This window comes from Myxococcus sp. MH1 (assembly GCF_059738865.1).
In genome coordinates, this window is the sequence record NZ_AP026947.1 from 2,963,509 (window position 1) to 3,194,194 (window position 230,686).

172 protein-coding genes, 6 tRNA genes and 1 other RNA gene (2 of these 179 running past the window's edge) are annotated in these 230,686 nt (G+C 69.7%); 113 read left to right on the top strand and 66 right to left on the bottom strand.

The annotated features are described in order from the left end of the window. Nucleotides 1-198, bottom strand: the 5' portion of a protein-coding gene (locus tag AC6JA9_RS12115; protein ID WP_141333144.1) for a hypothetical protein. It extends 45 nt beyond the left edge of the window; only the first 198 of its 243 coding nucleotides appear in the window; its start codon is at nt 196-198; its stop codon lies beyond the left edge, outside the window. 406 nt (nt 199-604) lie between these two features. Between AC6JA9_RS12115 and AC6JA9_RS12120 the strand changes: the two genes are divergently transcribed. Both AC6JA9_RS12120 and AC6JA9_RS12125 read left to right on the top strand, forming a co-directional pair. Next, entirely contained in the window at nt 605-1,681 is a 1,077-nt protein-coding gene (locus AC6JA9_RS12120; protein WP_497959722.1) for a zinc ribbon domain-containing protein, read from the top strand. A gap of 12 nt (nt 1,682-1,693) precedes the next feature. Next, nucleotides 1,694-2,656 carry a hypothetical protein gene (locus AC6JA9_RS12125; protein ID WP_497959723.1) on the top strand — a complete coding sequence of 321 codons (963 nt, stop codon included), beginning with the start codon at nt 1,694-1,696 and terminating at the stop codon, nt 2,654-2,656. A gap of 2 nt (nt 2,657-2,658) precedes the next feature. On the opposite strand, the gene AC6JA9_RS12130 is transcribed toward AC6JA9_RS12125, so the two are convergent. Next, on the bottom strand, nt 2,659-3,246 hold the full coding sequence (locus AC6JA9_RS12130; protein ID WP_497959724.1) for a Maf family protein: 588 nt from the start codon (nt 3,244-3,246) through the stop codon (nt 2,659-2,661). Nucleotides 3,247-3,681: 435 nt separating this feature from the next. Between AC6JA9_RS12130 and AC6JA9_RS12135 the strand changes: the two genes are divergently transcribed. Both AC6JA9_RS12135 and AC6JA9_RS12140 read left to right on the top strand, forming a co-directional pair. Next, complete coding sequence (locus AC6JA9_RS12135; protein WP_255653639.1) at nt 3,682-4,899, top strand: metallopeptidase family protein; 1,218 nt, start codon at nt 3,682-3,684, stop codon at nt 4,897-4,899. Between the two features lie 5 nt (nt 4,900-4,904). After that, nucleotides 4,905-6,092 (top strand): class I SAM-dependent rRNA methyltransferase, encoded by a 1,188-nt coding sequence (locus AC6JA9_RS12140; protein ID WP_497959725.1) that lies wholly within the window; start codon nt 4,905-4,907, stop codon nt 6,090-6,092. A gap of 31 nt (nt 6,093-6,123) precedes the next feature. Here the strand turns inward: AC6JA9_RS12140 and AC6JA9_RS12145 are convergent, their stop codons facing one another. After that, nucleotides 6,124-6,621: a caib/baif family protein gene (locus tag AC6JA9_RS12145; protein WP_194869545.1), complete on the bottom strand. Its 498-nt coding sequence runs from the start codon at nt 6,619-6,621 to the stop codon at nt 6,124-6,126. Between the two features lie 29 nt (nt 6,622-6,650). Continuing rightward, complete coding sequence (locus tag AC6JA9_RS12150; protein WP_370640422.1) at nt 6,651-7,214, bottom strand: hypothetical protein; 564 nt, start codon at nt 7,212-7,214, stop codon at nt 6,651-6,653. Nucleotides 7,215-7,248: 34 nt separating this feature from the next. On the opposite strand from AC6JA9_RS12150, the gene AC6JA9_RS12155 reads away from it, so the two are divergent. From AC6JA9_RS12155 to AC6JA9_RS12170, 4 genes are all read left to right on the top strand, one after another. Beyond that, nucleotides 7,249-9,324, top strand: a complete 2,076-nt coding sequence (locus tag AC6JA9_RS12155) for an ATP-dependent helicase (RefSeq protein WP_497959728.1) — start codon at nt 7,249-7,251, stop codon at nt 9,322-9,324. A 181-nt stretch (nt 9,325-9,505) separates the two neighbouring features. Next, nucleotides 9,506-9,952, top strand: coding sequence for a 50S ribosomal protein L13 (gene rplM, locus AC6JA9_RS12160; RefSeq protein WP_141326090.1), 447 nt, complete (start codon nt 9,506-9,508; stop codon nt 9,950-9,952). Between the two features lie 14 nt (nt 9,953-9,966). Beyond that, nucleotides 9,967-10,368, top strand: a complete 402-nt coding sequence (rpsI, locus tag AC6JA9_RS12165) for a 30S ribosomal protein S9 (protein WP_046712181.1) — start codon at nt 9,967-9,969, stop codon at nt 10,366-10,368. 134 nt (nt 10,369-10,502) lie between these two features. Continuing rightward, on the top strand, nt 10,503-11,885 hold the full coding sequence (locus tag AC6JA9_RS12170) for a type IV pilus twitching motility protein PilT (RefSeq protein WP_223750598.1): 1,383 nt from the start codon (nt 10,503-10,505) through the stop codon (nt 11,883-11,885). A gap of 558 nt (nt 11,886-12,443) precedes the next feature. Here AC6JA9_RS12170 and AC6JA9_RS12175 read toward each other — a convergent pair. Then, nucleotides 12,444-13,181, bottom strand: coding sequence for a hypothetical protein (locus AC6JA9_RS12175; protein ID WP_223750599.1), 738 nt, complete (start codon nt 13,179-13,181; stop codon nt 12,444-12,446). Nucleotides 13,182-13,215: 34 nt separating this feature from the next. Between AC6JA9_RS12175 and AC6JA9_RS12180 the strand changes: the two genes are divergently transcribed. The 13 genes from AC6JA9_RS12180 (at nt 13,216) to AC6JA9_RS12240 (ending at nt 20,846) form a co-directional block, all read left to right on the top strand. Next, nucleotides 13,216-13,719 carry a regulatory protein RecX gene (locus AC6JA9_RS12180; RefSeq protein WP_223784951.1) on the top strand — a complete coding sequence of 168 codons (504 nt, stop codon included), beginning with the start codon at nt 13,216-13,218 and terminating at the stop codon, nt 13,717-13,719. Nucleotides 13,720-13,729: 10 nt separating this feature from the next. After that, nucleotides 13,730-14,506, top strand: coding sequence for an outer membrane protein assembly factor BamD (locus AC6JA9_RS12185; protein WP_426747335.1), 777 nt, complete (start codon nt 13,730-13,732; stop codon nt 14,504-14,506). Nucleotides 14,507-14,523: 17 nt separating this feature from the next. After that, entirely contained in the window at nt 14,524-15,228 is a 705-nt protein-coding gene (locus AC6JA9_RS12190; RefSeq protein WP_497959731.1) for a hypothetical protein, read from the top strand. A 42-nt stretch (nt 15,229-15,270) separates the two neighbouring features. Then, nucleotides 15,271-15,993 (top strand): tetratricopeptide repeat protein, encoded by a 723-nt coding sequence (locus AC6JA9_RS12195; protein WP_046712186.1) that lies wholly within the window; start codon nt 15,271-15,273, stop codon nt 15,991-15,993. Nucleotides 15,994-15,998: 5 nt separating this feature from the next. After that, nucleotides 15,999-16,934 carry a DUF4388 domain-containing protein gene (locus AC6JA9_RS12200; RefSeq protein ID WP_141326091.1) on the top strand — a complete coding sequence of 312 codons (936 nt, stop codon included), beginning with the start codon at nt 15,999-16,001 and terminating at the stop codon, nt 16,932-16,934. A gap of 78 nt (nt 16,935-17,012) precedes the next feature. Continuing rightward, nucleotides 17,013-18,053, top strand: a complete 1,041-nt coding sequence (gene selD, locus AC6JA9_RS12205; RefSeq protein ID WP_497960677.1) for a selenide, water dikinase SelD — start codon at nt 17,013-17,015, stop codon at nt 18,051-18,053. 61 nt (nt 18,054-18,114) lie between these two features. Beyond that, entirely contained in the window at nt 18,115-18,924 is an 810-nt protein-coding gene (locus tag AC6JA9_RS12210) for an N-acetylmuramoyl-L-alanine amidase family protein (RefSeq protein ID WP_223750603.1), read from the top strand. 87 nt (nt 18,925-19,011) lie between these two features. After that, nucleotides 19,012-19,725, top strand: a complete 714-nt coding sequence (rph, locus tag AC6JA9_RS12215; protein WP_074957947.1) for a ribonuclease PH — start codon at nt 19,012-19,014, stop codon at nt 19,723-19,725. After that, nucleotides 19,722-20,327 (top strand): XTP/dITP diphosphatase, encoded by a 606-nt coding sequence (locus AC6JA9_RS12220; protein WP_223750604.1) that lies wholly within the window; start codon nt 19,722-19,724, stop codon nt 20,325-20,327. Before rph ends, AC6JA9_RS12220 begins: the two co-directional genes overlap by 4 nt. 70 nt (nt 20,328-20,397) lie before the next feature. Next, a tRNA-Pro gene (locus AC6JA9_RS12225) sits at nt 20,398-20,471 on the top strand. 39 nt (nt 20,472-20,510) lie between these two features. Continuing rightward, a tRNA-Arg gene (locus AC6JA9_RS12230) sits at nt 20,511-20,587 on the top strand. 86 nt (nt 20,588-20,673) lie between these two features. Further along, a tRNA-His gene (locus AC6JA9_RS12235) sits at nt 20,674-20,747 on the top strand. 25 nt (nt 20,748-20,772) lie between these two features. After that, nucleotides 20,773-20,846: transfer RNA gene (locus AC6JA9_RS12240), tRNA-Arg, on the top strand. Between the two features lie 113 nt (nt 20,847-20,959). Here AC6JA9_RS12240 and bet read toward each other — a convergent pair. Beyond that, a complete protein-coding gene (gene bet / locus AC6JA9_RS12245; RefSeq protein WP_426747329.1) occupies nt 20,960-22,054 on the bottom strand; it encodes a phage recombination protein Bet in 1,095 nt (364 codons plus the stop codon). Between the two features lie 381 nt (nt 22,055-22,435). Here bet and AC6JA9_RS12250 point away from each other — a divergent pair. From AC6JA9_RS12250 to AC6JA9_RS12325, 16 genes are all read left to right on the top strand, one after another. After that, nucleotides 22,436-22,508, top strand: a tRNA-Lys gene (locus tag AC6JA9_RS12250). Nucleotides 22,509-22,624: 116 nt separating this feature from the next. Then, a tRNA-Leu gene (locus AC6JA9_RS12255) sits at nt 22,625-22,706 on the top strand. A gap of 101 nt (nt 22,707-22,807) precedes the next feature. Continuing rightward, complete coding sequence (tig, locus tag AC6JA9_RS12260) at nt 22,808-24,085, top strand: trigger factor (RefSeq protein ID WP_408891187.1); 1,278 nt, start codon at nt 22,808-22,810, stop codon at nt 24,083-24,085. A gap of 53 nt (nt 24,086-24,138) precedes the next feature. Further along, entirely contained in the window at nt 24,139-24,759 is a 621-nt protein-coding gene (gene clpP / locus AC6JA9_RS12265) for an ATP-dependent Clp endopeptidase proteolytic subunit ClpP (protein ID WP_046712192.1), read from the top strand. Nucleotides 24,760-24,972: 213 nt separating this feature from the next. Next, nucleotides 24,973-26,256, top strand: a complete 1,284-nt coding sequence (clpX, locus tag AC6JA9_RS12270; RefSeq protein WP_046712193.1) for an ATP-dependent Clp protease ATP-binding subunit ClpX — start codon at nt 24,973-24,975, stop codon at nt 26,254-26,256. A gap of 291 nt (nt 26,257-26,547) precedes the next feature. Next, nucleotides 26,548-28,617, top strand: coding sequence for a prolyl oligopeptidase family serine peptidase (locus AC6JA9_RS12275; protein ID WP_223750606.1), 2,070 nt, complete (start codon nt 26,548-26,550; stop codon nt 28,615-28,617). Between the two features lie 198 nt (nt 28,618-28,815). After that, nucleotides 28,816-31,272, top strand: coding sequence for an endopeptidase La (lon, locus tag AC6JA9_RS12280; RefSeq protein ID WP_223750607.1), 2,457 nt, complete (start codon nt 28,816-28,818; stop codon nt 31,270-31,272). A gap of 281 nt (nt 31,273-31,553) precedes the next feature. Then, on the top strand, nt 31,554-33,140 hold the full coding sequence (locus tag AC6JA9_RS12285) for a peptide ABC transporter substrate-binding protein (RefSeq protein WP_497960679.1): 1,587 nt from the start codon (nt 31,554-31,556) through the stop codon (nt 33,138-33,140). Next, nucleotides 33,137-34,021, top strand: coding sequence for an ABC transporter permease subunit (locus AC6JA9_RS12290; protein ID WP_223750608.1), 885 nt, complete (start codon nt 33,137-33,139; stop codon nt 34,019-34,021). The genes AC6JA9_RS12285 and AC6JA9_RS12290 overlap by 4 nt, the downstream gene beginning before the upstream one ends. A 346-nt stretch (nt 34,022-34,367) precedes the next feature. Beyond that, on the top strand, nt 34,368-35,180 hold the full coding sequence (locus AC6JA9_RS12295) for an ABC transporter permease subunit (protein WP_223750609.1): 813 nt from the start codon (nt 34,368-34,370) through the stop codon (nt 35,178-35,180). A 93-nt stretch (nt 35,181-35,273) separates the two neighbouring features. Beyond that, entirely contained in the window at nt 35,274-35,735 is a 462-nt protein-coding gene (locus AC6JA9_RS12300) for a response regulator (RefSeq protein ID WP_046712197.1), read from the top strand. A 77-nt stretch (nt 35,736-35,812) separates the two neighbouring features. After that, entirely contained in the window at nt 35,813-36,358 is a 546-nt protein-coding gene (locus AC6JA9_RS12305) for a YqgE/AlgH family protein (protein ID WP_223750610.1), read from the top strand. Further along, complete coding sequence (locus AC6JA9_RS12310) at nt 36,358-36,615, top strand: BolA family protein (RefSeq protein ID WP_141326072.1); 258 nt, start codon at nt 36,358-36,360, stop codon at nt 36,613-36,615. Before AC6JA9_RS12305 ends, AC6JA9_RS12310 begins: the two co-directional genes overlap by 1 nt. 12 nt (nt 36,616-36,627) lie before the next feature. Next, nucleotides 36,628-36,948, top strand: coding sequence for a Grx4 family monothiol glutaredoxin (gene grxD / locus AC6JA9_RS12315; RefSeq protein WP_223750611.1), 321 nt, complete (start codon nt 36,628-36,630; stop codon nt 36,946-36,948). A 79-nt stretch (nt 36,949-37,027) separates the two neighbouring features. Beyond that, nucleotides 37,028-38,455 (top strand): DUF2914 domain-containing protein, encoded by a 1,428-nt coding sequence (locus tag AC6JA9_RS12320; RefSeq protein WP_426747320.1) that lies wholly within the window; start codon nt 37,028-37,030, stop codon nt 38,453-38,455. Nucleotides 38,456-38,565: 110 nt separating this feature from the next. Continuing rightward, nucleotides 38,566-39,852 (top strand): winged helix DNA-binding domain-containing protein, encoded by a 1,287-nt coding sequence (locus tag AC6JA9_RS12325; RefSeq protein ID WP_408891185.1) that lies wholly within the window; start codon nt 38,566-38,568, stop codon nt 39,850-39,852. Between the two features lie 143 nt (nt 39,853-39,995). Here AC6JA9_RS12325 and AC6JA9_RS12330 read toward each other — a convergent pair whose 3' ends face one another. Together AC6JA9_RS12330 and AC6JA9_RS12335 are read right to left on the bottom strand one after the other, a co-directional pair. Beyond that, nucleotides 39,996-41,606: an aminopeptidase P family protein gene (locus AC6JA9_RS12330; RefSeq protein WP_408891184.1), complete on the bottom strand. Its 1,611-nt coding sequence runs from the start codon at nt 41,604-41,606 to the stop codon at nt 39,996-39,998. A 33-nt stretch (nt 41,607-41,639) separates the two neighbouring features. Continuing rightward, nucleotides 41,640-42,404, bottom strand: a complete 765-nt coding sequence (locus tag AC6JA9_RS12335; RefSeq protein WP_497959737.1) for a 16S rRNA (uracil(1498)-N(3))-methyltransferase — start codon at nt 42,402-42,404, stop codon at nt 41,640-41,642. A 134-nt stretch (nt 42,405-42,538) separates the two neighbouring features. Here AC6JA9_RS12335 and AC6JA9_RS12340 point away from each other — a divergent pair, with 134 nt between their 5' ends. Beyond that, the gene (locus AC6JA9_RS12340; protein WP_497959738.1) at nt 42,539-43,729 is read left to right on the top strand and encodes a tRNA-uridine aminocarboxypropyltransferase; all 1,191 of its coding nucleotides are present in this window, start codon (nt 42,539-42,541) and stop codon (nt 43,727-43,729) included. Between the two features lie 94 nt (nt 43,730-43,823). Here the strand turns inward: AC6JA9_RS12340 and AC6JA9_RS12345 are convergent, their stop codons facing one another. Together AC6JA9_RS12345 and AC6JA9_RS12350 are read right to left on the bottom strand one after the other, a co-directional pair. Further along, nucleotides 43,824-45,815 carry a FecR domain-containing protein gene (locus tag AC6JA9_RS12345; protein WP_497959740.1) on the bottom strand — a complete coding sequence of 664 codons (1,992 nt, stop codon included), beginning with the start codon at nt 45,813-45,815 and terminating at the stop codon, nt 43,824-43,826. Then, nucleotides 45,802-46,467 (bottom strand): RNA polymerase sigma factor, encoded by a 666-nt coding sequence (locus tag AC6JA9_RS12350; protein ID WP_497959741.1) that lies wholly within the window; start codon nt 46,465-46,467, stop codon nt 45,802-45,804. Before AC6JA9_RS12350 ends, AC6JA9_RS12345 begins: the two co-directional genes overlap by 14 nt. A 235-nt stretch (nt 46,468-46,702) precedes the next feature. On the opposite strand from AC6JA9_RS12350, the gene AC6JA9_RS12355 reads away from it, so the two are divergent. Then, entirely contained in the window at nt 46,703-47,881 is a 1,179-nt protein-coding gene (locus tag AC6JA9_RS12355; RefSeq protein ID WP_473569546.1) for a DUF7107 domain-containing protein, read from the top strand. A 33-nt stretch (nt 47,882-47,914) separates the two neighbouring features. Here AC6JA9_RS12355 and AC6JA9_RS12360 read toward each other — a convergent pair whose 3' ends face one another. Then, nucleotides 47,915-48,916: a class I SAM-dependent methyltransferase gene (locus tag AC6JA9_RS12360; protein WP_370640424.1), complete on the bottom strand. Its 1,002-nt coding sequence runs from the start codon at nt 48,914-48,916 to the stop codon at nt 47,915-47,917. Here AC6JA9_RS12360 and AC6JA9_RS12365 point away from each other — a divergent pair. The 4 genes from AC6JA9_RS12365 to AC6JA9_RS12380 all read left to right on the top strand — a co-directional run bounded on the left by AC6JA9_RS12365 (nt 48,915) and on the right by AC6JA9_RS12380 (nt 53,774). Then, entirely contained in the window at nt 48,915-49,610 is a 696-nt protein-coding gene (locus AC6JA9_RS12365; protein WP_408891181.1) for a UdgX family uracil-DNA binding protein, read from the top strand. The genes AC6JA9_RS12360 and AC6JA9_RS12365 overlap by 2 nt on opposite strands. Before the next feature lie 150 nt (nt 49,611-49,760). After that, nucleotides 49,761-50,522, top strand: coding sequence for a crotonase/enoyl-CoA hydratase family protein (locus tag AC6JA9_RS12370; protein ID WP_223750622.1), 762 nt, complete (start codon nt 49,761-49,763; stop codon nt 50,520-50,522). A gap of 49 nt (nt 50,523-50,571) precedes the next feature. After that, nucleotides 50,572-51,717 (top strand): cystathionine gamma-synthase, encoded by a 1,146-nt coding sequence (locus AC6JA9_RS12375; protein WP_223750623.1) that lies wholly within the window; start codon nt 50,572-50,574, stop codon nt 51,715-51,717. A gap of 188 nt (nt 51,718-51,905) precedes the next feature. Further along, complete coding sequence (locus tag AC6JA9_RS12380) at nt 51,906-53,774, top strand: metallophosphoesterase (RefSeq protein ID WP_497959743.1); 1,869 nt, start codon at nt 51,906-51,908, stop codon at nt 53,772-53,774. A gap of 52 nt (nt 53,775-53,826) precedes the next feature. On the opposite strand, the gene AC6JA9_RS12385 is transcribed toward AC6JA9_RS12380, so the two are convergent. Next, complete coding sequence (locus tag AC6JA9_RS12385) at nt 53,827-55,266, bottom strand: tail fiber domain-containing protein (protein ID WP_223750625.1); 1,440 nt, start codon at nt 55,264-55,266, stop codon at nt 53,827-53,829. A gap of 461 nt (nt 55,267-55,727) precedes the next feature. After that, the gene (locus tag AC6JA9_RS12390) at nt 55,728-55,994 is read right to left on the bottom strand and encodes a hypothetical protein (RefSeq protein ID WP_408891177.1); all 267 of its coding nucleotides are present in this window, start codon (nt 55,992-55,994) and stop codon (nt 55,728-55,730) included. A gap of 145 nt (nt 55,995-56,139) precedes the next feature. Here AC6JA9_RS12390 and AC6JA9_RS12395 point away from each other — a divergent pair, with 145 nt between their 5' ends. After that, the gene (locus AC6JA9_RS12395; RefSeq protein ID WP_223750646.1) at nt 56,140-56,589 is read left to right on the top strand and encodes a MaoC family dehydratase; all 450 of its coding nucleotides are present in this window, start codon (nt 56,140-56,142) and stop codon (nt 56,587-56,589) included. Nucleotides 56,590-56,643: 54 nt separating this feature from the next. Here the strand turns inward: AC6JA9_RS12395 and AC6JA9_RS12400 are convergent, their stop codons facing one another. Genes AC6JA9_RS12400 through AC6JA9_RS12410 form a run of 3 tightly spaced genes read right to left on the bottom strand, consistent with a single transcriptional unit; the run spans nt 56,644 to nt 59,532 of the window. Beyond that, the gene (locus AC6JA9_RS12400; protein ID WP_497959745.1) at nt 56,644-57,459 is read right to left on the bottom strand and encodes an isocitrate lyase/PEP mutase family protein; all 816 of its coding nucleotides are present in this window, start codon (nt 57,457-57,459) and stop codon (nt 56,644-56,646) included. Between the two features lie 44 nt (nt 57,460-57,503). Beyond that, nucleotides 57,504-58,043: a methylated-DNA--[protein]-cysteine S-methyltransferase gene (ogt, locus tag AC6JA9_RS12405; protein ID WP_473569541.1), complete on the bottom strand. Its 540-nt coding sequence runs from the start codon at nt 58,041-58,043 to the stop codon at nt 57,504-57,506. Beyond that, nucleotides 58,036-59,532, bottom strand: a complete 1,497-nt coding sequence (locus AC6JA9_RS12410; protein ID WP_223750647.1) for an AlkA N-terminal domain-containing protein — start codon at nt 59,530-59,532, stop codon at nt 58,036-58,038. Before AC6JA9_RS12410 ends, ogt begins: the two co-directional genes overlap by 8 nt. A 144-nt stretch (nt 59,533-59,676) precedes the next feature. On the opposite strand from AC6JA9_RS12410, the gene AC6JA9_RS12415 reads away from it, so the two are divergent. After that, a complete protein-coding gene (locus tag AC6JA9_RS12415) occupies nt 59,677-61,023 on the top strand; it encodes a hypothetical protein (protein ID WP_483577414.1) in 1,347 nt (448 codons plus the stop codon). 90 nt (nt 61,024-61,113) lie between these two features. Here the strand turns inward: AC6JA9_RS12415 and AC6JA9_RS12420 are convergent, their stop codons facing one another. Beyond that, complete coding sequence (locus AC6JA9_RS12420; RefSeq protein ID WP_223750630.1) at nt 61,114-62,481, bottom strand: pyridoxal-phosphate dependent enzyme; 1,368 nt, start codon at nt 62,479-62,481, stop codon at nt 61,114-61,116. A 357-nt stretch (nt 62,482-62,838) separates the two neighbouring features. Here AC6JA9_RS12420 and AC6JA9_RS12425 point away from each other — a divergent pair, with 357 nt between their 5' ends. From AC6JA9_RS12425 to AC6JA9_RS12440, 4 genes are all read left to right on the top strand, one after another. Beyond that, complete coding sequence (locus tag AC6JA9_RS12425; RefSeq protein ID WP_497959747.1) at nt 62,839-63,879, top strand: aminoglycoside phosphotransferase family protein; 1,041 nt, start codon at nt 62,839-62,841, stop codon at nt 63,877-63,879. Between the two features lie 28 nt (nt 63,880-63,907). Further along, nucleotides 63,908-64,939, top strand: a complete 1,032-nt coding sequence (locus tag AC6JA9_RS12430) for a nucleotidyltransferase family protein (RefSeq protein ID WP_497959749.1) — start codon at nt 63,908-63,910, stop codon at nt 64,937-64,939. A gap of 363 nt (nt 64,940-65,302) precedes the next feature. Further along, a complete protein-coding gene (treZ, locus tag AC6JA9_RS12435; RefSeq protein WP_223784932.1) occupies nt 65,303-67,207 on the top strand; it encodes a malto-oligosyltrehalose trehalohydrolase in 1,905 nt (634 codons plus the stop codon). 5 nt (nt 67,208-67,212) lie between these two features. Further along, nucleotides 67,213-69,222, top strand: coding sequence for an amylo-alpha-1,6-glucosidase (locus tag AC6JA9_RS12440; RefSeq protein WP_267697172.1), 2,010 nt, complete (start codon nt 67,213-67,215; stop codon nt 69,220-69,222). A gap of 63 nt (nt 69,223-69,285) precedes the next feature. On the opposite strand, the gene AC6JA9_RS12445 is transcribed toward AC6JA9_RS12440, so the two are convergent. After that, entirely contained in the window at nt 69,286-70,050 is a 765-nt protein-coding gene (locus AC6JA9_RS12445) for a Stp1/IreP family PP2C-type Ser/Thr phosphatase (protein ID WP_074957967.1), read from the bottom strand. 89 nt (nt 70,051-70,139) lie between these two features. Further along, nucleotides 70,140-70,517: a DUF192 domain-containing protein gene (locus tag AC6JA9_RS12450; RefSeq protein WP_141327563.1), complete on the bottom strand. Its 378-nt coding sequence runs from the start codon at nt 70,515-70,517 to the stop codon at nt 70,140-70,142. Between the two features lie 17 nt (nt 70,518-70,534). On the opposite strand from AC6JA9_RS12450, the gene AC6JA9_RS12455 reads away from it, so the two are divergent. The 5 genes from AC6JA9_RS12455 to rsmA all read left to right on the top strand — a co-directional run bounded on the left by AC6JA9_RS12455 (nt 70,535) and on the right by rsmA (nt 81,468). After that, a complete protein-coding gene (locus tag AC6JA9_RS12455) occupies nt 70,535-71,038 on the top strand; it encodes a tRNA (cytidine(34)-2'-O)-methyltransferase (RefSeq protein ID WP_223750635.1) in 504 nt (167 codons plus the stop codon). A 34-nt stretch (nt 71,039-71,072) separates the two neighbouring features. Further along, on the top strand, nt 71,073-76,697 hold the full coding sequence (locus AC6JA9_RS12460; protein ID WP_497959753.1) for a DnaJ domain-containing protein: 5,625 nt from the start codon (nt 71,073-71,075) through the stop codon (nt 76,695-76,697). A gap of 156 nt (nt 76,698-76,853) precedes the next feature. After that, a complete protein-coding gene (locus AC6JA9_RS12465; protein WP_426747291.1) occupies nt 76,854-79,523 on the top strand; it encodes a response regulator in 2,670 nt (889 codons plus the stop codon). Between the two features lie 55 nt (nt 79,524-79,578). Next, nucleotides 79,579-80,574 (top strand): tRNA (adenosine(37)-N6)-threonylcarbamoyltransferase complex transferase subunit TsaD, encoded by a 996-nt coding sequence (gene tsaD, locus AC6JA9_RS12470; protein ID WP_141330397.1) that lies wholly within the window; start codon nt 79,579-79,581, stop codon nt 80,572-80,574. Nucleotides 80,575-80,589: 15 nt separating this feature from the next. Further along, nucleotides 80,590-81,468, top strand: a complete 879-nt coding sequence (gene rsmA, locus AC6JA9_RS12475; protein ID WP_223748789.1) for a 16S rRNA (adenine(1518)-N(6)/adenine(1519)-N(6))-dimethyltransferase RsmA — start codon at nt 80,590-80,592, stop codon at nt 81,466-81,468. A 22-nt stretch (nt 81,469-81,490) separates the two neighbouring features. Here rsmA and AC6JA9_RS12480 read toward each other — a convergent pair whose 3' ends face one another. Then, nucleotides 81,491-81,769: a hypothetical protein gene (locus AC6JA9_RS12480; protein ID WP_074957972.1), complete on the bottom strand. Its 279-nt coding sequence runs from the start codon at nt 81,767-81,769 to the stop codon at nt 81,491-81,493. A gap of 239 nt (nt 81,770-82,008) precedes the next feature. Here AC6JA9_RS12480 and AC6JA9_RS12485 point away from each other — a divergent pair, with 239 nt between their 5' ends. The 5 genes from AC6JA9_RS12485 (at nt 82,009) to AC6JA9_RS12505 (ending at nt 85,666) form a co-directional block, all read left to right on the top strand. Then, on the top strand, nt 82,009-82,653 hold the full coding sequence (locus AC6JA9_RS12485; RefSeq protein WP_046712230.1) for a deoxynucleoside kinase: 645 nt from the start codon (nt 82,009-82,011) through the stop codon (nt 82,651-82,653). A gap of 166 nt (nt 82,654-82,819) precedes the next feature. Continuing rightward, a complete protein-coding gene (gene panB, locus AC6JA9_RS12490) occupies nt 82,820-83,740 on the top strand; it encodes a 3-methyl-2-oxobutanoate hydroxymethyltransferase (RefSeq protein WP_223784925.1) in 921 nt (306 codons plus the stop codon). Between the two features lie 3 nt (nt 83,741-83,743). Next, nucleotides 83,744-84,598 carry a pantoate--beta-alanine ligase gene (gene panC / locus AC6JA9_RS12495; protein ID WP_223784924.1) on the top strand — a complete coding sequence of 285 codons (855 nt, stop codon included), beginning with the start codon at nt 83,744-83,746 and terminating at the stop codon, nt 84,596-84,598. Between the two features lie 16 nt (nt 84,599-84,614). Continuing rightward, entirely contained in the window at nt 84,615-85,103 is a 489-nt protein-coding gene (smpB, locus tag AC6JA9_RS12500; protein WP_141330392.1) for an SsrA-binding protein SmpB, read from the top strand. A gap of 35 nt (nt 85,104-85,138) precedes the next feature. Further along, entirely contained in the window at nt 85,139-85,666 is a 528-nt protein-coding gene (locus AC6JA9_RS12505) for a ClpXP protease specificity-enhancing factor SspB (RefSeq protein ID WP_223748792.1), read from the top strand. Nucleotides 85,667-85,936: 270 nt separating this feature from the next. Here the strand turns inward: AC6JA9_RS12505 and AC6JA9_RS12510 are convergent, their stop codons facing one another. The 6 genes from AC6JA9_RS12510 to AC6JA9_RS12535 all read right to left on the bottom strand — a co-directional run bounded on the left by AC6JA9_RS12510 (nt 85,937) and on the right by AC6JA9_RS12535 (nt 92,273). After that, nucleotides 85,937-87,925, bottom strand: a complete 1,989-nt coding sequence (locus AC6JA9_RS12510; RefSeq protein ID WP_497959756.1) for a serine/threonine-protein kinase — start codon at nt 87,923-87,925, stop codon at nt 85,937-85,939. A gap of 28 nt (nt 87,926-87,953) precedes the next feature. After that, nucleotides 87,954-88,292, bottom strand: a complete 339-nt coding sequence (locus AC6JA9_RS12515; RefSeq protein ID WP_141330386.1) for a DUF971 domain-containing protein — start codon at nt 88,290-88,292, stop codon at nt 87,954-87,956. A gap of 72 nt (nt 88,293-88,364) precedes the next feature. Next, nucleotides 88,365-90,074, bottom strand: a complete 1,710-nt coding sequence (locus AC6JA9_RS12520; RefSeq protein ID WP_497959757.1) for an HD domain-containing phosphohydrolase — start codon at nt 90,072-90,074, stop codon at nt 88,365-88,367. A gap of 19 nt (nt 90,075-90,093) precedes the next feature. Then, complete coding sequence (locus AC6JA9_RS12525; protein WP_141330382.1) at nt 90,094-90,987, bottom strand: peptidoglycan-binding protein LysM; 894 nt, start codon at nt 90,985-90,987, stop codon at nt 90,094-90,096. Next, nucleotides 90,984-91,433, bottom strand: coding sequence for a FecR domain-containing protein (locus AC6JA9_RS12530; protein WP_194869416.1), 450 nt, complete (start codon nt 91,431-91,433; stop codon nt 90,984-90,986). The genes AC6JA9_RS12525 and AC6JA9_RS12530 overlap by 4 nt, the downstream gene beginning before the upstream one ends. Nucleotides 91,434-91,469: 36 nt before the next feature. Then, on the bottom strand, nt 91,470-92,273 hold the full coding sequence (locus tag AC6JA9_RS12535) for a carbon-nitrogen hydrolase family protein (protein ID WP_223748795.1): 804 nt from the start codon (nt 92,271-92,273) through the stop codon (nt 91,470-91,472). A gap of 209 nt (nt 92,274-92,482) precedes the next feature. On the opposite strand from AC6JA9_RS12535, the gene rimP reads away from it, so the two are divergent. From rimP to purB, 15 genes are all read left to right on the top strand, one after another. Beyond that, a complete protein-coding gene (gene rimP, locus AC6JA9_RS12540; RefSeq protein WP_046712241.1) occupies nt 92,483-92,968 on the top strand; it encodes a ribosome maturation factor RimP in 486 nt (161 codons plus the stop codon). A gap of 60 nt (nt 92,969-93,028) precedes the next feature. Beyond that, nucleotides 93,029-94,729, top strand: coding sequence for a transcription termination factor NusA (gene nusA / locus AC6JA9_RS12545; RefSeq protein ID WP_141330376.1), 1,701 nt, complete (start codon nt 93,029-93,031; stop codon nt 94,727-94,729). Between the two features lie 80 nt (nt 94,730-94,809). Further along, on the top strand, nt 94,810-95,028 hold the full coding sequence (locus AC6JA9_RS12550; protein WP_141330374.1) for a YlxR family protein: 219 nt from the start codon (nt 94,810-94,812) through the stop codon (nt 95,026-95,028). 137 nt (nt 95,029-95,165) lie between these two features. Next, nucleotides 95,166-98,363, top strand: a complete 3,198-nt coding sequence (gene infB, locus AC6JA9_RS12555; RefSeq protein ID WP_223748796.1) for a translation initiation factor IF-2 — start codon at nt 95,166-95,168, stop codon at nt 98,361-98,363. Nucleotides 98,364-98,474: 111 nt separating this feature from the next. After that, complete coding sequence (locus AC6JA9_RS12560; protein ID WP_141329850.1) at nt 98,475-99,092, top strand: DUF503 domain-containing protein; 618 nt, start codon at nt 98,475-98,477, stop codon at nt 99,090-99,092. After that, a complete protein-coding gene (gene rbfA, locus AC6JA9_RS12565) occupies nt 99,089-99,448 on the top strand; it encodes a 30S ribosome-binding factor RbfA (RefSeq protein WP_046712244.1) in 360 nt (119 codons plus the stop codon). Before AC6JA9_RS12560 ends, rbfA begins: the two co-directional genes overlap by 4 nt. Nucleotides 99,449-99,480: 32 nt before the next feature. Then, nucleotides 99,481-100,353, top strand: coding sequence for a tRNA pseudouridine(55) synthase TruB (gene truB, locus AC6JA9_RS12570; RefSeq protein ID WP_497959760.1), 873 nt, complete (start codon nt 99,481-99,483; stop codon nt 100,351-100,353). A gap of 211 nt (nt 100,354-100,564) precedes the next feature. Beyond that, on the top strand, nt 100,565-100,834 hold the full coding sequence (gene rpsO, locus AC6JA9_RS12575; RefSeq protein WP_044279503.1) for a 30S ribosomal protein S15: 270 nt from the start codon (nt 100,565-100,567) through the stop codon (nt 100,832-100,834). A gap of 374 nt (nt 100,835-101,208) precedes the next feature. Beyond that, nucleotides 101,209-103,377 (top strand): polyribonucleotide nucleotidyltransferase, encoded by a 2,169-nt coding sequence (gene pnp / locus AC6JA9_RS12580; protein ID WP_248544938.1) that lies wholly within the window; start codon nt 101,209-101,211, stop codon nt 103,375-103,377. A 163-nt stretch (nt 103,378-103,540) separates the two neighbouring features. Next, complete coding sequence (locus tag AC6JA9_RS12585; RefSeq protein ID WP_497960683.1) at nt 103,541-104,329, top strand: hypothetical protein; 789 nt, start codon at nt 103,541-103,543, stop codon at nt 104,327-104,329. A 9-nt stretch (nt 104,330-104,338) separates the two neighbouring features. Continuing rightward, nucleotides 104,339-105,349, top strand: a complete 1,011-nt coding sequence (locus AC6JA9_RS12590; protein WP_497959762.1) for a M23 family metallopeptidase — start codon at nt 104,339-104,341, stop codon at nt 105,347-105,349. Nucleotides 105,350-105,470: 121 nt separating this feature from the next. After that, nucleotides 105,471-105,926, top strand: coding sequence for a dUTP diphosphatase (dut, locus tag AC6JA9_RS12595; RefSeq protein WP_141329878.1), 456 nt, complete (start codon nt 105,471-105,473; stop codon nt 105,924-105,926). Between the two features lie 119 nt (nt 105,927-106,045). Then, nucleotides 106,046-108,643, top strand: coding sequence for a protein kinase domain-containing protein (locus tag AC6JA9_RS12600; RefSeq protein ID WP_497959764.1), 2,598 nt, complete (start codon nt 106,046-106,048; stop codon nt 108,641-108,643). Then, entirely contained in the window at nt 108,640-109,584 is a 945-nt protein-coding gene (locus AC6JA9_RS12605) for an ABC transporter substrate-binding protein (protein WP_223748801.1), read from the top strand. The genes AC6JA9_RS12600 and AC6JA9_RS12605 overlap by 4 nt, the downstream gene beginning before the upstream one ends. Further along, the gene (gene purB / locus AC6JA9_RS12610) at nt 109,581-110,894 is read left to right on the top strand and encodes an adenylosuccinate lyase (protein ID WP_497959766.1); all 1,314 of its coding nucleotides are present in this window, start codon (nt 109,581-109,583) and stop codon (nt 110,892-110,894) included. The genes AC6JA9_RS12605 and purB overlap by 4 nt, the downstream gene beginning before the upstream one ends. Before the next feature lie 27 nt (nt 110,895-110,921). Here purB and AC6JA9_RS12615 read toward each other — a convergent pair whose 3' ends face one another. The 5 genes from AC6JA9_RS12615 to AC6JA9_RS12635 form a co-directional block, all read right to left on the bottom strand. Continuing rightward, nucleotides 110,922-111,881 (bottom strand): phosphoribosylaminoimidazolesuccinocarboxamide synthase, encoded by a 960-nt coding sequence (locus AC6JA9_RS12615; protein WP_473569522.1) that lies wholly within the window; start codon nt 111,879-111,881, stop codon nt 110,922-110,924. A 73-nt stretch (nt 111,882-111,954) separates the two neighbouring features. Further along, entirely contained in the window at nt 111,955-112,545 is a 591-nt protein-coding gene (locus AC6JA9_RS12620; protein WP_141329868.1) for a hypothetical protein, read from the bottom strand. A gap of 522 nt (nt 112,546-113,067) precedes the next feature. After that, nucleotides 113,068-113,340, bottom strand: a complete 273-nt coding sequence (locus AC6JA9_RS12625) for a vegetative protein (RefSeq protein WP_497959768.1) — start codon at nt 113,338-113,340, stop codon at nt 113,068-113,070. 147 nt (nt 113,341-113,487) lie between these two features. After that, nucleotides 113,488-114,726 (bottom strand): S1C family serine protease, encoded by a 1,239-nt coding sequence (locus tag AC6JA9_RS12630; protein ID WP_497959770.1) that lies wholly within the window; start codon nt 114,724-114,726, stop codon nt 113,488-113,490. Nucleotides 114,727-114,812: 86 nt separating this feature from the next. After that, nucleotides 114,813-115,094 (bottom strand): hypothetical protein, encoded by a 282-nt coding sequence (locus AC6JA9_RS12635; protein WP_046712255.1) that lies wholly within the window; start codon nt 115,092-115,094, stop codon nt 114,813-114,815. A 101-nt stretch (nt 115,095-115,195) separates the two neighbouring features. Here AC6JA9_RS12635 and AC6JA9_RS12640 point away from each other — a divergent pair, with 101 nt between their 5' ends. Continuing rightward, the gene (locus AC6JA9_RS12640; protein WP_141332872.1) at nt 115,196-116,272 is read left to right on the top strand and encodes a BRcat domain-containing protein; all 1,077 of its coding nucleotides are present in this window, start codon (nt 115,196-115,198) and stop codon (nt 116,270-116,272) included. Between the two features lie 29 nt (nt 116,273-116,301). Continuing rightward, complete coding sequence (locus AC6JA9_RS12645; protein WP_223748975.1) at nt 116,302-116,847, top strand: TlpA family protein disulfide reductase; 546 nt, start codon at nt 116,302-116,304, stop codon at nt 116,845-116,847. Between the two features lie 395 nt (nt 116,848-117,242). Here AC6JA9_RS12645 and AC6JA9_RS12650 read toward each other — a convergent pair whose 3' ends face one another. The 3 genes from AC6JA9_RS12650 to AC6JA9_RS12660 all read right to left on the bottom strand — a co-directional run bounded on the left by AC6JA9_RS12650 (nt 117,243) and on the right by AC6JA9_RS12660 (nt 122,366). Further along, on the bottom strand, nt 117,243-119,315 hold the full coding sequence (locus AC6JA9_RS12650; RefSeq protein WP_497959773.1) for an OmpA family protein: 2,073 nt from the start codon (nt 119,313-119,315) through the stop codon (nt 117,243-117,245). Between the two features lie 76 nt (nt 119,316-119,391). Next, entirely contained in the window at nt 119,392-121,005 is a 1,614-nt protein-coding gene (locus AC6JA9_RS12655) for a M16 family metallopeptidase (RefSeq protein WP_497959774.1), read from the bottom strand. Continuing rightward, a complete protein-coding gene (locus AC6JA9_RS12660; RefSeq protein ID WP_223748807.1) occupies nt 121,005-122,366 on the bottom strand; it encodes a M16 family metallopeptidase in 1,362 nt (453 codons plus the stop codon). The genes AC6JA9_RS12655 and AC6JA9_RS12660 overlap by 1 nt, the downstream gene beginning before the upstream one ends. A 229-nt stretch (nt 122,367-122,595) precedes the next feature. On the opposite strand from AC6JA9_RS12660, the gene ssrA reads away from it, so the two are divergent. Then, nucleotides 122,596-122,961: a transfer-messenger RNA gene (gene ssrA, locus AC6JA9_RS12665) on the top strand. Nucleotides 122,962-123,325: 364 nt separating this feature from the next. Here ssrA and AC6JA9_RS12670 read toward each other — a convergent pair. After that, complete coding sequence (locus AC6JA9_RS12670) at nt 123,326-125,209, bottom strand: UvrD-helicase domain-containing protein (RefSeq protein ID WP_497959776.1); 1,884 nt, start codon at nt 125,207-125,209, stop codon at nt 123,326-123,328. Nucleotides 125,210-125,211: 2 nt separating this feature from the next. Next, entirely contained in the window at nt 125,212-127,176 is a 1,965-nt protein-coding gene (locus tag AC6JA9_RS12675; RefSeq protein WP_497959778.1) for an ATP-dependent nuclease, read from the bottom strand. A gap of 546 nt (nt 127,177-127,722) precedes the next feature. Between AC6JA9_RS12675 and drmD the strand changes: the two genes are divergently transcribed. From drmD to drmB, 4 genes are read left to right on the top strand one after another with little or no spacing between them, the layout of a single operon-like run. After that, nucleotides 127,723-130,902 (top strand): DISARM system SNF2-like helicase DrmD, encoded by a 3,180-nt coding sequence (drmD, locus tag AC6JA9_RS12680; RefSeq protein ID WP_497960685.1) that lies wholly within the window; start codon nt 127,723-127,725, stop codon nt 130,900-130,902. Next, nucleotides 130,902-134,819 carry a DNA methyltransferase gene (locus AC6JA9_RS12685; RefSeq protein WP_497959780.1) on the top strand — a complete coding sequence of 1,306 codons (3,918 nt, stop codon included), beginning with the start codon at nt 130,902-130,904 and terminating at the stop codon, nt 134,817-134,819. Before drmD ends, AC6JA9_RS12685 begins: the two co-directional genes overlap by 1 nt. 8 nt (nt 134,820-134,827) lie before the next feature. Then, the gene (drmA, locus tag AC6JA9_RS12690; protein ID WP_497959781.1) at nt 134,828-138,166 is read left to right on the top strand and encodes a DISARM system helicase DrmA; all 3,339 of its coding nucleotides are present in this window, start codon (nt 134,828-134,830) and stop codon (nt 138,164-138,166) included. Continuing rightward, a complete protein-coding gene (drmB, locus tag AC6JA9_RS12695) occupies nt 138,153-140,000 on the top strand; it encodes a DUF1998 domain-containing protein (RefSeq protein ID WP_426747203.1) in 1,848 nt (615 codons plus the stop codon). Before drmA ends, drmB begins: the two co-directional genes overlap by 14 nt. 602 nt (nt 140,001-140,602) lie before the next feature. Here drmB and AC6JA9_RS12700 read toward each other — a convergent pair. Further along, nucleotides 140,603-141,124, bottom strand: coding sequence for a hypothetical protein (locus tag AC6JA9_RS12700; protein ID WP_223748816.1), 522 nt, complete (start codon nt 141,122-141,124; stop codon nt 140,603-140,605). Between the two features lie 377 nt (nt 141,125-141,501). On the opposite strand from AC6JA9_RS12700, the gene AC6JA9_RS12705 reads away from it, so the two are divergent. Further along, nucleotides 141,502-141,933 carry a hypothetical protein gene (locus tag AC6JA9_RS12705; protein ID WP_483577427.1) on the top strand — a complete coding sequence of 144 codons (432 nt, stop codon included), beginning with the start codon at nt 141,502-141,504 and terminating at the stop codon, nt 141,931-141,933. Nucleotides 141,934-141,955: 22 nt separating this feature from the next. Here AC6JA9_RS12705 and AC6JA9_RS12710 read toward each other — a convergent pair whose 3' ends face one another. Continuing rightward, nucleotides 141,956-143,776 (bottom strand): hypothetical protein, encoded by a 1,821-nt coding sequence (locus AC6JA9_RS12710; protein ID WP_223748818.1) that lies wholly within the window; start codon nt 143,774-143,776, stop codon nt 141,956-141,958. Between the two features lie 90 nt (nt 143,777-143,866). On the opposite strand from AC6JA9_RS12710, the gene AC6JA9_RS12715 reads away from it, so the two are divergent. Continuing rightward, nucleotides 143,867-144,550 (top strand): hypothetical protein, encoded by a 684-nt coding sequence (locus AC6JA9_RS12715; protein ID WP_223748819.1) that lies wholly within the window; start codon nt 143,867-143,869, stop codon nt 144,548-144,550. A gap of 36 nt (nt 144,551-144,586) precedes the next feature. Here the strand turns inward: AC6JA9_RS12715 and AC6JA9_RS12720 are convergent, their stop codons facing one another. From AC6JA9_RS12720 to AC6JA9_RS12730, 3 genes are all read right to left on the bottom strand, one after another. Beyond that, nucleotides 144,587-145,072 (bottom strand): hypothetical protein, encoded by a 486-nt coding sequence (locus AC6JA9_RS12720; protein ID WP_497959783.1) that lies wholly within the window; start codon nt 145,070-145,072, stop codon nt 144,587-144,589. Between the two features lie 199 nt (nt 145,073-145,271). Then, entirely contained in the window at nt 145,272-145,955 is a 684-nt protein-coding gene (locus tag AC6JA9_RS12725; protein WP_223748821.1) for a hypothetical protein, read from the bottom strand. Between the two features lie 64 nt (nt 145,956-146,019). Continuing rightward, nucleotides 146,020-146,460, bottom strand: a complete 441-nt coding sequence (locus AC6JA9_RS12730) for a hypothetical protein (RefSeq protein ID WP_223748822.1) — start codon at nt 146,458-146,460, stop codon at nt 146,020-146,022. Between the two features lie 352 nt (nt 146,461-146,812). Between AC6JA9_RS12730 and AC6JA9_RS12735 the strand changes: the two genes are divergently transcribed. Next, nucleotides 146,813-150,010: a protein kinase domain-containing protein gene (locus tag AC6JA9_RS12735; protein WP_497959785.1), complete on the top strand. Its 3,198-nt coding sequence runs from the start codon at nt 146,813-146,815 to the stop codon at nt 150,008-150,010. Here the strand turns inward: AC6JA9_RS12735 and AC6JA9_RS12740 are convergent. Further along, nucleotides 149,991-150,857, bottom strand: a complete 867-nt coding sequence (locus AC6JA9_RS12740) for an ADYC domain-containing protein (RefSeq protein ID WP_497959786.1) — start codon at nt 150,855-150,857, stop codon at nt 149,991-149,993. The two genes, AC6JA9_RS12735 and AC6JA9_RS12740, sit on opposite strands and share 20 nt — an antisense overlap. Before the next feature lie 622 nt (nt 150,858-151,479). Between AC6JA9_RS12740 and AC6JA9_RS12745 the strand changes: the two genes are divergently transcribed. The 4 genes from AC6JA9_RS12745 to AC6JA9_RS12760 all read left to right on the top strand — a co-directional run bounded on the left by AC6JA9_RS12745 (nt 151,480) and on the right by AC6JA9_RS12760 (nt 154,849). Continuing rightward, nucleotides 151,480-152,853, top strand: a complete 1,374-nt coding sequence (locus tag AC6JA9_RS12745) for a sigma 54-interacting transcriptional regulator (RefSeq protein ID WP_223785229.1) — start codon at nt 151,480-151,482, stop codon at nt 152,851-152,853. Nucleotides 152,854-152,987: 134 nt separating this feature from the next. Continuing rightward, nucleotides 152,988-153,164 carry a hypothetical protein gene (locus AC6JA9_RS12750; RefSeq protein ID WP_267697140.1) on the top strand — a complete coding sequence of 59 codons (177 nt, stop codon included), beginning with the start codon at nt 152,988-152,990 and terminating at the stop codon, nt 153,162-153,164. Between the two features lie 366 nt (nt 153,165-153,530). Further along, nucleotides 153,531-154,484: an esterase/lipase family protein gene (locus tag AC6JA9_RS12755; protein ID WP_223785230.1), complete on the top strand. Its 954-nt coding sequence runs from the start codon at nt 153,531-153,533 to the stop codon at nt 154,482-154,484. Then, on the top strand, nt 154,481-154,849 hold the full coding sequence (locus tag AC6JA9_RS12760) for a hypothetical protein (RefSeq protein WP_497959788.1): 369 nt from the start codon (nt 154,481-154,483) through the stop codon (nt 154,847-154,849). Before AC6JA9_RS12755 ends, AC6JA9_RS12760 begins: the two co-directional genes overlap by 4 nt. On the opposite strand, the gene AC6JA9_RS12765 is transcribed toward AC6JA9_RS12760, so the two are convergent. Next, complete coding sequence (locus AC6JA9_RS12765) at nt 154,801-155,757, bottom strand: phosphotransferase family protein (protein WP_497959789.1); 957 nt, start codon at nt 155,755-155,757, stop codon at nt 154,801-154,803. The genes AC6JA9_RS12760 and AC6JA9_RS12765 overlap by 49 nt on opposite strands. Before the next feature lie 26 nt (nt 155,758-155,783). Here AC6JA9_RS12765 and AC6JA9_RS12770 point away from each other — a divergent pair, with 26 nt between their 5' ends. Beyond that, nucleotides 155,784-157,238 (top strand): hypothetical protein, encoded by a 1,455-nt coding sequence (locus tag AC6JA9_RS12770; RefSeq protein WP_267697139.1) that lies wholly within the window; start codon nt 155,784-155,786, stop codon nt 157,236-157,238. A gap of 69 nt (nt 157,239-157,307) precedes the next feature. Here the strand turns inward: AC6JA9_RS12770 and AC6JA9_RS12775 are convergent, their stop codons facing one another. The 4 genes from AC6JA9_RS12775 to AC6JA9_RS12790 all read right to left on the bottom strand — a co-directional run bounded on the left by AC6JA9_RS12775 (nt 157,308) and on the right by AC6JA9_RS12790 (nt 161,345). Next, nucleotides 157,308-157,574 (bottom strand): hypothetical protein, encoded by a 267-nt coding sequence (locus AC6JA9_RS12775; RefSeq protein ID WP_497959791.1) that lies wholly within the window; start codon nt 157,572-157,574, stop codon nt 157,308-157,310. A 121-nt stretch (nt 157,575-157,695) separates the two neighbouring features. Then, complete coding sequence (locus AC6JA9_RS12780; RefSeq protein WP_497959792.1) at nt 157,696-158,094, bottom strand: bleomycin resistance protein; 399 nt, start codon at nt 158,092-158,094, stop codon at nt 157,696-157,698. 127 nt (nt 158,095-158,221) lie between these two features. Continuing rightward, nucleotides 158,222-160,690 carry an ABC transporter permease gene (locus AC6JA9_RS12785; RefSeq protein ID WP_497959794.1) on the bottom strand — a complete coding sequence of 823 codons (2,469 nt, stop codon included), beginning with the start codon at nt 160,688-160,690 and terminating at the stop codon, nt 158,222-158,224. Nucleotides 160,691-160,835: 145 nt separating this feature from the next. Further along, nucleotides 160,836-161,345, bottom strand: a complete 510-nt coding sequence (locus tag AC6JA9_RS12790) for a DUF2780 domain-containing protein (protein WP_497959795.1) — start codon at nt 161,343-161,345, stop codon at nt 160,836-160,838. A 502-nt stretch (nt 161,346-161,847) separates the two neighbouring features. On the opposite strand from AC6JA9_RS12790, the gene AC6JA9_RS12795 reads away from it, so the two are divergent. Continuing rightward, the gene (locus AC6JA9_RS12795) at nt 161,848-163,599 is read left to right on the top strand and encodes a hypothetical protein (RefSeq protein WP_497959796.1); all 1,752 of its coding nucleotides are present in this window, start codon (nt 161,848-161,850) and stop codon (nt 163,597-163,599) included. Between the two features lie 13 nt (nt 163,600-163,612). Here the strand turns inward: AC6JA9_RS12795 and AC6JA9_RS12800 are convergent, their stop codons facing one another. Then, nucleotides 163,613-164,158, bottom strand: a complete 546-nt coding sequence (locus AC6JA9_RS12800) for an ester cyclase (protein WP_497959798.1) — start codon at nt 164,156-164,158, stop codon at nt 163,613-163,615. A gap of 674 nt (nt 164,159-164,832) precedes the next feature. Here AC6JA9_RS12800 and AC6JA9_RS12805 point away from each other — a divergent pair. Continuing rightward, a complete protein-coding gene (locus tag AC6JA9_RS12805) occupies nt 164,833-167,052 on the top strand; it encodes an MSCRAMM family protein (RefSeq protein WP_497959799.1) in 2,220 nt (739 codons plus the stop codon). A 32-nt stretch (nt 167,053-167,084) separates the two neighbouring features. On the opposite strand, the gene AC6JA9_RS12810 is transcribed toward AC6JA9_RS12805, so the two are convergent. Genes AC6JA9_RS12810 through AC6JA9_RS12820 form a run of 3 tightly spaced genes read right to left on the bottom strand, consistent with a single transcriptional unit; the run spans nt 167,085 to nt 169,662 of the window. Continuing rightward, nucleotides 167,085-168,107, bottom strand: coding sequence for an ABC transporter substrate-binding protein (locus tag AC6JA9_RS12810; protein ID WP_267697131.1), 1,023 nt, complete (start codon nt 168,105-168,107; stop codon nt 167,085-167,087). 23 nt (nt 168,108-168,130) lie between these two features. Next, the gene (locus AC6JA9_RS12815; protein ID WP_267697130.1) at nt 168,131-168,913 is read right to left on the bottom strand and encodes an ABC transporter permease; all 783 of its coding nucleotides are present in this window, start codon (nt 168,911-168,913) and stop codon (nt 168,131-168,133) included. Next, on the bottom strand, nt 168,910-169,662 hold the full coding sequence (locus AC6JA9_RS12820) for an ABC transporter ATP-binding protein (protein ID WP_426747187.1): 753 nt from the start codon (nt 169,660-169,662) through the stop codon (nt 168,910-168,912). The genes AC6JA9_RS12815 and AC6JA9_RS12820 overlap by 4 nt, the downstream gene beginning before the upstream one ends. A 240-nt stretch (nt 169,663-169,902) precedes the next feature. On the opposite strand from AC6JA9_RS12820, the gene AC6JA9_RS12825 reads away from it, so the two are divergent. Then, nucleotides 169,903-170,460: a hypothetical protein gene (locus tag AC6JA9_RS12825; RefSeq protein WP_497959801.1), complete on the top strand. Its 558-nt coding sequence runs from the start codon at nt 169,903-169,905 to the stop codon at nt 170,458-170,460. A gap of 161 nt (nt 170,461-170,621) precedes the next feature. Here the strand turns inward: AC6JA9_RS12825 and AC6JA9_RS12830 are convergent, their stop codons facing one another. Next, on the bottom strand, nt 170,622-173,999 hold the full coding sequence (locus tag AC6JA9_RS12830; RefSeq protein ID WP_497959802.1) for an ATP-binding protein: 3,378 nt from the start codon (nt 173,997-173,999) through the stop codon (nt 170,622-170,624). Next, nucleotides 173,996-175,618: a sensor histidine kinase gene (locus tag AC6JA9_RS12835; RefSeq protein ID WP_497959803.1), complete on the bottom strand. Its 1,623-nt coding sequence runs from the start codon at nt 175,616-175,618 to the stop codon at nt 173,996-173,998. Before AC6JA9_RS12835 ends, AC6JA9_RS12830 begins: the two co-directional genes overlap by 4 nt. Before the next feature lie 364 nt (nt 175,619-175,982). Here AC6JA9_RS12835 and AC6JA9_RS12840 point away from each other — a divergent pair, with 364 nt between their 5' ends. Both AC6JA9_RS12840 and AC6JA9_RS12845 read left to right on the top strand, forming a co-directional pair. Further along, nucleotides 175,983-177,308: a hypothetical protein gene (locus AC6JA9_RS12840; RefSeq protein WP_267697126.1), complete on the top strand. Its 1,326-nt coding sequence runs from the start codon at nt 175,983-175,985 to the stop codon at nt 177,306-177,308. Nucleotides 177,309-177,406: 98 nt separating this feature from the next. Next, the gene (locus tag AC6JA9_RS12845; protein WP_223748847.1) at nt 177,407-177,772 is read left to right on the top strand and encodes a hypothetical protein; all 366 of its coding nucleotides are present in this window, start codon (nt 177,407-177,409) and stop codon (nt 177,770-177,772) included. 15 nt (nt 177,773-177,787) lie between these two features. Here AC6JA9_RS12845 and AC6JA9_RS12850 read toward each other — a convergent pair whose 3' ends face one another. Continuing rightward, nucleotides 177,788-178,819 carry a trigger factor gene (locus AC6JA9_RS12850; protein ID WP_497959805.1) on the bottom strand — a complete coding sequence of 344 codons (1,032 nt, stop codon included), beginning with the start codon at nt 178,817-178,819 and terminating at the stop codon, nt 177,788-177,790. Between the two features lie 181 nt (nt 178,820-179,000). After that, nucleotides 179,001-180,044 carry a hypothetical protein gene (locus AC6JA9_RS12855; protein ID WP_223785247.1) on the bottom strand — a complete coding sequence of 348 codons (1,044 nt, stop codon included), beginning with the start codon at nt 180,042-180,044 and terminating at the stop codon, nt 179,001-179,003. 282 nt (nt 180,045-180,326) lie between these two features. Between AC6JA9_RS12855 and AC6JA9_RS12860 the strand changes: the two genes are divergently transcribed. The 4 genes from AC6JA9_RS12860 to AC6JA9_RS12875 all read left to right on the top strand — a co-directional run bounded on the left by AC6JA9_RS12860 (nt 180,327) and on the right by AC6JA9_RS12875 (nt 184,657). Further along, nucleotides 180,327-181,862, top strand: coding sequence for a hypothetical protein (locus AC6JA9_RS12860; protein ID WP_223748850.1), 1,536 nt, complete (start codon nt 180,327-180,329; stop codon nt 181,860-181,862). 201 nt (nt 181,863-182,063) lie between these two features. Next, nucleotides 182,064-182,603: a TetR/AcrR family transcriptional regulator gene (locus AC6JA9_RS12865; protein WP_473569449.1), complete on the top strand. Its 540-nt coding sequence runs from the start codon at nt 182,064-182,066 to the stop codon at nt 182,601-182,603. Nucleotides 182,604-182,612: 9 nt separating this feature from the next. Next, nucleotides 182,613-183,839 carry an MFS transporter gene (locus AC6JA9_RS12870; protein WP_223748852.1) on the top strand — a complete coding sequence of 409 codons (1,227 nt, stop codon included), beginning with the start codon at nt 182,613-182,615 and terminating at the stop codon, nt 183,837-183,839. Between the two features lie 89 nt (nt 183,840-183,928). Beyond that, nucleotides 183,929-184,657: a hypothetical protein gene (locus AC6JA9_RS12875; RefSeq protein ID WP_223748853.1), complete on the top strand. Its 729-nt coding sequence runs from the start codon at nt 183,929-183,931 to the stop codon at nt 184,655-184,657. A 285-nt stretch (nt 184,658-184,942) separates the two neighbouring features. Here AC6JA9_RS12875 and AC6JA9_RS12880 read toward each other — a convergent pair whose 3' ends face one another. Continuing rightward, nucleotides 184,943-186,307, bottom strand: a complete 1,365-nt coding sequence (locus AC6JA9_RS12880) for a M57 family metalloprotease (protein ID WP_497959807.1) — start codon at nt 186,305-186,307, stop codon at nt 184,943-184,945. Nucleotides 186,308-186,477: 170 nt separating this feature from the next. Between AC6JA9_RS12880 and AC6JA9_RS12885 the strand changes: the two genes are divergently transcribed. From AC6JA9_RS12885 to fabD, 11 genes are all read left to right on the top strand, one after another. Further along, complete coding sequence (locus tag AC6JA9_RS12885) at nt 186,478-187,653, top strand: hypothetical protein (RefSeq protein ID WP_497959808.1); 1,176 nt, start codon at nt 186,478-186,480, stop codon at nt 187,651-187,653. 398 nt (nt 187,654-188,051) lie between these two features. Beyond that, nucleotides 188,052-192,218 carry a beta-ketoacyl synthase N-terminal-like domain-containing protein gene (locus tag AC6JA9_RS12890; protein WP_497959809.1) on the top strand — a complete coding sequence of 1,389 codons (4,167 nt, stop codon included), beginning with the start codon at nt 188,052-188,054 and terminating at the stop codon, nt 192,216-192,218. Between the two features lie 10 nt (nt 192,219-192,228). Then, nucleotides 192,229-196,068 carry a KR domain-containing protein gene (locus AC6JA9_RS12895; RefSeq protein ID WP_497959811.1) on the top strand — a complete coding sequence of 1,280 codons (3,840 nt, stop codon included), beginning with the start codon at nt 192,229-192,231 and terminating at the stop codon, nt 196,066-196,068. Continuing rightward, entirely contained in the window at nt 196,058-198,142 is a 2,085-nt protein-coding gene (locus AC6JA9_RS12900; RefSeq protein WP_223785252.1) for a C45 family autoproteolytic acyltransferase/hydrolase, read from the top strand. Before AC6JA9_RS12895 ends, AC6JA9_RS12900 begins: the two co-directional genes overlap by 11 nt. Then, nucleotides 198,132-200,978, top strand: coding sequence for a beta-ketoacyl [acyl carrier protein] synthase domain-containing protein (locus AC6JA9_RS12905; protein ID WP_497959812.1), 2,847 nt, complete (start codon nt 198,132-198,134; stop codon nt 200,976-200,978). The genes AC6JA9_RS12900 and AC6JA9_RS12905 overlap by 11 nt, the downstream gene beginning before the upstream one ends. Continuing rightward, nucleotides 200,965-201,837 carry a 4'-phosphopantetheinyl transferase family protein gene (locus tag AC6JA9_RS12910; protein WP_223748859.1) on the top strand — a complete coding sequence of 291 codons (873 nt, stop codon included), beginning with the start codon at nt 200,965-200,967 and terminating at the stop codon, nt 201,835-201,837. Before AC6JA9_RS12905 ends, AC6JA9_RS12910 begins: the two co-directional genes overlap by 14 nt. Further along, nucleotides 201,834-202,688, top strand: coding sequence for a polyketide synthase dehydratase domain-containing protein (locus AC6JA9_RS12915; protein WP_223748860.1), 855 nt, complete (start codon nt 201,834-201,836; stop codon nt 202,686-202,688). Before AC6JA9_RS12910 ends, AC6JA9_RS12915 begins: the two co-directional genes overlap by 4 nt. Continuing rightward, on the top strand, nt 202,685-206,293 hold the full coding sequence (locus tag AC6JA9_RS12920) for a beta-ketoacyl synthase N-terminal-like domain-containing protein (protein WP_497959813.1): 3,609 nt from the start codon (nt 202,685-202,687) through the stop codon (nt 206,291-206,293). Before AC6JA9_RS12915 ends, AC6JA9_RS12920 begins: the two co-directional genes overlap by 4 nt. Beyond that, nucleotides 206,290-210,132 (top strand): polyketide synthase family protein, encoded by a 3,843-nt coding sequence (locus AC6JA9_RS12925; protein ID WP_497959815.1) that lies wholly within the window; start codon nt 206,290-206,292, stop codon nt 210,130-210,132. Before AC6JA9_RS12920 ends, AC6JA9_RS12925 begins: the two co-directional genes overlap by 4 nt. A 27-nt stretch (nt 210,133-210,159) precedes the next feature. Then, nucleotides 210,160-211,752: a non-ribosomal peptide synthetase family protein gene (locus AC6JA9_RS12930; RefSeq protein ID WP_223785256.1), complete on the top strand. Its 1,593-nt coding sequence runs from the start codon at nt 210,160-210,162 to the stop codon at nt 211,750-211,752. Nucleotide 211,753: 1 nt separating this feature from the next. Further along, complete coding sequence (fabD, locus tag AC6JA9_RS12935) at nt 211,754-212,677, top strand: ACP S-malonyltransferase (protein ID WP_408891127.1); 924 nt, start codon at nt 211,754-211,756, stop codon at nt 212,675-212,677. On the opposite strand, the gene AC6JA9_RS12940 is transcribed toward fabD, so the two are convergent. Next, a complete protein-coding gene (locus tag AC6JA9_RS12940; RefSeq protein WP_497959816.1) occupies nt 212,662-213,498 on the bottom strand; it encodes an alpha/beta fold hydrolase in 837 nt (278 codons plus the stop codon). The genes fabD and AC6JA9_RS12940 overlap by 16 nt on opposite strands. A 35-nt stretch (nt 213,499-213,533) precedes the next feature. Next, nucleotides 213,534-214,286 (bottom strand): GntR family transcriptional regulator, encoded by a 753-nt coding sequence (locus AC6JA9_RS12945; RefSeq protein WP_426747167.1) that lies wholly within the window; start codon nt 214,284-214,286, stop codon nt 213,534-213,536. A 150-nt stretch (nt 214,287-214,436) separates the two neighbouring features. Here AC6JA9_RS12945 and AC6JA9_RS12950 point away from each other — a divergent pair, with 150 nt between their 5' ends. The 3 genes from AC6JA9_RS12950 to AC6JA9_RS12960 are packed head-to-tail and all read left to right on the top strand — an operon-like array spanning nt 214,437 to nt 216,517. Beyond that, nucleotides 214,437-215,294: a fumarylacetoacetate hydrolase family protein gene (locus tag AC6JA9_RS12950; protein ID WP_223785260.1), complete on the top strand. Its 858-nt coding sequence runs from the start codon at nt 214,437-214,439 to the stop codon at nt 215,292-215,294. A 36-nt stretch (nt 215,295-215,330) separates the two neighbouring features. Further along, nucleotides 215,331-215,873, top strand: coding sequence for a VOC family protein (locus tag AC6JA9_RS12955; protein ID WP_223748868.1), 543 nt, complete (start codon nt 215,331-215,333; stop codon nt 215,871-215,873). Beyond that, nucleotides 215,870-216,517 carry a polysaccharide deacetylase family protein gene (locus tag AC6JA9_RS12960; RefSeq protein ID WP_408891123.1) on the top strand — a complete coding sequence of 216 codons (648 nt, stop codon included), beginning with the start codon at nt 215,870-215,872 and terminating at the stop codon, nt 216,515-216,517. The genes AC6JA9_RS12955 and AC6JA9_RS12960 overlap by 4 nt, the downstream gene beginning before the upstream one ends. A gap of 16 nt (nt 216,518-216,533) precedes the next feature. Here AC6JA9_RS12960 and AC6JA9_RS12965 read toward each other — a convergent pair whose 3' ends face one another. The 5 genes from AC6JA9_RS12965 to AC6JA9_RS12985 all read right to left on the bottom strand — a co-directional run bounded on the left by AC6JA9_RS12965 (nt 216,534) and on the right by AC6JA9_RS12985 (nt 223,496). Further along, on the bottom strand, nt 216,534-217,904 hold the full coding sequence (locus AC6JA9_RS12965; protein WP_223748979.1) for a sensor histidine kinase: 1,371 nt from the start codon (nt 217,902-217,904) through the stop codon (nt 216,534-216,536). A gap of 2 nt (nt 217,905-217,906) precedes the next feature. After that, nucleotides 217,907-218,593, bottom strand: a complete 687-nt coding sequence (locus AC6JA9_RS12970) for a response regulator transcription factor (protein ID WP_497959818.1) — start codon at nt 218,591-218,593, stop codon at nt 217,907-217,909. Between the two features lie 30 nt (nt 218,594-218,623). Continuing rightward, nucleotides 218,624-222,700, bottom strand: coding sequence for an IPT/TIG domain-containing protein (locus tag AC6JA9_RS12975; RefSeq protein WP_497959820.1), 4,077 nt, complete (start codon nt 222,698-222,700; stop codon nt 218,624-218,626). A gap of 135 nt (nt 222,701-222,835) precedes the next feature. Further along, entirely contained in the window at nt 222,836-223,180 is a 345-nt protein-coding gene (locus AC6JA9_RS12980) for a hypothetical protein (RefSeq protein ID WP_223748872.1), read from the bottom strand. Nucleotides 223,181-223,211: 31 nt separating this feature from the next. Then, nucleotides 223,212-223,496: a hypothetical protein gene (locus AC6JA9_RS12985; protein WP_483577451.1), complete on the bottom strand. Its 285-nt coding sequence runs from the start codon at nt 223,494-223,496 to the stop codon at nt 223,212-223,214. Between the two features lie 292 nt (nt 223,497-223,788). Between AC6JA9_RS12985 and AC6JA9_RS12990 the strand changes: the two genes are divergently transcribed. After that, nucleotides 223,789-225,726 (top strand): M57 family metalloprotease, encoded by a 1,938-nt coding sequence (locus tag AC6JA9_RS12990; protein ID WP_370642018.1) that lies wholly within the window; start codon nt 223,789-223,791, stop codon nt 225,724-225,726. 311 nt (nt 225,727-226,037) lie between these two features. On the opposite strand, the gene AC6JA9_RS12995 is transcribed toward AC6JA9_RS12990, so the two are convergent. From AC6JA9_RS12995 to AC6JA9_RS13005, 3 genes are all read right to left on the bottom strand, one after another. Next, a complete protein-coding gene (locus AC6JA9_RS12995; protein ID WP_497959822.1) occupies nt 226,038-228,476 on the bottom strand; it encodes an aminotransferase class V-fold PLP-dependent enzyme in 2,439 nt (812 codons plus the stop codon). 189 nt (nt 228,477-228,665) lie between these two features. Beyond that, nucleotides 228,666-230,294, bottom strand: a complete 1,629-nt coding sequence (locus AC6JA9_RS13000; protein WP_497959823.1) for an alpha/beta hydrolase — start codon at nt 230,292-230,294, stop codon at nt 228,666-228,668. Nucleotides 230,295-230,528: 234 nt separating this feature from the next. Further along, nucleotides 230,529-230,686, bottom strand: the final stretch of a protein-coding gene (locus tag AC6JA9_RS13005; protein WP_497959824.1) for a DUF3592 domain-containing protein. It continues 868 nt past the right edge of the window; the window shows 158 of its 1,026 coding nt (coding positions 869-1,026); the start codon falls outside the window, past its right edge; it ends in the stop codon at nt 230,529-230,531.

The window sequence follows — 230,686 nt, forward strand, 5'->3', positions numbered from 1 at the left end:
CGGTGACGTCATCACCGCCAGCGCCTCACCGAGCTCACCGCCCGCCGTGTCGAAGGCGGCGGCGATGACCTCCCCCACGGTGAGGTGGGCCTTCTCGGCGGCCACCCGGGCCCGCTGAGCCGTCCGCCGCAGTGCTGGCATCACCCGTCGCCCTTGTCGGCGCACCGTGACGCTCTTGCGTGTCGTCGTCTTGGCCATGTGCTCCTCCCACCTCGCGTTGCTGCGCGGGTGAGTACACCTGGGGTCTGACATATGCAGACGAGGTGCCAGCCGGACGCTCACCTGATGGGTAACGCGTACTAAGGGTTTTCCCTGTCACGGAGCGGGGTTCCTGGTTCACCACCTCACGCAGAGCACCGCAACCCCGGAAGGGTTCCTCGTTCTGTCGAGTTGATTCGTTCATCCAGCCCCGCAATCTCGACGTTTCGTTCAAGAGTCGAGAGTTCACTACAAGCCGCGAACACTGCGAGTGTGCTCGGTCTTGAATGACCCGGGTGTCGCTGGCGCCCCGTCGATTTGGTCCAAAAATTGGCAGTTGGGGGTGCGGGCTGACATGGGCGTCGCGCCCTCGTGGGCGGAGTGTTCGGTGCGGTATACGCGGGCCATGCCTCAGACCCTCTGCCCGAGCTGCGGTCACAGCCCCATTCCCCGGGGCGCCTCGGCCTGTCCCGCGTGTGGTGAGCCCTTCGACCACCTGCAGTCCTACAAGAAGGTCGGCCGCACGCGGCTGGATCGGCTGGGGGACGCGGTGGACGACGAGGCCACCGTCTTCGGTGGCGACCTGGTGACGAGCGCCGTCTCCGCGCATCCGGGCCCGGTGGCGGCGGTGCTGGGGGCGGGCGCGGCCGCGTGGTTCCTGCGGGCCGGTGGGGTGCTGGGCTCGCTGCAGGACCCGTCGTGGACGTACGGGCTGGTGGCGCTGGACCTGGTGCTCGCGCTGGTGCTGGTGCTCAACCGGGGGCCGGTGAAGGGCATCGCCCAGACGGGCTTGACGGTGCAACTGGTCGCCACGGCGTGGCTCGCGCGCGGAGCGCCGACGGCCCCCGTGCACGTGGCCTACTTCGCGCTGGGCCTGGTGGCGTTGTTCCTGGTGGTGGGGGAGCCCGGGCCCGCGCGGCGTTACGGGGGCCTGGGGTTGGGGCTCGCCACGGCGCTGGCCTCGGCCGTGCTCCTGGCGCTGCCGGGCACGGGGGCGTCTCTGGGAGGCGGGGGCGTGCGGCAGCTGCTGGTGGGCAGCGAGCTGGGGTATCGGCTGGAGCTGCCGGTGGGGTGGGAGCGGCTGACGCGTGAGCAGCTCTCCGCGCACCTGCCGCTGCCCGCGGCGACGCTGCACGGCAGCGGCGTGGGCTTTGGCGACATGGCGCGCGGGCGCTACGGCTTCCTCTGGGTGGAGCGCTCCACGGGCGTGAAGCTGGAGGCGGGCTGCCAGGGGCTCTTGAGCGCGGTGGGCACCGGCGAGGAGGCGCGCACGGCGTCGCCCGCGGCGCTGGGGTCGCGCTCGAAGCTGTACACGCTGAGCACGTCGGCGGGGGCGCGGGGCACGCTGGGCTGCGGGCTGCTGCCGGATGGTCGACTGGTGGGGCTCGCGGTGGTGGCCGCCGGGTCGGGTGACGCACAGCCGGGCGACACGGGCGGGCAGGAGTCCTTCGCCGCGGTGGGCGAGGGGCTCGCGTTGCAGTAAACGGGCGCCGCCATGAACGTCCAGGTCCTGTTCCACGACAACTGCTTCGACGGCGCCGCGAGCGCCGCGGTGTTCACCCGCTTCTACCGGGAGCGCGTCCGCGCGGACGCGGCGTTCCGCTACCAGGGGCTGAACCACAAGCCGGGCGCGGAGGGCATCGACCCGGCCGTCTTCACGGGCGAGGAGAACGTCATCGTCGACTTCCGCTACAGCCAGGACGCGCGGCTGACGTGGTGGTTCGACCACCATGCCTCCGCGTTCCAGCAGCCCGGGGACGAGGCGCACTTCCGCGCGGACTCGAGCGGGCGCAAATTCCACGACGCGCACCGCAAGAGTTGCACGAAGTACCTGGCGGACGTGGCGCGCGAGCGCTTCGGCTGGGACGCGTCCGCGCTCTCGGACCTCATCCACTGGGCGGAGCTCATCGACGGGGCGCAGTTCCCCTCGCCGCAGATGGCGGTGGCGTTGGAGGAGCCCGCGCTGCGCATCATGACGGTGCTGGAGGCGAACAAGGACCCGGCGCTCATCCCCGAGGTCATCCGCCGCATGCAGTCGGAGTCGCTCGCGGACATCGCCGCCTCGCCGCTCATCGCGGGGCCGCTGGCGCCGCTGCTCGCGCGCCACCAGTCGAACATCGAGCTGGTGCGCTCGCGGGCCCGCTACGAGCGCGGTGTCGTCTTCTTCGACCTGGTGGACGAGGGCGTGGACAGCCTCAACAAGTTCATCGCGTACGCGCTCTATCCGGACGCGCGCTACACGCTGTGGGTGGGGCGGGGGACGTCGCGCGCGAAGGTGTCGCTCGGCTCCAACCCGTGGAAGCCGGAGCTGCGCCAGCATGACCTGTCCGCCATTGCCGGCCGGTATGGGGGCGGTGGGCATCCCGTGGTGGCCGCGGCCAGCTTCAAGGCGGACCAGGCGGACAAGGCCCGCGCGGCGTACCAGGAGATTCTCGCGGAGCTGTCCACCGCGGGGTGAGGCTAGGGCTGGCCGCGCTCGAAGAAGGTGAAGCCGGCCTGTCGCAGCAGTCGCACCACCGTCACCATGGGCAGGCCCTGCACGTTGGCGCGGTCTCCGTCGAGCCGCGCCAGCAGCGCCTGTCCCGCGCCCTCCACGCGGTAGCTGCCGCAGCAGCCTTCCCACTCGTTCAGGTCCAGGTATCGCTCCAGCTCGTCGGGCGTGACGTCGTGGAACGTCAGGCGCGCGGTCTCCACGGCCTCGTCGATGGACCCGTCCGGGCCCACCAGGCACACGCCGGTGTGGATGTCGTGGGTGTGGCCCAGCAGCTTCTGGAGCTGGCCTCTCGCCGCGTCGCGGTCCACGGGCTTGGTGAGTGTCTGTCCGGCCACCTCGACCAGTTGGTCCGCGCCGAGCACCCACGCGTCGGGGTGTCGTGCGTGCACGGCGCGAGCCTTGCGAGCCGCCAGCTCCCGGACGGCGTCGCGGGCCGAAAGGTGGGCGGCCACCGTCTCGTCGACGCCCGGGCTCACGGCGCGGTAGGGCAGGCCGAGCCCATCCATCAGCGCGCGGCGGGCACTGGAGGTGGAGGCCAGAATCAAGGGTCTCATGGGGGCGCCACCCTAGTGCACCGAGATGGACCGCGCCGCCGTCCGCCGAGAGAACAGGGCACGCCGAGCCCATTCATCAGCGAGTGGCGGGCGCGGGAGGTGGAGGCCCGAATCCAGAGGCTGATGAGTCGCCAACGTGATGAACCCGAGGAGGGGAGCGCCGCCGACATCCCGCGACGGGCACTCAAGGTGAGGGCCAGACGCAGCGGCGCATGGGGCATCACCCTGGTGTCCCGAGGCGTGCAGCGACGCCGCATGAACCCGAGGCAGGAAGCGCCGCCGACATCCCGCGACGGGCACTTGAGGTGAGGGCCAGACGCAGCGGCTCATGGGGCGTCACCCTGGTGCCTGCGGGAGGGAGCGCCGCCGCCCGCCGAGCGAGCATGCACGTCCCTGCTTCCCGGCCCCTGGGGTGATGCCGTAGCGTGGCGGCCCATGTCGCGGCGCGGTCTGCTCGCCCTCTGCCTCTTCCTCACCGCCTGCAAGCGGAACGCCTCGGCCCCGGAACCGGGAGACGCCGGAACGCCCGAGGTGTCGGCGGTGAAGGCCTCCCCAGCCAGTGCCGCGCCCTCGGACGAGCCCCGCGACACGCCGCGCCCGGTGCAGCCGCTCGCGGTCTGCCAGGCCCGAGGCGGCTCTCCGCTGGACGCGGCGCGCGGCTACTACGACTCGGGACGCTTCGAGGAGGCGCTGTCCTGCGCGGCGCAGGCGGCGGCCCTGGAGCCGGACCTGGCCTCGGCCCACGCCGAGCGCGGCGTCGCGCTGGCCGCCCTGGGGCGCGAGTCGGACGCGCAGCTCGCCTTCGCCCGGGCGCTCGCCATCGACCCTGGGGACGCGGACGCGCTGCTCGGCGCGGCCCACCTGTACGCGGTGCAGATGACCTCCACGCGCGAGCGCGACGAGCTGGGCACGCTCTACGCCGAGCGCGGCCTGTCCCAGCCCGGCACGCCCCCGGAGCTCATCCCGCACCTGGCGCTGGTGTCGGCCATGGCCTTCAACGACCTGGGCCAGGCGGAGGAGGCCCTCGCCCGAGCCGCCATCGTCCTGGCGCGAGAGCCGGGCAGCCGAGAGGCCCTCTACGAGCGGGCCCTGGCCCTCTTCGAGCTGTGCCGCTTCTCCGAGGCGAAGCGCGCCTTCCAGGGCCTGGTCGACGACGCGGAGCGCGCCGCGCACGCGCATCAGCACCTGGGCCTGTTGCTGGAGCGGGAAGGGAAGTGGAAGCAGGCGCAGACGCACTTCGACAAGGCGCGAGCGCTGGCTCCCGACGACTTCCCGGCGCCGCCCCTGCCCACCGAGGACACCTTCCGCGTGGACGTGGCCCGCGCCGTCTCCGAGCTGCCCGCGGACATGCGCAGTGACCTGGAGGGCATCCCCGTCACCGCGGAGGAGCTGCCCGCCGAGGTGGACCTGCTCGCCAACCAGCCGCCCCTGTCGCCCACGATTCTCGGCCTGTTCCGGGGGCCGCCCCTGGGCGCGCCCTGCGACGGAGTGGAGTCGCCCTGCCGCTCGGTGGTGCTGTACCGGCGCAACCTGGCACGAGCCGTGCGCACCCCGGCGGAGCTGCGCGAACAGATTCGCGTGACATTGCTCCACGAAATCGGGCATCTGCGCGGGGAGGACGATGAGGAACTGGCCGCGCGCGGCCTGGAGTGACGCGAATGGCCATCCCCCCGACGCTTCCCGTTGCACGTACTACTCCCAAGGGCGCGAAGTCCCTGCGCGCGGGAAACCCCTGGCTGTACCGCACCGAGCTGGCCGCCCCGCCCGACGTGACGGGCCCCGGCGCGGTGGTGTTCGTGGTGGACTCCCAGGGCAACCCCATCGGCCAGGCCCTCTACGCGCGGCGCTCCCCGCTGGCGCTGCGCCTGCTGACGCGCACGCCCCCGCGCGAGCTGCAGGTGAACGACGCCTTCTTCCGCAAGCGCCTGGAGGCCGCGCTCGCGCGCAGGTCCTCGCTGTCCAAGCGTGACGGCCTGCGCCTGGTGCACGGCGAGGCGGACCTGCTGCCGGGCCTCTTCGTGGACCGCTACGGCAAGGGCCTCACCCTCCAGACGCTCTCCGAGGGCATGGACGCGCGCAAGGAGTCGCTGGCGAAGATGCTGGTGGAGCTCACCGGCGCCACCCACGTGGTGTGCCGCGACGACGCCTCCGGCCGCGACTTCGAGGGCCTGCCGCGCGAGACGCGCTTGCTGCACGGCCAGGGCGAGTCGCGCTTCACGTACCACGAGGGCGACAACCGCTTCGACGTGGACCTGATGGGCGACATGAAGACGGGTGCGTTCCTGGACCAGGTGGACAACCACCTGCGCGCCGGAGAGCTGGCGCGCGGCGAGGCGCTGGACCTGTTCAGCTACCACGGCGGCTTCGCGCTCTCCCTGGCCCGCAGCTGCACGTCCGTCATCGCGGTGGAGCAGGACGAGAAGGCCGCCGCGCGCATCGGCGACAACGCCCGCGCCAACAACCGGACCAACGTCACCGTGGAGCACGCGAACGCCTTCGACGTGCTCAAGCGCTTCGACTCGCAGAGCCGCCGCTTCGACTTCATCGTGCTGGACCCGCCGGGGCTCGCCAAGCGCCGCGAGGGCCTGGAGACCGCGCTGCGCGCGTACCACGAGCTGAACCTGCGCGCGCTGCGGTGCCTGAAGCCGGACGGTGTGCTCGTCACCTGCTCGTGCTCGGGCAAGCTGGACCGCGCGGGCTTCGAGGAGATGCTGCTGGGCGCCGCCGCGGACGCGAAGCGCCCGGTGCAGATTCTCGAGCGCCGGGGCGCGGGCCTGGACCACCCCGTGCTCGCGGGCCTGCCGGAGACGGAGTACCTCAAGGCGCTCTACGTCCGGGCGCTCTGACGCGGGCCGGGCCGGACCCGCGCGAGGGGCACTACGGCAGCCCCAGCTCCTTGCGCAGCTTGCCCACGACCTTGAAGTACTCGGTCCGGGGGAAGGGGACGTTGAGGATGTGGAAGTCCTTCTTCGCCAGGCCCACGCACCCGAAGCAGTAGTTGCAGTCCTGCAGGTTGCGGCACATCACCAGGTAGGCGCTGGTGGTGCAGTTCTCGCTCTGCAGGCAGTAGGCGCACGCATGACAGCTCTTGCACTCCACGCAGTGCGAGCAGTTGTTGCACAGCTCGCACCGGGTGCAGTGCGTGCACTGGAAGCAGCTGTCGCAGTCCTTGCAGAACATGCAGTTGGCGCAGCGCTGACAGCCCTCGCACGCGTAGGAGCCCGGGTTGCCCGGGTCCGACGCGTAGCTCTTGGTGAGCTTCTGGAGCTGGTCCAAAAACTCCCTCTTGCCGAGCGAGGCCACGACCTCCCGCGCCGCCTTCTCCGCGGCGAGCAGGTCTCCTGCTTCGGACCGCGTACCTTTCTCCTTCACCACCCGGGACACTCCTTGCCCATTGTCGGACTTCACTGAAGCCGGGCCAGCCCGGCCAGGTCGATTCCTCGCGCCACCCGCCGCACCTCCACCGTGCCCGGAAAGCCCCGGCTGGTGACGGCCACCACGAAGCGATCTCCCACCAACAGGTTCGCCTCCGCCAGCGCCTCCTCCGCGTCGTACCTCACGAAGCCCACCGCGTCCTTCCAGTGGATGGGCGCCGCCGGGTCGCTCGCCGGCCGGTCCTTGGCCCGCTCGGCCGCGTCCCGGATGGCCTGCCCAATCTTCTGCCCCATCGTGGTGTCCACGATGCGCACCTTCACCTCGCGGCCCTCACCTCGGGTGAACAGCCGCTCCGCTTCCGACACGGACACCTCGCCGTACTTGCCGGTGGAGCCCTGGGTGCGCGCGACGGTGAAGCCCTCCAGCTCCTCCGGCAGGAACGGTGCCAGCGTCTTGAAGTACACGCAGGGCGCACTGGCGGCGGGGATGGAGGCCGTCACCTCGTCGGAGGTGCCCTCCGCTTTCGTGCACCCGACACCCGGGGCGAGCGCGAGCAGGAGGAGGGTGAGGCCTGGGAGAAAGTTGTCGCGCACGGCCGAATCAAAAGGTATCCCCGCCCCGCGCGCAATGGACCTCTCGAAGCTCAATCCTCCTCAGCGCGAGGCCGTGGTCACCCTCCAGGGTCCCTTGCTGGTCCTCGCGGGTGCTGGGAGCGGGAAGACCCGCGTCATCACCCACCGCATCGTCCACCTGCTCAACGAGCGGCCAGACCACATCCTGGCTCGCAACATCCTGGCCGTCACCTTCACCAACAAGGCGGCCTCGGAGATGAAGGAGCGCCTGGTCCACATGGCCGGGCCCCGCGCCCAGGGCGTGCTCGTGTGCACCTTCCACGCCTTCGGCGCGGAGATGCTCCGCGAGGACATCCACCGGCTGGGTTGGCCCAGGAAGTTCGCCATCGCGGACATGGGCGACCAGCTGGCCATCATCCGCCGCGCCATGCGGGAGCACCGCATCGACGACCGCGCCTTCGATGCGCGCAAGGTGCTGGGGCTCATCTCCAAGGCGAAGAACTCCGGCCAGGCGCCCGAGCCCAAGCCCGAGGGCATCGGCGACGACTACGACCTCATCACCCACATGGTCTACCCGGACTACCAGCTGGCGCTGAAGGCGCAGGGCTCGGTGGACTTCGACGACCTGCTCATCCTCCCCACGCGCCTCTTGCGTGAGCACTCGGACCTGTACCTCAAGTACACGCACCGCTTCCGCTACCTGCTGGTGGACGAGTTCCAGGACACCAACCTGGCCCAGCTGGAGCTGCTCAAGCTGATGGCGGGGCAGTCCAAGAACGTGTGCGCGGTGGGGGACGACGACCAGTGCATCTACTCGTGGCGCGGCGCGGAGGTGCGCAACATCCTCCACTTCGACCACTTCTTCCCGGGAGGGAAGGAGGTGCGCCTGGAGCAGAACTACCGCTCCGTGCAGATGGTGCTGGACGCGGCCAACGCCGTCATCGCCAAGAACCCCGAGCGCAAGGCCAAGCAGATGTGGACCGACCGCAAGGGGGGCCCCAAGGTGAAGGTGGTGGCGTGCCCCAATGACGAGGAGGAGGCCCGCTTCGTCGCGCACGAAATCCAGAAGCACATCTCGCTGGGCGTCCCCGCAGACGACATCGCGGTGCTCTACCGGACCAACGGCCAGTCGCACCCCATCGAGGAGATGCTGCGCGAGAAGAACATCGCCTACGAGGTGGTGGGCGGCAGCGAGTTCTTCGACCGGCGCGAGGTGAAGGACGTCATCGCGTACTTCAAGGTCATCGTGAACCGGCTGGATGAAATCTCGCTCATGCGCATCATCAACGTCCCGTCGCGCGGCATCGGCGACGTGACGGTGGAGCGGCTGCACGCGCACTCGCGCGCGGAGGGCGTCACGCTGTGGACGGTGATGCGCAAGGCGTCCGAGTACGACGATCTGCCCCCGGGCGCGGGCGCCAAGGTGCACGAGTTCGTGGACCTCATCGAGCGCTACCGCGCGGCGTACGAGCACGGGCAGCTGGCCGTGGCCACGCGCAAGCTCCTGGAGGAGATCGGCTTCCGGGACGCCACGCGCGCGCACGCCACCAGCGCCACCAGCGCGGACAAGAAGCTCAAGGGCGTGGACGGCGTCATCGACTCCCTGGAGCGCTTCGAGAAGCGCGAGGGCCCCAAGGCCAGCCTGCTCACCTACCTGAACCGGCTGAGCCTGGACAACAAGCAGGAGGAGGACGAGGACGTCCCGGGCAGCAACCGCCGCGTCACCCTGATGACCATCCACTCCTCCAAGGGCCTGGAGTACCGGCTCGTCTTCTTCATCGGGATGGAGGAGGACCTGATGCCCCACGGCGGCATGCAGGGCGAGGCCCAGAACCTCGAGGAGGAGCGCCGGCTCTGCTACGTGGGCATCACCCGCGCCAAGGAGCTGCTCTACCTCACCCGCGCCGTCACCCGCGTGAAGCGCGGCAAGGAGGTCCCCCGGACCCCCTCCCGCTTCCTGGAGGACCTGCCCGAGGACGTCATCGAGCACGTCACGCCTGATGCGCCGCGTCAGGGGCCGCCGACGGCGGAGGAGAAGAACTTCTTCGCCAACCTCAAGGAGCGCTTCAAGAAGCCCCAGCCGGGGACTCCAGGGGGTGGGGGCGTGCCTCCTGGGGGTAGGGCGGGGTAGGAAAAGAGCCTTCCGTGGCTCAGCGGCCCCCGCCAACCTTGACTTGATCCTCCATGACCGCTAGGAGGGTCGGCCTTTCCGGGCCTCTGCGGATGTTTCGTGGAGGACCTGTGGTTGGTTCCGCACGAGATGCGGTCCCCGGCATGCACCTGGCGACCGCGAGAAGTCTGGAGTGCACGAAATGTCGCAGAAGACCTACAGCGCGAAGGCTGGGGACATCAAGCGCCAGTGGCACGTCATCGACGTGTCCGACAAGGTGCTGGGCCGCGCGGCGAGCCAGATTGCCACCTTGCTCAAGGGCAAGCACAAGGCCATCTACACGCCGTCCATCGACACGGGCGACCACGTCATCGTCATCAACGCCGACAAGGTGAAGGTGACGGGGACGAAGGAGAAGGACAAGATGTACTACCGGCACCCGCACGCGGGTTTCCCGGGCGCCCTGAAGATCACCAACCTGGAGAAGCTCCGCCAGCGCCACCCCGAGGACATCATCATCAACGCGGTCCGCCGCATGCTGCCCCGCAACGCGCTGGGTCGGCAGATGATGACGAAGCTGAAGGTCTACGCGGGTGATACCCACCCCCACGCCGCCCAGAAGCCGGCTGCGTACTCGGTTGAGGCGTAAGGGAGACAACGTCCATGCCCATCCACCAAGAGCTCGGTTTCTACGCCACCGGCCGCCGCAAGGAGGCCACCGCTCGCGTCTGGCTGCGTCCCGGCACGGGTCAGGTCACCATCAACGGTCGTGAGATCAACGACTACTTCGGTCGCGAGACCTCGAAGATGGTGCTCAACCAGCCCCTCGAGATCCTCGAGCAGAAGGGGAAGCTCGACGTCACCGTGAACGTTCGCGGCGGCGGTCTCTCCGGCCAGGCCGGCGCCATCCGTCACGGCATCGCCCGCGCCCTGTGCGCCTTCAACCCGGAGTTCCGTCCGGCGCTGAAGAAGGCCGGCTTCCTCACGCGTGATGCTCGCGCGGTCGAGCGCAAGAAGTACGGTCAGCCGGGCGCGCGTCGCCGGTTCCAGTTCTCCAAGCGCTAACCGTTCAGGTTGGTCGCTCGCTGTCCTCCGCGGCGGAGGCTCTCTCACGAGGGTCTCCGCCGTGGTGTTTTCGGGGACTCACTCCACGGTGTGTCGCGCGGGCGCGGGAGCGTCTGCTACCATCCGCGACGCCCATGGAACTCAATGAGATCCTCCAGATCGCCCTGCGCGGCGGTGCCTCCGACATTCATCTCAAGGCCGGTCTGCCGCCCATGTTCCGGGTGGATGGCTCGTTGGTGCCGTTGAAGGACGGCCGTCGTCTTCCGCCCGAGGAGGTGGCGCGGATGGCGTTCGGCATCATGAACGAGTTCCAGAAGGAGAAGTTCAAGGCGAGCAACGAGGTGGACCTGGCGTACGGAGTCCCGGGCCTGGGCCGCTTCCGCGTGAATGTCTTCCAGCAGCGCGGCACCGTGGGCGCGGTGCTGCGAGTCATCCCGTTCAAGGTGATGACGATGCAGGACCTGCTGTTGCCGCAGGTGCTGGCGAAGATTTGTGGCGAGGAGCGCGGTCTCATCCTGGTGACGGGCACGACGGGCTCCGGCAAGTCGACCACGTTGGCGGCGATGATCGACCACATCAACTCCAACGAGACCAGCCACATCATGACGATTGAGGACCCCATCGAGTTCCTCATTCGCGACAAGCGCTCCATCGTGAACCAGCGCGAGGTGGGCGTGGACACGATGAGCTTCGCGCAGGCGCTCAAGAGCGCGCTGCGGCAGGACCCGGACGTCATCCTCGTGGGCGAGATGCGAGACCACGAGACCATCGAGACGGCGCTGCACGCGGCGGAGACGGGCCACCTGGTCATGTCCACGCTGCACACGCTGGACGCGACGGAGACGGTCAACCGCATCGTCTCCGCCTTCCCGCCGCACCAGCAGAAGCAGGTGCGCATCCAGCTGGCCTCGGTGCTCAAGGGCGTGGTCAGCCAGCGACTGGTGCCGCGCGCGGACGGCAAGGGCCGCGTGGCCGCGGTGGAGGTGCTGCGCGTCACCGCGCGCGTGCGCGAGCTCATCGAGGACAAGGACCGCACGAAGGAGATCCACGACGCGATTGCGCAGGGCACGGACTCCTACGGGATGCAGACCTTCGACCAGTCGCTGATGAGCCTGGTGCGCCAGGGGCTGGTCACCTACGACGAGGCCCACCGTCAGGCGTCCAACCCGGACGACTTCGCGCTGCGCTTCTCCGGCATCAGCGGCACGTCCGACTCCAAGTGGGACAGCTTCGATGCGAAGCCGGGCGAGGCCCGTCCGATTCCGGGCTCGGCCGCCTTCGCGCAGAAGGGCGCGCCCGTGGGGGCGGCACAGCCTCCCGCCGCGCCGCCCACGCCGGCGCCGGTCCAGGTCGCGCGTCCCGCCACGCCCGCCGCGCCGAACGTCGCGCGTCCGCCCGCACCCGCGCAGGCCATGCGCCCGGCCGCGCCTCCGCCGGCGGCCCGTCCTCCCGCGCCGGCCCCCGCGCCCGCTCCGGCGGCGGGTGGGGACGACGACTTCCAGATCGAACGCTTCTGAGTCGAAGGGGCACCGTGGGTCGAGACCGCCGCGCGCGGTCTGGCCTCGGTGCTCCGTTTGATGCCACTGAGTGGCGCGAGGCCGCGAACGCTTGGCCTCGGTGCTTCGTTTGATGCCACTGAGTGGCGCGAGGCCGCGAACGCTTGGCCTCGGTGCTTCGTTTGATGCCACTGAGTGGCGCGAGGCCGCGAACGCCCGGCCTCGGTGCTTCGTTTGATGCCACTGAGTGGCGGCGAGGCCGCGAACGCCCGGCCTCGGTGCTTCCCCGAAGCGTTGAGGGGCCATGAGAGCGGGTCGCCGCGAACGGCCCAGCCCCGGTGCTCTGCCTCGTCTGTCGGGAGATCCCCGTGAGGCGAGACGGCTCCGTGCCGTCGCCCACCTGTGTGACGCGACCTGCGAGAGGGGGCGCGTCTCGCTCAGCGGGCTGCGTCCAGGGGCATCGCTCAGGCTCGTGACGGGGAAGGGGAGTCATCCTCCCGTCCATCCGATTCGCACGACCTGGCATCAGCCACTTCGAGCGGCGGGCCGCGAGGGCCCACCGCCGCGTCACAGGGGGGACTACGCGTCTTCCTCGCCCAGCATGGCCCTCAGGCGCGACAGGCGCAGCGGGCCCATGAGGCCCTCCTTCGCCAGCGCCTGGAGCAGGTGGGCGGTGGCGTGCACCTTCTCCTCCTGCTCCTCCTCGGGCTTGTCGGCCACCTGCGCGTCCAGCAGGGCCTCGATGTGCTCGGGGTTGATGGGCGCGGGGCCCTCCGCCCAGGCGATGTCGAACAGCGCCCTCGCCATGACCTCGCGCACCTTGCGCTCGGCGTCGTCCTTCGAGGCCTTCACGAAGCCGACGAACAGCGCGTCCACCGCCTCCTTCGTCAGCGCGGCCAGCGCGGGCACCTCGCCCAGGGACTCCTTCACGTACTCGCGGTCGAAGCTGTCCACGTCCTGCTCGTAGCCGAACGCCTCCTCCAGGAGGATGGAGGCGATGAACGCGTCCGTCTCCTCCTCGCTCGCGCCCTCCTCGGCCAGCGCCTCACGCGCCTTCTTCGTGGCCTCGGTCAGCTCCGCGTCTTCCTGAATCGCGCGCGCCGACGCGTGCGCCGCCAGCAGCACCAGCGCCGCCTGGGCGTCCGAGGACAGGACGCGGCCACCCACGTCCATCAGGATGGCGGCCTGGCGCGGGTGCGCCTTGGCGGCCTCGGCGAAGAACTGCTCCTCCGGGTCGAGGGCGCCCCCCGCCTGCTGCTTGCGGAGCGTCTCCTTCGCGACATCGGCGGTGAGGTAGCGGGCAAGGACTGGATGCATGCCGCGCCTGTTACCACATGCTACGTATCCCGCCATGCTCCCGGAGGATGAAGGCCCCGAGGCCGTCCAGCGCGCCACGGATGCGGGACTCAAGCTGCTGGGCATCCGCGCCCGCACGCGCCAGGAGCTGCTCCAGGCCCTGGAGAAGAAGGGCTTCGCCCCCTGCGTCCGAGACGCCGCGCTCGCCCGCCTCCAGGGCTGGGGCTACCTGGACGACACCCGCTTCGGAGAAGCGCGCGCCGCCTCCCTCCTGCGCTCGGGCAAGGGCCCCGCCTCCATCCTCCAGAAGCTGCAAGCCCACGGCCTGTCCGAGGACGCGGCCCAGGACGCGCTGGAGTCCGCCACGGACGCGGTGGACTTCGACGCCGTCGCCGCCGCGCGCGCCGTCCTGGAGAAGCGGGGGCTGGCGGCCCGGCCGCTCGACGAGAAGGCCTGGGCCCGCGCCGCGCGGCTGTTGTCCGGGCGGGGATTCTCCGAGGACGTCATCCAGCAACTGCTCGGCGAACCTTCACTGGACCCCTCGGGGCCGGACGAATAGCGTGCCGCCGATGCGTTCCGTCGTCGCCTTCCTGACCGTCGTCCTCTTGTCCGCCTCGGGTTGCTCCACCCTCTCCGGCTCCCAGGGGGGAGACCCCGACTACGCCGCCGACGCGGAGGAGAACCTCCGGCTCGGCAGCGAGGCGCTCGAGAACAAGGACTTCTTCAAGTCCCAGAAGTACTTCGAGTACGTCCGGGTCAAGTACCCGTACCAGGAGGCCGCCCGCGAGGCGGAGCTGCGCCTGGCGGACCTGGACTTCGCCCGCGAGGCCTTCGCCGAGGCCCGGGACCAGTACCAGGCCTTCATCAAGCTCCACCCCACGCACGCCAAGGTCGACTACGCCGCGTTCCGCTCGGCGCTCACCCACGTGGAGGACTACCCGTCCGACTTCTTCGCGCTGCCGCCCTCCAAGGAGAAGGACCAGGGCGAGATTCGCGCCGCGCTCTCCACCATGGAGGAGTTCCTCCGCCAGTACCCGGATTCTCAGTACGTCCCCGAGGCCAGGCGGCACGCGGACGACGCGCGCAAGCGCCTGGCCGAGCACGAGCTGTACGTGGCCCGCTTCTACACGAAGCGCGAGCGCTGGAAGGCGGTGGCCCAGCGCCTGGAGTCGCTGCTCACGAAGTACCCCGGCACGCCGTACGAGGAGGAGGCCCTCTTCGACCTGCACGAGGCCTACGTGAAGCTCAACGACCCCAAGCGCGCCGAGGAGACCCTGCGCCAGGTGCTGCGCCGCCTGCCGGGGACGCCCGCCGCCCAGAAGGCCCAGCAGATGCTGGGCACGTGAGGTCCCCGGCAGGCCGCGTGAGGTCCACCGAGGAGTGGAGCCGGCTGGGGGGCTTGGTCATCGCCGGACTGGCGGTGCTCGCCGCCTGCGCGGTGCTCATCCCCCGGCTCCTGGGCTTCGCCGCGGGCCCCGAGGCGGAGATCATCACCGCCCTGAAGCACACCGAGGCCTATGGGTTTTCCCTGCCCATCCCCCTCGCGGACGCGCCCCTGGTCTCCCAGGAACTCCACTTCGCCCGCATCACGGTGACGGTGGAGCCCGGCGGCCAGCGCGCCGAGGCCCACGCCACGCTCGACTTCAACGGCACCCTCGGCCCCACCCGCGTGGGCACCGCCGGCGTGGAGAAGGTGCCCTTCGTGCGACGCGGGGGCGACTGGGTGCCGGAGAAGAACACCTCCCCCCGACTGGTGGCCGTCGTCACGGCGCTCGAGGCGCGGCGCCGCGCGCTGGAGGCCGCGGACGCGGAAGGCCTGGCTCGGCTCTCTGTTCCGGGGAATCCCGGAGTGGGGGGCGCCGAGTGGAATGAACTGAAGACGTTGCGAGGGCGCTTGTATCGGGCGGAGGCGTGGTACATCCGGTTGGAGCGGGAGCAAGCAGTGGTGACGGAGCACTGGCGGTTGCAGGGCTCCCTCCCGTCGAGGCCGGTGGACACCCGGGGCCAACGGTCGCTGTCGCTCACGCTTCACGGTGATGAATTCTTGTTTTCGCCCGGGCTCATGTAGGCTAGCCGCGTCGGAGGCAGGGCCCGAGGACGGGCCGGAGTCATGGAAGAGCCCCTCAAGCAGCTACTGACCCTCGGGCGCGGCTACTTCGAGAAGAAGCAGTACGCCCAGGCCGAGCAGTACCTCGCGAAGATCGTCGAGCAGAATCCGACGTTCGCGGACGTGTTCAACATGCTCGGCATCATCTACCACGACCAGGGCCAGTTCGCCCGGGCCCAGCGGGCGTTCGAGTCCGCGCTGAACCTGAATCCGGCGTACACCGAAGCGGCGCTCAATCTCGCGGTCATCTACAACGACATGGGCAAGTACGCCGAGGCGAAGGAGGTCTACCAGGCCGCCTTGTCCCGGCAGAAGACGGGCCCCGGGGAGCTGGACCCCTACGTCGAGAAGAAGATCGCCAACATGTACGGCGAGATTGGCGACGTGTTCGCCTCGAGCGGCGCATGGCAGCGCGCCATCGAGGAGTACCGCCGCGCGCTGGGCCTGTGCCCACAGTTCGTGGACATCCGCCTGAAGCTGGGCAATGCCCTGCGTGACGCGGGGGACAACGCGGCGGCCATCGCCGAGTACGAACAGGTCATCGCGCAGAACCCGTCCTACATCCCCGGCCGTATCCAGTACGGGGTGGCGCTGTATTCCGCCGGGCGCAGGGCGGAGGCGGTGCAGGTGTGGGAGGACGTGCTGGCGCGCAGCCCCGACAACAAGAGCGCGCAGATGTACCTCAACCTGGTGAAGGACCCCGGCAAGGTGGAGCAGGCGGGTTGATGACCATGGATATCTCGAAGACCTATGCCCTGAAGTTCATCTCCGGGAAGTACCAGGGCGGAGAGTTCCCCCTGAAGGCGGAGAAGCAGATCGTCATCGGCCGCTCCAGCGAGCTGGACATGGTGCTCGTGGAGGACATGGTCTCGCGCAAGCACGCGAAGATCAGCTTCTCCAACGGGAAGATCACCATCGAGGACCTGGGCTCCACCAACGGCACCTTCGTCAACGGCGAGAAGGTGAAGCAGGCGGGGCTCAAGGAGGGGGACCGCATCCTCATCGGCACCTCCATCCTCAAGCTCGTGCACCAGGGCGCCGACGGCGCCAACGTGGACGAGAGCACGGCCAAGCTGAAGCTGGAGGAGGCCGCCGCCGCCCAGGCCGCGCGGACCACCACCAAGGGCAGCTCCATGACGGGGAAGATTGAAGAAATCCCCCTGCCGGACCTGCTCCAGCTCTTCCACACCTCCAAGAAGAACGGCGTGCTGGTGGTCAACAGCACGCAAGAGGGGAAGATCTACCTGCGCCAGGGCCGCGTGTACTACGCGGTCATCAACGAGAACCACAACCTGGGGCCGCAGAAGAGCTTCAACCGCATCATCACCTGGGAGTCGGGTGACTTCGAGCTGCGGCCGGCGGACAGCCAGGAGTTCATGGTGGAGCTGGACTCGTCCACCGAGGCGCTGCTGATGGACGCGCTCCGTCAGCTCGACGAGCTCAAGCGGCTGCAGCCGAGCCTGCCGCCCCCGGAGGCCATGCTCCAGCTGTCGGTGCCGCTGGTGCCGCCGCTCAAGGAGCTGACGCCGGAGCTGCTGGACGTGCTCCAACTGGTGCTCAACCAGGGCACGCTGGCGGGGGTGCTGGACCGGGCGGACGCGGATGACGTCGTCACCGCCGAGGGCCTGGTGCACCTGCTCAAGCGCGAGTACGTCCGCATCATCTAGGTCGCACACGAAGCCCGCTCTCCTCCAGGGAGGGCGGGCTCCATCTGAAGGGATGTCGCCGTGGCGGACGCGAAGTCGGTGAAGCGCCTGCGCCTCACCGAGCTGAGTCACTGCGCGGGTTGCGCGGCGAAGCTGCGGGCCGGGGACCTGGCCCAGCTCTTGGGAGGGCTCAAGGCCTCCCGCCCCCCGCAGGCGCTGGTGGGCTTCAACACGAATGACGACGCGGCCGTCTACCGCCTCTCGCCCGGCCTCGCCGTGGTGGAGACGGTGGACTTCTTCCCGCCCGTGGTGGACGACCCGTTCCAGTTCGGCGCCATCGCCGCGGCGAACGCGATGTCGGACATCTGGGCCATGGGGGCGAAGCCGCTGTTCGCGCTCAACCTCGTGGGCTTCCCGGATGAGCTGCCCAAGTCCGTGCTGGCGCGCATCCTCGAGGGAGGCCAGTCCAAGGTGGAGGAGGCGGGCATCCCCATCCTCGGCGGCCACAGCATTCGAGACCCCGAGCCCAAGTACGGCCTGGCCGTCACCGGCGTGGTGCACCCCAAGAAGGTGCTCACCAACGCGGGCGCGAAGCCGGGGGATCTGCTGCTGCTCACCAAGCCCTTGGGGACGGGCATCGCCACCACCGCCATCAAGCGGGGCGTGGCCTCCAAGCAACTGCAGAAGAACGTCATCGGCGTGATGACCACGCTCAACCGCGCCGCGGGCGAGGTCTTCGCCTCGGGCCGGTTCAAGGTGAACGCCCTGACGGACGTGACGGGCTACGGCCTGTTGGGCCACCTGCTGGAGATGATGACGGCCGCGAAGACGCGCGCGGCGCTGGATTTGGAGCGCGTGCCGCTCATCGCCGAGGTGCCCTCGCTGGCCGAGGCGGGCGTGGTGCCGGGCGGGACGAAGTCGAACCTGGAGCACGTGCAGAAGAAGGTCCGCTTCCCCAAGGGGCTCCCCGAGGCCATCCAGTGGGTGCTCGCGGACGCGCAGACCAATGGCGGACTGTTGGCCTGCGTGCCGGCGAAGGACGCGGTCAAGGCGCTCAGGGCCCTGGACAGGGCCGGGGTGGACGCGGCGCTGCTGGGCGAGGTCCGCGCGGGCCGTCCGGGCATCGACGTCATCGGCTGAACCGGGCGCCGGGCGGGGATTTCGCGCCCGGGGTGGGGCTCCGCTAGCATCCCCCTCCGGCATGAAGTCGTCCTCCCGCTCCCTGCTGCTCCTCCTCGCATGCATCTGCTGGGTTCCCGTCACGGCGGGAGCCGGCGAGCGCCCCGCGCGCATCGTCATCGACCCGGGCCACGGCGGCGTGAAGGAAGGCGCCAAGGGGCCCGGCGCGCTGCGCGAGAAGGAGGTGGCGCTGCAGATTGCCCACCGCCTGCGCTCCAGGCTGGAGGCGGCCGGCGGCGAGGTGTACCTGACGCGCGAGCGCGACGCGCTGGTGAGCCTCACCGAGCGCGTGGAGATGACGAACGACCACGGCGCCGACCTCTTCATCTCCATCCACGCCAACTCCATGCCCACGCCCCGCATGAGGGCACGCACCGAGGGCGTGGAGACGTACTTCCTGTCGGCCAGCGCCTCCGGTGAAGCGGCGCTCGCGGTGGCGGACCGGGAGAACTCGGAGGCGCCCATGTCGCGGGCGGCGCGCGGCGACTCGACGCTGGCGCTCATCCTCGATGACCTGGTGCGCACGGAGGCGCACTCGGACTCGTCCCGGCTGGCCTACGCCATCCACCCCCGGCTCGTGGCGCGCACGCGGGCGGCGGACCGGGGCGTGCAGCAGGCGCCCTTCTTCGTGCTCTCCGGCGTGGAGTGCCCGGCGGTGCTCGTGGAGGTGGGCTACATCTCCCATCCCGAGGAGGGCCTGAAGCTGGGGCGGGCGGACTACCAGGAGAAGCTGGCCGAGGCCATCAGCGAGGGCGTGCTCGCCTTCCTGAAGGACACGCGGCGCAGGGACGCGGCCCGGCCGGCCCAGGTGGCGGGCTCGCAGACGCCCTGAGTGGACACCGGGCCGACTCGGACGACACGCGGGCCACGCGGCTCTGGTAGAGAAGGGACGCGCTCATTCCCTACCCAGGAGCTCGCCGTGCGTTCCTTCCAACGTGGTGCACTGGACCTTCGCCCCGTCATCCTCACCCCCGGAGTGTCCCGCTACGCGGAAGGCTCCGTGCAGGTGGAGTTCGGCAACACCAAGGTGCTCATCACCTGCTCCACCGAGGAGCGCGTGCCCCCGCACCTGATGGGGAAGGGGACCGGCTGGGTGACGGCCGAGTACGGCATGCTCCCGCGCGCCACGCACACGCGAAACCAGCGCGAGGCGGCCAAGGGCAAGCAGACCGGCCGCACCATGGAGATCCAGCGCCTCATCGGCCGCTCCCTGCGCGCGGCGGTGGACCTGTCCACGCTGGGCCCGCGCACCCTCACGCTGGACTGTGACGTGCTCCAGGCGGACGGCGGCACGCGCACGGCGTCGATTACGGGCGCGTACGTGGCGGTGGTGCTCGCGCTGCGCTCGCTGCAGAAGCAGGGCACGCTCACCAAGCAGCCCAAGCTGACCCCCATGGCCGCGGTGTCCGTGGGCGTGGTCAACGGGGAGGTGCGCGTGGACCTGGACTACGAGGAGGACTCCAAGGCGGACGTGGACCTCAACATCGTGGCCACGGGAGACGGGCGCATGGTGGAGGTGCAGGGCACCGCCGAGCACCAGCTGTTCGACCGCAAGACGCTGGACGCGATGCTCGACGGGGGACTTGCCGCCATCCATCAGCTCGTGGCCGCGCAGGCCAAGGCGCTCGAATGAGCACGCCCTCGCCGAAGCTGCTCTTCGCCACCACCAACAAGGGGAAGCTGCGCGAGCTGCGCCAGCTGGTGGGGGACTCGGTGGAGGTGGTGTCGCTCGCGGACCTGCCGCCGGTGCCGGAGCCGGAGGAGGACGGCGACACCTTCGAGGCCAACGCGGTGAAGAAGGCGGTGGAGTACGCGCGGGCCACGGGCCTGCCGGCGCTCGCGGATGACTCGGGGCTGTGCGTGGACGCGCTCGACGGCCAGCCCGGGGTGCTGTCCGCCCGCTACGCGCCCGGCGACGACAAGGCCCGCTACGAGAAGCTCCTCTCGGAGCTGCGCGGCGTGCCCGACGAGAAGCGCACGGCGTCGTTCCGCTGCGCGCTGGCGCTGGCATGGCCGGATGGGCGCACGCACGTGGAGGAGGGGCGGTGCGAGGGGCGGATCGGACACGCGCCGAAGGGTGAGCACGGCTTCGGGTACGACCCTGTCTTCATCCTTCTGGACAGTGGCCGGTCGCTCGCGGAGCTCACCGCCGAGGAGAAGTCCGGCATCTCCCACCGGGGCGCGGCCTTCCGGAAGATGAAGCCGAAGCTGCTCTCGCTCGCCGCGCGTGCGTGAATGGCGAGGTCAGGCACGTGGGCCTTGCGCGTCCGTCCGCGATGGTTCAACAATGCCGGACTCTACTTTTCGGGGCGTAGCGCAGCCTGGTAGCGCACCTGCCTTGGGCGCAGGGGGTCGGAGGTTCGAATCCTCTCGCCCCGATTTTTTCAAGTAGGGAGTGGATGCAGGTAGCCCGGCCCAGCTCCAATAGCTCAGCTGGATAGAGCACCGACCTTCTAAGTCGGGGGTCGCAGGTTCGAGTCCTGCTTGGGGCGCCAACCTGGCTGTCGTCACATTTGGGCCTTGAACTGGCCCGGCTTTCCACGGTAGGGAAGCCCCCGCTTCAAACGCCGTAGCGGTAACGGCGGCCATAGCTCAACTGGTTAGAGCGCTGGACTGTGACTCCAGAGGTTGCCGGTTCGACCCCGGTTGGCCGCCCACCTTCTTCCCCTGTTCGTAGGTTGCGCTCGTAGCTCAACTGGATAGAGCACTGGGCTTCGAACCCAGGGGTTGGGGGTTCAAGTCCCTCCGAGCGCGCTCTCCTCCTCTTCCGCAGGCCCCCCGGACTCCTTCATGGGAATCCCGAGCGGCGCCGCGAAGAGGGCCCCCGCCGGAAGACGTCCGACGGAGGCAGTCCTCACTTCAGCGCATCAGGCGTGGGACGCGCCGTTGCTCTTGTCCGCGGTGGACGGGACGCGGCAGCGCAGCTCCGTCTCCGCCTCCAGCGCGAGCAGGTTCTCCCGCATCGCCTTGGCCCAGCGCGCGCGGGGTTGCTCCATCAGCTTCTCGTTCGCCAGCTCGATGGTCTCGCTGAGCTCCTCGTCCGAGAGCTCCGAGGCCGTCTTGCCCTTGTACGGACCGAACGCCACCAGCACGGCGCTCGCCTTCGGACGCGTGGGCGCCACGGTGGGCTCCACGTCCTCCTTCGCCGCCTCCACTTCCTTCGCGGGGAGCGGGGCCAGCGGGAGATCCACGTCCAGCTTCGCGGGGACCGCCTTCTCCTCCTTCGTGGGCGCGGTGGCCTGCGGGGTGGGGAAGGACGCCTTCACCGGTCCCGTCCTGGCGCCCAGCACCTCGTAGGCGCCGCCCGCGGGGACGGGCTCGGGGTGGGCCGAGGCCGAATCGAAGTCCTCCGCCGGCATCTCCTCCCGGACGTACAGTCCGCCGAAGGCCTCCGGGTACGCCTTGCGCAGGGCCGCCACCCGGGCGCACTTCTCGATCATCGTCGTGGGAATCTTGGCCCACAGCGGCGTCTGCTGGACGTAGCCGCTGAAGTCCAGCCACACCACCACGGGCAGCTTCCCGTCGCGCACCACCCGCGACCAGGCGCCCACCAGCGCGCCCTTGCGCTTGGCCGGGTTGAAGCGGTGCACCACCTCGCCTCGACCCTGGTCCACCACGATGTCGTCCTCGGCGAACACGGCGCTCGCCTGGATGCCCTTGAAGTCCGGGAAGCGCTCCGCGCGGGCGAGCATCCCGGCCTCGGAGGGCTGGAACTCGTACTTCGTCACCCAGTTGGGGCGCTCCCGGTTGCCGATGTTCTGCCTCCGCGCGACGCAGAAGGCTTCCTTGAGCAGCGGATCCAACCCGCTGCGCTTGCACTGCTCGATGAAGAGGGCGAACTCGTCCTCGCTGATGCCCCGGGGGCAGATGGTGCGCCGAATCAACTCCATGCGCTCCCGGCTCCAGCCGCCGAGCGCCGAGCCGGTGTCTTCCACCTTGGGGGGGATGTTGGCTTCCGTCACTGTCGTCTCCTGCATACGTCCTGCGCGAAAAGGGCGGACGACCTCCGTCCGCCCGCCTGTGCCTCGGCGGTTCACGTGCTCAGAGTCCCGGAATGGGGGCGCGTGCGAGCCCCGTGTCTCCGAGCACTCCGGACACACGGGTCGCCGTGGCCACGTTCAACAGTGGGCCCGTGGCTCTGTTTCATTCGGAATCCGGCCGTCCCCGGCGCCAGCCCGTCCAGCGGGCGGCGTGGCGTCCCATCCCGGACTGCGCGTCCTCATGGGAGATGCCGTGCGTGGGGAATGCAGGGGAGACGAAAATACTTTTGACAGCGCGGGCGGCCTTCTGTAATTACCGCCGCCACTTGGACGTCACGCAGCCGACGGGCCAAGCGCAGTGCCGGGAGCGTAGCTCAATTGGCAGAGCAATGGACTCTTAATCCATAGGTTGTGGGTTCGATTCCCTCCGCTCTCATACGGGGTCTCTCCAGCGATGGAGAGACCCCGTTTGTTTTTCCGCAGCACGCATCCGTCGGGTGACGCGCGGCGGACGTTTCGCGGTATGTACGGCACAAGGCACGCGGCGCATCCGGGCGGGTGGCGAAACTGGTAGACGCACCAGACTTAGGATCTGGTACCGCAAGGTGTGAGGGTTCGAGTCCCTCCTCGCCCATTTCGCGTTGACCCGTTCGTGCCTATCCCCTAAAGGCGCACGTCCCACTTAACCGGCGCCGCTCGGGACGACTGTCCGAGAAGGCGGCGAGCGAGGCCCGTATGAAGGTCCAGGTCGAAGAGCTCTCTCCCATCGAGAAGAAGCTCTCCATCGAGGTCGAGTCCGCCCGCGTGGCGGAAGAGCTGAACCGCGCTTACTCCAGGCTTGGCCAGCAGGTGCGGTTGCCGGGCTTCCGACAGGGCAAGGTCCCCCGCCGCATCCTCGAGCAGCGCTTCAAGGACCAGGTCGAGGACGAGGTCATCCAGCGCGTGGTGCAGACGGCCTACCTGGACGCGGTGCGCGAGCACAACGTGGAGGTGGTGGCGAGCCCGCAGGTGACCAACCAGGGTCTCAAGGCCAACGCGCCCTTCAGCTTCGAGGCCCGGGTGGAGGTCAAGCCCAAGGTCGAGGCGAAGGAGTACGCGGAGCTGCCGCTGACCAAGACGGACACCGCCGTCACCGACGAGCAGATCGACGAGCAGCTCGGCCGCATGCGCCAGTCGCTGAGCCGGCTGGAGCCCGTGACGGACCGCGACTCGGCGGCCTCCGGTGACTACGCGACGGTGGACTACGACGCCACCGTGGACGGCCAGCCGTTCGCCGGCAGCAAGGCCGAGGGCATCACCGTCCAGGTGCAGCCCGGTGAGCTGGTCGAGTCGAAGATCGCCGCGCTCGAGGGCGTGAAGGTGGGCGAGTCCAAGGACATCGACTACGCCTTCCCCGCCGACTACCGGGTGGAGGAGGTGCGGGGGAAGACGGGCCGCTTCCACGTCACCCTCAAGGAGATCAAGAAGGAGATCTCCCCCGAGCTCAACGACGACCTGGCGAAGGAGACGGGCATCGCGCAGACGCTCGAGGAGCTGCGCGGCAAGCTGCGCGCCGACATGGAGCGCGCGCGCCGTTCGCAAGCGGACAACGACGACCGCGAGGCGGTGATGAAGGGCCTCGTGGAGCGCAATCCCTTCGAGGTCCCCCGCGCCATGGTGGAGCGCGCCATGGACTCCATGCTGCGCGGCGCCCTGCAGCAGCTGCAGCGCTCGGGCGTGGACCCCAGCCGTCTGAACCTGGACTTCAACCGCCTGCGCGAGGAGATGCGCGAGAAGGCGACCCAGGAGGTGAAGGGGACGCTGCTGCTGGAGTCCATCGCCCTCAAGGAGGGCATCCAGGCGAGCGACGCGGACGTGGACGCGCGCATCGAGCAGCTCGCGGTGGAGGCGGGCCAGCCCGTGGAGGCCGTGAAGCGCTACTTCAAGGGCGCGGACGAGCGGCTCGGGTTGTCTCTGCGACTGCGCGAGGAAAAGACGATTGAATTCCTGAAGGGCCGGGCGAAGTATTCCTGACCTGAGGTTCGTCTTCGTCGAGCCGTCCCTTCGAGTCTCCTCCCGAGGTCGCCATGCCCTTCATGCCCGTTCCCTACGTCATCGAGCAGACGCACCGCGGTGAGCGCTCGTACGACATCTACAGCCGGCTCCTGAAGGACCGCATCATCATGCTGGGCACGGAAATCGACGATGACGTGGCGAACGTCATCGTCGCCCAGCTGCTGTTCCTCGAGTCCGAGGACCCGGACAAGGACATCAACATCTACATCAACTCGCCGGGAGGCTCCGTCACGGCGGGCATGGCCATCTACGACACGATGCAGTACGTCAAGCCGCCGGTCTCCACCATCTGCGTGGGGCAGGCGGCGTCGATGGGGGCCGTGCTGCTGCTCGCCGGGACGAAGGGCAAGCGCTACGCCCTGCCGTCCAGCCGCATCATGATCCACCAGCCGCTGGGTGGGGTGCGGGGCCAGGCGACGGACATCGAGATCCAGGCCCGCGAAATCCTGCGGATGAAGGCGAAGCTCAACGAGCTCATCGTCAAGCACACCGGGCAGTCCATCGAGCGCGTGGAGAAGGACACCGACCGCGACTACTTCATGGGCGCCACGGAGGCGAAGGCCTACGGAATCGTGGATGAAATCCAGAACCCCCGCAAGGTGGTGGGCCTGGGCAAGGACGAGAAGAAGTAGACGTTTGCCGGGGCTCGACGCCTCGGCCGGTGGCCGGAGCCGCGGGAATTCGCCCCCGCGCCTCCGGCTTTCTGCTTTCTGCGCCGACCCACTCCCCCTGTTAAGTACAGGGAAGGCGCGTGGACGTCCCTGATGGGGGCTGACTAGATTGGCCTGGAGCCGAGGCGGGTGGCGCTCGGGGCGGGCGGCTTTACAGGCGCAGCGAGGGATTTCATGGCGGGCAAGAACGTGGAGAAGCGAGACAACCAGACCCTCTGCTGCTCCTTCTGCGGCAAGTCGCAGAAGGAGGTGAAGAAGCTCATCGCGGGGCCGACGGTCTACATCTGCGACGAGTGCATCGGGCTGTGCAACGACATCATCGCGGAGGAGATCGACCGCGAGGAGACCAAGGACACCAAGCTGCGCATCCCGCGGCCCTCCGAAATCAAGGCCGTGCTCGACGAGTACGTCATCGGCCAGGAGCGCGCGAAGAAGACGCTGTCGGTGGCCGTGCACAACCACTACAAGCGCATCGAGTCCAAGGTCGCGCTCGAGGACGTGGAGCTCCAGAAGAGCAACATCCTCCTGCTCGGCCCGACGGGCAGCGGCAAGACGCTGCTGGCCCAGACGCTGGCGCGCATCCTCAACGTCCCCTTCACCATCGCGGACGCCACGTGCCTCACCGAGGCCGGCTACGTGGGCGAGGACGTGGAGAACATCATCGTCAACCTGCTGCAGGCCGCCGACCACGACATCGAGCGGGCCCAGCGCGGCATCGTCTACATCGACGAAATCGACAAGATCGCCCGCAAGTCGGAGAACCCCTCCATCACCCGCGACGTCAGCGGCGAGGGCGTCCAGCAGGCGCTGTTGAAGATCATCGAAGGTACGGTGGCCAACGTTCCGCCCAAGGGGGGCCGCAAGCACCCGCAGCAGGAGTTCCTGCAGGTGGACACCACCAACATCCTGTTCATCTGCGGCGGCGCGTTCGGCGGCCTGGATCAGGTCATCGAGCGGCGCCTGGGCGGGCGCAGCCTGGGCTTCGGCGCGGACATCCAGTCGAAGAAGCAGCGCAACCTGTCAGAGCTGCTCAAGCACGTGGAGCCGGAGGACCTGCTCAAGTTCGGCATGATTCCGGAGTTCATCGGCCGCCTGCCCATCATCACCGCGCTGGAGGAGCTGGATGAGCCCGCGCTCATCAACATCCTCAACCAGCCGAAGAACGCGCTCACCAAGCAGTACAAGAAGCTCTTCGAGTTGGACGGCGTGGCGCTGAAGTTCACCGACGGCGCGCTCAAGGCCATCGCCAGCGAGGCCATCCGCCGTAAGGCGGGCGCCCGCGGCCTGCGCTCCATCCTCGAGTCGGCCATGCTGGACGTGATGTACGAAATCCCGTCCCGCAAGACGGTCCGCGAGGTGCTCATCTCCGAGGAGGTCATCCTCAAGAAGAGCGAGCCCGTCGTGCTCCACGCCGCGGCGGAGAAGGAGCCCGCCGAGCCGAAGAAGGAATCCGCGTAAGTCGCGGACTCTGACGGGCCGCCCTCGGGTGTGGGCGGCCCCTGGGATGTGACGGAGCGCGTCAAGGGCCCTGCAACGGCTCCGACGCGCTCCTCGCGTTCAGGGCGGGCGGGGTGGCGCCGGCCTGTCGCCCACGGTTTTTGTGGGACGGGCGGGGGCGTTTCTGTATGTGCTGGCTCCATGAGACAGCTCCCCGTGCCTGCCTTGTTGATGCTCGTTGCCTGTGCTGGCTCGACGCCGGCGAAACGGGAGGTGCCCGTGGAGGCGCCGGCCCAGGAGGAACACGCGCGCATGGCTTACCCGGCGACTCGGGTGGACGCGGTGGTGGACACGCTGCACGGGGTGCAGGTGCCGGACGCCTACCGCTGGCTGGAGGATGAGAAGGCGCCCGAGGTCCAGGCGTGGATGAAGGCGCAGGACGTGCTGACGCGCGAGGCGCTGGCGAAGTCGCCCGTGCGTGACGCGCTGGCGAAGCGCTTCCGCGAGCTGTTCTACGTGGACTCCATCTCCATGCCGGCGCGCCGCGCGGGCCGCTACTTCTACGTGCGCACGCACAAGGACAAGGAGAAGGCGGTCCTCTACTGGCGCGACGGCGAGAAGGGACAGGAGAAGGTGCTCCTGGACCCGAACGGCTGGAGCCAGGACGGCTCGGTGTCCCTGGGCACGTGGTCGCCGTCGTGGGACGGCAAGAAGCTGGTCTTCGCGCAGAAGCCCAACGCGGCCGACGAGGCCGTGCTGCACGTGGTGGACGTGGACTCGGGTGAGTGGTCCAAGGTGGACGTCATCGAGGGCGCCAAGTACGCGCAGCCCAAGTGGACGCCGGACGGCAAGGGCTTCTATTACGAGTGGCTGCCCACCGACCCCTCCATCCCCGTGGACGCGCGCCCGGGCTACACCAGCTTGCGCTTCCACAAGCTGGGCGACGCGCCCTCCAAGGACGCGGAGATCCACCCGCGCACCGGAGACCCGTCCACCTTCCTGCAGGGCGACCTGAGCCGGGACGGCCAGTTCCTGTTCGTCTCCATCCTGCGGGGCTGGATCGAAAACGACATCTACTGGAAGCGGCCGGGGGAGAAGGACTTCCGCCTGCTCGTGAAGGGCAAGGGCGCCAAGTACAACGTGCAGGCGTGGAAGGGCCGCTTCTACGTCACCACGGACGAGGGCGCCCCGCGCCAGCGCGTCTTCGAGGTGGACCCGGCGAAGCCCGCGCGCGCGCAGTGGAAGGAAATCGTTCCGCAGGACCCGGTGGCCGCGCTCCAGACGGTGAACATCGTCGGCGAGCACCTGGCGCTGGAGTACATGAAGGACGCGACGACGCTCGTGCGCGTGGCCACCCTGCAGGGCAAGCCCGTGCGCGAGGTGGCGCTGCCCGGCGTGGGCGCGGCCTCCAACCTGACGGGCCTGGAGGACCAGGACGAGGCCTACTTCGTCTTCACGTCCTTCACCACGCCCCGGCGCGTCTACAAGACGTCCGTGAAGACGGGGGAGTCCTCGCTGTGGGCGCAGGTGGAAGTGCCCATGGACCCGGCGGCCTACACGGTGGACCAGGTCTTCTACCCCTCCAAGGACGGCACCCGCGTGCCCATGTTCCTGGTGCACAAGAAGGGCCTGAAGCGCGACGGCACCGCGCCCACGCTGCTCTACGGGTACGGCGGCTTCAACGTGAACATGGAGGCCACCTTCCGCGGCAGCATCCTGCCCTGGCTGGACGCCGGCGGCGTCTACGCGGTGGCCAACCTGCGGGGTGGGGGCGAGTACGGCGCCGAGTGGCACGAGGCGGGCCGCATGGCGAAGAAGCAGAACGTCTTCGACGACTTCCACGCCGCCGCCGAGTACCTGGTCCGGGAGAAGTACACCCAGCCCAAGAAGCTGGCCATCCAGGGCGGCAGCAACGGCGGGCTCCTGGTGGGGGCGGCCATGACTCAGCGCCCGGAGCTGTACGGGGCGGTGGTGTGCCAGGTGCCCCTGCTGGACATGGTGCGCTACCACCTCTTCGGGAGCGGCCGGACGTGGATTCCCGAGTACGGGACGGCGGAGAAGCCCGAGGACTTCCAGGTGCTGCACGCCTACTCGCCCTACCACCACGTCAAGCCGGGCGTGGCCTACCCGGCGCTGCTCATGATGTCCGCGGACCACGATGACCGGGTGGACCCGATGCACGCTCGCAAGTTCGTGGCCGCGGTGCAGCAGGCGGCGGGCAACCAGGCCAAGGCGCTGCTGCGCATCGAAATGAACGCAGGACACAGTGGCGCGGACCAGGTGGCCAAGAGCATTGAATCCAGCGCGGACCTGTATGCGTTCCTTTTCGAGGCGTTGGAGGTTGGTGGGCTACAGGGTGGGGAGGCAGCGCAGGGTCGCTGACACTGGGAGGGGACGTCCGAGGAAGCTTCGGGTGTTCCCTTGATGGCAGCAGGTGGTTCCCCAATCTTGAGGCGGGGAACGGCGCCTGAAACCGACGTGTTATAGACGTGCTTCACCCCGGGTGTGCGCTCGCCGGACGAGCAACCGGGCAACTCTTCAGGGGCCTACCCTCCCGGTAGGCCAGCAGGTGGCGGATACATGTTCTTCGGACGTGACGACAAGAAGGAAGCCCAGAAGCGGGGACTCACCGTCCCGCTCTTGCCCCTTCGGGACATCATCGTGTTCCCGCACATGGTGGTTCCGCTGTTCGTCGGCCGGGAGAAGTCCATCGCCGCGTTGAAGGACGCGATGGCTCACAAGGGGCCGGACGACAAGGCCGTCATCCTGCTGGCCGCCCAGAAGAAGGCCAAGACGAACGACCCCTCTCCCGACGACATCTTCCACTTCGGCACCATGGGGCACGTCATCCAGCTGCTGCCCCTGCCGGACGGCACCGTGAAGGTGCTGGTGGAAGGGGTGAAGCGCGCGAAGGTGAAGAAGTTCCACCCGAACGACGCCTTCTTCATGGTGGAGGTGGAGGAGGTGGAGGAGCAGACGGAGAAGAGCGTGGAGCTGGAGGCGCTCGTGCGCTCCGTGCACTCCGTGTTCGAGGCCTTCGTCAAGCTCAACAAGCGCATCCCGCCCGAGATGCTGATGCAGGTGGCCAGCATCGATGACCCGGCGCGGCTCGCGGACACCATCGTCGCGCACCTGTCGCTGAAGCTGAACGACAAGCAGGCGCTGCTCGAGACCGAGTCTCCCGCGAAGCGGCTGGAGAAGCTCTACGAGCTGATGCAGGGGGAGATCGAGATTCTCCAGGTGGAGAAGAAGATCCGCACCCGCGTCAAGAAGCAGATGGAGAAGACCCAGAAGGAGTACTACCTGAATGAGCAGATGCAGGCCATTCAGAAGGAGCTGGGTGAGCGCGACGAGTTCAAGAACGAGATCCAGGAGATTGAAGAGAAGCTGAAGAACAAGCGGATGAGCAAGGAGGCCACGCTCAAGGTCAAGAAGGAGCTCAAGAAGCTCCGGATGATGAGCCCGATGAGCGCCGAGGCCACGGTCGTCCGCAACTACATCGACTGGATCATCAGCCTGCCCTGGTACGACGAGACCCAGGACCGGCTGGACGTGACGGAAGCGGAGACGGTGCTCAACGAGGACCACTACGGCTTGAAGAAGCCGAAGGAGCGCATCCTCGAGTACCTGGCGGTGCAGCAGCTGGTGAAGAAGCTCAAGGGCCCCGTGCTGTGCTTCGTGGGACCTCCGGGCGTGGGCAAGACGTCGCTGGCGCGTTCGATTGCGCGGGCCACGGGCCGCAAGTTCGTGCGCCTGTCCCTGGGCGGCGTGCGTGACGAGGCGGAGATTCGCGGCCACCGTCGCACGTACATCGGCGCGATGCCGGGCAAGCTCATCCAGTCGCTGAAGAAGGCGGGCAGCAACAACCCGGTCTTCCTGCTCGACGAAATCGACAAGATGTCCACGGACTTCCGAGGCGACCCGAGCGCGGCGCTGCTGGAGGTGCTGGACCCCGAGCAGAACCACAACTTCAACGACCACTACCTGGACCTCGACTACGATTTGTCCAAGGTGATGTTCATCTGCACCGCGAACACGATGCACAACATCCCCGGTCCGCTGCAGGACCGCATGGAGGTGATTCGCATCGCGGGGTACACCGAGCCGGAGAAGCTCTCCATCGCCCGGCGCTACCTCATCCCGAAGGAGCAGGAGGCCAACGGGCTGACGGACGTGAAGGTGGACTTCAGCCACGAGGCGCTGCGGACCATCATCCACCGCTACACGCGCGAGTCCGGCGTTCGTTCGCTCGAGCGTGAGATTGGCGGCGTGTTCCGCAAGATTGCCCGCGACGTGCTGAAGAACGGCAAGCGGGACATCGAGGTGGACCGCAAGACGGCGATGAAGTTCCTGGGCACGCCGCGCTACCGCTACGGCGTGGCGGAGCGCGAGGACCAGGTGGGCATCGTCACGGGTCTGGCGTGGACGGAGCTGGGAGGAGAGATCCTCACCACCGAGGCCACCGTGATGCCGGGCAAGGGCAAGCTCATCATCACCGGCAAGCTGGGCGAGGTGATGCAGGAGTCCGCGCAGGCGGCCATGTCGTACGTGCGCAGCCGGGCGGACCGCTTCGGCATCGACCGCAAGGTGTTCGAGAACTACGACATCCACGTGCACCTGCCCGAGGGCGCGATTCCCAAGGATGGCCCCTCCGCGGGCGTCACCATCTGCACGGCGCTGGTGAGCGCGCTCACGCGCGTCCTCATCCGCCGGGATGTGGCGATGACGGGTGAAATCACGCTGCGTGGGCGGGTGCTGCCCATCGGCGGCCTGAAGGAGAAGACGCTGGCCGCGCACCGCGCGGGCATCAAGACGGTCCTCATCCCGAAGGCGAACAAAAAGGACCTGAAGGACATCCCGCTGAAGATTCGCAAGCAGCTGCGCATCGTCCCGGTGGAGTTCGTGGACGACGTGCTGCGCGAGGCGCTGGTGCTGGAGAAGCCCGAGGAGTTCGGCCGCGGCAAGCCGAGCACGGATGGGCTCAAGAGCCCCACGGCGGCCGAGGCCCCGTCGGCTCCGGCCTCGGCTCCGGCGTAGCGGGATTCACAGGGGAGGGCTTCGGCCCTCCTTGAAGTGCTCGAAGCCAGGACGTCCGTCGACCCACGAGGTCGCCGGGCTCCTGGCTTCTCTCTTTTCCAGCGGGCAGACGGGGCGTCTGGCTTCTGTTGCCGGGCGTCCCTGGCTTCGGGGTACAACGTGGCCCGGTGGCTCCTCGCGCTCGACTCGCCTGGTGGTGTCTGTTGCTGGCCTGGGTGACCGGGGCCTGCGGGCCGTGCGGCTTCCAGCCGGAGTCGGGCGTCAAGGTGGTGGTGCCCGCGATGCCCACCACGCTGGATTGGAGCCATTCGGACCCCGAGAGTTGGGCGAACTACCCGGTGATGCTCGCGACGCAGAAGGGGCTGACGCTGCTGGGCGCGGACCACTCGGTGCGGCCGGGGTTGGCGGAGCGGTGGGAGCGCTCTCGCGACGAGCAGGGTCGTGAGGTCTACGTCTTCCACCTGCGTGGAGATGTGCGGTGGTCGGATGGCTCGCCGCTCGTGGCGCGGGACTTCGTGGTGGGGTGGCGGCGCGCGCTGCGCGGACGTGAGCGCGGGGAGATGGCGGACCTGGAGGGCGCGTCGGAGGTGCTGGCGCTGCAGGACCGCATGGCGCCCGAGGCGGACATCCGCGCGGCGCTGGAGCGCGTGGGCGTGGAGGCGGTGGACGCTCGGACGCTCCGGGTGACGCTGGCGCATCCGCGCAGCTACTTCCTGGCGCGCATCGCGAACGTCTACATCTTCTACCCGGCGCCCTCCGCGGACCTGGAGGGGCGCTCGGATGAGGAGGTCCGTGATTACTTCGACCGGCCTCGTGACGGTCGGCCGCTGGCCTTGGGGCCTTATCGGGTGGAGAGCTGGGACAGGGCAGGGGAGCGGGTGCGGTTGGTCTACAACCCGCGCTCGGCGTTCCCTCCGCCCATGGCTCCGGGCGAGGTGCCCGTGCCCGTCATCACGTTGATGAAGTCGGAGATTGGACCGGCGCTGTATGAGCGGGGCCGGGTGGACTTCGTCTTCGTGGACAGCGCGGCGGCGCTGCGGGTGAAGCGGCCCGAGGACCTGCAGCGCGAACCGCTGTTGTCGACGTACTACCTGGCGTTCAACACGGAGCGCGCGCCGTTGGACAGGCCGGAGGTCCGGCGTGCGCTGTCACGGGCGTTGGACCGCGAGGCGTTGATGGTCGGGTTGCTGCCGGCCGCGCGGCCCTCGCATGTGTTGCTGCCTCCGGAGCTGCCGGGGGCTGCGTCGGCCGAGGAGGCGTTGCGGCTGCCGCACTACGAGCCCGAGCGCGCGAAGGCGGAGCTGGCGCCGGTGGCCGGGTTGGAGCGGCCGTTGAGGCTGGTGTACCGCTCGGGGGACAACTTCGTGCCGGAGGTGGCCATCGCCGAGCGCGTGGCGGCGCAGCTGGCTCGGGTGGGCGTGAAGGTGGAGCTGGAGGCGAGGTCCGACTTCACGGCGGAGATTTCGCGGCGCACGGCCAAGGGGCCTCGCGCGTATGACTTGTACCTGCGGCGGTTGGGCGGGGACTACGCGCACCCGAACACGTTCTTCACGCTCTTCGAGCGCTCGGGCAATCACCAGACGGGCTGGGAGACGCAGGGCGGTGGCGAGCCCATGGCGCGCTTCGAGCGACTGCTGGAGGCCGGGGACGGCGAGGCGGACGAGGCGCGTGCGCGGACGATGTATGTGCAGGCGCAGGAGGTGCTGGTGGGGGAGCAGGCGGTGATTGCGCCGCTGTACCACCCGGACCGCTACTTTCGGGCGCGTGACACGCTGCGTGGCCTGGATGTGGACCCGTTCAACTTCCTGGCCCTGCGCACGCTGCGCAGGACCGCGCCCACTCCGGAGCAGACCGAGGTGGCGCGATGATGGCCGTGCTCCAGAAGCTCGCGCGGCAGCTCGTGTTGGTGCCCGTGGTCGCGGTGGCCTCGTACTTCCTCATGGCCATGTTGCCGCTCACCGCGGAGAGCGATGCGAAGCGGCAGGCGTCTCCGGAGTTGATGGCGTCGTATCGCCGGGACCTTGGCCTCGGTGAGCCGCTCGGCTTCCTGCGCCCTTGGGAGAAGCTGTGGCGCGGCGAGCGACTTGGCACGAGCGCACAGGGCATCACGGGCGACGAGCTGGCGCGCAAGCTGTCGGGCAGCGTCGGCGTGGGGATGCTCGCGCTTCCCCTGGCCCTGACATGGGCGCTGAGCTTCGCGCTCATTCGCACCCGTTGGCGACGAGGTCGGTGGTCCGCCCTGGGTGACGTCGTGCCGGCGCTGGCCTTCGGTACCCCCGTGTTCATCCCCGCGCTGTTGCTCGCGCCCGCGGTGGTCGAGCGCGGGCACATGCTGCCGGAGCTGTGCGCGGCGCTCGTCACGTCCATCTGGCCGGGCATCTTCCTGGGCACGCTGGTGGGGGACTCGCTGGAGACGGAGCTGTCGCGCGACTATGTGCGCACCGCGCTGGGCAAGGGCCTGTCGCCGGGCACGGTGCTGCGCCGTCATGTGCTCCCCAATGTGCTGCCCTCGCTGCTCGATGCCGTGGGGCCCGTGGCCACGGCGCTGCTCGCCGGCTCGTTCGCGGCGGAGCGCGTGTTGGGCCTGCCTTACTTCGGACAGCTCTACGTGCTCGCCGTGCTCAACAAGCAGGTCGCCGTCGTCGTCGTGGCGACCACCACCTTCGCCTCGCTGCTCGTCGTCGTGAGCCTCGTGGTGGAGGTGGCCCGCTACGTCGTGGACCCGCGCTCGCGTGAGGCCCGCGCATGAGCCTCCTGTCGAGGATTCATCCCGCTGCCCACCCGCCAGACCTATGTGGCCACGAGCCCTCGACGCTGTCGGGAGTGCTTCGCGCCGGGTCTCAGGTGTCTTCCGCGGGTTCGCGCCATGAGCCTGCGGGGCGGGATGCGTCTCGTGGCTCGCCCTTCGGCCTCGCCTCACCTCGTGATGTGGAGCGTGTCGGGTGTACGTCGTGCGTCGGTGGCGGGGCGTCTTCGCTCGGGTCGCGCATGAGCCTCCGGTCCGGGGCTCAGCGCACTGCACTCGGTCCAGGCCCTCGCGACGCGTCGGACAGGCTTCGGGCTCATGGCGACATGCTCCCTCGGAGGGCCCGCGCATGAACCGCATCCCCGCGCGCGCCCGCGTCGGACTCGTGCTCCTCGTCGGGCTCGGCGTCCTCAGCCTCGTCGCCGGACGGCTGTTCCCGGACGTGCTCGCGAACACGTGTCCTCTGGGCGTGGACCCGACGCGTCCGGACCGCACCGTGTGCGAGCTGGCCTTCGGCGGCCTCTGGGTCTCCCTGGCCGTGGGCCTGTGCGCCGGAGGGCTCTCCACGCTCATCGGCCTCGTCGTCGCCGCGGTGGCGCGGCTTCTCGGCGGCGCGTGGGAACAGGTCCTCCTGCGCGGCGTGGACGCGGTCTTCGCGCTGCCCGATGTGCTCGTGGTGATGGTGCTCCAGCTCGCCGGCCAGTCGCTCGCGGACGCGGGGCTCGGCGGTGGACTGGGGCCCTTCGGATTGATGGTCATGTCGCTCGCGCTGGTGGGGTGGGCCGGGCCCGCGCGGATGTTCCGCAACCGGCTGGCCACGCTGGAGGGACAGGAGTACGTCGCCGCGGCGCGCGCGCTCGGTGGTGGCGGCGCTCATGTCCTGCGTGTCCACCTGTGGCCCGCGCTCCGGCCCTTCGCGCTCGCCGTGTTCCTGAGCCGCCTGCCCACCGCCATCCTCACCGAATCCACCGTCAGCTTCTTCGGCATCGCTCGCATGGAGCCGATGTCCCTGGGCCGCTACCTGGGCACCAGCTACGCCGCCCTCATCTACGAGGGCGGCGCGCGCGTGGTGCTCCCCGCCTGGGCGCTGTTGGTGATGCTGGTGCTCGGCGCGTCGCTCGCCTCCCAGGCGCTCTCGGCGGGCCCTCGCAAGGCCTCCTGAAGAGCAGGCGCCGTGGGCGTGTCCGCTTGGAATTCCCACCGAGGACATGTGGGTTCCCATCACACGGAAACCTTTTGCCCAACCGGTGCCCTCATGTCCCTGCCCACCACTGAAGAGTTGATCCCCGTGCTCGGCCCCGACGCGAAGGAGCGCACCGAGCGCAGTGACGAGCTGAAGGTGGAGCCCGTGCGCAGCGCGGTGCTCGTCGTGGAGGACGACCCGTCCCACCGCGAAATCCTCGTGGAGATGCTGGCCGGCTGGGGCTACGAGCCCCTGCCCGTGGGCAGCGCCGAGGAGGCGGAGTTCGCCGTGCGCAACAAGCGCATGGACGCGGCCATCGTCGACGTGTTCCTCCCTGGCCGCAGCGGCGCCACGCTGATGTCACGGCTCCGTGAGCGCTTCCCCCAGGCCGTGCTCATCGGCGTGAGCGCGATGAGCGACTCCGCCATGGCGCGCAAGTGCAAGGGCCTGGGCGCGGACCTGTTCATCGGCAAGCCGCTCAACCCCGAGCGCCTGTCCGAGGCGCTCCAGTCGAAGCACACCAGCTGGCACTGAGCGAGGGGCGCCCGGCACCCGTCTTCCCAGGGCGGTTGCCGGTTGCACCGCTCGCTCGAACGGTTGATGCTCGTCTCGTGAAGAACCTCGCTCCCGGCTTCCTGCTGGCCATGCCTCAGCTCGGGGACCCGAACTTCTACCGCTCGGTCGTCTTGATGATCGAACACGGTGAGTCCGGCTCCATGGGGCTCGTCGTCAACCGGGGCGCGCCCTTGACGCTGGGCGAGCTGGCCCGCGGTCAGAAGCTCGACATCCACGAGGACCGCTCCACCCACCCCGTGTACCTGGGGGGGCCGGTGGAGCCCCAGCGTGGCTTCGTGCTGCACGACGATGGCGGGGTGCTGGAGAAGCACTCCGTCCTGCCGGGCCTGTTCCTCAGCGTGACGCTGGACGCGCTGGGGCCGCTCCTGGAGCGAAGCGCGCCCCGGCTGCGCTTCTGCCTGGGGTATGCGGGCTGGGGACCCAAGCAGCTGGAGAGTGAGATCGCCGCCGGCTCGTGGCTCTTCACGGAGGCCTCGAGCGAGGCGGTGCTGGGCCTGGAGCCCGGCAAGTTGTGGGAGACCACGTTGCGTGGCATGGGCGTGGACCCGGCCATGCTGGTGATGGGAAGGGGAATGAACTGATGCTCGACGCAGAATTCGTCCGCAGCCGCATCCTGGAGGCCCTGCCGGGCTCCGAGGTGGAGGTGCATGACACCACCGGGACGGGGGACCACTTCGAGGCCCGCGTCGTCAGCCCGGACTTCGCTGGCAAGATGATGGTGCAGCAGCACCAGCTCGTGTATGCGCCGCTCCAGCAGTGGCTCAAGTCGGGCGAGCTGCACGCGCTCGCGCTCAAGACCTATTCACCCGAGCAGTGGAAGAAGCTCGGGAACCGCTAAGGAGACACCCCCATGAACCCCGACCTCAAGGCCCGGTTCGACCAGATTACCCAGTCGCACCCCATCGTCCTCTTCATGAAGGGCAACGCCCTGTTCCCCCAGTGCGGCTTCTCCGCGCGGGCGCTGCAGCTGCTGCAGCCCCACGGTGAGGTCTTCACGGTGGACGTGCTGGCGGACCCCGAGGTGCGCCAGGGCATCAAGGACTACACGAACTGGCCCACCATTCCGCAGATCTTCATCAAGGGGCAGTTCGTCGGCGGCGTCGACATCCTGTCGGGCCTGGCCGAGAGCGGCGAGCTGGCGGACCTGGTCGCGGGCAAGTCCCCGGCCTGAGCCGGGGGCCTCGGGGGGAGGGGAGACCCGCTCCCCTCGAAGCGGCTAGAATGGGCGGCCGCTACCGCGAGGAAACACCGTGGTCACCGCTACTCCGCCCAACACCTCCCAGAAGAACGAAGAGACCTCCGAGCCGTCGGGTGCCCCGACGCCGGAGGCCGTCGTCCCCGCCAACGTCGTCGTGACGGAGGCCGCCCCGGGTGTCGTCGTGCCCGTCGCGGTGGACCCCGATGACCTGGTGGCCACGGCGAAGACGCCCACGCTGATGGAGAAGGTGCAGGCGTTCCGCACGCGGCACGAGAAGTGGGAGATGGCCGCGTTCTTCTTCGGCGGCTTCCTCTACGACATCGTCTCGCTCAGCCGCATCGACGACAAGCTGACGCTGGTGCAGAGCTTCGGGTACCTGGTCATCCTGGCGACGCTGCTCCTGCTCGAGCAGCGCTACCCGGAGGGCACGGAGCCGCCGAAGCTGTTGGAGAAGGTGTGGCGCTGGCGCGAGGACGCCATCCACTTCTTCTTCGGCAGCCTGCTCAGCGTCTTCATGCTGCTCTTGTTCAAGAGCACGTCGGGCTTCACGCCCTACCTCTTCGTCGTCGGCATGTTCGCGCTGCTGGTGGCCAACGAGCTGCCGCTGTTCCGCAAGATGGGCCCGGTGGTGCGCGTCTCGCTGCTGAGCCTGTGCGTGACGATGTACTTCGCGTGCCTGCTGCCCGTGCTCATCGGGCGCATCGGCTTCTGGGTGTTCCTGCTGGCGGTGACGCTGGGCTGCGCGAGCATGTACGGGCTGATGCGGCTGATGGCGCGCTGGCGTCCGGACATGCAGTACCTGGTGCGCAACGTGGCGGTGCCGGGCTTCGGGGTGCAGGCGGCGCTCCTGGCCTGCTACCTGGTGGGCATCATCCCGCCCATCCCGCTGGCGGTGCAGTACTCGGGCATCTTCCACGACGTGAAGCGCGTCAGCCCGGGCGTGTACCAGCTGACCTCGGTGGATGACTCGGTCTGGTACAAGCCGTGGACGTGGTTCGGTCCGGACTTCGTCATCCGCCCCGGCGACAAGCCGTATTACTTCTTCCGCATCTTCGCGCCGAAGAACTTCGCGCCCTACAAGGTGCGGGTGCGCTGGTACTACGACCACCCGGAGAAGGGGTGGACGACGAACGGCAGCGGCTTCGTCGCCAACGTGAGCAGCAACGGGACGGACGGCGGCTATCGCTACTATGCGACGACCTCCAACCTGAAGCCCGGCAACTGGCGGGTGGTGCTGGAGACGGAGGACGGGCACGAAATCAATCGCCTGTCCTTCTCCGCGGGGGCGGACACGCGTACGGACCCGCGTGAGCTGGAGGTGAAGTACTCCACGCTGAAGGAGGTCCTCCCGCTGTCCACCGAGGAGTGGGAGAAGACGCGGAAGACGCCGGCCGCGCCCTCGGGTGGGACGGTGCCCGGGGCGGCTCCGGCTCCGGCCGACGAGGTTCCTCCTCAGGTGGCTCCCGCTCCGACGCCTTGAGGCGTGTGTCCGGGGGCCTACATACCTGACATATAGCTGTCACGCCCGGTCGTCATGGTGCGTCTCACGAAGCCGTCGAGCTGTCCCGGGCTCGCGAGGACCCACGCCCCATGATTCCCATTCCCCTGATGTTCCTGCCGTTTCCCTTCGTGCCCGTGGACGCGCAACGCTCGAAGGGAGACGGGGCGCGTCCCCGGCGGGGCTCGGTGCTTCGGGGTGCCCAGGAGGCCGCCGTGACGACACCTCGCAAGCGTTCCTCCTCCGCGACGCGGAGCGGTGCGAAGGCGGCGCTGACGCCCGTATTGACGAAGCGTGAGCTGAACCGGGCGCTGCTCGCGCGCCAGTTCCTGCTGCGACGGACCCGTGAGTCCGTGCCCCACGTTCTCGAGCACCTGGTGGGGCTCCAGGCACAGGCCGGCAATGCGCCCTATCTGGGCCTGTGGACGCGGATGGAGGACTTCCAGCTCGAGGACCTCACCCGGCGCTACGAGCAACGGGAGGTGGTGCGGGCGACGCTGCTGCGCTCCACGCAGCACCTGGTCACCGCGCGGGACTACCAGTCGCTGCGCCCCGCGCTCCAGCCCGTGCTGGACCGGATGTTCAGCCACAGCGCGTATCCGCGAGAGCTCGCGGGGCTGGACATGGATGCGCTGCTCGCCGAGGGACGTCGGCTCCTCTCGCGTGAGCCCCTGAGCTCGGTGGAACTGGGGCGGCGTCTCCAGGCTCGCTGGCCGGAGCGGGATGCGCAGTCGCTGGCGTTCGTGGTGCGTGTCGCCGAGTCGCTCGTCACCGTGCCTCCGTTCGGCACCTGGGGCGTGGGGGGCGAGGTGACGTTCACGCCGTCGGCGTCGTGGCTCGGGGCTCCCCTGGAGCCCGCGCTCGCGCTGGAGTCACTGGTGCGGCGCTACCTGGGCGCCTTCGGTCCCGCCAGCGTGAAGGACATGCAGCACTGGTCCGGCTTCGTGCGACTGGGCGAGGTCTTCGAGCGCCTGCGCTCCGAGCTGCGCGTGTTTCGCGACGAGCAGGGCGTCGAGCTGTTCGACCTTCCCGACGCGCCCCGACCCGACGGTGACACGCCGGTGCCCGTGCGCTTCGTGCCCGAGTTCGACAACCTGCTGCTGTCCCACTCGGACCGCGCGCGCGTCATCTCCGAGCCGCATCGCAAGCGCGTCTTCACCGTCAACGGCATCATCCGTCCGACGGTGCTCGTGGACGGCTTCGTGCGCGGCATGTGGAAGCTGAAGTGGGAGAAGACGCGCGTCACGCTACACGTCTCGCCCTTCGCCCGACTGACTCGCGAGGACCGCGAGGCGCTCACGGAGGAGGGGCTGCGCCTGCTCTCCTTCGCGGCGGCGGAGGCCTCGGAGCACGAGGTGCGCTTCGCCCCGGTGGCCTGAGAGCACGCCGCGCAGCGGAACGCGGGCACGCGTGGATACGGACCTCGGAGGACTTCGTGCCCGGTGCGGCTCGACCGCGCGGTCACGGCGCCGAGCTCCCGGCCCGCACCTGCTTCGTGGTGGGGCCGGGACGTGACACGGGACTACTTGCGCTTGCTGGCCTTGGCCTTCTTCGCGGCGGGGGCCTTGGCCTTCTTCGCGGCGGCCTTCTTGCCCTTGGGGGCGGCGGATGCCTTGTCGGCGCTCCACACGCCGCTCATCCACGCCTCGATGTCCTTCACCGTGCGCGGGATGTTGCCGGACAGCACCTTGCAGCCGCGCGCGGTGACGACGATGTCGTCCTCGATGCGCACGCCGATGCCGCGGTAGCGCGCGGGCACCGTGAGGTCGTCCTTCTGGAAGTACAGGCCCGGCTCCACCGTGAGCACCATGCCCGCCTGCAGCTTCCCGTACTTGTAGGCCTCCTGCCGCGCCTGCGCGCAGTCATGCACGTCCAGCCCCAACATGTGGCTGACGTTGTGCAACGAATAGCGCTTGTAGAACTGGTGCTCGTCCTTGAGCGCCTCCTCGGCGTCCTCGAGGATGCCCAGCTTCTCCAGGCCCTCGGCCAGGACGCGCATGGCGGCGCGGTTGGGCTCCATGAAGTCGTTGCCCGGCTTCACCGCCGCGAACGCGGCCTCCTGCGACGCGTACACCAGCTCGTAGATGGCCTTCTGCTCCGGCGAGAAGCGGCCGTTGATCGGCAGCGTGCGCGTGATGTCCGCCGTGTAGAGCGTGTGGCCCTCGACGCCCGCGTCCAGCAGGAGCAGGTCCCCGGGGACGAGCGGACCGTCATTGCGGTTCCAGTGCAGCACGCACGCGTGAGAGCCGCTGGCGACGATGCTGTTGTAGCCCGTGTCGTTGCCCTCCACCCGCGCGCGCAGGTTGAAGATGCCCTCCACGTAGCGCTCCGTCTTCGCCACCTTCAGGCTGCGGATGACGTCCTCGAAGCCGCGCTGCGTGGCGTCGATGGAGATCTGCAGCTCGCGCAGCTCCTGCGCGTCCTTGATGAGCCGCATCTCCGACAGGAACGTGGCCAGCGCCTTGTCGCGCTCGCCGCCCTCCGCCACCTCCGCGTCCACCTTGGCCGAGTGTCCGCGCAACACGCGCGTGGACTTCGCCGAGCCCTTCAGGCCCTTGAGGTACGCGTTCAGCGTGTCGAGCCCGCGCGCCTCGTCGACGTCATGGCGCGCGCGGCTCTCCGGCACGCCCAGGCGCGGGCCCACCCACAGCTCGCCCTTCACCCGGTCCGTGAAGAACGTCGCGTCCGAGCGGCCCGGGTTGGGCTCCACGAAGAGGATGTCCGTGTGGCCGCCGCCGTCCTTCGGCTCCAGCACCAGGACGCAGTCCGCCTCCATGTTGCCGGTGAGGTAGTAGAAGTCCGTGCCCGGGCGGAAGCGGTAGTACGTGTCGTTCGCGCGCACCTTCTCGTGGCCGGTGGGGATGACAATCGTCTCGCCGGGGAACGCCTGCGACAGCGCCTTGCGACGGGCCTTGAAGGACTCCGCGTACTTGATCTTCGGCGGCAGCTTCCCCGACGCGGGCTTCCACTTCTCGAGCATGAAGTCGAGCAGCGCCTGGGGCGGCAGCGAGTCGTGGCTCGCGGGCTTCGCCGCTGGAGCCTGCGGCTCCGACGTGACGAGGGACTGCTGCTCACCGACCGCGGGCTGCGTGCTGTCGGAAGCGACCGAGGACGAAGGGATGGACGTGGCCATGGCCGATAACTCTCGGCCAGCGGCCCACCCCCTTCAAGTGCCACCTGCATCGTGACGCGCAGCAGTGTCTTCCCCGAGAAGGGCTACTTGCCCGACGAGCACGGGAACCGCCGTCTCCACCCGGAGGATGCGCGGCCCGAGCGAGAAGGGGCGGAAGCCGTGGGATTCCAACAATTGGGCCTCGAACGACACCCAACCTCCGTCGGGGCCGATGGCGAGCACGGAGCGTTGGCCGGGGGCCGCGGCCACCTGACGCAGGGGCTGCGTCGCCGGAGGGTGGGGGAGCAGGCGGACGGCGCCGGTGGGGAAGACGCTGTCGAGCTCGTCCTCGACGAAGGGGCGGAAGCGCTCGCGGACCAGGACCTCGGGCAGGCGGGTGTCGCGTGCCTGCTCCAGGCCTTGAAGCAGCAGGTCCCTCACGAACGCGCCGTCGAGCACCTTGGAGTCGAAGTAGCTCTTCTCCACGCGGGCGGCGTTGACCAGGACGATGCGGTCCACGCCCAGCGAGGCCACGGCCGGGAGGACCTTCTTGAGGGCCTTGGGGCGGGGGATGGCGAGCAGCAGGTCGATGCCCGCACGGGGCGGAGGGGGCTCGGTGAGGGACACGCGCAGGTGGAGGACGCCGGGGCTGTTCTCCAGCACCTCGCCCGAGCCCGTCAGGCCGCCCAGGCGCCCCACGCGCAGGGACTCACCGGGCTCGAGGCGCAGCACCTCCCGGGCGTGCTGGGCGCGGCGGCCGGTGAGCCGGGCGGTGCCGTCCGGCAGGAAGTCCTCGTCGAAGAGCAGCAGCAGGTTCACGGGGGGCCTGTGTACCCCGGCTGGCGGGGGCGTGGGTGGGTTCTTCCCCCGGGAGCGCCTGGCGCCCTGGCTGGCGGCGGACCCCTGCACCGGCAGTGCTTGCCCGGTTCCGGGCCGTGCCGTAAAGCCGGGCTGTGCGTTCCCTTTGTCTTCGCTGCCACCGCCCCGAGAGCGCTTGCTACTGCTCGCAACTGCCGCCCCGGCTGGACACGCGCACCCGCGTCGTCTTCCTCCAGCACCCCCGTGAGCGCCGCGTGGCCATCGGCACCGCGCGCATGGCGCACCTGGCGCTGGCCAACTCCGAGATTCATCAGGGCGTCGACTTCACGGGCCACTCCCGCTTGGAGGAGCTGGCGAAGGACCCGGACTCCGTCGCGGTGCTCTTCCCGGGCGAGGACGCCATCTCCGTGGAGGATGCGCGCGCGCGGCCGCCGAAGACGCTCATCGTCGTGGACGGGACGTGGCCGCAGGCGAAGAAGGTCGTGTCGCGCAACCCCGTGCTCGCGGGGCTGCCGCGCATCGGCTTCGTGCCTCGGCGTCCGAGCAACTACCGCATCCGCGCGGAGCCGGCGGACCACTGTGTGTCCACCATCGAGGCGGTGGTGGAGATTCTCGGGGTGCTCGAAGGTCAGCCGGAGAAGTTCGACACGATGCTGCGCGCGTTCGAGTACATGGTCGACACGCAGCTGGGGCGTCAGGCGACGCGGACCTCGCCCAATCGCCGCCGCATCCACTACGGCCCGTGGCGTCCGCCGTTCGAGCTGCGCTCGCTGGCGCAGGCCTTCGAGAACCTGGTGGTGTTCTACGGCGAGGCCAACGCGCACCCGACGGGCGCGGACATCCCGGCCGAGCTGGTGCACGTGGTGGCGTGTCGCCCCGCTTCGGGAGAGCGCTTCGAGGCCATCATCGCGCCGGAGCGGCCGCTGGCTCGCAGCACGACGCTGCACGTGGAGCTGTCGGAAGAGGTGCTGCGCGCGGGTGAGACTCGGGCCGCGGCCCTGGCGCGGTTCGAGCAGTTCCTGCGTCCGGACGATGAGCTGGCGGTGTGGACGACGTTCGCGCTCGACCTCTTGTGGGAGGGTGGGGTGGCGCGCAGGCCCGCGAGGAACGTGCGGCTGGCCACGGCGCGCGCGCTGGAGGGCAAGGCGGGCGGGGTGGAGCACGCGATGGAGCTGCTCTCGGGGCCGGACGTGCCGCGCTGGGCTCCGGGACGCGCGGGCACGCGCATCCGCGCGCTGGAGTCCGTGCTGCGCGTGCTGGTGGAGCGAGGCCAGGCGAGCGAGCCGATGAAGCGCGTGAAGCAGCGCACCGGCACCGAGGGCTGACGCGGGACGGCGGTTGATTTCAATCAGACGGGGGCGCGACGACAGCGCCTCGGGTGTCTGGTTTTGGTGATGGAGCGCCCCGGGTGCGCGGGGGCTACGGCAGGATGGCCGCGCCCGCCTCGCGCACGTAGCGGCCTCGCGGGAACTCCTTCAGGTACTGACGGTACTCGAGCTTCGCGTCCTGTCCCTGGAGTCGCTGTTCGAAGCAGCGCGCGCGCAGGTAGCGCGCCTGTTCGCGGTGTTTCTTGCGCGGGCTCTTGTCGGCGATCTCCTCCAGGCCGGCGAGGTAGTTCTCACAGCTGCGCTGACTGAGCTGGAGCCGCGCATACCCGAGGAACCTCTCGTCCGCGTCCTTTGACAGGAGCGCCTGGGGATTGTGGTCATCCTTCTTCGGCGGCGTGGCCTCCGCCACCTTCGTGGGCTGCGAGGGTGCAGTGGCGGGCGCGCGTGGCGGCGTCATGCGCTCCGTCACCGATGGGGCCGGGTAGGGCGCGAAGTCCTGCGACGGGTCGAGGGGAGAGGACGGCGGCTGGGTCGTGGCGACGGTGGCGGGAGGCTCTGCCTGGGGCGCGTCCTCGGTGTCGGGCGGCACGGCCACGGGGTCGGGCAGCTCGGGCGCAGGGGGGCTCTCGCGTTGAGGCGAGAGGGATGCGACCACGAGCTTCTTCGATTGCGCCTTCATCACCGGCGCCGTCGCGACGGCGGACTTCACCGTGCTCGGAGCCTGCGGCGCGTGGGCCACCGCGGGCAACACGTCCTGCGCTCGCGCGGGAGGGTTCGCGGCGGTGGGCACCGTGGTGCCGACATCCTGGGTCGAGGACTCGGTCGGACGCTCGAACACCTCCAGCGCTTCGCGGTCCGGTTGGGACAACTTCTCCTGCTTCAGGGCCTGGTCGCGGGAGCGCAGCTCGACGCGCTCGCCAGCGCCCACCATGCGCGCGGGCTGTCCCTCCAGCTCCACGCGCACGCGGCCCTCGGACACCGCCACGGATGCGCCCAGCGCCGTGCGCTCCACGGTGAAGACCGTGCCGACCACGGACACGCGCAGGCCCGCGACGTCCACGCGGAAGCCGCGCCGCTCGGCGTGCGAGGCCTTCACCGACAAGCGGCCCTGATGCACCGTGAGGTGCACGTCGCTCGGCTCGGCCTTCGACAGCTCCACCTCGGAGCCCGCGGACACGCGGACCTGGCTTGCATCCGGGAGCCGCAACATCGCGGAGGCCTTCGCGGGCGTCTTCACCGCGACACCCGAGCGCAATCGCATCCCGGCGCGCAGCTCGCGCTCCTGCCCGCCCTGTTCCTTGAGCACCGCTCCCGGAACGCTGTCGGTCCGCGCGGGGTTGCCGTCCATCGCGAGCGACTCCACCGCGCTCTCCGAGGACGTCGTGCTGCCCGTGGACCCGGGCTGTTCCGTGAGCGCCTCGTCTGTCGACCTCGTCTGCTCTACGAGTTCCTTGCCCGTGCCCGCGGGCCCGGTCGTCCGTCCCGCGAGCGCCTCGTCCGACGTCGTCGCCTTGCCCGCGAGCACCTCGCTCGTGGGCGTCCCGCGTGTCGTCGAGATGCTGATGAGGAAGAGCGCGAGCGCCACCGCACAGGCCCCCGCGAGTGCCAGGGCCCACGGCCATCGCGCGTGCTGTGCCCCGGTGCTCGCGGCCGCGTCGGTTCGTGCCCACGGCCACCGCGAGCGTTGTGCCCCCGAGCTCGCGGTCGCGTCGGTTCGTGCCCACGGCCACCGCGAGCGTTGTGCCCCCGAGCTCGCGGTCGCGTCGGTTCGCACCCACGGCCACCGCGTGCGTTGTGCCCCCGAGCTCGCGGTCGCGTCGGTCCGCGCCCACGGCCACCGCGTGCGCTTCGCCTCCGTGCTCGCGGCGACCTTGGCTCTGAGGGCCGTGCCGACCGCGTCCCAGCGCACCACGGGCTCCACTTGACGGGCCTCGTGCAGCATGGCGCGACTCGTGCGGATCTGCTCCCACTGAGCGGCGCACGCGGGGCACTCGGACAGATGCGCCCGGATGCGCGCGGAGTCCTCGGCGCTCAGCTCGTCGGCCGCCAGCGACCACAGCGCGCCTGCCTCAGGGTGAGCCATACGGGCCTCCAGGGCGGCGGGTGGCGAGCAGTCGCTGCATGGCCTCGTTGAACTCCAATCTCGCGTGGTGCAGCCGGCTGCGGACGGTGTTGGGAGAGCTTCCCACGGCCTCGGCGATTTCGTCCGGGCTCATTCCGCACAGCTCGTAGTACACGAAGACGATTCGCTTCTTGGGCTTGAGCCGCTCCAGCGCCAGCTCCACCAGCCGGGCCGCCTGCCTGCGCTGCGCCGCGGCCTCCGGGTCCTCGCCCGAAGACTCGCACTCCGGAGGCTCCGCGACCGAGTCCTCCGGCCTCCTGCGCTTCCACCGCAGATGCGACAGCGCCACGTTCGAGCACACCCGATAGAAGAACGTCCGGAAGCGCGACGCACCCCGATAGCCCTTCACCGCCGTGAGCAGCCGCAGGTACGTCTCCTGGAGCAGGTCCTCCACGTCCACGCGATTGCCCACCAGGTGCCGCAAGGTGCGCGCCGCGTCCACCTTCGTCATTTCATACAGACGCTCGAAGGCGGTGAGGTCCCCATCCTGGAGCCGGCTCACGAGCAGCCGCAGCTGCGTCTCATCCGACGTGGGAGGTATGGCCGGACCCGGCCCAGGGCGCTCTTCGGGCGAGGCGGCGGTCGCCAGTGCCTGGGCATCACGGAGAATCACTGGACGCTCTCCCTCCGGGACCCGCCGCGAGGTTCCCCCTTGCAGGAGCACCCCACCGTCCATGTGAAAGGTCCAGGTCAGCACACTACCTCCGTGCCCCTGGGTCGCCGCGGCGGCGTGGGACGATCAAAAAAGATTTTTGATCAGCCGTCAGCGCCCCGGAGTCCAACGCGGGTGAAACCGGACAACCCACCCGGTGGCCGGACCGGTTCCCCGTAGCTCGGAGTCCCCGCTCATGAGGCACAACCCCCTGCGACGCCTGCTGGCGCCGCTGCTCGTGCTGTTCGCCTTCCTCCAAGGCTGCATCATCCACGAGCCCGACGACAGTTGGATGGACGACGAGGACCTCTGCTACTGCTCCACCAACGCCGACTGTGATTCGGGTCAGCAGTGCGTCGGCGGGTACTGTCGAGACGTCGGCTCCGGCACCCAGCGGTGTTCCTCCTCGCTCGAGTGTCCCGGCACGCAGATCTGCCTCGACAACTTCTGTGCCCAGCCCTGCGTCCGCAACGGCGAGTGCCCCAGTGGTCGCTGCGAGGGCGGCTTCTGCACGCCTTCCTCCACGCCGCGCCCCGATGCGGGCACTCCCGATGGTGGTCCTCGTCCGGATGGCGGGTCGCGCCCCGACGGCGGTTCCCGCCCCGACGGTGGTATCGACGGTGGTCCCGTGACGGACGCGGGCCCCGGCCCCACGTGCTGGGTGAACGCGGACTGCGGCGCGGGCAACTACTGCATCAACAACCAGTGCGTGCGCGGCTGCTCGACGGATTCCAACTGCTCTGGCGACGAGGCGTGCGTCTCGGGCGTGTGTCGCCCGCGTCCGCCGGACCCGAACGCGTGCCGCTCGGCGTACGACTGCTCGGAGGGCAAGGACTGCGTGGATGGCCAGTGCCGGGCGCAGTGCGAGTCCACCACGCAGTGCCCCGAGGACTACTCCTGCCAGATCGGCTACTGCCTGCCGATTCCCCACGGCGGTGAGTGCCGCGCCAACTGCGACTGCCCCTCCGGCCAGGTCTGCACCAACGGCCAGTGCCGCTCGCCGCAGCCGGAGCCGGGCCAGACGTGCATGGCCAACTGCGACTGCCCCTCCGGTCAGGTCTGCACCAGCGGCTACTGCCGTCCTCCGCAGCCGCCGCCTCCGCCTCCCGACGCGGGGCCGGGCACGTACTGCGCCGCCAACTGCGACTGCCCCTCCGGTCAGGTCTGCACCAACGGCTCCTGCCGCGCGCCCACGCCTCCGCCTCCCGACGCGGGCTCCAGCAACGTCTGCCGCGCCAACTGCGAGTGCCCGGAGAACCACGCGTGCACCGACGGCGTGTGCAAGCCCGTCAACCGCGGCAGTGGCCAGGCCTGTGTGGCCAACTGCGAGTGCCCCGCGGGCGAGCGCTGCGTCGAGAACGCGTGCTGGCTGTAGCCAGGTGACGTCCCGGGTGGCGCCCTCGCTTCGTCAGGGCGCCACCATCCGCCAGCAACGGTGGATGTCCTTGCGCTGGAAGTCCTCGGGGATGGAGCCGGGCGTGAGCTCCTCCACGGACTTCCAGCCGCGCGTCGCCTTGGCGTCCAGTTGGAAGCCGAGGAAGTTGTTGGAGAAGTAGAGGACGCCTCCGGGGGACAGCAGCGTCCGGAGCGCGTCCAGCATGCGCACGTGGTCGCGCTGCACGTTGAAAGAGCCCGTCATCTTCTTCGACGTGGAGAAGGAGGGCGGGTCGCAGACGATGAGGTCGAAGCGCTCGGGGCCTCGGGCCTGGGCTTCCACCCAGGCCTTGGCGTCGCCGCGGACCAGCTCGTGGCGCGCGTCCGCGAGGCCATTGAGGTCCAGGTTGTCCTCGGCCCAGTCGAGGTACGTGTTGGACAGGTCCACCGTCACGGTGCTCGCGGCGCCGCCGGCGGCGGCGTAGACGGTGAACGCGCCCGTGTACGCGAAGAGGTTGAGGAAGCGCTTGCCCCGGACCTCCTCGCGCACGCGCTGGCGTGTGTCGCGGTGGTCCATGAAGAGGCCGGTGTCCAGGTAGTCGCCCAGGTTGACCCAGAACTTCAGGCCGCGCTCCTCGACGACGAGCCGACCGCTGCCCTCGCCCACGCGGCCATACTGCGCGCGGCCCCAGGGCTGGGGCGTGTGCGTCTTGACGAAGACGCGCTCGGCGGGCGTCTCGAGCACCTGGGTCACCGCGGCGAGGACCTCCTCGCGCTGCGTCTCCGCGGTGCCGGACTTGAGGGCCTTGCGGCGTGGGTACTCGGTGACGTGCACGCAGTCGCCGTAGATGTCGACCGCGTAGGGGTACTCGGGAATGTCCCGGTCATAGACGCGGAAGGCCGTCAGCCCCTGGGCGCGAGCCCACCTGCGGAAGTGCTTCGAGCCCTTGCGCAGCCGGTTGGCGAACATGCCGGCCTCCGCCTGGGGTGCCGCGTCGTCGCCGCCGTTGCCGTGAATACCTTGTGGGTCAGCCATGCCCAAGCGTCCCTCCGTCCAGACCACCGCGGCCCCACTCATCCCTGAGTCTCCGACGTACGACAAGCTCCGAGAAGCCGCTTCGGGCTGTCAGGCGTGTCCCTTGTGGAAGACGGGGACGCAGACCGTGTTCGGCGAGCCGGTGGGGAGGCCCGGTCCAGGCCCCAGGGTGATGCTGGTGGGCGAGCAGCCTGGAGACCAGGAGGACCGTGAGGGCAGGCCCTTCGTGGGGCCGTCCGGCAGGCTGCTGGACGAGGCGCTGGAGGAGGCCGGCATCGACCGCTCGCAGGCGTATGTCACCAACACGGTGAAGCACTTCAAGTGGACGGGGGACGGCAAGCGCCGCATCCACGCGAAGCCCAACACCACCGAGGTGCGCGCGTGCCTGCCGTGGCTCGAGGCGGAGATACAGGTGTTCCGCCCCGACATCCTCGTGTGCCTGGGGGCCACCGCGGCGCAGGCGCTGCTCGGCAAGGACTTCCGCGTGACGCAGCAGCGAGGGCAGCCGATTCCCTCCGCGTGGGCGCCCATCGTCGTGGCCACGGTGCACCCCTCGTCCATCCTGCGAGCGCCGGACCCGGAGGCCCGGGAGCGGCAGCGCGAGGCGTTCGTGGAGGATTTGCGCGCGGTGGCGCGGCTCATCCGCGAGGCGTCCTCGGACAGGGGAGGGGAGGACGCGCACGCGCCGATGTGATGGCGGTGGGGCCGCGAAGGCAGAAGCCTTGTGGTCGTGAGCATGTGGTTGCGCCATCACCCTCGCCGCAATGCGTCCTCGCAGAGCGCAGGGGGCGTCCGCGCGCCGAGGTGATTGCGGTGCGGCAGCGCGCGGAGAAGACTCCGCGCCATGAGCGTGCGCACCGAGAAGAACGGCCCCGTCACCACCGTCGTCCTCCACCGTCCCGAGGTGCGCAACGCCGTGGACGGTGCCACCGCGCAGCTCCTCGCGGACGCCTTCCGCGCGTTCGACGCGGACACGGAGTCGCGAGTCGGCGTCCTCTACGGCGACGGAGGCACCTTCTGCGCGGGCGCGGACCTCAAGGCCGTCTCCGAAGGCCGCATGCCGCGTCTCCAGATGGACGGCGACGGTCCCATGGGCCCCTCGCGCATGGTGCTGGGCAAGCCCGTCATCGCGGCCATCAGCGGCCACGCCGTCGCCGGGGGCCTGGAGCTGGCGCTGTGGTGTGATTTGCGCGTCGTCGAGGAGGACGCGGTGCTCGGCGTCTTCTGCCGGCGCTGGGGCGTGCCGCTCATCGACGGAGGCACCGTGCGGCTGCCCCGGCTCATCGGGTTGTCCCGGGCCCTGGACCTCATCCTCACCGGCCGCCCCGTGTCCGCCCAGGAGGCGCTGGGCATGGGGCTGGTCAACCGCGTCGTCCCCAAGGGCCAGGCCCGGGAGGCCGCCGAGGCGCTCGCCCGGGAGGTGGCCGCCTTCCCCCAGGCCTGCATGAACGCGGACCGCGCCTCGGCCTACGCCCAGGGCGGCCTCTCCCAGGAAGAAGCACTGCGTCAGGAGTTCATCCGGGGCGTCAAGGTGCTGGAGTCCGAGTCCGTCCCGGGGGCCACCCGCTTCGCGAAGGGGGCCGGGCGGCACGGGAAGTTCGAGTAATGCGGAGGTGCTGATGCACGGCCCGGGGGCCTGTGTTAGTCCCCCCGCCATGCGCTTCGACACCCTCGCCATTCATGCCGGCCAGGAGCCGGACCCCACGACGGGCGCCATCATGACCCCCGTCTACCTGACCTCCACCTACGTCCAGGACGGGCCGGGGGAACACAAGGGCTACGAGTACAGCCGTACGCAGAACCCCACCCGCAAGGCGCTCCAGGACTGCCTGGCCGCGCTCGAGGGCGCGAAGTACGGCGCCGCCTTCGCCTCCGGCCTCGCGGGCACCGACATGCTGATGCACATGTTGGATCACGGTGACCACGTCATCGTCTCCGACGACGTGTACGGCGGCACCTTCCGCCTGTTCGACAAGGTCTACAAGCGCTGCGGCTTGAACTTCTCCTTCGTCGACCTGTCCCAGCCGGGCGCCTTCGAGAAGGCGATTACCCCGAAGACGAAGATGGTGTGGGTGGAGACGCCCACCAACCCGATGCTCAAGCTCATCGACCTGGCCGCCATCGCCCAGGTCGCCAAGAAGCACAACATCCTCGCCGTCGCCGACAACACGTTCATGACGCCGTACTTCCAGCGCCCGCTGGACCTCGGCTTCGACGTGGTGGCGCACTCCACCACCAAGTACCTCAACGGCCACAGCGACGTGGTGGGCGGCTTCGTCTGCACCAGCCGCGATGACGTGGCCGAGCGGATGTACTTCCTCCAGAACGCGGTGGGCGGCGTGTCCGGCGCGTTCGACAGCTTCCTCGTGCTGCGCGGCGTGAAGACGCTCCACGTCCGCATGGACCGCCACGCGCACAACGCGATGAAGGTGGCCCAGTACCTGGCCACGCACCCGAAGGTGAAGAAGGTGACGTACCCGGGCCTGGAGACGCACCCGCAGCACGCGCTCGCCAAGCAGCAGATGACGGGCTTCGGCGGCATGCTGACGTTCGACATCCACGGCGGCCTGGAGGCGGCGCGCACCTTCCTCAAGACGGTGAAGGTCTTCGCGTGCGCGGAGTCGCTCGGCGGCGTCGAGTCCCTCATCGAGCACCCGGCCATCATGACCCACGCCTCCGTGCCCAAGGAGACGCGCGAGAAGCTCGGCATCGCCGACGGCTTCATCCGCCTGTCCGTGGGCATCGAGGACTCGCGGGACCTCATCGATGACCTGGCCCAGGCGCTCGACGCGGCGAAGTAGCCCGCGTCTCCACCTGGCAGGCCGCTGACCCAGGGCCTCCTTGCTCCCCCTGCTCGGGGCGCATGGAGGCCCTTCGTCCGTGCGCGCCCTGACGGCCGTGGCTCGCGCTCGGCTGCCCAGCCGCCTGGGAGGATGCGCGACTGTCGGGTATCGGAATGTTCAGCGGTGCGGGTCGATTGGGGCCGACCATGAGCAACCGACCGATTCTCTCCGCTTGCCTGCTGGGCGTGCTGTGTTCGGCCGTCTCCGGCTGTGACGAGCCCCTCTCTTCTCCCGACAAGTCCGCGCCCGTCGAGACGCCCGCTCCCGAGGCCTCCGACGTCGCCGGGACTCCGCTGACGGCGCCCGACTGCCGCATCCTCACCACGCAGCTGGCGACGGCGAGTGGCGATGACGGTGAGGGCAGCGTCGCCGCGAACTCGCAGGACGATGACGTGTCGACGCGCTGGAGCGGGCCGGGCGTGGGCGCGTTCCTCACGATGGACCTGGGCTCGTCGCAGTCCGTGGCGGGCGTCACCGTGGCGTGGCACCGCGGCAACGAACGACAGAACCACTTCGTCCTCTCCACGTCCGTGGACGGCGTGAGCTTCACCCAGGCCCTCGCGGGAGACAGTGCGCTGAACACGCAGGCGCAGACGTATGCGTTCAGCGCGCGTCAGGCGCGCTACGTGCGCGTCACCGTGAACGGGAACACGGTGAACGACTGGGCCTCCATCACCGAGGCGCGAGCGTGTGGTGAGCGCACGGTGCCGCCCGCGCCCACGGCGGACTCGGGGCCCGTGCTGCCGCGCCTGCCGTACCTCCAGAGCGTGGGGCCCACGAGCGCCATCATCGCGTTCCGCTCGGGCGTGTCGTGTACGCCCTTCGTGCGCTTCGGCGACGGCTCGCTGCTGGCGCGCACGGCGACGGCCACCGTCGCGGGCTGGCGTCACGCGGTGAAGCTGGAGGGACTGCGGCCGGGACAGTCCTATGGGTACAGCGTGGAGGCGTGCGGCTCCGTCACGGGGCTGCGGACGTTCCGCACGGCGTCGGCTCCGGGGACGCCGCGCGTGCGCTTCACGACGATGGGGGACTTCGGCACGGGAGGCTCCGCGCAGTCGAAGGTGATGGCGGTGATGAACAAGCCCGAGTGGCGCGGGGAGTTCCTCGTCGCGCTGGGGGACAACGCCTACGCCTCCGGCACGGACCAGGAGTTCCAGGACCGGATGTTCAAGCCCATGGCGACGCTGCTGCGCGAGGTGCCGGTGTTCCCCGTGCTGGGCAATCACGAGTACGTGACGAGCCAGGGCCAGCCCTACCTCGACAACTTCTACCTGCCGGCGAACAACCCCGCCAAGAGCGAGCGCTACTACTCGTTCGACTGGGGCAACGTGCACTTCGTGGCGCTCGACTCCAACTGCGCCATCGGCATGGCGTCCTCGGACCGGTGCTCGGCGTCCGCTCAGCAGGCGTGGGCCGAGCAGGACCTGGCGGCGAGCAAGCTTCCGTGGAAGGTCGTCTTCTTCCACCACCCGGTCTGGTCCAGCGGCGAGCACGGCTCCCAGCTCACCGTGCGCCGTGCCTACGCGCCGATGTTCGAGAAGCACGGCGTGGACCTGGTGCTCACGGGGCATGACCACAACTATGAGCGCAGCAAGCCGATGAAGGGCGACGCGGTGGCGCCGTCGGGCACGCGCGGAATCCCCTACGTCGTCGTCGGCAGCGGCGGCGCGACGCTGCGCTCCTTCCCGAGCAGCCAGCCCTCGTGGACGGCACTGCGCGACAACCAGGTGTACGGCTTCATGGACGTCATCGTGGATGGCGGCACATTGACGGCGCGGCTCATCACCTCCACGGGCGCCGTGCGCGACACCCTCACGCTCACGAAGACGCTGCCGACGACGTGGATGACGACGACGAAGCTCGAAGCGATGGAGACAGTGCCCGGTCCCGTCGACGACCCGGCCCGCATGCCGGAGAGCCTGCGGGCCCGGCCTCCGCTGCCTCCCGCGGACCGGCTGGAGGACGTGGCCGATGCGCCCGAGCCGCCCGTGCTCAGCGCGGAGGAAGTCCCGTAGCGCCTGAGTCCTCGCCACGGCGGAGCGTGCGCCGTGGCGAGCCTTCACCTCATCAGTGCCGCGAGTCCTTCGCCTGGATGGCGGCTTCCAGTCGGGACAGGCCGCGCTTGAGCTCGGCGAGCTCGCTCTTGAGCGCATCGACCTCCGCGGTCTTCTCTCGCAGCTCGCGCGTGCGGACCTCCAGCGCCTGGATGGCGGCCAGGTTGACGCCGTCCATGTCCAGCTGGCCGATGGTCTTGTCCCCCGCGCCCAGGCCGAACGCCGCATGGAAGTCCTGCGCCACCGGCCCCAGGTGACGCACCTCGCTCGCCTCGCCCTTGAAGCGCCAGGTGGAGATGGGCAGCCTGGCGACCTTCGTCAGCAGCGCCTCGCCGTCGACCTGGCGGAAGTCCTCCTTCAGGTTCCGGTCCGACGAGCACTCCCACCCCGCGGAGTTCGTGCGCAGCTCGCAGCGCGAGCCCAGGTTGGCGCTCGTGTAGAACATGACACCGCCCGCGGCGCGGACCATGAACTGATTGTCGTTGACGATGCTGGCCGTGCTCACGCCGGAGCGGTCTCCCCAGATGAACGCGCCCGTCTTCCCGTTCGTCGACACATCCTGTCCGAGCGCGAAGCTGTAGTTGCCGGTGGCCTGGACGCTCGCGCCGATCGCCAGCGCGCCGCGACCCGAGACCGTGTTCCCGGTGCCGAGCCCGATGGCGGAGAGGCCGGTGACGTTGTTGCCGCTCCCCATCGCGATGCCGCCCACCTCGCTGGTGGTGTTCCCTGCGCCCAGCGCGATGGAGCTGTCACCGCGCGCCACGTTGTCCTTCCCCATGGCGAACGACGCGGCCCCCTTGGCCAGCGAGCGATAGCCACCCGCCCAGGAGAAGTTGCCGACGCTGCCGTCGTCCCACTGCGTCTCCGTGTAGCCCGCGCGGAACGCCGCGAGGCCCGGCGCCCACATCAGCCGGGTGCCCGCGCCCGACACCGGCAATAGCCCCTTGTCCACCTCGCCGCTCGCCACCAGGCCTCCCGCCGAGTCCACGGTGAAGACCGGGAACTGCTTCCAGCTCGCGCCCGCCGACGTGGTGTTCAGCACCCTGAGCAGCGGACCCGGCGACTCGACGGTGGAGGCCGCGTCGACGAGCAGGTCCGAGCGCGTCGACAGCTGCCCGTGGGTGGTGCCCGAGCCCGTGAGCGCGAAGGAGCCCGTCTGCGCGGCGGTGGTGTTCTGCACGTAGTGCGCGCTGCCCGCCAGGGGCGCTCGCGCATCCGTGAGTCTCGGGTCGCTGGTCGGCACCGGCGCGTTGGCGCCGTCGTAGCGCACCCGCAGGACGTTGCCTTCCAACGCCAGCCCCTCGCCCACCTCCCAGCCGGTGCCACTCGGCCCCTGGGGACCTTGAGGGCCCTGCGGCCCCTGGAGTCCCTCGGCGCCGCGCGCTCCATCCGAGCCACAGCCCAGCCCCGCGAAGGTGACGCCCAGCGCGGCCAGCCATGTCCTGACACCCATTCGATTCCTCCTGGCGAGATAGGGCCCGAAGTCTAGCGCCCTACGCGCCAGGTAATCTCGGAGAGATGGGTTCTCTCCGTGTCCTACCCGGGTGCCGGTGAACGATACGCCCCAGGGGCAGTGACGCGTCTCGCGCCCGGTGTGGGGACAGGCGCGGCATTGTCGGGCGCTGGGGGTCCTGGCGAGGGCGCCGCATTTCGGACACCGGTTGATGACGGCGGTGTCGGGGGGCTCGGCCAGGAAGCGGCGTTCGAGGTGACGGGCGGGGCCTTCCTTCCCCATCCTTAAAGGGGCGCGGGCTTCGAATGGCCCGCGCCCCCTCACTCCTCGGCGGTGCTCCTCCTGTTGTACTGGAGGGGCGAGAGGCTCCTCATATGAGCCCCACCGCGGTTGCCCACGGGCGCTCGCGCGTGAGCCTGCAGAGCGCGTCGCGCCGAAACATCGGACGAATCAATCCAGGGCTACATGCAGCGGTTTTCACAGACACCCAGCAGACAGAACCAGCACGGGCCCACGCACGTGGGGCGACAGGCCGCGTTGGAGTGCTCGCTGGTGGCGAGCGTCATGTCCGAGGGCGGCAGGCTCACCGTCTCCTCACAGGTCGTCTCGCCCATGTCCTGGACGAGCGCGGCGGAGGTCTCCCCCGTGGACAGGGCGGCGAGCCCCACCACGAGCAGGGTGCACAGCAACATGAACAGGGACCGCTGGCGCTCGAGCTTCGCGAACATCCGTGTCTCCTTGGTGATGTCGGGATGAGGCCCCGCCAGTCTGTCATGAAGCGCACTTAATGAGAAAATCGAGCAATCGATGTGATGGGCGAGGAGGGGACGCAAGGCGTTGCCGCGGCACGTCGAGCGGCCTATGGAAGAGGTCATGCGCTACTTCGACGACTTCCAACCCGGCGAGGCGAGTGAGGCCGGCCCCTACGTGGTCTCCCGCGAGGAGATCATCGCCTTCGCGAAGCAGTTCGACCCGCAGCCCTTCCACCTGAGCGACGAGGGTGGGCGCGAGGGCATCTTCGGAGGACTCATCGCCAGCGGGTGGCACACCGCGTCCATCTGCCACAAGCTGGCGGTGGAGCACCTGTTGAGCAAGACCGCGAGCCTGGGTTCACCGGGCCTGGACGAGCTGCGCTGGCTCAAGCCCGTGCGTCCCGGTGACGCGCTCACCGCGCGCTTCGAGGTGCTCTCCACCACGCCGTCGCGCAGCAAGGCGGACCGGGGCGCCATCAAGTTCCGCTTCGAGGTGCGCAACCAGCACGGCGAGGTGGTGATGACGGAGGTCGCCAACGCGCTGTTCGCCCGGCGGCCCGAGGCGAAGTAGGGCGCGCTCCGGTGCTGACATGCGGGGGCTCGGGTGGGCACCCCGCGTCGGTGCTCAGCGCTCCGCCATCAGCTTGTTGAGCACCGGATAGGAGATGCCCGCCTCCGGAGCGGGGGCGGCGGCGCCGTCTCGCAGGAACTCCGTGGAGAGCGCGGCCACGCGGCCGAGGATGGACTGGGCCATGCCGGCGCCGGCGCTGACGCGACGCACGCCGAGCGTGGCGAGCTCCGACGCGGCGGGCAGCCCCGCCATCGCCATGAGGTTCACCGGCAACCCCGCCTCGGATGTCACGACCTTGATTTCCGCGGGCGTCTTCAAGCCCGGCACGAAGAGCCCGTCCGCGCCCGCCGCCTTGTAGCGCCGCGCCCGCGACAGCGTCTCCTCCACGCGCTTGTCCGCCGGACCGATGCCCTTCAGGAACACATCCGTGCGCGCGTTGATGAACAGGTCCAGCCCGCGCCCGGCCACCGCGCGCTTCACCGCTTCAATCTTCGCGCACAAGAGGTCCGCGCTCCCGGAGCCGTCCTCCAGGTTGATGCCCACGCCCCCCGCGTCGAGCACGCCGAGCGCCACCTCACCCACCGCCTTCGGGTCGTCCGAGTAACCGCCCTCCATGTCCACCGTCAGCGGCACCTTCACCACGCGCGCGATGGAGGCCACGGTGTCGAGCAACCGGCTCACCGGCAGCGCGTCTCCGTCCGGGTACCCCTGGGCCCACGCCACCCCCGCGCTCGTGGTGGCGAGCGCCCTGGCACCCAGGCTCTCCATGACGCGCGCGCTGCCCGCGTCCCAGGCGTTGACCAGCAACAACAGCCCCGCCTCGTGCAGCTGGCGGAAGGCTCGAATCGAATCGGGAGGCGCGACAGGCATGGGGTGGTCCTCGAGGGGTGTGGGGGAGTGGGCCCGCGTCGACGTCAGGATTTCAAGAGGGGCAGGGCCCTGGACTCGTGGCTGAGTAACCAGCGCTTGCGCTGGATGCCACCTCCATAACCCGTGAGCGAGCCATTGGCGCCCACCACGCGATGACACGGCACGACGATGCCCACGGGGTTCGCTCCATTGGCCAGTCCCACCGCGCGCACCGCCGCGGGCCGACCGATTCTGCGCGCGAGCTCCGAGTAGGAGACGGTGCTCCCACACGGAATCGAGCGCAGCGCGGCCCACACCTCGCGCTGGAAGTCGGTGCCCGCGGTCCTCACGGGCAGCGTGTCGATGACGTCGAGCTTGCCGGAGAAGTACGCGCGCATCGTGGCGGTGAGCCCGCCCGGATCGCTCGCCTCCTCCAGCGTATACCCCTTCTCGCCGTAGTGCAGGCGCAGCAACTGGAGCATGCGCGCCTCGTGCTCCGTCCAGTCCACGGCGCGCAGGTGGCCCTCGCGGTCCGCGATGATGACCAGCTCGCCGATGGGCGTGTCCGTCCTGTCGATGAGGAATCGTGCCGTCGTCTCAGCCATGGCGCACCTCCGGAAGGCGAGGGCGCGGACCCGGATCCGCGGCCCACAGGTGTTGCGCGGCGTAGGCCCGCCAGGGCCGCCAGGGCTCCGCGCGTCGCAGCAGCGCCTCGGGCGTGGGTCGCGCGCCTTCGTCCGTGGCCGCGCTCCTCAGGAGCGCCACGTCGCTCGCGGGGAACGCGTCCGTCTCGCGCAGCGCGCGCAGGGCGATGTACTGCGCGGTCCACTCGCCCACGCCGCGGATGGAGCGCAGCCGGGCGATGCCCTCCTCGACGGTGCCGAACGGCTGGAACAACAGCGGGTCCGCCAGCGCCGCCTCGGCCATGGCCTTGAGGGCCGCCTTGCGCGCGGACGGCATGCCCAGCGCGCCCAGGTCCGCGTGGGCCACGCGCTCCGGTGACGGGAACACCCGCGTCAGCCCCGAGGGCAACCCCTCCACGGGCCCCTCACAGCACAGCGCCACCAGTCGCCCCGCGAGCCCGCGCGCCGCCTCCACCGAGACCTGTTGTCCGAGGATGGCGCGCACCGCCAGCTCGAACCCGTCCCAGGCGCCCGGAGCCCGGAGGCCGGGCCGCTGCGCCACGAGGCCCGCGAGGAACGGGTCCTTCGACAGGTGCTCGCCAATCGCCTCGATGTCCGCGCCCACGTCGAACACGCGCCGCACGCGCGCGACGATGGCCGGCAGCGATTGCACGCGCGCGAAGCGGATGCACACCACCAGGTTGTTGCGCCCCGGCTCGTGGGACACCTCCACCGTCCCCACGGCGCCGTCCTGGGACACGGTGCGCTGGTAGCTTGCGCCGTGCACTCGCTCCACGCCCTCGATGGCGCGCGCGGAGAGATAGGCGAGCATCGCGGCCCAGTCATACGGGGGCCGGTAGCGCAGCCGCAGCGTCACGCCCGCGTCCGCGGGCTCCTCGGTCATGCTCTTGCGGCGCAGCGCGCCTGGCGCCCGCTGGTAGAGCGCCTGGAAGGTCTCGTTGAAGCGGCGGATGCTGCCAAAGCCCGAGGCCAGCGCCACCTGGGACAGCGGCATGCGCGTCTCCTGGATGAGCTGCTTGGCGAAGAGCACGCGCCGCGTCTGCGCCACGGCCACCGGCGTCGCGCCCAGGTGCTGCTTGAACAGGCGGCGCAGCTGCCGGTCTCCCACGCCCAGCCGCTCCGCCAGCGCGTCCACGCCCGCCTCGCCGCCGTCCAGCGCGCCCTCCGCGATGAGCGCGAGCGCGCGCGACACGGTGTTGGACGTGCCCCGCCACGAGGCCAGGTCCGGCGCCGTCTCCGGGCGGCAGCGCAGGCACGGCCGGAAGCCCTCCTCCTGCGCGGCGGCGGCCGACGCGTGGAACCGGCAGTTCTCCTTCCTCGGCGTGCGGGCCGGGCAGACAGGGCGGCAGTAGATGCCCGTGGACGTCACCCCGACGAAGAGTCGGCCGTCGAAGCGGGCATCCCGCGACTGGAGCGCGCGGTAGCAGGCGTCGGTGTCGAGCAGGTCCATGCCCCGGACAGTGTCACCCGCGTGGCCCGCACGCTCGCGGTTTTCGGACATGAATGGCCCTACCGGCCCCAGCCTTTCCGCGCGGACACCGCCCGGCTAGGCTCACGCGGTCTGGCCTGCCACGGGCCTTGGGGGGAGCACGACATGATCATCGTCTACCAGTCGCTGGAATCCACCGGAAAGAAGGAGGACTCCCTGGGGACGGCGCTCATGGGCAACTCGTTCAAGCACGGGGCGCAGTCCAACGTGGGGGAGATCTACCCCCTGGACAACAACCAGACGCTGACCTTCCAGACGCCCGTCTACGACCTGGTCGCGAAGAAGATGACCTTCCCCTCGTCGACCATCCAGTTCGCGACCCAGGTCGAGTCGAAGGCCCTCTCGTCCCGCTACGACAAGGAGCGCAAGGAGCCCGGCGAGGGCAAGGCGCTGCTGTTGAGCTTCATGAAGGGCGTCATCGACACCATCACGAAGAGCGTGATGAACCGGACGCGCTCCAGGGGCGAGCTCCCCAGCGTGCGCCTGCCGGGCATCATCGTGTTGGGCGAGGCCTTCACGACGGACCTGCTCAAGGACCTGGGCGTCAGCTCCGTGGGGGGCTATCGGGTCGTCACGGGGATGAACCCCACGGGGGACTCACGCCACCGCTTCACCGTCCTCTTGCGCGAGGACCTGAACCTCCGCGACAGCGACATCGAGATGTTCCCGTACACGCTCACGTCCAACGACAACAAGGACGAGCAGGCCCGCTGCGTCATCCTGCGGGTCATGGGCTGGCTGATGGCGTTCGTGCACACGCCCAACGCCATCTGCAAGGACAGCACGCGGGTCATCAAGTATCTGGCGAACAACGCCAAGAACGTCACCACGAAGGAGAAGCTCGACCTGGTGATGGGCGACACCAATCAGCCCACGAGCGACTTCGTCAAGAGCACCCTCAAGAATCAGCTCGGCGGTGAGGACTGGGTGTCGAGCGTGCTCGACGACAAGCAGGAGCTCGTCGGCTTCGGCGGGCACAACGTGTTCAGCATCTCCGGCACGAACAGCACCTTCAAGACGCACTTCGACATCGCGTGCACGCCGCACATGACGGCGGTGGTCCGCGACGGCAAGGTGTTGGGGTTCGACGAGGACGACTCCCAGGCCAACCCGGCGTTCGTCTTCCACGGGCTGACGGACAAGTTCACCGAGCTGGAGGGCAAGGCCTACGCCTACAGCGACCACAACGGCGTCATCGTCGAGGTGCTCCGCCAGAAGTCCGTCTACGCCCAGCGCGAGCGGAAGCGGAAGGAGGAGCGCTGCTCGGACTGCCGCCGTCCGCTGACGGCGCTGGACCAGCTCGCGGGCAGGCACCTGACGTGTCGCTACGCGCCCCTGGCCCTGCGGTGGAATCCGCCCGACGGCGAGGACGACGATGGGGAGGCGCCCGAGCGACAGTTCAAGAAGCGCAAGCCCGAGCCGCCTCCCGACAACGGCCTCGGCAACGGCTGACGAGGCCTGCCTGGAGGCACGAAGGGCCTCCCACCGGCGAACGGTGAGAGGCCCTCTGTGTGAACGACGTCGGCGCCCGAGGGCGCGGCGTCAGGCCGCGGTGCGGTGCAGGAAGTCGATGAGGTCGATCTTCGTGACGATGGCGACCACCTTCTCGCCCTCCTTCACGACGGCCACGTTGTCCTGCGCGAACACCTCACGCAGCCGCGCGATGCTCGTGTCCAGCGACAGCGCCCCCTGCAGCGGCGCGACGATGGCGTCGATGGTGTCGGCGAACTTCACCTTCCCGGCGACCAGCGCGTTGAGCAAATCGTACTCGTGCACCATGCCCACCGCGCGGCCGTCCTCGGTGACGACCGGCATCTGGCTGATGCCATGGCCGCGCATCGTCTCCACGACCTGGTCCACCCGGTCGCCCTTGCGCGCCGTCTTCACGTCGCGCTGCTTGCTGCCCAGGATGTCGCGCACGGTGCCCGTGCCCTTGTCCTCGGCGAAGCCGTTGTCGCGCATCCACTCGTCCGAGTGGAACTTGCTGATGTAGCTGCTGCCGGAGTCGGGCAGCACCACGACGATGGTCTTCCCCTTGCCCACTTCCTTCGCCAGCTGCACGGCCACGTGCACCGCGGCGCCGGAGGAGCCACCCGCGAAGATGCCCTCCTCGCGCGCCAGGCGGCGGGCGGCGACGAAGCACTGGCGGTCATCGACCTGGCGCACGTCGTCCACGACCTTGAAGTCCATGGCGCCGCACAGCATGTCCTCGCCGATGCCCTCCACCTTGTAGACGTGCGGCTCGGTCAGCTTGCCCGTCTTGAAGTAGCCCTCGTAGACGGAGCCCTCGGGGTCCACGCCCACGTTCTTCAGGCCGGGGATCTTCTCCTTGAGGAACTTGCCGGCGCCGCTCATCGTCCCGCCCGTGCCCAGGCCGGAGACGAAGTAGTCCACCTTGCCGCCCGTCTGCTCGAAGATCTCCGGGCCGGTGAGGGAGTAGTGCGCCTCGATGTTGTCGGGGTTGTGGTACTGGTTCAGCATGAACGCGCCCGGCGTCTCGCGGTGCAGGCGCTTGGCCGTCTCGTAATAGCTGCGCGGGTCCTCGGCCGGCACGTTCGTCGGCGTCACCACCACCTGCGCGCCCAGCGCCTTCAGGCGGTTGATCTTCTCCAGGGACATCTTGTCCGGCATGGTGAAGATGCACTTGTAGCCCTTCACCGCCGCCGCCAGCGCCACGCCCATGCCGGTGTTGCCGGACGTGTTCTCCACGATGGTGCCGCCGGGCTTGAGCTTCCCCTCCCGCTCGGCCTTCTCGATGATGTACAGCGCCATGCGGTCCTTGATGGACGCGCCGGGGTTCATGAACTCGCACTTCACGAGCACCGTCGCGTCGTTGGGACCGACGAGCTTGTTGAGCTTGACGAGCGGCGTGTTGCCAATCGCGGTGAGGATGTTGTCGTGGATGTCCATCGCGGCTTCCAGAAAAAGGGGGGTTCGCGGCGCGTCTTATATGCCGCCCGCGCGGCCCGGTCGACAGCGGGAGACCATCTCCCCCGTCGGAGAGCAACAGTGTGCTCCCCGGGGGCCTTCCCCGCTGTGCTCCTCCCACCGTCCCCGGGGGTAGGCCGCTGTCCGGGCCTGCTCCGTCTGGGGGCGGCCGGCCTTCCGACGCGCCGCGACGGACGCGGGTGGGCGCCGTCGCGTACGTGACAGGCCGGGCGGCCAGGGGGCATCCGCCGCGTCCGGCCTTTGACGCGGAAAGTCGCCCCTCCCATACTCGCGGGCCATCTTCCTCTCGAAGACCCCCATTTGGAGAACCCCGTCGATATGGAACTCGAGGCCGCCCTGCGCGACCAGGTGGGACAGGCCATTGGCCGTCCCGTTCCCCAGGCTCCCATCAAGAAGCTGAAGGGAGACGCGAGCAACCGCTCGTACTACCGCGTCGGCGCACCCCCGGAGAGCTGGGTGGTGATGGAGATGCCGCTGGACGCGACGAAGAAGAGCGAGGAGGCCACCAAGGGTGAGCCGCCCAAGGAATTGCCCTTCGTCAACGTGCACCGCTACCTGGAGAAGCTGGGCGTGCGCGTGCCGCGAATCCTGCGCTACGACGAGCCGGCGGGGATGATGGTGCTCGAGGACCTGAGCGACATCACCTTCGAGTCCGCGCTGGAGGGCGGCAAGCACCGCGAGGCGCTCTACACCCGCGCGGTGGACCTGCTGGCGAAGCTGCGCGCCCAGGCGGAGAAGCACCAGGACCCGGACTGCCTGGCCTTCACGCGCGCGTTCGACGAGGACCTGTACGACTGGGAGCTGCACCACTTCCGCGAGTGGGGCCTGGAGGCGTGGAGCGGCAAGAAGCCCACGGCCGAGGAGCGCGCCGAGCTTGACGCCAGCTTCCGCGACATCGCCAAGCAGCTGGCCGCCGCGCCCCGAGGCTTCACGCACCGCGACTACCAGAGCCGCAACATCATGGTGAAGGAGGGCGAGCTGGTGGTCATCGACTTCCAGGACGCGCTCCAGGGCCCGCGCCAGTACGACCTGGTGGCGCTCCTGCGCGACAGCTACGTGGAGCTGGACCGCGCGTTCGTGGACGCGATGCTGGACCGCTACATCGCCACGTTCCAGCAGGAGACGGGCGAGCGCATCGACCCGGTGGCGTTCAAGGCGTTCTTCGATTTGCTCACCGTGCAGCGCAAGCTGAAGGACGCGGGGCGCTTCGAGTACATCAATCGCTTCAAGGGCAACCCGGGCTTCCTGGTGTCCATCCCGGCGTCGCTGCGCTACGTGCGCGAGGCGTTCCGGCACCGTCCGGAGCTCGCGCGGTTGCAGGCGCTGGTGGCGAAGTACGTTCCGGAGCTGGCCGCCTGAGTCGGGCACCGGGGGAGGGGAGGCGACGATGAAGGCGATGGTCCTCTGCGCGGGGCTGGGCACGCGGCTGCGTCCGCTGACGGAAGCCTGGCCCAAGCCGGCGCTGCCGCTGTTGGGGCAGCCGCTCTTGCGCTACCACCTGGCGGTGCTGAAGGCCGCGGGCGTGACGGCGGTGGGCATCAACACGCACCACCTGCCGGACACGATGGAGGCGGTGGCGCGCGAGGAGTGCGCTCGCGCGGGGCTGCCGCTGCACGTCGTGCGCGAGCCCGTCATCCAGGGCACGGGCGGAGGCATCCGGGGCCTGAGGAACTTCCTCTCCGACGGGGACTTCCTCGTCTTCAACGGCGACATCCTCTACCCGGTGGACCTGCGGCCCGTGGTCTCCATGCACCAGGCGTCCGGTGCGCTGGCGACCATGGTGCTGCAGCCCATGCCGGAGGGGGAGAAGTACGCGGCGGTGGAGCTGGACGGCGCGGGGCAGGTCCAGCGCATCGCGGGCCATGGTCCCGGGGGCGAGGGCCTGACGCCGTGGCACTTCACCGGCGTGCACGTGATGTCTGCGCGCATCTTCGACTTCATGACGGCCGAGGGGCCCGAGGACATCAACCGCGAGGTCTACGTGCGCGCGATGTCGGCGGGGCAGGTGGTGCGCGGCGTCCGCGTGGATGGGTACTGGTCCGACCTGGGCACGCCGTCGCGCTACCTGGCCACGGTGCGTGACGTGCTCGCGGGGCAGGTGCGGCTGGAGTGGCTGGGCGCGGCCTCGCCGCTGGCGGGGACGGTGCGTGGGCCGGGCGCGTCGTGGGCGCATCCGGAGGCGGACGTGCGCGGCGCGCGAGTGGAGGGACCCGCGTTCTTCGAGCGAGGCGTGTCGCTCGCGGCGGGCGTCGTCGTGGGCGCGAGTGTGTCGCTCGGCGCCGAGGTGAAGGTGGGCGCGGGGGCCCGGCTCAGCCGCGCCGCCGTGTTCGAGCGGACGGAGATTGCCCCGGGCGAGACGCTCGAGGAGGTCCTCGCCTGGAAGCAGCACCGGATTCCCGCGCCGCTCACCGGGCGCTGAATCCCGAGGAAGCCACCGCACCGCGCCCCGGGAAGCGGCGGTCCCAGGCGTGCGCGGTGTTCTCGCCTGGCCGACCGCCCATCCCTCGGGGGCGGGTGGCTCGTGCGCTGGCGCGCGAGGGCTGCGTCCACCCGTTCGACCGCCCGGCCCCATGCGTCCTCGTGAGGGCATGGCCCGCGCGGGACGTCGTGAAGCGACGGCGAGGCACTCCCTGGCGTGGCGGGCACCTTCGTCCGGGTGGGGTCGGCGAGCAGGCGCAGCGCGTCCTCCGTCCGTCGCCGCTGCGGGTGCCACGTCTTACCGTCACTGCTGGCGGCGTGTTCGCGCGAGCGCGTGTTCGGCGCATGACGGGAGGTCGAGGGCATGACGTGGCGAGGGACGTTGGGGGCCAGGCCCGAGGGGAAGGACCGCACGCATTTTCGCGTCTGGGCGCCACGTCGCCGGATGGTCGAGGTCTCCGTCCAGGGCGCGTCGCGTCCGCTGCCCCTCGTCCGGGACGCACGAGGCTACTTCGAGGGCGTCCATCCCGCGCCGGTGGGCGCGCGGTACAAGTACCGGCTCGATGACCGCGAGGAGTTCCCCGACCCCGCCTCCCGCTTCCAGCCCGACGGGCCGCACGGACACAGCGAGGTGGTGGACCCATGGTCGCACGCGTGGCGCGACGGAGACTGGAAGGGGCTCGCCTCCATCCAAGGCCAGGTGCTGTACGAGCTGCACCTGGGCACCTTCACGCCCGAGGGTACGTACGAGGCGGCCATCGAGAAGCTGCCCCTGCTCGCGGAGCTGGGCGTCACCTGTCTGGAGTTGATGCCGCTGCACACCTGTCCCGGCCGCTTCAACTGGGGCTACGACGGCGCGCAGCTCTTCGCGCCCCATCCCGCCTACGGCCGCCCCGAGTCGCTGCGGGCCTTCGTGGAGGCCGCGCACGGGCTGGGCCTCGGCGTGGTGCTGGACGTCGTCTACAACCACCTGGGACCGGACGGGAACTACCTGGCCCAGTACGCCCCCGGCTACTTCACGAAGAAGTACGAGAACGAGTGGGGCGAGCCGACGAACTTCGATGACGGCGAGGACGCGGGCCCCAGCCGCGAGTTCTTCGTCGAGAACGCCTGCGCGTGGATGGCCGAGTACCACTTCGATGGCCTGCGCCTGGACGCGACGCAGAGCCTCTACGACGACGGGCCCCGGCACATCGTCCAGGTCATCACCCAGGCGGCGCGCGAGGCGGCGGGCGGACGCGGGGTGCTCATCATCGCGGAGAACGAGCCGCAGGACGAGCTGTGCGTCCGCGCGCCCGAGCGCGGCGGATGGGGCGCGGATGGGCTCTGGGTGGATGACTTCCACCACTCGGCACGCGTCGCGGCCACCGGGCGCGCGGAGGCGTATCTGCAGGACTACCGCGGCAACGCGCAGGAGCTCTTGTCGTGCGTGCTGCGCAACTCGCTCTATCAGGGCCAGTACTACCGCTGGCAGAAGAAGGCCCGCGGCTGTCCCCTCTGGCGCGTGCCCGCGAGCGCGTGTGTCTTCTACCTCCAGAACCACGACCAGCTGGCCAACATGCTCGGAGGCCACCGGCTGCACCACGTCGGCGGCGAGCGCCGGGCGCGGGTGCTCACGATGCTGTGGCTCTTGTCGCCCCAGACGCCCATGTTCTTCATGGGCCAGGAGTGGTTCGCCAGCTCCCCGTTCCACTACTTCGTGGACCACGAGCCGGAGCTGCAGGCGGTGGTGCGCCAGGGCCGCGACGCGTTCATCGGCCAGTTCGAGAGCGCGCGCCACGCCCTCGAGCACGAGGGGTTCGAAGAGCACGTGGATGAGCGCGCCTTCCGCCGCTCCCAGCTCGACTGGACGGAGCGGGAGCGCCGCACGGGGCCGCTCACGCTGCACCGGGAGCTCCTGCGCCTGCGCCGCGAGGATTCGGTGCTCGCCCGACAGGATGGCGGCCAGCTGATGGGGGCCGTCCTCTCCGAGAGCGCCTTCCTGCTGCGCTACCTGGGAGGCGAGCAGGAGGGGGACCGGCTGTTGCTCGTCAACCTGGGGAGCGAGCTGGAGCTGTCTCCCTGCCCCGAGCCGTTGTTGGCCCCACCGCGGGATGAAGGGTGGCGCCTCGGACTGTCCAGTGAAGAGGTTCGATTCGGAGGGACAGGCTCTTGCTCACTGGATTCACTGAGGGTCGAGACGTCGTGGCGCGTGCCGGGGATGACCGCCCTGTGGATGACGAGTCCTCGGGAGAGCAGGACCGGCCCCGGGCCTCGGATGGCAGGATGAGCCGCATGCGCGGACTGCCAGAGGTGAAGTTCGGATGGCCCGGGGGCGCCCCGGCCACGGAGGTCCTCGGACGGGAGTGGCTGGTGACGAATGGCCTGGGGGGCTACGCGTCCAGCACCCTGGCCGGCGTCAACGCGCGCCGCTACCACGGCCTGTTCATCCCCAGCCTGCCGGAGAAGGGCCGCACCGTCATGCTGTCGCGGCTCATCGAGACGGCCCGGGTGGAGGGGCAGGTGTACCGGCTGGAGGGCGAGGTGCGCGCGGACGGGACGCTGGCGGGCGACACGTCGCTCTTGCGCGGCTTCCGGCTCGACGGCCTCATCCCCGAGTGGGACTACGTGCTGGGCCCCACGCGGCTTCGGCGCAGGCTGGTGATGGTGCATGGCGAGAACACGCTCTTCATCGAGTGGGTGCACCTGTCCGGGCCCGCCGTGAAGCTGCGCCTGAGGCCCTTCCCCACGTTCCGCGTCCACGAGCACGACTTCCCCCACGGCTACTGTCAGCCCAAGGTGGTGCTCCAGGGGGAGCGCATCGAGATGTGCGCGGGCAAGGAGGCCGAGCCCCTGCGCCTGCGGCTGTACTCGGATGCCTCGGTGCCCTTCGTGGCGCTGCCGGAGATCTCCCCGCCCATCCTGTACCGCACCGAGCGCGCGCGCGGGATGCCGCACGTGGAGACGCAGGCGAGCCCCGGCTACTTCGAGTGCACGGTGAAGCCCGGAGGCCGGCTGGCGCTGGGTGCCACGGTGCAGGACTGGGCGGTGTTGGACCGCGACCCGGCCATCAGCTTCGACATGGAGCGCGAGCGCGAGTGGCGCCTGTTGGAGCGGGCGCCGGCGCAGGCCCGCAAGGACACGGCGGCGAGGCTGGTGCTCGCGGCGGACCAGTTCATCGTGGACCCCATGCGTCCGCGCGACGACGCGTGGGCGCGGGCCATCGGCGAGGATGCGCGCAGCGTCATCGCCGGCTACCCGTGGTTCACGGACTGGGGCCGCGACACGATGATTTCGCTCGAGGGACTGACGGTGTCCACGGGCCGCCTGCGCGAGGCGGCGGCGATTTTGCGCACGTTCCGCCACCACGTCCGCGACGGCCTGCTGCCCAACCTCTTCCCGGAGGGCGAGGCCGAGGGCCTCTACCACACGGCCGACGCGACGCTCTGGTTCTTCCACGCGGTGGACCGCTACGTCACGGCGTCCAAGGACGAGGAGCTGTTGCGCGAGTTCTTCCCCACGCTGGAGGACATCGTCCAGAAGCACCTGAAGGGCACCCGCCACAACATCCGCATCGACCCGGACGACGGGCTCTTGACGCAGGGCGAGCAGGGCTACCAGCTCACGTGGATGGACGCGAAGGTGGACGGCTGGGTGGTGACGCCCCGGCGCGGCAAGGCGGTGGAGCTCAACGCGCTGTGGTTCAACGCCATGAAGCTGATGGCGGAGTGGGCCGTGCTGCTGGGCGTGGACCCCGCGCCCTACAACCAGGCCGCCGAGCGCGCGCAGGCGTCCTTCAACCAGCGCTTCTGGAACCCTCGCACCCAGTGCCTGTTCGACGTGGTGGACGCGGAGGGCGGCGGCAACGACGCGGCGGTGCGGCCGAATCAAATCTTCGCCCTCTCGCTCAAGTACCCGGTGCTCGCGCGCGACAAGTGGCCCCAGGTGCTGCGCAAGGTGGAGGTGGAGCTGCTCACCCCCGTGGGGCTGCGCTCATTGGCGTCGGACCACTCCGACTACAAGGCCACCTATGACGGCGACTTGCGCGCGCGCGACGCGGCGTACCACCAGGGCACGGTGTGGAGCTGGCTCATCGGCCACTACGTGGACGCGGCGCTGAGGGCGCAGCCGGACCGCGCCCACCTGCGCGACGTCATGGACGGCCTGGAGGCCCACCTGCGACAGGCGGGCGTGGGGCAGGTGAGCGAGATCTTCGACGCCACGCCCCCCTTCCGTCCCAGGGGCTGCATCGCCCAGGCGTGGGGCGTGGCGGAGGCGCTGCGCGTCTTCCTGCGCACCGCCTGAGCAGGCTCAGGCGGGGGCCGCGGATCGCCCGAGCCAGGGACTCAGGCGGGGCCGCGCGGGGACTCAGGCCGGGTGGTAGCGGGCGAGCACGCAGGTGACGTTGTCGTTGCCGCCCGCGGCGTTGGCCATGTCGATGAGCTGGGAGCACGCCTTGTCCAGCTCCGGCGTGCGCCCGAGGATCTCCTGCATCTGCGCGTCGGTGACCATGCCGCTCAGGCCGTCCGAGCACAGCAGGAAGACATCGCCCGGCTGGGGCTCCACGCGGGAGACATCCACCTGGACGTTCTCCTTCATGCCCAGCGCACGCACGATGACGTTCTTGTGCGGGAAGTTCTCGACCTCCTCGGGCGAGAGCTTCTTCGCCTTGAGGTAGTCGTTGAGCAGCGAGTGGTCCTCGGTGATCTGCTTGAGGGCGCCGGAGCGGAAGAAGTACACGCGGCTGTCGCCCACGTGCCCGACGTAGGCCACGTCGCTGGCGAAGTGCACGCTGACGATGGTCGTCCCCATGCCCTTGTACTTCGACTCGCTGCTGGCCTTCTCGTAGATGCGCGCGTTGGCGAGCTTGATGCCGGTGGCCAGCCGGTTCTCGTCATAGTTGCGCTGCTTGTCCATCTTGAAGGGCCAGGTGCTGTCCTGGTCCTTGGACGTCATCTTGTAGAACTCACCCAACTCGTCCACGGCGATGCGGCTGGCAATCTCTCCAGAGGAGTGGCCACCCATCCCATCCGCGACGATGAAGAGGTGCTCCTCGGGCAGCATGAGGAAGTTGTCCTCGTTGTGATTCCGCTTCATCCCGACGTGGGTGCTGCCGGCTACCTCGATGCGCATGCGCGGGAACTCTTCTAAGGGGACGAGAAACTGGCGGGGCACGTTAACAAAGCGCTCGGAAATCGGTCAAAACTCGTGCGCATCGTGGGTCAGCCAGGGGACATCGGAGCAGAGGAGGCAGGCTCGAAGCTCAAGCGGTCCCCTTCCTGGGTGCCGCTGGCGGCGAGCACGCCCGCGGGCAGCTCCAGGACGGAGCGTGCCTGCAGGTACACGGAGGTGGCCCGCCAGGGGGGCAGGGCCATCATCTGCTTGACGATGCGCCCCTGGGCGTCCAGGAAGGCCACGTCGATGGGAATGCGCATGAAGAACGTGTGGATGGAGTTACAGGGCTGGATGTGGAGGCCCTCGCCCACGGCGAGCTCGGTGCGGCCCATCAACCCCTTGAAGCGGTGGGCGAAGGACGTGGCCTTCTCCGCCCGGTCCGCCAGCGGCCTCTGCCGCGTCTCGTTGGTCACCTTCCAGCGCATGTAGCGCGTTCTACCCCATGCTCGAGCCCCTGGCGCGTCCTCTGCATCTGGTCCTGGTCTCTCCCCAGATTCCCCCCAACACGGGCAACGTGGCCCGCCTCTGCGCGGTGACGGGCTGCCGGCTCATCCTCGTGGAGCCCCTGGGGTTCTCCATCGATGACCGCCAGCTCAAGCGGGCGGGGCTGGACTACTGGGACAAGGTATTTCTCCGCCTGTACCCGACGTATTCGGCCTACGTGGAGGCGTATCCGGAGGCGCGGCGGTGGTTGTTCTCGGCGCGGGCCCAGACGTCGTTGTTCGAGGCGGGGTTCGAGGCGGGGGACCACCTGGTGTTCGGTTCGGAGGTGACGGGGTTGTTGCCGGAGGTGATGGAGGGGGGGACGGGGACGGCGGTGACGATTCCGATGTTGGAGGGGGTTCGGAGCATGAACCTGTCCACGGCGGTGGGGGTGGGGACGTACGAGGCCCTGCGACAGGTCTGTTTCAGCGGGGTGGGCAGGCGGGCACCCTCGGCAAGTTGAGGGGCGGTGTGGAGGGACTACACTGGGGCGCAGGATGACCCCGTCGCAGGCCGCCGAAGCGCTGTATTCCGCCCACAAGTCCCGAGCCACGGGCTGGTTGACGCTGTCCGCTGGAGGGCGTGAGTCGCGGCTGAGCTTGCGCGAGGGAGACCTCGTGGGGGCGCGGCTGGGGTTTGGCTATCAGAGTCCGGCGCAGGCGTTGTTGCAGGGTGGCCTGTTGGACGCGGAGGCGTTGGACGGGTTGTGGGCGCGGGGTGGGGCGGGGGCGCCGGACGAGGATCTGCTGGAGGCGCGGGGGCTGGCCGCGGAGGTGGTGGCGGAGCAGCAGGTGCTCGCGCAGGTGCGCCGGCTGAGTGAGCTGGCGGAGCGCGCGGCCTTCGAGGCGGGGAGTGTGGAGGCGGAGTTCGAGCCCATCTCCGGTGTGAGGGTGGTGCGGGCGGCGCTGGAGCGGGGTGGGGCGGAGGTGGCGGGGCCGCGGGTGTATCGGTGCGCGGAGGTGTCCGCGTGCGCGCCGTGGGTGACGGATGCGGGGGAGCGGGAGTTTCTGGCGACGCTCGGGGAGTTCCGGCGGCCGGAGGGGTTGACGCCCGCGCACGAGGCGTTGCTGCTCGTGCTGGAGCGGGAGGGGGCGGTCGAGGCGCTGTCGGTGGAGGAGTGGGAGGCGCGGGAGGAGGCGAGGCGACGGGCGGAGGAGGAGGCGCGGCTCGCGGAAGAGGCGCGGCGGGCCGAAGAGGCGCGGCTCCGTGCGGAGGAAGAGCGTCGGGTTGAAGAGGCTCGGCTCGCTGAAGAGGCCCGACTTCGTGCGGAGGAGGAGCGTCGGGCTGAAGAGGCGCGACTGGCTGAAGAGGCCCGGCTTCGTGCGGAGGAAGAGCGTCGGGCCGAAGAGGCGCGACTGGCTGAAGAGGCCCGCCTCGCTGAAGAGGCCCGCCTCGCTGAAGAGGCGCGGCAGGCTGAAGAGGCCCGCCTCGCTGAAGAGGCCCGACTTCGTGCGGAGGAGGAGCGTCGGGCTGAAGAGGCCCGTCTCGCTGAAGAGGCGCGACTGGCGGAAGAGGCTCGGCTCGCTGAAGAGGCCCGTCTCCGTGCAGAGGAAGAGCGTCGGGCCGAAGAGGCGCGACTGGCTGAAGAGGCCCGTCTCGCTGAAGAGGCTCGTCTCGCTGAAGAGGCCCGCCTCGCTGAAGAGGCCCGCCTCGCTGAAGAGGCCCGGCTCCGTGCGGAGGAAGAGCGTCGGGCTGAAGAGGCGCGACTGGCCGAAGAGGCCCGCCTCGCTGAAGAGGCCCGGCTCCGTGCAGAGGAAGCGCGTCGGGCTGAAGAGGCCCGCCTCGCTGAAGAGGCGCGGTTGGCTGAAGAGGCCCGCCTCGCTGAAGAGGCTCGTCTCGCCGAAGAGGCCCGGCTTCGTGCGGAGGAAGAGCGTCGGGCCGAAGAAGAGCGACTGGCCGAAGAGGCGCGACTGGCTGAAGAGGCTCGGCTCGCTGAAGAGGCCCGGCTCCGTGCGGAGGAAGAGCGTCGGGCCGAAGAGGCGCGACTGGCTGAAGAGGCTCGTCTCGCTGAGGAGGCCCGCCTCGCTGAAGAGGCGCGGCTGGCCGAAGAGGCGCGACTGGCTGAAGAGGCTCGGCTCGCTGAAGAGGCCCGGCTCCGTGCGGAGGAAGAGCGTCAGGCCGAAGAGGCGCGGCTCCGTGCGGAGGAAGAGCGTCGGGTTGAAGAGGCTCGGCTCGCTGAAGAGGCCCGACTTCGTGCGGAGGAGGAGCGTCGGGCTGAAGAGGCGCGACTGGCTGAAGAGGCCCGGCTTCGTGCGGAGGAAGAGCGTCGGGCCGAAGAGGCGCGACTGGCTGAGGAGGCCCGCCTCGCTGAAGAGGCGCGGCTGGCCGAAGAGGTGCGACTGGCTGAAGAGGCTCGTCTCGCTGAGGAGGCCCGCCTCGCTGAAGAGGCGCGGCTGGCCGAAGAGGCCCGCCTCGCTGAAGAGGCCCGTCTCGCTGAAGAGGCCCGCCTCGCTGAAGAGGCCCGGCTCCGTGCAGAGGAAGCGCGTCGGGCTGAAGAGGCCCGCCTCGCTGAAGAGGCCCGCCTCGCTGAAGAAGCTCGTCTCGCCGAAGAGGCCCGGCTTCGTGCGGAGGAAGAGCGTCGGGCCGAAGAGGCGCGACTGGCTGAGGAGGCCCGCCTCGCTGAAGAGGCGCGGCTGGCCGAAGAGGCCCGCCTCGCTGAAGAGGCCCGTCTCGCTGAAGAGGCCCGCCTCGCTGAAGAGGCCCGGCTCCGTGCAGAGGAAGCGCGTCGGGCTGAAGAGGCTCGTCTCGCTGAAGAGGCCCGCCTCGCTGAAGAAGCTCGTCTCGCCGAAGAGGCCCGGCTTCGTGCGGAGGAAGAGCGTCGGGCCGAAGAGGCGCGACTGGCTGAAGAGGCCCGTCTCGCTGAAGAAGCTCGTCTCGCCGAAGAGGCCCGGCTTCGTGCGGAGGAAGAGCGTCGGGCCGAAGAGGCGCGACTGGCCGAAGAGGCTCGTCTCGCTGAAGAGGCCCGCATCCGTGCGGAGGAAGAGCGTCGAGCCGAAGAGGCGCGACTGGCCGAAGAGGCCCGCCTCGCTGAAGAGGCCCGTCTTGCTGAAGAGGCTCGTCTCGCTGAAGAGGCCCGGCTTCGTGCGGAGGAGGAGCGTCGGGCTGAAGAGGCCCGTCTCGCTGAAGAAGTCCGCCTCGCTGAAGAGGCCCGGCTCCGTGCAGAGGAAGCGCGTCGGGCTGAAGAGGCCCGCCTCGCTGAAGAGGCGCGGCTGGCTGAAGAGGCGCGACTGGCTGAAGAGGCCCGCCTCGCTGAAGAAGCCCGCCTCGCGGAAGAGGCCCGGCTTCGTGCGGAGGAAGAGCGTCGGGCCGAAGAGGCGCGACTGGCTGAAGAGGCCCGCCTCGCTGAAGAGGCGCGACTGGCCGAAGAGGCCCGGCTTCGTGCGGAGGAAGAGCGTCGGGTCGAAGAGGCGCGACTGGCTGAAGAGGCTCGTCTCGCTGAAGAAGCGCGACTGGCTGAAGTGGCTCGTCTCGCTGAAGAGGCCCGCCTTGCTGAAGAGGCCCGGCTTCGTGCGGAGGAGGAGCGCCGGGCTGAAGAGGCCCGTCTCGCTGAAGAAGCTCGGCTTGCTGAAGAGGCCCGTCTCGCTGAAGAGGCGCGGCTTCGTGCGGAGGAGGAGCGTCGGGCCGAAGAGGCCCGCCTTGTCGAAGAGGCCCGCCTCGCGGAAGAAACGCGACTGGCTGAAGAGGCTCGCCTGGCCGAAGAGGCCCGGTTGGCTGAAGAGGCCCGTCTCGCTGAAGAGGCGCGGCTTCGTGCGGAGGAAGAGCGTCGGGCCGAAGAGTCTCGCCTTCGTGAAGAGGAAGGACGTCGGGCTGAAGAGGCTCGTCTCGTTGAGGAAGCGCGAGTGGCAGAAGAGGCTCGCGCTGCGGAAGCGGCCCGGCAGGCAGAGGAAGCCCGCGTGGCCGAAGAGGAGCGTCTCACAGAGGAGGCCCGCGTAGCCGAAGAGGCTCGCCTTGCTGAAGAAGCTCGGCTTCGTGAAGAGGACGAGCGCCTCGCGGAGGAAGCCCGCCTCGCCGAAGAAGCCCGTCGCGCCGAAGAGCTCCGACTCGAGGTCGAGCGTCGCAGGGCCGACGCGGTCCGCCGCGCGAAAGAGGCACGTCAGGCCGAACAGGCCCGCCTCGCGGAAGAACAGCACCAGGCCGAACAGGCCCGCCTCGCGGAAGAACAGCACCAGGCCGAGCAGGCCCGTCTCGCGGAGACCCAGGCCCTCCAACTCCCTGCCCCCACGGCCTCCACCCAGGAGGACATCGGCGAACTGATGCTCGACGTCGGCGACATCATCCCTGCCGACGACGTCGAGGAAGTCCCACCTCCCTCCTCATCCCGCGCCTCCAACGTCCCGCCGCTCGCGGCCTCCTCTCAATCCGGCCTCCCCCTCCATGGCGAGAGCCGCGAGGCCCTCCGCTCCGCCAGGGACCGCGCCCAGGCCGAGCTCCTCCACGACATGGAGGAGGCCCTTCGCCGCTCGAAGTCCCAGCCCCTCGAGCCCTGGCTCGCGGAGGAGCCGGCGCGCTCCGTCGTCCCGCCCACCCGCACCAAGGACCAGGTCCCCGTCCAGGACGAGTCCTGGCGCGCGACGCAGACCTCCCTCACCCCGGAGCCGGAGCCCGAGGACCTCCCCCTGCTCGAGGCCGAACCCGAGCCCGAGCTCTGGGCGGAGGCCGTCCCCGCCGCCGAGCCGCTCCCCACCCCGCCGCCCCGCGCCGCCTCAGGCCCCCCCGTCCTCACGCCGGTCGACCCCCCCGTTCTCACGGCGGACATGGACACCCTCATCGAGGGCTCCCCCGAGGACGCCGCCGACGACAGCCTGTGGGCCTCCCGTCCGGCCCCAGTCGCCGCGCCGCCCCCTCTGCGCCTGGGGCCCACGCCCGCCAAGAACAAGCGAGCCAGCGAGGACGACCTGTGGCGCATCGTCTCCTTCGACAAGGACGAAGCCGCCGAAACCCTCACGGCCTCCTTCGAAGCCGCCCTCCAGCAGGTGGATGCCCACCTGGAAACGCTCGTCCGCTCGGATGTCAATCAGGCGAACGTCGGCGCGGAGGAGCCCCCGGTCGAAGCCATCGTCGAAGCAACCATTGAAGCGGACTTCGAGACCTTCCCCGGTGACAACACCGGCCCAACTGGCGAGACTGCGTGGTCCGAGCCGTCTGGAGACTTGGACGACTGGGACTTCGACGAGGACGACGTGGCGGCAGACCCCTCCAATCCCGACGAGGCCGCGAAGCTCCGGCGCCAGCGCTTGCTGCGCCGTGCGATGGAGAACATGGGCGTGCTCGGAGGACGCGGGACCCCCGCCGCCCCCGTGGGCGCCGCCCCTGTCACCGAGTCCGGCCCCGCCGTGCCCGCCGCCCCCACCGAGCCCCCCAAGCCGGATGAGGCCCGTCAGGCCCAGCTCATCGAGCAGCGCTACGCCGACGTGCAGGCCCGCAAGGATCACTTCTACGTCCTCGGCGTCCCCCAGGATGCCCCCAGGGATCAGGTGAAGGCCGCCTTCCTGAGCCTGGCCAAGGTCTTCCACCCCGACAGGCTGCCGCCGACGCTGCCGCACCTGGCGCAGAAGATAACGTCCGTCTTCGAGGCCATCCGCGAGGCCTACGAGGTCCTCTACGACGACGCCCGCCGCAAGGCCTACATCCAGACGCTCCAGGCCCAGCAGTCGCTGCCCAAGGCGCCGCCAGCGCCGGGCGGGTCCTCCGGGTCCGCGCGCCCCGCACCGGGACGCCCGGAGAGCAGCCCCGATGACCTCTACAAGATGGGCGAGGTCTACTTCCGCAAGCGCGACTTCACCACCGCGTCGGAGCACTACGAGCGCGCCCACGCCCTGGACCCCAAGGCCACCTACCTGGCCGCGCGCGCCTGGGCCATCTACATGGACCCCGCCCGGAAGGCGGACATGCCCAAGGCCAAGCAGATGATGCTGGACGCGGTCAAGGCCGACCCGAACTGCGACCGCGCGCACTACCAGCTGGGCGTCATCGCCCGGGTCGAGGGCGACATGGACCGGGCCGAGCGCCACTTCCGCGAGGCGGTGCGCGCCAACTCCAAGCACCTGGAGGCCAACCAGGAGCTGCGGCTGATCGACATGCGCAAGAAGAACCCACCCAAGAAGGGCGGGTTCTTCCGCTGAGGCCGCGCTCGTAGCGCTTCACCCCGCGCCCGGGCGGCCGGGGGGCAGCCAGTCCCTCCGTCGTTCCAACCCATTGACATGCCTGGAAAGCGGGCAGGATGCTCCCCGCGCCGGGCTCTTCCGCGAATCGTCCTCCGTAGATGAAAGGCAAGTAACGTGGCCAAGCAGCACCTGCTCCTGGTGGATGGGGACGCGAAGAGTCTCCGCGTGATGGAGGTCAGCCTGAAGAAGGCGGGCTTCTCCGTGACGACGGCCATCCACGGCAAGGACGCCATCGAGAAGGTGCAGATCAGCCCACCGGACCTGGTGCTCGCGGACACCAAGATGCCGGAGATGGACGGCTTCGAGCTGTGCAAGGCGCTCAAGTCCGACGAGCGCTTCAAGTTCATCCCGTTCGTCTTCCTGACGAGTCAGAAGTCGGTCGAGTTCAAGGTGCGCGGCCTGGAGCTGGGCGGCGACGACTACCTGACCAAGCCGATCTACATCAAAGAGATCGTCACCCGCGTGAAGATGATCCTCCAGAAGGCGGAGAAGGAGAGGATCGAGAAGCGGGAGACGACGAAGGGTGGCTTCGGCGGCAGCCTCGCGGACATGGGCGTGGTGGACCTGGTCCAGACGTTCGAGATCGGCCGCAAGACGGGCGTCATCTCCATCCAGGGCGAGCGCACCGGCACCGTCTACTTCAAGGAAGGCCGCGTCATCGACGCGGAGCTGGGCCGGCTCAAGGGCGAGAACGCCTTCTACCGGCTGCTCAACACCTTCGAGGGACAGTTCGACGTCCAGTTCACCTCGCTGGACCGCCCCGAGCGCATCGAGATCTCCACGCAGGGCCTGCTGATGGAGGGCATGCGTCGCCTCGATGAGTGGGGCCGCATGCTCGAGCAGCTGCCTCCGTTGGAGACGGTGTTCGAGATCGACTACCACCAGCTCGCCGACCGGCTCTCGGAGATTCCCGACGAGGTGAACGGCCTGTTGCGCTTGTTCGACGGCAAGCGCGCGCTGAGCCGCGTGGTGGAGGACTCGGACTTCGAGGACCTGGCCGCGCTGGGCATCATCAGCAAGCTGTACTTCGAGGGCCTCATCCGGGAGCTGGGCAACGCGCCGCTGGAGCCGGTGCAGAGCAGCAAGCCCGGCATCGAGCAGTGGCTCAACGCGGCCCCGCCGCCCACGCCCATCGAGCCCGCGCCGCCGGAGCCCGTCGCCCCCGAGCCCGTCGCCCCTCCGCCGGAGCCGGCCGCGCGGGTGATGCCGCCCAGCGTGCTCGCGCCGCCCGCGGGCGTCGAGGAGGAGCCCGTCACGGCTCCGCCCGAGGAGCCCGAGCCCACGCCCGCCGCCCCCGCGCACGCGGTGCCCGCCAACGTCGTCGTGTTCCCCGCGCGCCCCAAGCGCCCCCTGGGCATGGTGGACGAGACGGCGGACGCGGATGGCGAAGCGCCCACGCTGCCTCCGGCCGTCGCGGAGGGGTCGTCCTTCCTCGTGGAGCCGCCGCCGGCGCATCGCGCGACGGAGCACGCGCGCCGCAGCCTGCTGCTCGACTGGAACCGCGTGGACACCGAGGGCATCAGCGCGCCCACCACGTGGGGCCCGTCCTCCGTGTGGGCCTCGGGCCCGCGAGGCTTCGGAGGGCAGGGGGGCTCCGCGCCGCAGCCCGCGCCCGTCTCCGAGCCGCCCGCGCCCGCGCGAGCGCCCATCTTCGGAGGCGCGGCGGTGGGGCCCAACCCGTTCCCGCCCGTGCCGCCGCCCGCGCCCGCGCCTCCGTCGTCCGAGGTGACGCTGGTGAGCGGCCGCGACGTCCCGGCCGTCGACGTCGACACCCTCCCCGAGGTGGAAGAGGTCCCCGCCGCGCCGCCGCAGCAGCTCGCCCTGCCGCCCTATCCGGGGCATGGCGCGCCCGAGCGCCCGGCGGCCCCCTCCATCCCGGAGGAGCCGCTGACGCCAGCCGCGCCGCCGCCCACGCTCATCACCCCCGCGACGCCACAGCCCATCGTGGCCCCCACGCCCGTGGCGCCTCCGGTGCTCGCGCAGACGCCGAAGCCCGCGACGCCGACGCCGGCACCGCCCGTGTCCCATGCGGAGGACGTGGCGGCGGTGCGCCCGCGTCGCACGGGCCTCTATGTGGGCGGCGCGCTGCTGCTCATCGGCGCCGTGGTCGCGGTGGTGGCGTTCGGCGGCGGGGACAAGCCTCCCGCCGAGACGCCCCCGAAGGTGGAGACGGTCCAGACGCCCGAGCCCCAGAAGCCCGCCGCGGTCATCGCGCCGGTGGCCGAGCCCGACTCGGGCACCACCGCCGTGGTCCAGGCCCCGGTCGACGCGGGCGCGCAGGGGACGCCCGACGCGGGGAGCGCCGTCGTCCAGACGCCGCCCGCCGCCGTGGACGCCGGTACCGCCGTGGTGGAGGCGCCTGCCTCCGGCGCGGACTCGGGCACCCCCGTCGCCCCGGCGGTGGACCCGGAGGTCGAGTACGCGAGCCTCATCAAGCAGGCCAAGAGCGCCACGGTGGGCGGACGGCACAAGACGGCGGCCGCGAACTACCGCAAGGCGATGGGCCTCAAGCCGGACTCCACCGAGGCCAAGGCCGGGCTGGGCATCGCCCTGGTGAACGGCTTCGAGTCCGAGTCCGCCTTCCGCGAGGCCACCAAGCTGCTGGTGGACGTGGTCCGGGACGATGAGAAGAACGCGCGGGCCTGGCTGTCGCTCGGCATGGCGTACCAGTCCATCGGCAAGAATTCCGAGGCGGGACGGGCCTACAACCAGTATTTGAAGCTGGAACCGTCGGGGGCCTCCGCCAACGAGGTCCGCGCCATGCTCAAGTCGCTCGGCAACTGAGCGGGCGGCGGACGTCCTGGTCGCTCCCGCCCTGCTGGAAGTGAAGTGAGTCGCCTTGCTCGTCCTCGGCCTGGAAACCTCCTGTGATGAGACCGCCGCCGCCCTCGTGGAGGACGGCCGGCGCGTGCTGTCGGACGTCGTCTCCACCCAGGTGGACATCCACCGTCGCTGGGGCGGGGTGGTGCCGGAGCTCGCCTCGCGCAACCACATCGTCCAGGTGATGCCGGTGGTGCACGAGGCGCTCACGCGCGCCCAGAAGACGCTCGACGACGTGGACCTCATCGCCGTCACGTCCGGCCCGGGGCTCATCGGCGCGCTGCTGGTGGGGCTGCAGGTGGCCAAGGGGCTGAGCCTCGCCACCGGCAAGCCCTTCGTCGGCGCCAACCACCTCGAGGGCCACCTGCTCGCCATCCGGCTCCTGGAGGACGCGCCGGAGCCGCCGTTCCTCGGGCTCGTCGTCTCCGGTGGGCACACCAGCCTCTACGAGGTGAAGGAGTTCGGGCACTACCGGCTGGTGGGCAGCACGCGCGACGACGCCGCGGGCGAGGCCTACGACAAGACGGCGCGCATCCTCGGGTTGCCGTACCCGGGCGGGCTGCCCATCGACCAGCTCGCGCAGAAGGGGAACCCGGAGGCCATCCGCTTCCCGCGCGCGCTGCCCGGCGACAACTTCGATGTCTCCTTCTCCGGCCTGAAGACGGCGGTGCTGCAGCACACGAAGAAGCACGGCGTTCCGGAGGGGCAGGCGCTCGCGGACCTGTGCGCGTCCTTCCAGGAGGCGGTGGCGGACGTGCTGTCCAAGAAGCTGGTGGCCGCCGCGCGCCGGCTGGGCCACAAGCAGCTGGTGCTGTGCGGGGGCGTGGCCGCCAACTCGCGCCTCAGGGCCCTGTGTCAGCAGCGCGCCGAGGAGCGGGGGCTGCGCATGTTCCTGCCGCCGGTGCGTTTGTGCACGGACAATGGCGCGATGATCGCCGTCGCGGGGTATGAGGCGTGGCGCCGCGGCTTGCGCGGTGATTTCCGCCTGGCGGCCGACCCCGCCTGGCGCATGTAGAAGAGGGACACCCGGGTGGAATCGCCGCGAGACATCCTCAAGCGCCACGGCCTGCGCGCCAAGTACAGCTGGGGCCAGAACTTCCTCGGAGACGAGGACGCGCTCAGCACCATCGCCGACGCGCTGCACCTGCGCGAGGGCGAGCCCGTTGTCGAGCTGGGCCCGGGCCTGGGCCACCTCACGCGCTTCCTCGCCGCCACGGGCGCGAAGGTGACGGCCGTGGAGCGCGACCGGGACATGGTCACGGTGCTGGAGAAGGAGGCGATTCCCGGTGTGCGCGTGGTGGCGGGCAACGCCGCCACCGTGAACTTCGCCGAGGTGGCCGGCGCGCCCGACGTGGCCGTCGCGGGCAATCTTCCGTACCACCTCACCAGCTCCATCCTCTTCCAGGTGCTGGAGCAGCGCGCCCATGTGTCGCGCGCCGTCTTCACGCTCCAGAAGGAGGTGGTGGAGCGCCTGGCCGCGGAGCCTGGCACTCGCGACTACGGCCTGCTCACGGTGCTGCTCGGCCTGCACTTCGACGCGGAGAACGTGCTCACGCTGGAGGCGTGGCGCTTCCATCCGCCACCGAAGGTGGACTCCGCGGTGCTGTCGCTCACGCGCCGCGCGTCACCGCGCGCGCCCATCATCGACGAGGCCCGCTTCACCCGCGTGGTGAAGGCCGCCTTCGCCCAGCGCCGCAAGACGCTGCTCAACTCGCTCAAGTCGGACAAGACGCTGGCCACGCCCGACGCGCTCCTCGCCGCGCTCCAGACGGCGGGAATCGACCCGCAGCGCCGCGCGGAGACGCTCTCGCCGGAGGAGTTCGCCGCCCTGGAGCGCGCGCTCGGACCGGTGGCTCCCGGTCGCTCGCCGCCGTCGGTGGACCTCTCGGACGACGGCGCGGACGAGTAGGGCAGGGGGCCCGGCGCGGGCCCTACCGGCCCCGCAGCCCGAGGAGCTGACCCAGGCCGCCCTGCTGCTCCAGGAACGCCCGGAACTCGTCCTCGGGGATGCGCATGCGCGTCAGCACGTCGCGGAGGATGTCCTCCACGGAGCCATCCTTGCGGCGCTTGAGCTCCAGCGCCGTCTTCAGCAGCACGACGCCATAGAGCGGATCCGCCTCCATGGGAGGTGGAGTCTCGGCCTTGGGCGTGGCGCTCGGGCGAGCCTCCTCGAGCCGCACCACTGTCTTCGCCCGCTGCCTCCCACTCATGACCGAAGGGCACCCCGCGCACACGCCATGGAATCGCGCGGCAACCTAGGGGGAGCCCACCCACAGCGTCAAGCGAGCCCTGGGATTCCCGCCGCCACCCCGGGCATGGAAAAATCGCCGGACCCCGGTGCCCAGGTTGTGTTATCCGCGCCCCCACGCGTGGCCCCGCGACCTGTTTTCCCAGGTGGAGAATCACCGGGGCCTCATCGCGCGTTTTCCGGGTCGGGAGGCCTCGGCGGATGGACTACCGGTACATCGTGGTCGAGGGGCCCATTGGCGTCGGCAAGACGAGCCTCTCCAACATCCTCTCCGAGCGGCTGAGCGCGCGCCGCGTGCTCGAGGTCGTGGAGGAGAACCCCTTCCTGTCCAGCTTCTACACGGACCGGCAGAAGTTCGGCTTCCAGACGCAGATCTTTTTCCTCTTGTCGCGCTTCCGGCAGCAGCAGGAGCTGTTCCAGCAGGACCTGTTCCGCTCGGTCACGGTCAGCGACTACCTGTTCGCCAAGGACCGCATCTTCGCCCACCTCAACCTGGACGCCCACGAGCTCGCCCTCTACGAGCGCGTCTTCGAGGCGCTCGGGCCCCGCGTCACCAAGCCCGACGTCGTCGTCTACCTCCAGGCCCGCCTCGACGTGCTGCTGCAACGCATCAAGAAGCGCGGCCGCGAGTTCGAGCGCAAGTTCGACTCCGGCTACCTGGAGGGGCTGGTCCACGCGTACAACAACTTCTTCTTCCACTACACGGAGACGCCGCTCCTCGTGGTGGACACCTCGGACATTGATTTCGTGAATAACGAGGCGGACCGGGAAGACCTGTTGGCGGCCATCCGCAAGGCGAAGCCGGGGACGCAGCACTACCTGCCCAAGGCGTCGCGGCGTCCCTGAAATCGGCCTCCCGACGGGTCGCCCGCTTGTTGAGGCCCCACGGCCGGGGCGAGGGCGTTAGAGTGCGGGGGTCGGCTTCGAAGCTTCCGGCGATCCCTGACGGGACGGCGAGGGGCCCGGGGTCGGCACTTTGCCGTATCCACCCTCACCCACCAGGAGGTGAACCGTGAAGGACAAGGTCACCATCCATTCGCTGAAGCGCCTGAAGCAGATCGGCCAGAAGATCTGCATGGTCACCGCGTACGACGCCACGTTCGCCCACATCCTCGACCAGTCGGGCGCGGACGTGCTGCTCATCGGTGACTCGTTGGGCATGGTCATCCAGGGCCATGACTCCACGCTGCCCGTGACGATGGACCAGATGGTCTACCACTCGGCGGCGGTGGCTCGCGGAACGAAGCGCGCCCACGTCGTGGCCGACCTGCCCTTCATGAGCTACCAGGTGTCCGTCCAGGAGGCGGTCCGCAACGCGGGCAGGCTCATCTCCGAGGGCGGTGCGGGCAGCGTGAAGCTGGAGGGCGGCGCGGAGTTCGCGGACACTGTGCGCGCCATCGTCCGCGCGAGCATCCCCGTCATGGGGCACCTGGGCCTGACGCCCCAGTCGGTGCACAAGATGGGCGGCTATGTCGTCCAGGGGCGCGACGAGGACCAGGCCCGGCAGCTCGTGGAGGACGCGCTCGCGCTGGAGGCCGCGGGGGCCTACGCGCTGGTGCTGGAGGGCGTGCCGATGGAGCTGGCGCGCACGATTACGCAGAAGCTGAGCATCCCCGTCATCGGCATCGGCGCGGGTCGTCACTGCGACGGGCAGGTGCTGGTCTGCTACGACCTCTTGGGGATGAACCCGGACTTCAAGCCCAAGTTCGTCAAGCGCTACGCGGACCTGCACGGCTCCATCACCGGCGCCGCCCAGGTCTACTTCGACGAGGTCCGCCAGGGCGCGTTCCCGGACGACGACCACTCGTTCAAGGCGACCAAGACGCTGCGCGCCGTGGCGCCCGCCGTCCCCGTGCCCGGCCCGCGCGCCGAGGTGCCGGTGGCGGCCGAGGGTGAGGAGAAGATCGGCCCCGTCTACGGAATCCCGGTCTAGCGCATGGCGCCCGCCGTCCTGCGAACCGTGGAGGAAGTGAAGGCGTGGGCGGCGGGTCTTGCCCGTGAGGGGCGCCGGCTCGCGCTGGTGCCCACCATGGGCTACCTGCACGAAGGGCACCTCTCGCTCATCCGTGAGGGGCGCCGTCGTGCCGACGTGGTGGCCGTTTCCATCTTCGTCAACCCCACCCAGTTCGGGCCCAAGGAGGACCTCTCGCGCTACCCGCGCGACTTCGAGGGAGACCTGACGAAGTGTGGCGAGGCCGGAGCGGACGTCGTCTTCGCGCCCACGCCCGAGGTCATGTACCCCCCGGGCTATCAGACGTACGTCGAGGTGACGGAGGTGAGCCAGGGGCTGTGTGGCGAGCGGCGTCCGGGGCACTTCCGGGGCGTGGCCACCATCGTCACGCAGCTGCTCGCACTCTTCCGGCCGGCCGTCGCGCTGTTCGGGGAGAAGGACTACCAGCAACTGCAGGTCATCAAGGCCTTCAACCGGGATTTGCACCTGGGCGTGGACATCGTCGGAATGCCGACGGTCCGCGAGCCCGACGGGCTGGCGATGAGCAGCCGCAATGCCTACTTGTCCACCGAGGAGCGGCAGCGGGCGCTGTCCCTGTCGCGAGGACTGCGGGCGGCGCTCACCCTTCTTCACGGAGGCACGCGGGATGCCGTGGCCCTGACGGGTGCTGTGCGGCACGAATTGGCCGCGGCGGGCCTGCGCGAGGATTACGTCGCGCTGGTGGATGCCGAGCGCCTGACGCCGCTGGACGTGGTAACGCCGGGGCGGGCTGCTCGCCTGCTCGTGGCGGCCTTCAGCGGCAACACACGCCTCATCGACAACATGGCATTGGGCGGTTAGGAGACCCACGACACGTATGGCATCGGGTGGAAAGTCGAAGGGGCCGGCGGGCGGCGAACAGGTCAGGCTCATCGCCGAGAATCGGCGTGCGCGCTTCGACTACACCGTGGACGAGAAGGTGGAAGCCGGCCTGGAGCTGACGGGAAGCGAGGTGAAGTCGCTGCGTGACGGGGTGGCCAATCTCTCGGACGCGTATGCCCTGCCCAAGGGGAGCGAGCTGTTCCTGCTCAATGCCCACATCGGTTCCTACAAGTCCGCCAGCGTGTTCGACCATCTGCCCACACGCGGCCGGAAGCTGCTGATGCACCGGGCGGAAATCGACCGGTGGACCACGAAGGTGCGGGAGCGTGGGTATTCCATCATCCCGCTGATGCTGTATTTCAAGAAGGGGCGCGCGAAGGTGGAGCTCGGGTTGTGTCGGGGCAAGACACACGAGGACCGGCGCCAGGACATCAAGGAGCGGGAGACGAAGCGGGAGATGGACCGGGCCGTGCGCCGACGCTGACGTGGCGCGCCCGAATTTCTCTTCGCCGTACACCGATGGACGACAAGAAGGATTTGGACAAGAAGGAGCGGCTGCTCGCCTCGCTGGACCAGGGGATGGTGATGATCCACCTGGACGCGCGCAGGCCCGGTGTGCTCGTTCCCGCTTCATTGCGAGGAGAGGCGCACCTGCGCCTCAACCTCTCGTATCGCTTCGACCCGCCGGACCTCACGGTGGGCGAGTGGGGCGTGCGCTGCACGCTGAGCTTCTCGGGGTCGCGGTTCAAGGTGGCGGTGCCGTGGTCGGCGCTGTTCGCCATCGCCAGCCACGTGACGAAGGAGTCATGGATGTACATGGAGGACATGCCCCCGGAGCTGCTCCAGCAGCCGGTGGCGGCGCGTCCTCAGCCGCAGCCGGTGCCGGTGGCCTCGGAGCGTCCGCGCACCTTCCTGCGTGAGGTGCCCGCGGAGCCGGTGGCCGAGGAGGCCCCGGTCGCCGCTCCGCCGCCTCCGGAGGTGACTCCCGAGGGGCCGAAGGATGACTCTCCGCCGCCGCGTCGGGGGCACCTGCGTCTGGTGAAGTGACGACCGGAGGGGGCCACGTTCCAGGTGGCCCGCTTCGGACCCGGCTGCTTCCCTCGAAGTACGGACTCCTCCGCGCGCGACTCGACAGCAGCGGGGCCACACGTGCGGCTCACCGCTGCGGCGTTGCCTCAAGCCGCGAGAACTCACCTTCGAGTGCCGTGCCGCGAGCGGCCACCCGTGCAGTGTGCGGCTTACCGCTGAGCGTCACTTCGAGCCGCCCGCTCCTGCGTCCGAGGACCGTGCCTTGCGGCGGGCGGCCACCCATGTGGCTCACTTCTGGAGCGTCGCCTCGAGCCGCGCAGGCTCGCCTCCGGGGAAGGTGCCCTTCCACGGACGATAGCCCTTGAGCCGCACCTGCACGGCGACGGGGCCCTCGGGGTAGAGGTTGTCGAGCGCCAGCGGCGTCGTGCCCACCGGCTTGTCGCCAATCAACACCGTCGCGCCCGAGGGCTCGCTCGTGAGCATGAGCACGGGAGGAGGCATGGGGCGGTTGACGCTTGCCATGAGGCGATTCGCGACGGTGGTGCGGTGCGGCCACAGCCACACGCTGCCGCCCACGGCGACGGCCGCGCCCATGAGCAGGACCAGGCGACGTCCCCAGCGCCGAGGCGCCGCGGAGGCGGGGACCTCATCCCAGGTGCTCTCGGGACGAGGGGCTCGCTCCTCGAGCTCCAGTGAATCACCTCGCGCCTGCGTCACGCTCGGCGCCGAAGGGCGACGAGGCGCGGCGTCGATGCTGTCCGCGAGTGACGAGGTGGTGGTGTCCGCGCCGCTCGAAGCAGGTCCGGCACCGCGAGCATTCCTGGCAGGCGCGGCCAGCGCACTGGCACCCCGGAGCGAGCCCGAAGGCGTGTCTCCGGGAGCCACCTGACGTGAGGTGTCCGAGGCGCCGGGTGTCAGTGGCGCGCGGCCATCCACGGCCGGGGCTTCATCGTCCGCGGCGAGTAAGGCCCCCTGAGGTGCGAAGGGAGACTCCACGGAGGTGTCGAAGGCCCCCGGAGTCGGCGGCGCGAGCCGCTCGGCACAGACGGAGCAGGGCGCGCGCGCCGCGGACAGGAGCGAGCCACACCGCACGCAGCGATGCAGGAGCCGCCCGCTCGAACTCATCTCGATGCCCGCGGGCCCCGCCGCCTCGTCCTCCTCCGAGTCCATCGCATCCAGCGCCCGCGAATCCTCATTTCCAGGCGGTGCCCCGGTTCCCGCCGATGCACCCCGAGCGAGCGCCTCCGCGAGGGGCCCCATGCGCGTCGGCGCCGAGTGCGCGGAAGGGTCGTTCGTGGCGGGGCGCAGGCTCGCACTCGGACGCGACGGTGATGCACCACTCCTCGACCCCGCTCCTCCAGCCTTCTCCCTCAGCGTGGGAGGAGGTGGCAGGGCCTCGAGGAACGCGGTGAGTCCCTGCGCGCTCGCGGGTTCCCCCGTCTGCGCCAGCCACCTCGCGAGCACCTCACCGAGGGTCTCGGGCGTGGGGAAGCGGGCCTCGGGCGCGCGGGCGAGCATGCGCCGCACGATGTCCGCGAGGGACGCGGGAACCTCGGGAGGCAGTGGCGGCACGTCGCGCGACACGATGGCCAGCGCGACGGAGCCTCCCGACTCCGTGGTGGACGAGAACGGATGTGCGCCCGTGAGCAGCTCATGGAGCACGAGCCCCAGGGAGAACTGGTCACTCAACATGGTGGCGGGCTGGCCCTGGAGGACCTCGGGAGCGCTGTAGGCCTCCTTGCCCTTGAAGTGGCCGGGCGCGGTGTGGGACGCGCCGCTCAGCCGGGCGATGCCGAAGTCCGTCACCTTCACCTCACCCTCGCGGGACACGAGGATGTTGGACGGAGACACATCCCGGTGGGCCATGAGCAACGGCCGCCCCTCGTGGAGCTTGCGGTAGGCGTGGTGCAGCCCCGCGAGCACGTGGAGCGCGATGTGCGCGGCCAGGTGCGGCGGGAAGCGGCGCCCCAGCTTCGAGGTCTGGCGCAGCAGCACGCCCAGGTCCCACCCGTCCACCAGCTCCATCACCAGGAAGAGCCCCGAGGCGCTCTGGGCCACGTCGAACACGGTGGCGATGTTCTGGTGTTGCAACAGCGTGGCGAGTCGGGCCTCGGCCAGGAACATCCGCGCGATGTCGGGCTCCTGGGCCAGGTGGGGGAGGATGCGCTTGATGGCGACGGTGCGCTCGAAGCCCTCGGCGCCCTTCGCCACGCCGAGGAAGAGCTCCGCCATGCCGCCGGTGGCCAGGGGACTGACGAGCCGATAGCGTTCGTTCACGAGGAGTCGCTCCGGGCTCGTGGGCCCTTCAGGAGATGGGCTGCGTGACTTCTCGCAGGAGCTTCCAGGGGTAGATGCCGGTGGTGTGCCCGTCGCTGAAGTTGAACGCCAGCGCGTAGTTGCCCACCGGCTGCAGCTGCTTCACGCGCAGGTCCGCGGGCACCTTCGTCTGGTCCAGCGTGCGTTGGTTCGTCCACTCGTCCACGCAGGCCGCGCACGGGCACTGCTGGCGCAGCAGCTGCGCGGTGGCGGCGCTCCGGGCACCGTCATCCCACGTCAGCTCCAGGCGGGAGCCGTCCGGAGACAGGCGGGTGTCCGTCGCGGTGGCGGCGGGAGTCGAGGGCTTGATGCGGTCCCAGAAGCTCAACGTTGCACCTTTCAGAAGCTCAACAGCGGTGCGCCCTCCCTACCATCCTTCGGGCCTGGGGAGGCGCGGGACTCACGAGGCCAGCTTGACGGGCTGCCGGTGGCCCTCCAGCCGCACGCCCTTCTTGGCCAGCACCCGTCGCAGCGCGGCCACCACCTGCGGGTCCAACTGCGCGCCCGTGAGGGTGTCCAGAATCTCCATCGCCTTCTCCAGCGGCATGGCCTTCTGGTAGGGACGCGTCGACGTGCAGGCGTCGAAGGTGTCCGCGCACCCGACGATGCGGGCGAGCAGGGGGATGTCGTCGCCCTTGAGCCGGTCCGGGTAGCCGGTGCCGTCCCAGCGCTCGTGGTGGTGGCGCACGCACGCGCGCACCGCGCCCAGGAAGCTCACCGGGCCGATGATGGCGTCGCCGATGGCCGGGTGCTCGCGCATGATGGCCATCTCCTGGTCCGTCAGCTTCGTCTGCTTGCAGAGGATGGACTCGACGATGCCAATCTTGCCGATGTCGTGGAGGATGCCGCCGTACTGGAGCTGGCGCAGCTCGCGCTCGGTGAGGTTGAGCTCCCGGCCAATCTCCACCGCCACGTCGCCCACCCGCTGGCTGTGACCGCGCGTGTACGCGTCCTTCGAGTCGATGGAGTTGGCCAGCGCGACGATGGTCTCCAGGTAGCCCTTCTCCAGGCTCTCGTAGAGGCCGCGGTTCTCCAGGTCGTACGCGAGCAGCTGCTTGCTCATGTAGTTGAACGTCTGGGCCAGCTCCCCGACTTCGTTCTTCTGGGTGATCTTCACCTCGACGCCGAACTTGCCGCGCGCCAGCTCCAGCGCGCCCTCGGTGAAGACCTTGAGCGGCCGGGTGAGCGTGCGCGAGAAGAGCGCCGCCAGCACCAGCGCCACCAGGATGGCCGCGCCCAGCCCCACGAGGATGCGCCGCTCCATCGTCTCCACCTGGTGATAGGCGTGCTCCACGGGTTGCTCGGAGATGATGGCCCAGCCCGTCTCCGGGAGCACCGTGTACGCGGCCACCACCGCGTCGCGCCCCTCGCCGAAGTTGCCCACGTGGAACAGCTCCGCGTCGGGCGTGGTGGCCAGCTGTTGCAGCAGGTGGGCCACGGGGCTTCGCTGCGAGACGTCTCCGCCCAGCGCGCCCACGCCGCCTCCGCCCACGACGAGGCGCCCGCGGCGGTCTGTCAGGTACGCGAAGCCGGTGCTGCCCACGCGCTCCTGCTCGAGCATCTGCCGCAGCCCCGACAGCGACAGGTCCGCGGAGATGAAGCCCTTGACGGGCTCCCCCACGGAGAAGGCCACCGTCACGAGGGGCCCGGCTCCATTCGGGACCACCACGACGTCCGAGTAGCGCAGGGTCTCGATGCTGCTCTCGAGCAGCGCCCGGCTCCGCTCCTCGTGCGAGGCGAGCGCGGTGGGGGACACGTCATGCCGCGAGAAGGCCTGCAGCCCGGGCAGCCGCTTGCGGTCCGGACCGAAGACGGTGATGGCCAGCACCTCGCGGCGCTGTGAGAGCACTGCTCCCAGGTGCATCTGCTGCGCCTCGGTGGGCAGCGAGAAGAAGTTCGGCACGCGGGCCAGGCCCAGCACCGCGTCGGTGGGCTCGCCCAGGAAGTTCTCGGCCTTGAGCCGCAACTGCTTCACGCGCTCCTGCGCCAGCTCCTGGGCGTCGCGCACCAGCAGCTCGCGCGTATGGGAGACGGAGAGCCAGCCCACCATGAGGGTCGGGACGATGCTGACCACCAGCATCAAGAGGAGCATGGCTTTGAACAGGCGCACGGCGCGACTCCTCCAGCAACTACTCCCACGGCCCCGAACGGACCCTGACGGAGATGTTCTCGACCAGTTCGAACCGCCGCGCCCCGGAGGGCTCCGACCGGCCCGAGGCGCTCACGGCTCTCACCGTCCACCGATACCGTCCCGCCGGCAGCCGCGGCAGCTTCAGCTCGGCCACGGTGGAGGACAGGGTGAGCACGTTGGCGCCCGGCGCCTCCCGCGACACCTCGACCTCATAACGCTCGACGCCCGGCTGCGCCGCCCAGGAGAGCTTCACGGGCCCCAGGCCCACGCCCTTCGTGTCCGCCGGGTATTCGAGCCGCGCGCCCTCCGCGGGCTTCTCGGGCTGGGGCACGCTCGGCGGAGGGAGGGAAGGCGGACGCCCCTTCTCCACGAGCACCGTCTCGCCGGGGGCGACGGGGAGGGTGACGCCCTCGGCCTCCACGCGCACCGGTGGGCCCCGGGTGACGCTGACGGTGGTGGTGCCCGCGTCGGGCTCCACCTGGACACTGAAGGTAGAGGGCTGGGGCGCATGCCGCTGCGCCACCAGCGTGCCCGCGGCGTTGGCCGCCTCGGAGGCCTGCGCGTAACGCGCGGTGCGGAAGTGCACCTCCGCCTCCTTCAGACGGGTCTCCGCCTCCGCCGGTCCACCCGCGCTCCGGGCCCGGGCCACCAGCGTGCGCGCCGTCTCCAGCGCCTTGAGCGCCAGCGCCCGCTCCTGACCGGGCAGCTTCAGCCGCGTGCCGGGGGAGACCGCATCCGAGGACAGCGCGTTGAGCGCGCGCAGCTCCGCGGTGGCGCTCGCGTCTCCCAGGGCGCGCTCGGCCACGTCGCGCAGCGACTCCTGCGGCCCCACCACGGTGGTGTCGGGAGGCGCGGCGCACAGCCACGCGAACAGGAGCAGGGTCGTCCTCATTGGAAGACAATCTCCCTTCCCGCCTGGATGGTGGCCCCGGGCGTGGTGACGGATATCGAGTGCTCGGCGGGCTTCGGCAGCTCCGTGTCGATTCGGCCGCGCAGCACCGTGAGGTCCGTGCGCGAGCGCCCCGGCCTGGGCCGCGTCTCCGCGATGCCGATGAGCGAGTCGCCGCCCAGGTGCACCGTGCTGCCGTTGGCCGTGAAGACCAGGTCCGCGCCCGCGCCCGCCTCGGTGCGGACCTTGTCGTTCTCGAACAGGGGCACGCCGTCGCTGGCGGTGCTCCACTCGTCGGCCGTGGCGCGCTTGAGCTGGACGTTGCCCTTCAGTCCCCGCAGGTGAGCGCGCGGCACGGGCGCCGGCGCGAGCGTCGCCGCGGGCATGGCGGGCGCGTCCTCGGCGGTGCAGCCGAGCGGTGAAGCCGGGAGCGCGAGCACGAGCAGCATGGGCAGCCAGGGTCGACCATTCACGAGAATCCCAGGCTAATCCAATCGGCGGTGTCGCAGGCAGGGCAGGTCGCGTCGGATTCGTTTCAGGAGCTCCGGGTCGACCGGCGCCACGGCCAGTCCCTCGCCCTCCGAGGCGCGCGCCGTCACCAACCCCCACGGGTCCACCACCATGGCGTGGCCATACGTGAGCCGCTGCGCCGAGTGTCGGCCTCCCTGGGCGGGCGCCAGCACGTACGCCTGGTTCTCGATGGCCCGGGCTCGCAGCAGCACCTCCCAGTGGTCCTTCCCGGTCATCATCGTGAAGGCCGCCGGGACGGCCAGCAGCGTCGCCCCGTCCTTGGACAGCCGCCGGTAGAGTTCCGGGAACCGTAGGTCGTAGCAGATGGACATCCCCAGCCGGCCCACCGGTGTGTCCGCCGCCACCACCTCCGTCCCCGGCGCCACCGCCGCGGACTCCTGGTAGGTCGCACCATCGCCTACCTCCACGTCGAACAGGTGCATCTTGCGGTAGACGCCCAGCCGCTCACCCTCCGGGCCGAACAGGACGCTGGTGTTGTAGAGCCGACCGCCAGGGGCTCCGGCCTCCAGGACGCTGCCGGACAGGAGCGTCACGCGCAGCTCCCGGGCCAACTGGGCCATGCGGGACAGGGTGGGGCCCTCGAGCGTCTCGGCGGCGCCGGGGCGCTCGGCCTCGGGGCCCATCCAGGCGAAGTTCTCTGGCAGGCCCACCAGCCGGGCGCCCAGCTCACTGGCCCGTCGGACCAGCCGGGTGGCGACTTCCAGGTTGTGGGCCTTGTCGGCGGTGGACACCATCTGGGCGGCGGCGATGAGGTGCATGGGCCCGTTATAACGCCCGTGCCGGGCGCGGAACCCCTGGGAATTCCTGGCCCTGTTGGGCAGGTTTCAAGGGGCCCTAGAGGGAGCGTCCTTCCTTTACACCCCTCTGGGGGGTGTGTTACGGACGCGCCCGACATTTTTCGATGTGCACCTCGAAAAGTGGGCCGCCGTGCCCGCTTTTCGCGTTTTTGGAGTCTGGTTTCCCGGTTATGTCGGAGAAGAACCTCAAGCAGACGGTGGAGGAGCGGGCGAGCGCGGTGCTCGACCCCATCGTTGCGGGCGAGGGCCTGGAGCTCGTGGACCTGGAGTTCGTCCGGGAACGCGAAGGGTGGGTGCTGCGGCTCTTCATCGACAAGCCAGGGGGACGGGTGGGACTGGACGAGTGCAGTCAGGTTTCCCGCGCGGTGGACCCCATGCTGGACGTGGAGGATTTCATTCCCCACGAGTACAGCCTGGAGGTCTCCAGCCCTGGTGTGGACCGGCCGCTGAAGAAGCCGGCGCACTTCGAGCGGGTGGTCGGTCAGCGGGTGAAGGTGAAGACCTTCGGACCGTTGGGCGAGCCGCCGCGCAAGAACTTCGCCGGCAAGCTGGCCGGGGTGGCGGGCGACGGCATCTCGGTGGAGGTGGAAGGCGCCGGAACCTTCCACATCCTCTTCAAGGACATCGCGAAGGCGAACCTGGAGTTCGAGTTCTAGACGTCGACATACAGGGCACCCTGCCGCGCGGGGGGCCCGTGGCCCATTCAGGAGAAGACCATGCCCACGCAGCAAGCCAACCCGAGCGTCAACCTCAACCTCGTCCTGGACCAGGTCGCCAAGGACAAGGGCATCGACCGGGCTGTGCTGATTGCCACCCTCGAGGATGCGATGAAGACCGCGGCCAAGAAGCACTTTGGCCAGGACCGCAACCTCGAGGCCAAGTACGACCCCGAGAAGGGCGTGGTGGAGCTGTTCCAGGCCATCACCGTGGTGGAGGAGATCACCGACCCCGTGCAGGCGGTGAACCAGATCACCCTCGGTGAGTCCCACAAGAAGGGCATGGAGGTGGAGCCCGGCGACGAGCTCGTCTTCCAGATCTTCTACCGGGACGAGGACGCCAACGAGGCCAAGGCCCAGGACGACCAGTACGGCGACATCCTGCGCCTGAAGACCTTCCGCCGCGGCTTCGGCCGCATCGCGGCGCAGACGGCCAAGCAGGTCATCCTGCAGCGCACCCGCGACGCCGAGCGCGAGAACGTCTTCAACGAGTACAAGGACCGCAAGAACGAGATCGTCACCGGCATCGCCCGCCGGTTCGAGCGCGGCAACATCATCGTGGACCTGGGCCGCGCCGAGGCCGTCCTGCCGGTGCGCGAGCAGGTCCCGCGTGAGACGTACCGCCCGGGCGACCGCGTCCAGGCCTACGTGCTGGACGTGCTGCGCGAGTCCAAGGGCCCGCAGATCGTCCTGTCCCGCGCGTCGGTGAACCTGCTCACCAAGCTGTTCGAGATGGAGGTGCCCGAGATCGCCGAGGGCATCGTCGTCATCGAGGCCGCCGCGCGCGAGCCGGGTGGCCGCGCGAAGATCGCCGTCTCCAGCCGGGACTCGGACGTGGACCCGGTGGGCGCGTGCGTGGGCATGAAGGGCAGCCGCGTGCAGGCGGTGGTGCAGGAGCTGCGCGGGGAGAAGATCGACATCGTCCCGTACGACGAGGACCCGGCGCGCTTCGTGTGCTCGGCCCTGGCCCCCGCGGAGGTCAGCCGCGTCATCATCGACGAGGCCAATCACGCCATGGAGCTCATCGTCCCGGACGACCAGCTCAGCTTGGCCATCGGCCGGCGCGGCCAGAACGTGCGCCTGGCGGCCCAGCTGACGGGCTGGAAGCTGGACATCAACAGCGAGAGCCGCGTGCGGGAGATGCGCGAGTTCGCCAACCGCTCGCTGGGCGCGCTGCCGGGCGTCAACGAGATGCTGGTGGAGACGCTCTACGCGCACGGCTTCCGCCAGGCCCGCGACGTGGCCGAGGCCAACGCCGAGGTGCTGGCGCAGATCCCCGGCGTGGACCCCGCCCGCATCCCCTCCATGCAGGAGGCCGCCCGGAAGCGGATGGTCGAAGACCAGGCGGAGCTGTCCCGCATGGATTATGAAAGGGAGCAGGCCCGCATCGCCGAGGCGCGCCGCCACCCCGACGAGCTGAACCAGTCCGAGCGGATGGCGCGCGTGCGCGGCGTTGGCGAGAAGACCATCGAGCAGCTGCAGTCGTCCGGCTACCGCACGGTGGAGGACATCGCCAACGAGAAGGACCTCGCGAAGCTGGGCGACGTCCCGGGTGTGGGCATCAAGAAGGCCCGCCAGCTCAAGAGCGCGGCGGAGAACTACCTTGTGGAGGAGGCCAAGCTGCGCGCGGAGCTGAACGCCGAGCGCGGTATTTCGGCGGCGACCCTGGACGGTGGCGCGGAAGCCACCAAGTCGCCGTAAGCTAGAAGAGGAGAGGGGACGTGGGGCGCCCGACTGGCCGCTCGGAGCCAGCAGCAAGCGCGGAGTCAGGCCCGGTCCGGATGTGCGTCGGATGCGGGTCCAAGCGACCGCAAGCAGAGCTCACCCGGTTCGTGGTAGGCCCCGGGGGCGCCATCGTGGTGGACAGGGAGCGGCGGCTGCCCGGACGGGGCGCCTACCTGTGCGGTGTCGGTTGCATGACGGCAGCGCTGAAGCGGAAGGCATTTGCAAGGGCCTTTCGCGGGAAGGCGGGGTTGTTAGACCCGTCGCAGCTCGGGTAGGCAGAGCAGCCTGCGCCATGAGGGCGGAGGGGTGTTGGGGGGGAGTGGGTGTTAAGGACCACTCGCACACATTTTCGGGTTTGAGCTAGGGTGCTGCGCCCCGGAGTCGCCGGGTGTGGCAGGCCAACAAGGGCAATATGTCGAAGAAGCGCGTCCACGAAATCGCCAAGGAGCTCAAGGGCCACGGCATTGAGCTCGACAACAAGGAGGTCGTAAACGAGCTGTCCGCGCTCGGGTACGACGTCAAGAGCCATTCGTCCTCCCTCGATGACGACCAGGCGACCGCCGCCGTCCAGAAGATCCTGGACAAGCGCAAGCCGAAGCAGGCCGCGCCCCCCGTGACGGCGAAGGGGTTCGTGGTGCGCCGCAAGGTGGGCCCCCCCGCCGGCGCGTCGGGTGACGCGGGCATGGAGTCCCAGTCGGCTGACGCCGGGTACGAAGGTGTGCCCGAGTCCCTGCCGCCCGAGGCTCCGCCACAGGCCCCAAGCCACACCATCGAAGCGGCCCCGCCGACCGTCGAGGAGCCCCCTCGCCACGTCGAGCCGCCCGCGCCCGCCGTCGAGTCGGCCCCCGCCCCCGTGGCGGAGGCGGCTCCCGTCGCCGCCGCGCCCGTGACTCCGCCCGCCTCCACGGTGGCCGAGCCGCCCGCGCCCGTCGCATCCCCTGTCACAGCCGAGGCTCCCAAGGCCCCGGTCGAGGCGCCTCGTGCGCCTGTCGCCCCTCCCGCTGCCGCCGCGCAGCCGCGTCCCCCTTCTCAGGAGAGTACCCACTTGCCCCAACCCCCTCCGCGCTCGCCGGTTCCGCCGACTGTCCGGACGCCTTCCTCCCCGTCTTCGTCCGCGACCGTCGTGTCCCGAGGCCCCGCGCCGGGCTACGGGCAGCGGAGCGGTCCTCCGGGCAATCGCCCGGGTGGCCCCGGGGGGCCGGGTGGACGTCCCGGGGGGCCGGGCGGTCCGGGTGGACGCCCCGGTGGTCCGGGCGGTCCCGGTGGTGGGCGTCCGGGTGGTCCCGGCGGCCCGGGTGGGCGTCCGGGTGGCCCGGGGGGTCGTCCGAGCTATCCGTCGTACCAGGGCCAGGGCGCGCGTCCGGGCCAGGGTCCGGTGCGGCCCAGCACGTCTCCGTCCGCGCAGGCCTCGGCCGGCGGCACCGCCGCGCCGCAGGGGCCCACCATCATGGTGGGCGGTGTTCCCCACGCGCAGGTGACCCCCACGGGTGGCCAGGCGCGGCCCACGGCCACGCAGGCCGTCGTCATCTCGCGCCCGCTCATCCAGGTGCGGCGCGTGACGCCCACCGCGGGTCAGGCCAAGCAGTACCCCATGGCGCCGGGCCGCGCGGGCATCCCCGAGCGGCGTGAGTACAAGGTGGTCCCGGACCACCTGGGCCGTGGCCGCGAGCTGGTGGACGTCTCCAAGAACAAGGAGCGGGGCCAGCGCAAGCGCACCAGTGGCGATACGACCAGCGTGTCCAAGCAGGAACTGACGGACATGGTCTGGGGCCGCGTCACCATCCCCATCCGTGGCAAGAAGCGCAAGCCCACGAAGAAGGGCGCCAAGACGCAGATCACCCAGATGGCCGAGGAGAAGAAGGTCATCAAGCTGCAGGAGGGCATCTCGGTGTCCGACCTGGGCCAGCGCATGGGTGTGCGCACCGCGGAGATCATCAAGAAGCTGATGGGCCAGGGGAAGATGGCCACGGCGAACCAGATGGTGGACGCCGACACCGCCGAAATCCTCGCCACCGACTACGGGTGGAAGGTCGAGCGCGTGGGCTTCGAGGTGGAGGACTACCTGCCCGAGGTGGAGGCCCGTCCCGAGGACGAGCGTCCGCGTCCGCCGGTCGTCACCATCATGGGCCACGTCGACCACGGCAAGACGAGCCTCCTGGACGCCATCCGCAGCGCCAACGTGGCGTCGGGCGAGGCGGGCGGCATCACCCAGCACATCGGCGCGTACAGCATCACCACCGCGCGCGGTGACGTCACCTTCCTGGATACCCCGGGTCACGAGGCCTTCACGTCCATGCGCGCCCGCGGCGCCAACGTGACGGACATCGTGGTGCTGGTGGTGGCCGCCGACGACGGCGTGATGCCGCAGACGGTGGAGGCCATCAAGCACGCGAAGGCGGCCGAGGTGCCCATCGTCGTCGCCATCAACAAGATGGACGTGCCGGGCGCCAACCCGGACCGCGTGAAGAAGGACCTGGCCAACCACGAGCTCACCCCGGAAGAGTGGGGCGGCGACACCATCATGGTGCCCGTGTCGGCCAAGACGAAGCAGAACCTGGACCTGCTGCTGGAGAACCTGGCGCTGCAGGCCGAGGTCCTCGAGCTCACGTCCAACCCGAACCGTCCGTCGGTCGGCGCCATCATCGAGGCCAAGCTGGACCGCGGCCGTGGCCCGGTGGCCACGGTGCTGGTGCAGGAGGGCACGCTCAAGCTGGGTGACGCCGTCGTCACCGGCTCGCACTACGGCCGTGTCCGCGCGATGAACAACAGCCGCGGCGAGCAGGTGAAGGAAGTCAAGCCGGGCTACTGCGCGGAGGTCATCGGCCTGTCCGGTGTCCCCAGCGCGGGCGACGCCATCAACGTGGTGGCGGACGAGAAGGCGGCCAAGCAGATCGCCGAGCACCGCAACATGAAGGAGCGGCAGACCGAGCTGTCCAAGGTCAGCCGCGAGTCCCTGGAGCAGCTGTTCGCCAAGACGAAGGCGGGCGGTGGACCCAAGGAGCTGCGCGTCGTCATCAAGGCGGACGTGCAGGGCTCGGCGGAGGCCGTCAAGCAGGCCGTCCAGAAGCTGTCCACGCACAAGGTCAAGGTGGAGATCGTCCACACGGGCGTGGGCGCCATCACCGAGGGCGACGTGATGCGCGCGGCCGCCTCCAAGGGCGTGGTGCTCGGCTTCAACGTGCACCCGGAGTCCGGCGCGGAGGCCGCGGCCAAGGCGCAGGAAGTCACCCTGCAGAGCTACTCCATCATCTACGAGCTCATCGACGGGGTGCGCACGCAGATGGAGGGCCTGCTGGAGCCCATCCGCACGGAGAAGAAGCTGGGCCGCGCGGAGGTCCGCAACACCTTCAACGTCCCCCGCCTGGGCACCATCGCCGGCGCGGCGGTGCTGGATGGTGTGATGAAGCGCGGCGCCTTCGTGCGCCTCATGCGCGAGAACAAGCAGCTGTTCTCCGGCAAGATGGCGTCGCTGCGTCGCTTCAAGGACGACGTCAAGGAGGTCGCGCAGGGCTTCGAGTGCGGTATCGGCATCGAGAGCTTCAACGACCTCAAGGCCGGCGACATCATCGAGGCCTACGAGATCGAGGAGACCCGGCAGAGCCTCACCTAGTCGTCGCTCGACCGAGTCCTCTTCGCCTCCGGGAAGGCCCCACCTTCCCGGAATGGTTTCGCCCGGGAGACCTCGCGACTTCGCGGGGTCTTCCGAGGCCGGGGGATTGGCATGTTCGTGGGTGTCGCACGTCTGACCCTCCAGATTCCGGAGAGCGGCTCGCTGAAGTCGAAGCGGCAGGTGCTCCGCCGGGTGATGGACCGGGTGAAGGCCCGCTTCAACGTGGCCATGGCGGAGGTGGAGGACCAGGACCTCTGGCAGAAGGCCACGCTCGCTCTCTCGGTGGTGGGCAACGAGCGCCGCCACGTGGACGAGCAGCTCGAGAAGGTCATCCACTTCATCGAGGAGATGTACGTCGCCCCGCTGATGTCGCGGGAGACGGAGATACTCGCCTTCGGAGACCAGCTCTTCGCGGGAGGCCCTTCGCAGGCTTCCTCGCTCGGGGCGAAGTCCGCGCGGCAGGTGTTGGACGAGGAGGACGAGGCGCTGTCTCCGGAGGAGGCGGCGGCCGAGTCGGAGGCGGCGATTGCCCGCTTCCTCAGGGGTGAGCGGGCTTCGTTGGCGGAAGCCGAGGGGTTGGGAGATTGGGAGCGCCGTCATGACGGCGACAACGACGGTGGCCCCGGTACGGGCCGCCCGTCTCCGTCGGGCGGTGGACGGATGACGCTGGACGAGGCACGGGCTCGCGCCCGCGCCCTGCGCAACCCGCGAGACTGGGAGAAGAAATGACGACGCATTCCCGACCCGAGCGAGTGGGGCAGGAGATCCAGGCGGCGCTGGGGGCCTTGCTGGCCCGTGGCGAGCTGCGGGACCCCCGCATCGGCTTCATCACGATTACCGGCGTGAAGGTCTCCCCGGACCTGCGCGTGGCCCGTGTCTTCTATTCGATGATGGGCACGGCCGAGGAGCGCTCCGAGACGCAGAAGGGGCTGGAGGCGGCCAAGGGCTTCGTGCGCCGCGCCGTCACCGAGGCCGTCAACCTGCGGGTGTCGCCCGAGGTCTTCTTCTCCTTCGACGAGTCTGTCGGCGAGGGCGACAAGATCGACCGTCTGCTGCGCGAGGTCCGGAGCAAGGAAGGCTGGTAGTTCTGGCGCCAGCCCCACAATATTGAGCGGACATGGACGGCGTCCTCGTCATCGACAAGCCCACCGGCCCCACGTCCTTCGACGTGGTGCGACAGGTGCGCTCGCTGCTCAAGCTGAAGAAGGTGGGCCACACGGGGACCCTGGACCCCATGGCCACCGGGGTGCTGCCCCTGTGTCTGGGCGAGGCCACCAAGGTGGCGGGCTTCATCACCGAGGGCGACAAGGCCTACGACGCCACGGTGCGCCTGGGCGCGGAGACGGACACCCAGGACGCGGAAGGGCAGGTGACGGCCCGGGCGCCGGTGCCCGCGCTGACGCCCGCGCTGCTGGAGGCCGCGCTCGCGCGCTTCCGGGGGCCCTTCGAGCAGGTGCCGCCCATGTATTCGGCGGTGAAGGTGGCCGGCAAGCGCCTGTACGAGCTGGCCCGCGCGGGTGAAGAGGTGGAGCGCGCCGCCCGCCAGGTGACGGTGTACGAGCTGGTGCTGCGCGACTTCTCCGCGGACCGGCTCCACCTGTCCGTGCGCTGCTCCAAGGGCTTCTTCGTGCGCACCCTGGCCTTCGACCTGGGCCGCGCGCTGGGCTGCGGGGCGCACCTGGAAGCGCTGCGTCGCACCTCCAGCGGGCCCTTCACGCTGGCGCGGGCGCTGCCCCTGACGGACGTGGCGTCCCTGGCGAAGGAGGGCCTCCTGGCCCCGCGGCTGGTGTCGCTCTCCGACGCGCTGATGGACATGCCCGAGGTGCGGGTGAACGCGGACGAGGCGCGCCGCGTCTCCCACGGTGTTCCGGTGGAGGTCCCCGCCTCGCTCAAGCCCGGCCGCGTGCGGGTGATGGGACCGGACGGCGCGCTGCTCGCCGTGGCCGAGGGCGTGGGCGGGCGGCTGCGCTACCTGCGGGTGCTCGTCTAGGCGCCCCTTTGCGCCGGGTTGTGCGTCTTCTCACGCTCCCAGGCCTGGGGGGCGCACGGGCAGGCGTCCAAGGTTGACCCTGGGTAGGGCGAAGCTTATAAGCCCCCCGCTCGTTAGAAGCATGAGCATGAGACCCGGTCTGTACCCCTCCGCGGACCTGGGTGACTCAAGTGGTATCCACGCCGGAGCGGGACAGAAGGACGAGAATCACATGTCGCTGCATCAGGAGCGCAAGTCGGAGCTGGTGACGAAGTTCAGGACCCACGAGTCTGACACCGGGTCCCCCGAGGTGCAGGTGGCGCTGCTGTCCGAGCGCATCAACATGCTCACCGAGCACTTCAAGACGCACAAGAAGGACCACCACTCCCGCCGCGGTCTGCTGAAGCTGGTCGGTCAGCGTCGTCGGCTTCTGGACTACCTGAAGTCGAAGGACGTCACCCGGTACAAGAAGCTCATCGAGGGCCTCGGCATCCGCAAGTAGGCATCTCGGCAGCAAACGGGGCGCTGGTTCAACCAGCGCCCCGCGCGTTTGAGAAGGACGAAGCAGTTCGAGTCGCGGTGGGTGGTGGCGGGCGAGGGAGTGGTGCCGTCGGAGGTTTTGGTTTCCGTTCGGACCGGCTGACCTGGGGTGTGAGGTCGGCCGGTGCGATCAGGGATCAAAAGTTCCGGGACATCCCTCCGGCGCTCCGCAAGCGCCCTTCCGCAGTACAGGCTGGCGGTTGCCTGTCATGTGCCTTTTCGGGCCTTGGCGACCGCTCATACACCCCGAGGGCCCTCCCGGGGTGCCGGGTCCATTTGTCCTGGACCGGGTGCGTGCGGTGGGGTCCTCGCCCGAAGCAATACCGAGGCAAGGACATGTTGAAGAAGAGCGTCAAGATTGGCGAGAGCGAGCTGAGCATCGAGACGGGCCGTCTGGCCAAGCAGGCCGATGGCTCCGTGGTGGTCCGCTATGGCGACACCATGCTGCTCGTGACGGCGGTGAGCGCGCGGGAGAAGAAGGACATCGACTTCCTGCCGCTGACGGTGGAGTACCAGGAGAAGCTGTACTCGGCGGGTCGCATCCCCGGCAGCTACTTCAAGCGCGAGGGCCGGCTGACGGAGAAGGAGACGCTGGCCAGCCGCCTGGTGGACCGCTCCATGCGTCCGCTGTTCCCGGAAGGCTACGCGTACGAGACGCAGATCATCGCCAGCGTCATCTCCGCGGACCCGGAGAACGAGGGTGACGTGCACGGCATCACCGGCGCCTCCGCGGCGCTGTGGGTGTCGGACATCCCGTTCGACGGTCCCCTCGCGGGCATCCGCGTGGGCCGCGTGGGCGGTCAGCTGGTGGCCAACCCCACCGCGAAGCAGCGTGAGCAGAGCGACCTGGACCTGGTCATGGCGGTCAGCCGCAAGGCCATCGTCATGGTGGAGGGTGGCGCGGAGGAGGTGTCCGAGCCCGACATGGTCGCCGCGCTGGAGTTCGGCTTCCAGTCCGCCCAGCCCGCGTTGGACCTGCAGGACGAGCTGCGCCGCGCGCTGAACAAGCAGGTGCGCTCGTTCGACAAGCCGGCCTCCGTGGACGAGGCCCTGCGCGGCAAGGTGCGCGAGCTGTCGATGGACGGCATCAAGGCCGGCTACGCCATCAAGGAGAAGGGCGCGCGCTACGAGGCGCTCTCCAAGACGAAGAAGGAGACGCTCGCCAAGCTCAAGGAGCAGCTTGCGGAGGCCTACACGCCGCTGGTGGAGAAGCACGCCAAGCAGGTGGTGGAAGACCTCAAGTACGAGCACATGCGCGAGATGACGGTCAACGGTGGCCGCATCGGCGACCGTGGCCACGACGTGGTCCGCTCCATCACGTGCGAGGTGGGCGTGCTCCCGCGCACCCACGGCAGCGCGGTGTTCACCCGTGGCGAGACGCAGGCGCTCGTGGTGGCGACGCTGGGCACCAGCGAGGACGAGCAGCGCCTGGAGATGCTCGGAGGCATGTCCTTCAAGCGCTTCATGCTGCACTACAACTTCCCCCCGTTCAGCGTGAACGAGACCAAGCCGCTGCGCGGCCCGGGCCGTCGTGAAATCGGCCACGGCGCGCTGGCGGAGCGCGCGCTGCGCAACATGGTGCCCAAGAGCGAGTCGTTCCCATACACGGTGCGCCTCGTCTCCGACATCCTCGAGTCCAACGGCTCCTCCTCCATGGCCTCCGTGTGCGGTGGCACGCTGGCGCTGATGGACGCGGGCGTCCCCATCAAGTCGCCGGTGGCCGGCATCGCCATGGGCCTGGTGAAGGAGGGCGAGAAGATCGCCATCCTGTCCGACATCCTCGGTGACGAGGACCACCTGGGCGACATGGACTTCAAGGTGTGCGGCACCACCAAGGGCATCACCTCCATCCAGATGGACATCAAGATCACCGGTCTCACCACGGAGATCATGAGCCGCGCGCTGGAGCAGGCGCGTCAGGGCCGCCTCCACATCCTGGATGAGATGCTCAAGACGCTGGCGCAGCCGCGCAAGGAGATCAGCCAGTACGCTCCTCGCATCACGACCATCCAGATTCGTCCCGAGTTCATCAAGAACGTCATCGGGCCGGGCGGCAAGGTCATCAAGGACATCATCGCGCGCACCGGCGCGGCGATTAACATCGAGGACTCCGGCCGGGTGGACATCGCCAGCGCGAACGGCGAGGCCGTGAAGGCCGCCATCGCGATGATCCAGGCGCTGACCCGCGAGGCGGAGATCGGGAAGATCTACACGGGCACGGTGCGGAAGATCGCCGAGTTCGGCGCCTTCGTGGAGCTGTTCCCGGGCACCGACGGCCTCATCCACATCTCCGAGCTGTCCGACAAGCGCGTCAAGAGCGTCTCCGACGTGCTGAAGGAGGGCGACGAGGTGCTGGTGAAGGTCGTCAGCATCGACAAGACGGGCAAGATCCGTCTGTCGCGCAAGGAAGCGATGGCGGAGCGCGCGGCGGCCCAGCAGGGCGCGGCCGACGCGGTCGCCGCCCAGCCGTCTCCCGAGGCCACGCAGCCCAACGCCAAGGCGTGATGCCCCTGGGCACCCGGGCCCGCTCGTAGGGCCTCCGGGCAGCCTCGCACCCCCTTCCGCCACTCGCGCGGGAGGGGGTGTTTTCGATTCCAGGGAGACTGGCTTAGACCTGGACGGGGGGCGCGTGCGTTGGAGGTGCGAGCCCCGCTTCCCGGAGGCCCTGTTGCCGCCTGCTCCACCGCCCAGCTCCACTGGATTCGTCACCGACGTCTCGCGCCTGTTGGGGGCCTTCCGGTGGGCGTTCATGCCGCTGGGGCTGCTCGCGCTCGTCGCGGTGGGCGTGCACGCGGCGGCCGACACGCTGGATGACCGGCTCTTGTCGCTGGTGGACCGCGCGGACGCGGCCTTCGACGGGGTGGTGGGCCGCTACGATTTGACGGCGCCCATGGTGGAGTGGGTGTCGCTGGAGCTGCGCACGGAGATCGCGCGGGCCCTGGCCCTCATGTGGGAGCTGGCCGCGGACCTGGTGCTGGCGCTGCCCGCGCTGGGCTACCGCGAGGCGGCGGCCGCCAGGCCCGCGGAGGCGTGGCGCGTGGCGCTGGAGGGGAAGCAGGCCCAGCCCTCGTGGCGCGCGTTGTGGCGGCGGTGTCTGCGTCAGCCCACGCCCATGCGGTGGCTCCGGCCCCTGTCCACGGCGGCGGTGGTGGTGGCGGGCGCGTGCACGGTGGCGCGGCTCCTCCAGGGCACGGTGTACCTCTCCTGGCGCGAGCTGATGGGAGACCGCGTGGCGGACGGGGGCGCGCGCGGACTGGCGCTCGTGGTGCTCGTGGGCGTGCTGGCCACGCTGGGCTGGCGCGCGGTGCTGCGAAACCTCCAGCACGCGGACGAGGCCTGCGCGAGCGTGTCCGGACGCAAGGCCTTCACCCGCGGCCTGCTCGGGTGCGCGGTGGTGGCGCCGCTGGCGGTGGCCGCGGTGCTGGACGCTTCTCCACTGCTGTCCTTCCTTCGCTAGGGGCCCGACATGTTTCCGCGCCAGGCCCGAGGCCTGCTGGACTTCTTGATGGCGGTGCTGTGCGTGTGGACGGCGTACCACCACACGCCCGCGGGCGCGCTGGTGCGCAAGGCCTCCGCGTGGGCCTTCTCCACGAAGAGCACCGCGCGCCCGCTGCTCGCGTACTACGACGGCGTGACGGGCACCTCGCTGGCGGCGCCCGTGCTCGCGCCCGAAGTCTCCATCGTGCGTCCGCTGACGGACGCCGAGGCCCTGGCGTGGGGCACGCACTTGGCGCTCAAGGGCCTGGATGCGCGGGCGCGCGAGCCCTCCTTGACGCTGGCCCAGGAGCTGGGCATCCCGATGGCGACGCTGCTGGACCCGGTGGAGGGCCCTCGCGCCGCGCGCAGGCTGCACGCGGCGCTGGCAGGGGACTTCCCCCAGGAGGAGGCGCGGCTGGCCGCCCTCTTCGTCGGCCGCGTCCCCGCCCGCTATGCCGTGGAGCGCGTGGCGGCGGAGGGGCGCGCTCCGACGCTGGAGGCGCTGAACCGTCAGCTGCCGCCGGGCTTCGAGGGGGCGTCCGTCGGCGCGGCGCAGGCGCTCGCCTTGTCCACGACGTTCGGCCTGGGCTGGCCCGTGTACGAGAGCGCCCGCGTGACGAGCCCCTTCGGCGAGCGCCACCACCCCGTGTTGGGCACCCGGAAGATGCACACGGGCGTGGACCTGGGCGTGCCCGTCGGCACGGAGGTCTCCGCGGTGGCCGAAGCCGTGGTGCGGCGCGCGAGCGAGGACGCGGTGAACGGCCGCGTGCTCGTCCTGGACCACGGGCGCGGGGTGACGACGGCGTACTGCCACAACTCGGAGCTGCTGGTGCGGGTGGGCGAGAAGGTGACGCGGGGGCAGCTCATCGCCCGCTCCGGCAACACCGGGCGCTCCACCGGACCTCATCTGCACTATCAGCTCGAGCTGGCCTCCCGGCCCATGGACCCGCTCAAGTTCCGCGCCACGGTGCGCGCCATGTCCCAGGACACCGCGCCCTGAGCGCGTCCGGGCCGGGCTTCCGGACCTGGAAGCCTGCCCGAGCCTGTCGTCCCTTCCGGAGACAACCCGTGACGTCGGCGCGGGAACTGGAGACGGGGCAGGCGTGTGGTACATCCACGCCATGGCCTCGCCCTTGATTGTGCAGGTGCGCCGTGTGCGGGCGCATCCGGAGCCCTTGCCGCTTCCCCGCTACGAGACGGAGCTCGCCGCCGGGCTGGACCTGCGCGCCGACATCGACGGGGAGCGGGTGCTCCGGCCCCTGGAGCGGATGGCGGTGCCCACGGGGCTCGCGCTGGGGTTGCCCCCGGGCTACGAGGGGCAGGTGCGGCCCCGCTCCGGGCTGGCGCTGCGCCACGGGGTGACGCTGCTCAACGCGCCCGGGACGGTGGACGCGGACTACCGGGGGGAGGTGCAGGTCCTGCTGGTCAACCTCTCCAGCGAGCCCTTCACCCTGCGTCGGGGCGACCGGGTGGCCCAGCTGGTGGTGGCGCCGGTGACCTCCGTCGGCCTGTCGGAAGTCGAGGTCCTCGACGCGACGGCGCGGGGGGGGAATGGTTTCGGCTCCACCGGCCGCTAGGCCGTTCGTCGGAAGGCCCCGGCATCGTTCCTTGATGACAGGGGAGCGTGCAGAATAAGAGGCCTGGACCGCGTCCCCGCCTGCGGTCCCCCTCGACCGGCCCCTGGAGTCCGACTGCTTTGCTCTGCTACCGCTGCGGCAGCCACGTCCCCGAGACGACCGACACCTGTCCCACCTGCGGGATGAAGTACGACGCGACCGCTCGCCAGGCGGCCGGCGTCGCTCGCAAGCGTGGATTGGAAGGCGCCCCCTACAAGCCGGGGGACGTCCTCGCCGGCCGCTACGCCATCCAGGAGGTGGTGGGCTCCGGCCCCATGGGCTTCGTCTTCCGCGCGCAGGACCAGGAGATCGACGTCGAGGTCGCCCTGAAGACGGTGCACCCGCGCCTGGTCCAGCAGCCCGAGGAGCGCACCCAGTTCTCGTTCTCCATGCGGGTGGGCAAGAAGCTCAACCACCCGAACCTGCTGCGCGTCTACGAGGAGGGGCTCGACGGCGAGCGGCCCTTCTTCACCATGCAGCTCCTGGAGGGCATGACGCTGCGGCGGATGATGGAGCAGCGCGCCTCGCGCGGGCAGCTCTTCTCGCTCAAGGACGTGGAGCCGCTGCTCGCGCAGATGGCGGCGGCGCTCGACGCGGCCCACCGCTTCGGCCCGCACTCCGACCTCAAGCCCGAGAACGTCATCGTCCTGCCGGACCTGCTGAAGGTGACGGACTACGGCCTGGGGCTCGCCGTGCCGCAGCTGCCCTTCGTCCAGGCGCAGAAGAGCCACCGCGCGGAGGTCTACATCGCTCCGGAGTACGTCGCGGGCGGTGAGCTGGACACGCGCATGGACGTGTACTCGCTGGGCGTCATCATGGGCGAGATGCTCACCGGCCTGGTCCCCACCGAGGGCGTGGTTCCGGGGCTGACGTCGCTGCACCCGGACCTGCCCACCTCCTTCGAGGCGCTCTACCGCCGCGCGCTCAACATCAATCCGCTGGCGCGGCCGAAGTCGGCCGGCGAGCTGCACGCCGAGTTCGCCAGCATCCTCTCGCGCTCCCCGCCCGCCGTCGTCACGCGCGTGCGTGGCGTGCCTCCGCCCTCGGGCTCAGCGCAGGCCGCGGCCATCCGCATGTCGGCCCGGCCTCCGCCGCCGGTGCCCACGGGCATGATGCCGGCGGCCACGGGCAGCGTGAGCATCCCGCCCCGGGCCACGTCGCACGAGGAGGAGCCGCCTCCGCCGGACGCCACCCAGCCGCTCGACGCCGCGACGCTCGCCGCCATCATCGGCGCCAATCCCACCGCGTCCCATCAACACCTCACCGAGCAGGCGCTGCCGTTCATCACCGCGTCCGCGGCGAAGGCCGCCACGGAGTCCGCGCGCGCCGAGCCTCCCGCGGGCGCCCGGGGCTCGCCGGAGTCCATCATCTTCGCGCGCTCCCCGGCCGCGGAGCCGGCCCCCGTCGCGGGGTCGCGAGGCGCGTCGGAGCCGGTCATCTTCGCGCGCTCGTCCGCCGCGGAGCCCTCCGCTCCGGCGGGGGCACGAGGCTCGCCGGAGTCCATCATCTTCGCGCGCTCCCCGGCCGCGGAGCCCTCGCAGCCGGGGCAGCCCTCGGCGCGGCCGGCGCCACGGGGCTTGGGGCAGGCGGCCTCGGCGCAGCCCCGCTCGTCGCAGCGGGCGCCGTCGTCGGGGGAGGAGCAGGAGCCCGGGCCTTCCGACTCGGGGCCCCGCGCCGCGCCCGCGGGCAGACCGCTGGCGCGCACGCTGGACGCGGCGCCGGCGGTGCCGGTGCCGAGCATCCGGACGGCCCGCACGTTGGAGACCACGCCCGCGATGTCCGGCGCCCGCACCGCGCCGCGCTCCCTCGATGGCTCCCCGTCGATGTCGGGCGCTCGCACGGGGCCGCGTATCGCGCCCACCCAGCGCGCCACCCGGCCCCAGAAGTCCTCGTCCGCGCGGCGTCGCTCCATGTTCGTGTGGATGGCGGTGCTGATTGTCGGCGGGCTCGCGCTGGGCGGTGGCGGTGGCTTCCTGTTCCTGCGCTACTGGGAGGCGCGTCAGGCCGCGAAGGCCCAGGCGCCGGTCCCGTCGGCGCTCGCGACGGGGAACCCGGGCACTGACGTGGACGCGCCACCCGTCGTCGCGCTCGCGGACAAGTGTCCGCCGGAGATGCGGCTGGTGAGTGGTGGCGCCTTCCGGCGAGGCAAGTCCAAGCTGGACAACCTGGCGAAGGTGGACGAGCCCGACCAGGAGAGCGTCCAGCTGCCCTCCTTCTGCATCGACGAGTTCGAGCACCCGAACCAGTCGGGCGCGCTCCCCACGGTGAGCGTCACCTGGGAGAAGGCCAAGTCGCTGTGCGAGGCCGGGGGCAAGCGCCTGTGCAGCGAGGACGAGTGGGAGAAGGCATGCAAGGGACCGGGCCACGCGCGCTTCCCGCACGGCAACGATTACGTTCAGGGCACGTGCAACGCCAAGGTCAATCGGGTCGAGTCGGAGACGGCGCTCGCTCCCTCTGGGGCACACCCCGGCTGCGTGTCGGGCTATGGGGTGGTGGACCTCTCCGGCAACGCGGCCGAGTGGACCTCGGCCCGAATCGGGCAGAAGGGGGTCGTCCAGCGGGGCGGCGCCTTCAACCAGCACTACGAGGAGTCGCGCTGCAGCGCGCGCGCCTTCGGCCCTCCCGAGAAGGCCTCCGCCACGGTGGGCTTCCGCTGCTGCACGAGCACGCAGCCATGAGCCGCCTGGCCCTCGCGCTCCTGCTCTGTCTGGCGCCCGCGCTGGCCTGGGCCCAGAAGGGCGGCCGTCCGCAGGTGGTGGCGGTGAAGTCCGCCAACCTGGCGCCCTACACCTCGCTGCTCGCGGGCTTCTCCGCGGAGGCGCGCGCCGAGGTCCAGGAGATGACGCTCGACGAGAGTCCGGGCGCGGCCGCGCGCATCTTCAAGAAGCTGGCGGCGCAGAAGCCGGCGCTCATCCTGGCGCTGGGCCCGCTGGCCGCCAACGCCGCCCGCCGCTCGCTGGGCGAGGACGTGCCCGTCCTCTTCGCCATGGTGCCGTACTACGAGAAGTACGGCCTGGAGGGCCCCAACGTCACCGGCATCTCGCTCACCAGTGACCTGGGGCCGGAGCTGGAGGGGCTGCTCGCGGTGGCGCCCAAGGCCAAGCGCGTAGGCATGGTGCACGACCCGCGCTTCTCCGCGAGCACGGTGGCGCTGGCGCAGGCCGCCGCCGCCGCGCGGGGCCTGTCCATCCTCGCGCTGGAGGTGGACTCGCCGGGCAAGGTGGCCAAGGCGCTCGAGGGCGCCGCGGGCCGGGTCGACGCGATGCTGATGGTGGCTGACAAGACGGTGGGCAACGCGGCCGTGGTGCAGGAGCTCATCGCCTTCACGCACGCGAAGCGGCTGCCGCTCGTCGCGCTCACCCCCAGCCAGGTGAAGGAGGGCGCCACGCTGGCCCTGTCCCCCAGCCCGCTGACCATCGGTCTGCAGGCGGGCCGGCTGGCCAACCGCATCATCCACGAGAAGGTCGACCCGGGAGCGCTGGCGGTGGCGCAGCCCGAGGGGTTGGACCTGTCCGTCAACCTCAGCACCGCCAGGAAGTTGGGTCCGTCCTCCGAGTCCGTACTGGAGCTGCTCCGGTTCGCGGCGCGGAAGGACTTTGCCGTGAAGGTCTACGAGTGATTCCGCGATACAGCCGACAGGAGATGTCCAACCTCTGGTCCGACGTGGCCCGCTACCGCCGCTGGCGGGACGTGGAGCTCGCCGCGCTGGAGGGGATGGTGGAGGCGGGGCTGGCCCCTCGCGAGGCGCTGGAGGACTGCGTCGCGCGCGCCGGGGACTTCACCCCCGAGGACGCCGCGCGCATCGAGGACATCGAGCGCACGACCAAGCACGACGTCATCGCCTTCCTCACCTTCATGGAGGAGCGGGTGGGGCCCAGCGCGCGCTGGCTGCACCTGGGCATGACGTCCTCGGACGTGCTGGACACGGCGCTGGCGCTGACGCTGCGCGACGCGGTGGACCTCATCCTCCAGGACCTGGAGCGGGTGAGGTCGGCGGTGGAGAAGCGCGCCTTCGAGCACAAGCACACGCTGCAGATGGGCCGCAGCCACGGCATCCACGCGGAGCCGGTGACGTTCGGCCACAAGCTGGCCATCTGGTACGACGAGCTGGGCCGCGCGCGCACGCGCCTGCTCCACGCGCGTGAGAGCATCGCCGTGGGGAAGATCTCCGGCGCGGTGGGCACCTTCGCGCACCTGCCTCCGGCCGTGGAGGAGCGCGTCTGCGCGAAGCTGGGCCTGAAGCACGCCCCCGCCTCCAGCCAGGTGGTGCAGCGTGACCGGCACGCGGAGTTCTTCACGGCGCTGGCGCTGCTCGGCGCGAGCATCGAGAAGTTCGCGGTGGAGATCCGCCACCTGCAGCGCACCGAGGTGCGCGAGGCGGAGGAGCCCTTCACCGCCGGGCAGAAGGGCTCCAGCGCGATGCCCCACAAGCGAAACCCCATCCTCTCGGAGAACCTCACGGGACTGGCGCGCCTGCTCCGCGGCTACGCGGTGAGCGCCATGGAGGACGTGGCGCTGTGGCACGAGCGCGACATCTCGCACTCGTCCGTGGAGCGCGTCATCGGCCCGGACGCCACCATCCTCGCGGACTTCATGCTGGTGCGCTTCGCGCGGCTCATGGAGGACCTGCGCGTCTACCCCGAGCAGATGAAGAAGAACCTGGACCTGCTCGGCGGCGTGGTGAACTCGCAGCGGCTGCTGTTGGAGCTGGCGCGCAAGGGCATGGACCGGCAGGCCGCCTACGTCATCGTCCAGCGCAACGCGATGAAGCTCTACGAGCAGGGCGTGGACTTCCGGCAGGCGCTGCTCGCGGACGCGGACCTGCTCAAGATGATGACGCCCGAGGAGATCAACGACTGCTTCTCCCCGGGCTACCACACGCGGCACATGGACGACATCTTCCGCCGCGTCTTCGGCCGGAGCGAGTAGGTCGCTCCCGGCCGCGCGCTGGAGGGGCTACTTGAGGTAGCCCTTCTGGCGCAGGTTCCGCTCGATGCGCTCGTGTACGTTGCCCGGCTCGAGCGTCAGCGACGTGCCGGTGATCTGCTCGAAGGCGGCCACGTACTTGGTGGCCAGCTCCACGCGGACGTCATCGGGGATGGGCGGCGGCGTGCCCTGGCCGGAGAAGCCGCGCTCGCGGATGAGCCACTGGCGGATGTTCTCCTTGTCCAGCATGCGCTGGTCCTCGCCCCTGGCGAAGCGGGCCTCGTACTCGTCCGCCACCCAGTAGCGGCTGGAGTCCGGGGTGTGCATCTCGTCGATGACGAAGATGTCGTCGCCCACCTTGCCGAACTCGTACTTGGTATCGACCAGGATGAGGCCCCGCGTGCGCGCCCACTTCTGGCCCTCCTGGAACAGGCCCCGCGCCGCCTCGGTGATTCGCGCCCAGTCACGAGGGCTGGCGAGCCCGCGCGCCAGGAGCTCCTGCTCGGAGATGGGCTCGTCGTGCTGGCCGTACTCGGCCTTGGTGGACGGGGTGATGATGGGCGTGGGGAAGGCCTCGTCCTTGCGCAGGCCCTCTGGGAAGGGCAGGCCGTAGGCGGTGTGCGTGCCCTTCTCGTAGTCGCGCCACAGGCTGCCGGTGAGGTAGCCGCGAATCACCACCTCCACCGTGAAGGGCGTGCAGGCGCGCGCCACGGTGACGTTGGCGTCCGGCACGTCGAGCACGTGGTTGGGGCAGATGTGCTTCGTGCGCTCGAACCAGAAGGCCGCGAGCCGGTTGAGCACCTCGCCCTTGAAGGGGATGGTGGTGAGCACGTGGTCGAACGCGGAGAGCCGGTCCGTCGTCACCAGGACCAGGCTGTCGCCCTGCCGGTACGTGTCACGGACCTTGCCGCGGTAGTGCTGGCCGAGCGCCGGCAGATCCACCTGCCGGAGCGTGAGGGGAAGCTGAGCGTGAAGTGCGGAGGTATTCAAAGGCGCCTCGCGGCCCGCCCCTCGGGAAGGTGAAGGTCCAGCAGGGAGAGGGGGCTGCTTCGGGCGCGGGACTCTACTGGAGCGCGGCCGGCATGGAAGCAGGACCGTAGGCCGCCGCCAGGTAGAGGAAGGCCGGGTTGATGCGCAGGATGCCGTCCACGTAGGCGACCGCGTAGGGCGCTCCGGATGCGCGGTCCACCTGCACCGCACTCTCGGGCTGGATGCCCCAGTGCGCGAGCAGCGTGCGGGCCACCAGCTCCGCCGCCTCCCGCTCGGACAGCCCCTGCAGGCTCTCGCGGCGGTCTTCCGGCCAACGCTCGCCCGCCCGGGCCTCCAGCACCAGCTGCAGCCCCTTGCCCGCGTCCGGCGCCTGGAACAGGTCCATGCGCGCGTCGAAGCCCGGAGCCGCGAGCAGCTCGCCGTCCTGGCTGATGGGGAAGAGCACCAGCGCCTGCGCCGCCTGCCCGGCCTCCAGGTCCGACTGCCTCGCCACCTCGCGGAACATCTCCAGGCGCGTGGCGGGGGACTCGAACTCCATGAACTCGGGCGGATGCGTCAGGGCCTGACGGACGCTCATCGTCGCGCGCGCGGGTGTCCCCGCACCGCCACAAGCGGTGAGGACCGAGACGAGCGAGAGGAGCAACCCAGGGAGCCAGCGACGCATACGGGCGGGAATATACCGATCTGCTTCAGGATCAACCAGCGAAACTCGGCGGCATGCGTCCAAGGGAGCATCTCTCCGGTGTCGTGCTCCCAACGTGCCCGCCAGGGAATCTTCCCGCCTCGTTTCCCGAGGACGGGTCACTGCCGCCCCGCCCGCACCGCGGAGCCACTCCACCGTTCGCCATGACGCGATGTGGGCGCTCGACGCCCGTCGTCAGGCGTCGTCGCTGCGCGCACCTCGAGAGGCGGGTGTGCGAGGACGGACACCACCGGGCGCACCCGGGTGACGCGGCGCGCGTGGACCTCACGACACCGGGCTTTCGGCGCGCGCGGACGCGAGCCCTGAGGTCCGAGGTGTCCGGCGGAAGCCTCTTCGGGATGCTGTGTGGGATTCGGTGCGGCGGACCCGGTGCGAGGCGGAGCGGAGCTCACGTCCTTCCAGCACGATAAGGCCGCGGTGGCGCGGGGGACTGCTCCCTGCATGAGAGGGAGACACGCGCCCCCGGCGCCGGATGCGGACGACTTACGCCGCGTCCTTCTTGAACGTCTCGCCGTGGTGCTTCTCGCACAGGCCGGCCTTGAACGTCTTGATGCGGCACTCCGGCTTGGAGCAGGTGCGGTAGCGCGAGTGGGGCAGGTCGCCCTGGCGCCACTGCTTGAAGTGGAAGAAGCAGTAGTTCTTGGCGCGGTAGGGGCGCTTGCAGCCCTCGATGGTGCACGCCTTCTTGCCGCCGCCCTTCGCGGTGCGCGGCCAGTGGGTGAGCTTCTTCTGGGTCGTCGGGGTGGCCTCGGCCATTGTGGAACTCTCCTGCGAAACGATGCGAGAACCGCGGCGCCACACGGGGTGGACCAACCGCCGGGTACGAAAAAGGCGCACTGTCTAGCGCCCATGCCACCCGAACGCAAGGACACGCGGGAAGACCCGTGTGGGCTCGGGGCGGCCTCAGGGCGCCGGAGCGCCGTCTTCGGAACCCCAGCCGTCCGGCTCGACTTCCGGCGCCGCTGGCGACTGCACCTTCTTCCGGGGCACGGGCGACAGCAGGTCGTCCAGCACGGACTGGGCCCCGGCGGGCCGGCGTCCCTGACGGTGGGCGGCCAGCGCGGTGGCGGGCTGCTCGGTCGGCATCTCCTCCAGCTTCACCTTGAGGTACAGGGGCTTGCCCAGCCGGTTGACGCGCAGCCGCACGTCATGGCCCACGCCCCGGGCCGCCACCTGCCAGCGCAGCGTGTGCGCGCGCTTCACGCGCCGGGTGTCGAGCCCGACGATGACATCCCCGCTGTGCAGGCCGGCGCGCTCGCCCGGGCCGCCCTCCACCACCTCCGTCACCACCACGCCCGGGCCCTGGCGGAGGTTGAACTCCTCGGCCACCTCCGGCGAGAAGTCCTGCACGCTGATGCCCAGCCAGCCCCGGCGCACACGCCCGTGGGCCTTGAGCTGCGGAATCACCGTCTTCGCGATGTCGATGGGGATGGCGAAGCCGATGCCCTGGCCCGCGACGTTCACCGCGTTGGCCACCGCCACCACGTCGCCGTGCAGGTCCAGCACGGGGCCACCCGAGTTGCCCGGGTTGATGGAGGCGTCCATCTGCATGTAGTCGAAGTCGCCGTCGCGCCCGTTGGGCGTCACGTCCGTGCGGCCCATGTAGCTGACCACGCCCACCGTCACCGAGTGGGACAGGCCGAACGGATTGCCGATGACGACAATCCAGTCCGCCGAGCGCACGTGCGACGCGGAGGCGAGCTTGAGCACCGGCAGCCGGCGCGGCGCCTCGATCTTCAACAGCGCGCAGTCGGTGCGGTTGTCCTCGCCCACCACCCGGGCCAGGTACTCCTCCGCGTAGCCGCGCGGGTGCATGACGGAGACCATGACCTCGGAGGCGCCCTCCACCACGTGCGCGCTGGTGAGGATGTAGCCGTCCGCGTGGATGATGAAGCCCGAGCCGATGCCCTTCTGGGGCTCCTCGCCCGCGGGCGTCTCGTCACTGAGCTGCCGCGTGGTGATGGAGACCACCGAGGGCATGGCCCGTCGGGCCACCTCGCTCAGGGTGGCTCGCTGGTTGTTCAGCGAACGATTCTGCGCCTCGAGCCACAGCCGGCCGCGACCGGCGGCCTCCGCCGGTGTGGCCAGCGCGCACACGAGCGCGCCAAGAATGACGAATCTGTTGAAAGGAGCCCCGTTCATGCCCCACCTCCGCCCCGACGCCGCCCATCCACCGGGTGCAACCTAGGGAGGGGAGTCGTGTCGCGGAAGCGGGCCTGTCCGCCAGGCTACTTCTTCTGGGCGATGATTCGGTTGACCGCCGCGCGGTCCTCCGCGGTGATCCGCTCGCGCGGGGCCGCATCCGTCGACCGCGAGACAGCGCCCTTGGCGTCCTCGTACGCGTCCTCCAGCCCCTCCTTCATCCGATCAACGGTGTCGGGCTTCACGGCGCGCTTCCAGGTCCGCTCCATGTGCTGCAGCGGCGTCCTGCCGTCCACCTGCCCCGACGACAGGAAGATGCCGAGCCCCACCGCGCAAGCCGTCCAGACGATGAACTTCAAAGCTCCCATGCTCACAGCCTCCCACGTCGTCTTACATGAGGCGGCGGCGCGTGGCCAGTTTCCGACCGGGGGTGTGTCATCCGCGCTGACAGGGGGGCGGACGACACTTAATGTCCGCGGGCTTGCAGCCCGAAGAACTCTTCCAGGCCGCCCGGACGCGGGCGGCGCAGATGGACGTGGGACGTGGAGACGCGGTGGTGGAGCGTATCCGGGCGTCCGCGTCGGCGTTGTTCACCCGCATCCCCGAGCCCCCCGTGTACCGACGGGCCGAGGACCCTTCGCGCAAGGCCGCCCAGGCGTTGTTGCCGGAGATGGAGAAGGTGTTGGCGGAGGCGCTCGCCGCGGGGCGTGAGCCCTCGATGGCGCCCGCGCTGGAGAAGCTGGTGGCGGCGCTGCTCGCGCACGGCGAGGCCCTGTGTCACACGGCGGGCGGGCGACTGGAGGCGGCGGAGACCGCGTGGCGACGCGCGCAGGAGCTGGAGCGCGCGGCGCATCCGACGCGGCACCTGGTGACGTCACCGCCACGGCCTCCGCCGGTGTTCGACAAGACGTCGGGAGGCTCGCGGTACGACCCCCGGCCCGCGCCGCAGGCGAGCGTGAAGCTGGTGTGCCCGAACACCGGGTGCAAGCGGGTGGGGGACTACGCCTTCCTGACGAACCACGCGTACAACCGCTTCGTGTGCCCGGTGTGCGGCACGCCGTTCCTCGCGTACTTCGGGGAGCTGCGCGGGTTGGAGGTGGAGGTCCGGCGCAGCTCGAAGCGCTACTTCTTCACGGTGGACGAGGTGGGCTCCACCAACTCGTCGCGCATCGAGTTCGAGGAGGCGAGCGGACAGGAGTTCCCCGCGGCGCGCAGGGATTTGCTCGGCTTCTTGTACACGGAGGCGCGGGAGCTGAAGGTGGTGGTGAACCTCACCAACCAGCGGCTCATGTGGGTGAGTCCGGCGTCCTCGTGTTTCGTGGCGACGGTGGCGTTCGGTGAGGGCGCGCCGGAGCTGGTGGCGTTCCGGGCGTACCGGGACGACGTGCTCAGGAAGAGTGTGCTCGGGCGCGGGTTCATCCGTGGCTACTATCGCTTCGGCCCGGACGTGGCGCGGTGGGTGTCACGCAGGCCGGTGGCGCGGAGCGGAGTGCGCTGGATGTTGAGGCAGGTGCATGACCGCCTGACCAGGAGTGGATTTTCGTGACGCAGCAAGGAATCGGCGCGCCGCCGCCCATGAAGCCGACGGGCGTGGGGACGAAGGTGTTCATGGCCCTGCTCGCCGGACTGGGGCTGGCGGGGGTGGTGTACCTGGGCGTGCTGGAGGCGCGGCGCTCGCAGCTCGTGCCGGATGGCGCGGCGGCGCCCTCGTTCGAGATGAAGCGCCACGAGGGCGGCGTGTTGAAGCTGGAGGAGCTGCGGGGCCAGGTGGTGATGTTGGACTTCTGGGCGACGTGGTGTCCGCCGTGTCGCGAGGAGATGCCGGCGCTGGTGAAGCTGGCGAAGGAGTACGAGTCGCAGGGGCTGGTCTTCCTGGCGGCGAGTCGTGACGACGGCGACATGGCGCCGAAGCTGGTGGACAACTTCATCCGCCGTCACCTGCCGGACCTGAAGCCCTACGTCGTCTACGCGGACGACGACATGGCGCGGGCTTTCGAAGTGAACGCGCTGCCGACGCTCTACTTCCTGGACCGCGAGGGCAAGGTGACGGACGCGCAGCGCGGCGCCCTGTCCGAGGACGCCCTGCGCCGGCGCATCGAGCGGGCGCTCAAGCAGCAGTAGCGGGGGAGGGCCTGGCGTCCCTCGTGGATGCCTCGACGGGCGCTGGCTGGGGCGCGGCGCTCAGCGTGATGCCTCACGCGCGCAACACGCGGATGCGCGAGCAGGACCGCAATGCTCGGGACGAACGCGCCGATGAGGGGGCCACGAGCGGATGTGTAGGCAGGACCGCGGCGCTCGGGACGACGAGCCCACGTGGGTGCAACGAGCGGATGCGCAAGCAAGATTGCTGCGCTCGGGACGAACGCGCCCACGCGGAAGCAGCGAGCGGACGCGCAGGCAGGACTGCGCTGCGGCGCACGGGATGAATGCGCCGGCTCGGATGCATCGAGCAACGCCCCTGAACACGCGGCGCACCGCGAGACGCTGAGGTCTCGCGGCGCCGCGAGTGAGGCGGGTTACTTCCCTGGAGTCGCCGGCTTCGGGGTGCTCTCCGGTGCCTTGGTCGCCGGAGCCGTCTTCGAAGCATCCTCGGGAGGCTTCGTCGCAGGCGGAGCCGCAGCCGGCGCCGTCTTCGCCGCAGGAGCCGTCGCGGGCGCAGGCTTCGAAGAACTCTCAGGAGGCTTCGTCGCCGGAGCAGGCGCACTCTTCGCCGCACTGTCAGGAGTCTTCGTCGCGGGCGCGCTCTTCGCGCCACCTTCGGGAGGCTTCGTCGCCGGAGCCTCCTTGCCCGCCGGAGGCTGCTGTCCCGCGGGGACGACGGTCTCCCGACCCTCGGTCTCCACCTCGGAGCGGATGAGGCGGAAGTCGACGCGGCGGTTCTTCGCGCGACCCAGCGCGGTGTCGTTCGTCGAGATGGGCCTGTCGAAGCCGAAGCCCTCCGAGCTCAAGCGCTTGCGGTCGATGCCCTTGCCCACCAGGTACTCGAGCACCGAGCGAGCACGCTTGTCCGACAAGCCCATGTTGAGCTGCCGCGAGCCGCGGTTGTCCGTGTGCCCTTCGATGAGCACCGGCCCGAGCGTGGGATTCTTCCGCAGCACCGTGGCCACCTCGTCCAGCAGCGGATACGAGCGCTTCTGGATGACGGCCGAGCCCGTCTCGAACAGCACGTTGCCCTTGATGCGGATGCGGTCCGACTCGACGAACACGTACGGCGGCGAGTCGAACGGGCAGCCGTTGTTCTCCGGCGGGCCGAACATGTCGGGGCAGTCGTCCTCGTTGTCGGGCACCTCGTCGCCGTCCGTGTCCGGGCAGCCGTCGTAGTCCTTCGGGCCGGGCTTGTCCGGACACTTGTCGAACTGGTCGGTGATTCCGTCGCCGTCGGTGTCCACCTCGGGGCAGCCCTTGAGCTCCTTCGTCCCCTTCACGTTGGGGCAGCTGTCCTCGCCGTCCACGATGCCGTCGTCGTCGTTGTCCGGGTCCGGGCAGCCATCGCTGTCCATGAACCCGTCCTTGTCCTCGGGCTCGTTGGGGCAGCGGTCCCGGTTGTCGGGCACGTTGTCTCCATCCGAGTCCACGAAGCTCTGGTCGTAGCGCAGCCCGAACATCACGCGCAGCGCCTCGCGCCCGTAGCCCGTGGTGAGGTTGATGCCGCGCCCCACGTTCAGCTCCAGCCCCCAGTTGCCCCAGACCTTCGTGCGGGCGCCCACGAGCACCTCCCACGGCGTCTTGAGCGTGTCGGACTGGTCGAAGTTGAACGGGCGCACCAGCGGCGTGGCGATGTGCATCTCGGCCGTGGCCTGCACGTCCGTGAAGCGGCCCATGTTCGGCAGCTCCGCGATGACACCACCGCCGAGCGTCAGCTCGTCATCCACGAGCAGGTTGAGGTACTGGGCCTCCTTGCGGATCCGCACGCCCGCGTTGCCGACGACGCGGATGGGGATGGGGAGCACCTCGAAGCGCTGCTCCACCGCCAGGCGCGGCGCGAACAGGAAGCCGCGCTCACCCGTGAAGCTGTCCGCGGAGCCGGTGGGCGCGCGGACCTCCGCGATGAGCGACAGGCCCACCGGGAACTTCTCGCGGTCCAACAGGTGCACGCGAGGCACCACGCGGATGTCCCCGAGCGTGGTGCGGCTGACGCCCGCCGCGCCCGGGAAGTTCGGCGCGTCGAGCGCGTCCCGCAGCAGCTGGAAGTTGTCGCCCTGCAGGAGGGTGACGGGCAGGTCGACGCCAATCTCCAACCGCTCGTGGAGCTGATAGGCGAACAGCAGGTGCGCATCGAGCCGGTACGGCAGCAGGTCGCCGAGCTTCTCGTCGCCGAGCTTCAGGGCGAGGATTCGCCAGTTGAAGTCGAACAGCAGCGCGCCGCGGAAGCTGCCCACGGGCTCACCGCTGTAGGTGCCCTCGAGCGCGATGCCGCTGTTCTGCGCGGTGGTCGGCTTGTTGGGCACGGCGTCGAAGCCGCGCGTGAAGGGGTCTGTTTGAGCGTGGGCCGCTACCGAGGCCAGAACGAGGCCGAGCAGGGCGAGTCGGGCGACGGAGCTGCGCAGGGGCCGCCACCAGGAGAAAGGGCCGGAGCTGGTGCCTCGCATGATGGCAGCTCATACCATCGGCTCCCGAGGGGCGGAAACAAATGACCCACCCCTCGGGCCGAAATACAGCCTCGCGCTACTTCTCCATGAATGACTGCGCGGGAACGATGGTGACGGCGTCCGCTCGGACGGGGAGCTTGAAGGGGACGATGGACTTGTCCACTTCCAGAAGCTCGGGCGACTTGTCGGACGCGTAGGTGATGGGGGACGGCGGGCTTGCGCGCAGCGCGTCGGCGAGCCCCTTCGCGTCCTGGGTGACGAACGCGAAGGACAGCGCGCTCGGGTGCAGCCGGCGGCGCAGCACCTCCTGCACGGACTGGGGCGTCATCTTCGTGAGGGCCTGGCGGTACTGCTCCAGGTAGTTCGGCGTCCCGTAGAAGAGCGAGTCGATGGCGTAGCCGAGCCTGCGCGGGTCCGTCTGCTCCCACAGGCGCGAGTAGCCCTGGAGGAAGCCGCGCATCAGGTCGAAGCGCTCCTGGGGAATGGGCTCGTTGACCAGCTGCTCCAGGTAGTAGACGGCGCCGCGCGTGGCGAACATGCCGTTGGCGGGCTCCACCGGGCGCAGCCACACGGTGAGGTCCTGCTGCGTGCGCGCGATGTTGGTGCGGTTGTACGTGGTACCCGGGTCCTCGATGAAGTGCTCGGCGTAGGCGTAGTCGCCGTAGTTGAGGCCGCGCTTCTCACGCAGCTCGGTGAAGAGCAGGCCGATGGACTGACGGTGCTCCCCCAGGTGCGACAGCGCGAAGGCGAGCGGGAAGAAGTCCGGGTCACCGCGGCGCACGGGATTGACGTAGCCCATGCTGACCGCGGTGGAGAGCGTCTGCTTCTGGATGATGACCGCGCGCCCGGCGGTGGAGGGCACGGTGGGCAGCGTCACGCGCGGCGCACCCGAGGCGGGCAGGCCCCCAAGACGCGACAGGAGCGAGTCCTTGAGCGCATCGTCCACCGCGCCGGCCAGGCCGACGACGAGCCGGTCCTGGGTGAAGACGCGCTGGGCGTGGGCCTTCACGTCGTCGAGGGTGATCGCCTTGAGGCCCTGGACGGTGCCGCCGGTGTAGTGGGCGTAGGGGTGGCCCTCGTAGAGGAGCGCGTCGAGGGCGACCTTGCCGAGCCCCTCGTCATTGGCGCTGCGCAGGCCGTTCTCCACGTCGCTGATGGCGTTGGCGCGCAGGCGCTCCAGCTCCGCCGGGTCCAGCCGCGGCGCGAGCAGCACGTCGGTGAAGAGCTCCAGGTAGCGCGGCAGGAAGTCCTTGTGGACGCGGCCGGAGAAGGTGGTGAACTCCTTGTCCGTGGCGACGTCCAGCTCGGCGGCCATGGGGAAGAGCGTCTCGAGGAGCTGCGCGGAGGTGAGCTTCTGCGTGCCGCCCTCGGCCATCAGCGTGGCGGTGAGCGCGGTGAGGCCCTCCTTGCCCTTCGGGTCGTCGATGGAGCCCGAGTGGAACACCAGCCGGAACGTGACGATGGGCGTGCCCGGGCGCGCGAGGACGACCAGCTCCAGGGGCTTGGGCTGCTGGAGCGGAACCGCGGGGACCTCGGTGGGAGGCGTGCTCGCCGCCTGGGCGGGGGCCTCGGGCGCGGGGGCCTCGGTGGTGGGCTGAGGCGCCTCCGGCACGGGTGAGGGCTTGGGCGTGGACGCGCAGCCGACGAGGGACGCGAGGGCGACGAGGGACAACAGGCGAGGAGTCTTCATCACTTCGTCCCTCCGGCGTCGGAGACCTTGGGGGTGAGGCTGAGCAGGGTGAGGTTGGTGGCCTTGAGGTGGCGCTTGGCGAACTCGGAGAGCTGCGCGGGCGTCACCTTGGCCAGGTTGGCGAGCTGGCGCTGGAGGCCATCGGGCGTGCCGAGGATGCCGGCGTACCAGCCCAGCTGGATGCCCACGTCGCGCGGCGTCTGGAGCGCCATGAGCGCGCCGTAGCGGGCGTTGTCCTGGATGGCCTTGACGCGCGCGGCGTCGACCTTGCCCGCGGCGAGCCGGCTGACCTCCTGGAGCAGAGCGAGGCGCACGCGGTCGTAGTCCTTCTCGTTCTTGAGCGTGGCGGTGAGCGAGAACAGGTGCGGGTCGCGGTGCTCCACGTAGTCGCTGCCGATGGCCTCGACGAGCTGCTTGTCGAGGACGAGCTGCTTGTAGGCGGGGCTGGTGGGGCCGACGAGGTAGGCGACGAGCACCGTCTGGAGCGCGGAGTCGGAGGTGTTGGCGGAGGCCGCGGGCGTGTGCCACGCGAGGACCAGGCGCGGCTGGGTGGGCTGGGGCCAGTCGACGTGGGCGGTGCGCGGCTGCGTCTGCGGCGGCTCCTTGGGGACCTGGATGGAGGCCGTCTTGCGGTCCCACGGGCCGTAGTGCTCGCGCACGAGCTTCATGACCTGGTCATCGTCGAAGTCACCGACGATGAAGAGCATCGTGTTGTCGGGAGTGTACCAGCGCTCGAAGAAGTCGCGGCTGTACTGGTAGGCCTCCGGCATGGCCTTGATGTCGTCGTAGAAGCCGAGCGTGGTGTGGCGGTACGTGTGCTTGGTGAAGGCGGCGGCGTTGAGGGCCTCCTCCATCTTGAGGTACGGGGCGGCGGCGTTCTTGTGGTACTCGCCGAGCACGGCGAGGGCCTCGGTGCGGAAGGACGGCTCGGAGTACTCGAGGTTTCGGAAGCGGTCCGCCTCGATGTCGATGAGGAAGGGCAGGCCGGCGCTGGGGCCGTACGAGTAGTAGAGGGTGATGTCGTCGGTGGTGAAGGCGTTGTCGTCGAAGCCGAAGGTGCCGAGGATGCGCTCGCGCTCGCCTTCGGGGTGACGCTTCGTCCCCTTGAACATCATGTGCTCGAAGAAGTGGGCGAAGCCCGTCTTGCCGGCCTCCACCTCGTTGCGCGAGCCGACGCGGACGACGGTGACGTACGAGACGATTCCCTGGGACGGGTAGGGCACGCGCACGACGGTGAGGCCGTTGGCGAGCTTCTCCGTCTTGAGGGTGTAGGGGAACGCCTGGGAGGCGGCCTGGGGCTGCGCGAGCGCGGGGAGCGCGGTGCCCAGGAGCAGGAGGAGGAGGGGTAGGAGTCGTCTCATGCGGTGTCCTCGAGGGCTCGGGCGGCGCGGGTAGGGCGCAGGCCGAGCGAGGGGGCGACCCTACGCGGGTGCGGCGGGAGGGGAAGCGACTTCGAGGGTGAGTGTCCGTACGCGTGCGGGAACGTGGGCTGGTGGACGCTCAGGAGGATTGACGAGGGCGCTTCAGCGGTTAATGTGGAGAAGACGCGGTCGACGTGGTGACCGCCAGTGGAGCAAGCAGTCAACTACCGGGGGCGACCTGGTTTCGACGGGGGCAAGGAAGTTCGAGACGCGTGCCGAGCTTGTCAGGTAGCTCGTAAATCCAACCCGGCAAAGACACAAAAGCCAACGACAACGTTGAGCTCGCGCTGGCTGCCTAAAAACAGCTCTTAGTGCGCGGTCCCCCAGCTCTCGGCCCGTGGGGTTGGGATCGACCGTCATAATGCGGGCTGGCTGCCGAGGGGGCCTGGACCCGAGGTGGCGAGACCTATCCAGGACCGGCTCCAGGAATCCCGTCCGTGGGAGTCTTGGGGACGTAGCAAATCGCGGACTACGCACGTAGGGTCGAAGAGCGGAAGGCTTTCGGACGCGGGTTCGATTCCCGCCGCCTCCACTGAGTGAGAAGCCCAGCAGCCGAGCGGTTGCTGGGCTTTTTGTTTTTCGAGCCCATGGCCGTTGCCCCATATTGCCCTTTGTCATCAAGGGCGTGTTGAGGGGATGGACGGCGTCCCGCGTCGCCTCCGCGCTCAGATGGGCGTACCTCATCGGCATGTTGGACACCATTGTCCCTGCTCAAATAACTCCAGACACGGCCTCTTCCCGATGCCGCCAAGGAGCCTTCCCCCAGTCTCTCCGACCCAACGACACAAAGTTCGAGACTTGTCCCAATTCCAGGAACTCCACCATGGAGCACGAATGGCCGTGGTTCCGCGCCAGAAGTGAAGAACGTCCACCGGCCAAGAATAAGCCCGATGAGTTGCTCATATTGCGATCTCCGGCACGCCGGCATCGGTGAGGAGTTGGAACAGTTCAGCCACGCGGTGTCGTTGGCCCCGCTCTCGACAAAAGGCGAAGATCGCGCGCTGCTTGGCGCGCGAGAGTGCCACGAAAAAGGTCGCAAGGCCTTCGCGGTTGCCTGGCGTGTGCGCCCACCATGCCTGATCGTCGAGGCCTATGAAGACAATGGTGTCGTATTCGAGCCCCTTACTTTTGTGGACGGTCATCAAAGGAATCTGTTCGAGACCTTCGAATGCATCTAGGCAGAGTGTCCAAGAGGTGGCGCCAATTGCTGACGCGGCGAGATGCATCTGAAAGGCCTCGACCATAATCGCCAGTAAATCGCCTGATGCATATTCGAGGTACGTTCGAGCAAGTGCAGACGGATCAAGAAATGCCAGGACACGCGCAGCGAATGTCGCCGCGCTGGCCGCTGTCGGTGGCGTGTTGGCCATGTCGGCGCGTAGCGCCGTCAGAAAAGCAGTGAGCGCTGCCTCGGTGGTTGCTTCCGTAAGCTCGTCTCCAGATTCGCCCGCTCGTATAGCTAATAACGTAGCGGAGCACAGTCGCCACGCGTCCGGAGCTCGGCGCGTCGCACCGAGTCGGAGTAGGGCGATTGCGACTCTGGCAAACTCATCAGAGAGGAGATCTTGTAATGTCGTGCGCCCGAGCGCGTGGCTCTCATTTCTCAGCCGTAAGCCTTCTTGGGCCAGCGGAATAGTAAGCTCTGCCTCGACGGCATCCGATTTTTGCTTGACCAAGATGGCATAGTCACGGGGTGTGCGACCCCGGGCGGCCATGTCATTCGCCAGCCAGCTAACGAGGTGCTTAGCTTCGCGCTCTATTGTCGGACTATTCCAAACCTGGGCGACATCGCCGTCGACCTGTCGCGCGGCTTGGGCTTCCGTGGGTGCAGCTTGCGGATCAATCGCCTTTGCCACGACGTGCTGGATCCGAACGAGATCCGGCGAGGAGCGGAAATTGAAGAGCAGGGGAATGCAAGCAGCAGAGAAGTCTGTGGCGAACCGCTCAAAGGAGTCAGTTCGCGCGCCGGCCCAGGTCATTATGCGCTGCTTGTCGTCACCGACCGCCGTCACAACAGTCTTGCCGCCACTAAACGCCGAAAGTAGGAAGTCGTACTGCGCGTAAGTTGTATCCTGAAACTCGTCTACAAAGACGAACGGATAGGTCAGTTGGATCGCGCGCCGGATGTGAGGGCTCGCGCGCAAGAGCAATTCGGCCAATCGATTGACGCTCACGAAAGTCAGGGCGGACTGCGGCTGTGCTGCTAGCTGGGCCGCCCACCAGCGCTGAATAGTGAATGTCGCGCCTGACTGTGGTGCTGTCCGCGCGAGGGGAAGACGATAAACGCCCACATGGTGGGATTCGAACGTTCCGAAGGTAAAGCCGCCAATCTCTGCATGCCATTGGGCGGGAGCGCTGAGGCGGGAATGATCGAGAAACCCCTCGATCTGCCGACGAGTATGATACGCGATTTCATATGGTCGGCTTGGGCGCCAGTCGGCTGGTATTGCCGCCAAGAACCGGTCGACAAGCCCCTTGGTGAAGGCGTCGAAGGTCAGCGAAGTGAATCGGTTTGCCAATTCGGGTGGGCAGCGCTTGCGAACGCGCGCAGCGAGATTGATCGCCGCGTCGCCCTTGAAGGAGATCGCCAAGACACGATAAGGCGCCGGACATAGCCCTGTCTCCAGAAGATAGACGGCACGCTGTGCAAGATACTCGGTCTTGCCCGCGCCAGGGCCGGCAACAACGCAGGTCGAACCGGCGTGTCGCAGCGCACGCCACGCGCCGGGCTCTAGGTCGTTGATGCCCCGTGGTCGCCAGTCTTGCGGTCGGATGAGCGGCATGATCAGGCCTGTGGTGTGGATGGGGTTAGACGGGCGGCGATGGAGGCCAGGAGCTCTCGCAACTCCTCTGGGGCACCTGCGGCCAGAGCCTCGGGCGTCTGTCCGGTCAGAACACGAACGTGCGTGCTAGGTTTCCCGCGCCCAAGAAAGAGGTAACGATACCAGCGCAAGGATTGATCATGTTCTGCGGCGTAGAGGTCGCCTCGACCGCTATCACCGAGAACAGCTGTGCGCGGATTACCTTGCCGCGAGGGGCCCTGTCTTCCCGGTTCGATGATCTGATAGGCGGCAGGAAATGCACGCAACATTGAATAGTCTAGGTCGAGCGGTGCACAGAAGAAAACATGAAACTTGCGCAGCTGAATTGCCCAGGCGCGCAAATTCTCACTGTCCTCAGCCTGGTGTGTGTCGAAGGCAGCCAAGTTAGCCGCTGGCCCCTTCGGATTGAGGTGCTGACCGAAGAGCGCCCGTGGCGTGACGCCGATGTCCAAGAGTTGCGCGCAAGCGCCCTTGATGCGACCCCATCCGCCGCCATCTCGCCCCCAATCGAGATCGAGAAGCGTCGCGTATGGGATGTCGAGGTCGGTCAGGAGCCGCCAGAGATGATTGACGTGCCGGCCGCCGAGGGGAACGACCGCGATGAACGAGCGGTCTATGTCGAAGCCCATCGCTGCTGCGAGGCGTGGGAGCACCACTTCTTCTGAGGCGCCCTCGCCAAGCACTGCGAAGCGAGCGAAGTAAAGTTCAGGGTAGGTGCGAACCGCCTCCCGCACGAATTTCGATGCCTCCTCTTCGTCGACAGGTAACCGAATGGCGCGGACTTGAGCCGTTCGGTCAGCCGGGTTGATGCGGAAGTGCCTAACTTGCGACGGATCCACCCGGGCGAGAATGCTCGCTGAGTGGCTGGAGAGCACTGCCTGAGCACGGCTCCCTTTCGTCAAGTCTTCAATCTGCTGCACGATCCGTGAGAGATAGAATGGCGCAAGGTTATTCTCTGGTTCCTCGACCGCGATTAGCGTCAAGGCTGGGATAGGGATGCCACCAGGTTGAAATCCATCAGTGGCCGGATTAGCGGCGATGCTGCCCTCGACATCCAATGTTGCCGCTGTCATCGCCAAATGAAGAAGTGAGCGCTGTCCGTCGCTCAAGTCATCGAGCGAGCGCTCGCGGCCAGCTTCGTCGGGGCGGAACACCACTTCAGCCTTACGGATGAAATCCTGGAAACGCAGGTCGACCGGCCGAAACACCGGAGTCGTGTCGGTACCTGCGGTATGGACCTCTTGCCAGCGCCGCCGGACGGCGGTCGATACAAGAGTGACAGCGGCTTCACCGGTGAAGGCTCCGTTGAGTGCCGAGCCGGCGGTGGCGAACGTGTCCCGCACGCCCTGCGACCAGTTGATCGCCCGCCAGAGTCGCCCCCGCAGAAAGGCCGTTACCTGAGACGCTCCGTCACGCGAAGCGGGCACATAGATCATTTGAATACGGGCGCGGTCGATCGCCTTCAACTCGATGCAATCCGCCTCGGTGAACTGCCCAAACACTCGGACCACCCAGTACTTCTGCTCGATAATTCCGTCTAGTGAGCCATCATCGCTCCAGGTGGCCTCGAGCCGCAGCCGGCATTTCAGCCGACCTGCTTCGTCGGCGGCCATCTGGTGGAAGAACTCTGGAATGGCTCCGGCGTCGGCGTCTGTGGCGTCCAGTTCGGGAAAGGCGAGAACAGCCTCAAGAACAAAGGTGCGTTGAAGTATCGCAGCCGTTTCAGTACAGGGAATATGGAAGTCTTGGCGACGAATGCGCCTTTGATCGCCGGTGATGCCGAAAAGGCGCTGGAGTGCCTGCATGACGGCGGTCTTACCTGCGCCATTGATTCCAACTAGAACTGTCAGACCTGGGGTGAGATCAATCGTCAATGGTTCGGGGCCGAAGCACCTGAAATTGCTCAAAATGAGCCGCTCAATGAACATGTGCAGCAGAACTCCGGAAATTGGTTGGCAATCGCTTGGTACTGCTAAGGCTCGCTGTTTCCTCTTTTTGCATTTGGAGACCCTGATTAAACCGCTTCGCTGACAGCGGTGCCTGCAGTCTTGTCGGCCGCCATGCCGGTTTGTTTAGGCCTCTAATCCTATGGCTGTAGTTGGAGTCGCGCCTCTCAGGTTCGGTGGTGACACTGCATGACCGCTGCTTTGTGTGGTGTCGCCAGTGATTCCACGTCAGGACATGTTCATTTACTGAATGAGAAGACCAGCAGTCGCGAGGTTGTTGGGCTTTTTTCTGAGGCCGACAGCGGAAGGTGGTCGACTTGGCCGCGTGCGTGCCGCTGCATTTGGAACTTTGTCACCTCGGCGCAGAGGGAGGTTTTCGGCTCTGGTTGGATACATGCATCGACACCCGCAGCGTATTTTGCAGGATGACGGCGTTACATACCACCAGGGGGTGAGCACTCTACCACCGTAGGGTGATGGTCCGCTACACAGCTCCAGCGGAATGTATCTCCTGTGCCAATCGCTCCCATGCCGTGCGCGGGTGATATCGCGCAGGTTCGACACCGTCAGTATCTGGTCAACGAGGTCATCGCTCCTTCAGATATCCGGGAGCAACACACCCTCGTCCGCCTCACGTGTCTCGATGATGACGCACAGGGGCGCCCCCTGTCTGTCTTGTGGGAGCGTGAGCTCGCTGCTCGGGTCATTCGACCCCATCAGGGTGGACTGGGACCTCCTGTTCGTTTCGACGAGCCGCGTCACTTCGCTGCGTACCTGCATGCACTCAAGTGGAGTTCCGTTACCGCCACCGACGCCCGGCTCTTCCAAGCGCCGTTCCGGGCGGGCATCCACTTGATGAATCATCAGCTCACGCCTCTCAAGAAGGCGCTCGAGCTGCCTCGGGTGAATCTCTTCATCGCCGATGACGTGGGGCTCGGGAAGACCATCGAGGCGGGGCTGGTGTTGCAGGAACTCATCCTCCGCCAGCGCGTGGACCGTGTCCTCATCGTCTGCCCGGCGTCGGTGACGCTCCAGTGGCGCGATGAAATGGAGAAACGCTTCGGCCTGCGCTTCGAAATCTTCAACAGCGAGTTCGTCTCCCGCCGCCGTCAGGAGCGCGGCTTCCAGGTCCCCGTCTGGGCCACGCACTCTCGCTTCATCGTGTCGTACCAGACCCTGCGGCGCAGCGAGTACTTCGAGCCGCTGAAGACCCTCCTGGAGGAGAAGGGACACCACAAGTCCTTGCTGGTGCTCGACGAGGCACACGTCGTCGCGCCCGCCTCGGCCAGCCGGTACGCCATCGACACGGAGACCACTCGTAGCATCCGCTCCCTGGCGGAGCGCTTCGAGCACCGGCTCTTCCTCTCCGCCACGCCCCACAACGGCCACTCCAACAGCTTCTCCGCGCTGCTGGAGATGTTGGACCCACAGCGCTTCACCCGTGGCACCCGCGTCCGCGAATCACAGCTGGCTCCCGTCATGGTGCGCCGGCTCAAGGGTGACCTTCGCGCCCTGGGCAGCTCACAGCGCTACCCCGAGCGACACGTGGTGGGCGTGCGCCTGACGCATGACTCGGGGCGCTGGCACGCCGAGTGGCTCGCCCCGGACGGAAAGACCGTCGAGGAGCGTGTCGACCTGGGCGAAGCCTCCGCCCCGGAACTGGAGCTGTCCCAGAAGCTGGCGCGCTACACGGAACTCATGGCGCCCGGCACGAAGCAGGGGCGCCTGGTCTTCATCAACCTCCAGAAGCGCCTCCTCTCCAGCATCGAGGCATTCCACCGCACCCTCTCCGTCCACGCGGCGGCCTTCGGCTCGGGGACGCGGGTTCCCGACGGCGGAGCGCTCACCGGCGACACGGCTCCCGAGTCCGAGGAGCACGGCGAGACGGACGACGCACTCGAGCTGTCGTTCGCGGAGGCCATTCGCGAGCACAGTCAGCCGCTGTCGACCAACGCCCAGGCTCGCAAGCTCCTGGAGGACATGCTCCAGCTGAGCGCCCGGCACCGCTCGGCCCGGGATGCGAAGCTGCGGGCCCTGCTCCACTGGATTCGCGAGCACCAATGTCCGCTCACCAAGGGCGCTCCGTGGAAGCCCCGTCGGGTCATCCTCTTTACCGAGTATGGCGACACGCTCCGTTATCTCAAGGAGCAGCTCACCGCCGCCTTCGAGGGGACCCACCGGGGGGATGAGCGCATCCTCACGCTGACTGGTGGCATCGATGACGTGAAGCGCGCGGAGGTGCAGGCCGCCTTCAACGGCTCGATGGAGGAGTTCCCCGTGCGGGTCCTCCTCGCGACCGACGCCGCGCGCGAAGGCATCAACCTGCAAGGCCACTGCGCGGACCTCTTCCACATCGACGTCCCGTGGAATCCCTCACGCATGGAGCAGCGCAACGGCCGCATCGACCGTGCCTTGCAACCCGCTCCCACCGTGCGCTGCGGCTACTTCGTCTACGCCCAGCGCGCCGAGGATGCGGTGCTCGACACCCTCGCTCGCAAGGTGGAGACCATTACTCGCGAGCTGGGCAGCTTGGGCTGTGTGCTGATGGCCCAGATGCACGATGCCCTCGCCTCGGGCATCTCGAAGGGCACGCTGGAGCGCGTTTCCCGCGCCGCGACCTCGACTCGCACGGAGGTGACGAAGCGGGAACTGGAGTCTCAGCGCACGCTCCAGTCCCTGCGCAAGGAACTGGATGCGATTGGAGAACTCCGCGAGCGCAGCGGCAAGGTGATGGACTTCAATCCCGTCCTGCTGCGCGATGCGCTGGACGTGGGGTTCGAGCTGGCCGGTGCGGGCCGGTTGGAGCGGGAGACCCTCACGGAAGAGGGCCGGACGCTGGAGGCCTGGAGGGTCCCCGCGCTTCCCGCTTCTTGGAGCACAACCCTGGATTCCATTCGTCCGCGCCGGGCGCACGACGAGGCACCCTGGGAGTGGCGCAAGCGCCCCCTGTCTCCCGTCGTCTTCGAGGCACCTCCGGGCGTCTCCAGCAAGCTCGTCCACCTGCACCTGTCCCATCCGCTCGTCCAGCGGGTGCTCCAGCGGTTCCTGGCCCAGGGGTTCTCCGCGAACGACCTCAGCCGTGTCACCGTGGTCCAGACCCAACGCGACGCCGTGGCTCGCGTCATCGTCTTCGGCCGGTTGTCTCTTTTCGGCGAGGGCGCCGCGCGGCTCCATGACGAGGTGGTCTCTGTCTCAGCCAGGTGGCTGGACGGCGGCGGCCGAGGGCACCTGAAGCCCTTCGCCGATGAGGCGGACCGCAAGGTCATCGACCAACTGGAGACCACGCTGGCGGAAGCGCCCGCGCTCTCCTCGATACCGAAGGCCGTCCAGAAACGCCTGCTGACCAGTGCCGAGTCCGACTTCTCGAAGCTCTGGCCCGCCATCGAGGAACAGGCCTCGGCGCGAGAGCAGGGGGCTCGCAAGAAGCTGGCGGCGCGCGGCGCATCCGAAGCCAAGGCGCTGACTCAGATTCTCCGCGAGCAGAAGGAGGCCATCCAGGAGGCACTGAGCGCGCAGCTCGAGCTCTCGCTCGACGCCCAGGCCGAGAAGGACCAATGGAGGAGGGACAAGGTGCACCTCGAACAGCGATTGGCGGCACTCGGCAGGGAACTCGTCGAACAACCTGAATCCTTGAAGGCCACCTACGCCGTGCGGGTCGCCCGCCTGGTTCCCGTGGGCATGGTCTACCTGTGGCCGGGGGCTCGCTGATGAACGGTCAGAACCTTGGCGGGGACGTCGAGCGTCGCTATCACCAGACGTGGATGGGGATGGCGCAGCCCATCGAAGGACTGGTGGTCTCCATCCCGGTCCTCGAGGACGCGCAGTGCATGCAGCGCCTGCCCGTGTCCGCTCAGTCGCGATTCGTCCTGTTGGCGGGCCGGGAGTCACCTCGCGTGACGGATGTCCCGCGCTTCCTCCGGGAGGTGCTGGGCTACACCGAGGAGGATTTCACCACGAGGTTTCCGGAGGACCTCCAGCTCGATATCGAGGAGGGGCAACAGACCCTCAAGCCCTCGCGGGGGCTGTTGCGACGAGGGCCCCCTCCCGCGAGGCCGGAAGGGTTGCCGGATGACTCCACGCCCATCAGCCGCGCCGCGGAGGGCTTCGCGCTCCTGACCTGGGAGCTGCCGGCCGGATTGGACCTGGACAAGAAGGAAGACACCACGGGCGCGTGGTTCTACGAGCCCACCGCCAAGTTCGACCGACTGCTGCGCGCAGCCCGTGTCCCCATCGGTCTGCTGTTCAACGAGGACTCCGTGCGCCTCGTCTATGCGCCCCACGGAGAGACCTCCGGGCACATCACCTTCCGGTTCAAGGACCTCGTCACCGCCAGCGGTCGTCCGCTGTTCGACGCGATGGTGATGCTCCTGCATGCGCGCCGCTTCTTCGGCGTGCTGCCCGAGCATCAGCTCCCCGCGCTCCTGGAGCAGTCACGCCGCCGGCAGGCGGATGTCACCGACGAGCTGGCCGACCAGGTCCTGGAGGCGCTCGGCATCCTGCTCACGGGTTTCGAGACAGCCGCAGAACGGGATGGCTCTCGGGCCCTGGACGAGGCGCTCTCACGAGGTGAGGAGCATGTCTACGGCGGGCTCCTCTCCACGCTCTTGCGACTCGTCTTCATCCTCTACGCGGAGGACCGGGGCCTGCTCCCCGTGGACCAGGAGCCCTATCGCGATGACCTGTCGGTGAAGGCTCTTCACGCGCAGCTCGTCGAGGACTGCAGCCAATACCCCGATTCGATGAATCGGCGCTTCGGTGCGTGGCCTCGGTTGTTGGCGCTCTTCCGGTGCATCTACCTGGGGGCCTCGCACGACAAGCTGCGAATGCCGGCACGGCGTGGGGAACTCTTCGACCCTGACGCATTCCCTTTCCTGGGGGGAGTGGGCTCCTCCGAGGAGGGCACGGATGCGCGGGTGCCTCCCATCGATGACGAGACGGTCCTGCAGGTCCTGGAGCGGCTCGTATTCCTCAAGGGGCAGCGACTGAGCTTCAAGTCGCTCGACGTGGAGCAGATCGGCTCCGTGTACGAGGGCCTGATGGGATTCCACGTGAAGCGCCTGACCGGGGCTGGAATCTGCCTCAAGCCCTCGAAGGTATGGATCTCCGTGGACGAGGTGCTGGCACAGCCCTCGAAGCGGCGTGCGGCTTGGCTGGAAGAGCAGACGGGCCTCGACGCGAAGGCGGTAAAGGCCCTGTCGAAAGCGCTGGAGCAGGCCTCTACGCAGCAATTGGTCCTCACCGCGCTGGAGCCGTACCGCGCGAAGGGGACCGAGGCACGGCGCGCATCCCAGCTGGTGCTGCAACCCGGCGACGAGCGGCGACGGACCAGCAGCCACTACACGCCTCGGAGTCTGTCGTCCCCCATCGTCCGCCGGGCGCTGGAGCCCTTGCTCAAGACCATGGGGCCGCAGCCGTCTTCCGAGAGGCTCCTCAACCTGAAGATCTGCGACCCGGCCATGGGGTCGGGTGCGTTCCTGGTGGAGTCCTGCCGCTTCCTCGCGGACCAGGTTGTCGCCGCCTGGACACGTGAGGGCGTGCTGAAGCGTGACAAGCACGAGGACGAGGTGATGCGGGCACGCCGGCTGGTGGCCCAGCGATGCCTGTACGGTGTGGACAAGAACCCATGGGCCGTGAAGCTCGCGAAGCTGTCGCTGTGGCTCGTGACGCTGGCGAAGACGGAGCCCTTCACCTTCCTGGACCATGCGCTCAAGTGCGGGGATTCGCTGGTCGGGCTCGACCTGGAGCAGCTTCGAGCGTTCCACTGGGCCCCAGCCCGCAAGAAGCAGTCGGAGTTGTCCTGGGCGTTCATCTCGAAGGCGCTGAACTGCTCGCTGGAGAAGCGGGAGAAGATCCTCCAGTTCGCGCTCGACCTGGAAGGGCCGGACCGCAAGCCGCTGCAACTGGACCTGGAGCCCGGTCGAGTGAAGGAGGGGCTTCTCCGGGATGCGGACGCGGCGTTGGGGGACATCAAGCACATCGCGAATGCGTGCGTCGGGGCCTTCTTCGCCCAGGGGTCGGACAAGGAGCGGGAGAGGGAGCGCGTCCGCCGGTTGGACCTGATTGGGGCGTGGCTGTCCAAGGCGAAGAATGGGGTTCCGCCTCCCATTCCGGCGCACATCGCGGCCTTCTCCGCGCCGTCGTGGACGTTCCACTGGCCGCTGGAGTTCCCGGAGGTCTTCCATGGGAGCCGGCCAGATCCGCTCGACAATGAGCAGCCGAACAAGGCTGCGTGGATCGATGGGTTCGTGGGGAACCCGCCGTTCGCGGGAAAGAACGCCATCATCGAGACGGGGGGCGAGAACTACCTCCCTTGGCTCCAGGCGGTTCATGAGGGGGCGCACGGCAACGCGGATCTCTCCGCGCACTTCTTCCGCCGTGCGTTTCATCTTCTGGGTGAGCACGGCAGCTTCGGACTCATCGCCACCAACACCATCGCGCAGGGGGACACGAGGGCCACGGGGTTGAAGTACCTGGTGGACCATGGCGGCCACCTCTACGACGCCGTGCGCTCCATGAAGTGGCCGGTGGCTGGAGCCAATGTCTCGGTGTCTGTAGTGCATCTGGCGAAGGGGCACGTCTCCGGCCTGATTCTAGAGCCTCGCTTGGATCGCCTGCCCGTGAAGTGCATCAACTCTCGGCTCCGTGGCAAACCCGAGCGATTAGAGCCCGTGGCGCTCACTGCCAACACGGGGAAGAGCTTCCAGGGAAGCATCGTCCTTGGAATGGGGTTCGTACTCAGCCCCGAGCAGCGCTCGACTCTTGTCTCGAAATCATCAAAGAACGCGGCGCGCATCTTTCGCTACGTGGGTGGCGAGGAGCTCAATTCCGACCCGAGTCCTGAACTCGAAAGGCACGTCATCAACTTCGGGCAGATGGAACTACAGGAAGCGGAACGCTGGCCCGACCTCATCCGTACCGTACGGGAGTTGGTGAAACCTGAGCGAGACAAGGTCAAAGACAGAGGCGCGAAGCAGTTCTGGTGGCAGTTTATCCGGCCGCGTCCTGAGCTCTATGAAGCGCTCCGTCCATTGAGTCGTTGTCTTGCGACCTCTCGAGTCTCGAAGCACCTAATGTTCTCGTGGCAGTCGCCGTCTGTCGTGTTCAGCGAGCAAGTCATTGTCGTTCCTGTCGAGCAGGCCCACTGGTTGACGACCCTGCAGTCACGGGTGCACGAGGTCTGGGCACGTCTGCTGTCATCCTCCATGCGCAACGACCTTCGTTATGCGCCGAGCGATTGCTTCGAAACCTTCCCCTTCCCGGTCTCCGCAAGAGCCTCAGCGCTCGATTCGATTGGCGAACGGCTCAATTTCGAACGCCACCAGTACATGCAGGCCCACACCATTGGCCTGACGACGACTTACAACCGGCTCAAGGACAAGTCGGTCACCGACGCCGCGACTCAGCGTCTGCGGGACCTGCATGTGGCCGTGGACCAGGTCGTCCTGGATGCCTATGGCTGGAAGGACATCCAGGTTCCTCCGTACTGCGGAGCTACTCCCAAACAGCTCGAAGCCTTCGAGGACGAAGTTCTCGACCGCCTCTTCGACCTGAATGAACGCCGCGCCTACGAGGAAGCGCATCCCACCGTCCGCAGTCCCTCGAAGTCCCGCGCCCAGACCGCTTGAGGCCTCCCATGCATGCTTCTGACACGGGAGCGGTCCGCTCCCACCTCATCGATGCGCTCGAAGCGGACCTCGTCGGTCCGTTCCACAAGCCTCCAGGGGCTCCCGTCTCGGACGCCTCGGAAGTGCTCCGCACACCACCGTCCCGTTGGTACCTGACGGGCTTCCTCGTCCCGCTCGATCAGGGTGTCATCGAGGATGACCCCGACGACGAGGAAGACGACCTGGCCGCGGGCAATGACGAGGACGATGAGGAGTCCTCTCGTCCCGATCCGACCGCCAAGAAGGTGCGCCGCCTGCCCGCGTCCATGGGCCTGTCCGTCTTCGTCCCCGCGGGCACGTCCCAGCTCACCGCCCATGTCTGCTGGGCGGACTATCAGCGCATCGATGCAGAGGGGCGCAAGCAGTGGCGCCGCACCTTCCATCAACGCACCGTCACCCTGCACCTGAACGACGCGACTCTGCGGGAAGGACTGTACGTCCAGGACAGCGGTGGCCTGCGCCTGGAGGGCCATGTGGAGAAAACGCGCGAAGGCGAGCTCGCGGTCGCCATCTTCCTCGTCAACGCACGCCCTCCCACCAGCACCTCCGCCGACCGGGACGAGGCCTACGTCTTCCAAACCCACCTCGCCCTGGAATGCGCGCACGGCTTCGTCAGCCGACAGGACTCCAGCGACGCCAGGAGCGAGGACGAAGACGACCTCGTCAACGACCTCCAGTTCCGTGACCGCCAGCGGTGGGCCGTGGGCCATGGCATCTCCGTGCGCATCCCATCCACCTCCGTCCCCGTCACTCGCGTGGAAACGGACTGGCTGCCACGCGTCGAGGTGCTCCCTGTCGAAGCGAGGCAGCTCGACGAGGTCACGGTGGGCATGGAGCAGCTCGCCGTGTTCACGACACCCTCCGAGGCCGTGGCGGCCCTGCTTCCCCTGGTCCGGACCTACCGTGAATGGGTGGCCACCCAGGCCACGCTCGCTGTTGGCAGCGAACGCCGCGAGAAGACCCGGGATGAACTCATCCGCAGGGCTCGCCGTGCGGCTGACCGCATCGAGGACGGCATCCAGCTCCTGGCCCGGGAACCTCTCGCCTTCGACGCCTTCCGCTGGATGAACAGCGTCATGGCTCAGTCAGAGCGCAAGGTCCGGCAGGACGAGGCTCCCAAATGGCGCCTCTTCCAGCTCGCCTTCATCCTGCTCAACCTCCCCTCTGTCGAGGACGAAGACCACGCGGACCGTGAGCTCGTGGAGCTCATCTTCTTCCCCACCGGCGGCGGAAAGACGCAGGCCTACCTGGGCCTCATCGCCTTCACCTTGCTCCTGCGCCGCCTCCGGGGGCAAGCCCACCTCCACGGCGGCCTGGGCGTGGCGGTGCTGCTTCGCTACACGCTGCGGTTGCTCACCCTCGACCAGCTCGGTCGCGCCGCGACCCTCATCTGCGCGCTCGAAGTACTCCGCCAGCAGGAGCCGAAACGCCTGGGCGCCGTGCGCTTCTCCATCGGACTGTGGGTCGGCCGCTCCGCGACCGCCAACACGCTGGAGCAGGCCTCCACGCAAATCACCGAGTACAAGAACGACAACAGCGCCCGCGCACAATCTCCGTTCCCGCTCGCCACCTGCCCCTGGTGCGCCACGCCATTCGAACGGGAGTGCTTCATCCTCCGTCCCTCCAAATCCAGACCGGAGGAAGTCCTCGTCGGCTGCGCCAACATCGCGTGCTCGTTCAACCTCGGACGCAACCCGGAAGGGCTCCCCGTCCTCTTCGTCGACGAGCAGATCTACCGGGAGCTGCCGTGCTTCCTCGTCGCCACCGTGGACAAGTTCGCCATGCTGCCGTGGCGTGGAGAGACGGGCTCGCTCTTCGGCCGTGTCCTCGGTCGTACCGGCAAGCGCTTCGTCGGTCCATGCAACGATGCCGCGGATGTGAAGGCGGCGCTCGTGATGCTCCCGAAGGGACTGCCTCCCCCGGAGCTCATCGTGCAGGACGAACTGCACCTCATCTCCGGCCCGCTGGGCTCCATGGTGGGCCTCTACGAAGGAGCCGTCCTGACGCTCGCGCCCCGGGCGAAGCTGGTGGCCTCCACCGCCACTGTCCGCCGCTCCCGGCAACAGGTCAGTCGCCTCTATGGACGGGACGTCGCGCTCTTCCCTCCGCCTGGCGTGGATGCCTCCGAGACGTTCTTCGCCTCCGTGGGCAAGAAGGGCGCGCGCCAATACCTGGGCGTGGCGGCACCCGGGCGGCCCATGAAGGCCCTCCTGCTGCGCGTCTATGTCAGCCTGCTCGCCGCCGCCGCGCGCGGAGAACAGCTCCACGGCGCCGTGAGCGCGGACCCGTACCTGACGCTCGTCGGCTACTTCAACAGCCTGCGTGAGCTGGGCGGCATGCGCCGGCTGGTCGAGGACGAGGTGCGCCGACTGGTGATGGACCGCGTCCGCCGTCGTCCCGAGGACTTCAGCAAGGACGCCGAGCATCCCTGGTACCGGGGCAGGACCATCCGCGGCGAGCCCATCGAGCTGACCAGCCGGGAGAAGACGGCCGACATCAAGGCCTCGAAGAACCGCCTGGAGCTCACGCACGGTCAGCCCCAGAGCATCGACGTCGTGCTCGCCAGCAACATGATCTCCGTCGGCGTGGACATCGACCGGTTGGGGCTCATGGTCGTGGCGGGACAACCCAAGACGACCAGCGAGTACATCCAGGCGTCCAGCCGCGTGGGCCGCAAGATGAACAAGCCCGGCCTGGTGGTGACGTGCCTCAACGCCGCCAAGCCCAGAGACCGCAGCCACTACGAGCGCTTCGGGACGTACCACGAGTCGTTCTATCGCTTCGTCGAGGCCACCTCGGTGACTCCCTTCTCGGCACCGGCGCTCGACCGGGGGCTGGCGGGCGTGGTGGTGGCGCTGGGCCGGCTGCTGGACACCGCCATGACCGCGCCCCTGGAGTGGAAGTCCCTGCAGGCGCACCGGGACCGGCTGGAGCAGGCGCTCGAAGCACTGGCGAAACGCGCGGGCCGAGAACTGCCCACGGAGGAGGCGGAGCGCGCCAGCGACATCGTGATGCAGCGCGCGCGAGGCCTGCTCGACTCGTGGCGCAACATCATCGAACAGGCGAAGAAGGACGCCGCCCAGCGCGCGTACTCTCGCTACGACCCGGAGGGGAAGGGGCTCAAGCCCCTGCTGCACGGCTTCCTGGACCGGACCGACGACCTCACCCAGGACGAGCTCAAGTTCGAGGCACCCACGTCCATGCGTGACGTGGAGTCCTCGGTGCACCTGTGGATTTCACGGCAACCCCTGGGTGGCTACCGCGCCCCGAAGGCCGCGACGGAGGAGGTGGCGCATGACGAGCCGTAGGAAGTGGACCCGGGCCCGCTCGACGCGGCCGCCGGATGGGCGCGTGCGCCAGAGCCAGGTGGTCTCCACCTTCGGTCCTGGCAGCATGCTGGACCTGCTGAATGACGCGGTCCTCGTGGGCGGCCTCGACTTCTGGCGCCTCAAGGGGCAGGGCGAGGTGGTCAACGAGCCACGGCTCTTGGAAATCGTCGAGCCGCTCTACCACCGCAACAAGTGGCCGCTCAGCAAGGAGGCCCCCTTCCGCAAGCCCCCTGCCGGGGACGAGCGGGAGCCGACGGAGTCCTGCGGCATCCAGGTGTATGAGTTTCCGCGCTGGTTCGTCTGCCAGAACCCCCACTGCCGCACGCTGGTTCGGGCCAACAGCCTGGAGCGCGTGAACCAGGAGTACCGCCACCGCTGCGCGGGTGGGGACGCGAAGCCCGAGCGCTGCGTGCCGGTGCGCTTCGTCTCGGCCTGTCCTCGTGGGCACCTGTCGGACATCGACTGGACCTGGTGGACACACGAGCGCAAGCCTTGCGACGCCCCCCAGCTCAAGCTCGAGGAGGGCGTGAGCGGTGACTTCAGTGACATCGAGGTCGCGTGCTCGACGTGCGGCAAGCGCAGACGACTCATCGACATGACCCACAAGGAGCAGCAGGACCGCTGCGACGGGGAGCGGCCCTGGCTGGGATTGGAGGCGAAAGAGCGCTGCGACGAGAAGCAGCGGCTGCTGGTCCGCACCGCCAGCAACGGCTACTTCGCGCAGACCACCAGCGCCATCACCATCCCTGAACCGGAGTCACTCCGGCGCAAGGTGCAGTCCGCGTGGAACATCCTCCAGTCCGCCACCGCGGAGACGCTGCCGGCCTTCCGGACCATCCCCCAGGTCCAGGCGGCGCTCGGCTCCGCCTCCAACGCGGAGGTGCTGGCGGCCATCACCGCGGAGCGCGAGCACTCGCCCGAGGCCGTCCCGGAGATCCGCACCGCGGAGTGGCTCCAGTTCCTCGCACAGCCCCAGGAGAAGCCTGGCGAGATGCCCAGGGACCGCACCGAGGTCTTCTGGGCCCGGCGCATCGCTCGGCCCCAGGGACTGCCCCCGCTGGTCGAACGCGTGGTGCTGGCGCGACGGCTGCGGGAGGTCCAGGCCCAGGTCGGCTTCACCCGGCTGGAGCCCCTGACGAAGGACCTCCAGGGGCGCTACGACCTGGACGTGGCGCTCGCGCCGATGTCGCTCCACCGGGACTGGGTCCCCGTCACGGAGATGCAGGGCGAGGGAATGCTGCTGGTGCTCGACGAGCCGCAGGTGCACGCCTGGGAGCTGTCCGAGCCCGTGCTGCGGCGCGAGGAGGTGCTCCGGGCGGGCTATGAGCGCTGGAAGCAGGGCTCCGGCTCGAAGCTCCCTTTCCCGGGCGTGCGGCTCTACCTGCTCCATTCACTGGCGCACCTGTTGATGACCCAGGTGGCGCTGGAGTGTGGCTATCCCGCGAGCTCCATCCGCGAGCGGCTGTACTGCGCGCCGCACAGCGACGCCGTCCCCATGGCGGGCATCCTGTTGATGACGGGCACCACGGGCGCGGAAGGCACGCTGGGCGGCCTGGTGGAGGAGGGGAGGCGACTGGGGCAGCACCTCGCCCGGGCGCTGGAGGACGCGCGCCTGTGCTCCAACGACCCCGTCTGCGCGCATCACGAACCCACGGGCCGTGACGACCGCGACCTGGAGGGCGCCGCGTGCCACGGGTGCCTCTTCCTCCCCGAGTGCTCCTGCGAGCGCTTCAACCAGTACCTCGACCGAGCGCTCGTCGTGCCCACGCTGGGCCACGAGGACGTCGCCTTCCTGAAGACGCCGTGGACCTGAGCGGCGAGGTGACCGTGGACCTGGGGCGACAGAACGCGGGGGCGCATCCTCTCGTCGGTCCACGGACACCTTGCGGCCGGGGGCAAGCTCGCGTCAGGCCCGGGCTCCAGTGACAAGGAGGGCTCGCAACCCTTCAACAACCCGTTCCGGCGCCACAAGCTCTGACGTCGGGTGGACATTGGGCGCAACGCGTCAGGAGGGCGACGCTTGACCCAAGGTGCGGGCCCGCCGTTGGATTCGAGGGCTACAACTGCAACGGGGTTTCCATCATGGTTCGTCGTGTACTGGCGTTCGCGGCTTTCGTTTCCATCATTGGCTGTGGCGGAGCAGAGGTTGCGGAGGGCACCGAGACCGGCACCCCTCCCGAGCAGGAGGTGTCCGCGCAGGCTGTCTCCTGTGAGGCCCGTCAGGGCAAGGTCTGCAGCCCGGAGACGGAGATCAGCTGCACCTGGGCCAATGGCACCTGGGGTTATTGTATGTGTCAGGCCATCCCCCACAACCGTTGGGTCTGCCTGACCGACTGAGAAGCCCGGCCGAGCCTGGAGAGAGCGCTGCCCGCGACGCTTGAAATCGAGGTGGCGGGCAGCGTCCAGTCCCCGTCCTCAGAGCAGCTTCGTCACCACCAGCGTGACGGGGCCCGCCACGTCCGTGACTCCCTGTGCCGTGAAACACCCCAACACGTCCGTGTTGAGCAGCGTCAGCGTGCGAATCACCGTCGCGCCCAGGAACCGGCCGCTCACCACCGTCCCGGTGAGCACGATGACGTTCTCCCCCGCCGGCTTCGCGTTCACCACGGTGGTGCCCGACACGACGCTCACCGTGTCATCGCTCCACTTGATGTGGATGGTCGAGGCCGCCTGGCCGAACCCACAGCCGAGGATGCCATCGGCCTCCGTGGTGGCGATGGCGGAGGGAAGATTCAGCGGCAGCCCCGCACACCCGTGAGTGCCGATGGCGGAGATGTGGGTCGGCCTGGCGTCGTTGGTGAGGCCTGGCTCGAATTCGGTGACTTCCGCTCCGACACACGTGAGGGCGACCGTCTCCGCTCGGGCCTCCCTCGTGACGAACAGGGCCAATACCAGGAACAACGCAGATGCGGACTTGAAGAGGCTGGTGGATGTCATGACGACTGCTCCCGTTCGAGGTGACGAAGCCCCACGAAGGTGAGGCCCATGACGGAAGCGTGCGAGTCAACTCACGTTGTCTCTTCACTCCCGTCTATTGAAGCCTACGGAGCAGGCGCAGCGTCTTGCCCATGCGCCCTGAGTCATCGCCCGTTGAAACACGTGACAGTATCTTCATCCGTCACCCCCTGGATGCTGTCCTGGCTCAAAGGTACAGGCCCACATGCCCCGCACTGACACCGTCTGTGCGGCTTGGCGGCAGGACGGCTCGCGCTCGATGAAGTCCCCAGGTACTCGGCGCGAGCTTGTCCTCGATGGAATCATGGACGCTGGACCGAGGACCCCAAGATCGATAACCCAGGGGAGTGAACCACTCGATGGATGCCTGCCTGGAGATCTGGATACCCGAAGTACACCTGGGCGGGGGTGTCTCCCGGAAGGTTCGAGTTGTCTCTTGGGGAGGCGAGGAGTTCACCGAGGACCTTGGTGGATGGACTTCACCCGCTGGGGTGGAGCTGCTGGAGAGGGAGCCCCCGGCGCACATCGTGCGCTCGCTGCCGGCCGGTTTTGTCACGGCGGGGTGGAAGTACCTCCGAGTCGAGGCCGCTGAATGGGAGGCGCTCAAGAGCATGCTGTCCGAGCAGTTGAAGCCAGGCGGGCCTTGGGTGGTCGTCTTCGAACCGCACTGCGACCAGCTCGACCTGGTTGTCGAAGCGGACCTCGAGCAGGTGTTGCGCCTGCTCGGGCAAGGCGTGCGCAGAGAAGAATCGGCGCTGGGGTTCGTGGCCTACTGTCGTCCGGCCGTGTAGCAGCACGCCCGGGCCGCGTGGCTCACGGCGCGTTCAGGGCGAAGCTCCAACTCTTGGCGATGCCCACCAGTGGGTCCTGAGACGAGAGCACCACGCGGTGGAGCCCTGGCGCGGTGGTCGTCACGCTCCGGGTCCTCGTCACCGCGTCGTAGATGACAGGAACGTTCGCGCCCCCGGCGTCGAACAGTTGCACGGTCGCTCCGTTGGAGGACACGACGTAGGTCGTCCCTCCCTCCAGCGTGACGGCGAGCTCGTCGAGGTCCGAGCCCAGCTCGAACACGCCCTCCAGGCTCACCGGGAGCGTCACCACCGTGGCGTGGGCCGCGTCGTCGCCATGGTCATCCGTCCCCACCCGCTCCACCCGGAACGTGAAGGCGTAGGGCGCGGAGCGCGAGTCGATGATGAAGGTGACGAGCGTCGATGCCAGCAGGTGCGCCTTCCAGACGCCCTTGCTCGAAGTCATATGCATGCGGAAGGGGAAGGTGCTGCCAGGCGTACTCGCGCTCAGCGAGCAGTCGGGCGTGCAGGTGACCTGATAGACTCCGTCCGCATCCAGTTGCAGCGCGATGGCGTCCAGGTCGGTGGAGCTGTGGATGAGCCCCTCGACGACCTGTCCGACCTCGACGCGGGTGGCGGTCCCGGGCGTGTCGCCGTGGTCATCCGGTCCGAGGTCCTGCAGCTCCACCTGGAAGTCGCTCCACCAGGGAGTCTCCTTCAGGGCACGCGCGAAGACGAAGTAGCGCCCCGTCGAGGTCGCTTCGAGGACGATGCGCCCCCAGGCGGTCTCGGTCAGGACCGTGCCCGCCGCGTCCGTGAGCTGGATGAGGCGCTCGCGCGCGGGGGAGTCGCCGAGGGTGTAGACGTGGCCCTGGGTTGCCTCGAAGGAGAAGACATCCACGTCGTTGCTGCCCTGCAGCCGCGCCGTGACGGGGACTCCCATGGGGAGCGGGGTGGCGCCGAGCATCCCGTTCGCGTGCTCGTCGGGCCCCAGGTCGTCGAGCTGGCATTGCGTGTTGAACACCTTGCTGCCCTTGTAGACGCGCACGTACCAGGTGCTCGCCTCCTGGCTCAGCTGGCCCACCGAGGTGCGCCCCCCGCTGCCCTGCACCTGGGCGCCCGCGCTGTCCCATAAGGTCACCGAGACCTCGGCCTCGCAGGAGAACCGGAAGCCGCGCCCCGGCTCGGTGCGGAAGGAGAAGACGTCGCTGTCCTCCGCGAACTCGAGTGCGACGGGGAACGGCGCGCTCGGCACCGTGATGGGCGTCGCCGTGGCGGGCGTGTCGCCGTGCGCATCCTTGCCCAGGTCCTCCAACCGGTAGGCGTACGTCCCCGCGCCCTCGCGGCCCGTCCCGGAGGATACCGCGATGAACCGGGGCGCCTCCGGCGTGGAGACGAACTCCAGGACCTCACCCTCCGGTGCGCGGTAGGAGCTCACGTGGACCCGCCGCTCCTGCGCATCCAGCACCTCAATGGACACCGCGGTGAGCGTGCCGGGACGCAGGGTGACGCGGAAGCCATGACCCGCCAGCGGGGGCACGGCGAAGACATCCCGGTCCACCTTGTTCCGGAAGACGGGATGGATGTCTGCCTCCTGGAAGTCCGTCGTGGGGGCCAGGAGGGTGGCGGCTTCCACCGTGTCGCCGTGGTCGTCCGAGGGGCGGAAGGCGGCGATGGTGCAGGTGAGCCCGGCGGCTTCCTCGAAGGCGCTACAGCGGCACACGGGGGCTCCGTCCTCGGAGACACAGCGGCCGGCGGTGCACTCCACTTCGGCGCAGACGCGCAGGTCCTCCTCGGCGGAAGGGCCACCACAAGCGCTGAACAGGACGACAGCCACCAGCGTCATCAGACGCGTCACGGATGAGGAGCGAAAGGGAGACACCGGGAGCCCTGGGTTGACGACCGTCGAGCGACCGTAATAACCCGGCGCCCACACATGCAAAAGCTCTCTCGTCCCACCGCGCGGATGCTGGCCCTGGTGTCACTGCTGGTGTCCTCGATGGCCATCGCGCAGGTGCCCACGGAGGGTAACCCAGACTTTCCGCGCTGGCTGGGGCTCTCCGTGCGTGCGGGCTATCTCATGCCGGGAGGGCAGATGGATGGCTCGCCGGACCCGTTCTATCTGTATGAGGTCTACAAGGGGCTCTTCGCCGCCATCGTGGAGCCCACCGTGCGAATCGGCTCGAACGTCGAACTCGGCCCCTGGCTCCAGCTCTCCCATGCGCAGATGCGGCTGCGCTGCTCCAGCGACGACATGTGTCCGGGCCGCCACCTGCGCTTCGGGCTCCAGGGGAACTACCACTGGATTCCCTCGGGGCCCTACAACCCCTGGACGGGCGTGGCGCTCGGCTACGAGCGGGCCTCGTTCAACGTGCGAGGAATCGACATCGCCTACTCGGGACCGGACGTGACGCTCCAGGCCGGGTTCGACAGGAACTTCGGTGGGAGCTTCTGGGCGGGGCTCTTCGTCAGCTGCTCGGGCGGGCGCTATGACTCGCTCGAGGTGAAGATGAACGGCCGCACGGGCGACGAGAGCCTCCGCGAGCGCACCGTTCATCTGTGGCTCGGCTTCGGCGTCCGCGTGCGGATGGCCGCGCCCGCCTCGACGGCCCATCCCTGAGCGCGGATGCGGCGCGCATCGGCGCGGCGGACGTCCTCACTCCTTCAGGCGGGTGAACTCCATCACCCAGTTGGTCTCCCAGCTGCGGCCTTCGTCTGGCGAGAATGCCTGCTCCCAGCGCGCGGTGTCCTGGCCCAGCCGGGTCCACGTGAAGCGGACGCGGATGGCGCGGCCCTCGAAGGTGTCGTTCGTTTCGAACTGGCCCACGTCGCCCACGAAGCCGCCCAGCACCGGCGGGTCGACGGTGTGGTTGCGATTGTCCACCCAGGAGATGGACCACTGCTTCGTCGCCGGGTTGTAGACCCGGGTCGCCAGGCCCACGAAGCCGGGCCAGAACTCACTGCGATACGTCTCCTGGTTGCCGAGCCCGCCGGGCAGCGGATGCTCTTCCGCGGTGGCCTCGAAGGGCAGCCACTCCGTGCAACCCTTCAGTCGCTCCTTGAGCCGACGGTTCTGGACCCGCCAGCGTCCCATGAGGAAGTCGAAGTCCCGCGCCCCGTCGTTCTGTCCCTGCTCACTCATGCCATCGGCTCCGTTCAGGAGGTCGAGGGCCCGGCTCGGGCCCCTGAACGCACACGATGGAGGGGATATAGGGCGAACTTGGACCTGATTCGGACAGGCCCTGGAATCACTCCTTGACCCTGACTTTCCAGCGAAACCGCTGGGGCCGCGAGGACGCCTGTCTGCCTTGAGGCTGCTGCAGGCGTCCCCGTCGTGGCGGCTACTGGAAGGCCTGGGTGTCATCGGTCCCCGGAGAAAGAAGTCGCTCCATGGGAAGCTCCACGCCTTCGCGCGCCAGGTAGGTGACGGTGACGATTCTGTCGTCGGTCGAGTCCTCACCGCGCACCGTCACGAAGGCCGCGTTCCACACCTGTCGCTTCGGATCCATGAACGCCGCCTGCACGAAGGTGAGGGATTGCTCGCTGTCTCCATGTTCCGTCTCGATGCGGCACAGGCTGCCCCTGCATTCGACGGACCTGAGCTGCGAGGGGTCTGGCAGCGCGGCCCTCACGCCGTCCTTCGCGTGCTGCTCGGCGCTCCGAGCCCAGGCGGGGTCGAAAGGCTCATCTCCGAAGTAGGCCTCGAGGCGCTGTCTCAGCTGCGCCGTGGACACGGGCGAAGGGGGTGGCGTCACCGCGGAATCGCGTGGCGGAGAAGCAGGCTCGGGGGCCGTGGGCCCGGGGGCCAGGGGCGGAGGGACGGCGGCCTCGACGCGCGCCTCGCGCAGGCGGATGGGCGGCGTGGGTTCGGGAGCAGGGGCCGGCTCCTGTCGTTGGGCCGCGAGCGGCTCCGCCGTGGAGGCGCGCTGAAGGAGCTCGTCCCTCTCGTGTCGCTGGTAGACGAACAGCACGGTGGCGCACGCGCAGGCGAGCGCGCCGCCCGTCAAGAGTTGCCGGGGCTTCATGGTCATGACCTCGGAGGATTGAGCCGCCGCCACCTGGACGGCGGATGGCGGCGGCTCGAGGCGACTACTGGAACCAGCTCACGCTGTTCACGCGTCCGCCGGGGCTGAGCGTGCACGCGACGTTCAGGGTGCCGCCGGAAGGCGCGTACACCGGGCCGAGCGAGATGTTCTGGTTGGTGCCGAAGCTCGGGAGGTAGGTGACGGGCACCGAGTACATGCCCGTCGCATCGCTGGTGAGGCCGAAGAACCGGCAGCCGACGTTGTTGGCGGTGGTCGCGCCATAGGCGTTCACGACGAGCCGGTAGTTACCGGAGCTGTCGACCGTGGTCGGGAAGAACAGGGTGACGGCCCGGGTGCAGTTGTTGGTCTGCGTGGTCCAGGACTCGCCCATGCAGGCGCCGTCCACCTGGAGCTGCGGCTTGCCGTGCCACCCGGCCACGGAGCGGGCGTTGGCGGTGCCGGCGACGCTGGCGAGCGCCAGCGCGGATGCAACGAGGGTCTTCATGTGATGGGTCATGGGTTCCGCTTTCTGGGAGTGGAGATGCTTCGAGGCACGTGAGTGTGTTTGCCGGAGCCGGCCTCTCGGCTCGGCGGCATGAGCGTGGGTGTGTGGAGTTGAGGCGTCCGTCGTGACGCCTTCTCCATGCATCCGCGTCGGGTGCGAGGGATTGCAGCCCGCGTGCCTGGCCGGATGCCGCGGTCTCCAGGGGCCTCTCCCTCTGGACCCACGCGACCGTCGGCCTGTCAGGCACGGTCCAGGCACAGTTCCGCGCGGTGCCGGGCACACCGTGCCCGGATGGCCGGGGCCGTGCGCCTGGGGCGACTGCCATGGGCTATCCTGTTGCCAGGGGGAACACGTGGACGATGACCGGGAGGATGTTCCGGAGGCGGCGCAGCCCACCGCGGAGCGCAGCATCGCGCCGGGGGCAGGGGAGACCGGGCTCCAGGGGGACTCCTCCGTGGGCCACTACACGTTGCTGGCGCTGCTCGGCCGCGGTGGCATGGGCGAGGTCCACAAGGCCTGGGACCGGCGGCTGGGCCGCACCGTCGCGCTGAAGTTCGTGCGAGGCGCCGACCCGGACCGGGTGATGCGCTTCCTCCAGGAGGCCCGGGCGCAGGCGCGAATCGACCATCCGAACGTGTGCGCGGTGTACGAGGTCGGCCACGCGGAGGGCCGCGACTACATCGCCATGCAGCTCATCGAGGGCCCACGGCTCGACCAGGTCGCCGGAGGGCTGTCGCTCCCGGAGAAGGTCCAGGTGGTGCGAGAGGTCGCCGCCGCGATGCATGAGGCGCACCGGCTCGGTGTCATCCACCGCGACCTCAAGCCGGCCAACATCCTGGTGCGACGGCGGGAGGACGGGAGCTGTGTCCCGGTGGTGATGGACTTCGGCCTGGCGCACGAGTCCGGCCTCGAGCAGGGCCTCACCCGGTCCGGCGCGGTGATGGGGACCCCCGGGTACATGTCACCGGAGCAGGCCCGTGGAGAGACGCGGGCGGTCGACCGGCGCTCGGATGTCTATGGCCTGGGCGCCACCCTCCATGAGCTGCTGTCCGGCGCGCCTCCGTTCTCGGACACGACGCTCGTCGGCACCCTCAACAAGGTGCTCCACGAGGAGGCGCCGCCCCTGCGCACGCTCGTGCCGCACCTGCCCGGTGACCTGGAGGTCATCGTCCTCAAGTGCCTGAGCAAGGACCCCGAGCAGCGCTACCCCTCGGCCCGCGCCCTCGCCGAGGACCTGGGGCGCTACATCGACGGAGAGCCCATCCTCGGGCAACGTCCGGGCCTGCTCTCCCGACTCTGGCGCCGCGCGCGCAAGCACCGGGCCCTGGTGGCGGTCTCCGCCGTGTCGCTCGCGAGCATCCTCCTCCTGGCGGTCCTGGGCGTCACCTCCCGCCTGGAGGCGCGTCATGCCCGACTGCAATCGGAGGGGCGTGCGCGGATGGCCGAGCAGCTGGGCCAGCAGGTGAAGGACATCGAGTGGTTCCTGCGCATGGCCTACACGGTTCCCCTGCACGACACCGGTCGGGAGCAGCAGCTCGTGCGCGAGCGCATGGCGCGCATCGCGGCCTGGCGGCACACGCTGGGGGAGCCTGGGGACGCGCTCGTCCAGTACGCGCTGGGGCGGGGCCATCTCGCGCTGCACGAGCTGGAGCAGGCCCACGAGGCGCTGACGCAGGCGAGACAGAAGGGGTTGGACTCGCCGGAGCTTCATCATGCGCTGGGCCGGGTCCTCGGTGAGCGCTACCACCAGGCGATGGAGGAAGCGCGGCGCGGTGGAGACCCGACGTGGGTCGCGGCGCGGCAGCGTGCCGTCGAAGAGCAGTACCTCCAGCCCGCGCTCCAATCGCTCGAGCACAGCCGGGTGCTGGAGCTGGAGTCCCCCCGGTATCTGGAGGGCCTGATTGCCTTCTATCGCCGTGACTACGACGCGGCGTCGCGGGCCGCGCTGCTCGCCGAGGCCGAGGCTCCGTGGTTGTACGAGGCCCGGAAGCTCGCGGGAGACGTGGCGCATGCGCGGGCGATGGAGCAGCTGGAGCGGGGCGAATACGACAAGGCGCGCTCGGGGCTCCACGAGGCCCGTCGCCTCCATGAGCGCGCCGTGGAGCTGGGACGCAGCGACGCGCGGAGCTACGAGGCGCTGGCGGAGGTGGGGTTGCAGGAGGCGGAGCTGGACCGGCGCCAGGGCCAGTCTCCCCGCGCATCGCTGGAGAAGGCGCTGGCCGCGGCGGAGCAGGGACTCCTGGCCGCGCCGTCTCGCGGTGCCGCATACACCCGCAAGGCCTTCATCCTCCTCAATCGCTACCGCGCCGCGAATCCCGGAGGCGAGGGGCCGGACCCGAAACGAATCCTCACCGACTGCCTTGAGACCGCGGCGCGCGCGGTGGCGCTGTCTCCTCGGGACATCCAGGCACATGACATCCTGGGGGTCGGCCATTTCTTCCAAGGGCTCCAGGCCTCCTGGGAGGGACGAGACCCCGAGCCCGCCTGGGACGAGGCCATCTCCCGCCTGGGCCGGGCCCTGGAGCTCCAGCCCCAATACCCCTGGGGGCTCAATGACTTGTCGCTGGTGCATCGTTGGCGAGGCAATCGCCAGCGTGAGCGCGGAGAGGACCCGTCCGCCGCCTATGCCGAGGCGGAGCGCCTGCTGCGTCTGGCCGTGAGGTACGACCCGAGATACGTGTTCGGGTACTCGAACCTGGCGGAGCTGTACAACGCGATGGCGGCGCAGGGCCTCTCGCGGGGGCTGGACCCGGAGCCCGAGGTGCGCAAGGCCCTCGCGGCGGGAGAGGCCGCGCTCGCCATCAACGGCAACTTCCACTCCGCGCTGAACAAGCTGGGGCTCTCGGAGCTGCTTCGCGCGGAGTACCTCGTCGCCTCGGGGGCGGATGCGCGGGCGCCGCTGGAGCGTGCTTCCCGCTGGTTCGAGCGCTCGCTCGCCATCAATCCGACCCTCGGGCGGACCCACTTCTCCCTGGCCATGGGGCACCTGCTCTCGGCGACCCAGGCCGTGGGAGAAGACAGGGACCCCGGTGCCGCGCTCCAGGCGGGCCAGCGAGCCCTGGCGGCCGCGTCGCGCGGGGACGCGAGCTGCGCCGACTGCCAGGTGCTGCGCGCGCGGCTGGCGCTCGTGGAGGCCACCTGGGCGCGACGCAACGGGGGCTCCGGACTCCAGCACCTCCAGCGCGCCCGCGCCGAAGCGCGCAAGGCGGTGGACATCCAGCCCTACAACGACTCCCACCAGGAGCTGGCGAGGGCCTGTCTGCGTCTGGCGGAGGCCGTGTCACCCCGCGAGGCCCCTGGCTTCATCTCCGAGGGGCTCGCGCAGGTGGACCTGTCGCTCACGCTGGACTCGAAGCTGGCCTCGGCCCACGCCGTCCGCGGAGGGCTGCTGTTGCTCCAGGCACGGCTGGCACGCTCGGAGGCGGAGCGCGCCGAGCCGCTGCGTCGGGCCCGTGAGTCACTGGTGAAGGCCCTCACCCTCAATCCACTGCTCCGACGGGAGCACGCGGCCGCGCTCCGCGAGGCGGGGCTCAGTCCGGCGCCGGGGTGAGCCTGCCCGTGGCGAGCTTTCCCGCCGGGGTCCACGTGGGGGGCCTGGGGCATGGCGGTATCCCGTGCAGGCCTTCGGGCAGGGGCATGTCGGGGACCCGGCGATTCTCCGCGTTGAGGCAGACCGCGCCCCGGGGACTCCAGAGGGCCTCCAGCGTGCGCAGCTCCTCGACGTGGTTGTTCGCGCTCCTCCCCAGGCCGAACTCGTCGCGCCTGGCGATGCGCGTGCCGTTCCGGGTGTAGCTCGCGAGGTCTCCGCGGCCGACGAAGTACGCGGCGCGCTTGGCCTGCAGGCACGAGCCGAAGACATGGCCGCGCAGCACGTCGTAGCCGCCCGTGTCGGGGCTCCAGGGGGCGTAGCCCCAGTCGAGGCAGGTGACGATGGCGCCCGACTCACAGCCGATGGTGGTCCACGCGGGGACGGGCTCGACGGCCGCGTTCACGCTGTTGATGCGCAGCCCCTGCAAGAACGAAGTGGGGTCCCTGTCGGGGGCGGTGACGCCCCTCGGCGCGCAGTGATTCAGCCAGGGCAGTCCGGTCCCGTATTCCCGATAGAGGACGTCGTACGCGTGGACCCGGGCCGACGCATCCGCGCGGGGTGTCACGGCCAGCTCGAGGATGACGGCTCTCCTGGGCCCGCCGCCGTCGTCGGCTGGGAGCAGCATCACGAGCTTCAGCTGGTGGAGCTCCTCGCCCCTCAGGGAGCGGACCCCGGTGGCGCTGTCCAGGCAGGGGCTTGACTGGGAGCAGTAGTTCACCGTGAGCTGGGTGCCCGTGGCCTGGATGCTGTGAATCCGGACGCCCTCGCCGCCGCCGGGAGCCTGAGGGTTCTGAATGAGCCCGCTCACGGTGTGGGCGCCGAGCCGGTCCCCTCGCCGGGTGGGGTCTCGGCCCATCAATCGGACAGAGGGTTGGGGGAAGCTGGCCGAGGCCGGAACGTTCTCGAAGGCTTCGGGACAGAAGCGTGGACTGCCATCCACCACGAAGCAGTAGTTTCCGCCCTCGATGACGTAGATGCCCAGTCCGTTCGTCTCGGGAGGTTGGCAGTTGGGTTGTCCCGTCGGACATTCCCAGGGAGTCAGGGGCTGGGCTCTCCCTCCGAGCTCACAGGTCTCCACGCCACAGTCCCGCACGGGCAGGCTTTCGTTGGGGTCGGGCTCTCCGGGAGGCGGCGTGGGTTTCACGCAGGACTTGCTCCCGGGAAACAATGCACAGCAGCCGCTGACCCCAGGGGCCAGGAACAACATCAAGAGACACAGCAGCCGCGACCGCGCGCGCGAGTCGGACACGGAGGGGCGGGGGGCTTGCTTCAGGGGCATGTCCATTCCATCCAGGCGTATGGCTTGTTTGGCGAATCCCACGCCATGAGACGGCGAGGACCCCGAATTCTTGAGGCCTCCCTGTCCGCCCCGGAAGGTCAACGGTGGTGCCACCTGAAGTGTGCCGTGACACAGGCATAGGATGGCCGTCATGGAAACGGAACAGGAGCGGTCGACGCTGCGCGCGAGCCGCGGGGGCGCTGGTGGGGGCACGGACGCAGAGGCGCGTGTCCCGGGCCTGATGCGCCTCTTTGGTGGGGGCAGGGCCATGGCCGTGGCGCTGCGCCTGAAAGAGGGCGCGCTGGAGCTGGGGCGAGGCGTCGCCGCGCTGGGAGAGGTCCAGGACGCGAAGATGTCGCGGCGCCATGCCCAGGTCCGCTTCGATGGGCAGCGCTTCTGGGTGACGGACCTGGGGAGCCAGAACGGCACATTCGTGGATGGAGCGGCCATTCCCAAGGGGACTGCCCATGAGGCCCGGCGCGTGGTGCGCATGGGAGACTCGCTGTTCGTTCCCAGCCTGGACTTGCGGCCGCTCGAGGCGCACGGGGTCGAAGTCGTGGAGCAGTTCGTGCGAGGGCCCGCGATGCAAGGCCTGCTCAGGGAGGTCGCCCAGGCCAGCCTCGGCCATTCCCTGTACATCCATGGAGAGAGTGGCACCGGCAAGGAGGGGGTGGCGCGCGCCTTCCATTCCCTCTCCTCCCGGAGGAGTGGCCCCTTCATCGCCGTCAATTGCGCGGCCATCCCCGAGAGTCTCGCGGAGCGGTTGCTGTTCGGTGCTCGGAAGGGGGCGTACTCGGGGGCCGACGTGGATGCACAGGGCTATCTCCAGTCCGCGGATGGCGGCACCCTGTTCCTCGACGAGGTCGTCGAGCTGGACCTGGCGGTGCAGGCGAAGCTCCTGCGCGTGCTGGAGAACCGGGAGGTGACTGCGCTGGGCGCGTCCAAGGCGCAGCGGGTCGACCTGCACGTCTGCTGCGCGAGCAACAAGGCGCTGCGCGCGCAGGTGGCGAACGGACGGTTGCGGGAGGACCTGTACTTCCGCATCGGCCGACCGGACGTCACCCTGCCGCCGCTGCGCCAGCGCCCCGAGGAGATTCCCCTGTTGCTCGAACGAGGACTGTCACCCGGGAGGCGCCTGCACGTCTCGCTGGTCGAGGAGTGTCTGCGCAGGCCCTGGCCCGGCAACATCCGGGAGCTGATGTCCGAGCTGGGCGTCGCCGAACATGCGGCGCAGCGGAAAGGCGCATCGCGGGTCGAGGGCGGTCATCTCAAGCCCGACGCCGGAGTGGCCTTCGGGCAGGCCTTGTCACAGCCCGCCGAAGCGCCACGCGCACCGCCTCGGAAAGGCCCCTCGAAGGCGAAGCCTCTGCCCGCCGACGAGCGCACCCGCATCGAACACGCCTTGCGCCAGCACGGAGGCAACGTGACCGCCACGGCGGGCGCGCTCGGGATGCACCGCACCCAGCTCCGGAGGTTGCTCGACCGCCAGGAGATCGCCGTTCCCGACGCGGACGCGCAGGAGTGAATCGAAGACGCTGTCGTCAGGAGGAAGACCATGAGCACCGCTCGTGCCGTCATCCCGCTGTCCATGCTTCACCGGGGGCGCCCGGGCCACGCGCGGCGAGGACTCTGGACGGCGCACGCTGCTCGTTGGGGGGGATGGCGGACCCCGACATCCACAAGGAGCACGACGAGCTGTTCTTCCTGTCCGGCACCGGCAACGGGTGGCAGCTCCCCATCCATGAGACGCGCGACCTGACGCACCTCCACCCGCACCGCCTGCCTGCCCCTGGGCTGCAACCGGAACATCCGTATCGACGCGGCCACGTTCAATGACACGTCGGGCCGCTGGTTCTTCGATGTCTGGTTCGACCGGGACGGCTCGGTGATTGGCCCGTGCCTCTTCGTGGCCACCCTGGGACAGGCCAACAAGGTCGTCTTCGACGGGGTGTGTCGCAACGCCGGAGACCGCGTGGTGACCCAGGGGGACATGGCCGCCTTCCGTCTCTTCTATTCAAACCTTCATCGGCGCCCGGCGAGCGCACCCGGCCGTTGCGCACCATCGGGGGGCGGGAGTGAGGGCCCTGTTCGCCGGTTGGAACAGCACGCTGGCCTCGAATCCCTCCGTCACCGCTCCCCCCGCACCGGGCCGTGATTCGACATCCATGACGCGACGTGTCACTGTCCTCGCGGAGGTGATGAATGGCAAGTGTCGGCAAGGTCGACGTGGCGCTCGGTGTGCTCAATGGCGTGCTGGGGGATTATCTCCACCGTCAGAACAACGCGCTCGCGACGCCCATGGGGCTCTATCACCAGGGCCTTCCGCTCCCCGTCGAGCGCGAGGCCTTGCGCGCCGCGCATCCGACCTCCACGGGGCGCGTGGCCTTGTGGGTCCACGGGCTCGCCGTGACCGAGGCCGTCTGGGCCTTTCCCTCCGAGCCCACCACGGACTACGGCACCCTCCTGGAGCGTGACGCGGGCTTCACTCCGCTCTACCTCCGCTACAACACGGGCCTGCACATCTCCGACAACGGAGAGACCCTCGCGCACCTGTTGCAGCGCCTGGTCGCCGAGTTCCCCGTCCCCATCACCGAGCTCGTCCTCGTCGGCTACAGCATGGGCGGCCTCGTGTTGCGCAGCGCCTGCCACCTCGCCGACGAGGCGGGTCTGCCCTGGCTCTGCCTCGTGAGACGCTCCTGCTCCATCGGCGTGCCCCACTTCGGCAGCCCCCTGGAGCGCATGGGCACCGTCGTCGCCCAGGTGCTCCGCGCCGTGCCCAACCCCTACACGCGCCTCGTCGCCGACGTCGTCGACCTGCGCAGCAGCGGCGTGAAGGACCTGGGCGTCGCTCGACTCCGCCGACAGGACTGGGAAGACACCTCGACGCCATGCACGCCCCTGCGGCCTCCGCAGGGCATCGCCCACCACCTCATCGTCGGCGCGCTCGGGCAGGAGGGGCGGTGGGTCTCCGCCCTGTTCGGTGACGGCGTCGTCTCGCTGGCGAGCGCCTCGGGTCGTACCGGGCCTCGGGATTCGAGCCCGCTGTTTCCTGCGCAGAACGTCCAGGTGGTCGCGGGTATCGACCACGTCACGCTCGCCCACCACGCCTCGGTCTACGAACGGCTGCGCGCGTCGCTCACGATGGAGGCCTCATGAATCGCCTGCGTGGAGTGAAGGACCTGGTCCGGGACGCGGTGGAGCAGGGCGCCACGGCGGTGGAGCGCATCCACCGCTCCACCGCCGCGAAGCCCTTCCAGGTGTTGCGGTTCATCCCCGCGCTCGACGCCCCCCTGGGCGTCCTGCAGTCCCTCCAGGACACGACCCTGGCCGGTACGTATGGGATGGTCCGCTGGGTCAACCGCGCCGTCGACGGGACGCTGGACGTCGCGCTGGACCTCGTCGAGCACCACCAGCGCTCCCGGACGAACGGAGGCTCAGCAGGCCTTGCGCGACAGCACCCGAGTCCCGTGAATCAGTCGAGGGAGGACGAGGGCTCCGTAAGCAGGGTGAGCGCCCGTTGACCGGCGGAGAGGTACTCCGGTCGCCGCTGCGTCTGCCCGAAGGCGAGGTCCGCCACCGCGCGGCACGCGGCGAACCATCGTGCTCGCGCGAGGACGGTGGGGCTCACCGCGCCATACGTCTCCATCGCGGCGGCCAGCATGGGGGCGCCGCCCCAGTGGAGCAGCCCGGCGAGGTCCCTCGCGGGGTCTCCGATGCACGCGTCGCTCCAGTCGATGACTCCGGTGAGGGCTCCCCGGGCATCCACCAGGACATGCTCGGCCGCGAAGTCTCCGTGGAGCAGCCGGGGCGCGCCGCGTCCCTCCGTGGGGCGCTCCAGGAATCGCCGCTCCCACGCCGTGGCCTCCTGGGCTCCGACATGGCCGTGTTCGACGGCGACATGCAGCTCCTCCACGGCGGCCGCCGACCAGGCTTCGAGCTCCGGGTCGTCGTCCTCCGGGACCTCGAGCCCCATGGCCTCGGCCGGCCCGAGCGCATGGAGCGCCCCCAGGAAGGCCCCCAGCTCACGTCCGAACCTGGACAGTTCGAGCCGCCCCGCGTCGACGAGCAACGCGGGTCTTCCGGGAACCTTCTCGTAGCCCCCGAGGCCCGATGTGATGCCCTCGGCCGGGCCCTCGAGGAATCGATAGAGGGGGACCGGCAGGGGCAGCCGGGGCGCCAGCCACGCCGTCAGGCGCGCCTCCCAGGCCAGGTGTGAGGCGGCTTCGTCGCTCTTGGGGAAACGGAAGACGAAGCGTCCATCCACCTCGAAGGCCTGATGGTCCAGGCCCTCGCCCAGGTGGATGACCCGCGCCGTCGCGAGCGAGGGGAACCCCTCGTGGATGCGCGCGGCGGCCTCCGCCTCCGTGAGGGCTGGAGCCGCACCCACCTGACCCGTGTAACCGGGATATTTCCGCTGCGTATCACCCATGAACCCACCCACCCCGGGAGCGGACCATGGGACTTTCGCTGTCGTCCATCAGCAATCCGATCAGCAACGCCTACAACGCCACGAAGGATGCCGTGACGGAGACGGTCGACAACGTCGTCGACGTTGGCGAGGAGGCGCTCGACACGGCGACGTCCCAGGCCACCGAGGTCTACGAGGGCGTCAGCAGCTTCGTCGAGTCCGCGCCATCCCCTTCCGTCCTGCTCGACCCCTTCGCCACGGCGCGCGACCGGATTGTCGAGACCGCCGAGCAGGGCATCGACTTCGCCCAGGACGTCGGGCGCAGGGTGATTGACGCGGTGGAGGACCAGGTCGACTTCCTCGCCATCGAGAAGCAGCTCGACGACCTGGGCCCGGGGGACAGCTACCAGCTCCGCGCGAGCCTCGATGGCTCGGTGTATGGCATCGGCGGGCGGCTCGAGGGCACGCAGACCCTCACCAAGAACGAGGACGGCTCGTTCACGCTCGCCGTCGCGGGTGAGGCGGGGGCGGGGCTGATGGGGAGCCTCCAGCAGAAGGGGAGTGAGGTCACCGGTGGCGCCTTCTCGAACACCGGTGGCACCGTCGAGTTCACCTTCGACAGCGCCGAGGAGGCGGCGGACGCGGCCCGGACCTTCCTGGGCCCCGTCGCCGGCGGCGTCTCGGGGTTGCTCGATGGGGGCATCGACGGGGCCCTCGACGGGGCGACGCCGGACTACGGCGCGCTGCTCGACAACGTCTCCGCGCTCGAGCTCAACCCGAACTCGTCCACCGAGCTCGCCGCCAGCCTGAGCGGCGGCAAGCAGGCCTCGCTCGGAGGCGGCGTGAACCAGGAGTATGGCGCGAAGGTGCGCCTCGAGTTCGGCGACGGCGCGCCCCGGGTGGTGCTCAGCCAGTACACCAACATCTCCGCCGAGGTGGCCGGTGGCATCCCCGGCCTCAAGGGGGAGCTCGGCGGGGACGTCAAGCTGGAGGTTCAGGAGAGCTTCGAGCTCCCCGACGACCTCAGCGTCAGCGACGTGATGAGCAACCCGGGCAGCCTCGTGAAGGACCTCGCGTCGACGGCGGTGAGCACGGGGGAGGTCTCCGTCTCGCTCACCGCGGACGTGAAGGCGCAGGGGAATGTGCCCATCGCGGGCACGCTCGGCGGCCAGGCCGAGGCCCGGCTCGCGTTCTCCGGTGGTGTGGACGAGGTCTTCGGCTCGGGCGGCATCGAGTCGCTCCTCCAGGGCCGCTTCGGCAAGGCCTTCAACCAGTTCGCCGGGGTGACCCAGCTCGAGGCGAGCCTCACGCCGTACGAGACCGACGTCACCGAGTTCTCCCAGGGCTTCGGCCGGGGGCTGGGCTCCCTCAGCGGCGGCTTCTCCGCGACGACCACCGACCGCAAGGACCCCGCCTTCGAGTACTCGGGCTCGGTGGCGGACGTGCGCGACCAGCTCCGCGACCAGGTCAACCGCTTCCGCCTCCAGGCGCGCTACGCGTAATCCCTCTCCGCCACGGAGGGCCCTCCTCGCCACGGGCCACGAGCGCCCTGGCGAGGAAGGGCGGGCGCGTCAGTACACGAAGATGAGCCGGCCTTCGGAGTAGACGCAGTACAGCTCGCCGGTGGTATCGCCGGCGCAGCAGGTCTGGGCCTCGCCCTCGTTGAAGCAACGCTTGTTCACGAGCGAGCTGCACGCGGGATGGCCCGAGCACGCCAGCTGGGAGAGCGCCGAGTCCTGGCTGCCCTCGGGCACGGCCTCGGGCTCGCTGACCGGACCGCCACAGCCCAGCAGGGAGAGGCTGAACAACACCGCTGTCACGACAAGAGACTGCTTCATGAAAGGCCTCGTCAGGTGAGTGAGACGATGCCAGCTTAATCCAGACGGAGTGCCCATTCGTGTGAAGGCAGACCGTAAAGGGGCGGGTGCGGGGAGACCTCGCCGCCGCCGGGGCAAGGGTTCACGCCGACTCGAAGAAGGCGATGGCGTTGCCATCGGCATCCAGCACGGTGAAGTCTTCGTCTCCCCAGGGCTGCTTCGTGAGCGCGCCGTTCGGATGCACCACGCCCTGGTGCTGGTATTCACGGTAGAGGTCGTGCAGCCCCGTCACCCGGACCCGGCAGGACGCGGTGCCCGCGAGGTGGGGCTCGGCGCCGGGGCAGTCGGGCTTGTTGGCGGCCCAGAGGTGAAGCTCCACGGCGTCCCGGACGAGAATCGCGAAGTCGGGCTCGACGTGGCGCGCCTTGAATCCCAGGCGGTGCTCATAGAATTCGACGGCGCGGGCAATCTCTCGAACGGGTAGGGCAGGCGTCGCGGCGAGCAGTGGCATGCCCATGGCGTAGCGAACCCACGGGGCCAATGCCACCGTCCCGTCGGATGCGGCGCCGCGCGAGGTGTGGAGGACATCCGCATCCAACGTGAATCAACCTCGCGCAGGCCGGATTCGACGTCTGGCCGGAGATGCTGATTGGAGTCGGCTCAGGATGTCAGTCGTACTTGAGCGCGATGATGGGGTCCACGCGCGAGGCTCGCAGCGCGGGGAGCCACGTCGCCACCAGCCCCACCGTCAGCAGCACCAGCGGCGCGGCGATGAACGACAGCGGGTCCAGGGTGCTGACGCCGTGGACGAAGCCCGACACCAGCCGCGTCAGCGCCAGCGCGCCCGCGCACCCCAGCACCACCCCGCCCGCTACCGAGCCCAGGCCCTGCCGGAGCACCAGTCGCACCACCTGGCCCCGCGTGGCGCCCAGCGCCAGGCGCACGCCCAGCTCCCGCGTGCGCTGACCCACCAGATAGGACAGCACGCCGTAGATGCCCACCGCGGCCAGCAGGAGCGCCAGCGCCGCCATCATCGCCAGCAGCACCATGTTGAAGCGCTCGGAGCCGAGGGAGCGCGCGACGTGGTCCTCCAGCTTCAGCGTCTCCATCACCGGCTGCTGCGCGTCCACCGCCCACACCTCGCGCTGGACGGCCGCGACCACCTCCGCGTGGCCTCCTGGAGCGCGCACCAGCAGGTTGCGCGGAATCATCCGCACGAGCAGGGAGGCGATGCCCTGGGACATCTGTCCGGGCGCCACGTACATCACCGGAGGCGGCTCGTCGTTCAGGCCATCCTCGCGCACGTCCCGCACCACGCCCACCACCGCGCGAGGCACCTCGTCCCGGAGGCTGGGCACCGAGTGCGCCACGCGGATGCGCTGGCCCAAAGGGTCCTCGCCCGGCCAGAACCGGCGCGCCGCCGTCTCGTTGAGGACCACCACCGGCTCGGAGCCCGCCACGTCCGACTCCGTCAGGAGCCGCCCGCGCACCAGGCCGATGCGCAGCGCCTGGAAGTAGCCCGGTGTCACCGGGCGGTACTGTCCCCAGCCCGCGCCGGGGCCGTTGTCATCACCCGTGTATCTGCCCTCGATGGAGAACGACATGCTGGGGCCCGCGCCCATGGGCAGCGCGGAGGTGGAGCCGACCCCCTCCACGCCGGGCAGCGCCCGCACGCGCTCCTCCACCTGCGTCTCGAAGCGCTCCAGTGTCTCCAACGTGCCGTAGCGCGCCTCCGGCAGCGACATCCGCAGTACGTGGACTCCGCGCGGGTCGAAGCCCGGCTGGACGTTGCGCAGCGCGAAGAACCCCCGGATGAGCAGCGCCGCGCCCACGAGCAACATCACCGCCAGCGCCACCTGGCCCACCACGAGCAGCGCGCGCGTGCGCCCGCCCGTGGGGCCCAGGCTCGTGCGCTGGGCCCCTTCGCGCAGCGCGGTCTCCAGGTCCGTGCGCGACGCCTGCCACGCGGGCAGCAGCCCGAACAACAGGCCCGTGAGCAGCGACGCGCCCAGCGTGAAGCCCAGCACCGTGCCGTCGATGCCCACCTGCGCGCCGTCACCGGTCAGCAGGGGGGACGTGTCGGGCGCCAGTGACAGGAGCCCGGGCTGCGCCGCCGAGGCCAGCAGCACCCCGAGCCCGCCGCCCAGCACGGAGAGCAGCAGGCTCTCGGTGAGCATCTGCCGCGCGAGCCGCCCCGGGGCCGCGCCCAGCGCCGCGCGCACGACCCACTCGCGGTTGCGCGAGGCCGCTCGCGCAAGCTGGAGGTTGGCCAGGTTCACGCATGCGATGAGCAACACCAGCCCCACGGCGCCCAGCAGCACCCAGAGCGCCAGTCGCAGGTCGCCCGCGAGGAACGTCCTGAGCTCCACCGGGACGTAGTCCTGGCCCTCGTCGAGCAGGCCTGGGCTCTGCGTGCGCACGCGTCCACCCAGCGTCCGCAGCATGGCCGTCGCGCCGTCGAGGGTGATGCCCGGGCGCAGCCGTCCGGTCACGAAGAGGAAGTTGACGTCGGCGTGGTCGGTGAGGTCGAGCTGGAGTGGCGTCCACAGGAGTGCGCCCCGGGGATGGGCGAACGTGGCGGGGGCCACGCCCACCACCGTGTAGGGCTCGTCGTTGAGGACGATGGAGCGGCCCACCACGTCCGGTGCGCCACCGAAGCGCCGCTGCCACAGCCCCTCGCTGAGGACGACCACGCGGGGGCCGCCCACCACGTCCTCCTCCGGAAGGAAGCCGCGTCCCAGCGTGGGCCTCGTGCCGAAGGTCTCGAAGAAGCTCCCGGTCACCCGGGCGCCCGGCAGCCGCTCCGGCAGACCGTCACCCACGACGCTGAAGCCCGAGAGCAGCTGCTCGTGGGCCGAGACGCGCGAGAAGGGTGAGCCCTCCGCGGTCATCCACGTGTAGGCCGCGATGGACTGTGACGCCGAGCGCCCGTGGTCCTTGTTGATGCGCACCACCTGCATCAGCTTGTCGGGCTCGGGGTAGGGCAGCGGTCTCAACAGCACGCCGTTGACCACGCTGAAGAGCGCGGTGTTCGCCCCGATGGCGAGGGCCAGTGTCAGGAGCGAGACGAGCGTGAAGCCCCGGCTCTTGAGCAAGAGCCGGACGGCGAAGCGGACATCCTCGAGCAGCGCGGGCACGGGGGAACCTCGGGGGCGAGTGCCGTCCTACGGCGCCGCGCGCGGGCGATTGCACGCGCGGGCTCGCCCAGGACTCCGGGTCTCCGCGCCCCTCGAATCCCGGTGCGTGCCCAGCGGGACACCGGGGATTCCCTGGCGGGCGACCTCAGCGCCCGCCGAACAACCCTCCGAGACCTCCCAGCCCGCCGCCGCCGGAGGCGCCGCCGCCGGTGAGCAGGGGGAGGACGGAGAGGACCTTGCCGACGAGCGCGGGGTCCAGGCGCGACTTGAGGAAGTCGAGCAGCAGGGGCGCCACGAGGGTGGCCTTGCTCGCGTCCAGGTTGAAGCGGCCGAGCAGCGAGACGACGGCGGCCACCTCCGCGCCCTGCGCCGCGGCGCCGCCCAGCGCGCCCAGCAGCCCTCCCGCGCCGCCGCCCTGTCCGCCCATGAGTCCGCCGAGCGCACCCATGAGCCCGCCACCTTCCGGCTCGGCGGCGGGCGCGGCCTTCTGCCACGTGTCCATCTCCGGGATGGCCTGGCCCAGCTGGTCCGCGGTGTCCGCGCCGAGCTTCTCCTTCACCGTGCCCTGCACCAGCTTCAGCAGGCCGCCCGCCAGTCCCTGCGCCTGCGTGCCGTCGACTCCGAGCTGCTGGGAGAGCTGTCCGATGAGGTCCATGTCATGTCCCTTCGTGTCCGCGAGGAGCCCCGCTTCGTAGCCGACCTGGGGCCGCGCGTGTAGTGGCCTCGGTTGTTCGCGCAGGACGTCCGACGAGGACGCGCGCGCGTCCGGGGTGAACGCGGACCTCGGGGACCCGGGGCGCCACGGAGTGTTCGCTCCCTCGCATCTGGCGACGTCAGGTGTTGCGGCATGGCATCTGCAATGCATTTTCGGAAAGTCGCCCGCTGTGGCACCGCGAGACATCGCGTCGTGCCGCTCGGGATTGGCGCAGGCCCCCCTCGTGCCTGCCCTGCGCCAGGGTCGACACGAAGCTCCCGCATCAACCTCATGCGCGAAGTCCTCGGGATGGAGCCGATACATGTCTTGTGCAAGTTGTGGGAAGCCTCTGGCTGGAGCCCCGAGCGCGAAGGCCGCGTTCTGCCCCGCCTGCACCGCAGGTCTGAACAAAGCAGGCGTCCCCATCGAATGGGCCGCGAGTGAATGCTCGAAGTACAGAGGCTTGACGGTCAGCGTGGCGATGCTCACCGGGTTGCACAAGAAGTCAGCTGCCCAGTCGGCCGCCGGCTCGGGCTCCGCCCCGACATCCAAGGCGCGCAAGAAGGCTGACGGGAAGAGTCCCAAGGAGGCGGCAGCAGCAGCGGAGCCCTGCGCGCCAAGCAAGTTGACGGCGCTCCAGCAGAAGAAGATGGATGAGCCGTATAGAAACCTGGACATCCCGCACCTGGACCTCTTGGTCCGCTCCGCGAATCAAAATGGCCTCGGTGACCTGATCAACGGCCTGCAGACCTGCAGGATGCTCATGGTGGGCACGAAGTGGACGGTCGCCATCGACTCCAACCACCCGGACCTCACCACGATGCTGCCGAGCTTCGCCGGGGTCGAGAAGGGCGCTCTTGAAGACGAGTACCACGAGGTCGCCTTGGAGACTCCCGGCATGGTCGGCACGAAGGACCGGCTGGTTGTCACGGAGTATGGCTACCGCACGGCGAAGGAGCTGAACGAGTACACGCGCAGCTCGGGGCTGCGTGAACACGAAATCGGTATCATGAGCAACCTGGCGCTGAGGCAGCCGCTCGCGCTGAGCAAGCTGGACCTGTCCCAGCCACACCTGCGAGAGGTGCTCCCGAAGCATGGCCAGGAGTGGCGGTTCTTCTTTGGTTATGGTGCCGGCCAGAAGGAGAGGGCTCGCTACGACCTCCTCCTGGATCGAGTCATCTTCGACCTGAGCATCACCCATGCCATCGTGCTCCCCGTCAACCATCACACCGTGGGGGAGGACAGCAAGAAGAGTCGGCTTGGAATCACGTATCTTGAGCGATACCTCGAGCAACGGAAGGGCCCCTTGGCCCAGCTCAAGAGGGGCAAGGCCGTTGAGTTCGACACGCTGACCGTCGAGACCCTGAGTCTGGGCAACAGGGTGTTCAAGGTCGTGGCCATGAAGCCCAAGCAGGTGATTGCCTACTCTGACATGCAGCAGCTATGGCGCGCCGCGGACAGGTCTTTCACCATCGCGGAAGGAGATCAGTCCTTCAGTGAAGCCATCTCGGCCGGCATTCCCATGGCCTATCAGCTTTGGCGCACGAAGGGGACTGCGCACAAGCAGGCGTTGTACGACAGCTTCGTCAAGCAGGCAGGGAACATCGCAGAGTTCATCGTCCGGTGCGCGAACTACCCCGAGAATGAATTGAACCCTGGCGAGCTGACGAAGATCATCGAGGACTGTAACAGCAAGCAATTCCTGGCGCAGTACTCCGAGTTCGCGGCGGGGCTTGCGGAGACATACGACATCGCGCCTCGCCTCCGGGGATTCGTCAAACGATACTGGGTACGGATGAACCGCCACGCACTGGCCCAGGAGTTCCCTGTCTTCGGGGAGAAGTTCGCGGGCATCAGCGCGCTGGAGGCCGCCGGCCGTTTCGACGAAGCCTATGCGAAGACTCTCGATATGCTTGGGAGTTGTGGAGTTCACATCGGCCCATTCAATGCTCGGCGGAAAAAGTTCGGGAGGCAAGGGGCTATCAAGGCAGGGATAGGAGAAAGCCTCGAGCGCCAGGCCATGCCACGCGAAGTGTTTGCGTTGATCTACCAATACGATGATTCGGATTTTTCGGAGGGTCAGCCCTCCGCTCCTCCCGCGGGGGCGACAGGTACGTCGACAGCGACGGCGGCGGCAGGCACCGCGCCCGTGGGAGCCTCCGCCGCCGCTGCCGCGGGCGTGGCTCCGGCTGCTCCGAAGCCACCTTCCTCGTGAGCGGGTCGCGCCCTCAGTCCTCGAGCACCGGAGGTGTCGTCTGGGTGAGCACCGCCGGGGGCTCGCCGCGGGTCATGGACAACAGGCCCTTGAAGCAGCGCACGGCGAGCAGCCAGTTCTTGGGGGAGCGCATGTCCAGGCCGCCCAGGAGCTGCTTGAGCATGCTGAGCGTGTCGAAATAGACGCGCTCACAAACGAGGGTCTCCGACGCATCGAAGATGAAGAACCCCGTCATGCGCACGCGGAAGCGGCTGCCCGTGGGCGGGATGTTCCCCAGGGGGCCCAGGTGGGTCCCCATCAGCCAGAACTCGACGATGACCGCGTCGTCGCTGTGCCGTAGGGAGATGAGCTCGTGGTGCTGGTCGGGGAACGCGACGCGGGTGTTCCGGTAGTACTCGCGCACCGAGGAGCCGCCGTCGTGCACCGTCATCGTGGGGACCAGCTCGTAGTGGGGATGAGGGAACGTCGACAGGACGTCGTCCCACTGCTGCCGCACCTCGTCGCGGAAGTGGTCCAGCACCAGCTTCTGACGGGCCTTGCGTCGAATCTCGGGAGTCATGCTCGCCTCGGTGGCGCTCCCTCGAGCGCACGCTCCAGGGAAGCAGGGCGGGAAGATAGCGTGCCTGCCGGTGGCGGTTCAGGCCGGAGTTCGAGCGCGTCCGACGGCGGAAACGACGAATCGCCAGCAGGGACGAACTCCCGCTGGCGACCCGAGTCGTCATCGCCCGGATGAGGGGCGAGCGGTGCTACGGAATCTGCTCGTAGGGGTTGTTGGGGTTGTAGGGCCCGACGATGATGACGCCACCACCACACGTACGGGGACCACCGCGAACCTTGGTCTTGATCTGCATGGTCTGCTCCTGATGGGTGCTGCGTGAACTCCAGTCTCGCGGTGACCGGGTGAGTCGCTCGCGGCTGGAGGGCGGGATTCAATTGCACCTGTAATCAGCCGTCAAGCGACTGAACCGATGCACAGGCTCGGTGATATGGGTTCGAGTGATTGATGCGACATGTCACGGAGCCGGGCTCGGCCCGCAATCCCTGACGCTCCACGGTTGGGATGTCTCGTGCGAGTGCGTCAACAGTCTTTGTCACACGGGGTAGGGCGCGACACCAACCCCGCAAGGCGGGCGTATCTGTTTCCGAGACCTGTGGGTCATCAAGGACGCCGGCAGGGGGCCATCGCCTGATAGCGTCATCTCCCCGGGAGGGTGCATGCGCAGGTCATCCGTGGTGGCAATCATTCTGGGGGTGCTCGCCCTGGTCGTGGCCGGGGCGCTCTTCTCCTTCAATCGCCCTGCTGCCCTGCCCACCGTGCCCGCGGTTCGCGAGCCGCCCACCGTGACACGGCTCGATGAAGCGCCGTCGACCCTGGGGCCGTCCGGGGCACCCCATGATGGTGGTACGCAGCGCCCCGCCTCTGCTGTCCTCCTGGAGGGAGTCGTCCTCGACGAGGACGACCAGCCGGTGACGCAGGCCACGGTGGCCGCGATGACGCCGCCCCGACTGATGAAGGATGTCGCTCGACCTGCCGGTGAGCCGGACCTCGTGGAGTTGGCCGGAGGGGTGACGCAGCGGTTCGGAGACTACGTCTCCGACCGGTTCGAGACGGAGGTCGACGACGCGGGCCGCTTCGTCCTCGAGGTGGCTCAGGCGGGGCCCCACTTCCTTGTCGCCTCAGCGGAGGGCTACGTCGTCACACGCGTGGACGTCTCGGCGCCCGCCAAGGACCTCCGGCTCGTCTTGCGCGCCGGTGGGCAGGTGGTGGGCAGTGTGGTCAGCGCCTCGGGAATCGTGCTCCCGGAGGTGAATCTCTTCCTGTTCGCCGAGGGCAAACAGACCCATGTCGCCGAGACCACGAGCGATGAGCAGGGGCGCTTCCAACTGCGCACCGTGCAGCCCGGCCGATACACGCTCAAAGCGATCTTCGACACGGGCGCCCCGCATCGGATGTCGCGCGTCATCGATGTCCGTCCCTCGGAGCCGACGACGGTGACCTTGCGGATGGACACCGGTCGCTCCGTGTCCGGCACCGTGGTGGATGAAGCCGGGCGCCCCGTGGCTCACGCCGAGGTGTCGGCCCGGTCGGACCCGGAAGCCCACGCCGAGCTGTACGAGCGAGAGCGCGGTTACCGGGTGTCGGATTCGTCCGCGCGCACGGATGCCTCGGGGCGGTTCACGGTCCTCCACCTGCTACCTGGCAACTGCCTCCTCTCCGTCGAGAAGCCTGGCTACGTGCGGCGTGAGCACGATGGCGAGGACTCCCGGCGCACCGTCCTGGCGGGCGCGAAGGACGTGACGCTGGTGATGCGCTATCAGGGCAGCATCCTGGGGCGACTCCGGCGCTCGGACGGCACGCCCATCACCCGCTTCACCCTCAACGACGAGCCCTTCGAGCACGAGGACGGGGCCTTCCGGTTTCCCATCCAGCAGCCGGGCGTGACCTGGCTGACGTTCGATGCCCCGGACCTGCTGCGCACCCTCCGCGAGGTGCGAGTCGAGCCCGGTCAGGACGTGGACCTGGGCGACCTCATCCTCGAAGGTGGGAAGCGGATCCGCGGACGGGTGCTGGACACGAGGACCTCCGCTCCCATCGAGGGCGCGAAGGTCGTCGTCCAGCACACGCAGGCGGGTTCCGGGGGCACGGAGGCCCCGGAGCTGGCGAGCGCGAGGACGGACGCGACAGGGGGCTTCGAGCTCGCCCCGGTGGAGCCCGGCTCACTGCGCCTGGATGTCTCCCGCTCCGGCTACCTGCCCCTGCGAGGCTCGCTGCGTGTGAGCGAGGAGCCGCTGGAGCTGCGCCTCTCCTCGGGCGCGCGAGTGTCGGGCACCGTCAAGGACCGCGAGGGGCGGCCCGCGGACGTGGTGCTGCGAGTCTTTCCCCTGGGGGACCACCAGGGCCACTCGCCCAGCATCCTGCAGGTCCGGGATGGGAGCTTCGACGTGGCGGGGCTGGAGCCCGGGGAGTACGTCTTCAAGGTCCTCTCCGTGCACGACTCCCTGGGGAATGCCTGGTCGGAGAAGCGCTCCGGCCGCTATGTCCCACGCAGGGTCACGCTGGCGCCCGAGGAGCAGCGGGTGCTCCAAATCCAGGAGCAGGATGGGCGCTCCTCGCTGCGTCTGCGCATGCCCCGCTTCACGGGCGTCGCTCCAGAGGATGTCGCTCCTCACTCGGCGGTGCTCATCCCGGGGACCGTCCCGCAGGTGCGCACCTATTCAGGCTTCGAGCGGCTCATGCGTGAGCAGGGCGTACCCGCTCCGCCGAAGCCGTCCTCTCCCGAGGTCGTCTACGACGCGCTGCCCGCGGGCCGTTACACGTACCTGCTCGTCGGAAAGCGCCCCCAGGGAGGCCCCTACCTGGTGCACACCGAAGTACTGGTGGTGCCCGAGGCCCAGAGCGTCACCCGGGACCTCCAGCCCGTCTGGTCCCCCATCACGCACATCATCCTCTGACGGGTGCCGCGCGTGGCCCGGTGACGCGGCCCTCACTCCCGCGCGCCGGTGAACTCCGGCAGCAGGTACTCGTCCGCGGAGGGGGCCTTGTCGATGAGGCCCAGCTCCACGAGCTGCTGGGAGAGCTGCTCCCACCGCTCGCGCTTCATCGCGCCCAGGCCCCGGGCCTTCGTCTCCTCGGTCTCGATGAGCGGCTTCTGGGCCTCGGCCCCCGCGGCGAAGGTCTCCGCGTCCATCGTCGTGTTCAGCTTGCCCATCACCGCGTTGGTCGGCCCCGGGTTGTCCAGATACGCGCGCCAGCCCTCGCGCACGGCCGCCACGAACGCCTTCACCTGCTCGGGGTGCTCCTTCCAGTACTGCCGCCGGGTGATGACCACGGCGATGTACGGATTGAAGCCCTCGTCGGCCACCAGGAACACCGCCGGCGTGGCGCCCTGCCGCCTGGCGGCGATGGGCTCGGCGGTGACGAAGCACTGCTGGGCGAAGTCCTTGTCCGCGAGGAAGCGCGCCACGCCGCCGTCGTAGGGCACCACCTTCACCTTGTCGAAGCTGTACTTCTTCTTGAGAAAGGCCACATACGAGAGGCCCGGCTCCAGCGCCACCGTGCCCGAGGACAACACGTCCTGGATGCCCTTCGCCCCGCGGGACGCGTGGGCCATGATGGCGTGCGGCGACGTCTGGTACACCGCGAACAGCGGAATCACATCCAGGCCGCGAGCGCGCGCGGTGATGATTTCATCCGCGCCGCTGATGCCGAACTCGGCCTTGCCCGTGGCCACCATCTGCTGCACCGGCGCGCCCGCGCCGCCGCCCAGGATGTCCACCTCCAACCCATGCCGGGTGAAGGCCCCCGACTCGCGCGCCGCGTAGAAGCCGCCGAACTCGGGCTCCGCCACCCAGTTGAGCGCCAGCTTCACCTTGGCCGGAGCGGCCTTCCGTGGCGCCGGGGTGCCTGCCTGGGCGCCCTGGGGGGGCTCCTCCTTCTGGCGCGAACAGGCGCTCGCGGCCACCAGCAGCCCCACGCACCCCAACAGCTTCACCAGACGTCCGCTCACGTTCTGCCTCCCTTCCACGTGACTCAATTCCCCTGCGCCGACGGGTGCCAGCGCCGCAGCAGCCGGGCTCCCGTCAGGCTCACCGCCCCGAACAACACCAGCCCCAACCCCGACGCCGCCAGCACCGCCGCGAACAACAGGTCCGTGCGCAGCTGACGGTACGCGGCCAGCACCAGGATTCCCAGCCCCGCCGTGCCCTCGGAGAAGCCGGCGACGAACTCGCCGACGATGGCGCCGATGACCGACAGCCCCGAGGCAATCTTCAACCCGGTGAACAGGTGCGGCATCGCCGCGGGCAGCTCCAGCTTCCACAGCGTCGCGAAGCGCCCGGCGCCATACAGACGGAACATGTCCCGCAGCGGCGGCTCCACCGAGCGCAGCCCGGTGAGCGTGTTGGCGATGACCGGGAACAACGAGACGATGAAGGACGACACCGCCACGGCGCGAGGGCCCGGGCCGAACCACAGCACCAGGAGCGGCGCGATGGCCACGATGGGCACCGTCTGCAGGAAGAGCGTGTACGGGTAGAGCGCGCGCTCCATCATGCGCGAGGACGCAAGCGCCACCGCCACCAGCACGCCCAGCACCGCGCTCAGCCCGAAGCCCACCAGGGCCGCGCGCCCCGTGGTGAGCGCCGCGCCCAAGAGCGAGCCCGCCTCCCGCGCTCCCACCGCCCCCACGGCCGAGGGCGGCGGCACCAGCCAGACCGGGACCTCGAAGAGGCGCACCGCGGCTTCCCAGAGCGACAGCAGCACGACGAGCGCCACCAGCGGAGGCAGCGCCGCGCGAAGGGCCGGGCGGTTCACCAGCGCTCTCCTTGCTCCAGCGCCTCGTGGAGCAGCCGGGCCTCGCGGGCGAAGGACGCCTCGGTGCGAAGGGCCGCGCCGCGCTCGGTGGGCAGCTCCAGCGTCCGGTCCAGCACCACGCGCGCCGGCCGCCGCGACAGGACCACGGCCCGCTCGGCCAGGTAGGCGGCCTCGGAGATGGAGTGGGTGACGAAGAGCACCGTCATCCCCAGCTGGCGCCACAGCGCGCGGAGCTGGTCATCCAGCCGGCCGCGCGTCAGCTCGTCCAGCGCGGCGAAGGGCTCGTCCAGGAGCAGCAGCCGGGGGCGGGTGACGAGCGCGCGCGCCAGGGACACGCGCATGCGCATGCCGCCGGACAGCTCGGCGGGGTGACGGTCCGTGGCATCCCCCAAGCCCACCTGCTCGAGCACGGCGCGCGCGGCGGCCCGTCGCTCCGACTCCGGCACGCCGGTCAGCTCCAGCGGCAGCGCCGCGTTGTCCAGCACCGTGCGCCAGGGCAGCAGGTGCGCGTCCTGGAACACATAGGCGATGGGGGCGCGCTCACCGGGCGTGCGCTCCAGCGACGGCGTGAAGGTGATGTGCCCGGCCTCCGCGCGGTCCAGCCCGGCCACCAGCCTCAGCAGCGTGGACTTGCCGCAGCCGGAGGGCCCGAGCAGCGCCACGAACGCGCCGGGCGCGACCTCCAGGTCCAGCCCCGACAGCACGGCGACGTCACCCGGGAAGGTGCGGCGCAGGCCCTCGACCTTCACGCGGACGCCCCCGCTTCCGGAGACGGGGGGCAGGGGAGCGGGGGGAGCGAGGCCGGGAGGCGCCATGGAGGGGGTGTTTCTAACCGCCCTGAACCCGCGAGGCGAGCGTGGATCTCGCGTCCAGGGCGGGGCCAAGGCGCCGCGTGGCGCTTCCTGGTCGACTTCGGTGACGGGCCCGCCGCCACGCCGGGGTGGAACAACCTCCACTCCGGCTCCACCGGTTCGTCGTTGAGCAACCTGGTGGACGACGCGGGTGTGGGCTCGGGGCTGTCGCTCCAGCTGACGGACGGGTTCTGGCAGGGCTGGACGGGCGCCTGCAGCGGCGGCGGCACCACCGCGAGCACCGGCTATCCCGCGTCGGCCACGCGGGACACGTTCTTCATCGGCACCAACGAGGGGACGACGGACACGCAGGCGCAGGTCCGCCTCTCTCTGGGCTGGCCATCAAAGGCACCTGGCTTCCCGCAGCGCTCGGACGCGAACGCCCGACAGGTCGCCGCCATCGTTCCCTTCTCGGGAGGGCGCGTCCACAGCGTGAACGGCGTGTCGGGCATCTGCCGGCTGGCCACCGAGGACGTGCCCGTGTGGACCTTCCACGCGGCGGACGACGGCACGGTGCACGTGAGCGACACGGCTGCGGCGGTGAACGGCCTCAACGCCTGCTCGCCCCCGTCGGCGCCGGTGGTGACGCGCTACGAGAACGTGGGGCACGAGGCCTACTCCCGGGCCTATTACACGGACCACACGTACCACTCCCCGAACCTCTACGAGTGGCTGCTCGCGCAGCAGCGTCCGTAGGGGATGACCCGAGGCCCCGCTGCTCGTACGGAGCGGGGCCTCCGCGCCTGCTGGACGCGCCGCCGGAAGTCGAGGGTGTCCACGGTGAGCCGCGACGCGTTCTGGCGGGCCGCCGTGCGTGGGGTGATGGCCGCTGCTTCGACGGACCCGATGGGGCCAGCTCAGCTCGTGCCCTGGTCTGACGCCAGCCGGGGCAGCACGGCGATGAACGTCGTGCCCTGGCCGTCCTGGGACGTCACGTCGACGGTGCCCTCGTGGGACTCGACGATGTGCTTCACGATGAAGAGCCCCAGGCCGATGCTGCGCCCCGTGTTGCTGTCCGCCGTGCGGGCGCGCTGGAGCGGACGGAAGAGGCGCGCGCGGGCGTCGTCGGGAATGGGCGGCCCCTCGTTGTGGACGGACAGGACGACGCGCGGTGCTTCGCCTTGGACACGCACCGTCACGCGCGAGCTGGCGGGGCTGTATTGGAGCGCGTTGCCCACCAGGTTACCCAGCACCTGGGCGATGCGGTCCGAATCCCACTCGCCGAAGGCATCCCCGTCCGACTCCACGCGCAGCTCCCGCTCCGGGTGGCTCATCTGCAGCTCCTCAATCACCTGCTGTGACAGCTCATGCAGGTCCACGGGCCGCCGGTGGATGGGCAGACCTCCGCCCAGGCGCACCTGGGTGAAGTCCAGCAGGTCATGCGTCATCCGCACCGCGCGCTCCGCCGAGGCCTGGATGCGCAGCACCGAGCGCAGGTTGCGCTCGCTCAGCTCCTCCCGCCGGGCCAGCACCGACGCTCCCAGCTGAATCGCGCTGAGCGGGTTTCGCAGGTCATGGCTGACGATGCCGATGAGCTGCTGCTCGAACTCCGCGCGCCGGCGCGTCTCGGCCTCCTGGCGCTTCTGCTCGGACAGCTCGTGCGCGATGACGGCCACGCCCACCGGCTGGCCCGTCCGGGCGTGGGTGAGGGTGGAGATGGCGTAGCGCACGGGCAGCCGCGCCCCCGTCCGGAGGTTTCGCGCCTGCAGCTCCCCCTCCCAGCGCCCCTTCGTCGCCACGCCGGGCAGGAGCGTGTCCTGGACGAAGGGACGGTCCTCCTCGGGGAAGTAGTCCAGCAGGGACGTGTGGCGCGCCGCTTCCTGTCCCGGGACGCCGAGCATCCGCTGGCCGGCCTCGTTGAGATACGTGATGCGGCCCTCGGTGTCCGCGATGCCAATCGCATCCGAGCTCTGCTCCACCACGACGGCCAGGGCCTGCCGCGCCTGCTCGACCTGGCGCTTCTCCTCGCGTGCCCTGGCCACGGCGAGGTTGCCCTCCACGCGCGCGAGCAGCTCCCGCGCGGAGAAGGGCTTCACCAGATAGTCGTTGGCGCCCGCCTCCAGCCCCTCGACGGTGGCCTCCTCGCCCGCGCGGGCCGACAGCAGGATGACGGGGATGTCCGCCGTGACGGGCGAGGCCCGCAGCGCGCGCAGCAACCCGAAGCCATCCATCCCCGGCATCATCACGTCACTGAGCACCAGGTCCGGCCGTCGGGCCCGCGCCTGCTCCAGCGCCTCATGCCCGTTGGCGGCCGTCTCCACCGCGTAGCGTCTACCCAGCAGGCGCTGGACGTAGTCGCGCATGTCCACGTTGTCATCCACCACGAGCACCGTCTCGCTGGCGTGGGACGTCCGGTCTTCACGGCGCGCAAGCGGGGGCGCCTCGTCGTCGGTGACCTCGATGGAGGCCGGAGCCTCCAGCCACGTCCGCGCTTCGCTCACGAAGGCCCGGAGGTGGGTGGTGTGACCTGGCTCCTGGGGCTTCAGGTGCCCGGCGGGCAGGTGCGCATGGCCCAGGGGCAGCCACACGGTGAAGGTGCTGCCATGTCCCTCCACGCTGCGCACGGCGAGCCTGCCCCCGTGCAGCTTCACCAGCTCCTGCACCAGCGCGAGCCCGATTCCGCTGCCCTCGTAGCTGCGCCCGTGCGCGCCCTGCACGCGGTGGAAGCGCTCGAAGATGCGCGGCAGCTCCGCTTCGGGGATGCCGGTGCCCGTGTCCGTCACCGACACCTCCACCCCGTCGTCCTTCGCCGCGCACGCGACGCGAATCTCCCCGGCCAGGGTGAACTTGAAGGCATTGGAGAGCAGGTTGAGGATGACCTTCTCCCACAGCTCGCGGTCCACCCAGACGGGCTCGGGGAGGGGCTCACACGACACGACGAGCCTCAGGCCGGCGCGCTCCACGGTGGAGCGGAAGGCGCTGGCCAGGTCCGCGGTGAGCGCGCCCAGGTTCGTGGGCGCGAAGGAGGCCCGCGTCCGGCCCGCCTCGATGCGCGAGAAGTCGAGCAGCGTGTTGACCAGCTTCAAGAGCCGCAGCCCGTTGCGGTGCACCGTCTCCTGGCGATGCCGCTGGCGCGGCCCCAGCGGCTCCTCGGCGTCGCGCAGGCCGTCCTCCACCGGGCCCAGCATCAGCGTGAGCGGCGTGCGGAACTCGTGCGAGACATTGCTGAAGAAGGTCGTCTTGGCCCGGTCCAGCTCGGCCAGGGCCTCCGCGCGGCGGCGCTCCTCTTCACGGGCCCGCGCGGTGGTCACCGCCGTCGTCACGCCGCTGGCCACCAGCTCCAGGAAGCGGCGATAGGCCTCGTCCAGCGCCCGACGGGGGCTGATGCCCAACACCAGGAAGCCCAGGGGCAGGGCTTGTCCGGGACGGGGCATGGGCAGCACCACCACGGACGTGGTCGCCTCGGGCCAGGGGCCACCGGGCAGCGGCCCCAGGGACTCGGGGAGCTGCTCGAGCCGCAGCGACTCTCCGGTGTGTGCCACGCGGGCCAGGGGCCAGGTGTCCGGGCGGGGCTCCTCGTCCAGGAGGATTCGGGCGGGGGCCGCGCGGCTGTCCGACGGCAGGCCGCTGAGCGCCACGAGGCTCGCCGTGCGCTCCGCGTCATCGGTGAGGTAGAGCAGCGCGAGCGGCACGTCGTTCAGGTTGCCCGCGAGCACGCGCGCCATCTCCCGGCACGTGAGCGCCGGCGTCGCTTGTCCCAGGGCCGCGGCGCTCAGCTCGGAGAGCGTGCGCAGCCTGCGCTCGTTGAGCACGCGCTCGGTGGTCTCGGTGAGCGCGGCGAAGATGCCGCCCACGCCGCCGGACTCGTCGCGGATGGGGCTGTGGCTGTAGGAGAAGTAGCACTCCTCCACGTAGCCGTTGCGGTCCAACGGCATCATCAAATCTTCCACGCGGATGGGCTCGCCGGTGGCCTGGATGCGCTCCCAGCCGGGGGCGAGCATGGTGTCCCACACCTCCGGCCAGGTGATGGAGGCCTCCTGTCCCAGCGCGGCGGGGTGCTTCGTCGCGCCGCAGATGGGACGGTAGGCGTCGTTGTACATCTGCACGTAGCGCGGGCCCCACGCCAGGTAGAGCGGGTAGTTGGACGCCAGGACGATTCCCACCGTGGTGCGCAGGGACTGCGGCCAGCGCTCCACCGGGCCCAGGGGCGTCTTCTCCCAGTCGATGCGTCGGAGCAACGCGCCGCACTCGCCGCCGCCGCGCAGCACCTCCTCCACGGCTCGGGGGCCCCTCATCGCGCCAGTCCTCCCGCGGCGCTCTCACCCGACACCCGGCAGGGCAGGTGCACCGTGAAGGTGGCGCCCTGGCCCGGCGCGCTGCGCACGTCGATGGTGCCCCCCATGGCCCGGACGTTCTGCCGGGTGACGTACAGGCCCAGGCCCAGGCCGCCGTAGTGGCGTTCGGAGACGGCGCGCTCGAACTTCTCGAAGATGCGGTCCATGGCCTCCGCAGGGATGCCGATGCCTTCGTCCCGGATGCTGAACCAGGCGTGCTCCGCGGTGCGTCCGGTCCGCAGGTGGACGGGGTGGCCCTCGCCGTACTTGAGGGCGTTGGCGAGCAGGTTCGACACGGCCTGCTCCAGCCGCGCGCGGTCCCACTGGCCCACCACTTCGCCCAGCTCCGTGTGGATGGGGGTGCTGGTGCGCTGGGATTCGGCGTCGAAGCGCAGGGCCACCTCGTGGAGCAGCGCGCCCAGGTCCACCGGCTCCGGCTCCAGGCGCAGCTGGCCTCCGCTGATGAGCGTGACGTCGAGCAGCTCGCCCACCAGCGTCGACAGGCGCTTCACCTGTCGCTGCATGACCTCCAGGTCCGCGGGCAGCCGCTCCAGCAGCTGCGGGCCGCGGCCTTCCTGGGCCACCCGGGCCAGCGTCTGGAGCTTCAGGTGGAGCGGCGTCAGGGGCGTCTTGAGCTCGTGGCTGGCCACGGCGAGGAACTCGTCGCGAATCCGGATGGCCTCGTCCATGGCGACCAGCAGTCGCTCTCTTTCCTGTTCGACCTGTTTGCGGTCGGAGATGTCGATGACCGAGCCGATGTAGCCCAGGAACTCGCCCGCCGATCCGAAGCGGGGGCTGGCCGAGTCGATGGCCCAGCGGTACCGGCCGTCCTTGTGTCGCAGCCGGTAGTCGAGCTGGAAGGGGAGGTGGTCGGCGTTGGCGGCGAGGAAGACGGTGCCCGCGCGCTCGGCGTCGTCCGGATGCACGGCGCCGAGCCAGCCGAAGCCCAGGCTCTCGGCCTCCGTCTGCCCGGTGAACTCGTACCAGCTGCGGCTGAGATACAGAGAGCGGCCGGTGACGTCCGTCACCCAGAGCATGACGGGGGCGTGGTCCGCCATGTTCCGGAAGCGGGCCTCGCTCTCCTGGAGGGCGCGTTGGGACGCCTTCTGGGCGGTGACGTCCCGCATGGTGACGAAGACCCGGTCGCTGTGCTCCGGCGAGGGCCGGGTCAGGGTGAGCATGACGTCGACGTGGCGGCCTCGCAGCGTCTTGAGCACGGTCTCCAGCTCCAGGCGCGTGCCGCCTTCCCAGAACATGACGAGCTCGTCGGTGAATGCCGCGGCCGTCTCCGGGAGGAAGATGCGGGAGAGGGACAGGCTGCCCATCACCTCGTCACGGCCGCGCGCCTCGAGCAGGCGGGCGGTGGCCTCGTTCACGTCCAGGACCTCCACCCAGCCCGCGGCCTCCATCACGAAGCCGGGATGCTCCGCGAGCCAGGCGCGCAGGTCCGTGACGCCCGATGCGCGCAGGGCGTCGAGCGCATTCGTCACGGCGGTGAAGTCCTCCACCCAGAGGGAGACATCCACTGCGTCGAAGAGCTCCGCGTCCCGTGTGCCCCTGGCTGTTCCAGCCCCACCCAAATGTGCCTCCTCGGTACCCCGCTCGCGTGGCCCTGGGTTATCAGCCCGGCCGGGTCGGCCGTGTCACAAAGATTCTGGAGTCGCCAGGAGTCAACGAACAGGCATCTTCCGGGCGTCCACCGCTCGGACGCCTCCTCGGTGGGCCGGCGCCGGACGCCCGCCCGGACGCCCGGGGGGCCGGGCCTGGCTCCGCGTGGCGCGGAGGCGCACGGGCGATGCCATGCGCGTGCGCTCCCGTGTCCGGGACGCGGTGGGATGACTTGTCATTGATAGGGATTGGAGGACGAGGCTGGAGTGGGCAGGGGCCTGACCCGCCGCTGGTTTCGGGTGACCCCCGTGGCGCGAGGCACTAAGAGGGGCCTCCATGTCCCGTCCCTGGGCGACATACGCGCTGCTCTTCCTGGGCTTCTTCGCGGTGCTGGCGGCGTTCCCCGTCTACACCCCCTTCGATTCCAAGCTGACGCTCCCCACCACGCTGTCGCTCCTGCGCGAGGGGAACATCGCCCTGGACGAATACGCGCCCACCTTCCAGGTGCACCAGAACGGCCTCTTCGAGCGCGACGGCCACTACTACAACTACTTCCCCCTGGGCCCCTCGCTCGTCGCCGTGCCCATGGTGGCGCTGGTGGATGGCTTCGTGCGGCTCGTCACCCCCGTGGGCGGCCTCCACCCGTCACTGGGCAGGTCCCTGGCCCACTGGCGCCACCTCCACGACACCACCGGCCTGGTGGACCTGAACGCGTGGAACGAGCCGCAGCGCTACTTCGCCTCCGCGGTCACGGCCCTGGCGGGTGTCGCCATGTTCGTGCTCGGCATGTCGCTGAAGCTGTCCCGCCGTCGCGCGCTCCTGCTCGCCGCCGTCTTCGTCTTCTGCACGCCGCTGCTCTCCACCGCCAGCCGCGCCCTGTGGCAACACGGCCCCTCGCTCCTGTTCCTCACCCTGACGCTCGTCTGCCTCGTGCGCGCACGGGACAATCCCGCCGTCGTCGGCTGGGCGGGCCTCCCGCTGGCGCTCGCCTACGTGATGAGGCCGACCAACGGGCTGTCCGTGCTGCTCTTGTCGCTCTACGTCGTGTGGACCTACCCGCGTCAGGCCTGGAGGTTCTTCGCGAGCGCGCTCCTGGTGGCCATCCCCTGGGTGGCGGTGAACCAGGTCCACTACGGCTCCGTGCTCGCGCCCTACTACGAGCCGCAGCGCCTGGAGTGGTCCTCCTCGCGCGTGGCCGAGGCCCTGGCCGGCAACCTCGTGTCCCCCGGCCGCGGGTTGTTCGTCTTCACCCCCGTGCTGCTCTTGAGCGCCTGGGGCCTGTGGCTGGACGTGCGCGCCCGGACCTTCACCCGCCTGCACGCCGTGCTGCTCGCGGTGGTGGCGCTGCACTGGTTCTCCATCTCCACCTTCCCGCACTGGTGGGGAGGGCACTCGTATGGCCCGCGCTTCTTCACGGACATGGTGCCCTACCTCGTCTTCTTCCTCGTCCCCGTGGTGCGCTCGCTCCAGTGGAAGGGCCCCGAGGCCCGGCGCGGACTGACGGCCACCTTCGCGGTGCTGGCCACGCTGAGCCTGCTCATCCACATCCATGGCGCCAGCTCGCGCGCCGTGTATCGCTGGAACAGCCTGCCGCTCGACGTGGACGAGCACCCGGAGCGACTCTGGGATTGGACCGACCCCCAGTTCCTCGGCCGCCGCTGAGACACGGGGCCTCCGTGCCCTGGTTGGCTGGGGGGCGCTGTCCTATCCTCGCGCGGTGCATCCCCGGTGCACCGCACCCTGTCCCAGGAGCCCCGCCCGTGCCGACGTCCGCCCCGCCCCGTCGAGAGCCACCCCAGGGCCCGTGGGCGCGCTTCCTGGACTTCATGGAGCTGACCTCCCCCGAGGGGAAGTGGGGGTGGGGCCTGGTGCTCGGCCTGCTCGTCATCGGCTTCTGGCCGCTGGCGCTGCTGGGGGTCCTGGACGTGAGCGGGACGCCGCGCAAGGTGCTCGTCGCGCTGGGGCCCGCGTCCATCTGTCTGGGATTGGCCCTGCTCGTGCTGGTGTGCGGCTACCGGTATGGCGAGTCGCTGCGCATGTCGCGCGGCAAGACCTGGGGCCTGGCCGCGCTGTTCGTGGGGCTGGGCCTGGCGGGGGCCGCGGGCCTGTGGTTCAGCGAGAGCTGAGCCCCGAGGGGGCGCTCAGCCCGCCTGGTCCGCGCCCTCGAAGGTGACCTTCGCGCGGTTCATCACGTACTCCACCGCGAGCAGGTACCAGCCCATCTCCGCCAGCCGCTTCGTCGTCTCCGGAGACTCGCGCAGGGCGGCGTGGGCATCCGCGGCGGTGAGCCCGAAGGGCTCCATCTGGAGGGCCACCAGCTGCTCGAGCTTCTCCGGCGTCAGCTGGAGCTTGTGCTCCTCGGTGACGGCCTTCAGCACGATGCCGATCTGCAGCCGCCGCTCGACGTCCGCGCGCGTGGTGTCGTCCGTGAGCCAGCCCTCCAGCGCCTCACGCTGCTCGTCCACGTCGAACTGGTGGTCGACCAGGCCCTGGCCCTCGGCCTGGACCCAGCGGCGGCGCAGCTCCTCGTCCACCAGCGCGCGCGGCAGCTCCACCGGGGCGCGCTGGATGAGCTCGTCCAGCACCAGGTCCCGCGCCTGCACCCAGAGCTCGGCGGCTCCCTGGTCCTCCAGCTCCTCGCGCAGGTGGTTCATCACCTCGTCCAGCGTGGCGCCCATCCCCAGCTTCGCGAGGAACTCCGGGTCGCTGTCCGGCAGCGGCGTCACCTCGTGCGCTCCCAGCACGTCCACCAGGAATCGCGCGGGCTTTCCCCGCAGCGACTCCACCGGGTAGGTGTCCGGAAGCTCCAGCGCGACCTGCAGGGACTCGCCCACCTTGCCGCCCTCGGCCAGCGACTCGCTGAGCCCGGGCAGCATCTCGATGGGCGCCAGCTCCGTCGTCAGGCCGAAGCGCGAGGAGAAGGGGATGAGCCGGCCATCGCAGTAGCCCACGATGTTGAGCTTCACCTCGTCGCCCAGGGCCAGCGGCTCACCCGCCTGCCGCTCGCGCGAGGGGGACACGGCGCGGTGCTTCTCGTGGAAGGCGCGCAGCAGGTCCTCCTCCGTCAGGTCCGGCGGCGTGGGGACCAGCACGGAGATGCCCTCCAGGGAGGGCGCGCTCACGGTGGGCAGCTCCAGCGCCTTGGCGGACACGAGGCTGACCACCGGGCTCATCTTGAGGAGCCGCTCGACGCCCTGACCTGCTCCTTGAGACCCTTGCTTGCTGCTCACGAATGCTCCCGGGAGATAGGCCTGCCAGCGTCCGCGCCAATGGGGGGAAAAGCGACGGCTCGGCATGGACCAGGGCATAGTCCAGCCGAGCCGCTCTGACAAACCCCGCGATGGGGTCGCTGCTCTAGAAGAAGGCGCCCACGATGCTGGACACCGTGGAGACCGCGGCGCCCACCTGGCTGACGATGGGGATGTTGGTGGCGGCGGCGATGGAGCCCACCGCGGTGATGACCGACGTCACCTTCTTGCCAGTGCTCGCGTTCTTGTCCATCAGCGTCGCGCCCGCGTTGGCCACGTCGACCGCGGCGATGGCCACGTTGACGCCCGGGGCGAAGCGGCCCAGCGTCTTGGCGGCGGTGCCGGCGGCGGCCTTCGCGCCCTGCTTGAGCGCGGCCTCACCGACCTCGGAGCCCGCCGTCTTCAGCAGCGCCTTGGCGGCCGTGCGCGGACCGGTGCCCAGGCCCTGGGCCAGGGTGCTGGTCGCCTTCGCCGTCTCGGAGGCGGCGGCCTTGACGGCCCGGCTGACGCCCTTGGCCGTGCCACCCTCGAACAGGCTGGTGGTGGCCGCGTTCTTGACGGCCTTGAGCACGTCGTCGCTGGCGTTGGGGAGCGTCTTCTTGAACGCGTCGACGGCCTTCTTGCCCGCCTCCAGCTTCTCCTTGAAGACGGTGCCGCCGAGCACGCCGCCCATCACCTTGCCGCCCAGGATTCCGCCCGTCGCGGCCGTGATGCCCGCCTTGGTCGCGTCCAGGGAGGAGCGCGTGGCGGCGAGGATGTCGTCCTTGCTGCCGGTGCGGATGGCCTGGCGGATGTCCTTGATGGCCGTGGCGCCCGACATCACCGCGCCGGGGATGCCCGCGTAGCGCGCGGCGGCCTTCATGCCGGCGCCCAGCTTCGTCAGGCCCTTGAACTCACCCGCCTTGTAGGTGGGGTTGCTGACGAAATCGAGGTTCTTGCCCGTCAGCAGGCCCTCGGCGCCGTTCTTGATGTTCTTGATCTGCTGGAAGGCGTCCTTGCCGTACCCGAAGGCCTTCGCGCTCTGGGTGGCGACCGCCGTGGCGCCCTTGATGAGCTCCTTGTTGTCCTCAACGGTCTTCTTGACGTCCTGCACCGTCTTCTGGACGTTCGTGCGGACGGTGTTGATGGTCTTCCGGATGTCGAAACCCATGGTGGGGCCTCACGAATTCAAAAAAGAAGGAACTTGCCGGGATTATCGCGATCAGCCTGCGGGAGTTGCGTCGGGGTCGGTCCGAAAACCATATTGAACGGATGGTTTTTTATCCTGACTCCGTGTAAAAGCCGGAACTCCACAATCACCCTCATTGAGCACGTGTCCTGGCGCCCCCCGGCCCGGGCCGCGGCAGGGAGCGGTATGCGCAAGCTGTCCATGGTGGGCGTCATGTTGTGCGGAGCATGGGTCTCAGGCTGCGATGGCGGGCTCCAGGAGCCCATGTCCCAGCCTCCTTTGGGGGGCGCTGGTGGCACCGCGGCCTCCGTCTCTTCCAACCGCCAGGCGGTGGTCTCCCCCGCGCTCGAGGCGGCGCTCGCCTGTGTCGAGGGGTACGTCGCGGCGGGGACGTGTGATTGGGCGCACTGGAGCGAGATGTGGGAGACGTGCAGGACGTACGAGCACGCGGAGCTCGAGGACGGCCTGTTCCTGGAGGAGGTCCAGTCGGACGCCTGCACGGCGGACAACTGGGCCGCGCTGCGCGCGAAACTGCTCGCCCCGCGTCTGGCGCCCGTGGTCCTGCGCGACGACTGTCACGGCGACTCGACCATCCTCCAGGAGTCCTCGGCCAACGGTTGTTACGCGCTCCCCGCCGGGGCGGGGGCCTCGTACGTCGACGTGGCCATCGGCAAGGCGGTGACGCTGCATGCCGGGGCGGACTGCTCCGGGGACTCGGTCACCGTCGAGACCAGCGCCAACCTCTGTGAGACCTCGTTCGCGAGCGGCGCGAGCGCGAACGACGGCGTGCGCTCGTACCGGGTCCAGGACGTGGAGGCCCCCGCCTCGCCCTACCGGTACACCTGCTCCGCGTCGGAGCCGGCGTGCGTCGAGAACCACAACAAGCGGCTGGGCGCCATCAACAAGAAGCACACCGTCAAGGTCGTCCGTGTGACCTACGCGGGGCGGAGCACCCCCTCGCTGTCCGACATCCGCAACAACGTCCGCGACCTCTACTCGTTCTTCGGCGTCGCCTCGGGCGGGCAGGTGGGGCTGGAAATCACCGCGTCGCAGACGGTGGAGGTGACGAGCGCGAACTGCTCGAAGGCGAAGAACCAGGCGGTCCAGAAGGCCCGCTCGAACGCGTTCCTGACCGTGTACTCGATGCCCAGCGGCATGTGCTCCGTCTCGAACGCGGGCTCCAACCGCGTCTTCCTCAAGGGGGGCCTGTTCCGTGACTATGCCCACGAGGTCGGCCACGTGCTGGGGCTGGCGCACGGCAACACCCGCAACCCGACGACGGGTGAGGTGGACCACTACGGTGACTCGAGCACGTACATGGGCAGCAACGGCTCGGACAACTACAACCTCCCGCAGCTGCACTGGCTGGGGTGGACGAAGAAGGAGGACCTGGTCCAGGTGAACTCCGTCGTCGACAACGGGGGCACCGTCGACATCACGCTCCGGCCGGTGGGGCGCAACGCCGAGAGCAGCAACCCCCACCCGCTGGGGGCCGTCTGGGACATCCCCGGCACGGACCAGCGTTTGTTCATCGCCGTGCCGAAGCCGCGCCTCAATGGTTCGAATCAAATCGAGGGCGGCACGGTGTTCGTCTATCGCGCACCCAAGTGCGTGGGCTGCACGGGCATGGCCATGGGGACCATGGTGATGGCGCGGTTCGGCGCCGAGTCCGTCAACGAGCACGAGGTGCAAGGCCTGTTCATCCGGCCGGTGCCTCCCAATGATGACTACGTCGTCATCCGCGAGGACGGCAAGAACATCAAGGTGTTCAACTCCGTCACGCTGCGCATCCGCAGGTAGCCGAGGGGGCGCGGCCGGGACGGAGGCGTCTGGTTCGTCCCTCCGTCCTGGCCGTTCTCGGGAACAAAGTCGTTCCGGTCCGTGTCGATATGTACGAGCGTACACATGCGGGAGCTGTCCCGTGTGGGGTGCTCGTTCGAACCTTCGATTCACGCTCCGGGGCGCCCACGTCGAGGCCCTGCCGCGTCAGGAGTCTCCGTGGTGAAGCGCCGCAATGACCCGGACCGACGCGACCGCATCATCGACGCGGCGCTCAGTGTCATCGCCGAGGGGGGCGTGGCGGGGACGTCGCATCGACGTGTCGCCGAGCGGGCGGACGTGCCCCTGGGGTCGATGACCTACCACTTCACCAGCATGGATGAGCTGCTTCGCGAGGCCTTCACCCGCTTCGCCGAGCGGGTCAGCGAGCGCTTCGCGGCGCGGCTGTCGGCGGTGGAAGACCGCGAGCAGCTGGCGGCGGCCATCGTCGAGCTGGTGCACGAGGACCTGGTGGCGGGGCCGGATGACCTGGTGCTCACGCTCGAGCTCTACACCCTGGCGGCGCGAAAGCCCGCCTTCCGGCAGATCACCCACGACTGGATGCGCCGCAGCCGGGCGGTGCTCGAGCGCCACGTCGACTCGCGGACGGCCCACAAGCTCGATGCGCTGATCGAAGGGCTGTTCATCCACGTCAGCCTCGACGCCACACCGCATGGCCGCGACGTCACTCGCGCCGCCGTGCTCCGATTCCTCTCCCCCTAGAGCCGCCTCATGAACTCCTCCCTCCCTCCGTCGGTGCCTCGGGCGCACCGCGCGGCCCGCGCCGCCGTGGCGGTGCTGTTCCTCACCAACGGCGCCATCCTGGCCAACCTGCTGCCGCGCTATCCGCAAATCAAAGCGGACCTGGGGCTCACCAATGCGCAGTACGGGCTCGCCATCGCGTCCTTCCCCTTCGGGGCGTTGATGGCGGGGCTCGCCGCGGGAGCCATCATCCGTCGCTTCCGCTCGTCCCGGGTCGCTGTCGCCGGCACGGTGCTCACGGGGCTGGGCCTGCTGCTCGCGGGCCTCGCGCCCTCGTGGGCCGCGCTCGCCGTGACGTTGTTCCTGGCGGGCAGCATGGACGCCATCACCGACGTGGCGCAGAACGCGCATGGCCTCCGGGTGCAGCGCCTCTATGGCCGCTCCATCCTCAATTCGTTCCACGCGCTGTGGAGCGTGGGCGCGGTGGTGGGCGGGCTCATGGGCGGGCTGGCGGCGGGGCTCGCTGTTCCACGGGGCCTCCACCTGGGGCTCTCCGCGCTGCTCTTCTCCGGCGTCTCGCTGACGGCCTTGCGCTTCCTGTTGCCCGGGCCCGAGCCCACCGAAGCCTCCGGGGCCGCCGCGCACGCGGAGGGGGCTTCCGTGAAGCGGGGAGCGGGGCGACTGCGGCTCGTGTTCTCGATGGCGGCGCTGGTCCTGATTGCAAGCAGTGGCGTGCTCGTGGAGGACGCGGGGATGACGTGGGCGGCGGTCTATCTCTCGGGCACGCTCGGGGCGAGCGTGGCGGTGGCTTCGTTCGGCTACGTGGCGCTCGTGGGGGCGCAGTTCATCGGGCGGCTGTTCGGGGACCGGCTCGTCGACCGGTTCGGACAGCGGGCCGTGGCGCGGACGGGCGGCGCGCTCGCGGCGCTGGGGATGGGGGGCGCGCTGTTGTTCCCCTCGGTGCCCGCCACCATCGTGGGCTTCGCGTTCGCGGGCTTCGGTGTGGCCACGCTGGTGCCCGCGGCGATGCACGGCGCGGACGAGCTGCCCGGGTTGCGGCCCGGCACGGGCTTGACGGTGGTGAGCTGGTTGATGCGATTGGGGTTCCTGCTGTCGCCCCCCGTGGTGGGGCTCATCGCCGACGCGGTGGGGCTGCGCCTGGGGTTGCTCGTGGTGCCGCTCGCCGGGGGGCTCGTGATGGCGCTGGCGGGTGTGCTGTCGGCCAGGCGCGTGACAGCGCCGCGAGGCGGAGGCTGAGCCGCGGGCCCGCATGAGGGAGCGGCCCACTCGGTGGAACGCAAGGCAGGACCCGGGGTGTCTGAAGGCGACGCCCCTGGAGACCTCGAGTGCTGACCCTCGTGATGCTGACCCTGCTGGCCGCGCCTCCCGTGGAGGTCGAGGTCTTCGTCCCGCTGTGTGACAACGCGTTGATCGAGTGTGGCCGGGCTGCCGCCGGGGCTCCGCGCGCGCTGGAGACGAACCTCTACTGGGGCGCGATGTACGGCGCGGAGCGGTACCTGTCCCGGGCTCCTGGCTTCAAGGTGATGAGCCGCGAGCCGGGGCCCGAGGGGAGCGTGGTGCTGCGTGAGCTCATCCTCGAGCGGACCCCCGCGAAGGGGGAGCGACCCGTGCGGCTGAAGCTGCTGGCCTACGCAGGCGACGCCATCGACACGGCGCTGGAGGACTTCCTGCGCGCGGCGGCGGGCGCCAGTCGCGCCGACCTGCTGGTGTGGGCCGGGCATGACCGGCTCATGGACCGCGAGCCTCCCCAGGTGAAGGTGCCACCGGGCGCCACGCCCCGGCCCGTGGTCGTCCTGGCCTGCATGAGCGAGCAGTACTTCGGCCCGGTGTTGAAGGCGCTGGGCTCGACTCCCATCGCGCTCACGCGGACGTTGATGGCGCCCGAGGCCTATCTGCTGGAGGCGCTGGCCAGCACCGTGGCGCGGCATGGGCCCACGGAGCCCACCGCCCTGCGCACGGCGCTCGTGGAGGCGTATGCGCGGTATCAGCGCATCTCGCCGCGTTCCGCGGGCTCCGTCTTCTCGAAGCCGCCTCCGACGAAGGCCGCGCCATGAGCGCGCAACAGGCGAGGTCTCCCTGGCCCAAGGGCGCCACGTTGAACGCTTCGTGTGCGGGAAGGACGGTCACGCCGGTGGAGTGACTCGCTGGCGCCGTGCACGCGGTCATCCAGGAGTCTCGACTCCCGATGGACCGAGGGGCGCTTCAGCGAGCCACCTCCGGCTCGCTCCTCACCGGGCGCGCTCGACTCGGGCGGGCGGAGAACTCCCAACCGGGCAGGGCCCGGAGGCGCTCATCAGCGAGCCACCCCCGGGCCACGGCGCATCGGGCCGCTGTGACGACTACGGACTGGTGGAGAAGCTCCCCGCCCAGGCCCCGTAGGACAACGTGGTGATGCCGTTGCGGGTGCTGGCCGTGTAGCTGCTCTGCCCGGGTCGGATGGTGACCGTCATCGTGCCGCCGCTGGAGGCAATCGCCCCCGCGTGCACGCCGGCCGCGCAGGCGTTCGAGTCATCCGTGTAGATGTCCGTGCCCCACACCGTCCCGCTGCTCGTGGCGGGGCAGCTGCAGCGGATCTGCGTCCCGTTCTGCCCGCGGTAGGACGTGAAGTCGTAGGTGGAGCAGGCCTGCACCGGCGTCGTGTTCGTGAACGTGAAGCTCCCCGGCCAGGCGCCGTAGGAGAGCGTGGTGATGCCATTGCGGGTGCTGGCCGCGTAGCTGCCCTGGCCCGGCTGGATGACGACCGTCACCGTGCCGCCGCTGGAGGCAATCGCCCCCGCGTGCACCGCGGCCGCGCAGGCATTCGAGTCGTCCGTGTAGATGTCCGTGCCCCACACCGTCCCGCTGCTGGTGGCGGGGCAGCTGCAGCGGATCTGCGTCCCGTTCTGCCCGCGGTAGGACGTGAAGCTGTAGGTGGAACAGGCCGCGACGCCGCCGGTGCCGTAGAGGGCGTCCAGCGCGGTGAGGTCGGAGCTGGTCCACTCGCCCGTCTCCGTCGAGCGGAAGCAGGAGTTCATGACGGAGCCGCCCACGGTGGCCGTGGTCGGCGTGCCCGGGATGTGGATGGCGCCCACGCCCGCGTCGCCCTCGTCACCGCCTGCGCCGCAGCTGATGCTGCGGTTGTAGTAGTCCGAGTGGCGGAAGCCGATGGCATGCCCCAGCTCGTGCGTGATGACGTGCTCGTTCACGTCCGCGCTGTAGGCCTGCAGGCCCGTGCCGATGTTGATGATTCCGTAGGGCAGGCCTCCCGAGGGGAAGCCCGCCGAGCCGCCCGTGCCCGTCGTCGTCTGCGCGGTGATGTTCGCCGTGCAGCCGGTGGTCGGTCCACGCGCGAAGGTGAGGCGCAGCCCCCGCTCGTTGTAGTTGGCGATGGCCAGGTCCAGGCCCTGGCTCAGCATGCTGTAGGTGTTGAAATCGGGCGTGGGGTTGACGCAGATCTTCGTCACGCCCGTGCCCACCTGGTTCGTCGTGCGGTACTGCTCCGAGCTCTCGTCCAGGGACTGGACCATCTCCCGGGAGGCCTCCAGCGTGACGTGCGCGTCACGACCGACGTACACCTTGCCGTCGGCGATGAGGAGGTCGTCGACGCGGAAGCCGGCCTCCACCAGGTTGGAGACGATCTCCTCGTTCTCCATCTCCGGGTCGACACCGCAGCCGACCCACAACGCACCACAGCTGACAGCGAGGACTGCTGCCTTCCTGAACATGGGGCCCTCTCATCTCTGACTGCGGGGAGCGCGCCGCCGGCCTGGAGTCCCATGCCACCGGGCGACGCTCCGGGAGCATCTCTCCGGCCTAAACGGTAAAAAGCTGTAAAAATTGATTAGGTTGAATATTGGATTCTCGGGGAGGTGCGAGGGATTGCTAGAGTCGGGACATGCGTCCGAGCGTGCGGTGGTCCCGGGGAAGCGTGTCGCGAGTGCTGGTCTGGTTCGTCAGCCTCCTCGTCGTGCTCATCGTCGTGGCCCTGGTCGCGTTCGACCTGTTCATGCGCTCGCGATACGAGCCCACGCTGGAAGCGCAGCGGCAGGACGTCGTCGCGCACCTGGACCTGTTCTGCCGGGAGCAGGAGAAGCTCGCCGCCGACCCGTGGTTCCGCGAGCCACGCCCTGATGGGGACGCGGGCCCCGTGCTCAACGCCTGGGTGCACTGGGAGAGCCCGGGCCCCGCGATGCCCGCGGACTCACCGCTCCAGCTTCCCGCGCACCTCAAGGAGAAGAAGACGTTGGAGGAGTGGTTCGCCGCGGACCAGGACCTGTCCTCGCTGCGCTTCGAGTGGATGCGCGAGCTCCAGCGCTTCGACCGGTGGGACCTCGCGCGCAACCTCCCGTTCCGGCATGAGGAGCCGTACAACATGATGACGGCCCCGGTGCCCCACTTCATCGCGCTGTTGGAGTGGTCCAAGCTCCGGCTCCTCCACGGCGTGAAGACAGGGCAGCCCCTGGAGGCCGCCCGGGACGTGCGCCACCTGGCGTGGCTGTCGTATCGGACGGACACCCTCATCGGCGCGATGATTGGCAACGCCCTGCTGGGGCAGGAGCGCCAGGCGCACGCGCTGATGAAGCAGCCTCCCGCCGAGTGGACCCCGATGAGCCAGGCGCAGGGCGACCGCATGCGCGCCGTGTTCTGGGCGAGCACGTCGTTCTCCAGCATCGTCGCGCCCGTGGACGTGGCCCGCAGGGCCCGAAGCTGCGGCTCGGCCATCACCCGCTGCACGGGACTGGTCGAGGCCAGCAACTCGGCGAGATACCTCCAGCCCATCGCCGAGCCGTCGTATCGCGCGGCCTACGCGGAGCTCCAGCAGGAGCTGGCCACGCCCTGTCCCACCTCCATGCTGACGATGCTCTGGGAGCGCGGCGTCACCATCGACGACCGCCAGTCCACCGGCGGCGCCATGCCCGAGCAGCCGACGTGGATGCGCGGCCTGCCCCGGCGGCATGCCAGCAAGTACATCGCCGGAACCCTGCTCGCCATCGGCGGGCCGAACATCGACCTGCTCAAGAAGCTGCCCCAGGCGCCCGCCGCGCCGGGCTCCGCCGAAACCCAGCCCTGAGCCGCGTGGGGCTCCAAGGTGGGGCGGACACAATCCATGACGTCCCCGCGCGGTGACCTCGCGGTGTCTGGCTTCTCCGAGGAGGGGCCGATGCCAGGGGTGGGGGCGCACGCGCGGGTTGGGTCGACCTGGGTGGTGTCTGATGTGTCATTGATGTCACCTCGAGTGCTCGCCGAACCGTGACATTCTCAGGGAGGTTGAAACGCGTGTGTCTCTCCGCGCTACAAATTCCACCCTCGTGAAAGGCCATTTGTCCGAGGGGAGGAAATGAACGGAGGGATTGATCTGCCTGAACAATCTCGTCTACCTTGTAATCGAGGGGAGGGCCCGTGCGCTTGCGACAAGGCATTGGCCCGGCGCTCGCCGAGCGCATCCATTGGGGACGTCAGAGGGTATTCATGGAGGAGCGCCTTTTTCGGCCGATTGCCATTGTCGGCATCGGTGCCGTATTCCCAAAGGCATCCAATCCCCAGGCGTTCTGGGAGCGGGTGCTGACGGGGCCCACGGCCATTCGGGAGCTGACCGGGCGTGAGCTGCGGTTGGACGGGTACTACGCGGCGGACCGCACGGTCGCGGACCGCACCTATTGCAGGCACGCCGCGCCGTTGGACGAGCTGACGCTCGACTATCGGAAGTACCGCATCCCTCCGAAGGTCGCGCAGGACATGCACCGCACGCAGCTCGCGTTCCTGGAGGCGACGGCGCAGGCGCTCGAGGATGCGCGGGGCGTGATGGACACGGTGGCGCCCGAGCGCGTCGGCTTCACCCTGGGCTCCCTGGGCGGAGGGCTTCGTCCGGACACGCGCGTGCGCACCCGCTTGCTGGACATGCGGGAGTGTCTCTCCCGGGCCCTCGCCGAGGCGGCGCTCCCGGCGTCCCTGGCCTCCGAGCTGCTCGAGGCCACGTCCCAGCAGGTCGAGCGCGAGCTGGCGGGCATCACCGAGGACGAGGCCATCGCCTCCTTCAGCAGCGTCTGGGTGGGGCGGGCCGCCAAGCTCTTCAACCTCCGGGGGCCTCACGCGACGGTCGACGCGGGCTACGCCTCCGCGCTGGCCGCCATCCAGACGGCGTGCGACCAGCTCAACGCGGGCGACTGCGACGTCGCGCTCGCGGCGGGCTGCAGCCAGCTGCTCACCCCGCATGACCTCATCGCGTTCAGCAAGCTGGGAGGGCTGTCCGACTCCACGCTGGCTCCGTTCGACCGCCGCGCCAACGGGACGCTCCTGGGGGAGGGCGTGGGGGTCTTCGCGCTCCGGCGCCTGGATGACGCGCTCGCGCACGGCGAGAAGGTCTACGCGGTGCTGCGCGGCCTCGGCGCGGCCTCGGATGGCAAGGGCAAGTCGCTCATGGCGCCCAACTCGCGGGGCCAGGTGCTCGCGATGCGCCGGGCCTACGCGCAGGCCGGCTATGCGCCCCAGGACGTCCAATACGTGGAGTGCCACGCCACGGGCACCAACCTGGGCGACCTCACGGAGTTCCAGAGCCTCCAGGAGGTGTTCGGCGCAAGCGCCCCGCGGGGCGCCATCCGACTGGGCGGCGTGAAGGAGCTGACGGGCCACCTGCAGGCGGCCTCGGGCGCGGCGGGGCTCATGAAGACGGCCCTGGCGCTGCACCACAAGTTCCTGCCGCCGCAGCACTCGTTCCGGGAGGCCGCGGAGGGCATCGACCTTTCGCGCTCCGCCTTCCACATCTCCAACCAGGGGCGGCCGTGGCCGGAGGTCCAGGAGGGGCCGCGTCGTGCCTCGGTCAGCGCGTTCAGCTTCGGCGGCATCAACTACCACCTGACCCTGGAGGAGTTCTCGCCCGCGTACCACCAGGCGCTGGCGCGCACGCTCCGGGCGCCGCAGGTGGCCGAGCCCATCGCCATCGTCGGCCTGGGCGGCGTCTTCCCGCAGGCGGAGAACCCCGCCGCGTTCTGGGAGAACCTGCTCCAGAAGCGCTGCGCCATCGGTGAGATTCCGGACGAGCGCGCGCCCATCGACCGCTACCTGGACCCCACGCGGCAGAGCAAGGTGCGGCCCTACACCAACCTCGCCGGCTACATCGTCGACGGCGCCTGGCCCCAGGCGCGCATCCGCGTGCCGCCCAAGATGTCCTCGCAGATCGACCGGGGACACAGCTGGACGATGAAGGCCGCGCTCCAGGCGCTCGAGGACGCCGGGGCGACGCGGCAGCAGGTCGACCCGTCGCGCGTGGGCGTGGTGATGGGCTACCTGCCGCCGCTCGAGCGGGAGTTCCAGACCCAGGCCCGCGTGTACTACGCCGAGTTCGACGCGCGCCTGGCCGAGCAGCTGGAGCGCCACGGGGTCGACGCGGCCACGGCCACGAAGCTCCGCGCGTCCGCCGAGGCGCGCTACAAGAGCGAGCTGCCGCCCATCACCGAGGACACGCTGCTCGGGTACCTGGGCAGCCTGGCCGTGGGACGCGTCGCGCACCACCTGGACTTCCAGGGGCCGATGCTCATGGTGGAGTCCGCATGTGCCTCCAGCCTCGCGGCGCTCGACATCGCGATGAACCAGCTGCGCACCCGGCAGTGCGACCTGGTGCTGGTGGGGGGGATGTACGCGTCGCTCGGCGTGGATGCGCTGAGCCAGTGCTGCTCCTTCGGCGGTCTGTCGCAGAAGGGCTCGTTCCCGTTCGACGCCAGGGCGGACGGCTACATCACGAGCGAGGGCGCGGCGCTCATCGCCGTGAAGCGCCTGTCGGACGCGGAAGGAGCGGGGGACCGCATCTACGCCGTGGTGCGCTCGGTGGCCGGGGCCACGGACCCGAAGAACGCCTCCATCTGGGCGCCTTCCTCGGAAGGACAGGTCCAGGCGGTCCGCAGGGCGGTGGAGAAGGCGGGCATCCGCGCCACCGATGTCCAGTACGTGGAGGGCCACGGCACGGGGACGCCCGTCGGTGACCCCATCGAGGTCCAGACGTATCAGGCCGTCTACGGCCGGGCCGCCTCCGAGGGGAAGCTGTTGCTGGGCTCGGTGAAGTCGAACGTCGGCCACTTGAACTCGGGCGCCGGCGCCGTGGCGCTGACGAAGGTCGCCCTGGCGCTGCACCACCAGCAGGTGCCGCCGAACATCGGCTTCGAGACGCCCAACCCGCGCATCCCCTGGTCGCAGGTGTCCTTCGAGGTGCCCACGGAGGTCCAGCCCTGGGTGATGGACGGGCCGGGGCTTCGTCGCGCGGGCGTGACGTCCTTCGGCCTGGGCGGGACGAGCTTCCACGCCGTGCTGGAGGAGTACCCGCGCAAGCCTGCGCAGGACGCGGTGAAGGTGACGAGCGCGGAGCCGACGCGGCCTCCCTTCCTCGCGCTCTCCGGTACGAGCCGCGAGCACCTGTGTCAGCAGGTGGAGCGTCTGCTCCAGGCGGTGGAGCGCGAGCCAGGGATGGATCCTCGGGGTGGGCCCAGGGCGGATGCGACCCTGCCGTGCCGACTGGCGATGACGCTGCCTCGGGGGCAGGGGGCTCGCAAGGCGCTGGAGCGCACCCGGACGTTGCTGGCGGGCACGGGCTCGCCGAGCCTTCCGGAGCAGGGCGTCTTCTTCTACGACGTGCGCGACGCGCGCCAGCTCCACACGGGGAAGGTGGCGGCGGTGTTCCCGGGACAGGGGCCGCAGTACGCGAACATGCTGCGCGAGCTCGCGGTGGAGTACCCGCTGGTCGCGAGCACGCTCGCGCAGGCGGATGCCGCCTTCTCGGCGATGACGGGGCAGTCGCTCTCGAGCACCTTCTGGGTGCCTCCTGGCACGGAGGAGGGCTATCGCCAGGACGACGACACCGTGCACGCCGCCGTCTTCGTGGCGAACGTGGCGCTCTACCGGCTCATCCGCGCGCAGGGCATCCGGGTGGATGTGCTGTTGGGACAGAGCGCGGGGGAGTACGCGGCGCTGGCCGCGAGCGGGGTGCTCTCCTTCGAAGAGGCGCTGCGCGCGGTGTACCGGCGTACCCGCGCGGTGACCGGGCTGCGCGTGGAGTCCCCCGGGAGGATGCTCAGCGTCAGCGGGGACTTCGACCGGCTGCGCCGGGTGTTGCCCGAGGCGGGCGGCTACGTGACGGTGGCCGCGGAGAATGCTCCGGGGCAGGGAATCGTCGCGGGCGAGGTCGAGGCCGTCGAGTTCGTCGCGCGCTGGTGCCGCGCGAACGGGTTCGAGGTCCGCGTGCTCCCGGTGTCGCACGCGTACCACTCACGCATCATCGCCGGCGCGGTGCCGCTGCTGCGCGCGGAGCTGGAGCAGCTCACCTGGAATGCTCCCCAGCTCCCGGTCCTCTCCAGCGTTCATGGGCGCTACTACGCGCCCGAGACGGACGCGCGCTTCATGGCCCGGCACCTCGCGCTGCAATACGTGCTGCCGGTCCACTTCGGTCAGCACGTGCGGCGGCTGCACGACGAGGGCACGCGGCTGTTCATCGAAGCCGGGCCCAAGTGGTCGCTGACGGCGTTCATCCAGTCCACGTTGAAGGGTCTGCCGTACCTGGCGCAAGCCAGCAATCACCCCAAGCTGGGCGAGGTCGAGCAGTTCCACCGCCTCCTCGCCTTCAGCTACGCCCACCATCTGCTCCGCGAATAGGTCTCTCGAGATGAACGTCTCCCATCAGGAAGCAGTTCAACAGCAGCTCGTGGCCGCGTTGGTGGAGAGGACCGGGTATGTGCCGGAGCTCTTCGCGCCCCATGTCGGACTCGTGGAGGACCTCGGGCTGACGCCCTCGGAGGTCCAGGACGCGGTGTCCTCCGTCGAGCGCAAGTTGCAGGTCCCGGTCGGCGCGCGCGTGGACGGCACGACGGTGGCGCTGCTCGCCAAGGGACTCTCGAAGCACCTGGACAAAGGAACGACCGTGGAGAGGGACGTGGAAGTCTCGTTGGAGCAGGTGCTGGCCTTCGTCGATGACTGCGCGGCTCGAAGCGACCGGCCCGTCCTGGAGACGGTCCTCGTGGAGACGCGAGGGGCGCTCGCCCGGCTCGATGCCGCGTCCGCGCGTCCCGCGCTCGCCATCGCCGCCGCCGAGCCCGTGAAGCAGGCGGGCGGAGTGGATGGTGAGGCGGTGATGAAGCTGCTGGTGGGTGCGTTGGTGGAGAGGACGGGGTACCCGGCGGAGATGCTGGAGGCGGAGCTGGACCTCGAGGCGGACCTGGGCATCGACACGGTGAAGCAGGTGGAGGCCTTCGCGATGGCGAGGGTGTACCTGAACGTGGAGAAGGACGAGAACTTCCGGCTGCGGGACCACAACACGCTGCGGAAGATGGTGGAGTACCTGACGAGCAGGGCGCCCACCGCGGCGGCCCCCGCGCCCCAGGCTCCCGTGGCTCCGGTGTCGAGCGCGCCGAGCGCCGACGCCATCCTTCTGCTGCTGCGGGACGCGATGGCGGCGAAGACGGGCTACAGCCTGGACATCCTCCAGCCGCAGCTGGACCTGGAGGTGGACCTGGGCATCGACACCATCACCCAGGTCGAGGTCTTCGCCCACGCGCGCATGACCTACGGGGTGGAGCGGGACGACAAGTTCCGCGTGCGTCACTACAACACGCTGCAGAAGATGGCGGAGTACCTGGCGGGCAGGGCCGCCGCGGTCGCGGGGCCTGTGCCTGCGAAGACCACGCCTGTCGCGACGAGTGCTTCCGTCGTGGTGCCACCCGCGCCGGTGGGAGAAGCCGCGAAGGCTTCGCCTGATTCCTCGCGGTCCTCCGTGGCCTCCACCGTGACGGCATCCGCGCTGGAGGGCGGGACCCTCAAGGCTTCGTCCGACACCTCGCGGGTGCCCGCTGCCTCCACGGGGGCGGCCTCCGCGCCGGTGGGAGAAGCCGCGAAGGCTTCGCCCGACGCCTCGCGGTCGCCCGCTGCGTCCGTCTCCGGGGCGCCGCGCGCCGCGTGGGGGGAATCCGTCGGCTCATCGCCGCCGGTGCAGGCTGCGAGGTCGTCGACCGAGGACGTGAAGCCCTCCGCCTTCGTGACCGAGGCTGCGCGAGCGCCCGTGGTCGCTGCGTCCGCTTCCGCCGTGTCCCAGCCGGTGGCGTCTCCGGCGCCGAAGGCGAGCACCGTGGATGCTGACTCGGTGATGAAGCTGCTGGTGGGTGCGTTGGTGGAGCGGACGGGATACCCGGCGGAGATGCTCGAGGCGGAGCTGGACCTCGAGGCGGACCTGGGCATCGACACGGTGAAACAGGTGGAGGCCTTCGCGATGGCGAGGGTGTACCTGAACGTGGAGAAGGACGAGAACTTCCGGCTGCGGGACCACAACACGCTGCGGAAGATGGTGGAGTACCTGACGAGCAGGGCGCCCGCCGCGGCGGCCCCCGCGCCCCAGGCTCCCGTGGCGACCGCTGCTCCCACCCCGGGCCTCACGGTGCAGGAGGTGCAGTCCTTCCTGGTCTCAGTGCTCCAGGGGAAGACGGGCTACAACATCGAGCTCATCCAGCCCGACCTCGACCTGGAGGTCGACCTGGGCGTGGACACCGTCACGCAGATTGAAGCGTTCGCCATGGCCCGCGAGAAGTTCGGCGTGGCGCGCAACGAGAAGTTCCGGGTCCGCAACTACAACACCGTGCGGAAGATGTCGGAGTACCTGGTCGCCAACGCCGTGGTGGCGCCCGCGTTATCGGAGGCGGCTCCCGCCGCGAAGCAGGGCACGCTCGGTCTGGATGACGTCCGTCGCTTCATCGCCCGCTGCGAGGCGCGCGGGGACACCGCGTCGCTGCGGCGACTGGCCGAGCACCTCGAGGGGCGCCTGAAGTCCGCGTCGCAGTCGGTGTCGGCGCCCGCCCAGCTCGCGGGCAAGCGCTACGAGGTCCACCCCGTGGAGCTGGCCCCGCAGGTCGATGCCCCGAGCGTCGCGCACCTGAAGGGCAAGACGCTCGGCATCTCCACGGACGCGCATGGCGCCTACAAGGCCCTGGCGCAGATGCTGGAAGCCGCGGGCGCGCGGGTCGTCATCCTGTCCTCCGGCCCCGCGCCGGAGCAGGGCGTGTCCCTGGACTGGCGTCACCCCGAGAGCGCCGGCCGCGCGCTGAAGGAGCTCCAGGAGAAGCAGCCGCTGGATGGCCTCATCCTCCTGCACACCACGGCGCCCACCGCGAAGCTGGACGAGCAGGAGGCCTCTGCCTGGGCGTCCACCGTCAACACCTTCTCCCTGGGGCTGTACCAGAGCGCGCTCGCCGTCTACGACCGCATCGGCGCGCTGCCCGGGGGCGGCTGGTACCTGGTGGCCACGGCGGGCGGAGGCCTCTTCGGTCACGCCAATGCGCAGGGCCGCATCCCGCTGGCCGGCGCGGCGGGCGGCTTCGTCAAGTGCCTGCGGCGGGAGCTGCCCGGCTCGCGCTGCAAGGTCGTGGACCTGGATGGCCAGGACGCGTCGCAGTGGGCGCGGCAGGTCTGGAACGAGCTGGTCAGCGCGGACCTCGATGTCGAGGTCGGCTACACCGGCGGCCGTCGCTACGTCTTCCGTGACATCGAGACGTCCTTCCCGAAGGCGTCCGCGCCGGTGTCGCTCCGGCCCGGCTCGGTGGTGGTCGTCTCGGGTGGAGGCCGCGGCGTCGTCTACCCGTGCGCGAAGCTGCTCGCGAAGTCCACCGGCGCCCGCGTCATCATCACGGGCCGCACCGTGCCGCCGAGCGGCAGCGAGGAGTGGCTGAAGGTGCCCGAGGCGGAGCTGCCCGCCTATCGGATGTCCTTCATCAAGCGCTACCTCGCGGAGCACCCGGGGAAGACGCCGGTGCAGGCGCGGCGCGTCTTCGACTCCGACATCGCCAACCGGCGCGAACTGCACCGCAACCTCGAGGACTGCCGGAGCCAGGGCATCTCGCTCGAGTACAAGGTCTGCGACATGACCGACGTGGGCGCGGTGCGGGCCCTGCTGGCCGACGTGCGCCGCGAGCACGGCCGCATCGACGGTATCGTCCACGGCGCCACCATCGAGGAGTCCAAGAGCCTGCCGATGAAGTCCTCGGACGCGTTCGTCCGGACGCTCGCGTCGAAGGCGCACCTGTGGCAGGTGCTCGCGCAGGAGACCTGGAACGACGACCTCCAGTTCTTCATCAACTTCGGCTCGGGCAGCGGTCGCTACGGCAACAAGGGGCAGACGGACTACTCGCTGGCCAACTACCTCGTCGCCAAGGCGGGGCTCGTCTACTCCACGCTGCGGCCCGGCGTGCGGAGCGTGACGGTCGACTGGCCGGTGTGGGTGGGCGCCGGAATCGTGGAGAACAACGCGGACTACCTGGAGCGCCTGCGCGCCATGGGCATCTGCGTCATCCACGTCGACGAGGGCGCGTACTGGTTCGTCGGGGAGCTGCTGTACGGCGGCTCGGCGGGCGAGGTCGTCATCGCGGACGAGCGCACCTTCGAGACGCTGAACCTGCCCCGCCACGACAAGGAGGCGCTCCGCGTCGTCGGCAAGGAGGCTGGCGGAACCCGCTATGCCATCTGATTCGTCCGCATCCCTCCCGTTGGTGGTGCTGTCGGGCCGGCCCCATGAGGTCGGCCGGCAGTACGGCGCCCTCATGCGGGAGGAGATCGCCCACGCCGTCTCCATCGAGGGCGAGTCCATCCGTCCCATGCTGGAGAAGCTTGGCGTGACGGAGCAGGCCATGCGGGAGCGCATGGCGGCGCTCGCGGCGCTGTTGCCCGAGGACATCCACGAGGAGGTCCGAGGCGTCTCGGACGCGAGCGGCTTCCCGAGGGAGACCATCCTCTACCACACGCTCGTGCTCGACATCCTCTCGGGCGCGCCCATCGGCTGCTCGCAGTTCGCGGCCTTCGGGCGGGCGACGACGGGCGGGAAGGTCCTCCACGGTCACAACCTGGATGTGCCGTACCCGTCGCTGGCGAAGTTCCTGCGCCCCACGTGTGTCGTGTACCGCCTGGAGGGGCGCATCCCGTACGTGTCCGTCACGTTCTGGCCCGCGGCGCTGGGCGTGTGCTCGGGGATGAACGCGGCGGGCTTGAGCCTGGGCGTCAACGTCCCCGTCGCGCCGCTGGACCCGCGCGTGTTCTATCCGCTCACGTTCCAGAACCGGGAGGTGCTGTCGCGCGCGCACTCGCTCGAAGAGGCCCGCGCCGTGCTGGAGGCGACTGCGCGCGGTGGGAGCTGGAACCTGATGCTCACCCATCGCTCGGGACAGGCGATGGTCTGGGAGCAGGTGGGGGCGCACTCCGGCCAGTACACGGCGCCGCCGGAGCAGGACTTCGTCGTCTCCACCAACCACCTGCGCGTCGCGCACAAGGCGGCTCGGGGCCACGAGGCCGTGGCGCTGGAGATGCTCCAGGACATGCAGGAGGACTCGCTCCATCGCTATCGGCGCCTGGAGCACCTGGTCCGTGAGCGGCGCGGAGACCTCACGCTCGACACCGCCGTCGACTTCCTGCGCGACAGCGAGGGCGCCACCCCGTCGATGAAGTCCATCTGCCGGGCGGACAACGCGCTGAGCATGGCGTACGAGCCGGAGTCGCTGACGCTGGACTTCGCGGCGGGGGCCATCCCGGCCGCGCTGGCCACGCGGCGACGCTTGCAGCTGGGGCCCTTGTTCCAGGGCGCCGCGCCCGAGGCTCGGGAGCAGGGCGGCTTCCCGATGCTCGGGAGCGCGCGGGAGCAGGGCTGCTGGGCTCGGACGTTCGCGCTCCAGGAGGACGTGTACCTGGAGGAGCATCGGGTCAACGGAATCCCCGTGTTGCCCGGCGCCGCGGCCATCGAGTGGCTCGCGGAGGTGGCCGCGGTCGCGGGTGAGGGCGACGTGTGCGAAGTGCGCGACGTGTCGCTGGAGAAGTTCATCCGCGTCCGGCCCGAGCGTCCGACCGAGGCCTGTGTCCGGGCCGTGCGCCGCGACGAGGTGTGGGAGGTCTGTGCGTACGCGGACCTGCTCAATCCCCGAGGCGCGGTGTTGCGCTCGGACGTGCTGCACTACCGCGCCCAGGTGCGACTGGGGGCTCGCCACCCGCGGGTGATTCCTCCCGGCTTCGCCAAGGCGCGCGGCGCGGAAGGGGAGCTGCCCTTCAGCCGCTCCTACGTGAAGGACGCCTACTTCCACGTCGGGGCGCCGTTCCGCATCGTGGATTGGATCAGCTACCCCGGGCCGCGCGACGCCGTCGCGAGCCTGCGGGTCCCCGAGCCGACGGGCTACTTCGCCTCCGTGCCGAGGGCCCGCTTCTGGCTGGACCCCTTCGTCCTGGACGGTTGCTTCCAGCTCGCGGGGACGCTGGGCATCCTCCACAACCTCCGGGCTCCGGTCCCCAAGGGCGTGCACCGGCTGGTGCTGGGGCGCACGCCTGGGGCGGGTGAGCGGCTCGGCGTTCGCGCGCGGCTGAACCGCGAGGTGGGCGAGCTGCTGTTCTACGACTTCACCGTCTGGGACGAGGCGGGACGCATCTGCCTGGAGGCGCACGACTACTGCTCCATCAGCGTGGACGCGTACACCCCCGAGCAGAAGGTGTACCTGCGCACGTCCCTGGACCCTTCCGGTGGGCTGCATTCCTCCGAGCCGAAGGTGCGCGCGCATGCCAGCTGAAGCGCAGGAGCCCATCGCCATCATCGGCATGGGGTGTGTCCTCCCGGACGCCCATGACGTGCCCACGTTCTGGCAGAACCTCCTCGCGGGACACGTGGCGGTGCGGCCGCTCACCGGCGCGCGCTGGGACTGGAGCGCGTATGGCAGCGACGACCCGAACGCGGTCGACCGGACGACGTCCTTCCTCGGCGCGCCCGTCGAGGGGCTGAAATTCGACTGGAAGAAGTTCAAGGTCCCGCCCATCGAGACGCGCCTGCTGCACACCATCGAGATGATGGTGCTGGAGTCCGCCGTCCAGGCGATGACGAGCGCGGGCTACACCCCGGAGCGCGAGTTCGCGCGGGACCGGGTCGCGGTGATTGCCGGCTCCAGCGGCATGGGGCGCAAGAGCAACCTGGGCTTCAACACCAAGTGGCGGCTGCCCGAGTTGCTGCGCGCCGCGAGCCAGACGGAGGCCTGGAAGGAACTCTCCCCGGAGCAGGCCGGACTCGTCGCTCGGCAGGTCCAGGAGGAGCTCGTCCGGCAGCACATCGACGGCTCGGACGACTGGGCGTTCTGGGGCTTCATGAGCCCGGTGCTGGGGCGCGTGTGCAGCCTCTTCGACTTGCACGGGCCGCACTTCTGCGTGGATGCCCACGCCGCGTCGGGGCTCGCCGCGCTGGAGACGGCGGTGCAGGGGCTGATGAGCGGGGAGTGGGACATGGCGCTGGTGGGCGCGGCCAGCCCCGCACTGTCGCCCATGGAGTATGTGCTGCACGACAAGCTGCGCCGGCTGTCGAAGCGCGGCGTGTTTCCGCTGGACGCTCGGGCGGATGGCACCGCGCTGGGAGAAGGCGCGGTGATGTTCCTGCTCAAGCCGCTGGAGGTCGCGCGCAGGGATGGTGACCCCATCCAGGGCGTGCTCCGAGGCGTGGGCGGAGTGAACCGGGGCGCGGGCCCTTCGATGACGGCCACGGACGCGCAGGCGCATCGCAGGGCGGCCGAAGAGGCGCTCCGCCGCGCGGCGGTGGCGGCCGACTCGGTCTGCTTCGTGGAGACGGGCGCCACGGGTGTCCCCTCGTGGGATGCCCACCTCGTCGAGGGCCTGTCGGACGCATACAGGGGCTCCAACGGTGTGTCGCTCGGCGCCATCTCCGAGTCGGTGGGGGACCTGCAGACGGCGTCGAGCCTCGCCGCGATGCTCAAGGTCCTGTTGAGCTTGCGTGAGCGGACCCTCGTTCCGCAGCGCTCCTTCCAGACGCTCCATCCGGACGTCGCGCCAGGTGGCACGTCGCCGCGGGTCCTCACGGAGCAGGCCGCGCTGACGCGAGGTCCACGCCGGGCGGCCGTCCATGCGGCGGGCTTCGGAGGTGTCGCGTGGCACGCGGTGGTGGAGGCATATGACGCACAGGCGCCCCAGGTCCGTGGCCGCGCGCCGCGTCCTCCGGCGGAGCCCATCGCGATGGTGGGATTCGCGTGCAAATACCCCGACGCGCCGAGCCCCGAGGTCCTCTGGGAGAACGCGCTGAAGGGGCACTGCGCGGTGGGCGACATCCCCGAGTCGCGCTGGCCGGTGTCGCTCTACCACGACGCCTCGCGGGCCTGGGGTGGGACGAGTCGGGAGACGTTCTTCCGCGTGTACTCGCCCAAGGCCGCGCTGGTGGCGGAGGCGTCGTTCCGCTTCACGGAGTTCGGCATTCCTCCGAACGCGGTGGCGCGCATGGACCCGGCGCAGCGCTGGACGCTGGAGGTCGCGAAGGCCGCTGTCGCCGACGCGGGTCGTGCGTTGCCCTCGGAGCGCACGGCCGTCATCGTGGCCACCACGCCGGGCAACCTGCAGGAGATCGCCGTGGAGACGCGGCTGGCGTTCCCGGAGCTCGCGGGCGTCTACCGACAGGTGCTGTCGCGCTCGGGATTGCCCACGGACCGCGTGGAGCGCTTCATCACGCAGGCGCGCGAGGCCTTCCAGGGACAGCAGCCGCCCATCTCCTCCGATTCGCTGCCGGGCATCCTCAACAGCGCGCCGGCCACCCGCGTGGCCCGGGCCCTGGATGTCCGAGGCCCCGCGTTCACGGTGGAGTCCGCCTGTGCGTCGACGCTCACCGCGCTGAGCCTGGCCATCCAGGGGCTGCGCGATGGCCGGTGGGACGTGGCCGTGGTGGGCGGCGTGTGGTCGCAGATCACCGCGCCCTACTGCGTGAACATGTGCTTCGTCGGCGCCATCTCCCCGAAGGGGCGGATGCGGCCGTTCTCGCAAGAGGCGGACGGGTTCGTGCACGGCGAGGGCTGCGGCATCTTCGTGCTGAAGCGGCTCTCGGATGCGAAGCGGGACGGCGGCCGCATCCACGCCTTGATTCGCGGCGTCGGTGGTTCGACCGACGGTCGCGGCAAGTCCATCTTCGCGAGCCAGGCTCGCGGCCAGGCGCTGGCGATGCGTCGGGCCCTGCGGGACAGCGGCGTCGGCGCGGAGAGCATCCAGTACGTCGAGGCGCATGCGACGGGGATGCTGGAGGGAGACCTGCCCGAGGCGGGCGCGCTGGTGGAGGTCTACGGCCGCGAGGCCCGGCCGGTGCGGATTGGCGCCATCAAGCCGCACATCGGACATTCCTACATCGCGTCTGCTGGAGCAGGTGTCCTCCGCGCGGTGCTCGCGCTCCAGCGAGGCGTGTTCCCTCCGCTCCTCACGGGGGCCGAGCTGAACGCGCGGCTGGCCTCGTGCGAGGGGCCCTTGTCCTTCGCTCGCGACGCCAGCCCCTGGCAGGTGGGCGACGCGCCCCGACGCGCGGCCGTCAATGCGTACGGGTTCGGTGGCACGAACTACCACCTCATCCTCGAGGAGTACCGTGACACTCCCTGACCTCGACTGGGAGCCCGCGAGTGGCCCTGTCGCCGTGGTGCTGCCGGGTGGGCAGCGCGTCACGTTGATGGTGGTGCCGCTGGCGCACGTGCGCCGTGCCTGGCCCGCGCGGCCCGATGGGCTCATCTCCCGCGTCCTCACTCCGGCGGAGCTGGCGGTGAGCGGGATGCATGTGGTGCTCGCGCGGCGCGTGGCGCACCTGGCGGGCCGCATCGCCGCGAAGCTGGCGCTGTGCGCGCATCTGGACGCGCAGGGACACGGCGTGTCACCCCAGGACGTGGGCCTCACGCAGATGCTGGCCGGGCCGGAGCAGGGGCGCCCCGTGGCGCAGCTGCCCCCTGGCGTGCCCGCGTGTGACGTGTCCATCACCCACTCGCGCGAGCTCGCGATGGCGGTGGTGACGAGCCATGGCCGCGTGGGGTTGGACCTGGAGCGCGTCGTGCCTCGGGGCGCGGCGTTCCAGGACGAGGTGTTCATCCGGGATGAGCGCGTGTGGCTCGAGGCGCGGGCCCGGCTCTGGCAACGGTCGCCGGATGAGCTGTGGAACCTGGGCTGGTGCCTCAAGGAGGCGCTGGTGAAGTGCACGGGACAAGGGCTGAGGGCGGCGCTGCAGCAGGTGACGTTCTCCGGCTGGAGGGAGGCCGAGGTGGAGGAGCTCCGGCTCGCGCCGCTGACGGGCGGGGCGGATGCGCTCGTCCGCTCCATCCATCTGGACGTCCCAGGGCGGCGGGAGCAGGCCGTCTCCGGAGTGCTCGTGGCGGGGCAGGGCTATGCGCTGGCGGTCCTCCACGACACGCGCGAGGACTGGCGTCGGGTGGGGCAGGGGTGGCGGCTGGCCCCGGGAGCGGCCTCGACATGAGCGCGCAGGGGCCGACGCTGGGGGAGGTGAGCGCCACCGACGGGAGCTGGCGCTTCGAGCGCGGGGTCGACATCCGCACGGACCCCTATCTCCTGGACCATGTCGTCGAGGGCGCACCGGTGTTCCCCGCCGCGTATCTGGTGGGGCTGATGACGCAGGCGGCGCACCGGATGCAACCGGAGCGGCAGGTGCTCGGCGTGCGCGACGTGCGCTTCGTGCAGGCCGCGCGCTTCAAGGACACAAGGGCGCTGCAGTTCTCCGTCACGGCGGAGGCCGCGGAGGCGAACCGCGTCACGGTGGGCATCTCCTCCAGCATGGCGCCGCCTCGCGAGGGCTTCCCGCGCATCCACAGGACGCATGCCTCGGGTGAGGTGCGGATGGGGGAGCGCGCCGAATCGCCCGCGCGCTTCCGGCCTTTGGACTTCACGGGTGCGGAGAGCTACGAGGCGCTGTACCGGCTGCCTCGTGAGATTCAGCACGGGCCCACGTTCCTGGCGGGCCTGCGGTATCGGCGTCCCGCGCAAGACCAGCTCCTCGCCGTGGTCGCGCCGCCGGGCCACTCCAAGTCCGGCTGGCAGGAGGACCCGAGGGCGCCGGGTTGGCCCGCGGCCCTGCTCAACGCCATCCTGCACGTCGCCTTCTCGCTGGGGGTGCTGTGCCGCGAGCGGACGGTGCTCCCGTTGGAGCTCGCGTCCGGCGAACTGCACGCGATTCCGCGCGGAGAGGTCCAGGTGTTCGCGCGGAGGACCTCGGCCCACGATGACCTGCAGACCTTCCACGTCGTCGCGTGGGACGAGCAGGGACGACGGGTCGCGCTCTTCCGCGGGTTCTCCGTGCGGGAGGTGCCATGAGCGCCCCTCGCTTCAGACCTGTCGCCATCGTGGGAGTCGGCTGTGTCCTCCCGCGCGCGAACGACGTCGAGTCCTTCTGGACGCAGGTGATGACGGGGGCCTCGGCGCTGGGCCCGCTGGACGCTCGGGAGTTCCCGTCGGAGTGGTACTTCGCGGCCGAGCGCTCGGCCCCGGACCGCACGCACAGCCTCCACGGCGCGCTCGTGGAGGAGCCCCGGCTGGACGCGAAGAAGTACCGGATTCCGCCCAAGGTGCTCCGGGACATGCACCGGATGCAGCTGGCGTTCATCGAGGCCACGGCGCAGGCGCTCGACGATGCGCGCGATGGGCTCGGCGCGGTGGCTCCGGAGCGCATCGGCCTGGTGTTGGGTTCTCTGGGCGGTGGCCTTCGCCCGGGCTCGCGGGTGCAGGCCCGGCTGGTGGACATGCTGCGCTCGCTGGCTGCGTCGACGACGTTGAGCGCGCGTCACCCGGGGCTCGCTTCCGAGCTCGCGGAGGTGCTCACCCGGCAGCTCGACGCGGAGCTGGCCGGCACCAGTGAGACGGAGGCGACCGCGTCCTTCAGCAGCATCTGGGCAGGGAGGGCCGCCAAGCTCTTCGACCTGCGTGGCCCGCACTTCGCCGTGGACGCGGGGTATGCCTCCTCGCTCGCGGCGCTCCAGAGCGCCAGTCTGCAGCTCAACGCCGGTGACTGTGACGCGGTGGTGGTGGCGGGATGCAGCCAGCTGCTGACGCCGCATGACCTGGTCGCGTTCAGCAAGCTGGGCGGTCTGGGCACGACCGTGCTGGCGCCGTTCGACCGTCGTTCGAGCGGCACGCTGCTGGGCGAGGGCGTCGGGGTGTTCGTCCTGCGCCGCCTGGACGACGCGGTGTCGGCGGAGGCGAAGGTCCACGCGGTCATCCGCGGCATCGGCGCGGCCTCGGAGGGACAGGGCCCATCGCTGGTGGTGCCGGAGTCGAAGGGGCAGGTGCTCGCGATGCGCCGGGCCTACGCCCAGGCGGGGTACGGGCCTCGTGACGTGCAATACGTCGAGTGCCATGCGGCGGGGATTCCCAGCGAGGACGCGACGGAGTTCCAGAGCCTGCGCACGCTCTGGAGAGAGGAAGCGGGTGCCGCTCCCGTCATGCTGGGAGGGGTCAAGGAGCTGACGGGCCACCTCCAGGCAGCTTCGGGTGCGGCGGGGCTGCTCAAGGCCACGCTGGCGCTGAGCCGTCAGGTGCTGCCTGCGCAGCGCTCCTTCGAGGCGGGCGCGGAAGGAATCTCGCTGGAAGGCACTCCCTTCTACTTCGCGAAGCAGGGCACGCCCTGGCCGGCGGTAGCGGGCGGACTGCGGCGGGCCTCCGTCAGCGCGTTCGGCTTCGGCGGGCTGAGCTTCCACCTGACGCTCGAGGAGTTCTCCTCCGAGACCCACTCGAGACTGGCGCGCACGCTGCCGCCTCCTCGGCCCTCCGAGCCGGTGGCCATCGTGGGCCTGGGCGGTGTGTTCCCTGGCGCCGCGAACGTGGAGCAGCTGTGGAGCAACCTGCTGGCGAAGCACTGCGCGATTGGCGCCATGCCGCCGGAGCGGGCGGAGACCGCGCGCTACCTGGACCCCACGCGCAAGAGCAAGGCCCGGCCCTACACGAACCTCGTGGGCACCATCGTCGACGGGAGCTGGCCCCAGGAACAGGTCCGCATCCCCGACGAGGTCGCGGCGCAGATCGACCGGGGGCAGAGCTGGACGATGCGGGCCGCGCTGCAGGCGCTCCAGGACTCGGGGACGGTCGACGCGAAGCGCGTGGGTCTCGCGATGGGCTACATGCCTCCCCTGGAGCGCGAGTTCCAGACGCAGGCGCGCGTGTACCACGCCGAGTTCGACGGACGCCTGGCCGAGCATCTGCGCCAGCGCGGCGTCGACGACGCGACGGCTGCGCTCATCCGGGGCGAGGTGGAGCGGGACTACAAGAAGGACCTGCCCCCCATCACCGACCAGACGCTGCCCGGTTACCTGGGCAGCCTCGCGGTGGGACGCGTCGCGCACCACCTGGACTTCCAGGGCCCGGCGATGATGGTGGAGTCCGCGTGTGCCTCGAGCCTCGCGGCGGTGGAGCTGGGCGCTCAGTGGCTGAGCACGGGGGAGTGTGACCTGGTGCTCGCGGGCGGCATGTATGCGTCGCTCGGGGTGGATGGGCTGGTCCAGTGGTGCTCATTCGGAGGACTGTCCCAGAGCGGCTCGTTCCCCTTCGATGCGCGCGCGGATGGCTACGTGACGAGCGAGGGCGCCGCGATGCTCGCGCTGAAGCGGCTCTCCGACGCGGAGGCCGCTGGGGACCGCGTCTATGCCGTGATTCGCGCGGTGGCGGGAGCGACGGACCCGAAGAGCGCCTCCATCTGGGCGCCGTCCTCGGAGGGACAGGTCCAGGCCGTGCGCCGGGCCGTGGAGAAGGCGGGCGTCTCGCCGGACGAGCTCCAGTACCTGGAGGGCCACGGCACGGGGACACCCGTGGGAGACCCCGTCGAGGTGGAGACGTACCGCGCCGTCTACGGACAGGGACGCGTCGGGGGGCCGGTGCTGCTGGGCTCCATCAAGTCAAACCTGGGCCACCTGAACTCGGGGGCCGGCGCGGTGTCGCTGCTCAAGGTCGCGCTCGCGCTGCACCGTGGACAGGTCCCACCCAACGTGGGCTTCGCGACGCCCAACCCGGCCATCCCCTGGCGGGAGCTGCCCTTCCGGGTGCCGACGGACATCGAGCCCTGGGCGGCCTCGGACGAGGGGCCGCGTCGCGCCGGGGTCACCTCGCTGGGCCTGGGAGGCACCAGCTACCACGCCGTGGTGGAGGAGTTCTCCCCGCGCGAGTCGATGCCGCGTCCGCGGGACGGGCTGCTCGCGCGTCGGGTCGCGTGGGTGTTTCCTCATCGAGGCGCACGCAGTGCGGCGATGCTGCGCGAGCTGTCCGCGCGGTTTGCTTCCGTGAAGCAGACGCTCACGGAGGTCGGCTCCGCCTTCGAGTCGCTGACGGGGCAGCCTCTCCACGCGGCCTCGCGGGCCGAAGACGCCTTCGTCGCCGACGTGGCCGAGGTGCTCGCGGGCGTGGCGTACTACCGCCTCCTGCGCTGTTACGGACTGCGTGTCGATGTCCTGCTGGGGGAGGGGACGGGCGAGTACAGCGCGCTGGTCGCGAGCGGGATGCTCTCCGCGAAGGACGCGCTGAGCGCGCTGCGTCTGCGCTCCAGCCTCGGCGCGTCCGCCCACGCCATCGAGGGCCTCCCGCAGCTCCGCTCGGAGCTGACCCGCTTCACGTGGAGGGCTCCCGAGGTCGCGGTGCTCTCCGCCATCCATGGTCGGTACTACGAGGCACCGCTGCCCGAGGCGTTCCTCGCGCGGCACCTCGCCCTGCTGGACACGCAGCCGTCCCGCTTGGGCCCGCACGTGCGCCGCCTCCACGACGACGGCGTCCGGGTCTTCCTCGAGGCCGGCACTGGCGAGACGCTCGGGGCATGTCTCCAGGCGCTTCCGGACGTGGTCCGACTGGGGCACCCGGCCTCGACGGGTGAAGTCGCGCGCTTCCATCGCCTCCTGGCGTTCAGTGATGTCCACCGCTTGCTCAACGAGTCCGTGAGATGACTTCGCATCCGCAGTCCGCCAACCGGAAGTCCACGCCCATCGCCATCATCGGGGCCTCGTGCATGGTGGCGGGGACCGAAACGCCCGAGCAGCTCTGGCAATACATCGTCGCCGGGACGCCCCGGTTCGCGCAGGTGCCCGAGTCGCGCTTCCGGTGGGAGAGCTTCTACAGCCAGGACGCGTCCGACACGGAGAAGGGCGAGGTCTGGAGGGCGTCCTTCTTCGGCGAGCTGGAGCTGCCCTGGCGTGAGTACAAGGTCGGGCCGAAGATGCTCGACGAGCTGCACCGGTGCGAGCTGTACACCGTGGAGGCCATCCGTCGCGCGCTGGCGGATGCGCGCCTGCTGGAGCGTGAGTTCGCCCGGGAGCGGACCGCCGTCATCATGGGTGGTTCGGAGATGGGCTACGACTCGCGCATCACCCATCCGTTCCTCTGGCACCTGCCGCAGTTGATGGAGGCCATCCAGAAGGCCGTCGAGGACTCCGGGCTCCCCGAGGAGGCGCGCCGTCGCATCCTGGAGTCCTCGGAGAAGACGTTCCGCGAGGTCAGCCACCGCGAGTTCACCCGAGGCACCGTGTCGGGCATGAGCCTGGCCCTGGGGCGCGCCTGCTCGCTGTTCGACTTGAAGGGCCCGCACTTCGTGGTGAACTCGGCGTGCTCGTCCGTGCTCCTGGGGTTGGAGAGCGCGGTCAACGGGCTCTCGCTGGGGGACTACGACGTCGCGCTGGTGGGCGGCACCAGCCCGTACCTGACGCCCGCGCCCTTCGTCACCTTCGAGCGCATGCGCCTGCTCACCCGCGAGGCGCAGCCCCGGCCCTTCGACGCCAACGCCTCCGGGACGCTGCTGGGCGAGGGCACGGGCTTCTTCGTGCTGCGGCGTCTGGATGATGCGCTCAAGCAGGGCGACTCCATCCTCGGCGTCATCCGCGGAATCAGCGGCGCGAACGACGGCCGCCGGGGCGCGTTGATCAGCCCGCCCGTGGAGGCGCAGGTCACCGCGGCCCAGCGCGCCTATGAACTCGCGGGGTACGCGCCCGAGTCCGTGCAGTACCTGGAGTGCCACGCCAACGGCGTGGAGTTCCTGGAGGCCTCCGAGCTGACCGCCATGGGCAAGGTGTTCAGCGGCCATGCGCCGGGTGGACTCACGCTGGGGTCGACGAAGAACATGGTGGGCTACCTGCTGTCGGCCTCCACGCTGCCCGGCATCGTCCGCACGTTGATGGCGCTCAAGCACCAGACGCTGCCGGCCCAGGCGCACGTGCGCGAGCTCCGGGACGAGCTGCGCGTGGAGGGCGCGCCGTTCCAGGTGCGCTCGCGGCCCGCGCCGTGGGAGGCGCCCGCCGGCGGAGTCCCGCGTCGCGCCGGAATCAACTCCCTGGCGATGGGAGGACAGGCCTACCACCTCACACTGGAGGAGTACCTGCCCGAGTACCACGCCCAGCTCGTCGCGAGCCTCGGTCCTCCGCCGAAGCGGGAGCCCGTCGCCGTCGTCGCGTACGGCGCCCTCGCGCCCGGTGCGCGCGACAGCGACACGTTCTTCGAGAACGTGATGGCGAAGCAGGACTCCATCATCCGGATTCCGAAGGAGCGCTTCGACATCGACCGGTACTTCGGACCGGAGGGCGTGACAGGGAAGATCTATTGCCCGCTCGGCGGCTTCGTCGAGGACTTCACCTTCGACGAGAAGGCGTTCCTCATCCCGCCGACGCTGGCCGTCCAGCTGGACCGCTCACACGTCTTCGCGCTGACGGCCGCGGCGGAGGCGCTCCGCAAGACGACGGCGCCCCAGAAGGCCCCGAAGAGGACGGCCGTCTTCATGGCGGACATGCCGGGCCGCCTGCGCGAGCGCGAGGTGGAGCTGCGCATCGCCTACACGGAGATGGATGGGTTGTTCCGCCGCGTGCTCGAGGAGAGCGGGCTGGCCGCTGGCGCCGTCGATGGGCTCGCCCGTCGCGCGGAGGGGAACTTCAAGGCGCACATGGCGCCCATGACGCCGTATACGCACGCGGGATACGCGGGCAGCTCGGAGGCCACGCTCATCGCCCATGTGTATGGGTTCAAGGGCGCCACCGGCATCTACGAGAGCACCTGCGCGTCCTCGCTGGCGGCCATCGAGGCGGGGGTGGCGAACCTCCAGTTGGAGCTGGCCGACGTCGTGCTCGCGGGCGGCTCCTTCGCGGACCTGGCGCCGGAGCTGTATGCCATCAACTGCACCTTCCGGGGCATGAGTGGAACCGGGAGCCGTCCCTTCGACGCGGACGCGTCCGGCTTCATCCCGGGTGAGGGCGCGGGCGTCGTCGTGCTCAAGCGACTGAAGGACGCGGAGCGGGATGGGGACACCATCCTCGGGCTCATCAAGGGCATCGGCTCCTCCAGCGACGGCAAGGGCAAGTCGCTGCTCGCGCCCAACCCCGTGGGCCAGGAGCTGGCGGTCCGCCGTGCGCTGGAGCGCGCCGACGTCTCCCCTGCGTCCATCCAGTACATCGAGTGCCACGGCACGGCGACGCCGGTGGGGGACTTCACGGAGATCTCCACCTACTCGCAGGTGATGCAGGGGCGCGCGCCGGGCTCGGTGGGCATCGGCTCGGTGAAGTCGATGATTGGCCATCTGCACTCGGCCGCGGGGGTCATCAACCTGGTCAAGGTCTTGAAGAGCCTGGAGCACAAGGTGATGCCGCCGCAGCTCCACTGTGAGCGCCCCAACCCGGACATCGCCTGGGACACGGTGCCGTTCGAGGTCATCACCGAGCCTCGCGCCTGGGCTCCTCCCGCGGATGGAGGGCCGCGTCGGGCGGGCGTCAGCGCCTTCGGCATGGGCGGCACGAACTACCACCTCGTGGTGGAGGAGTACCGGGGGCGCCAGGACGACGAGGCGCTGAGCCCCGAGACCTTCCCGATGGTGGGCGCCGTGCTGGAGCGCACCCAGACGTCGCTGACCGCGCTGCGTGAGCTGCGTCTGGAGACGGACCCGTACCTTCGCGAGCACAAGGTGAATGGCGTCGCCGTGCTGCCGGGCACCTTCGGAATGGAGCTGATGGCCGAGGCGGCCTTGTTGCTGAGGCCAGGGCTCCAGGTGAGGGGACTGGAGTCGGTCCGCTACCACCAGGCCGCGAAGGTGTGGGAGGGCCGGAGCACGCGGCTGCTCGTCGATGCGCGGGCAGGGGGCGCGGATGCGCTCGGACGCGTGGCGGTGACGGTGCAGGTGGACATGGAGCTGCGGCCGCGCGCGGACCTGCCGCCCCTGCGACGCAAGCTCTACACGGGGACGGTGCTGCTCGGCGCGCGGCAGGACGGGGGCGACGTGACGGTGGAGGCCAGCACGGCGGCGCTCTTCACGGCGGAGGGACGTCAGGACTTCGGTCCATTCTACAACCAGGGCGAGGAGGCCTACCTGGGGCCTCGCATGCAGGGCTGCCGTCAGCTCCGGTTCGTGTCGGCCACGCAGCAAGCGGCGTGGGTGAAGGAGATGGGGACGCGCGACCTCTTCTCGTTCACGAGCACACCGCGCCTGCGGGTGTCACCGCTCGCGCTCGATGCCATCAACCACGCGGCGGGGATGACGGCGTACTACTCGCTGGAGTCGCTCGTGCTCCCGGAGGGGGCCGACAGCCTGCGGCTCCATGCTCCGCTCCCACAGGGTGAGGAGGTCGCCGTCCTCAGCACGTACCTGGGGATGCAGGATGGAATCGCCAGGCTTCGCGTCGTGGCCTTCCACCCCCGGACGCGTCAGGTCTACGTCGAGGTCGAGGGGCTGCGCTTCAGTGTGCTGGGACATCTGGGCCCGGTGCTCAAGCCCTTCCTCGATGGTCGCCAGAAAGGAATGTCGGGACGGGTGTAGCCCCTCGGCTCCGTCATGACTCGCCCCATGTCCTCCTCTTCGTTCTTTCAGACGCCGTTCGTCGTGGGTACCCGCGCGGCGGGGCTGTTGTTGTGTGGGCTCTCCGCGTGGCTCGGTGGGTGGGCCTGGCTCGGCTTCGCGGTGGGCGCGCTGAGCTTGTTGCGCGTGCCTCGGCGGGGGCTGCTCGTGGAGCTGGCGGTCGCCTCGGCGTTGTTGTGGCTGGTGATGCCCGCGTGGCCTCCGCTGGTGGCCGCCGCCTTGATGCTGCTGGTGATTCCGCTCGCGCCCGAGTCGGGGGCGCTGAGGCTCAACGGCCTGGACCGGTACTTCTACCTGCAGGATGGCCCTGGCTCGCGGATGAACTCGCACCACTTCGTGGACACGGCCACGCCGCTGGAGCGCGAGTCGCTGGAGCGCGCGGTCGCGGCGGTGTTGAGCGAGCTCCCGTTGGCGCGCTCGTTCGTGCGTGAGGCGACGCTGGGCGTGGCGAGGTTCGTCGCCCGTCGTCCCTGGGTGGAGCCTTCGCGGCTGCTGTGCTGGTCCGACGCGCCGGTGGAGGCGGAGGACTCACGCCTGCTGGATGCGCCCATGGACTTGAGGAGGCTGCCGCCGTGGCGGGTGATTCATGCGCCACGGCCCGAAGGGGGTTACCGGCTGTGCCTCACGGTGCACCACTGCGCGGTCGACGGCGAGGGTGGGTTGCTGATGCTGGACCTGCTCGTGCGTCGATACAACGAGCTGCGCGCGGGGCGGCCCCTGTCGCCGCGGCTTCCCGTGCATGGGGGACAGCGGCTGCGGGAGCTGTTGCGGCCTCGGGGCTTCGCGGGGATGTGGAGGCTGGTGCGCCGTCACTTCTCCATGGGGGACACGGACAAGGGGGCCTCCGCGGTGCTCGCCGATGACGCGGCCGCGCGGCCCACGCACACGCGGCACCACCTGCTGCGGATTCCGGCGGACACGTGGCGGCGACTCAAGGCGGTCTCCACGGCGGAGGGCGTGAGCCGCAATGACCTGCTGGTGGGCGCGGTCTTCCGGGCCGCCAGCGCGCTGCGCCGCGAGCGGGGCCAGGCGGAGCTGCGCTTCAGGACCTTCGTTCCCACGAACCTGCGGAGCGCGTTGGGGGTGCCGTCTGGTTTGGGGAATTACCTGGGGATGTTGCAGGTGGTGGCGAGCCCCGAGGACCTGCGCTCACCCGCGCTGGAGAAGACGCTCTCGGAGTCCATCCGGAAGCTGAGGGAGCCGGACGAGGCCGTGAGCTTCATGGTGAACATGGGGCTGCTGACGCTGATGCCCCCGGGGATGTTCCGGGCGGGGCTTCGGAGCAACGACGCGGACCCCTCCGCGTTCAACTACTCGCTGCTCGTGAGCACCATCCGTCAGCCCGAGGAGCTGGCCCTGCCCGAAGGCGTGGAGACGGAGCGGGTGCTGGTGCGCGGCTCGCTGACGGGGCGACCCTGCTTCGGTGTCGTCATCATCCACTCGGGAGGCGAGGTGCACGGCGTGCTCGAGTACCTCTCACCGACGGTCCGCGACGAGACGGCGCGTGAGTTCGCCGAGCGCTGGGTGGCGGAGGTGGAGCGGATGGCGGTGGGCCCTGGTGTCACGGCGGCGGTGGGCTGACATGAGCGACACGGCGTGGGCGTGGCTGTTCCCGGGGCAGGGCTCCCAGAAGGTGGGGATGGGGCGGAAGATGCTGGAGCGCTCCGTCGCGGCCCGGCGGGTGTTCGAGGAGGCCTCGGACGCCATCGGCGAGGACCTGAAGCGGCTGTGCCTGGAGGGGCCGTTCGAGCGGCTGACAGCGACCGAGAACGCGCAGCCCGCCATCGTGACGGTGAGCGTGGCGTGCCTGGCGGAGCTGGAGGAGCGGGGGCTGAGGCCCTCGGTGGTGGTGGGGCACAGCGTGGGGGAGTTCTCCGCGCTGGTGGCGGCGGGGTGCCTGCCGTTGACCGCGGCCGTTCGCGCGGTGCGCAAGCGTGGGCAGTTGATGGCGAGCGTGACGACGCCGGGCGGGATGCTGGCCGTGATGGGGCTGGACGGGGCGAGGCTGGCGGAGCTGTGTCACGACGCGGCGAGAGGGGGCGTGGTGGTGATGGCCATCCACAACAGCCCGAGGCAGTTCGTGTTGTCCGGGGACCGGAGTGTCCTGGAGCGGTTCAAGGACGTGGCCCTGTCGGCGGGGGCGACGGAGTGCGTGTTGTTGGACGTGAGCCATGCGTTCCACTCGCCGCTGATGGGGCAGGTGGAGGAGGCGTGGAAGTCCGTGGTGGCGGGCCTGCAACTCCGGATGCCTCGATGTCCCGTGCTGCTCAACACGACCGCGAAGCCGGTGAAGACGCTGGTCTGCATCCGGCGCTCGCTGCTGACCCAAATCACGGGGCCGGTGCTGTGGACGCAGTGCATGCAGGCGCTCGTCGAGCAGGGCGTGACACGCGTGCTGGAGGTGGGGGACAGCAAGGTCGTCTCGTCCCTCGCCCGGAGGACGGCGCCGACGCTCCAGACGCTGACGTTCCTGGAGCCGACCGTCCTGGCTCAGCTCGACGCCTGAGCCACGAAGGACGCCAGCGCGTCCTCGAACCGGGGTGTCGCCTCCATGAAGGGCACGTGGCCCACGCCGGGCAACCACGTGCCCTGACCCGAGCGGGCGCACGCCAGCACTACCTCGCGGCTCATGGCGGGGAGCACCACCTGGTCCAGCTCTCCGTGGAGCGTGGCCACCGGTCGACGGCAGCGCTCGAGCTCCACGGAGTAGTCCTCCGCCCGGGATAGCAGCGCGCGTCGGACATTCACCGGCACGCGCTGCATGGCTCGCACGCTCGCGTCGACTCGCGATGCGTCGAGCGTGCCCGCCGCGCACGCCTCGACGAAGGCCCTCGCGGAGCTTTCATAGGTCGCGCCGTCCTCCGACATCAGCCCCCGCGCGTTGGACATCATCCCCGGGCCGAACAGCGCGCGCGCCGGCTTGCCCGTCTTGAGCGACGCCGCCACGAAGAACAGGCCGCCCAGCGCGTCGTCACCATGGCGCCGCAGGTAGTCGCCGACGACGACACCGCCGTAGGACCAGGCCACGACCACGGGCCGTACCAACCCGAGCTGCTGGATGACCGCTTCGAGATCCCCAGCGAAGTGGACCCCGTCCACATAGGGCCCATCGCCCTCGGGCTTGTCGGAGTCCCCGTGCCCTCGCAGGTCGATGGCGACCAGGCGATGACGCTCCGCCAACCGCCCCCGCAGCACCTCGTCCCAGCTCCCACGGCCCTGGGCGAGCCCGTGCACGAAGAGGATGCTCGGCGCACCCGATGCTGGGCCCGACTCATCCACCGCGAGCCGAACCCCTCCTGAACCCTCGACGAAGCGCGTGCGTACCATGTGCCTCCGGCCAGTACGCGCGGCCGCGCCTGGCGTCAATCCCTCGCGCGAGGCCGCCGGGTTTTTGTCGGCAAAGGCTTCTGGGCCGGGACGGACACCGCGCGCAGCCCGGGGTGGCTCGCGAGCACCCGCTCGGTCGTCCTGGCGATGTGCTCCGTCAAGAGCGCGCACGCCCGCTCCGCGTCCCGGTCCAGCGTGGCCTTCACCAGGGCGGCGTGCTCGTCCTCCACGTTCCGTCCCGCCTTGCCATGGGCCAGGGAGAGGCGCCGGTAGCGCTCCGTCTGGTCGAACAGCATCGCGTGGAACTTCAGCAGCCAGGGCGACTGGCAGGCGCTCAGCAGCGTCGCGTGGAAGCGCGCATGCTCGAGCTCCCAGGTGTCATCCAGCACGCCGCTGCCAGACGCCGGAGCGCGGCGCTGCAGCCGATGGAGCGCCGCTGTCACCTCTCCCTCCCAGGTGATGTCCCCCTGGGCGATGGCGCCCCGCAGCGCGAGCGTCTCGATCTGCTGCCGCGTCCGCGTCAGGTCCAACAGGTCCGCCCGCGAGATGGGCGCCACCCGGAAGCCACGCTGGTCCTCGATGGTGACCAGCCCCTCCGAGGCCAGTCGGCAACACGCCTCGCGCAGCGGCGTGCGCCCCACGCCATAGCGCGGCGCCAGGTGCTCCAGCCGCAGCTTCTCTCCCGGCGCGAGGCCACCTTGCAGGATGTCCGCTCGCAACCGGTCCACCACGGTCGATGCGAGCGTGGGTTCCGACACGGGAACCCGGATGCGGGACGGGGCGGCCATCGATTTCCTCACGGACAGGCGACCTATACGTCACGCCGCGGATTTGACACAAGGTGTCACGCTGGATGCAAAACGCATTTTGTCGACAATCGGTTGAGCGAGGCCTTCCATCTGGCTAGCCTTGCGCTCGCACGAGGGAGACCGGCGAACATGCGGATTGCATCGATTCTGGTGAAGGGGGAGCCCGCGCTGGGTGTGCGCACGCCCCGGGGAATGCTCAACGCGACGGCGCTCGACGCGGGGGTCGGCACCTCGCTGCGTGGGCTGCTCGAGCGGGGGCCGGACGTGCTTGCGGACCTGGCCCGGCACGTCGCGAGAGCGCCGGTGCTCCCCGACGAGGAGTTCACCTATCGGCCGCTCGTCCCGGAGCCGAGCAAGTTCCTGTGCCTGGGGCTCAACTACGTCGCCCACGCGGCGGAGGCCACGTACGAGGCCCCGAAGCACCCGGTGGTCTTCTCCCGCGTGGCCTCGGGCCTGCTGGGCCACGGCGAGCCGATGGTGGTGCCCACCTGTTCGAGCCAGCTCGACTACGAGGCGGAGCTGGCGGTGGTGGTGGGGCGCCCGGGGCGGCACATCCCCAAGGAGCGCGCGCTCGAGTGGGTCGCGGGCTACACGCTCTTCAACGACGGCTCGATTCGCGACTACCAGAAGCGCACCCACCAGTGGACCGTGGGCAAGAACTTCGACGCCACCGGCCCGCTGGGGCCCGAGCTCGTCACCCCCGACGAGCTGCCCGCGGGCGCGCGGGGCCTGCGCATCCAGATGCGCGTCAACGGCGAGGTCCTCCAGGACGCGAGCACGTCGGACATGATCTTCGACGTCGCCACCGTCCTCGCGGACCTCTCCGTGGCCATGACGCTCCAGCCTGGCGACGTCATCGCCATGGGCACGCCGAGCGGGGTGGGCGCCGCGCGCAACCCTCCTCGCTTCCTGCGCGAGGGTGACGTGTGTGAGGTCATCGTCGAAGGCGTGGGCGTGCTCAAGAACCCCGTCGTCCGTGCGCCGTGAGCTCGAGTCGTTGAGGACCAACCCCTGGGAGGACCCATGTCCACGCAAGCGAAGCTGCCGAGCCGTCTTCACCACACGGCCTATGTGACCAAGGACCTGGAGGCGACGCGGAGGTTCTACGAGGACCTGATTGGACTTCCTCTCGTGGCGACCTGGTGCGAGTCCGACGAGCTGTTCGGCGCCATGCGCACCTACTGTCACACCTTCTTCGAGCTCGCGGACGGCAGCGCGCTGGCGTTCTTCCAGTTCGAGAAGCCCGAGGACCAGCAGCTCTTCGGGCCGGAGATTCCGTCCTCGCCGTTCCACCACATCGCGCTGAACGTCGACGTGGAGACGCAGCAGGGCATCGAGCAGCGCCTGCGCGCGGCGGGCTACAAGGAGCCGGACACGTATGTGCTCGAGCATGGCTATTGCCGCTCGCTGTACGTGAAGGACCCCAACGGGATGATCGTCGAGTTCACCCACGACAGCCCCCAGGCCATCACCCAGGACCTGCTCCAGGCGCGCCGCGCGAAGGCCCACCAGGAGCTGAAGCGCTGGCTGTCCGGGGACCGCACGTCCAACAACGTGTTCCGGTGAGCCTGCTCACGCTGTCGTTCGACAACGGGCCCGACCCCGTGGTGACGCCCCGGGTGCTCGACCTGCTGGCGTCGCACGCCATCCCCGCGTGGTTCTTCGTGCTGGGCAAGCACCTGGGGACGGACGAGGGACGCCGGCTCGTGGTCCGCGCGCGGGACGAGGGCCACCGGGTGGGCAACCACTCCTTCTCGCACGCCACGCCGCTCGGCGAGGACACCCGTCCTGACGCGGTGGAGGCGGAGATTGCCGCCACGGACGCGCTGCTCGCGCCCCTGGTCTCCACGGCGAAGTGGTTCCGTCCGTTCGGCGGCGGCGGCAAGCTGGGGCCTCACCTGCTGAGCCCTCGCGCCGTCGAGCACCTGGTCCGTCACCAGTACACGTGCGCGCTCTGGAACAGCGTGCCCGGGGACTGGCTGGATGCGAAGGGCTGGCCCGAGAAGGCGCTCGAGGACTGCGCCGCGAGGCCTCACACGCTGATGGTGTTGCACGACATCCCGGAGGCCTGTCTGGACGGGCTCGACGGGTTCCTCCACCGGGCCCGGGAGCGAGGCGTGCGGTTCACCCAGGAGTGTCCCCCGGAGTGTCTGCCCATCGTCGACGGACGAATCGTGCGGGACCTCACGGGGCTCGTCGCGGGCGGCTGAGCCGTCGCGCGTGGCGTCACGAGGGCGCCGGGACGCGGGCACCTTCGAGCACGACCTTCAGTCCACACGGCTCGTTCCGGCTGAAGTCCAGGGTGAGGTGGGCGCGCTGACACAGCTCGCGGGCAATGGCGACCCCCAGCCCGCTGCCGCGCGGGTCCCGCTCCCGGGCGCCGCTCGCCCGGAACAACCGCTCGCCGAGCCGCCCCAGGTCCTCGGGGGGCACGCCCGGGCCGTCATCCAACACGGTGAGGCGGAAGCGCTCCGGGGCCGGCTCCTCGAGCACGGCCACCACGTGGCCGCCCGGCGTGCCGTGGGCGATGGCGTTGTGGACCAGGTTGCTCACCGCCTGCTCCAGCATCGTCGGATGGCAGCGCGCCCACAGCTCGTGGTCCGGGCGGGCGACCTCCAGCGTGAGCTGCTTGCGGCGGGCCAGCAGCGACAGTCGGCGCGCCACGCGCTCCACCAGCATCCCCAGCGCCGCGCGAGGCTCGCCGTCCAGTGGATCCACGCCCTCGCCCAGCTGGCAGGCCAGCCGCAGGTTGTCGACCAGGGCGGTGAGATAGACGGTGTCCTCGAGGCCGCGCACCAGCAGCTCGGGCAGCTCCTCCGCGGGTGCGCTCGACGCCAGCTCCAGGGCGAGCTGCAGCGACGCGATGGGCGTCTTCAGGTCATGCGCCACGTTCGACAGGAAGCGCTCCAAGGCCTGCTGCTGTCCCAGGATGCGCGCCGCATCCGATTGGACCCGCGCCTGGGCCACGTCCAGGACGCGTGACAAGTCTCCCAGCTCGTCGCGCGCGGCGTCGTTCGTGGAGGCGTAGGCCTTGCCGCCCAGGCCGCTGGCCGCCGCGTGGAGCCGCCGGACGCGCTTGAGCAGCGGGGAGATGACGGCGAACGTGGAGGCCGCGGCCAGCAGCGCGGTGAAGGTGATGGCGGCGAGCATGAACCAGAGCGCGCCGCTCATCCGGCTGGCCACCACGGGCCACCGGTACTCCAGCACGCTGCAGGGCCCCGACGCCGCGGCGCGAATCAGGATGCTCCCGGCCCACACACCTCCCTCGAGGCGCGGGTAGTGGAGCGACATCGGCTGGGGCTCGCCCGCGGCGAGCCGCTCCACGAGCGCCGGGTCCGGTCCCCCACGCTCGAGGAGCCTGTCCGCGTCGAACGCGCGCACCTGGAGCCCCTGGGGAAAGGTGTGGCTCCATCCCTGGGGCGCGGCGCGACAGGCCTCGCCATGGGCCTGCATCATGGCCTCGGAGAAGAGGCGCGCGCTGCCCTGGGCCGCCAGCTCCGCCGTCTTGTTGAACGTGACGTACGCCGCCGACAGCGTGGCGAGCAGGCCCAACAGCAGCGACGCGATGGCGGTCCTCCAGGCCAGCCCCTGCCACATCTTCAAGGCGCGTCCTCCAGGTCGAAGCGGTAGCCGATGCCCCAGGCGGTGCGCAGCCGCGCGCCGGCGGGGCCCAGCTTCTTGCGGATGCGCGCCACGTGGGAGTCCACCGTCCGCGCGTCCCGCTCCTCGTTGAGGGGCAGGGCCTGGTCGGCGATCTGCTCACGGGTGAGCGCGCGGCCGGGGCGCTCGACCAGGTACAAGAGCACGTCCAGCTCGTGGCGCGTCAACGGCACCATCCCCTGGTCCTCCCGACTGACGGAGCGCGCATCCAGGTCGACGCGCACGTCCGCCCACGTCAGCACCCGGCGCGCGTTCGTCTCCGGCAGCCGCAGCCGGGCGCGGATGCGCGCGAGCAGCTCCTCCATCCAGAAGGGCTTGGCCAGGTAGTCCGCGGCGCCCAGTCCGAACGAGCGCAGCCGCGCCTCCAGCTCCTGCCTCGCGGACAGGACGATGATGGGGACATGGAGCCGGTGGTGCCAGGCCTCGAGCAGCGCGAAGCCGTCGGGGCCCGGCAGGTTCAGGTCCAGCACCACCAGCGCGGGAGGCTCCTTCAGCGCGGCCTCCAGCGCCAGGTAGCCGTCGGTGGCGAGCGTCACCTGGAAGCCCGCGAGCTTGAGCCCGCGGACGATGCCCGCGGCGATGGGAGGGTCGTCCTCCACGACCAGGATGGGGCCTTGCGAATCCATGGGGACGACCTCCGTGCCCGAAGCACGAGCCTAGCCGGCCAGGGCCTTGGGCATGGAGCCCTCCGCCTTCGTCACCTGGAAGGTGACGCTGCCCTGGGACGCGCCCCGGCTGTTCTCCACGACGATGGCCCCCGACGTGCCGCCGGAGGGCACCAGGAAGGTGAGCTGGGTGTCGCTCACCACCTGGTAGCGCTCGACGGCGGCGCCATCCAGCCGCACCCCCGTCGTCCCGGTGAAGTGGGCGCCCTCCACCGTCACCTGCGTGCCCATGGGACCGGAGCCCGGCGTCGCGCGGGTGAGGGTGGCGACCGCGGAGGCGTCCACCTGGAAGCTCTGCACCGAGTGCGCCGCGCCCCGCGAGGTGACGACCTGGATGGGCCCCTGCACCGCGCCGGAGGGCACCGTGGCCGTCAGCGCGGTGTCACCCTGCACGGTGAAGGACGCGGGCATGGCCGAGTCCCCGAAGCTGACCCGCTGCACGTCCGTGAAGCCGCCTCCCTGGATGCGCACCTGCGCTCCGACCTCTCCATTCGGCGGCGTGAAGCCGTCCACCCACACGACCTTGGGGACGGTGAAGGACTGGGAGGAACTCCCCGTGCCCGCGGCGTTGGTGACGCTGATGGGGCCCGTCGTCGTGTCCGCGTCGATGACGGCCACCAGCTCCGTGTCGCTGTTCACCTCGAAGGTGCGCGCCGGGGTGTCGCCGATGCAGACGCCGCTCGTCGCCGTGAAGCCCCTGCCGGTGACGGTCACCTTCGTCCCCGGGCCGCCCGTGTCCGGTGTGAAGCCGGTGACGACGGGCTTCACGTTCGTGCTCACGCTGAACGTGCTCTTCGTGGCTGCCTTGCCACCGGGCGTCGTCACGAACACGTCGCCCGTGAGCGCGCCGGACGGCACGGTGGCCGTGAGCTTCGTGTTGCCCTGCACCGTGAAGGCCGCCTGCGCCGAGGAGGCGCTGCCGAAGCGCACCTCGGTGGCGCTCCCCAGGTTCGTCCCCGTCAGGACCACCTGCGTGCCCACCGGGCCCGACGGTGGGGCGAACTGGCTGAGGGTGGGCGGCGCCACGAAGGTGAAGGCCATCGGCGAGTAGCCATCCGCCTTCGTGTTGGTGACGTGCAGGGGGCCGCTCACCGCCTTGTTGGGCACGTACGCGGTGAGCTCGGTGTCGCTCAGCACCTCGAAGAGGGGGGCGGCGACGCCTCCGAAGGCCACGCCCGTCGTGCCGGTGAAGCCGGAGCCGGTGATGGTGACGGCCGTGCCCCGGCCGCCGGTGAGCGGAGAGAACGTGGTGAGGACGGGGGGCGCGACGCTGAGCACCTGGAAGTCGTCCTTCGAGGCGCCGATGCCCGCCGGCGTCTCCACGGACACGGGGCCGCTGCCCGTTCCGGAGGGCGAGGTGACGGTGATGCTCGTGTCGCCGAGCGAGACGATGGGCACCTGCACCCCGGGCGTGCCGATGTGCACCGCCGTGGCCCCCGCGAAGCCGGAGCCGTGCAGGGTGATGGGGGTGCCGGGCGTGCCCTTGGTTGGCGAGAAGCTGTCGACGCTCGGCGCGGACAGGACGTTGAACGCGCTGGAGGAGACCCCCGTGCCCCGGCTGTTGGTGACGCGCAGGGGGCCGGAGGTGGTCCGGCTCCCCAGGACCGCGACGAGGTGGTGGTCATCCAGGACGGTGAAGGACGCCGCGGGCGCGCCGTTGAACGTCACGTCCGTGGTGCCGGTGAAGCCCGCGCCCGTCACGGTGACCTCGGTGCCCGGGGTGCCGGCGGTGGGCGTGAAGGCGGTGAGGGCGGGCACCTGGCTTCCCTTGACGACGAAGCCGTCCTGCGTCGCCGTGCCGCCAGGCGTCGACACGGTGATGGGGCCGCTGACGGCGCCCGGGGGCACGGTGATGATGAGCTGGTCATCCGACACGAGCGTGAAGGACGCGAGGATGTCCTCGTGGAAGTACACGCTCTTGGTGGACAGCAGGCCCGTGCCGTAGAGCTTCACGGCGTCGCCCTGCTGGCCGCTCGGGGGGCCCACGGAGCTGAGCGTCGGGGGCGCGGCCACCGTGAAGGGCGCGGCGCTCACGGCGGTGCCCTGGGCCGTCGTGAGCTGGATGGGGCCCGTGGTGGTTCCGTCCGCGACGCGGGCCACCACCTGGCGGTCGCTCCAGCAGCGGAAGTAATCGGCGGGCGTCCCGTTGAAGCTCACCTCGAGCGTGTTGGAGAGCCCCGTGCCGGTGAGCGTCACCTGGGTGCCCGAGGCGCCCTCGTCGGGGCTGAACCCGGTGAGGACGGGGGCGGACGCGGCCTTCGGCGTGGCGCCGCGCGAGGCGCCCTTGTTCGCGGGCGTGAGCTGTCCATAGAGATACACGCCGTTGTCGAACGCGACCCGCTGGAGTGACAGCGATTGCCCCTTCGAGCCCGTGTCGACGAAGCCATCCGCGTCGTCGAGCGCGTCCTGGAGCTTGGACATCACATACATGACGATGCCCATGTACACGGCGACGATGAGGGCCGCGACGACGCCGACGAGCGGCAGGGCCAGGAGCATCTCGAACTTCTGGACCGTGGGGTCGCTCGAGTCCGGGGCGTAGCTCACCTCGGGGTCCAGGATGTCGTAGTAGAGCTTCCCCACGCCATCCTTCTGCCGCACCGTCAGGGTGACGGTGCCCGTGAGCTGGATGGCCATGTGGAAGGCGGTGGCCTTCATCACCAGGGCCAGGCCCTTGTCCGTGAAGCCGAGGGTGAAGGCCTTCAGGTGGATGCTCTGCCCCTTCGCGTGGAGGGTGACGGGCTGGGTGAGCGAGAGCACCGGAGGGCTCCCCTTCACCTGGAAGTCCGACTCCGGCACCTTCATGGCCTTGGCCAGCGCGGGAATCATCTCCTGGAGCAGGAATGTGTCATCGACCAGGATGGCGAGGTTCTGCGTCGGGGACGTGGTGAAGGTGGGCGTGGAGGGGAAGGGCGTCGGCGCGGGCCAGCCCGGCGGGAGCGCGTGGTCGCTCATCATCAGGGCGATGAGGTCCGGGGCGTCGCCCGCCGTCAGGGAGAAGGTCATCGTCGTGGGCGCGCGCGGCGGGGGCTTCACCGCGCCGGTCGCCTTGCCCTGGGTGATGGCCGCCTGGAACTGACCGAGCACCGCCGTCTCGATGAGGGCGGAGACGCCGGACTTCGGGCTCATGGTGACGGTGAAGGTGTGCTCCGGGTCGAGGAACCAGAGCGTGTTCCAGGCCTTGGCGTCGTCCTCGTCCCCCGAGTCCGCCGTCGTCACGCACGTGGCGCCGCCCTGCAGGGTGGCCACGCCCTGGTCGACCTGGTTGACGGCCTGGCCGTCGTCGAAGGTCCACACGCCCACGAGGCCTGGCTGGGGGAGGGGGAGGGTGGCGTTCATCGCCTGCTGGAGCTGCGCGGCGGTGCGCGCGAGCGTCCAGAGCCGCACGGAGGACACCTCGCCGTCCAGGCCCTGGCCGATGCACAGGCTCTGCCCGTTCGTCCGCGGCTGCGAGGACAGCGTCGCGGTGCCCTTGGACTGTCCGTCCACGTAGAAGGTGATGACCTGGGCGGCGAGGGACACGGCCACGAAGTGCCAGTGGCCATCATCCAGCGTCGCGGCGGAGCCGGGGGCGACGCAGGTCTGGCCTCCCCAGGTCACCACGGGCCTGCCGCCATTGATTCCCACCGAGAGGCCCGCGTCGGGCACGGACACCAGCGTCTGCGCCTGCGTCGCCTGGGTTCGCACCCACACCTCCACGGTCAGCGCGTTGCTGTCGAGCGTCCAGGGGGCCTTGGCCCTGGCGTCACAACCCGCCAGGCCGTTCGTGGCGAGGTAGGCCGTCGGATAGACGCACCCCATGGCGAGGCTCGCCAGCCGGACGCCGACGCTCAGCGTCCCGTCGACGGCCTGCCGGGCCACGGTGCCCGTGCAGGGGACGCTGAAGACGACCGAGTCCGTCTGGCTGTCGAGCGCGACGGACAGCTGCTGGAGCCCCACCGTCACCGAGCCCTGCTGCAAGGTGACCGTCGGGTCCTGCGCGCCCGCGGCGAAATTGGCCGCCATCGTCGTCAGCAGCGAGGCATCGACGTTGACCGCGGTGTTCCACCCCTGATTGACATCCTTCATGACCATCTCCCCCTGCATGGCGCCCCAAGCGCCAATCCGAGTGGGGGCAGGATGCGGGGAGGATGTGGAGGAAGTGTGGAGCGGCCCCGGACGCGCGAGCGAGCCCGGGGCCTTCGGTCCTCCGGCCTCGGGGGACTACGGGTGCGGGTTGCTGCTCCAGCAGACGGCGTAGGCATCACGTCCGCAGAAGTTGTTCGCGTAGGCGTTGCAGTCGCCGTACGCGACGGTCTGCGTGGCCCACATCCACTCGCTGGTGCTGCGGCAGCGCCACGAACAGGTGCGGCCGCCTTGCGCCCAGCCGGCACAGTTGGCGGTCCAGGACGCGCTCACCTCGCCCGGGACGCGGTCCTTCGTCATCACGACGGAGGCCGGGTCCGGCAGCGAGGAGGCTTCGGTCGCCTCCTCCGGAGGGGCGCCGCACGCGGCGAGGAACATCGCGGAGGTCAGCGCCAGCAACAGGGGATTCGTCGGCTTCTTCATGGGAGGGATTCCGGGGGTGAGGGAAGCAGGCTCAGGGGATGCTCCAGCAGACGCTGTACGGCTCGCGGCCGCAGTCGCGCCGCGCCACGTCCTCACACTGACCCCACGCGACGTCGTTGTAGCCGTACCAGTGACGCCAGTCGTTGGCCGTGCACTTGAACGTGCAGTGCCGCGCCCCATTGGCGTACCCCTCACAGATGGCCTGCTCCGTCTCACCGAGCGTGCCCTCGGCGTCCGTCAGCTCCTCCGGCGCGCCGCCGCACGCCGCCAACATCCCTCCAAACGCCAGACCGATGATGAGTGACTTCATCTTCACGGGTGATTGTCCTTGGTGTGCCGGCGAGATGGCCGGCCTCTGGAATGTATTGGGCAGGCCTGACGTCGAGCAAATGCCCGTGGGGTGCTTGCTACCCATCCCTTCCTGAAGGCAGGGAAGATGAACGGCATATTCCCGCCTGGGCGTATTGTTGATGTCTGATGAAGGTTTTGCTGTCTTGGATGCGTTTTCTGGTTTATGGCAAAGAGAGCTCATTGCTAGGGATGCGGTCGAGCCTGGCGTGTCCCGGGTAGGCAGCGCATCTCCGTCGTCGAGCAATCAAGGGACGATCATGTTCAAGAAGACAGCAGCTCTCGCTGTGACCTGTGGCGCATTGTTGGTCGGTTGCGGCACGGAACCGAGGGCGGAGCACCAGGAGATCTTCTCCAACCTCATCGAAGCTGGCTTTCCGACCAACGACATCCGAATCGTTGACGGTGCCGTGTATGTGGGAGGTGATGCCCACGTCACGCTGGAGGCGTCGCGCGAGATGCTCCGGCCTTCCGAAGGGAGCGAGGAGCAGTACCGCACGAGCAACCTCGTTGGTATGGGCGTGACGAAGATCTGCGTCAACCCAACCGCCACCTTCAACAGTTATCCCAGACTGAGCCAGGGGTTGGACCAGGCCCTCATCAGCTTCAATGCGCGGGGTCTGCGCATCACCTTCGCGCGTGGGCCGAGCACTGGCTGCACCGCGAACATCACGGCGCAGACCACTTCGGGCGCTGGCGGCTCCGCCGGCTTTCCCTCGGGTGGCCAACCCTACGGAGTCATCAACATCGGCGTCGGTCTGAACAGTGCCAGCGCGGGCCTGAACAAGCACGTCATCATGCACGAGCTGGGCCATACGGTTGGCTTCCGCCACTCGGACTATTACAACCGCAGCATCAGCTGTGGCTCCGGTGGCAACGAGGAGGCTGGGAGCGATGGCGCCATCCACCTCCCTGGGACGCCAACCACGGCGATCGTGGGCGGGTCCGTCATGAATTCCTGTGGTGGCCCGACTGCGGGCAACGAGTGGACGGCCTCCGACATCGCCGCGCTGAATCACCTCTATGGGTACCGTCGGGTGGGCCCTGGGGCCGCGAGGATGGTGCCGGCTGGCGGATTCTCTTCGGACTACTGGGCGGATGCGTCCACGCACTTCCTGCCGGGCGACTTCAATGGCGACGGCAAGGGAGACTTCATCGCCATCCACGCCAATGGCGTGACGTATGGAAACACCTTCCTCTCGAATGGTGATGGTACCTTCCGGCGCGTGGCCTCCGGTGGGTTCTCCTCGGACTACTGGTCGGATGGGGCCACGCGCTTCCTTCCGGGCGACTTCAATGGTGACGGCAAGGGGGACTTCATCGCCATCCACGCCAATGGCGTGACGTATGGCAACACGTTCCTCTCGAACGCAGATGGCACCTTCCGGCGCGTGGCCTCCGGTGGGTTCTCCTCGAACTACTGGTCGGATGGGGCCACGCGCTTCCTTCCGGGCGACTTCAATGGCGACGGCAAGGGGGACTTCGTCGCCATCCACGCCAACGGCGTGACGTATGGCAACACCTTCCTCTCGAACGCAGATGGCACCTTCCGACGCGTGGTGTCCGGCGGGTTCACCTCGAACTACTCGTCGGATGGGGCCACGCGCTTCCTGCCGGGCGACTTCAACGGCGACGGCAAGGTGGACTTCATCGCCATCCATGCACGCGGCGGTACCTACGCCAACACCTTCCTCGCGAACGGTGACGGCACCTTCCGGCTCGTCGTTTCCGGTGGCTTCTCCTCCGACTACTGGGCGGATGGCGCCACGCCGTTCCTTCCGGGCGACTTCAATGGTGATGGAAAGGTGGACTTCATCGCCATCCATCCGGGCGGCGTCACCCACGCCAACACGTTCCTCTCGAACGGAGATGGCACCTTCAGACGGGTGGTCTCCGGCGGGTTTTCCTCCGACTACTCGGCGGATGGTGCCACGCCGTTCCTTCCAGGTGACTTCGATGGTGACGGCAAGGTGGACTTCATCGCCATCCATCCGGCCGGCAGCTCCCACGCCAATACCTTCCTCTCCAACGGTGATGGCACCTTCACGCGCGTGTCATCCGGCGGGTTCACGGCGGACTATTGGGCGGAGTCGTCCACGCGCTTCCTGCTGGGCAACTTCAATGGTGACGGCAAGATGGATTTCATCGCCATCCACCCTCGCGTCGGCACCTACGCTGACACGTTCCTGATGTACTGACGTGACGCCGGCGAGATCGCGGAGGGGATTTCGCCACCGAGTCCGAGGCGTCGCGGCTGAAGCAGGCGCTCCTCGACCTCCGCCGGCGGGCCATCTCGGACCTGGTGTCGTTCCACGACGGGGTGCACGCGACGCAGGGTGACGGGACATCCATCGCCTGTCCGGAGGGCTTCTCGCCGTGGAAGGAGGAGCTCCTCCTGACGCTCCTGCCCACGCGCCTCCAGGGATTCTCGCGCGTCGAGGTCCTCCTGGGGCTCTACGCCGCTGAAGTCACACCCGGACGACCGCCAGGGGCTTGCCGGCTGCCGGCCTCAGTTCACCGGGGCGTCTGCCAGGGTGTCCGCCAGCCGCGCGCCCTCGGTGTTCAGCAGGCACTTCGCGAACAGGTAGAAGCGGTAGGCGTCCCGGAAGTTCGAGCCCAGCCCGAACGAGACGCGGATGGCGCCGCAGTTGCCCTTGTTGAGGATCTTGTCGTCGAAGGTCTTGCAGTCGAGGATCTTCTCCGTCTTGTCGAGCTCGCAGTGCTCCGCGCCGGCGGTGGTGTACGTGGCCTGCTGCACCGCGCCCAGGTTGCAGAAGCACCCGTTGCGCACGGTGATGCCGAAGGACTCGGCGGCCCGCTTGACCAGGGCGTGCGGGAAGACGGCGTTGTAGCAGTCGAAGAAGTTCAGCATGACCGTCGCCCCCTTGTGCTCGGGCGGCGGGCCGTAGATGCGGCAGAGCGGGGCCTGGGCCTTGATGTCGTGCCGCAGCTCCAACAGCCGCGTCTCCAGCCACCTGGCCAGCGCCGTCGACCGCGCGCGGAGCTCATCCAGTCCGAGCCGGGAGAGGAACTCGAACCCCTGGGCGATGGCGTGGAAGGACGCGTAGTTGGGCGTGCCGACCTCGAACCGCTTCCCGTCGTCACGGTGCAGCAGCCGGTCCGTGGGAGACCACGGGCCCGAGTAGTAGCACACCGCGCCGCCCGCGAAGGACGGCGGGGTCAGCTTGCGAAGCGAGGAGCGCCTGGCGATGAGGCACCCGGTCCCCGTCGGATGGCCGAACATCTTGTAGAACGAGACCGCGACGAAGTCCGGGTGATGCACCGAGCAGTCCAGCCGGGACTGGGGGACGAGCGCCGCCGCGTCGCACAGCACCATCGCGCCCTTCTCCTGCGCGAGCGGAATCCACTTCAAGTCATGCCTGGCGCCCGTGGCGTTGGACTGCGCCGGGTACGCGAGCAGATGCGGGTGCCCCGGGGCGAGCTTCTCGAGCGAGCGCCGCATCGAGCTGTCCAGAATCAAGAGCTCCTTGTCCAGCGGGATGTACTTCACCGAGGCGCCCTTGGACTTCGCGTACTCGCGCAGGCCGTGGACCGAGGTGTGGTTGTCCTTGGTGAGCAGGACCTCCGAGCCGCTCTCGAAGGGGAACGACTCCGCCACCAGGCGGATGGCGCCGCTGGCGTTGGGGGTGAAGATGATCTCGTATTCCTCCGGCGCACAGCGGAAGAACCGATAGATCTCCGCGCGGGCCTTCTCGAAGGCCGCGTCGGAGGACTTCGAGCCGGTGTGCGGGTTGCCGAGGATGGTGCTCTTGAGCACCTGGTAGTCCTGCGTCAGGAGGCTCTCCGGGGCGAGCGTGCCGCCCACGTGGTCCAGGTACGCCTCCTGGAGGGCATCCAGGCGCGAGAACTCGGTGTCGCGCAGCGCTTCGACCTCGGCCTCGGGGTAGGTCGGGTGCTCGGCCAGGAAGGCGGCCTTCATCGCGTGGTAGGGGCGCAGCAGCTGGGCCTCCGCGAGCGGGAGCGGCCTGTCCGCGGGGCTCTCGACGAACTGGGGCGGCAGCTGTCGGAACGCGCTCAAGGCCGAGAAGTCGGGCCGGGGACTGGGGGCCACGGACTCCTTGCAGGCCTGGTCCACCTGGCCGCGCAGGAGCCAGGCCTTGACCTGGTAGTTCCGGGTGGGGACCTGCTCGTGGAACTCCCGGAGCATCGTGTCCAGGTACCCCTCCCGGGTGAGGGTGTCGCACTGGTTGAACTCCTCCAGGAGGATGCAGGCGTTGAAGAGGAACTCGCGGGTGTCCGGGTCGTCCAGATGGAAGGACAGGGGACATGAGGTCGCGACCTCGCTGACGCCCCGACAGAGCCCCTCGAGGGAGAAGGCGTGGGTGATGGCGGAGGGGTCGGTCAGGCTGAGGGCCGCGTCCATGATGGCCGAGGGCGTCCCGAAGTGCTTCTGGGATTGCCGCCGGGCCAGGTCGAACAGCTCGTTGTAGTGGAAGACGGTGCCGTAGAGCTTCCCGCCCGGACGCAGCACCCGCTTGAACTCCCGGGCGACGCGGGCCTTGTCCGGCGGGAACATCAGTCCGAAGCCGCAGACGATGATGTCGAAGCTGTTGTCCGCGAAGGGCATGTCCGCCATGTCCACGTCGGCGTGGAAGACGACGTCCCGTCGGAGCTCCGCACTGACCACCTTCCTCGCCATGTCGATGGCGATCTTCGACAGGTCCGTGGCGACCAGCCGCAAGCCCAGCGGCCGGGCCAGGTCCTCGTAGAGGTGGGTGGTGATGCGGCCCGTCCCACACGCGACCTCCAGGATGCTCGTCGGGGGAGCGTCCGGACGGATGTCCTTGCGAATCTCCCGGACGAGCAGCTCTCCATAGGGTTTGAAGAGCCGGGGGCCCAGGACACGCTCGTAGAACTCCATGAACGTGCTCAGGGACCACTTCTGCTCCGACACGGTCTTGCAGTGGTGCGGCGCGGTGTTGTGCATTGCGGGCTCCCAATGGCAGCCGGGGCGCGTGGCCGCCTTGTTGTGTTTGTATCTCATTGGGGTCCGGAAGGGTCAATGTCTGGCGGCGATGGTGGTGTGATGCCTCAGGGGATTGGTGGTATCCCCGGGGTGGGCTGTCTTCGGGGTGGCCCGCATGGATGTCATTGTGCGGGCCAGGAGCCCGCACGGTCAGGGCGTCGGCCGCAGTCTCGCCCGCAGTCGCGCGGTCTTCTGTCCGGTCCATCCCTGGGGGCGAAGCAATGCCAGCCATCCGTCGACGTGCTCGCCCGTATAGACGTGTCCGTAGCCGGGCGGCACGGCCATCCCCAGCGGCAGGTCGGCCGTCACCTGCCAGAACGTGACGAAGGGCAGCCACACCATCGCGTCCACGACGTCGTCACCGCGGGGCTCGCGCAGCCAGTCCGGCCGTCGCAAGAGCAATCGGGGGCTCCACCAGGTGATGGGGTCCGAGGGGTGCAGCAGATAGAGCACCCGGGCGTCTGCCCAGGGCGCCATGGCGGGGGGAATCTCTTCCCCGGGGCGCCGGCTGAAGCGGACGATGCGACCCTCGCGGTAGATGGGCTCCACCTCGGGGCTGCCGGCGTCGCGCTGGTCGGTGAACTCGCGGTACAGCGTGTTGAACTGGGGTGGGCCGACGAAGAGCGCGCCGTGGGTGCGATTGGCCAGGTCCCGCTCGCCGCTGAAGGCCGTCTCCCCGCCGTACGAGCCCAGGCTCTCCCCAAACACGAACAGCTTGGGGCGCCGGTCCTCGGGGAGCCGGGACCAGCGCTCGTAGACGGCGTCGAAGAGGGCCCGTCCCGCCTCGCGCGCCCGCTCCTGGTCCACCAGGACGGAGAGCCATGACCACAGATGCGAGTACTGCATGGAGACGATGGCCGAGTCGCCACCTGTCAGGAACTCGAAGGCCTCGACGGACTCGGGCACCACCCAGCCGCTGCCCGTCGTCGTCACGACCAGCAGGAAGTCGCGCTCGAAGCCGCCCGCGCGCTCCAGGTCACGGACGGCGAGCTCGGCGCGGCGCTCCGCATCCGGGGCGGACGCATGACCGGCATACACCCGGATGGGCTCCTTCGCGGGGGCGCCATGGAACGCGGACAGCTCCTCCACCGAGGGGCCCTGGGCCACGAAGCTGCGGCCCTGGCGGCCCAGCGTCTCCCAGGGCACGAGGGAGTCGGGGCTCCCGGAGCGCAGCGGGCTTCGTGGCGCAGACACACCCTCGGCGGTCGTCGTGTCCTGGAGGGCCAGGGTGCGGTCCGCCAGGGAGATGAGCCCATCCCACAGCACGCCGCTGAGGACCAGGAAGGTGAGCGTCGCCACCGCGAACCCGCTCGTCGCCCGGGCCGCGCGGGGGCCGATGTGGCGCGACAGGCGCGTGTTCAGTCGATGGGAGAGCGAGCGCAGCCCTCGGCCCGCACCGATGAGCAGGAGGAAGAGGAGCGCGGCGATGAAGGGCGCGAACAGGTAGCCCGCACGGCCCGGGTGGGGCATCCCCATCCGCTCCCGGATGCTCGCCTGCCAATGCCAGCCCAGCACCAGGGATGCGGCCAGGGCCACGGCCGCCACCCCGAGGAACCCTCGCCAGGCCCGGGCGCTGGGTGAGCGCGGAGGTCGGTTGGCGAACTCCCGCCAGAGCCAGGCACCCGCCACCCCGAGCCCGTAGCCGATGACCGCGCTGATGCCGCTGACGAGCCCCTGGAAGGGGCCGCCGCGAGGCAGGAGCGAGGGGGTGAATGACAGACACGCGAACACCAGCGCGACCCACGCACCAGGCAGCGTGAAGTGGCGCCACCAGGCCATGGCCCGACTCCGGTGCCACCCCCCACGCGCGGATGCTGCTCGCGCGGGGCTTCCGATGAGGCGCTCCATGTGACCCCCGAAAGACAGACTCGCCCTGCTCGTCCCTGGGGAAGGGTAGGCGCGGAGGGCGCGGCCCACAGCGTGCGCTCGCCGCTCCTGCCCGGCGCGATGGATGGGGCGGGCGAGCCTCCGTGCACGCGCCCGCCGCGTCCCGGTGGCCCGATGCGCCTCGGGTCAGGCCGAGCGCAGCGCCTGGAGCGCGACCTCCCCCACCTGGAGGTCCTTTCTCAACCACCGCGCCAGCGCCTCCGCCTGCTCCTGTCGGGTATGGCCGCACACGGCTTCCTGTCGCGCCGTGCCGTCGGCGGTGGCGACTTCGAGCGTGACGCGGT

Bases quoted from the DNA above. Each gene is read 5' to 3' on its own strand.
- AC6JA9_RS12120 (WP_497959722.1), top strand. From the start codon at position 605: ATGCCTCAGACCCTCTGCCCGAGCTGCGGTCACAGCCCCATTCCCCGG.
- AC6JA9_RS12125 (WP_497959723.1), top strand. From the start codon at position 1,694: ATGAACGTCCAGGTCCTGTTCCACGACAACTGCTTCGACGGCGCCGCG.
- AC6JA9_RS12130 (WP_497959724.1), bottom strand. From the start codon at position 3,246: ATGAGACCCTTGATTCTGGCCTCCACCTCCAGTGCCCGCCGCGCGCTG.
- AC6JA9_RS12135 (WP_255653639.1), top strand. From the start codon at position 3,682: ATGTCGCGGCGCGGTCTGCTCGCCCTCTGCCTCTTCCTCACCGCCTGC.
- AC6JA9_RS12140 (WP_497959725.1), top strand. From the start codon at position 4,905: ATGGCCATCCCCCCGACGCTTCCCGTTGCACGTACTACTCCCAAGGGC.
- AC6JA9_RS12155 (WP_497959728.1), top strand. From the start codon at position 7,249: ATGGACCTCTCGAAGCTCAATCCTCCTCAGCGCGAGGCCGTGGTCACC.
- rplM (WP_141326090.1), top strand. From the start codon at position 9,506: ATGTCGCAGAAGACCTACAGCGCGAAGGCTGGGGACATCAAGCGCCAG.
- rpsI (WP_046712181.1), top strand. From the start codon at position 9,967: ATGCCCATCCACCAAGAGCTCGGTTTCTACGCCACCGGCCGCCGCAAG.
- AC6JA9_RS12170 (WP_223750598.1), top strand. From the start codon at position 10,503: ATGGAACTCAATGAGATCCTCCAGATCGCCCTGCGCGGCGGTGCCTCC.
- AC6JA9_RS12175 (WP_223750599.1), bottom strand. From the start codon at position 13,181: ATGCATCCAGTCCTTGCCCGCTACCTCACCGCCGATGTCGCGAAGGAG.
- AC6JA9_RS12180 (WP_223784951.1), top strand. From the start codon at position 13,216: ATGCTCCCGGAGGATGAAGGCCCCGAGGCCGTCCAGCGCGCCACGGAT.
- AC6JA9_RS12185 (WP_426747335.1), top strand. From the start codon at position 13,730: ATGCGTTCCGTCGTCGCCTTCCTGACCGTCGTCCTCTTGTCCGCCTCG.
- AC6JA9_RS12195 (WP_046712186.1), top strand. From the start codon at position 15,271: ATGGAAGAGCCCCTCAAGCAGCTACTGACCCTCGGGCGCGGCTACTTC.
- AC6JA9_RS12200 (WP_141326091.1), top strand. From the start codon at position 15,999: ATGGATATCTCGAAGACCTATGCCCTGAAGTTCATCTCCGGGAAGTAC.
- AC6JA9_RS12210 (WP_223750603.1), top strand. From the start codon at position 18,115: ATGAAGTCGTCCTCCCGCTCCCTGCTGCTCCTCCTCGCATGCATCTGC.
- AC6JA9_RS12220 (WP_223750604.1), top strand. From the start codon at position 19,722: ATGAGCACGCCCTCGCCGAAGCTGCTCTTCGCCACCACCAACAAGGGG.
- tig (WP_408891187.1), top strand. From the start codon at position 22,808: ATGAAGGTCCAGGTCGAAGAGCTCTCTCCCATCGAGAAGAAGCTCTCC.
- clpP (WP_046712192.1), top strand. From the start codon at position 24,139: ATGCCCTTCATGCCCGTTCCCTACGTCATCGAGCAGACGCACCGCGGT.
- clpX (WP_046712193.1), top strand. From the start codon at position 24,973: ATGGCGGGCAAGAACGTGGAGAAGCGAGACAACCAGACCCTCTGCTGC.
- AC6JA9_RS12275 (WP_223750606.1), top strand. From the start codon at position 26,548: ATGGCTTACCCGGCGACTCGGGTGGACGCGGTGGTGGACACGCTGCAC.
- lon (WP_223750607.1), top strand. From the start codon at position 28,816: ATGTTCTTCGGACGTGACGACAAGAAGGAAGCCCAGAAGCGGGGACTC.
- AC6JA9_RS12285 (WP_497960679.1), top strand. From the start codon at position 31,554: ATGCCCACCACGCTGGATTGGAGCCATTCGGACCCCGAGAGTTGGGCG.
- AC6JA9_RS12290 (WP_223750608.1), top strand. From the start codon at position 33,137: ATGATGGCCGTGCTCCAGAAGCTCGCGCGGCAGCTCGTGTTGGTGCCC.
- AC6JA9_RS12295 (WP_223750609.1), top strand. From the start codon at position 34,368: ATGAACCGCATCCCCGCGCGCGCCCGCGTCGGACTCGTGCTCCTCGTC.
- AC6JA9_RS12300 (WP_046712197.1), top strand. From the start codon at position 35,274: ATGTCCCTGCCCACCACTGAAGAGTTGATCCCCGTGCTCGGCCCCGAC.
- AC6JA9_RS12310 (WP_141326072.1), top strand. From the start codon at position 36,358: ATGCTCGACGCAGAATTCGTCCGCAGCCGCATCCTGGAGGCCCTGCCG.
- grxD (WP_223750611.1), top strand. From the start codon at position 36,628: ATGAACCCCGACCTCAAGGCCCGGTTCGACCAGATTACCCAGTCGCAC.
- AC6JA9_RS12325 (WP_408891185.1), top strand. From the start codon at position 38,566: ATGATTCCCATTCCCCTGATGTTCCTGCCGTTTCCCTTCGTGCCCGTG.
- AC6JA9_RS12330 (WP_408891184.1), bottom strand. From the start codon at position 41,606: ATGGCCACGTCCATCCCTTCGTCCTCGGTCGCTTCCGACAGCACGCAG.
- AC6JA9_RS12345 (WP_497959740.1), bottom strand. From the start codon at position 45,815: ATGGCTCACCCTGAGGCAGGCGCGCTGTGGTCGCTGGCGGCCGACGAG.
- AC6JA9_RS12355 (WP_473569546.1), top strand. From the start codon at position 46,703: ATGAGGCACAACCCCCTGCGACGCCTGCTGGCGCCGCTGCTCGTGCTG.
- AC6JA9_RS12365 (WP_408891181.1), top strand. From the start codon at position 48,915: ATGCCCAAGCGTCCCTCCGTCCAGACCACCGCGGCCCCACTCATCCCT.
- AC6JA9_RS12360 (WP_370640424.1), bottom strand. From the start codon at position 48,916: ATGGCTGACCCACAAGGTATTCACGGCAACGGCGGCGACGACGCGGCA.
- AC6JA9_RS12370 (WP_223750622.1), top strand. From the start codon at position 49,761: ATGAGCGTGCGCACCGAGAAGAACGGCCCCGTCACCACCGTCGTCCTC.
- AC6JA9_RS12375 (WP_223750623.1), top strand. From the start codon at position 50,572: ATGCGCTTCGACACCCTCGCCATTCATGCCGGCCAGGAGCCGGACCCC.
- AC6JA9_RS12380 (WP_497959743.1), top strand. From the start codon at position 51,906: ATGAGCAACCGACCGATTCTCTCCGCTTGCCTGCTGGGCGTGCTGTGT.
- AC6JA9_RS12385 (WP_223750625.1), bottom strand. From the start codon at position 55,266: ATGGGTGTCAGGACATGGCTGGCCGCGCTGGGCGTCACCTTCGCGGGG.
- AC6JA9_RS12390 (WP_408891177.1), bottom strand. From the start codon at position 55,994: ATGTTCGCGAAGCTCGAGCGCCAGCGGTCCCTGTTCATGTTGCTGTGC.
- AC6JA9_RS12395 (WP_223750646.1), top strand. From the start codon at position 56,140: ATGCGCTACTTCGACGACTTCCAACCCGGCGAGGCGAGTGAGGCCGGC.
- AC6JA9_RS12400 (WP_497959745.1), bottom strand. From the start codon at position 57,459: ATGCCTGTCGCGCCTCCCGATTCGATTCGAGCCTTCCGCCAGCTGCAC.
- ogt (WP_473569541.1), bottom strand. From the start codon at position 58,043: ATGGCTGAGACGACGGCACGATTCCTCATCGACAGGACGGACACGCCC.
- AC6JA9_RS12410 (WP_223750647.1), bottom strand. From the start codon at position 59,532: ATGGACCTGCTCGACACCGACGCCTGCTACCGCGCGCTCCAGTCGCGG.
- AC6JA9_RS12415 (WP_483577414.1), top strand. From the start codon at position 59,677: ATGATCATCGTCTACCAGTCGCTGGAATCCACCGGAAAGAAGGAGGAC.
- AC6JA9_RS12420 (WP_223750630.1), bottom strand. From the start codon at position 62,481: ATGGACATCCACGACAACATCCTCACCGCGATTGGCAACACGCCGCTC.
- AC6JA9_RS12425 (WP_497959747.1), top strand. From the start codon at position 62,839: ATGGAACTCGAGGCCGCCCTGCGCGACCAGGTGGGACAGGCCATTGGC.
- AC6JA9_RS12430 (WP_497959749.1), top strand. From the start codon at position 63,908: ATGAAGGCGATGGTCCTCTGCGCGGGGCTGGGCACGCGGCTGCGTCCG.
- treZ (WP_223784932.1), top strand. From the start codon at position 65,303: ATGACGTGGCGAGGGACGTTGGGGGCCAGGCCCGAGGGGAAGGACCGC.
- AC6JA9_RS12440 (WP_267697172.1), top strand. From the start codon at position 67,213: ATGCGCGGACTGCCAGAGGTGAAGTTCGGATGGCCCGGGGGCGCCCCG.
- AC6JA9_RS12445 (WP_074957967.1), bottom strand. From the start codon at position 70,050: ATGCGCATCGAGGTAGCCGGCAGCACCCACGTCGGGATGAAGCGGAAT.
- AC6JA9_RS12450 (WP_141327563.1), bottom strand. From the start codon at position 70,517: ATGCGCTGGAAGGTGACCAACGAGACGCGGCAGAGGCCGCTGGCGGAC.
- AC6JA9_RS12455 (WP_223750635.1), top strand. From the start codon at position 70,535: ATGCTCGAGCCCCTGGCGCGTCCTCTGCATCTGGTCCTGGTCTCTCCC.
- AC6JA9_RS12460 (WP_497959753.1), top strand. From the start codon at position 71,073: ATGACCCCGTCGCAGGCCGCCGAAGCGCTGTATTCCGCCCACAAGTCC.
- AC6JA9_RS12480 (WP_074957972.1), bottom strand. From the start codon at position 81,769: ATGAGTGGGAGGCAGCGGGCGAAGACAGTGGTGCGGCTCGAGGAGGCT.
- AC6JA9_RS12485 (WP_046712230.1), top strand. From the start codon at position 82,009: ATGGACTACCGGTACATCGTGGTCGAGGGGCCCATTGGCGTCGGCAAG.
- panC (WP_223784924.1), top strand. From the start codon at position 83,744: ATGGCGCCCGCCGTCCTGCGAACCGTGGAGGAAGTGAAGGCGTGGGCG.
- smpB (WP_141330392.1), top strand. From the start codon at position 84,615: ATGGCATCGGGTGGAAAGTCGAAGGGGCCGGCGGGCGGCGAACAGGTC.
- AC6JA9_RS12505 (WP_223748792.1), top strand. From the start codon at position 85,139: ATGGACGACAAGAAGGATTTGGACAAGAAGGAGCGGCTGCTCGCCTCG.
- AC6JA9_RS12525 (WP_141330382.1), bottom strand. From the start codon at position 90,987: ATGAGGACGACCCTGCTCCTGTTCGCGTGGCTGTGCGCCGCGCCTCCC.
- AC6JA9_RS12530 (WP_194869416.1), bottom strand. From the start codon at position 91,433: ATGCTGCTCGTGCTCGCGCTCCCGGCTTCACCGCTCGGCTGCACCGCC.
- AC6JA9_RS12535 (WP_223748795.1), bottom strand. From the start codon at position 92,273: ATGCACCTCATCGCCGCCGCCCAGATGGTGTCCACCGCCGACAAGGCC.
- rimP (WP_046712241.1), top strand. From the start codon at position 92,483: ATGTCGGAGAAGAACCTCAAGCAGACGGTGGAGGAGCGGGCGAGCGCG.
- nusA (WP_141330376.1), top strand. From the start codon at position 93,029: ATGCCCACGCAGCAAGCCAACCCGAGCGTCAACCTCAACCTCGTCCTG.
- AC6JA9_RS12550 (WP_141330374.1), top strand. From the start codon at position 94,810: ATGTGCGTCGGATGCGGGTCCAAGCGACCGCAAGCAGAGCTCACCCGG.
- infB (WP_223748796.1), top strand. From the start codon at position 95,166: ATGTCGAAGAAGCGCGTCCACGAAATCGCCAAGGAGCTCAAGGGCCAC.
- AC6JA9_RS12560 (WP_141329850.1), top strand. From the start codon at position 98,475: ATGTTCGTGGGTGTCGCACGTCTGACCCTCCAGATTCCGGAGAGCGGC.
- rbfA (WP_046712244.1), top strand. From the start codon at position 99,089: ATGACGACGCATTCCCGACCCGAGCGAGTGGGGCAGGAGATCCAGGCG.
- truB (WP_497959760.1), top strand. From the start codon at position 99,481: ATGGACGGCGTCCTCGTCATCGACAAGCCCACCGGCCCCACGTCCTTC.
- rpsO (WP_044279503.1), top strand. From the start codon at position 100,565: ATGTCGCTGCATCAGGAGCGCAAGTCGGAGCTGGTGACGAAGTTCAGG.
- pnp (WP_248544938.1), top strand. From the start codon at position 101,209: ATGTTGAAGAAGAGCGTCAAGATTGGCGAGAGCGAGCTGAGCATCGAG.
- AC6JA9_RS12590 (WP_497959762.1), top strand. From the start codon at position 104,339: ATGTTTCCGCGCCAGGCCCGAGGCCTGCTGGACTTCTTGATGGCGGTG.
- dut (WP_141329878.1), top strand. From the start codon at position 105,471: ATGGCCTCGCCCTTGATTGTGCAGGTGCGCCGTGTGCGGGCGCATCCG.
- AC6JA9_RS12605 (WP_223748801.1), top strand. From the start codon at position 108,640: ATGAGCCGCCTGGCCCTCGCGCTCCTGCTCTGTCTGGCGCCCGCGCTG.
- AC6JA9_RS12620 (WP_141329868.1), bottom strand. From the start codon at position 112,545: ATGCGTCGCTGGCTCCCTGGGTTGCTCCTCTCGCTCGTCTCGGTCCTC.
- AC6JA9_RS12625 (WP_497959768.1), bottom strand. From the start codon at position 113,340: ATGGCCGAGGCCACCCCGACGACCCAGAAGAAGCTCACCCACTGGCCG.
- AC6JA9_RS12630 (WP_497959770.1), bottom strand. From the start codon at position 114,726: ATGAACGGGGCTCCTTTCAACAGATTCGTCATTCTTGGCGCGCTCGTG.
- AC6JA9_RS12635 (WP_046712255.1), bottom strand. From the start codon at position 115,094: ATGGGAGCTTTGAAGTTCATCGTCTGGACGGCTTGCGCGGTGGGGCTC.
- AC6JA9_RS12640 (WP_141332872.1), top strand. From the start codon at position 115,196: ATGTCCGCGGGCTTGCAGCCCGAAGAACTCTTCCAGGCCGCCCGGACG.
- AC6JA9_RS12645 (WP_223748975.1), top strand. From the start codon at position 116,302: ATGAAGCCGACGGGCGTGGGGACGAAGGTGTTCATGGCCCTGCTCGCC.
- AC6JA9_RS12650 (WP_497959773.1), bottom strand. From the start codon at position 119,315: ATGCGAGGCACCAGCTCCGGCCCTTTCTCCTGGTGGCGGCCCCTGCGC.
- AC6JA9_RS12655 (WP_497959774.1), bottom strand. From the start codon at position 121,005: ATGAAGACTCCTCGCCTGTTGTCCCTCGTCGCCCTCGCGTCCCTCGTC.
- AC6JA9_RS12660 (WP_223748807.1), bottom strand. From the start codon at position 122,366: ATGAGACGACTCCTACCCCTCCTCCTCCTGCTCCTGGGCACCGCGCTC.
- AC6JA9_RS12670 (WP_497959776.1), bottom strand. From the start codon at position 125,209: ATGCCGCTCATCCGACCGCAAGACTGGCGACCACGGGGCATCAACGAC.
- AC6JA9_RS12675 (WP_497959778.1), bottom strand. From the start codon at position 127,176: ATGTTCATTGAGCGGCTCATTTTGAGCAATTTCAGGTGCTTCGGCCCC.
- drmD (WP_497960685.1), top strand. From the start codon at position 127,723: ATGCCGTGCGCGGGTGATATCGCGCAGGTTCGACACCGTCAGTATCTG.
- AC6JA9_RS12685 (WP_497959780.1), top strand. From the start codon at position 130,902: ATGAACGGTCAGAACCTTGGCGGGGACGTCGAGCGTCGCTATCACCAG.
- drmA (WP_497959781.1), top strand. From the start codon at position 134,828: ATGCATGCTTCTGACACGGGAGCGGTCCGCTCCCACCTCATCGATGCG.
- drmB (WP_426747203.1), top strand. From the start codon at position 138,153: ATGACGAGCCGTAGGAAGTGGACCCGGGCCCGCTCGACGCGGCCGCCG.
- AC6JA9_RS12700 (WP_223748816.1), bottom strand. From the start codon at position 141,124: ATGACATCCACCAGCCTCTTCAAGTCCGCATCTGCGTTGTTCCTGGTA.
- AC6JA9_RS12705 (WP_483577427.1), top strand. From the start codon at position 141,502: ATGGATGCCTGCCTGGAGATCTGGATACCCGAAGTACACCTGGGCGGG.
- AC6JA9_RS12710 (WP_223748818.1), bottom strand. From the start codon at position 143,776: ATGACGCTGGTGGCTGTCGTCCTGTTCAGCGCTTGTGGTGGCCCTTCC.
- AC6JA9_RS12715 (WP_223748819.1), top strand. From the start codon at position 143,867: ATGCAAAAGCTCTCTCGTCCCACCGCGCGGATGCTGGCCCTGGTGTCA.
- AC6JA9_RS12720 (WP_497959783.1), bottom strand. From the start codon at position 145,072: ATGAGTGAGCAGGGACAGAACGACGGGGCGCGGGACTTCGACTTCCTC.
- AC6JA9_RS12725 (WP_223748821.1), bottom strand. From the start codon at position 145,955: ATGAAGCCCCGGCAACTCTTGACGGGCGGCGCGCTCGCCTGCGCGTGC.
- AC6JA9_RS12730 (WP_223748822.1), bottom strand. From the start codon at position 146,460: ATGAAGACCCTCGTTGCATCCGCGCTGGCGCTCGCCAGCGTCGCCGGC.
- AC6JA9_RS12745 (WP_223785229.1), top strand. From the start codon at position 151,480: ATGGAAACGGAACAGGAGCGGTCGACGCTGCGCGCGAGCCGCGGGGGC.
- AC6JA9_RS12750 (WP_267697140.1), top strand. From the start codon at position 152,988: ATGGCGGACCCCGACATCCACAAGGAGCACGACGAGCTGTTCTTCCTG.
- AC6JA9_RS12755 (WP_223785230.1), top strand. From the start codon at position 153,531: ATGGCAAGTGTCGGCAAGGTCGACGTGGCGCTCGGTGTGCTCAATGGC.
- AC6JA9_RS12760 (WP_497959788.1), top strand. From the start codon at position 154,481: ATGAATCGCCTGCGTGGAGTGAAGGACCTGGTCCGGGACGCGGTGGAG.
- AC6JA9_RS12765 (WP_497959789.1), bottom strand. From the start codon at position 155,757: ATGGGTGATACGCAGCGGAAATATCCCGGTTACACGGGTCAGGTGGGT.
- AC6JA9_RS12770 (WP_267697139.1), top strand. From the start codon at position 155,784: ATGGGACTTTCGCTGTCGTCCATCAGCAATCCGATCAGCAACGCCTAC.
- AC6JA9_RS12775 (WP_497959791.1), bottom strand. From the start codon at position 157,574: ATGAAGCAGTCTCTTGTCGTGACAGCGGTGTTGTTCAGCCTCTCCCTG.
- AC6JA9_RS12790 (WP_497959795.1), bottom strand. From the start codon at position 161,345: ATGGACCTCATCGGACAGCTCTCCCAGCAGCTCGGAGTCGACGGCACG.
- AC6JA9_RS12800 (WP_497959798.1), bottom strand. From the start codon at position 164,158: ATGACTCCCGAGATTCGACGCAAGGCCCGTCAGAAGCTGGTGCTGGAC.
- AC6JA9_RS12830 (WP_497959802.1), bottom strand. From the start codon at position 173,999: ATGAGGGGCCCCCGAGCCGTGGAGGAGGTGCTGCGCGGCGGCGGCGAG.
- AC6JA9_RS12840 (WP_267697126.1), top strand. From the start codon at position 175,983: ATGTCCCGTCCCTGGGCGACATACGCGCTGCTCTTCCTGGGCTTCTTC.
- AC6JA9_RS12850 (WP_497959805.1), bottom strand. From the start codon at position 178,819: ATGAGCCCGGTGGTCAGCCTCGTGTCCGCCAAGGCGCTGGAGCTGCCC.
- AC6JA9_RS12855 (WP_223785247.1), bottom strand. From the start codon at position 180,044: ATGGGTTTCGACATCCGGAAGACCATCAACACCGTCCGCACGAACGTC.
- AC6JA9_RS12860 (WP_223748850.1), top strand. From the start codon at position 180,327: ATGTCCCAGCCTCCTTTGGGGGGCGCTGGTGGCACCGCGGCCTCCGTC.
- AC6JA9_RS12870 (WP_223748852.1), top strand. From the start codon at position 182,613: ATGAACTCCTCCCTCCCTCCGTCGGTGCCTCGGGCGCACCGCGCGGCC.
- AC6JA9_RS12880 (WP_497959807.1), bottom strand. From the start codon at position 186,307: ATGTTCAGGAAGGCAGCAGTCCTCGCTGTCAGCTGTGGTGCGTTGTGG.
- AC6JA9_RS12885 (WP_497959808.1), top strand. From the start codon at position 186,478: ATGCGTCCGAGCGTGCGGTGGTCCCGGGGAAGCGTGTCGCGAGTGCTG.
- AC6JA9_RS12890 (WP_497959809.1), top strand. From the start codon at position 188,052: ATGGAGGAGCGCCTTTTTCGGCCGATTGCCATTGTCGGCATCGGTGCC.
- AC6JA9_RS12895 (WP_497959811.1), top strand. From the start codon at position 192,229: ATGAACGTCTCCCATCAGGAAGCAGTTCAACAGCAGCTCGTGGCCGCG.
- AC6JA9_RS12900 (WP_223785252.1), top strand. From the start codon at position 196,058: ATGCCATCTGATTCGTCCGCATCCCTCCCGTTGGTGGTGCTGTCGGGC.
- AC6JA9_RS12905 (WP_497959812.1), top strand. From the start codon at position 198,132: ATGCCAGCTGAAGCGCAGGAGCCCATCGCCATCATCGGCATGGGGTGT.
- AC6JA9_RS12915 (WP_223748860.1), top strand. From the start codon at position 201,834: ATGAGCGCGCAGGGGCCGACGCTGGGGGAGGTGAGCGCCACCGACGGG.
- AC6JA9_RS12920 (WP_497959813.1), top strand. From the start codon at position 202,685: ATGAGCGCCCCTCGCTTCAGACCTGTCGCCATCGTGGGAGTCGGCTGT.
- AC6JA9_RS12925 (WP_497959815.1), top strand. From the start codon at position 206,290: ATGACTTCGCATCCGCAGTCCGCCAACCGGAAGTCCACGCCCATCGCC.
- AC6JA9_RS12930 (WP_223785256.1), top strand. From the start codon at position 210,160: ATGTCCTCCTCTTCGTTCTTTCAGACGCCGTTCGTCGTGGGTACCCGC.
- fabD (WP_408891127.1), top strand. From the start codon at position 211,754: ATGAGCGACACGGCGTGGGCGTGGCTGTTCCCGGGGCAGGGCTCCCAG.
- AC6JA9_RS12940 (WP_497959816.1), bottom strand. From the start codon at position 213,498: ATGGTACGCACGCGCTTCGTCGAGGGTTCAGGAGGGGTTCGGCTCGCG.
- AC6JA9_RS12945 (WP_426747167.1), bottom strand. From the start codon at position 214,286: ATGGCCGCCCCGTCCCGCATCCGGGTTCCCGTGTCGGAACCCACGCTC.
- AC6JA9_RS12950 (WP_223785260.1), top strand. From the start codon at position 214,437: ATGCGGATTGCATCGATTCTGGTGAAGGGGGAGCCCGCGCTGGGTGTG.
- AC6JA9_RS12955 (WP_223748868.1), top strand. From the start codon at position 215,331: ATGTCCACGCAAGCGAAGCTGCCGAGCCGTCTTCACCACACGGCCTAT.
- AC6JA9_RS12965 (WP_223748979.1), bottom strand. From the start codon at position 217,904: ATGTGGCAGGGGCTGGCCTGGAGGACCGCCATCGCGTCGCTGCTGTTG.
- AC6JA9_RS12970 (WP_497959818.1), bottom strand. From the start codon at position 218,593: ATGGATTCGCAAGGCCCCATCCTGGTCGTGGAGGACGACCCTCCCATC.
- AC6JA9_RS12975 (WP_497959820.1), bottom strand. From the start codon at position 222,700: ATGAAGGATGTCAATCAGGGGTGGAACACCGCGGTCAACGTCGATGCC.
- AC6JA9_RS12980 (WP_223748872.1), bottom strand. From the start codon at position 223,180: ATGAAGAAGCCGACGAATCCCCTGTTGCTGGCGCTGACCTCCGCGATG.
- AC6JA9_RS12990 (WP_370642018.1), top strand. From the start codon at position 223,789: ATGTTCAAGAAGACAGCAGCTCTCGCTGTGACCTGTGGCGCATTGTTG.
- AC6JA9_RS12995 (WP_497959822.1), bottom strand. From the start codon at position 228,476: ATGCACAACACCGCGCCGCACCACTGCAAGACCGTGTCGGAGCAGAAG.
- AC6JA9_RS13000 (WP_497959823.1), bottom strand. From the start codon at position 230,294: ATGGCCTGGTGGCGCCACTTCACGCTGCCTGGTGCGTGGGTCGCGCTG.